Annotated in this window: 178 protein-coding genes, 3 tRNA genes, 1 other RNA gene and 1 riboswitch (1 of these 183 only partly in view); of the genes, 90 read left to right on the top strand and 92 right to left on the bottom strand. The window is 68.1% G+C overall.

Features of this window, described 5'->3' with window-relative positions; translation table 11 throughout:
- Positions 1-330 precede the first annotated feature (330 nt).
- Genes GGQ59_RS13550 through GGQ59_RS13540 form a run of 3 tightly spaced genes read left to right on the top strand, consistent with a single transcriptional unit; the run spans position 331 to position 2,812 of the window.
- Positions 331-744: a c-type cytochrome gene (locus GGQ59_RS13550; RefSeq protein ID WP_221401052.1), complete on the top strand. Its 414-nt coding sequence runs from the start codon at positions 331-333 to the stop codon at positions 742-744.
- The gene (locus GGQ59_RS13545; protein WP_183819514.1) at positions 741-2,348 is read left to right on the top strand and encodes an FAD-dependent oxidoreductase; all 1,608 of its coding nucleotides are present in this window, start codon (positions 741-743) and stop codon (positions 2,346-2,348) included. The genes GGQ59_RS13550 and GGQ59_RS13545 overlap by 4 nt, the downstream gene beginning before the upstream one ends.
- Positions 2,345-2,812: a hypothetical protein gene (locus GGQ59_RS13540; protein ID WP_183819512.1), complete on the top strand. Its 468-nt coding sequence runs from the start codon at positions 2,345-2,347 to the stop codon at positions 2,810-2,812. Before GGQ59_RS13545 ends, GGQ59_RS13540 begins: the two co-directional genes overlap by 4 nt.
- A gap of 24 nt (positions 2,813-2,836) precedes the next feature.
- On the opposite strand, the gene GGQ59_RS13535 is transcribed toward GGQ59_RS13540, so the two are convergent.
- Genes GGQ59_RS13535 through GGQ59_RS13520 form a run of 4 tightly spaced genes read right to left on the bottom strand, consistent with a single transcriptional unit; the run spans position 2,837 to position 11,818 of the window.
- Positions 2,837-5,200 carry a glucan 1,4-alpha-glucosidase gene (locus GGQ59_RS13535; protein ID WP_183819510.1) on the bottom strand — a complete coding sequence of 788 codons (2,364 nt, stop codon included), beginning with the start codon at positions 5,198-5,200 and terminating at the stop codon, positions 2,837-2,839.
- Positions 5,201-5,221: 21 nt separating this feature from the next.
- Positions 5,222-7,408 (bottom strand): glycoside hydrolase family 97 protein, encoded by a 2,187-nt coding sequence (locus tag GGQ59_RS13530; protein WP_183819508.1) that lies wholly within the window; start codon positions 7,406-7,408, stop codon positions 5,222-5,224.
- On the bottom strand, positions 7,308-8,828 hold the full coding sequence (locus GGQ59_RS13525) for a tryptophan 7-halogenase (RefSeq protein WP_183819506.1): 1,521 nt from the start codon (positions 8,826-8,828) through the stop codon (positions 7,308-7,310). Before GGQ59_RS13525 ends, GGQ59_RS13530 begins: the two co-directional genes overlap by 101 nt.
- Positions 8,829-8,878: 50 nt before the next feature.
- The gene (locus GGQ59_RS13520; RefSeq protein ID WP_183819504.1) at positions 8,879-11,818 is read right to left on the bottom strand and encodes a TonB-dependent receptor; all 2,940 of its coding nucleotides are present in this window, start codon (positions 11,816-11,818) and stop codon (positions 8,879-8,881) included.
- 237 nt (positions 11,819-12,055) lie between these two features.
- Between GGQ59_RS13520 and GGQ59_RS13515 the strand changes: the two genes are divergently transcribed.
- Positions 12,056-13,876, top strand: a complete 1,821-nt coding sequence (locus tag GGQ59_RS13515; RefSeq protein WP_183819502.1) for an alpha-amylase family glycosyl hydrolase — start codon at positions 12,056-12,058, stop codon at positions 13,874-13,876.
- Positions 13,877-13,903: 27 nt separating this feature from the next.
- A complete protein-coding gene (locus tag GGQ59_RS13510; protein ID WP_183819500.1) occupies positions 13,904-14,956 on the top strand; it encodes a LacI family DNA-binding transcriptional regulator in 1,053 nt (350 codons plus the stop codon).
- A 3-nt stretch (positions 14,957-14,959) separates the two neighbouring features.
- On the opposite strand, the gene GGQ59_RS13505 is transcribed toward GGQ59_RS13510, so the two are convergent.
- Positions 14,960-16,579 (bottom strand): sodium:solute symporter, encoded by a 1,620-nt coding sequence (locus tag GGQ59_RS13505; protein WP_183819498.1) that lies wholly within the window; start codon positions 16,577-16,579, stop codon positions 14,960-14,962.
- 302 nt (positions 16,580-16,881) lie between these two features.
- Between GGQ59_RS13505 and GGQ59_RS13500 the strand changes: the two genes are divergently transcribed.
- The 3 genes from GGQ59_RS13500 (at position 16,882) to GGQ59_RS13490 (ending at position 21,848) form a co-directional block, all read left to right on the top strand.
- Positions 16,882-19,440, top strand: coding sequence for a cellulase N-terminal Ig-like domain-containing protein (locus GGQ59_RS13500; RefSeq protein WP_183819496.1), 2,559 nt, complete (start codon positions 16,882-16,884; stop codon positions 19,438-19,440).
- A gap of 436 nt (positions 19,441-19,876) precedes the next feature.
- Positions 19,877-20,857, top strand: coding sequence for a glycosyltransferase family 2 protein (locus GGQ59_RS13495; protein WP_183819494.1), 981 nt, complete (start codon positions 19,877-19,879; stop codon positions 20,855-20,857).
- A 1-nt stretch (position 20,858) separates the two neighbouring features.
- Positions 20,859-21,848, top strand: coding sequence for an NAD-dependent epimerase/dehydratase family protein (locus GGQ59_RS13490; RefSeq protein ID WP_183819491.1), 990 nt, complete (start codon positions 20,859-20,861; stop codon positions 21,846-21,848).
- Between the two features lie 32 nt (positions 21,849-21,880).
- Here GGQ59_RS13490 and GGQ59_RS13485 read toward each other — a convergent pair whose 3' ends face one another.
- Both GGQ59_RS13485 and fdhD read right to left on the bottom strand, forming a co-directional pair.
- On the bottom strand, positions 21,881-23,929 hold the full coding sequence (locus GGQ59_RS13485) for a VCBS domain-containing protein (RefSeq protein ID WP_183819489.1): 2,049 nt from the start codon (positions 23,927-23,929) through the stop codon (positions 21,881-21,883).
- A gap of 167 nt (positions 23,930-24,096) precedes the next feature.
- Entirely contained in the window at positions 24,097-24,930 is an 834-nt protein-coding gene (gene fdhD / locus GGQ59_RS13480; RefSeq protein WP_183819487.1) for a formate dehydrogenase accessory sulfurtransferase FdhD, read from the bottom strand.
- 69 nt (positions 24,931-24,999) lie between these two features.
- Between fdhD and GGQ59_RS13475 the strand changes: the two genes are divergently transcribed.
- Genes GGQ59_RS13475 through moaC form a run of 5 tightly spaced genes read left to right on the top strand, consistent with a single transcriptional unit; the run spans position 25,000 to position 29,017 of the window.
- Positions 25,000-27,309 (top strand): FdhF/YdeP family oxidoreductase, encoded by a 2,310-nt coding sequence (locus GGQ59_RS13475; RefSeq protein WP_221401050.1) that lies wholly within the window; start codon positions 25,000-25,002, stop codon positions 27,307-27,309.
- A gap of 32 nt (positions 27,310-27,341) precedes the next feature.
- Positions 27,342-27,569, top strand: coding sequence for a MoaD/ThiS family protein (locus GGQ59_RS13470; protein ID WP_183819485.1), 228 nt, complete (start codon positions 27,342-27,344; stop codon positions 27,567-27,569).
- Positions 27,562-28,020 (top strand): molybdenum cofactor biosynthesis protein MoaE, encoded by a 459-nt coding sequence (locus tag GGQ59_RS13465; RefSeq protein ID WP_183819483.1) that lies wholly within the window; start codon positions 27,562-27,564, stop codon positions 28,018-28,020. The genes GGQ59_RS13470 and GGQ59_RS13465 overlap by 8 nt, the downstream gene beginning before the upstream one ends.
- On the top strand, positions 28,020-28,547 hold the full coding sequence (moaB, locus tag GGQ59_RS13460) for a molybdenum cofactor biosynthesis protein B (RefSeq protein WP_183819481.1): 528 nt from the start codon (positions 28,020-28,022) through the stop codon (positions 28,545-28,547). The genes GGQ59_RS13465 and moaB overlap by 1 nt, the downstream gene beginning before the upstream one ends.
- On the top strand, positions 28,544-29,017 hold the full coding sequence (gene moaC / locus GGQ59_RS13455) for a cyclic pyranopterin monophosphate synthase MoaC (protein WP_183819479.1): 474 nt from the start codon (positions 28,544-28,546) through the stop codon (positions 29,015-29,017). The genes moaB and moaC overlap by 4 nt, the downstream gene beginning before the upstream one ends.
- On the opposite strand, the gene GGQ59_RS13450 is transcribed toward moaC, so the two are convergent.
- A complete protein-coding gene (locus GGQ59_RS13450; protein ID WP_183819477.1) occupies positions 29,014-30,219 on the bottom strand; it encodes a molybdopterin-binding protein in 1,206 nt (401 codons plus the stop codon). The genes moaC and GGQ59_RS13450 overlap by 4 nt on opposite strands.
- 39 nt (positions 30,220-30,258) lie before the next feature.
- Between GGQ59_RS13450 and mobA the strand changes: the two genes are divergently transcribed.
- Positions 30,259-30,897, top strand: coding sequence for a molybdenum cofactor guanylyltransferase (gene mobA / locus GGQ59_RS13445; RefSeq protein WP_183819475.1), 639 nt, complete (start codon positions 30,259-30,261; stop codon positions 30,895-30,897).
- Here mobA and GGQ59_RS13440 read toward each other — a convergent pair.
- The 4 genes from GGQ59_RS13440 to GGQ59_RS13425 are packed head-to-tail and all read right to left on the bottom strand — an operon-like array spanning position 30,894 to position 33,287.
- A complete protein-coding gene (locus tag GGQ59_RS13440) occupies positions 30,894-31,328 on the bottom strand; it encodes a PaaI family thioesterase (RefSeq protein ID WP_183819472.1) in 435 nt (144 codons plus the stop codon). The two genes, mobA and GGQ59_RS13440, sit on opposite strands and share 4 nt — an antisense overlap.
- Positions 31,325-31,777: a PaaI family thioesterase gene (locus GGQ59_RS13435; protein WP_183819470.1), complete on the bottom strand. Its 453-nt coding sequence runs from the start codon at positions 31,775-31,777 to the stop codon at positions 31,325-31,327. The genes GGQ59_RS13440 and GGQ59_RS13435 overlap by 4 nt, the downstream gene beginning before the upstream one ends.
- Complete coding sequence (locus GGQ59_RS13430; protein WP_183819468.1) at positions 31,774-32,070, bottom strand: chorismate mutase; 297 nt, start codon at positions 32,068-32,070, stop codon at positions 31,774-31,776. Before GGQ59_RS13430 ends, GGQ59_RS13435 begins: the two co-directional genes overlap by 4 nt.
- Entirely contained in the window at positions 32,067-33,287 is a 1,221-nt protein-coding gene (locus GGQ59_RS13425) for a bifunctional alpha/beta hydrolase/OsmC family protein (protein WP_183819465.1), read from the bottom strand. Before GGQ59_RS13425 ends, GGQ59_RS13430 begins: the two co-directional genes overlap by 4 nt.
- 122 nt (positions 33,288-33,409) lie before the next feature.
- On the opposite strand from GGQ59_RS13425, the gene GGQ59_RS13420 reads away from it, so the two are divergent.
- The 3 genes from GGQ59_RS13420 to GGQ59_RS13410 all read left to right on the top strand — a co-directional run bounded on the left by GGQ59_RS13420 (position 33,410) and on the right by GGQ59_RS13410 (position 38,343).
- Complete coding sequence (locus GGQ59_RS13420) at positions 33,410-34,621, top strand: NADP-dependent isocitrate dehydrogenase (protein WP_183819463.1); 1,212 nt, start codon at positions 33,410-33,412, stop codon at positions 34,619-34,621.
- Between the two features lie 91 nt (positions 34,622-34,712).
- The gene (locus GGQ59_RS13415; protein ID WP_183819461.1) at positions 34,713-37,166 is read left to right on the top strand and encodes a CehA/McbA family metallohydrolase; all 2,454 of its coding nucleotides are present in this window, start codon (positions 34,713-34,715) and stop codon (positions 37,164-37,166) included.
- A 340-nt stretch (positions 37,167-37,506) separates the two neighbouring features.
- Entirely contained in the window at positions 37,507-38,343 is an 837-nt protein-coding gene (locus GGQ59_RS13410; RefSeq protein ID WP_183819459.1) for an alpha/beta fold hydrolase, read from the top strand.
- 39 nt (positions 38,344-38,382) lie between these two features.
- On the opposite strand, the gene rpoH is transcribed toward GGQ59_RS13410, so the two are convergent.
- The 3 genes from rpoH to GGQ59_RS13395 form a co-directional block, all read right to left on the bottom strand.
- Entirely contained in the window at positions 38,383-39,264 is an 882-nt protein-coding gene (gene rpoH, locus GGQ59_RS13405) for an RNA polymerase sigma factor RpoH (protein ID WP_183819556.1), read from the bottom strand.
- 178 nt (positions 39,265-39,442) lie between these two features.
- Positions 39,443-40,381 carry a hypothetical protein gene (locus tag GGQ59_RS13400; protein ID WP_183819457.1) on the bottom strand — a complete coding sequence of 313 codons (939 nt, stop codon included), beginning with the start codon at positions 40,379-40,381 and terminating at the stop codon, positions 39,443-39,445.
- A gap of 42 nt (positions 40,382-40,423) precedes the next feature.
- Positions 40,424-41,434, bottom strand: coding sequence for an RluA family pseudouridine synthase (locus tag GGQ59_RS13395; protein WP_183819455.1), 1,011 nt, complete (start codon positions 41,432-41,434; stop codon positions 40,424-40,426).
- Positions 41,435-41,478: 44 nt separating this feature from the next.
- Here GGQ59_RS13395 and GGQ59_RS13390 point away from each other — a divergent pair, with 44 nt between their 5' ends.
- Positions 41,479-41,817, top strand: coding sequence for a DUF6476 family protein (locus tag GGQ59_RS13390; protein ID WP_183819453.1), 339 nt, complete (start codon positions 41,479-41,481; stop codon positions 41,815-41,817).
- Positions 41,818-41,988: 171 nt separating this feature from the next.
- On the opposite strand, the gene rarD is transcribed toward GGQ59_RS13390, so the two are convergent.
- Positions 41,989-42,909 (bottom strand): EamA family transporter RarD, encoded by a 921-nt coding sequence (gene rarD, locus GGQ59_RS13385; protein ID WP_183819451.1) that lies wholly within the window; start codon positions 42,907-42,909, stop codon positions 41,989-41,991.
- Positions 42,910-43,063: 154 nt separating this feature from the next.
- Here rarD and GGQ59_RS13380 point away from each other — a divergent pair, with 154 nt between their 5' ends.
- Complete coding sequence (locus tag GGQ59_RS13380; RefSeq protein WP_183819448.1) at positions 43,064-43,591, top strand: cell wall hydrolase; 528 nt, start codon at positions 43,064-43,066, stop codon at positions 43,589-43,591.
- A 58-nt stretch (positions 43,592-43,649) separates the two neighbouring features.
- Here the strand turns inward: GGQ59_RS13380 and GGQ59_RS13375 are convergent, their stop codons facing one another.
- Both GGQ59_RS13375 and ssrS read right to left on the bottom strand, forming a co-directional pair.
- Positions 43,650-44,246: a 5-formyltetrahydrofolate cyclo-ligase gene (locus tag GGQ59_RS13375; protein ID WP_183819446.1), complete on the bottom strand. Its 597-nt coding sequence runs from the start codon at positions 44,244-44,246 to the stop codon at positions 43,650-43,652.
- A 9-nt stretch (positions 44,247-44,255) separates the two neighbouring features.
- Positions 44,256-44,412, bottom strand: a non-coding RNA gene (ssrS, locus tag GGQ59_RS13370) — 6S RNA.
- A 110-nt stretch (positions 44,413-44,522) separates the two neighbouring features.
- Between ssrS and GGQ59_RS13365 the strand changes: the two genes are divergently transcribed.
- Positions 44,523-45,734, top strand: a complete 1,212-nt coding sequence (locus tag GGQ59_RS13365) for an FAD-dependent oxidoreductase (RefSeq protein ID WP_183819444.1) — start codon at positions 44,523-44,525, stop codon at positions 45,732-45,734.
- On the opposite strand, the gene GGQ59_RS13360 is transcribed toward GGQ59_RS13365, so the two are convergent.
- From GGQ59_RS13360 to GGQ59_RS13345, 4 genes are read right to left on the bottom strand one after another with little or no spacing between them, the layout of a single operon-like run.
- Complete coding sequence (locus GGQ59_RS13360) at positions 45,731-46,063, bottom strand: protealysin inhibitor emfourin (RefSeq protein ID WP_183819442.1); 333 nt, start codon at positions 46,061-46,063, stop codon at positions 45,731-45,733. The two genes, GGQ59_RS13365 and GGQ59_RS13360, sit on opposite strands and share 4 nt — an antisense overlap.
- Positions 46,063-47,130: a M4 family metallopeptidase gene (locus GGQ59_RS13355; protein ID WP_183819440.1), complete on the bottom strand. Its 1,068-nt coding sequence runs from the start codon at positions 47,128-47,130 to the stop codon at positions 46,063-46,065. Before GGQ59_RS13355 ends, GGQ59_RS13360 begins: the two co-directional genes overlap by 1 nt.
- A 14-nt stretch (positions 47,131-47,144) precedes the next feature.
- Entirely contained in the window at positions 47,145-47,909 is a 765-nt protein-coding gene (locus GGQ59_RS13350) for a hypothetical protein (RefSeq protein ID WP_183819438.1), read from the bottom strand.
- 10 nt (positions 47,910-47,919) lie between these two features.
- A complete protein-coding gene (locus tag GGQ59_RS13345) occupies positions 47,920-48,933 on the bottom strand; it encodes a hypothetical protein (RefSeq protein ID WP_183819436.1) in 1,014 nt (337 codons plus the stop codon).
- A gap of 224 nt (positions 48,934-49,157) precedes the next feature.
- Here GGQ59_RS13345 and secE point away from each other — a divergent pair, with 224 nt between their 5' ends.
- Together secE and nusG are read left to right on the top strand one after the other, a co-directional pair.
- Complete coding sequence (secE, locus tag GGQ59_RS13340; protein ID WP_183819434.1) at positions 49,158-49,535, top strand: preprotein translocase subunit SecE; 378 nt, start codon at positions 49,158-49,160, stop codon at positions 49,533-49,535.
- A gap of 10 nt (positions 49,536-49,545) precedes the next feature.
- Positions 49,546-50,082 carry a transcription termination/antitermination protein NusG gene (gene nusG / locus GGQ59_RS13335; RefSeq protein ID WP_183819432.1) on the top strand — a complete coding sequence of 179 codons (537 nt, stop codon included), beginning with the start codon at positions 49,546-49,548 and terminating at the stop codon, positions 50,080-50,082.
- Positions 50,083-50,305: 223 nt separating this feature from the next.
- Here the strand turns inward: nusG and GGQ59_RS13330 are convergent, their stop codons facing one another.
- Together GGQ59_RS13330 and ctrA are read right to left on the bottom strand one after the other, a co-directional pair.
- The gene (locus GGQ59_RS13330) at positions 50,306-51,898 is read right to left on the bottom strand and encodes a DUF1996 domain-containing protein (protein WP_183819430.1); all 1,593 of its coding nucleotides are present in this window, start codon (positions 51,896-51,898) and stop codon (positions 50,306-50,308) included.
- Positions 51,899-52,098: 200 nt separating this feature from the next.
- Complete coding sequence (ctrA, locus tag GGQ59_RS13325) at positions 52,099-52,791, bottom strand: response regulator transcription factor CtrA (RefSeq protein WP_183819428.1); 693 nt, start codon at positions 52,789-52,791, stop codon at positions 52,099-52,101.
- A gap of 316 nt (positions 52,792-53,107) precedes the next feature.
- On the opposite strand from ctrA, the gene GGQ59_RS13320 reads away from it, so the two are divergent.
- From GGQ59_RS13320 to GGQ59_RS13310, 3 genes are read left to right on the top strand one after another with little or no spacing between them, the layout of a single operon-like run.
- Complete coding sequence (locus GGQ59_RS13320; RefSeq protein WP_183819426.1) at positions 53,108-53,593, top strand: YajQ family cyclic di-GMP-binding protein; 486 nt, start codon at positions 53,108-53,110, stop codon at positions 53,591-53,593.
- A 3-nt stretch (positions 53,594-53,596) separates the two neighbouring features.
- Positions 53,597-54,319, top strand: a complete 723-nt coding sequence (locus GGQ59_RS13315; RefSeq protein ID WP_183819424.1) for an HAD-IA family hydrolase — start codon at positions 53,597-53,599, stop codon at positions 54,317-54,319.
- Positions 54,316-54,585 carry an antibiotic biosynthesis monooxygenase gene (locus GGQ59_RS13310; protein WP_183819422.1) on the top strand — a complete coding sequence of 90 codons (270 nt, stop codon included), beginning with the start codon at positions 54,316-54,318 and terminating at the stop codon, positions 54,583-54,585. The genes GGQ59_RS13315 and GGQ59_RS13310 overlap by 4 nt, the downstream gene beginning before the upstream one ends.
- Positions 54,586-54,633: 48 nt before the next feature.
- Here GGQ59_RS13310 and GGQ59_RS13305 read toward each other — a convergent pair whose 3' ends face one another.
- Positions 54,634-55,164 carry an SspB family protein gene (locus GGQ59_RS13305; protein WP_183819420.1) on the bottom strand — a complete coding sequence of 177 codons (531 nt, stop codon included), beginning with the start codon at positions 55,162-55,164 and terminating at the stop codon, positions 54,634-54,636.
- Between the two features lie 452 nt (positions 55,165-55,616).
- On the opposite strand from GGQ59_RS13305, the gene GGQ59_RS13300 reads away from it, so the two are divergent.
- The gene (locus tag GGQ59_RS13300) at positions 55,617-57,551 is read left to right on the top strand and encodes a PAS domain-containing sensor histidine kinase (RefSeq protein ID WP_183819418.1); all 1,935 of its coding nucleotides are present in this window, start codon (positions 55,617-55,619) and stop codon (positions 57,549-57,551) included.
- Positions 57,552-57,564: 13 nt separating this feature from the next.
- On the opposite strand, the gene GGQ59_RS13295 is transcribed toward GGQ59_RS13300, so the two are convergent.
- Positions 57,565-58,152: a restriction endonuclease gene (locus tag GGQ59_RS13295; protein ID WP_183819416.1), complete on the bottom strand. Its 588-nt coding sequence runs from the start codon at positions 58,150-58,152 to the stop codon at positions 57,565-57,567.
- Positions 58,153-58,265: 113 nt separating this feature from the next.
- On the opposite strand from GGQ59_RS13295, the gene GGQ59_RS13290 reads away from it, so the two are divergent.
- The 10 genes from GGQ59_RS13290 to GGQ59_RS13245 all read left to right on the top strand — a co-directional run bounded on the left by GGQ59_RS13290 (position 58,266) and on the right by GGQ59_RS13245 (position 66,568).
- Positions 58,266-58,589, top strand: coding sequence for a YbjQ family protein (locus tag GGQ59_RS13290; RefSeq protein WP_183819414.1), 324 nt, complete (start codon positions 58,266-58,268; stop codon positions 58,587-58,589).
- Positions 58,590-58,953: 364 nt separating this feature from the next.
- Positions 58,954-59,895, top strand: coding sequence for an ACP S-malonyltransferase (gene fabD, locus GGQ59_RS13285; RefSeq protein WP_183819412.1), 942 nt, complete (start codon positions 58,954-58,956; stop codon positions 59,893-59,895).
- A 10-nt stretch (positions 59,896-59,905) separates the two neighbouring features.
- Positions 59,906-60,622: a dienelactone hydrolase family protein gene (locus GGQ59_RS13280; RefSeq protein WP_221401049.1), complete on the top strand. Its 717-nt coding sequence runs from the start codon at positions 59,906-59,908 to the stop codon at positions 60,620-60,622.
- A gap of 9 nt (positions 60,623-60,631) precedes the next feature.
- A complete protein-coding gene (gene fabG, locus GGQ59_RS13275; RefSeq protein ID WP_183819409.1) occupies positions 60,632-61,369 on the top strand; it encodes a 3-oxoacyl-[acyl-carrier-protein] reductase in 738 nt (245 codons plus the stop codon).
- Positions 61,370-61,474: 105 nt separating this feature from the next.
- Positions 61,475-61,711: an acyl carrier protein gene (locus GGQ59_RS13270; RefSeq protein ID WP_031553266.1), complete on the top strand. Its 237-nt coding sequence runs from the start codon at positions 61,475-61,477 to the stop codon at positions 61,709-61,711.
- 124 nt (positions 61,712-61,835) lie between these two features.
- Positions 61,836-63,122, top strand: coding sequence for a beta-ketoacyl-ACP synthase II (gene fabF, locus GGQ59_RS13265; RefSeq protein WP_183819407.1), 1,287 nt, complete (start codon positions 61,836-61,838; stop codon positions 63,120-63,122).
- Between the two features lie 188 nt (positions 63,123-63,310).
- Entirely contained in the window at positions 63,311-64,162 is an 852-nt protein-coding gene (gene mltG / locus GGQ59_RS13260) for an endolytic transglycosylase MltG (RefSeq protein ID WP_183819405.1), read from the top strand.
- Entirely contained in the window at positions 64,159-65,046 is an 888-nt protein-coding gene (locus GGQ59_RS13255; protein ID WP_183819403.1) for a YicC/YloC family endoribonuclease, read from the top strand. The genes mltG and GGQ59_RS13255 overlap by 4 nt, the downstream gene beginning before the upstream one ends.
- Positions 65,043-65,714 carry a guanylate kinase gene (gmk, locus tag GGQ59_RS13250; protein WP_183819401.1) on the top strand — a complete coding sequence of 224 codons (672 nt, stop codon included), beginning with the start codon at positions 65,043-65,045 and terminating at the stop codon, positions 65,712-65,714. The genes GGQ59_RS13255 and gmk overlap by 4 nt, the downstream gene beginning before the upstream one ends.
- Before the next feature lie 77 nt (positions 65,715-65,791).
- Entirely contained in the window at positions 65,792-66,568 is a 777-nt protein-coding gene (locus GGQ59_RS13245) for a Crp/Fnr family transcriptional regulator (RefSeq protein WP_183819399.1), read from the top strand.
- On the opposite strand, the gene GGQ59_RS13240 is transcribed toward GGQ59_RS13245, so the two are convergent.
- The 4 genes from GGQ59_RS13240 to GGQ59_RS13225 all read right to left on the bottom strand — a co-directional run bounded on the left by GGQ59_RS13240 (position 66,546) and on the right by GGQ59_RS13225 (position 70,288).
- Entirely contained in the window at positions 66,546-66,959 is a 414-nt protein-coding gene (locus tag GGQ59_RS13240; RefSeq protein WP_183819397.1) for a TadE/TadG family type IV pilus assembly protein, read from the bottom strand. The two genes, GGQ59_RS13245 and GGQ59_RS13240, sit on opposite strands and share 23 nt — an antisense overlap.
- Positions 66,956-67,435: a TadE/TadG family type IV pilus assembly protein gene (locus GGQ59_RS13235; protein ID WP_183819395.1), complete on the bottom strand. Its 480-nt coding sequence runs from the start codon at positions 67,433-67,435 to the stop codon at positions 66,956-66,958. The genes GGQ59_RS13240 and GGQ59_RS13235 overlap by 4 nt, the downstream gene beginning before the upstream one ends.
- A 4-nt stretch (positions 67,436-67,439) precedes the next feature.
- Positions 67,440-68,690, bottom strand: coding sequence for a TadE/TadG family type IV pilus assembly protein (locus tag GGQ59_RS13230; protein ID WP_183819393.1), 1,251 nt, complete (start codon positions 68,688-68,690; stop codon positions 67,440-67,442).
- Positions 68,691-68,818: 128 nt separating this feature from the next.
- Positions 68,819-70,288: a helicase HerA-like domain-containing protein gene (locus tag GGQ59_RS13225; protein WP_183819391.1), complete on the bottom strand. Its 1,470-nt coding sequence runs from the start codon at positions 70,286-70,288 to the stop codon at positions 68,819-68,821.
- A 133-nt stretch (positions 70,289-70,421) separates the two neighbouring features.
- Here GGQ59_RS13225 and GGQ59_RS15490 point away from each other — a divergent pair, with 133 nt between their 5' ends.
- The 3 genes from GGQ59_RS15490 to GGQ59_RS13210 all read left to right on the top strand — a co-directional run bounded on the left by GGQ59_RS15490 (position 70,422) and on the right by GGQ59_RS13210 (position 72,262).
- Complete coding sequence (locus GGQ59_RS15490) at positions 70,422-70,760, top strand: Hpt domain-containing protein (protein WP_183819389.1); 339 nt, start codon at positions 70,422-70,424, stop codon at positions 70,758-70,760.
- 104 nt (positions 70,761-70,864) lie between these two features.
- The gene (locus GGQ59_RS13215; protein ID WP_183819387.1) at positions 70,865-71,236 is read left to right on the top strand and encodes a hypothetical protein; all 372 of its coding nucleotides are present in this window, start codon (positions 70,865-70,867) and stop codon (positions 71,234-71,236) included.
- Between the two features lie 105 nt (positions 71,237-71,341).
- Positions 71,342-72,262: a choice-of-anchor A family protein gene (locus GGQ59_RS13210; RefSeq protein ID WP_183819385.1), complete on the top strand. Its 921-nt coding sequence runs from the start codon at positions 71,342-71,344 to the stop codon at positions 72,260-72,262.
- On the opposite strand, the gene fni is transcribed toward GGQ59_RS13210, so the two are convergent.
- Positions 72,250-73,269, bottom strand: a complete 1,020-nt coding sequence (gene fni, locus GGQ59_RS13205; protein ID WP_183819383.1) for a type 2 isopentenyl-diphosphate Delta-isomerase — start codon at positions 73,267-73,269, stop codon at positions 72,250-72,252. The genes GGQ59_RS13210 and fni overlap by 13 nt on opposite strands.
- Before the next feature lie 119 nt (positions 73,270-73,388).
- Here fni and GGQ59_RS13200 point away from each other — a divergent pair, with 119 nt between their 5' ends.
- Positions 73,389-74,306, top strand: a complete 918-nt coding sequence (locus tag GGQ59_RS13200) for a polyprenyl synthetase family protein (RefSeq protein ID WP_183819381.1) — start codon at positions 73,389-73,391, stop codon at positions 74,304-74,306.
- Positions 74,307-74,318: 12 nt separating this feature from the next.
- Here GGQ59_RS13200 and proB read toward each other — a convergent pair whose 3' ends face one another.
- Complete coding sequence (proB, locus tag GGQ59_RS13195) at positions 74,319-75,476, bottom strand: glutamate 5-kinase (RefSeq protein WP_183819379.1); 1,158 nt, start codon at positions 75,474-75,476, stop codon at positions 74,319-74,321.
- A 314-nt stretch (positions 75,477-75,790) separates the two neighbouring features.
- Here proB and GGQ59_RS13190 point away from each other — a divergent pair, with 314 nt between their 5' ends.
- From GGQ59_RS13190 to putP, 3 genes are all read left to right on the top strand, one after another.
- A complete protein-coding gene (locus tag GGQ59_RS13190; protein WP_221401047.1) occupies positions 75,791-76,558 on the top strand; it encodes a pyrroline-5-carboxylate reductase family protein in 768 nt (255 codons plus the stop codon).
- A 63-nt stretch (positions 76,559-76,621) separates the two neighbouring features.
- Entirely contained in the window at positions 76,622-77,902 is a 1,281-nt protein-coding gene (locus GGQ59_RS13185) for a glutamate-5-semialdehyde dehydrogenase (protein WP_183819374.1), read from the top strand.
- A 90-nt stretch (positions 77,903-77,992) separates the two neighbouring features.
- Entirely contained in the window at positions 77,993-79,492 is a 1,500-nt protein-coding gene (gene putP / locus GGQ59_RS13180) for a sodium/proline symporter PutP (RefSeq protein ID WP_183819371.1), read from the top strand.
- Between the two features lie 19 nt (positions 79,493-79,511).
- Here the strand turns inward: putP and GGQ59_RS13175 are convergent, their stop codons facing one another.
- Genes GGQ59_RS13175 through crtY form a run of 6 tightly spaced genes read right to left on the bottom strand, consistent with a single transcriptional unit; the run spans position 79,512 to position 85,253 of the window.
- The gene (locus tag GGQ59_RS13175) at positions 79,512-80,246 is read right to left on the bottom strand and encodes an SDR family oxidoreductase (protein ID WP_183819369.1); all 735 of its coding nucleotides are present in this window, start codon (positions 80,244-80,246) and stop codon (positions 79,512-79,514) included.
- Positions 80,247-80,305: 59 nt separating this feature from the next.
- Entirely contained in the window at positions 80,306-80,806 is a 501-nt protein-coding gene (locus tag GGQ59_RS13170; RefSeq protein ID WP_183819552.1) for a sterol desaturase family protein, read from the bottom strand.
- A 5-nt stretch (positions 80,807-80,811) separates the two neighbouring features.
- Entirely contained in the window at positions 80,812-81,540 is a 729-nt protein-coding gene (locus tag GGQ59_RS13165) for a fatty acid desaturase (RefSeq protein WP_183819367.1), read from the bottom strand.
- Positions 81,537-82,496: a phytoene/squalene synthase family protein gene (locus GGQ59_RS13160; protein ID WP_183819365.1), complete on the bottom strand. Its 960-nt coding sequence runs from the start codon at positions 82,494-82,496 to the stop codon at positions 81,537-81,539. Before GGQ59_RS13160 ends, GGQ59_RS13165 begins: the two co-directional genes overlap by 4 nt.
- A 22-nt stretch (positions 82,497-82,518) precedes the next feature.
- A complete protein-coding gene (locus tag GGQ59_RS13155) occupies positions 82,519-84,063 on the bottom strand; it encodes a phytoene desaturase (RefSeq protein WP_183819363.1) in 1,545 nt (514 codons plus the stop codon).
- Positions 84,060-85,253: a lycopene beta-cyclase CrtY gene (gene crtY, locus GGQ59_RS13150; protein WP_221401046.1), complete on the bottom strand. Its 1,194-nt coding sequence runs from the start codon at positions 85,251-85,253 to the stop codon at positions 84,060-84,062. The genes GGQ59_RS13155 and crtY overlap by 4 nt, the downstream gene beginning before the upstream one ends.
- A gap of 109 nt (positions 85,254-85,362) precedes the next feature.
- Here crtY and GGQ59_RS13145 point away from each other — a divergent pair, with 109 nt between their 5' ends.
- A complete protein-coding gene (locus GGQ59_RS13145) occupies positions 85,363-86,121 on the top strand; it encodes a DUF502 domain-containing protein (RefSeq protein WP_183819359.1) in 759 nt (252 codons plus the stop codon).
- On the opposite strand, the gene yihA is transcribed toward GGQ59_RS13145, so the two are convergent.
- The 5 genes from yihA to rpmH form a co-directional block, all read right to left on the bottom strand.
- Complete coding sequence (gene yihA / locus GGQ59_RS13140; RefSeq protein ID WP_183819356.1) at positions 86,118-86,735, bottom strand: ribosome biogenesis GTP-binding protein YihA/YsxC; 618 nt, start codon at positions 86,733-86,735, stop codon at positions 86,118-86,120. The genes GGQ59_RS13145 and yihA overlap by 4 nt on opposite strands.
- Positions 86,732-87,964 carry a cation:proton antiporter domain-containing protein gene (locus GGQ59_RS13135; protein ID WP_183819354.1) on the bottom strand — a complete coding sequence of 411 codons (1,233 nt, stop codon included), beginning with the start codon at positions 87,962-87,964 and terminating at the stop codon, positions 86,732-86,734. The genes yihA and GGQ59_RS13135 overlap by 4 nt, the downstream gene beginning before the upstream one ends.
- Positions 87,965-89,737 carry a membrane protein insertase YidC gene (gene yidC / locus GGQ59_RS13130; RefSeq protein ID WP_183819352.1) on the bottom strand — a complete coding sequence of 591 codons (1,773 nt, stop codon included), beginning with the start codon at positions 89,735-89,737 and terminating at the stop codon, positions 87,965-87,967.
- 68 nt (positions 89,738-89,805) lie between these two features.
- On the bottom strand, positions 89,806-90,150 hold the full coding sequence (gene rnpA, locus GGQ59_RS13125) for a ribonuclease P protein component (protein WP_183819350.1): 345 nt from the start codon (positions 90,148-90,150) through the stop codon (positions 89,806-89,808).
- An 8-nt stretch (positions 90,151-90,158) separates the two neighbouring features.
- Entirely contained in the window at positions 90,159-90,293 is a 135-nt protein-coding gene (gene rpmH / locus GGQ59_RS13120) for a 50S ribosomal protein L34 (RefSeq protein WP_183819549.1), read from the bottom strand.
- Between the two features lie 239 nt (positions 90,294-90,532).
- Here rpmH and GGQ59_RS13115 point away from each other — a divergent pair, with 239 nt between their 5' ends.
- On the top strand, positions 90,533-91,228 hold the full coding sequence (locus tag GGQ59_RS13115; RefSeq protein ID WP_183819348.1) for a sensor histidine kinase: 696 nt from the start codon (positions 90,533-90,535) through the stop codon (positions 91,226-91,228).
- Between the two features lie 6 nt (positions 91,229-91,234).
- Here GGQ59_RS13115 and GGQ59_RS13110 read toward each other — a convergent pair whose 3' ends face one another.
- The 4 genes from GGQ59_RS13110 to GGQ59_RS13095 are packed head-to-tail and all read right to left on the bottom strand — an operon-like array spanning position 91,235 to position 95,164.
- A complete protein-coding gene (locus tag GGQ59_RS13110) occupies positions 91,235-92,173 on the bottom strand; it encodes a lysophospholipid acyltransferase family protein (protein WP_183819346.1) in 939 nt (312 codons plus the stop codon).
- Entirely contained in the window at positions 92,170-93,162 is a 993-nt protein-coding gene (lpxK, locus tag GGQ59_RS13105; protein ID WP_221401044.1) for a tetraacyldisaccharide 4'-kinase, read from the bottom strand. The genes GGQ59_RS13110 and lpxK overlap by 4 nt, the downstream gene beginning before the upstream one ends.
- Positions 93,156-94,445 carry a 3-deoxy-D-manno-octulosonic acid transferase gene (locus tag GGQ59_RS13100; protein ID WP_221401043.1) on the bottom strand — a complete coding sequence of 430 codons (1,290 nt, stop codon included), beginning with the start codon at positions 94,443-94,445 and terminating at the stop codon, positions 93,156-93,158. The genes lpxK and GGQ59_RS13100 overlap by 7 nt, the downstream gene beginning before the upstream one ends.
- Positions 94,442-95,164: a lysophospholipid acyltransferase family protein gene (locus GGQ59_RS13095; protein ID WP_183819342.1), complete on the bottom strand. Its 723-nt coding sequence runs from the start codon at positions 95,162-95,164 to the stop codon at positions 94,442-94,444. The genes GGQ59_RS13100 and GGQ59_RS13095 overlap by 4 nt, the downstream gene beginning before the upstream one ends.
- A gap of 179 nt (positions 95,165-95,343) precedes the next feature.
- On the opposite strand from GGQ59_RS13095, the gene GGQ59_RS13090 reads away from it, so the two are divergent.
- The 4 genes from GGQ59_RS13090 to GGQ59_RS13075 all read left to right on the top strand — a co-directional run bounded on the left by GGQ59_RS13090 (position 95,344) and on the right by GGQ59_RS13075 (position 99,623).
- Positions 95,344-97,029, top strand: coding sequence for an ABC transporter ATP-binding protein (locus GGQ59_RS13090; protein WP_183819340.1), 1,686 nt, complete (start codon positions 95,344-95,346; stop codon positions 97,027-97,029).
- Positions 97,026-97,928 (top strand): EamA family transporter, encoded by a 903-nt coding sequence (locus tag GGQ59_RS13085; RefSeq protein ID WP_183819338.1) that lies wholly within the window; start codon positions 97,026-97,028, stop codon positions 97,926-97,928. Before GGQ59_RS13090 ends, GGQ59_RS13085 begins: the two co-directional genes overlap by 4 nt.
- On the top strand, positions 97,925-98,596 hold the full coding sequence (locus GGQ59_RS13080) for an N-acetylmuramoyl-L-alanine amidase (RefSeq protein ID WP_183819336.1): 672 nt from the start codon (positions 97,925-97,927) through the stop codon (positions 98,594-98,596). Before GGQ59_RS13085 ends, GGQ59_RS13080 begins: the two co-directional genes overlap by 4 nt.
- A 358-nt stretch (positions 98,597-98,954) precedes the next feature.
- Positions 98,955-99,623 (top strand): PilZ domain-containing protein, encoded by a 669-nt coding sequence (locus tag GGQ59_RS13075; RefSeq protein WP_183819334.1) that lies wholly within the window; start codon positions 98,955-98,957, stop codon positions 99,621-99,623.
- A gap of 80 nt (positions 99,624-99,703) precedes the next feature.
- Here GGQ59_RS13075 and rpoD read toward each other — a convergent pair whose 3' ends face one another.
- Positions 99,704-101,695: an RNA polymerase sigma factor RpoD gene (rpoD, locus tag GGQ59_RS13070; protein WP_183819332.1), complete on the bottom strand. Its 1,992-nt coding sequence runs from the start codon at positions 101,693-101,695 to the stop codon at positions 99,704-99,706.
- A gap of 30 nt (positions 101,696-101,725) precedes the next feature.
- Complete coding sequence (gene dnaG, locus GGQ59_RS13065) at positions 101,726-103,585, bottom strand: DNA primase (RefSeq protein WP_183819330.1); 1,860 nt, start codon at positions 103,583-103,585, stop codon at positions 101,726-101,728.
- A 129-nt stretch (positions 103,586-103,714) separates the two neighbouring features.
- Between dnaG and GGQ59_RS13060 the strand changes: the two genes are divergently transcribed.
- From GGQ59_RS13060 to GGQ59_RS13050, 3 genes are all read left to right on the top strand, one after another.
- The gene (locus GGQ59_RS13060; protein ID WP_281373860.1) at positions 103,715-104,293 is read left to right on the top strand and encodes a PilZ domain-containing protein; all 579 of its coding nucleotides are present in this window, start codon (positions 103,715-103,717) and stop codon (positions 104,291-104,293) included.
- A gap of 237 nt (positions 104,294-104,530) precedes the next feature.
- Positions 104,531-106,723 carry a TonB-dependent receptor gene (locus GGQ59_RS13055; protein ID WP_183819326.1) on the top strand — a complete coding sequence of 731 codons (2,193 nt, stop codon included), beginning with the start codon at positions 104,531-104,533 and terminating at the stop codon, positions 106,721-106,723.
- Positions 106,724-106,787: 64 nt separating this feature from the next.
- Entirely contained in the window at positions 106,788-107,468 is a 681-nt protein-coding gene (locus tag GGQ59_RS13050; RefSeq protein WP_183819324.1) for a Fe2+-dependent dioxygenase, read from the top strand.
- On the opposite strand, the gene GGQ59_RS13045 is transcribed toward GGQ59_RS13050, so the two are convergent.
- Positions 107,465-108,517 (bottom strand): bile acid:sodium symporter family protein, encoded by a 1,053-nt coding sequence (locus GGQ59_RS13045; protein WP_183819322.1) that lies wholly within the window; start codon positions 108,515-108,517, stop codon positions 107,465-107,467. The two genes, GGQ59_RS13050 and GGQ59_RS13045, sit on opposite strands and share 4 nt — an antisense overlap.
- Positions 108,518-108,705: 188 nt before the next feature.
- Between GGQ59_RS13045 and GGQ59_RS13040 the strand changes: the two genes are divergently transcribed.
- Positions 108,706-108,795: transfer RNA gene (locus GGQ59_RS13040), tRNA-Ser, on the top strand.
- Between the two features lie 448 nt (positions 108,796-109,243).
- Here GGQ59_RS13040 and GGQ59_RS13035 read toward each other — a convergent pair.
- Positions 109,244-110,590: a PepSY-associated TM helix domain-containing protein gene (locus GGQ59_RS13035; protein WP_183819320.1), complete on the bottom strand. Its 1,347-nt coding sequence runs from the start codon at positions 110,588-110,590 to the stop codon at positions 109,244-109,246.
- Positions 110,587-111,030, bottom strand: coding sequence for a hypothetical protein (locus GGQ59_RS13030; RefSeq protein WP_183819318.1), 444 nt, complete (start codon positions 111,028-111,030; stop codon positions 110,587-110,589). Before GGQ59_RS13030 ends, GGQ59_RS13035 begins: the two co-directional genes overlap by 4 nt.
- On the opposite strand from GGQ59_RS13030, the gene GGQ59_RS13025 reads away from it, so the two are divergent.
- From GGQ59_RS13025 to GGQ59_RS13000, 6 genes are all read left to right on the top strand, one after another.
- On the top strand, positions 111,022-111,489 hold the full coding sequence (locus GGQ59_RS13025; RefSeq protein WP_183819316.1) for a MarR family winged helix-turn-helix transcriptional regulator: 468 nt from the start codon (positions 111,022-111,024) through the stop codon (positions 111,487-111,489). The two genes, GGQ59_RS13030 and GGQ59_RS13025, sit on opposite strands and share 9 nt — an antisense overlap.
- Positions 111,486-112,922 carry an efflux transporter outer membrane subunit gene (locus tag GGQ59_RS13020; protein WP_183819314.1) on the top strand — a complete coding sequence of 479 codons (1,437 nt, stop codon included), beginning with the start codon at positions 111,486-111,488 and terminating at the stop codon, positions 112,920-112,922. Before GGQ59_RS13025 ends, GGQ59_RS13020 begins: the two co-directional genes overlap by 4 nt.
- Complete coding sequence (locus GGQ59_RS13015) at positions 112,919-114,235, top strand: HlyD/EmrA/EmrK family protein (protein WP_221401042.1); 1,317 nt, start codon at positions 112,919-112,921, stop codon at positions 114,233-114,235. Before GGQ59_RS13020 ends, GGQ59_RS13015 begins: the two co-directional genes overlap by 4 nt.
- Positions 114,232-115,770 (top strand): DHA2 family efflux MFS transporter permease subunit, encoded by a 1,539-nt coding sequence (locus tag GGQ59_RS13010; RefSeq protein ID WP_221401041.1) that lies wholly within the window; start codon positions 114,232-114,234, stop codon positions 115,768-115,770. The genes GGQ59_RS13015 and GGQ59_RS13010 overlap by 4 nt, the downstream gene beginning before the upstream one ends.
- A 407-nt stretch (positions 115,771-116,177) precedes the next feature.
- A complete protein-coding gene (locus GGQ59_RS13005; RefSeq protein WP_183819312.1) occupies positions 116,178-117,113 on the top strand; it encodes an XdhC family protein in 936 nt (311 codons plus the stop codon).
- 236 nt (positions 117,114-117,349) lie between these two features.
- Positions 117,350-117,916 (top strand): nucleotidyltransferase family protein, encoded by a 567-nt coding sequence (locus GGQ59_RS13000; protein ID WP_183819311.1) that lies wholly within the window; start codon positions 117,350-117,352, stop codon positions 117,914-117,916.
- A 200-nt stretch (positions 117,917-118,116) separates the two neighbouring features.
- On the opposite strand, the gene GGQ59_RS12995 is transcribed toward GGQ59_RS13000, so the two are convergent.
- The 4 genes from GGQ59_RS12995 to GGQ59_RS12980 form a co-directional block, all read right to left on the bottom strand.
- Positions 118,117-119,928 (bottom strand): aminopeptidase P family protein, encoded by a 1,812-nt coding sequence (locus GGQ59_RS12995; RefSeq protein ID WP_183819309.1) that lies wholly within the window; start codon positions 119,926-119,928, stop codon positions 118,117-118,119.
- A 44-nt stretch (positions 119,929-119,972) separates the two neighbouring features.
- Positions 119,973-122,252, bottom strand: a complete 2,280-nt coding sequence (locus GGQ59_RS12990) for an LPS-assembly protein LptD (RefSeq protein ID WP_183819307.1) — start codon at positions 122,250-122,252, stop codon at positions 119,973-119,975.
- A gap of 80 nt (positions 122,253-122,332) precedes the next feature.
- Complete coding sequence (gene lptG, locus GGQ59_RS12985; RefSeq protein WP_183819305.1) at positions 122,333-123,430, bottom strand: LPS export ABC transporter permease LptG; 1,098 nt, start codon at positions 123,428-123,430, stop codon at positions 122,333-122,335.
- Positions 123,427-124,575: an LptF/LptG family permease gene (locus tag GGQ59_RS12980; RefSeq protein WP_183819303.1), complete on the bottom strand. Its 1,149-nt coding sequence runs from the start codon at positions 124,573-124,575 to the stop codon at positions 123,427-123,429. The genes lptG and GGQ59_RS12980 overlap by 4 nt, the downstream gene beginning before the upstream one ends.
- A 155-nt stretch (positions 124,576-124,730) precedes the next feature.
- Between GGQ59_RS12980 and GGQ59_RS12975 the strand changes: the two genes are divergently transcribed.
- Genes GGQ59_RS12975 through GGQ59_RS12965 form a run of 3 tightly spaced genes read left to right on the top strand, consistent with a single transcriptional unit; the run spans position 124,731 to position 128,102 of the window.
- A complete protein-coding gene (locus tag GGQ59_RS12975; protein ID WP_183819301.1) occupies positions 124,731-126,212 on the top strand; it encodes a leucyl aminopeptidase in 1,482 nt (493 codons plus the stop codon).
- A 1-nt stretch (position 126,213) separates the two neighbouring features.
- Entirely contained in the window at positions 126,214-127,131 is a 918-nt protein-coding gene (locus tag GGQ59_RS12970) for an ROK family protein (RefSeq protein WP_183819298.1), read from the top strand.
- An 11-nt stretch (positions 127,132-127,142) separates the two neighbouring features.
- The gene (locus GGQ59_RS12965; protein WP_183819296.1) at positions 127,143-128,102 is read left to right on the top strand and encodes a glucokinase; all 960 of its coding nucleotides are present in this window, start codon (positions 127,143-127,145) and stop codon (positions 128,100-128,102) included.
- A 6-nt stretch (positions 128,103-128,108) separates the two neighbouring features.
- Here the strand turns inward: GGQ59_RS12965 and GGQ59_RS12960 are convergent, their stop codons facing one another.
- The 4 genes from GGQ59_RS12960 to GGQ59_RS12945 all read right to left on the bottom strand — a co-directional run bounded on the left by GGQ59_RS12960 (position 128,109) and on the right by GGQ59_RS12945 (position 134,211).
- Positions 128,109-128,786 (bottom strand): TadE/TadG family type IV pilus assembly protein, encoded by a 678-nt coding sequence (locus GGQ59_RS12960; protein ID WP_183819294.1) that lies wholly within the window; start codon positions 128,784-128,786, stop codon positions 128,109-128,111.
- 2 nt (positions 128,787-128,788) lie between these two features.
- Positions 128,789-129,382 carry a TadE/TadG family type IV pilus assembly protein gene (locus GGQ59_RS12955; RefSeq protein ID WP_183819292.1) on the bottom strand — a complete coding sequence of 198 codons (594 nt, stop codon included), beginning with the start codon at positions 129,380-129,382 and terminating at the stop codon, positions 128,789-128,791.
- Between the two features lie 10 nt (positions 129,383-129,392).
- Positions 129,393-131,723, bottom strand: coding sequence for a TadE/TadG family type IV pilus assembly protein (locus tag GGQ59_RS12950; RefSeq protein WP_183819290.1), 2,331 nt, complete (start codon positions 131,721-131,723; stop codon positions 129,393-129,395).
- Between the two features lie 163 nt (positions 131,724-131,886).
- The gene (locus GGQ59_RS12945; RefSeq protein WP_183819288.1) at positions 131,887-134,211 is read right to left on the bottom strand and encodes an ATP-dependent helicase; all 2,325 of its coding nucleotides are present in this window, start codon (positions 134,209-134,211) and stop codon (positions 131,887-131,889) included.
- Positions 134,212-134,339: 128 nt separating this feature from the next.
- On the opposite strand from GGQ59_RS12945, the gene GGQ59_RS12940 reads away from it, so the two are divergent.
- Positions 134,340-135,347, top strand: a complete 1,008-nt coding sequence (locus tag GGQ59_RS12940) for a zinc-dependent alcohol dehydrogenase family protein (protein WP_183819286.1) — start codon at positions 134,340-134,342, stop codon at positions 135,345-135,347.
- 3 nt (positions 135,348-135,350) lie between these two features.
- Here the strand turns inward: GGQ59_RS12940 and GGQ59_RS12935 are convergent, their stop codons facing one another.
- Positions 135,351-136,214 (bottom strand): oxidoreductase, encoded by an 864-nt coding sequence (locus GGQ59_RS12935; RefSeq protein ID WP_183819284.1) that lies wholly within the window; start codon positions 136,212-136,214, stop codon positions 135,351-135,353.
- Between the two features lie 68 nt (positions 136,215-136,282).
- Entirely contained in the window at positions 136,283-136,612 is a 330-nt protein-coding gene (locus GGQ59_RS15485; RefSeq protein WP_343074336.1) for a GNAT family N-acetyltransferase, read from the bottom strand.
- Positions 136,613-137,132: 520 nt separating this feature from the next.
- Between GGQ59_RS15485 and dnaE the strand changes: the two genes are divergently transcribed.
- A complete protein-coding gene (dnaE, locus tag GGQ59_RS12925; protein WP_183819282.1) occupies positions 137,133-140,570 on the top strand; it encodes a DNA polymerase III subunit alpha in 3,438 nt (1,145 codons plus the stop codon).
- Positions 140,571-140,575: 5 nt separating this feature from the next.
- Here the strand turns inward: dnaE and GGQ59_RS12920 are convergent, their stop codons facing one another.
- Positions 140,576-140,914, bottom strand: coding sequence for a hypothetical protein (locus GGQ59_RS12920; RefSeq protein WP_183819280.1), 339 nt, complete (start codon positions 140,912-140,914; stop codon positions 140,576-140,578).
- A gap of 46 nt (positions 140,915-140,960) precedes the next feature.
- On the opposite strand from GGQ59_RS12920, the gene GGQ59_RS12915 reads away from it, so the two are divergent.
- Positions 140,961-142,502, top strand: a complete 1,542-nt coding sequence (locus tag GGQ59_RS12915; RefSeq protein WP_183819278.1) for a cryptochrome/photolyase family protein — start codon at positions 140,961-140,963, stop codon at positions 142,500-142,502.
- Positions 142,503-142,649: 147 nt separating this feature from the next.
- Here the strand turns inward: GGQ59_RS12915 and GGQ59_RS12910 are convergent, their stop codons facing one another.
- The 4 genes from GGQ59_RS12910 to GGQ59_RS12895 form a co-directional block, all read right to left on the bottom strand.
- On the bottom strand, positions 142,650-143,750 hold the full coding sequence (locus GGQ59_RS12910) for an ATP-dependent DNA helicase (protein ID WP_183819276.1): 1,101 nt from the start codon (positions 143,748-143,750) through the stop codon (positions 142,650-142,652).
- Between the two features lie 38 nt (positions 143,751-143,788).
- Positions 143,789-144,583: an exodeoxyribonuclease III gene (locus GGQ59_RS12905; RefSeq protein ID WP_183819274.1), complete on the bottom strand. Its 795-nt coding sequence runs from the start codon at positions 144,581-144,583 to the stop codon at positions 143,789-143,791.
- On the bottom strand, positions 144,580-145,071 hold the full coding sequence (locus GGQ59_RS12900; RefSeq protein ID WP_183819272.1) for an MAPEG family protein: 492 nt from the start codon (positions 145,069-145,071) through the stop codon (positions 144,580-144,582). Before GGQ59_RS12900 ends, GGQ59_RS12905 begins: the two co-directional genes overlap by 4 nt.
- A 92-nt stretch (positions 145,072-145,163) precedes the next feature.
- Positions 145,164-145,652 carry a TIGR02300 family protein gene (locus tag GGQ59_RS12895; protein WP_183819271.1) on the bottom strand — a complete coding sequence of 163 codons (489 nt, stop codon included), beginning with the start codon at positions 145,650-145,652 and terminating at the stop codon, positions 145,164-145,166.
- Positions 145,653-145,777: 125 nt separating this feature from the next.
- Between GGQ59_RS12895 and aroA the strand changes: the two genes are divergently transcribed.
- Both aroA and GGQ59_RS12885 read left to right on the top strand, forming a co-directional pair.
- Positions 145,778-147,070, top strand: coding sequence for a 3-phosphoshikimate 1-carboxyvinyltransferase (gene aroA / locus GGQ59_RS12890; protein ID WP_183819269.1), 1,293 nt, complete (start codon positions 145,778-145,780; stop codon positions 147,068-147,070).
- Positions 147,071-147,115: 45 nt separating this feature from the next.
- The gene (locus GGQ59_RS12885) at positions 147,116-148,882 is read left to right on the top strand and encodes a monovalent cation:proton antiporter-2 (CPA2) family protein (protein ID WP_183819267.1); all 1,767 of its coding nucleotides are present in this window, start codon (positions 147,116-147,118) and stop codon (positions 148,880-148,882) included.
- Between the two features lie 19 nt (positions 148,883-148,901).
- Here GGQ59_RS12885 and GGQ59_RS12880 read toward each other — a convergent pair whose 3' ends face one another.
- A complete protein-coding gene (locus tag GGQ59_RS12880; protein ID WP_221401040.1) occupies positions 148,902-150,593 on the bottom strand; it encodes a GH39 family glycosyl hydrolase in 1,692 nt (563 codons plus the stop codon).
- A 137-nt stretch (positions 150,594-150,730) separates the two neighbouring features.
- Between GGQ59_RS12880 and GGQ59_RS12875 the strand changes: the two genes are divergently transcribed.
- The 8 genes from GGQ59_RS12875 to ybgC all read left to right on the top strand — a co-directional run bounded on the left by GGQ59_RS12875 (position 150,731) and on the right by ybgC (position 156,815).
- Entirely contained in the window at positions 150,731-151,546 is an 816-nt protein-coding gene (locus tag GGQ59_RS12875) for a sterol desaturase family protein (protein ID WP_183819265.1), read from the top strand.
- A 77-nt stretch (positions 151,547-151,623) separates the two neighbouring features.
- Positions 151,624-152,406 carry a Coq4 family protein gene (locus GGQ59_RS12870; protein WP_183819263.1) on the top strand — a complete coding sequence of 261 codons (783 nt, stop codon included), beginning with the start codon at positions 151,624-151,626 and terminating at the stop codon, positions 152,404-152,406.
- Entirely contained in the window at positions 152,403-153,050 is a 648-nt protein-coding gene (thiE, locus tag GGQ59_RS12865; RefSeq protein ID WP_183819261.1) for a thiamine phosphate synthase, read from the top strand. The genes GGQ59_RS12870 and thiE overlap by 4 nt, the downstream gene beginning before the upstream one ends.
- Before the next feature lie 33 nt (positions 153,051-153,083).
- Positions 153,084-154,262 (top strand): SEL1-like repeat protein, encoded by a 1,179-nt coding sequence (locus GGQ59_RS12860; RefSeq protein ID WP_183819259.1) that lies wholly within the window; start codon positions 153,084-153,086, stop codon positions 154,260-154,262.
- 39 nt (positions 154,263-154,301) lie between these two features.
- The gene (gene ruvC, locus GGQ59_RS12855; protein ID WP_183819256.1) at positions 154,302-154,799 is read left to right on the top strand and encodes a crossover junction endodeoxyribonuclease RuvC; all 498 of its coding nucleotides are present in this window, start codon (positions 154,302-154,304) and stop codon (positions 154,797-154,799) included.
- Positions 154,796-155,413, top strand: a complete 618-nt coding sequence (gene ruvA, locus GGQ59_RS12850) for a Holliday junction branch migration protein RuvA (RefSeq protein ID WP_183819254.1) — start codon at positions 154,796-154,798, stop codon at positions 155,411-155,413. The genes ruvC and ruvA overlap by 4 nt, the downstream gene beginning before the upstream one ends.
- The gene (ruvB, locus tag GGQ59_RS12845; protein WP_183819252.1) at positions 155,410-156,426 is read left to right on the top strand and encodes a Holliday junction branch migration DNA helicase RuvB; all 1,017 of its coding nucleotides are present in this window, start codon (positions 155,410-155,412) and stop codon (positions 156,424-156,426) included. The genes ruvA and ruvB overlap by 4 nt, the downstream gene beginning before the upstream one ends.
- Complete coding sequence (gene ybgC / locus GGQ59_RS12840; protein ID WP_343074335.1) at positions 156,423-156,815, top strand: tol-pal system-associated acyl-CoA thioesterase; 393 nt, start codon at positions 156,423-156,425, stop codon at positions 156,813-156,815. Before ruvB ends, ybgC begins: the two co-directional genes overlap by 4 nt.
- On the opposite strand, the gene GGQ59_RS12835 is transcribed toward ybgC, so the two are convergent.
- The 9 genes from GGQ59_RS12835 to GGQ59_RS12795 form a co-directional block, all read right to left on the bottom strand.
- On the bottom strand, positions 156,812-157,618 hold the full coding sequence (locus GGQ59_RS12835; RefSeq protein WP_183819250.1) for a DUF3011 domain-containing protein: 807 nt from the start codon (positions 157,616-157,618) through the stop codon (positions 156,812-156,814). The two genes, ybgC and GGQ59_RS12835, sit on opposite strands and share 4 nt — an antisense overlap.
- A gap of 112 nt (positions 157,619-157,730) precedes the next feature.
- Positions 157,731-158,297 carry a GTP cyclohydrolase I FolE gene (folE, locus tag GGQ59_RS12830; RefSeq protein WP_183819248.1) on the bottom strand — a complete coding sequence of 189 codons (567 nt, stop codon included), beginning with the start codon at positions 158,295-158,297 and terminating at the stop codon, positions 157,731-157,733.
- Between the two features lie 3 nt (positions 158,298-158,300).
- Complete coding sequence (gene ribH / locus GGQ59_RS12825) at positions 158,301-158,771, bottom strand: 6,7-dimethyl-8-ribityllumazine synthase (protein ID WP_183819245.1); 471 nt, start codon at positions 158,769-158,771, stop codon at positions 158,301-158,303.
- The gene (locus GGQ59_RS12820) at positions 158,768-159,103 is read right to left on the bottom strand and encodes a TfoX/Sxy family protein (protein WP_183819243.1); all 336 of its coding nucleotides are present in this window, start codon (positions 159,101-159,103) and stop codon (positions 158,768-158,770) included. The genes ribH and GGQ59_RS12820 overlap by 4 nt, the downstream gene beginning before the upstream one ends.
- A gap of 1 nt (position 159,104) precedes the next feature.
- Positions 159,105-159,746 (bottom strand): 3,4-dihydroxy-2-butanone-4-phosphate synthase, encoded by a 642-nt coding sequence (gene ribB / locus GGQ59_RS12815; RefSeq protein WP_183819241.1) that lies wholly within the window; start codon positions 159,744-159,746, stop codon positions 159,105-159,107.
- Positions 159,743-160,336, bottom strand: coding sequence for a riboflavin synthase (gene ribE / locus GGQ59_RS12810; protein WP_183819239.1), 594 nt, complete (start codon positions 160,334-160,336; stop codon positions 159,743-159,745). The genes ribB and ribE overlap by 4 nt, the downstream gene beginning before the upstream one ends.
- Entirely contained in the window at positions 160,318-161,433 is a 1,116-nt protein-coding gene (gene ribD / locus GGQ59_RS12805) for a bifunctional diaminohydroxyphosphoribosylaminopyrimidine deaminase/5-amino-6-(5-phosphoribosylamino)uracil reductase RibD (RefSeq protein WP_343074334.1), read from the bottom strand. The genes ribE and ribD overlap by 19 nt, the downstream gene beginning before the upstream one ends.
- A gap of 111 nt (positions 161,434-161,544) precedes the next feature.
- Positions 161,545-161,695, bottom strand: a riboswitch (FMN riboswitch).
- A gap of 83 nt (positions 161,696-161,778) precedes the next feature.
- Positions 161,779-162,729 (bottom strand): DUF817 family protein, encoded by a 951-nt coding sequence (locus tag GGQ59_RS12800; RefSeq protein ID WP_221401038.1) that lies wholly within the window; start codon positions 162,727-162,729, stop codon positions 161,779-161,781.
- Complete coding sequence (locus GGQ59_RS12795; protein ID WP_183819237.1) at positions 162,726-163,436, bottom strand: ZIP family metal transporter; 711 nt, start codon at positions 163,434-163,436, stop codon at positions 162,726-162,728. The genes GGQ59_RS12800 and GGQ59_RS12795 overlap by 4 nt, the downstream gene beginning before the upstream one ends.
- Before the next feature lie 80 nt (positions 163,437-163,516).
- Between GGQ59_RS12795 and prfA the strand changes: the two genes are divergently transcribed.
- The 5 genes from prfA (at position 163,517) to GGQ59_RS12770 (ending at position 169,365) form a co-directional block, all read left to right on the top strand.
- Positions 163,517-164,587, top strand: coding sequence for a peptide chain release factor 1 (gene prfA / locus GGQ59_RS12790; protein ID WP_183819235.1), 1,071 nt, complete (start codon positions 163,517-163,519; stop codon positions 164,585-164,587).
- Positions 164,584-165,420 carry a peptide chain release factor N(5)-glutamine methyltransferase gene (gene prmC, locus GGQ59_RS12785; protein ID WP_183819529.1) on the top strand — a complete coding sequence of 279 codons (837 nt, stop codon included), beginning with the start codon at positions 164,584-164,586 and terminating at the stop codon, positions 165,418-165,420. The genes prfA and prmC overlap by 4 nt, the downstream gene beginning before the upstream one ends.
- Before the next feature lie 73 nt (positions 165,421-165,493).
- Entirely contained in the window at positions 165,494-167,347 is a 1,854-nt protein-coding gene (locus tag GGQ59_RS15480) for a tetratricopeptide repeat protein (RefSeq protein WP_183819233.1), read from the top strand.
- Positions 167,337-168,236: a 4-(cytidine 5'-diphospho)-2-C-methyl-D-erythritol kinase gene (locus tag GGQ59_RS12775; RefSeq protein WP_183819231.1), complete on the top strand. Its 900-nt coding sequence runs from the start codon at positions 167,337-167,339 to the stop codon at positions 168,234-168,236. Before GGQ59_RS15480 ends, GGQ59_RS12775 begins: the two co-directional genes overlap by 11 nt.
- 28 nt (positions 168,237-168,264) lie before the next feature.
- Positions 168,265-169,365 carry a glycosyltransferase family 4 protein gene (locus tag GGQ59_RS12770; RefSeq protein ID WP_183819229.1) on the top strand — a complete coding sequence of 367 codons (1,101 nt, stop codon included), beginning with the start codon at positions 168,265-168,267 and terminating at the stop codon, positions 169,363-169,365.
- Here the strand turns inward: GGQ59_RS12770 and GGQ59_RS12765 are convergent.
- Positions 169,263-170,297 carry a polyprenyl synthetase family protein gene (locus GGQ59_RS12765; RefSeq protein ID WP_183819528.1) on the bottom strand — a complete coding sequence of 345 codons (1,035 nt, stop codon included), beginning with the start codon at positions 170,295-170,297 and terminating at the stop codon, positions 169,263-169,265. The two genes, GGQ59_RS12770 and GGQ59_RS12765, sit on opposite strands and share 103 nt — an antisense overlap.
- A gap of 129 nt (positions 170,298-170,426) precedes the next feature.
- Between GGQ59_RS12765 and GGQ59_RS12760 the strand changes: the two genes are divergently transcribed.
- The 5 genes from GGQ59_RS12760 (at position 170,427) to GGQ59_RS12740 (ending at position 173,179) form a co-directional block, all read left to right on the top strand.
- Positions 170,427-171,266: a S49 family peptidase gene (locus GGQ59_RS12760; RefSeq protein ID WP_183819227.1), complete on the top strand. Its 840-nt coding sequence runs from the start codon at positions 170,427-170,429 to the stop codon at positions 171,264-171,266.
- A gap of 55 nt (positions 171,267-171,321) precedes the next feature.
- The gene (locus GGQ59_RS12755; protein WP_183819225.1) at positions 171,322-171,543 is read left to right on the top strand and encodes a hypothetical protein; all 222 of its coding nucleotides are present in this window, start codon (positions 171,322-171,324) and stop codon (positions 171,541-171,543) included.
- Positions 171,544-171,586: 43 nt separating this feature from the next.
- Positions 171,587-172,159 (top strand): 3'-5' exonuclease family protein, encoded by a 573-nt coding sequence (locus GGQ59_RS12750; protein WP_183819223.1) that lies wholly within the window; start codon positions 171,587-171,589, stop codon positions 172,157-172,159.
- A gap of 75 nt (positions 172,160-172,234) precedes the next feature.
- On the top strand, positions 172,235-173,044 hold the full coding sequence (locus tag GGQ59_RS12745) for a SapC family protein (RefSeq protein WP_183819221.1): 810 nt from the start codon (positions 172,235-172,237) through the stop codon (positions 173,042-173,044).
- A 60-nt stretch (positions 173,045-173,104) separates the two neighbouring features.
- Positions 173,105-173,179: transfer RNA gene (locus tag GGQ59_RS12740), tRNA-Val, on the top strand.
- Between the two features lie 23 nt (positions 173,180-173,202).
- Here GGQ59_RS12740 and GGQ59_RS12735 read toward each other — a convergent pair.
- The 3 genes from GGQ59_RS12735 to GGQ59_RS12725 are packed head-to-tail and all read right to left on the bottom strand — an operon-like array spanning position 173,203 to position 174,467.
- Complete coding sequence (locus GGQ59_RS12735; RefSeq protein WP_183819219.1) at positions 173,203-173,937, bottom strand: SDR family NAD(P)-dependent oxidoreductase; 735 nt, start codon at positions 173,935-173,937, stop codon at positions 173,203-173,205.
- Positions 173,934-174,089, bottom strand: a complete 156-nt coding sequence (locus GGQ59_RS12730; RefSeq protein WP_183819217.1) for a DUF2256 domain-containing protein — start codon at positions 174,087-174,089, stop codon at positions 173,934-173,936. Before GGQ59_RS12730 ends, GGQ59_RS12735 begins: the two co-directional genes overlap by 4 nt.
- Before the next feature lie 33 nt (positions 174,090-174,122).
- Positions 174,123-174,467: a HesB/IscA family protein gene (locus GGQ59_RS12725; RefSeq protein ID WP_183819215.1), complete on the bottom strand. Its 345-nt coding sequence runs from the start codon at positions 174,465-174,467 to the stop codon at positions 174,123-174,125.
- A 71-nt stretch (positions 174,468-174,538) separates the two neighbouring features.
- Between GGQ59_RS12725 and recJ the strand changes: the two genes are divergently transcribed.
- From recJ to GGQ59_RS12710, 3 genes are all read left to right on the top strand, one after another.
- Positions 174,539-176,341 carry a single-stranded-DNA-specific exonuclease RecJ gene (gene recJ / locus GGQ59_RS12720; protein WP_183819213.1) on the top strand — a complete coding sequence of 601 codons (1,803 nt, stop codon included), beginning with the start codon at positions 174,539-174,541 and terminating at the stop codon, positions 176,339-176,341.
- Positions 176,342-176,625: 284 nt separating this feature from the next.
- Positions 176,626-176,700 (top strand) — tRNA-Glu (locus GGQ59_RS12715).
- A 138-nt stretch (positions 176,701-176,838) separates the two neighbouring features.
- Entirely contained in the window at positions 176,839-177,339 is a 501-nt protein-coding gene (locus GGQ59_RS12710) for a YciE/YciF ferroxidase family protein (protein ID WP_221401036.1), read from the top strand.
- 7 nt (positions 177,340-177,346) lie between these two features.
- On the opposite strand, the gene GGQ59_RS12705 is transcribed toward GGQ59_RS12710, so the two are convergent.
- The 9 genes from GGQ59_RS12705 to GGQ59_RS12665 all read right to left on the bottom strand — a co-directional run bounded on the left by GGQ59_RS12705 (position 177,347) and on the right by GGQ59_RS12665 (position 188,952).
- Positions 177,347-177,790, bottom strand: a complete 444-nt coding sequence (locus tag GGQ59_RS12705; RefSeq protein ID WP_183819211.1) for a phosphatase domain-containing protein — start codon at positions 177,788-177,790, stop codon at positions 177,347-177,349.
- Positions 177,787-179,586: an ABC-F family ATP-binding cassette domain-containing protein gene (locus tag GGQ59_RS12700; RefSeq protein ID WP_183819209.1), complete on the bottom strand. Its 1,800-nt coding sequence runs from the start codon at positions 179,584-179,586 to the stop codon at positions 177,787-177,789. The genes GGQ59_RS12705 and GGQ59_RS12700 overlap by 4 nt, the downstream gene beginning before the upstream one ends.
- 31 nt (positions 179,587-179,617) lie before the next feature.
- Entirely contained in the window at positions 179,618-181,093 is a 1,476-nt protein-coding gene (locus GGQ59_RS12695) for a TrkH family potassium uptake protein (RefSeq protein WP_183819207.1), read from the bottom strand.
- A 72-nt stretch (positions 181,094-181,165) separates the two neighbouring features.
- Positions 181,166-181,546, bottom strand: a complete 381-nt coding sequence (locus GGQ59_RS12690; RefSeq protein WP_183819205.1) for a hypothetical protein — start codon at positions 181,544-181,546, stop codon at positions 181,166-181,168.
- A gap of 136 nt (positions 181,547-181,682) precedes the next feature.
- Positions 181,683-182,561 (bottom strand): SDR family oxidoreductase, encoded by an 879-nt coding sequence (locus GGQ59_RS12685; RefSeq protein WP_183819203.1) that lies wholly within the window; start codon positions 182,559-182,561, stop codon positions 181,683-181,685.
- Between the two features lie 50 nt (positions 182,562-182,611).
- Positions 182,612-183,085, bottom strand: a complete 474-nt coding sequence (gene greA / locus GGQ59_RS12680; protein ID WP_183819201.1) for a transcription elongation factor GreA — start codon at positions 183,083-183,085, stop codon at positions 182,612-182,614.
- A gap of 90 nt (positions 183,086-183,175) precedes the next feature.
- Complete coding sequence (gene carB, locus GGQ59_RS12675; protein WP_183819199.1) at positions 183,176-186,463, bottom strand: carbamoyl-phosphate synthase large subunit; 3,288 nt, start codon at positions 186,461-186,463, stop codon at positions 183,176-183,178.
- Positions 186,384-187,436, bottom strand: coding sequence for a sulfotransferase family protein (locus GGQ59_RS12670; RefSeq protein ID WP_183819197.1), 1,053 nt, complete (start codon positions 187,434-187,436; stop codon positions 186,384-186,386). The genes carB and GGQ59_RS12670 overlap by 80 nt, the downstream gene beginning before the upstream one ends.
- A 160-nt stretch (positions 187,437-187,596) precedes the next feature.
- Positions 187,597-188,952, bottom strand: a complete 1,356-nt coding sequence (locus GGQ59_RS12665; RefSeq protein WP_183819195.1) for an oligosaccharide flippase family protein — start codon at positions 188,950-188,952, stop codon at positions 187,597-187,599.
- A 179-nt stretch (positions 188,953-189,131) separates the two neighbouring features.
- Here GGQ59_RS12665 and GGQ59_RS12660 point away from each other — a divergent pair, with 179 nt between their 5' ends.
- Both GGQ59_RS12660 and GGQ59_RS12655 read left to right on the top strand, forming a co-directional pair.
- Positions 189,132-190,268: a glycosyltransferase gene (locus GGQ59_RS12660; RefSeq protein WP_183819193.1), complete on the top strand. Its 1,137-nt coding sequence runs from the start codon at positions 189,132-189,134 to the stop codon at positions 190,266-190,268.
- Positions 190,265-191,860 (top strand): O-antigen ligase family protein, encoded by a 1,596-nt coding sequence (locus GGQ59_RS12655; protein WP_183819191.1) that lies wholly within the window; start codon positions 190,265-190,267, stop codon positions 191,858-191,860. Before GGQ59_RS12660 ends, GGQ59_RS12655 begins: the two co-directional genes overlap by 4 nt.
- Here the strand turns inward: GGQ59_RS12655 and GGQ59_RS12650 are convergent.
- Both GGQ59_RS12650 and GGQ59_RS12645 read right to left on the bottom strand, forming a co-directional pair.
- Positions 191,857-192,519, bottom strand: coding sequence for an MBL fold metallo-hydrolase (locus GGQ59_RS12650; RefSeq protein WP_183819189.1), 663 nt, complete (start codon positions 192,517-192,519; stop codon positions 191,857-191,859). The genes GGQ59_RS12655 and GGQ59_RS12650 overlap by 4 nt on opposite strands.
- A gap of 32 nt (positions 192,520-192,551) precedes the next feature.
- Positions 192,552-192,956, bottom strand: the 3' end of a protein-coding gene (locus GGQ59_RS12645) for a chloride channel protein (RefSeq protein ID WP_183819187.1). Its footprint extends 1,233 nt past the window's final position; only the last 405 of its 1,638 coding nucleotides appear in the window; its start codon lies off the right edge, out of view; the stop codon is at positions 192,552-192,554.

The raw sequence follows: 192,956 nt of genomic DNA, 5'->3' as shown, positions 1-192,956 counted from the left end.
GAACACAGGACGCTGGCGGCTTGGCCGGCCGTGTTCAGGCAACGATCTTCGCAGTCCGACATCTACCTCGGCAATTGGAAGGACCGCATCCCCGGCGTCGGACGCCTTCGGCAGCTGAAGGACGCAGTCAGCTAGGCGGAGCGCCACGGTACGAGCGGGGCATCGGCGCGGCTGCCCCGCCGAACCCGATCGTCTGGTCCAGCTTTCCTCGGCGAGGCGTGACACGCTAAGCCTTTCAGGCAAGAGAGAAGTTACCTTCGCTTGCTAAGGCGATGGTGTCGCCGCCGCTTGCCTAGTCCCGCTGCGGGGCACTCTTCGAGGAGCATCTTCGTGCCGTCTCTGCCGACCCCGCCGCGGGCCTTGCCGATCCTCCTTCTCGTGCTTGCAGCGTGTGGCCAGGGCCAGCCCGAGGAGACACCTTCCGTCTCCCAGGCGGCGCTCGACCTCGGACAGCAGGTCTTCCAATCGCAATGCGCTGTCTGCCACGCCCACGCCCCGGGGGCGGGGAACCGCGTCGGACCGAACCTGTACGGCGTCGTGGGAAGAGCGGCGGGAGAGGGCGACTTCGCCTACTCCTTCGCGATGCAGTCTTCCGGCCTCGTTTGGGACGAGCCGACCCTCCGCCGCTACCTCGAAGCGCCCTCGGACGTCGTCGCGGGAACCAGCATGGCCTATCCCGGCCTTCAAAGCGCACAGGACCGGGCGGCGGTGGTGTCCTACCTCGCGGCCGACGCCGCCCCGTGATCAGGGATCTGCGGACACGAGACACGGACGCGCCTCTCGAGGCGGACGTCGTCATCGTCGGGGCCGGGCCGGCCGGGCTGACGCTCGCGCATGAGCTGATCGGTACGGGCAGGCGCGTGCTCGTCCTCGAGAGTGGCGGGTTCGAGCTCGAGGAGGAGACGCAAGACCTCTATCGCGGCGCGCTGACGGGCCATCAGAAGACGGACATCGCCTGGTCGCGGCTGCGCTACTTCGGCGGGACGACCGGCCATTGGGGCGGCCATTGCCTGCCCCTCGACGAGGTCGACTTCGGCACGGTCCCGGGCCGGACGGCGGCCTGGCCCATGTCGCGCGCCGACCTCGACCCTTACTATGCCCGCGCGCACGAGTACTGCGACCTCGGGGCCTACGACTACGCGGTGGACGAAGACTGGACGAGGCGCTTCGGTCCGCAGCTGGATGTCGACCCTGCCGACTTCACGCACGTCATGATGCGGCAGTCGGGGCCGACGCGGTTCGGCGCGAAGTATCGCGGCGTGTTCGAAGATACGCGGGATGTGGACGTGCTTCTGCACGCGAACGTCACCGACATCGTCCCCGATGCCATGGGAACGCGGGTGAAGCGGCTGTCCGTCTCGACGCTGGACGGTCGGAAGGCGGAAGTGCGGGCACGGATCTTCGTGCTCGCGACCGGCGGCATCGAGAACGCCCGCCTCCTCCTCAACGCGCGGACGCTCAGCGATCAGGGCCTCGGCAACGCTTCCGACCTCGTCGGCCGCTACTTCATGGACCATCCGCAGGGCGGGATCGGCTTCCTCCACCTGAACGAGCCGTGGGACATGGGGCTCTTCCTGGGCGAGAAGCCCACCCCTGACGGCGTTCCGAGCTACTACAATCTGCGTCCATCGGACGAGGCCATCCGGCGCGACGGCCTCGTCAACGCCACCTTGTGGCTCACGCCGATCCGCCTTGCCACCGCGCCGCCAACGAAGCGCGAGCAGGCGCGAGACGCCCGCGACGGCCTCAAGAGCCTGTTCGGCAGTACGCTGAGGGGGAAGGCGAACCCAGACTTCAACCGTGACCTCTGCGACGCCCTGATCGGCGTCGACGAGTTGGCGGCGAGCCTCGTCCGCGAGCGGCTGGGCGTCTACGGCGTGGAGCCGGTGGACCGTAAGGTCCTCGTCCGCTTCGAGTCCGAGCAGTCGCCGACCCCGGACAGCCGCGTCTCCCTGATCGGGGACACCGACCCGCTGGGGCTCAACCGCGTGGCCCTCGACTGGCGTCCGGCCGCCTCGGACCTCGAGGCGCTTCAACGCATGGGCGCGATGTTCGGACAGGGCTTCGCGGCGGCGGGCCTCGGCCGGTTCGAGTTCGAGGACAAGGAGGGGCTGCCCTACCTGAACGTCGGCACCGCCTGGCACCACATGGGCACGACGCGAATGAGTGCGAGCCCGCGCCAGGGCGTCGTCGATGCCGACATGAAGCTGCACGGCTTCGGCAACCTTTACGTCGCAGGCGGCTCGGTCTTTCCGTCGGGCGGCCGGTCGAACCCGACGCTGACCATCGTGGCGCTTTCCGTGCGCCTGGCGGACCACCTCAAGAGCATACGGATCAGCAGCCTGTGACATACTCTCCTCGTCGTCTCCTCAGCCGCCTGTGGACAGGCAGGCCGCAAGCCCGGCCCGTTTCCGGCGCCGCGCTTCTGCCGCGGCGCGCCGCCATCACCATCGTCGGACTGGGTGTGCTCGGGACCGCCGGCATCGCCGCCGGGGGGCAGGCGTGCACCGCCAGTCGCGCGCGGGCGCGCGTCGCCCGAACCTTTCCCTTCGCGCCGGACGAGGCGCACCGGATCGGGCTCGCCGCGCTTTCCTCGGGGGCCGTGCCGACCGAGCTGGGTGCTCTGCGCCTCGCGGCGTTGGCCGGATTGGCCGCACGCGGCGGGGCGGGCGGAGAGGCGCGCGCGGTCGAACGAGCCATCCGCGCGGAGTTCACCGAGCGCCGTACCCTTCGGCTCGCCAACTGGGTCGTTTCCGAGACCGAGGCGCGCCTGCTGGCGCTCCACGTCCTCACCATGCGGGCGTCGGCCTAAGGACGGCGCCGCGCTCGGCGCCTGTCAGTCGTTGGCGTAGCGCTCCTCGACCGGCGCGTAGCGGTCCCAGACCTCGCCGTCCGACAAGGAGCGGAGAAGCTTCACGTACTCCGCATGCGTCCAGGCGAGCGGCGTCGCCGAGTTCGTCCCTTCGCCGGTCTCATAGCCATGCGGCGTGTCCGCGCCGACGCCGTCCCAGACCTGTTCGGGCAGCATCAGGCCTTGATTGGCGAACAGCTCCATCGCGCGGACGTAGGTCTGCGCGACGTCCTGTTTGGGCCTGCCGGCGGCGAGTTCGTAGTGGCCGCGCTCCCCGGTGAAGAACGGCCAGACGCGGCCGCGCTGTCCGGGCGTCATGTCGCCGTAGTTCGCGCCCGTATCGACGTCCTCTCCGTAGCCGTCGTTTCCGTAGCGGCGCCAGCCGGGGAAGGGACCGCTCTCGCCCTCGAAGGTGAAGTCGTACTTGACCCGGTAGTGGTCCTCGATCGTCTGGTCGTCGAGCTCGGGCAGGCTCTGCGTGATCGAAGGCGCGTCCGCCGGGCGGACGCCGTAGCGGACGAGCTCGAGGAAGCCGGCATCGAGCATGCGATCCTCCGCGACGCCCGCCTGGCCGTTGGCGCCGTTCGTCGCGCCGTTGTCGTTCGGGTCCTCGTTCTGCGTGATGCGGAGGAAGTAGCGCCCGTCGCCGTACGCCCCCTCCGTCGTGAACATCAGATCCTCGATGCGGGCTTCGTAGTCGTCGGCCGAAGCGAGGAAGCGCGCCGCGTCCTCCGGCCGACCGAGCGCCCGGGCGATGTCGGCGGCGCTGACGAGGCCCGCGACGACGGCTGCGGTCGTGGAGGGCGAGTAGCCGGGCTGCTCTTCCCATCGTTCCTGCTGCGTCCGCGGCGGCGTCACCTCGCCCTGGTTGTAGTCGAGCGAGGTCTCGCCGCCTTCGGTCAGGAAGACGGCGGCGGGGCGAAGCGTCCCGTCATAGGCGGCGGTCAGCTCTTCGTCCGAGAGGACGCCCGCCTGCCAGAGCTTCCAGCCGAGCATGATCGGCATGGCGGTCTGGTCGAGCTGGACCATGACCCACTCCCGCTCGCCGTCGACATGGGTCTTCTGAAGGAACCAGCCCGAGGCGCCCTCGTTGCCGGGCATGTCGTCCGTCACCTGAATGTCAGGCAGGTAGTCGAAGGCGGCGCGGGCCGTCTCCTCGTCGCCGAGGGCGAGGAAGGCCATCGCGACCTGATAGAAGTCGCGGGGCCAGACCGCCTTGTAGCCGGTCGAGCTTTCGGCCGCCGAGACGGTGTCGCCCCACGGGTTCGATAGAGAGGCGATCAAGGCGCCCGGATGCGTCTTGTCCTCCTGGGCCTTCAACACCATGGCGCTCGCATAGGCGAGGGCGCCGCCATCTCGGGCCTCCGCGGCTAGGCGCGGCAGGGCGCCGAGCGAGGCGAGGTAGTCTTCCCAGCCCGCCGCTTCGCCCTCGCCGTTATAGGCGGCGAGAACCGCGTCGTAACCGTCCGCCAGCGTGCCGCGCGCTTCGGCCGCCGCCGCGTCGCGCGAGGGGCCGAAGCCTATCGCCAGGTCGACCGTGACCTCGTCGCCCGGCTGGAGCCGCGCCAGCTGCCCAGTCATCGCCACGTTGCCGGTGGCCGCGCCCGTGCTCTCATAGGCAGCGGAAAGCGATCCTGTCTGCCGCAACTGGGTCAGCCCGTCCGAAGCGCCGACGAAGCCGGCGCTTGCCGCCTCGAAGGGCGTAGAGGGCACGACCGCGAGCGCGGCGTCGCCGTCCGACGCGTAGAGCGCGTCCTGGCCCGCCGCCGCGCTGTCGTCGTCGCCGGTGTTGGCGACGTGGGGGTTCACGAGGAGGTAGGGGGTGATCTCGGCGTCGCCCGTCGCACGCACGGTCACGCGCATGAACAAGGTCTGCCGGGCGGGGTCGGTGAAGACGTCCTTGAGGACCTCGTACTGGCCGTCCGTGTCCGTCGTCGTGAGGCGGTAGGCAAGGGAAAGCGGGCGCCCCGCCTCGTCCGTGTCGAGATAGGCGGTCTCGAAGGTCGCGTCCTCGCCCTCGACGTCGACGAAACCGTCGCCGACGAGGGCGAGCTTGACGTCCTTGATCTGCGCTTGGTGGATGAGGCCCGCCATCGTCTCGGTCACGAAGCCGTCGGCGAGCGAGAACCAGACCTTCGACACCGGTCCGGTCGGCGAGGCACCGCCCTCGTTCCCGTAGGCTTCGTAAGAGGTCCCGATGCCGGTCTTGCCGGAGTAGGCCCAGACGGAAGGCTCGCCCGGCGCGCCGGGTGCGGCGCTCGCGGACGTGTCGTCCTCGGCGGTTTGCGTCGCGCCGCACCCGCAGAAGAGGAGGGCGCTCGCCCCGGCCATCAGCATGGTTCTCATCATCTCGCGCCTTCTTCTCACGTTCTACTCAGCTGCCGGGACGAAGCGCAGGGCGGCCCCGCCGCCCCGCGCGAGCGGCAGGTCCACCTGGTCGGCCGAGGTGACCTCGCGCTGCTCGATCGCGACCGGGTAGGGGTCGGCCTCGAAGTCCGCGCCCTCGCCGTCGCGATAGATCTCGGCCGTGTACGTCCGTCCTTCGTCGAGGAAGGAGAGCGGCACGGAGAGCTCGCGCGCTTCCTCGTCCGTCACGGCGCCGAGGTACCAGTCGTCACCGCCCCGCCTGCGCCGCGCGATCGCGACGTAGTCGCCGACCTCGCCTTGAAGCGCGACTGACTCCTCCCAATCGGTCGGCACGTCCTCGATGAACCGGAACGGCGCGGGGTTCGCTTCGTAGTGCTCGGGCAGATCCGCCGCCATCTGAATGGGACTGTAGAGGACGACATAGAGGGCGAGTTGCTTCGCCAGGGTCGTTTGAACGTTGGGACGGGGGTCCGCGTCCGGCGCGGCCGGCGGGCTGCCCTCGCCCTCTTCGGGCCGGAGCTTGAAGATGCCCGGTGTGTAGTCCATCGGTCCCGAGAGCATTCGCGTGAACGGCAGGATGGCGGTGTGCGCCGGCGGGTTCGTCGGCTCGCCCCAGGCGTCGTACTCCGTCCCCCGCGCGCCCTCGCGGCTGATCCAGTTCGGGTAGGTGCGGCGCAGCCCCGTGTCCTTGACCGGCTCGTGCGCGTTGATCGCGATGTGCCGCTTCGCCGCTTCCTCCACGGCGCGGAGATGATGGGCCACCGCCGCCTGCCCGTCGTGGAACTCGTAGTGCGCGATGCCGTCCTCGCCGACCCGCTTCATCTCGCCCGCATCGGCGACGTAGCCGGTCTTCACCTGTCGTACGCCGAGGCGCTCGTAGAGGTCGTAGGCGGCCTCCATCTGGCGTTCGTAGTTGGTGATGTTGCCCGACGTCTCGTGGTGGCCGATCAGGCGAACGCCTTTTTCATTGCCGTACTGAGTGACCGCCTCGATGTCGAAGTCGGGATAGGCTTCCGTGAAGCTGAAAACGTCGCCGTTCTCGAACCACTCGCCGTCCCAACCTGTGTTCCAGCCCTCGACCAGGACGCCGGAGAAGCCATGCTCGGCCGCGAAGTCCATCACCGCCTTCGTGTTCTCGGTCGTCGCCCCGTGCAAAGGCCCGGAGCCCCAGGTTTGCGTGCCGAGGTGCATGCCCCACCAGATGCCCATATACTTGCCCGGTTCGACCCAGGAGACGTCGCCGAGCCTGTTCGGCTCGTTCAGGTTCAAGATCAGGTCCGAGTTGATGAGGCCGGGCGCGTCCTTCGCGACCTGGATCGTGCGCCAGGGCGTCTTGAAGGGCGCTTCGAGCTTGACCTTGGGGCCGTCCGCACGCGGTGCGAGGTTCGCCTCGAAACGGTTGCCGTGGGCGAGGGTCAGCGCCATGCCCGAGTAGTCGACGAGCGCGGCCTCGTGAATCGACAGGTGCGTACCGTCCCCCAATCGGAAGGTCACCGGCGTGTGGACCGTCGTGACCGCCGAGAGCGGCGTCTCTTCGTAGAGGTACTCGTAGCGGTTCCACATACGAGCCGGAATCCACCAGGCGGTCGTTCCGCGCTCGGGGACCACGAACTCGGTCGTCTCGTCCGTGATCGCGAGCTCGCCGCGAAGAGCGCGCTGTTTCGGGACCTCATACCGGAAGCCGAGGCCGTCGTCGAAGACCCGGACGCGAAGGTCGAAGCGCCGCTTCTCGTCGTCTTCATCCGCATAGGTGACGAGCAGCTCGTTGTGCCGGTCCGCGACGATGCGGCGCTCGCCCCAGGGCTGCTCCCACGTCTCGTCGGCTTCCTCGCGCGACTTCTCCTCGATCGTCATGCCGTCTTCGAACGCCGGTTGCTCGGCGAAGCGCAGGCCGAGATGCGAGGGTTCGATCACGGCTTCGCCCGCGAAGCTGACGGCGTAGGTGGGGCGCCCCGTACCGTCCGTGCCGAGGGTGACGACGATGTTGCCGTCGGGCGAGGCGACCGTCAAATCCTGCGCGCCCGCCGCGGAAGCGAGCAGGGATAGAGCCGCCAGGGCAGGAAAGAACGTTCGTAGCAAGACAACCTCCTTAAACGGTCTCAAGCGAAGCACCGGAGCCCAAGGCTCGCTGTAGCGCGATTTGGTGAGTGGGCAGGCTCTGGACGGTCCGCGCGACGAGCGTACGGGCATCGGTGAGGATCCTGCGAAGGCGTCCGGCGTCCAGCGCTTCGGCGGCCGGGGCCCAGCCCTGCGGCTCGACCCCCTGGCCCAGCATGACCTGGACCCAGCCGGGCTCGGCGAAGAGCTCGTCATCCTCGCGGAAGAAGCGGGCGCCCGCCCGGAAGAGAGCGAGGCGGCGGGCGAGGCTTTCCGGCACGGCCGCCCCGCGCCGCTCGTCCCAGAAGGGCTCTCCGCAGCGCCCATTGACGTGGTAGTGGAGGACGAGGAAGTCGCGGACGCGTTCCCACTCCGTCCGTGTCCGCCGGTTGAAGGCGTCGCGCAGGGCCGGTTCCATCGCCCGGCTCGGAAAGGCCGCGACCAGCCGCTCGACCGCGGACTGGACGAGGTGGATCGAGGTCGACTCCAGCGGCTCCATGAAACCCGCGGCGAGGCCGAGCCCCACGACGTTGCCCTGCCAGGCGCGCGCTCTCGTGCCGGTGCGGAACCGGATCAGCCGCGGCTCAGTCAGGGGTTCGCCTTCGAGCGTTTCGAGAAGGGTGTTCGCCGCCTCGTCGTCCGAAATGTGTCCGCTCGAATAGACGTGGCCGTTGCCGCAGCGCGTCTGCAGCGGGATGCGCCATTGCCAGCCCGCCTTGCGCGCCATCGCCTGCGTGTAAGGTCGTTTGGCGGCCGAAGCCGTGCTCTGGACGACGACCGCGCTGTCGCAAGGGAGGTGGTCGGACCAGTCTTCGAAGGGCACGCCTTCTACGCCGCCGAGCAATAGGGATGCGAAACCGGAGCAGTCGACGAAGAGGTCGCCCTCGATCCTGCGGCCGCCGGACAGGCGCAGGGCGGTGACGGCGCCGGTCTGCGGGTGGCGTTCGGCGTCTTCGAAGCGTCCCTCGACGTGCCGGGCGCCATCCTGCTCGGCGCGTCGCCGCAGCATGGCGGCGTAGCGAGACGCGTCCAGGTGGAAGGCGGCGACGATGCCGCCTAGCCGCGTGTCGCCGATCCGATCGAGCGGTGCGTAGCGTTCCGCGAAGGCGGCCTTCGCCGTCAGGGAGTAGTCCCAGATGCGCGCCTCTTCGCCGAGCGCGACGCCGCGCAGGTGGTAGTGATGGAAGGGCGCGAGGCCCAGGGGCAGGCCGAGCTCGCCGAAGGCGTGAATGTAGCGGTGGCCCGGCGTGCGCCACCCCTCGAAGGCGATGCCGAGCTTGTAGGTCGCGTTCGCCTCGCGAAGGACGCTCGCCTCGTCGAGACCGAGGAAGGCGTGCAGGTGCCTGATTTGGGGGATCGTCGCCTCGCCGACGCCGACCGTTCCGACCTCGCCCGAGGAGACGACGGTGACCGATACGTCGCGGCCCAGCGCCTTCGCCAGGACGGCGGCCGCCATCCAGCCGGCGGTCCCCCCGCCCAGGACGACGATGCGCTCGATGTTCGCTCCGCTCACGGCCTTCTCCTCGAACGCCCGCCCCGGGGCGGGGCGGGCGGACGGTACGGTCAGAACCGGTAGGACGCGCCGATCAGGAAGGTGCGCCCATAGCTCTGGTAGTCGATGACCTGCCGGTCGTCGGCGCCGATGCCGTCGAGCGTCACGAAGGGCTCGTCGGTCAGGTTGAGCGCCTGCAGCGAGACGCTGAAGCCATCCAGCGGCCCGCTCTCGAAGCGGTAACCGATCTGCGCGTCGATCAGGCTCTCCGACTTCGCCGTGCGGAACAGCCTGTTCGCCGAGATGCCGGACACCTCCGCCAGGAAGCTGTCGCGGTACCGGTAGCTGATCCGGCTCTCGAAGCCGCCCCGCTCGAAGTAGGCCGTCAGGTTGCCGACCCACTCGGACAGGCCCGGGACTTGAATGGCCGGGGCGCCTTCGAAGAGCGTGACCTCGCTGTCCGTGTAGGAGACCGAACCGAGAAGGCCGACGCCGTCGAGGGGTTCGGCGAAGTCGCCGAACGGCACGGCGAAGCTGAACTCGGCGCCGAGGATCTCGCCTTCGCCCTCATTGGTGGGGCCCGAGATGATGCCGTCCGTCGTGCCGAGCTGATCGACCAGATCGTCCGGGACCTCGTTCAGGAACTGGGTGAAGTCGGCGACGAACGAACTCGACCCGTTCACGTAGTCCTTGAGGTCCTTGTAGTAGCCGGCCAGCGCGACGTAGCCGCCGGGGCTGAAGTAGTGCTCGATCGACAGGTCGACGCCGTCCGAGATGTAGGGCTTGAGAAGCGGGTTGCCGCCGTTCGCGTTGAAGTAGACCTGGCCGTCTTCGAGCGTGTTGCCGAGATACTGCGGCTGAAGGCTCAAGGAGAGGCTGGCGTTGAGCTGGTCCATCCGCGCGCGCGCCAAGGTCCGCGCCGCGCCGAAGCGCAGCTGGGTGTCCTCGGTCAGCGCGAAGATGAGGTTCAGGCTCGGCAGCCAGTCCGTGTAGCTATCGCCGTCTTCGACGGGGATGAACTGCGCGTCGGTCGAGCCGGCGTCGGTGTCGTCCGAGCCGGGGCGGATGCGCACGCCGGACGAGGTCTGGTCGGTATTGACCATCTGCACGCCGATGTTTCCCGTCACGGGTATCGCACCGAGCGTCAGGTCGAGGTCGGCACGGAGCCAGGCGGTCAGGACCTTCTCCTCGACGGTCCAGTCCTGCGGGAAGTTGAGCGAGGACCCCGCGACCTGGACCTGGGTGTAGAAGTTGTCGACCAGGTATAGGGGGTCGTAGGTCACCTGAGCGGGGATGCCGAGGTAGTCCATGCCCGCCTGCTTATCGAGCAGGGCTTCTTGCGGGATCGGCGCCGAGGTCGCGCCGCCCGGCGGCGTCAGGAAGAACTGCTCGAAGACCCGACTCTTCTCGCGCTTGCCGTAGTTCGCGCCGGCGACGATCTCTTCCAGGAAGCCGTTCTCGATCCGCTTGGTCAGGGACGCTTCGATCTGGGTGAGCTCGTCCTCCGTGGTCGGCGCGTTGATGAAGCCGGCCTGAACGAGCGGGTTGCCCGTGTTCGGGTCGGTGTTGCCGCCGCCCCAACCCTGCGGGTCCGTCAGGACGAAGCGGGACGGGTCGCCGTAGTCGAGGTTCAGCGAATTGAAGTAGAAGAAGTCGTCGCCGGTCTGCTCGAAGGCGAGCGAGTTGCCCGGGTCAGTGCCGTTCGCGCCCTTGTTGTAGCTCGTCCCGGCGTAGCTCTCGAGGAGGAAGTCGTCGCGGTCCGCGCGCGAGTAGCTGAGGTCGGCCTCGATCGTCCAAGTGTCGCCGAAGTCGTAGCCGACGTTCCATCCGGCCGAGAACAGCTCGGCCTCGCGCCGATTGTAGTCGTTCCGGACGACGCCGTAGACGGGCGAGTAGACCCCTTGGGTGACGAAGCCGTCCTCGAGGGTCGTCGCCGTCGCCACGGGCCCGCCGCCCCACAGGAGCGGCAGCTCGATGCCACGCAGGTATTGGTCTTCTTCGAAGTCGGAGTAGTAGAGGTCGATGACGGACGACAGGCCGTCGGTCGGCTCGTATTGGAGAATGCCGATAAGGCCGATCCGCTCGAGGTTGTTGGTCTGCACGTAGGGCTTCGCGCCGCCGATGATCGCGCCGTAGGGCGAGAAGGCCTCGAACTCGTCGTCCGAATCGTCTTCCGGCGTGTCCTGACCCGCGATCTGTCGCTGACTGTCGATGGTCACCGTGCCTTCGGGCGTGATGAAGCTGTCGGGGTAGCCCCAGGCGTTGAAGCGCTCGTTCTGCGTCGGCGTACCCTGATAGGCGACGCCCAAGGCCCAGCCGAGCGTTCCGTCCGTATTCTGATCGGCATAGGTACCCGTCAGGCGCCAGCCGGTGTCGTCCGCATCGGGGTTGAGCGAGCTCGTGCCGTTGAACTCGTAGCGCACGTTCGCCGACAAGATGCGTTCCGACTGTTCGAGCGGACGCAGGGTCCGAAGGTCGACCGTACCCGCCAAGCCCTGGCCGACGAGGCCGGCATAGGGCGTCTTGTAGACGACGGCGGCCTGCAGGAGTTCGGCCGGGTACTGGTCGAACTCGACGCCGCGGTTGTCGCCGGTCGAGACCTGCTGGCGGCCGTTCAGAAGCGCGGTCGAGAAGTCCGGGCCGAGGCCGCGAATGGAGAGGTTCTGTGCCCGCCCCTCGACGCGCTGGGTCGCGAGGCCCGGCAGGCGGCCGAGCGACTCCGCGATCGAGACGTCGGGCAGCTTGCCGATGTCCTCCGCCGAGACCGCCTCGACGATCGAGTTCGCGTCCCGTTTGGTGGCGACCGAGTTCTCGATCGAGCGCGCGAAGCCCGACACAAAGATGACGTCCTGATCGGCCTCGTCCTCCAGGCGGGGGTCGTCGCCGATCGCGATCTGCGCGACCTCGTCCGTTTCGTCCTCCTGAGCGAAGACTGGCGCGAAGAGCAGGAGCGTGCTGCTGGCTGCGCCCAGCATCAAGGTCGCGCGGCGCGGGTGGCGCTTAAGGGTCATCTCGTTCCTCCCGAATGGCCCTCTGCGGGCTCGATCTCGCGTCGCGTGACGGCGACTTCCGGGAGCGACCATAATGCTGGACGACAATTTATGCAAACGCTGTCATTGGCTCTACTGCAGGAATTGCAAACCATTGCAAAATTGCCGCAGTTGGGACAGCGTGAGGGAAACCGGCACCCGATGCCGGACGGAAATGGAAGGGCCAGCGACCGCGCGCCGGTTGCCGGGAGGAGACCGATGAACAAGACCTACGCAGCGGCGCTCGCCGGTCTGGCCTGCTTCGCGGGGGCGGCGTCTGGGCAGGATGCGGCGGGGCAGGGGGCGGCGGCGCTGAATCGTCCCGTCACGGACGACGTCATCTACTTCCTGCTGCCCGACAGGTTCGACAACGCCGACCCTTCGAACGACGAGGGGGGCTTGTCCGGTGACCGCCTCACCACCGGGTACGACCCCACGGACAAGGGCTTCTACCATGGCGGCGACCTCGCGGGCGTCGAGCGGCGGCTCGACTACATACGAGGGCTCGGCGCCACGGCTCTTTGGGTCGGTCCCGTCTTCGTCAACAAGCCGGTCCAAGGCCCGCCGGGCCAGGAGAGCGCCGCCTATCACGGCTACTGGATCACGGACTTCACCCGCGTCGATCCGCACCTCGGCACCGAAGCCGAGTTCGCTTCCCTCGTCGGCGCGGCGCATGAGCGGGGAATGAAGGTGTTCCTCGACATCGTCGTCAACCACACGGCCGACGTGATTCAGTATAGGGAATGTGTGGAGGAGGCCGAATGCGGCTACCGCAGCCTCGCGGACTACCCCTACACGACGAAGGGGCGCCCGAACGGCGACGTCATCAACAGAGGCTTCGCCGGGGACGAGGTCCGTAGCGAGGACAACTTCGCGAAGCTGACGCGACCGGACTTCGCCTTCACCCCTTACGTCCCGAACATCGAGGCGGCTGTGAAGGCGCCTGATTGGCTGAACGATCCGATCTACTACCACAACCGCGGCAACTCCCGCTTCGAAGGGGAAAGCTCGCTCTATGGCGACTTCTCCGGCCTCGACGACCTGATGACTGAGCATCCGGACGTCGTGCGCGGCATGATCGGGATCTACGGCGACTGGATCGAGCGGTTCGGTCTCGACGGCTTCCGCGTGGACACCGCCCGTCACGTGGAACCGGGGTTCTGGCAGCGCTTCCTTCCGGCCATGAAGGCGAGGGCGGAAGCGGCGGGGCGTCCCGGCTTCTTCATCTTCGGAGAGGTCGCGGTTCGCGATCCGGCCGTCCTTGCGGCCCATACGCGCTTGGACGGCTTCGAGGCGGTGCTCGACTTCGCGCTTCAAGAGGCGACCGTCGACGTCATCGCGCGCGGCGCGCCGACGAAGCGCCTCTCCGAGGTGTTCGCCGCCGACGTCCTCTACGAGGGCGGGACGGACGCGACACGGCGCCTTCCGACCTTCATCGGCAATCACGACGACGGTCGCTTCTCGACCTTCGTCGCGCAGAGTAGACCCGACGCGGACGATCGGGAACGCTTCGAGCGGGTGCGCCTTGCCTACGCGCTCCTTCTGACCGCGCGCGGCGTGCCCGTCCTGTATGCGGGGTCCGAGCAGGGATTCGTCAGCGACGGGAACGATAAGGACGCCCGCGAAGACATGTTCGAGAGCCGCGTCGCGGTCTACAACGACAACGACCTCCTCGCGACCGACGCCACGACCGCATCGGACAACTTCGATCCCGACCACCCCCTTTACCGCTTCATCTCGTCGATGGCGAAGATCCGCGCCGCGGAACCGGCCTTGCGGCGCGGGCCGCAGATCGAGCGCCTCGCGGAGGGCGATGGCGGCCTCTACGCCTTCTCGCGGATCGACGAGGAGAACGGCGCGGAGGTCCTGATGGTCCTCAACGCGGGCGACGGCCCCCGGGGCGGGCAGATCTCGGTCGATTCGCGTTCGGCAAGTTGGACAGGACTACAAGGATCGTGCGGCGAGGCGGCGAGCGCCCCGGGAAGCTACCAGGTGAGCGTCCCGGCACGCGATTTCCTACTTTGCCGTTCGGACTGGTAAGGACCACGGAACGGAGGAGGCCGAGACATGCGACCGCCCGAGAGGCAAGAAGCTGAAGAAGAGCGGCAGCCCGCGACGATGTCGCAGATCGCGCGCCGCCTGAAGGTCTCGGAATCGACCGTCTCGAGGGCGCTCGCCGGCTCGCCGCTGGTGAAGGCGGAGACCCGCGAGAAGGTCGAGGCGCTCGCCCGCGAGCTCGGCTTCTCGGTGAACCTGAACGCGCAGCGTCTGAAGCGCCGGCGGTCGCAGACGATCGAGGTCGTCATTCCGGTCGAGGAGTACGGACGGCAGCACATGTCCGACCCCTTCTTCCTCGACATGATCGGGGCGCTGGCGGACGCCCTGACGGACGCGGGCTACGACATGCTCCTGTCCAAGCGGACGCCTTGGGCCGTCGATGCCGAGGGCCGTCCTCGGCCGAACCCTCTCCTGTCCGGCCGCGCCGACGGCGTCATCATCATCGGCCAGGGCCGCGATCAGAGCCAACTTCGCGCGTTCGCCGCCCAGCACCGTCAGGTCGTCGTCTGGGGGGACCCGGAGGTCGCGGGCGACTACCTGTTGGTTGGGGTCGACAACCGTGCGGGCGGAAGGACGGCGACGGAGCATCTGCTGTCGCGGAGCAGGCGGCGCCTGGCCTTCCTCGGCGATCCGAAGGAGCCCGAGATCTCGCAACGCTGCGAAGGGTACAAGGACGCGTTGCGGGCGGCGGGGATGCCCGTCGAGGCGGACCTGATCGTGCCTGCCCGGTTCGATGCCGTTTATGCCCTGGAGACGATCACGGCCTTCCTCGGCAAGGCGGACCCGATCGACGGCATCGTCGCCGCGACCGACGTCATCGCCATGACGGCCATCACGGCCCTTCAACAGGCCGGACTCTCCGTGCCCGGCGACGTGGCCGTCACGGGCTATGACGACATCCACTCCGCCCGCTCCGCCTCCCCGCCGCTGACCACGATCACCCAAAGGATCGCGGAGGGCGGTCAGGCGCTCGTCGCCACCCTGCTCGGCGCGATCGAGGGCGGACCCGCGCGGAGCCGCGTCATCGAGCCCGAACTCATCGTCCGCGTCAGCTCCGGCTGAAGCCTACCAGAAGGCGCCGACGAGCAGCGCGGACAGCGCGAGAAGCGCGAGGAACTGGAAGCGGTAGTTCTGCCACCAGGGCAGGACACGAAGCTCCGCCGTCTCCTCCCGGAAGAGGCGCGGCGTCCAGACGTAGGCATCGGTCTGGGACCGATCCGGTGCAGGCGTCGCGAGGGACACGGCGAGCATGACGAGCGCCGAGACGAGCGCGACCGCCGGGGCGACGTAGAGCCAGTGCCACCCCGCCCAGGCGATCATCGGCCCCGAACCGAGGCCCGGCGCGACGACCTGCCCCGCGAAGAGGCCGAGGCCCGTCAGGGTACCGATGACGAGGGCGGCGTTGGCGCCTTGCCGGTTCGCCCGGGGCCAGAAGGTGCCGACGAGGTAGAGCGCGACGACGGGGCCGACGGTGTAGCTCAGCACCTGCTGGATGTACTCGAAGATCGATTCGAACCGGCCGATCTGCGGCGCCCAGATCACCGCGAACAGCATGAAGAGGAAGGTGACGAGCCGACCGATCTGCATCAGCGCCGCATCGGAGAGCGTCGGGCGGGCGGTCCGCACGAAGTCCATCGTCACCATGGTCGAGGCCGAGTTCAGCGTGGAGTCGATGAGGCTCATCAACGCCGCGAAGAAGCCGGCCAGGACGAGGCCGAGCAGGCCGACCGGCAGGAGGTCGAACATCAACGTCGGATAGACGAGATCGGCCCGGGGCAAGGAAGGGTAGAGGAGGATCGCGAAGGTCCCGGGCAGCACCATGATGAACAAGACCGGCAGCTTGAGAAAGCCCGCGAGCAGCGCGCCCCACCGGGCGTGGTTGGCGTCCTTCGCCGACAAGAAGCGCTGGGCCATGAACTGGTTCGTTCCCCAGAAGTAGAATCCGAGGAGCGGCACGCCGGTTATGAGGGCCGGCCACGGCATGTCCGGATCGTCCGCCGGCCGAACGAGGGAAAGCTTCTTAGGGTCGACGGCGTCCATCACAGCCCCCCAGCCGCCTACCTCCGCGAAGGCGATGGTGGATATCACGCACGCGCCGATGAGGAGGAGGACGGCCTGGATGACGTCGGTGATCATGACCGCCGACAAGCCGCCGAGGATGGTGTAGCCGCCCGCGATGAGCGCGAGGACGGTGACGGTCTGCCAGACCTCCGCGTTCGGAAAGACGAGTTGCACGAGCAGGGCGCCCGCATAGAGCGTGGCCGCGGTGTCGACGACGACGTTGAGGAAGAGGGTCAGGCCCGCGAAGTAGAGCCGCGCGGCCCGCCCGAAGCGGCGCTCCAGGAACTCCGGCATGGTGTAGACCTGGCTACGCAGGACCTGCGGCAGCACGAAGAGGGCGAAGAACGCCAGCACCAGCGCCGCCATCCACTCATAGTTGAAGACCCAGATCCCGGACCCGTAGGCGCTGCCGGCGAGACCGACGATGGTGGTCGAGGAGATGTTGGACGCGAAGAGCGAGAAGCCGATGACGGGCCAGACCATGCGCCGCCCGGCGAGGAAGTAGTCCTCCGCATCATGGCTGCGCCGCGCGGACCACACGCCGAAGCCGATCATGGATAGGGCGTAGACGACCAGTAGTCCGATATCGATCGGATGCAGCACCGCCCGCTCGAGCGTGTCCATGGCCCGGGTTCCCTCTCGCGCTTCGTCCCGATGGGTCGCCGCTTCTGCCGAGCGGCTTAGACCAGTGCGGACGATGCCCGAGCTTGCAAACCATTGCAATGCTGGAAATTCGGGCGGTCCGGTCCTTAGGGCGAGGGTGTGGGCGACCGGTCCTGGGCACGATCGGCGGGCGCAAACGCCGACTACCGCAGGGTTTGCGGGGTCCAGAGGGCGGTCCGATCTTGACAGCGGGCGTTCACGCAGCACCCTGCGCCGAAACCTGCCGCCAGCGCGGGGACCGAACGGATGAGAGGGAACGCCCGATGAGAAGTAGAAGAGCGCTCGCGCTACTGGCCGCCGCGCTGCCGACGAGCGCGATCGCACAGGAAAGCGGCCTGACGCTCGGCGAGCAGGGCTACCTGACCGAGCCCGGCCTCGACGTGATCGTCTTCGACGACATCTATCCGGACGGCCACCAGACCGGCGTGACGATCATTCAGCACGGAAGCCGCGTCGCCGCGAACGGCGACGTCAGGCTCGAGGCGGAGCCCGGCCAGTGGTCTCCGATGCCGGTCGAGAGCGGCGAGCGGGTGGTCGACCGGGAACGAGGGACGATCTCGCAGGCCTTGTCCTATCCCGACCCTTCGAAGAACGGGCACGGCTTCAATCCGATCTTCTATCCCGATCTGGACCTCGACTACACCGTGTCCGTCCGGCCGGAGGGCGGCGACGCGTTCCGCATCACGGTCGACCTCGCCGAGCCGCTGCCGGAAGAGTGGGCCGGACGCGTCGGCTTCAACATGGAGCTGTTCCCGACGCCTCTCTTCGGGCACGCCTGGCTCATGGACGAGAAGAGCGGGCTCTTCACGCGCCAACCCAACGGCCCGATGATCGAGGCCGAGGGCGGCGAAGTCCCCGTACCGAGGAACGTCCAGTCCAACGGCCCGGCGCAGAACCCCAACGGGCAGGCGCTCGCCGCCCCGCTCGCGACCGGCAGCACGCTGACCGTGGCGCCTGAAGCGCCGATGCAGACGATCACCTTCGAGAACGTCGGGCAGGGCGAGCTTCAGCTGATCGATGGGCGTTCCGCCCACAACAATGGCTGGTTCGTCGTCAGGACGCCGATCCCCAGCGGCGTGACGGAAGGCGCGGTCGAGTGGGTCGTGACGCCGAGCGTCGTCAGCGATTGGGAGTACGCGCCGGTCGTGCAGGTCTCCCAGGTCGGCTACGCCCCCGCACAGACGAAGCGGGCGGTGATCGAGGTCGGAAGAGGGGCGGATCTCGGCGGCGAGGCGACGCTATACAAGCTGACGGCCGAGGGGCGTGAAGTCGTCATGAGAGAAGCGCCCGCGGGCTGGGGCGACTTCCTCCGCTACGACTACGGCATCTTCGACTTCACGAGCGTCGAAGAACCGGGCCTCTATCAGATCGCCTACGGAGAGACCGTTTCCCATCCGTTCCAGATCGCGTCCGATGTCTACTCGCGCCACGTGTGGCAGCCGGTGCTCGAGTACTTCCTTCCCGTTCAGATGTGTCACGTCCGGGTCAACGAGAAGTACCGCGTCTGGCACGGCCTCGACCACATGGACGACGCGCTGATGGCGCCCGTGTCGCTCAACCACATCGACGGCTACGTGCAAGGCGACGAGACCATGACCCGCTTCGCGCCGGGCGACGTCGTCGAGGGGCTCGATCGCGGCGGGTGGCACGATGCGGGCGACTACGACCTTCGCGTCGAGTCGCAGATCGGGACGACCTACCTGCTCGCGAAGATGATCGAGGAGTTCGGCCTCGACTACGACGCGACCACCGTCGACCAGGAGAACCGCCTGGTCGAGATCCACGATCCCGACGGCCGGAACGACGCCGTCCAGCAGGTCGAGCATGGCCTCCTGACCGTCCTCGGCGGCTATCGTTCGCTCGGCCGGCTCTACCGCGGCATCATCACGCCGTCCCTTCGCGCCTACGTCATGCTGGGCGATGCCGCGAACCACACCGACAACGAGCGCAAGAAGCCGGTCGACGGACTCGGGCTGGACACGAACGGCGACCCGATCCTTTGGGACGACCGCTGGGTCTTCACCGAAGACAATCCCGACCGCGAGCTCTACGTCGCGGGCGGCCTCGCGGGCGCTGGCCGCGTCATGCGTGCGCAGGGATCGGCCCTCGGTGAGGAGGCGATCGAAGCGGCGGCCGAACTGACCGAGGCTGCGTTCGGCCGGGCGACGAGCGTTCCGAACAAGGTGTTCGCCCTCGCGGAGCTCGCTCAGTCGACGGGCGATCCTGCCTACATCGACCGGCTCGCCGCGATGGAAGCCGAGATCCTCGCCGACATCGAGAACACCGGGTGGCTGCTCGCCTCGATCGAGGAGAAGCTTCCTTCCGAGTTCCGCACTCGCGTGGCCGACGCGGTCGCCGACTACCAGTCTCAGGTCGACGCCGACGCGAAGACCGACAGCCCCTACGGCGTGCCCTACGAGCCGGCGATCTGGGGCGCGGGGTGGGACATCCAGAAGCGCGGCGTCGCGCAGTGGTTCTTCCACAAGGGCTGGCCCGACGTCACCTCGCCCGACAGCTTCCTCGCCTCGCTGAACTTCGTGCTCGGCGTTCATCCGGGGGAGAACAATTCGAGCTTCGTATCGGGCGTCGGCGCCGACTCCCCGCTCGTCGCCTACGGCGTCAACCGCGCCGACTGGTCCTACATCCCGGGCGGCGTGATCTCGGGTACGAACCTGGTCCGCCCGGACCTTCCTGAACTCAAGGTCTGGCCGTTCTTCTGGCAGCAGGGCGAGTACGTAATGGGCGGCGGTGCGACGAACTACATGTTCCTCGCGCTGGCGGCCGATCGAATGTACGCGGACGAAAAGGCAGCGAGGCCTTAGGCTTCGCCGGGTTCCGGCCCCGCCGCGCCCACGGTGGCGGGCGGGGTACAGGCGCCCTCGTCCTGACCCCGAGCCGAGGCGCGTCGCCGGTGCGCCGGACGCCTGTGCGAGGCCGGCAAACCCAGCCCTCTCCGCTGGGAGACCGGTATGCCGGGCTGCCCCATGCGCAGAAAGTGCCTTCGGCGGCACGCCTGCGGACCTGCGCGTCTTACCGAAACGCGCCCGGCCGACTGGTTTGGTGAGCGACCAAGATGCCGATCGATTCAAGGCCCACGCATTCCTATGCGAACCCTGAAAGCCTAGAACAAGCAGAAGGGTAGATCATAACTGATCGGCGGGTCGATCAAGAGGCGAGGGGGAGGCGCCTTTCGAGGACGAATGCAGTATGGTCGAGTATCATGCTGTAGACAGGGGCGGCATTCTCGGCGGGGGAGGGATGAACGAGCCGATCATCACGGTTGTCCTCGAGGGGTACAACCAGTCGCGTGCGCTCGGCGACGCCGACGACACGCTCGCGGCGCTTGCGATGCAGGACTATCCGCTCGACCGCGTCGAGGTCGTGATGGTCGGCAGCGGCGAGCAGACCGCCGCTTGGGACGCCGAGTGCGCAGCGCGCTACCCCTTCCGGAGGGTGACGACCGTGCCGTGCAACGGCGCGCACTACTACGAACTGAAGAATGCGGGCGCTTCGGCGGCTGTCGGCGACATCGTCGCCTTCACGGATTCGGACGTCATTCCGCGGCGAAGCTGGCTGCGGGGCATCGCCGACAACATCGGGGCCGGGGCCGACGTCAGCCTGGGGCCCACGCTCTTCGGCCGGGCAGGCGCCTACGACCCCGACAGCCTGCTCATGCGGATGACCTCGGCAGTCACTTGGGGATGGGTCTACGGCAAGCCGCGGCCCGACGGCCTGCCGGCGGCACGTGGGTTCATGGACCATAACGTCGCCATGCGGGCAGAGGTCGCCCGCGACTTTCGTTACCGGACGGAGTTCGGGCGGATCGTCGCCTCGCCTCTTCTGTTCCGTTCTCTGAAGAACGCCGGAAAGGAGATCCGCATCTCGCCGGATCAGCAGGCCGTCCACGCCTTCTGGTGGCGATACTGGACCATCGGTCTGATGTTCAGATACGGCCACGAAGTCTACAGGTTGCGCCGCCTCGACGGGGACTACCCCGACAGGTGGCTCGTGAAGACCGGCATACTGGAGCCGGTCCTGACCCTGTTCTGGCACGTCTCGCTCGACGTGCCGAAGTGGTTCCGCCTCAACCGCACGCTGGGGCGCCCGGCCGCGATGTCGGTCCTCGCCTTGCCCGCCTTCCTCCTCGTCTCGTTCGCCGCGCGGTTCTCCGAGATGATGGGCATGTACGCCACGCTGCTCTCCTTCGAGCGGACCCGGCTCTGGGCGGAGAAGGTCTGACGTGGAAGAGCCGCGCATCCTCGTCACCGGCGGCACCGGCTTCGTCGGGCGCCACCTCGTCCGTGCGCTGCTGGACGATGGCCGCACGGTCCGCGTCCTCGCCCGCGATCCCGACGCGGCGGCCGACCTGAAAGCGGCAGGCGCCGAGGTCGTGCGGGGCGACCTCCTCGAGAAGGAGACCCTGCCGCCCGCCTTGGACGGGTGTACGCACGTCTATCACCTCGCCGCGCAGATGCTTCGCGAGGGCAAGAAGAAGGAAGACTACTTTCGGATCAACGTGACCGGAACCGCCAACTTGGCGTCGGCGGCGGTCATGGCGGGCAGCGTGGAACGCTTCGTGTACGGCAGCACAGCGGGCGTCTACGGGATTATCACCGATCCGCCGGTGGACGAAGAGAGCCCCCTAGCGCTCACCTCGGGCTATCGGGAGAGCAAGAGGCGCGGGGAGGAGGTTTGCCTCGCGGCCTTCGAGGAAGAGGGACTGCCCGTCGTCGTCGCGCGGCTCTCCCCGATGATCGGCCCGGGCTCGACGAGTTACGTCGGCCTTTGCCGGGCGCTTCTGGCGGGCGGGTTCCGGACGATCGGCGACGGGAAGAACCGCGACCACATCACCGTCGTCGACGACATCGTCCAAGGCCTGCACCGCTGCGCCGACACGCCCGGCATCGAAGGCGAGACCTACCTCATCGCAGGCGATACGGCGACGCCGACGGACGAGGTCCTGCGCCTCTTCGCCGAGGCGGCGGGCGCCCCGCCGGTCGCAGGTCGGCTGCCGGCTTGGCCGTTCCGCCTCTACAACGCCGGGGCGGAGTGGGCCTACGCCTGGACGGGCGCCGCGGTACCGCGCGCCTATCATTATGCCTTCTTCCTGACCGACAAGGTCCTCTCGACCGAGAAGGCGAAGCGCGAGCTCGGCTTCGCGCCGGAGCGCAGCCTTGCGAGCGGCATCGACGAGGCGGTGCGCTGGTACCGCGCCGAGGGCCTGCTCTAAAGGGGCGGGCGGCGCCCGCCCCCCGAAGCCGATCAGCCAGCGATCTCGACGTTGTCGAGGTAGAGATGGCTCGCGCCGGAGCCGCCATTGTCGCCGATGATGCCGAAGCCGATGTCGATCGTCCCCGCTTCGTCGGCAGTCCAGCTTCCTTCCTGCCAGCCCGTGTCGCCCTCGGACGTATCGGTCCGTCCGAGCTCGATCACCTCGCCATCGGCGACGAGGAAGGCCACCGACTCGGCGAAGGGGGACGCGTCGTCGAGGAACCAGTCGAAGGTGACCGTGTCGCCCGCTTCGACGGTGACGGTCTGCTGCAGCCCCTTCGCGACGTTGTCCGGGCCTTGGCCCGCACTCAGGAGATCGAAGAAGACCGCCTGATCCACGCCGAAGAACGCACCGAGCTGCGCGGCGTCAGTCGTCTGCGACGACAGTTGGACCATCGCGCCGCCGTCGGTCGGAAGGATCGCCTGGCCTTCGGTGAAGCCGGGTTCCTCCGTCTCCGCTTCCGAGAGGATCCGCCCGAAACCGAGCATGTCCCATCCGTCCGCGAAGAACGTGCCGTCCTCAAAGCTGCCATTGTCGAGGGTGTAGAGTCCCGTGAGGTCGACACTGATCGTCTCGCTGGCCGAGCCGTCGAAACTGGTCACCGTCAGCGTTTCCGTAGCGGTGATCCCTTCGCCCAGCGTCGCCCCCGCATCGAGCGTGTAGGTCCAACGTCCCTCGTCGAAGGCGAAGCGGCCGTAGGTGCCCTGCAGCTCGCTCGCGTCGAGCGAGGCGAAGCCCGCTTCGCCGGCATCCGCATCGGCGACGCTGAGGACGCCGGACACCGACCCTTGGGCCGTGGTGAGGGCGCCCGCCGCGTCGCCGGAGATGACGGCCCCGTCGTTCGCGCCGGACAGGGTGATGGTGATTGTCTCGGACGCCGAGCCGTCGAGGCTCGTGACGGTGAGCGTCTCGGCCACGCTCTCACCGGCGCCGAGCGCCTGCGCCGCCGCACCGGCTTCGTAGGACCAGGCGCCGGTCGCTGCGTCGAAGGCGAAGCGGCCATAGGCGCCTTCGAGGCCGACCGGCGCCTGGAAGACCGCCTGGCCTGCATCCGCGTCGCTGACGAGCAGCTGGCCGCTCGCGGTCGAGCTCTGGTCCTCGACCACCGCGCCCGCGGCATCGCCGGAGATCGCGGCGGCATCGTCGAGCCCCGTGACGGTGACGGTGATCGTCTCGGTCACCGACTGCCCGGTCTCGTCGGTTACGGTGTAGGCGAAGGTGTCCGTCGCGGTCTCGCCCTCGACGAGGTAGCCGAAGACCGATGCGTCGTAGGCGAACGAGCCGCCCCCGAGGTCGGTCACCGCTCCTCGTAGACCCGTAAGGTCGAACTCGTAGGACAAGTGACCTTCTCCGCCCGAAGCCGACACCGTCGCCCCCGCCGTATCGTCCTCGCCGAGCGTCACCGACAGGGCGCCCGCGGTGAGGGTGGGGGCCGTATCGGTCAGGATCACCTCGACCGCCTCGATCCCCCAGACGGTCAGACCGAGGCTCGAGAAGGCGAAGCCGTTCGCGCTTCCCGAAGCGATGTGCGCATCGAGGCCGGTCAGGTCGTCCGCCGCACCGGCGAACTCGGCTCGGCTGAGCGTCAGGACCAGGGTGTCCGAACCCTGCCCTCCGATGTAGGCGTCGCGGGCGCCGACGTTCTCTGCGGCGGTGTAGAGCAGGCGGTCGTCGCTTGCGTCGCCGTAGACGAGGTCGTTGCCCGCCCCGCCGTCGAGGATGTCGTCGCCCCCGCCCCAAAGCAGCGCGTCGCCCTGCAGGAGGTCGTCGCCCGCACCGCCCAGGACGGTGTCCGCGCCGCTTCCCCCGACGAGGACGTCCGAGCCTTCCTCGCCCTCGATACGGTCGTTGCCGCTGCCGCCGAAGACCATGTCGGCCCCCGTCCCGCCGAGCAGGGTGTCGTGGCCCGCGCCGCCATCGAGGAGGTCGGCCCCGCCGCCGCCCGAGATGCGGTCGTCACCGCGACCGCCGAAGAGAAGGTCGCTTTTCTCCGAGCCCTGATAGGTGTCCGCGCCGCGCCTGCCGAAGATGAGCCTCATCGTGCCTTCCTTTCCGCGCCCCGGCACGGTTCCATGTCGACGGGCGAAGCGCCCCCTTCGCCGTCCGATCGGGGCTGCCGGCCCGAGCGTTCGACGACGTCACACGTCGACGTAAACATGAGCGGAATTGAGAGTCCACGGCTTTCCGAGCCAGGATTAGCGCCGGTTTAAGAGTACCGATCGCTTTCGACCGAACTGTCCGTGACGGTGAGGAAGGAGTCGTCCCTGGCGAGGACGAGGAGTGGCAAACCCGCCTCGGCGGCCCGCTCGATCGCGAGGGTGGTGGGCAGCGAGACGGTGACGAGAGCGGACAGTCCTGCGACCGCGGCCTTCTCGACGAGCTCGTAGCTGCAGCGGGAGGTGAGGAGGACGAAACCGTCCTGAAGGCTGAGCCCTTGCCGCAACCGCGCCCCGATAAGCTTGTCGAGGGCGTTGTGCCGTCCGACGTCCTCACGCACCGTCTCGATCCGCCCGTCCGGCGTGCAGAAGGCGGCGGCGTGAACGGCGGCGGTGCGGCGCCCGAGGCTTTGCCGATCCCGCAGCGTACCGAGCGCCGCGAAGACGGCCTGCTCGCTTGGGCGGCGAGGCGAGGGGACGCGGGGTAGCGGCTTGGCCAACGCTTCGAGGGACGAGACGCCGCAGAGCCCGCAGCTGGAATCTCCGGTGCGCCGCCGCACCCGGTCGAGGGCAGGGCGGGCAGCGCCGGGAATCAGTCCCAGCCGAAGCACGAGGCCCGCTTCGGCCTCGCAGACGTCGACCGATGCGAGGTCGTCCGGCCCCGCGATCAGCCGCTCTGCCAGAGCGAAGCCGACCCCGAAGTCCTCGAGGTCGCGCGGCGTGACCATCATCACGGCGTAGCCGAGCCCGGCGACCTCGACCGCAACCGGCGCCTCGACCGCGACGGCGCGCGTGGTCTCCCGCGAAGAGCCGTCCGCGCCGTGCTCGCCGAAGCGAAGCTCGCGGTCGCCCGCTCGTGGGCCTTGATCGTCATCTCTGCTCAAAACCGGTGACCCCCGCCGCGAAAACTCTAGCTTCCCCTCAAGCTAGCGCCACGCAAGGGAGCCGCCAGCATGACGGACGAGACCGACACCCCGACCCACGACCCGATGGGCCCCGACGAGGGGACGGTCCGTTATGACGGCCCGCATGGGGGCTGGGGTTCGATGGAGGGCATGTACAAGGTCCTCCGCGAGACCGGCGGCGGGCCGGAGGCGACGAAGACCCTCCTGCGCCAAAACAAGCCCGGCGGCTTCATGTGCGTCTCCTGCGCCTGGACGAAGCCCGCGAACCCGCACCCGGTCGAGTTCTGCGAGAACGGCGCGAAGGCGACCTTCTGGGAGCAGACCCCGAAGCAGTGCGGCCCGGACTTCTTCGCGAAGCATACGATCAGCGAGCTGAAGGAGTGGCCGGACTACGAGCTCGAGCGTGTCGGCCGCCTGACCCATCCGATGCGGCTCGACCGCGAGGCCGACCGCTACGTGCCGTGCTCTTGGGACGAGGCGTACCAAGCCATCGGCACCGAGCTGAAGGCGCTCGATCCGAAGAGCACCGTCTTCTACGCGAGCGGGCGGGCGAGCCTCGAGACCTCCTACCTCTACGCGCTCTTCGCGCGGCTCTACGGGCACAACAACCTGCCCGACAGCTCGAACATGTGCCACGAGACGACGTCCGTCGCGCTCAAGAAGGTCATCGGCTCGTCCGTAGGGACCTGCGTGCTCGAGGACTTCGAGCATTGCGATGCGATCTTCTTCTTCGGTCAGAACTCCGGGACCAACTCGCCGCGGTTCCTGCATCCGCTGAAGGCCGCGGTGGATCGGGGCTGCAAGATCGTCACCTTCAACCCCGTGCGCGAGAAGGGCCTGATCGAGTTCGTCGATCCGCAGAACCCGATCCAGATGGCGACGCGCAAGCCGACGCAGATCTCCTCGCTCTACCTGCAGGTTCGCCCCGGCGGCGACATCGCCGCGCTGATGGGCCTCTGCAAGCACTTGCTTGACGCGGAGGACGAGCGCGGCGACGTCCTCGACCGCGACTTCATCGAACAGCACACGAACGGATTCGAAGAGTTCGAGGCGGCTGCGCGGGGCACGTCGTGGGAAGACATCGAGCGCGAGGCGGGCCTGACGCGCGAGATGCTGAAGTCCGCCGCCGACGTCTACCTGGGTGCGAAGAACGTCATCGGCATCTACGGCATGGGCCTGACCCAGCATACGCATGGCTGGCTCAACATCGCCATGTTCGCGAGCTTCCTGATGCTGCGCGGGAACATGGGCCGGAAGGGCGCCGGCATCTCACCCGTGCGCGGTCACTCCAACGTGCAAGGACAAAGGACCGTCGGCATCTCCGAGAAGCCGGAGCTCGTGCCCTTGGACAAGCTGGAGGCGATGTTCGGCTTCGAGGCGCCGCGCGAAGAGGGCATGAATACCGTTCATGCCTGCGAGGGCATCCTGGACGGGAAGGTGCGGGCGTTCATCGGGCTCGGCGGCAACTTCGTCCGCGCGATCCCCGACATCCGCCGGATGGAGCCCGCGTGGGAGCGGATGCGCCTGACGGTACAGATCGCGACCAAGCTCAACCGCTCGCACCTCATCAACGGCGAGGTCGCCTACCTCCTGCCCTGCCTCGGCCGGACGGAGGAGGACCTGCAGTCGGGCGGCCCACAGGTCGTCACCATGGAGGACAGCCTGAGCTGCGTGCACGGCTCGGTCGGCAAGAAGAGGCCGGCGAGCGATAGCTTGCGCTCCGAGATCGCCATCGTCGCCGGCATCGCCAAGGCGACGCTGCCGGAGAACCCCAACGTGCATTGGGACGCGTGGACGGGCGATTACGGCCTCGTCCGGGACCTGATCGCGAAGACCTACCCCGACGAGTTCCACGACATGTCCGCGCGCATGTTCACGCCGGGCGGGTTCTACCGCGGCAACGCGGTGCGCGACCGGGTGTGGAAGACCGACAGCGGCAAGGCCGAGTTCATCGTCCCGAACACGCTCTACTCGGGCAAGGTGCCGGACGCGCCGGGACGCTACCGCCTCATCACCATGCGGTCGAACGATCAGTTCAACACGACGATCTACGGCTTCTCGGACCGGCTGCGCGGGATCGAGGGTAAGCGGGACGTGCTCTTCATGAACCGGGACGACATAAGGCGCGCAGGCCTCGTCGTCGGCCAGCGCGTCGACCTCGTCGGCGACGCCGAGGACGGCGAGACCCGCGAGGTCTGCGGACTCGAGGTCCTGCCCTTCGACCTGCCGGACGGCTGCCTCGGCGCCTACTACCCCGAGGCCAACCCCCTGGTACCGCTGCATTTACATGATGAGCTGTCGCAGACGCCGGCCTACAAGACCGTGCCGGTGCGCATCCGTGCCGGCAACGCCGCTTGAACCGGCCGGGTGTTCCGGCGATAGGAGCCGCCATGCATGTGATCTTCCTTGGCAAGTTCGGCGACCGCTTCGGCCCTGAGGCGGAGATCGAAACCGACGGCCTCTCGACCGTCGCCGACGTCATGAAGCGGTTCGACGAGGACGGCGCGCTGACCGCTTCCAGCACGATCTGCGTCCTCGACGAGGAGGTCGTGAAGCCGAGCGCCGTCATCTTCGGCGCCCGCGAACTCGCCTTCCTCCCGCCCGTGTCGGGTGGCTGAACTCACCGTCGAGATAGGCGAGGCGCCCTTCGCGCCTGAACCGCTGATCCAGGCCTTCCGCGAGGGGCAAGCCGATGCCTGCGGCGCTATCGCCAGCTTCACGGGCGTGATGCGGAGCGAAGGCGGGGCGGCCGAGAGGCTGTACCTGCAGCACTATCCGGGCTTCACGGAACGCGAGGTCAGGCGGATCGCCGGGACGGCGGCGGACCGGTTCTCACTTCAGGCGGTCCTCGTGCGTCACCGCGTCGGCGAGATCGCGCCGGGTGAGCCCATCGTCCTGGTCGCGACCGCCGCGAGGCACCGGCGCGAGGCCTTCGAAGCCTGCGACAGCATCATGGACTTCTTGAAGTCGGCCGCGCCCTTCTGGAAGAAGGAGGCGGGGCCGAAGGGCGAACGTTGGATCGAGCCGACGGAACGCGACCTTGCCGACAGGAAGAGGTGGGAAGACTGATGCCGGGCATCGACGAGAGCAAGACGTTTCGGCCGGTCCGCATCGCGGTCCTGACCGTATCCGACACCCGTACGCCGGAGACGGACAGTTCGGGCGACATCCTCGCTCGGCGGATCGAAGAGGCGGGTCATTCCCTCGCCGACCGGGCCCTCCTACGTGACGACGCCGAGTCGATCCGCGACCTTATCAAGTCTTGGAGCGCGGACCCCGGCATCGACGTGGTGATCAGCACGGGCGGCACGGGGCTGACGGGCCGGGACGTGACGGTCGAGGCCGTCAGGCCGCTCTTCGACAAGGAGATCGACGGCTTCTCGGTCGTCTTCCACATGGTCTCCTACGGCACGGTCGGCCTCTCGACGTTGCAGTCGCGCGCCTGTGCCGGGCTCGTCAACGGTACGGTCGTCTTCTGCCTGCCGGGGTCGAACGGGGCGGTGAAGGACGGTTGGGACAAGGTCATCAGCCATCAGCTCGACGCGAGATACGGTCCTTGCAACCTCCTGGAGGTCATGCCGAGGTTCAAGGAGTGACGACGCTCACGCACTTCTCCGAGGACGGACGGCCGGTCATGGTCGACGTGACGGATAAGGCCGTCACGCGCCGGCAAGCCGTCGCCGAGGGCGCCGTGGTCATGGCACCTGAGACGCTCGACCGGTTGAAGGCGGGCACCGCCAAGGGCGACGTCGCGAGCGTGGCGATCCTCGCGGGCATCATCGGCGGCAAGAAGACTTCGGACCTGATCCCTCTTTGCCACCCCCTGCCGCTGACCAAGCTCGACCTGCGGATCGAGCCCGACGAGGCGTTGCCGGGCGTACGGATCACCGCGACGGCGGTGACCGACGGAAAGACCGGCGTCGAGATGGAGGCGCTGACGGCCGTCACGGTCGCGGGGCTCACCGTCTACGACATGCTCAAGGCGGCGGACCGCGGCATGACCATCGGCGGCGTGCGCCTCGTCTCCAAGAGCGGCGGACGTTCCGGCGACTGGCGCCGAGACTAGAGGGGGCCGAACAGGATCACCTCGGCACGCTCGCCGGTCTCCGCAGCGGGGGCGCCCGCCATGCGGCGGAGAAGCGCGTTCGAGGCGGCGAAGGGCGAGAGGAGCGACGTGTCCTGAGCGCTCTGCGGCGTGACGGCCAGAATGCCGTCCTGCGCACGGACCACCGCCCGCATGTAGTGCTCCCGCCCGCTGCCCTGACCGACCGGTGCCGTCAGCGTCGCCTCGACGATCGGGTTCGCGGCCAGGGCGTCCCGGCCCGTCAGGGCATATAGCAGCGGCTTCAGGAACAGGACCGCGCAGGCGAGGGCGGAGGCCGGGTTGCCCGGCAGGCCGAGGACATACCCTTTACCGCTCTTGCCGAACCAGACGGGTTTTCCGGGGCGCACGGCCACCTTCTCGAAGGCGAGGTCGAACCGCGTCCGGCCCGCGGCCTTGGCGAAGTCGTAGTCGCCGACCGACGCCCCGCCGATCGGCACCACGACGTCGGCGCCCTCGGCCTCGGCGCGGTCGAACATCGCCTCGACGCTCGCGGGCGTGTCCCCCGCCGTGCCGAGGTTCAGAGGTGCCGCCCCCCAATCGCGCAGCAGACCACTCAACGCGAAGGGGGTCGAGGTCACGACCTGCCCCGGTGCGAGGTCGCTTCCGGGCGGGACGAGCTCGTCGCCGTTCGAGAAGTAAGCGATCTTCGGCCTACGGAAGACCGTCACCGAAGGAAGGTTCGCCGCCGCGAGGAGCGCGAGGTCCACGGCGCTCAGCGCGCGGCCGCGGGGCAGGAGCACGTCGCCCGCCGCGAAGTCGCCGCCGGCGGGGCGGACGTTACGCGCCTCGGGCTGCCCGGCGGTGAGGCGCACCTCGCCGCCCGCGCGTTCGGTCTCTTCTTGCATGACGACGTGATCGGCGCCGTCAGGCAGGACGCTTCCGGTGAAGATCCGGACCGCCTCTCCGGGGCCGACCGACCCTGCGAAGGGCGCCCCGGCGGGCGCTCCGCCGATGACCGTGAAGCGGGTGCCGGGCGGGCAGGGGTCGGGCCTGCGGACCGCGTAGCCGTCCATGGCCGAGACCGCGGCGGGCGGGTGGGTGAGGCCGGCGCGGGCGGGTAGGGCGAGCACGCGCCCTTGCGCTTCGGCGAGCGCTGCGGTCTCCTCGCCGAGCGGTCTTGCTGCCGACGCGATGCGCGCCAGCGCCTCTTGGACCAGAATCACGCGAACCCTCCAGCGTCGACGTCGAAGGATCCGCCTCGCATGACCTCTTACGACGGCTCAAGCCTGCAGGCGCAGACGGTCGGCGTCATCTTCCGCGGCGGGCAGGGCCGTAGGCTCGGCGGCGTCGACAAGGGCATGCTTCGGGTCGGCGGCGCCACGCTCTTGGAGCGAACCGCCTCACGGCTCGCGCCGCAATGCGCGACGCTGGCGATCAGCGGCGGACCCGCCGAGAGGGGCGGCCTCGAGGTCGTGCCGGACGACGCCCCCGGCGAAGGGCCGCTTCGAGCGCTGCTGGGCGTCATGCGGTGGGCGGCCAGCCAGACCGGCGCGCGCTTTCTCCTGACCTCGCCGGTGGACACCCCGTTCCTGCCCCTGGACCTCGGCCGCAGGCTTCACGGCGTGCTGTGCGACCGGCCTGCCGGTTCCGCGGTGGCGGCGTCGGAAGGCCGCCTGCACCACCTGAACGCGCTCTTCGCGCTCTCGGTCTTGCCGCTTCTGGAGGACTTGGTCGAAGCGAAGGGAGAGCGGCGCGTCGGGGCCCTTCACGCGGCGCTCGGTTCCGTCCCCGTCCCCTTCGGCGACGGGGACAGCGATCCCTTCATGAACGTCAACACACCCGAAGACCTCGCCCGGGCCGAAGCGCGGGCGCGCGCCGCCGGGCCGGTCGTGACGAGCTAGTCCAACACGCGCAGCGCGACCGCTGCGCGCGCTACCGGCTCGTCCTCGGTCGTCTGCCAGCCTACCGCTTCCAGGAAGGCGACGCGGCGTCCGAGGCGGAGGATCCGCACCCTGGCGGTCATGTCCTCGTCCACCGTGCCGCGCAGGTACTCCGTCTGGCAACTGATCGTACGAAGCTTCGCTGCGGGTTCGGTCCGCGAGGCGATCTCCAGCGTCGCCGCCATCTCGAGGAGCGCCGCGACCACGCCGCCATGGAGCGCGCGGATGGCCGGGTTGCCGATATGCGCCTCGTCGAAGCGCAGACGATAGAGAAGGCCCGTATCGTCCGCGGTCACGGAAAGCTTCAGCCACCGCGCCATCGCGCTCGTGCCGAGGCGTTCGCCTGCGCGCCGGGCGGCCGCCTCGTCCGGCGGGAGGAGGGCAGGCCTCATAGCCGCGAGACCTGGGCGCTGCGGGTGCCCACCATGAACGTCGCAGCGCCCGTCGCAACCAGCGTGCCGTCCTTCAGCCGCACGTCGCCGCGCGTCACCGCCACGTCGTCCGTGATCGCCTCGCAGCGCGCTTCGCAGACGACGCGCGTGCCGGGCGTCACCGCGCGGGCCTGATCGACCTTCAGGTTGATCGTCGCGATCGGCTGCATCACGTCGAGGTCGAGATAGGTGGCCATCGCCAGGATCGAGTCGAGCGTGATCGAGAAGAACCCGCCATGCATGACGTCGCCGTCGGCGAAGGCAGGCGCCGTCGTGAGCTCGAACGCGATCTCGCCCCGCGCGACGCGGGTCGCCTGAAACTCGAGCTTCGAGAAGAACGGATGGACGTGCTCGAGCTGCTGCTTCATGCCCTCGACGAGGCCAGCGATGCCGGGGGCCAGTTCGGTCATCGCGAGGACAGCTTCTCCTGCTCGTGCTGGATGCCCCATCCGATGATCTGCCGCCACAAGGCTTCCGCAAGCGCAGGCGGCATGTCCGTTCCGTCGCAGCGCTCGCGCACCCGGTCGATGACCTGCTGGATGCGCCAGGGCACGGTCGCGTCCTCGGGGCGCTTCTTCAGCTGCCAGGCGCGGTCGACATAGCCCCAGCGCTCGACCAGCAGGTCGACGAGCGCGTCGTCGATCCGGTCGATCTCGACCCGGACCTCGTCCATGGAGGGGCAGTCCTGCGGCGCGACGCTCATGAGGACAGCTCCGTGTCGATGTGCGCACCGCCTTCGAGCGTCTTGTGGACCGGGCAACGGCCCGCGATCTCCAAGAGCCGCTGGCGTTGGTCGGTCGTGAGGTCGCCCTCGAGGCTCAACACCCTCGTGAACCGGTCGGGCTTCGCCGTCCCCTCTGCCATCATCCGTTCAAGCTCCTCTTCATGCACCTTCTCGTGCCGCACCGTGACGACGGCGCGGTCGAGCGGCAAGCCCTTGCGCTCGGCGTACATGCGCAAGGTCATCGCCGTGCAGGCGCCGAGCGCGGTCGCGAGCAGGTCGTAGGGGCTCGGCCCCGTGTCGTCCCCGCCGACCGTCTCCGGCTCGTCCGCGATCAGGTGGTGCCTGCCCGTCGTCGCCAGCACCTGGAAGCGGCCGGCGCCCGTCTCGCGCACGACCACGTCGGGCCTCGCCTCGTCGTCCGCGGCGGGCGCAGGCTCCAAGTAGCGCGACGCCCAGGCCGCGATCACCTCCGCCGCGTAGTCGGCGTCGTGCCGGTCCGTCAGCAGGTGATCGGCGGTGTCGAGGCTGACGAAGCTCTTGGGATGCCGCGCCGCCTGGAAGAGGGCGGCGGCGTTGTCCACCGGCACGGTCTCGTCGCCAGGGGCGTGGAGGACGAGGAGCGGGCGTCGCAGATCGCGCGCGCTTTTCGTCACGCCGATTTCGGCGAGGTCATCGAGGAACTGCCGCCTGATGGTGAAGGGCCGCTGGCCGAGCAGGACCTCCGCCTCGCCCGCGTCCAGAATCTGCGTCAGCTTCTCGCCGAAATGCCCGGTCACGTGCTCCGCGTCGGCGGGCGCGTTGATGGTCGCGACCGCGCGGACGGAAGGCATCTGCGCAGCCGCGACGATCACCGCCGCCCCGCCGAGGCTATGGCCGATCAGAAGGCTCGGCGCTTCGTGCGTCTCCGCGAGGTACTCGGCCGCCCGCTTCAAATCGCCGACGTTCATGGTGAAGTTGGTGGAGGCGAACTCGCCGCCCGACCCGCCGAGCCCCGTGAAGTCGAAGCGCAAGGTCGCGATCCCGCGCTTCGCGAGTGCCTGGGAAACGGCTCGGCTCGCGCTCAGATCCTTCGAGCAGGTGAAGCAGTGGGCGAAGAGCGCGTAGGCCCGGACCGGCCCTGCGGGCAGGTCGAGCCGTGCGGCGAGCTGCGCGCCGGACGCGCCTTCGAAGGACAGGCGGATGGGCTGAGCGGACATGGGCACCTCCGCGCGCGAGGGTAGGGGAGGTGAGGCGGACAGGCCACCTTCCTTCCCTGCCGCGCCTCGCGCTGCTAGGGGCCGGGCCACACGAACACCAAGCTAAGCGAAGAGGCCGCAACATGGCGAAGATCAAGGTCAAGAACCCCATCGTCGAGCTCGATGGCGACGAGATGACCCGGATCATCTGGCAGATGATCAAGGACAAGCTCATCCACCCCTACCTCGACGTGGACCTTCGCTACTACGACCTCGGCATCGAGGAGCGCGACCGGACCGAGGACCAGATCACGGTCGATGCGGCGAACGCGATCAAAGAGCACGGCGTCGGCGTCAAATGCGCGACGATCACGCCGGACGAGGCGCGGGTCGAGGAGTTCGGCCTCAAGAAGATGTGGCGCAGCCCCAACGGCACGATCCGCAACATCCTGGGCGGCGTCGTCTTCCGCGAGCCGATCATCATCAAGAACGTGCCCCGGCTCGTTCCCGGCTGGACGCAGCCGATCATCATCGGCCGTCACGCCTTCGGCGATCAGTACCGCGCCACGGACTTCCTCTTCCCCGGCAAGGGCAAGCTGTCGGTGAAGTGGGAAGGCGAGACCGGCGAGGTGAAGGAGTTCGACGTCTTCGAAGCGCCGTCCTCCGGCGTCATGATGGGGATGTACAACCTCGACGAGTCGATCCGCGACTTCGCGCGCGCCTGCTTCAACTACGCGCTGCAGCGGAACTACCCGCTCTACCTCTCGACCAAGAACACGATCCTCAAGGCCTATGACGGGCGCTTCAAGGATCTCTTCGCCGAGGTCTACGAGACCGAGTTCAAGGACGCCTTTGACGGCGCGAAGCTGACCTACGAGCACCGGCTGATCGACGACATGGTCGCGGCCTGCATGAAGTGGTCGGGCGGCTACGTCTGGGCGTGCAAGAACTACGACGGGGACGTGCAGTCCGACACCGTGGCGCAAGGCTTCGGCAGCCTTGGGCTGATGACCTCCGTCCTCCTTACGCCCGATGGGAAGACCGCCGAGGCCGAGGCCGCGCACGGCACGGTCACCCGCCACTACCGCGCCCACCAGAAGGGCGAGGAGACCTCGACCAACTCGATCGCGTCGATCTACGCCTGGACCCGCGGCCTCGCCCACCGGGCCAAGCTCGACGACACGCCCGAGCTCGCGACCTTCGCCAAGACGCTCGAGGACACGGTCGTGAAGACCGTCGAGGGCGGCGACATGACCAAGGACCTCGCGCTCCTTATCGGCGCCGAGCAGGGTTGGCAGACGACGACCGGCTTCCTCGACAAGGTCGACGAGAACTTCCAGAAGGCGATGGGCTAAGGCTCAAGCGTCCGGACCCGGCGCGAAACGCCGGGTCCGGACGACCGGCCGCCGCGGGCGGCCATTCTTCGATTTCGAACCCGGAGCCTGCATGAAGTTCGTCCTCGCTGCGTCGACCGCCCTCGCTCTTCTCTCCGCGAACGCCGCGCACGCCCAGTGGACGAACCACTACCCCAAGGTCGAAGGCTTCCGCCATCAGGTCTACTTGGAGCAGGAAGACCTCCCGATCCTCGCCTCCGGGCCGATCGATCCCGCCCCGGCGCCGGACGGCGAGCGGCTCGCCTTCGCCCACCAGGGCTGGATCTGGGTGCTCGACCTCGAGAGCGGCACCGCGACGCGGGTGACGGACGGTCCCGGCATGGACGCCCGCCCGCGCTGGTCGCCGGACGGCACCAAGATCGCCTTCGTGCGTGACAGCGGCAGCGACACGGCCGTCATCGTGCGGACCCTGGACGGCGGCGAAGAGACGATCATCGACACGCCCGCGATCGAACTCGATCCTGAGTTCTCCGAGGACGGCGCCTACCTCTATTACACCTCCGCGCAGCCAGGCCCGCTGAACCTCTGGCGGCGGCACCTCGAGACTGGCACGCAAGAACCCGTCACGCGAGACGGCCGCGTGCAGCGGGGCGCACGGACGATCGCGGGCGGCGGCCTCGTCTACGTCGATCACGAAGGGTCGAGCCGGACGATCCGCTATCGCAACGCGCTCGACGCGGTCGATACGGTGCTGAACGAGCAAGGCTGGACGCCGCAGATGGCGCCGGACACGCACCCCGATGCGCGGGCCGTCGTCTACGGCGTCGCCGACGGCAACGCGAACCGGCTCGCCGTCATGGACATCGACAGGCCGACCCTTTCGCGCTGGCTGACCTCAGCTGACGAACGGGCGCTGATGCCCGCCTGGTCCGCGGACGGCGAGCGCATCTACTACGTCGTCGCGAACGAGGACGAGCAGTTCGCGCTTCACGTCGTCCCGTCGGCAGGGGGTGACCCGGCGCCAGTCGAGATCACCGAGTGGGACTACGGCACCGCGACGGGGACGCTGACGATAGAGACGAAGAGCGGAGACGGCGAGGCGGTCCCGGCCCGCCTCGTCGTGCGCGGCGAGGACGGCCACCCGATCGCGAGCCCGGAGGGGCAGACCTTCGCCGACGTCCAGTACGGCGGTGCCTACTTCTATACGGACGGCGAGACGACCTTGACCCTGCCGCAGGGCCGCTACGTCGTGACCGCCATGCATGGCCCGTTCTCGGTACCCACCGAAGAAACGATCCGTGTGCGCGGCAACCGCGAAGCGGAAGAGACCCTGACGATCGAGGAGATCTGGGACGCAGAGGCCGCAGGCTACGCCTCCGCCGACCACCACATTCACCTCAACGCCAGCGGCGCGGCGGACCTCGACCTCACCGACCTCCTACCGCTGATGGCAGGCGAAGACCTCGACCAGGCCGCGCCCATGGCCTGGAACCAGTACAACCGCTTCGTGGATAAGGGCCGGATCGGCCAGACCGAGACGGGCGAGGTGGGTCAGACCGCCGTTCTGTCACAAGAAGTCCGTTCCGACTTTCACGGCCACGTCGGGCTCATCGGCGCGCCTACCGACTACAACCCTTGGTTCTTCGGTCCCTACACGCCGACCTACGGTACGGCCGACAGGACGAATGCCGACGCGGTCCGCTTCGGGCTCGAACACGGCGCATTGCCGACCTACGTCCACCCGGTCGCAGGCGACGCGGACCCCTTCGACGACCTGGCAGCGAACGGCATGCCCTACGAGTTGGTGCTCGACGGCGTTCTTTCCGAAGGCGTCGGCATCGAACTCGTCTGCATGTGGACGAGCCCGCTCGGCACCGCCGAGGCTTGGTACCGCTTCCTCAACATCGGCAAGCCGATGCCGGCGACGGCAGGCACCGACATGATGTCGAACTTCTACCGGACGCCCGCCATCGGCACGACGCGCGCCTATGTGCGCGCGGAGGCGGGCGCCAGCTTCGACGAGGTGCTGGACGCCGTCCGGCGCGGCGAGAGCTTCCTGACGACAGGCCCGGCGCTCCTCTTCTCCGTCGAAGGCACGGAGCCCGGCGGGACGACCGAGGCCGGGCAGCGCAGCTGGACCCTCGACCTGACCAGCGTGCAGCCGGTCGAGACGGTCGAGATCGTCGTCAACGGCGAGGTCGCCCAAACGCTCGAAGGTCTGACCGAACGCGGCAGCCGCGGCTACGAGGGTACGGTCGATCTGCCCAAGGGAGGCTGGGTCGCAGCGCGCGCGTACGGCGGCGAGCCTGCTCTTCCCTCGATGGCGGTCACCCGCTTCGCGCACAGCTCGCCCATCTGGATCGGCGAGGTCGGAAGCCGCGATCCCGCCGCCGCCGAGGCCGCCGCTCAGGACCTCCTCAAGGCGCTCGACTACTCGAAGGCCAAGTTCGACGACGCCTATGGCGAGACCGAGACGCCGAAGCTCGATGCCCGCTTCGAGGAGGCGAGGGCGGTCCTGGAAGAGATCGCGCCGCCAAACCAAGCGGCTGAGACCGCAGCGCCCTAGGCCGCGTCGGTTCCGCCAGGGCGGAACTGCTCCTCGAACTTGTACCGTACACCGATCCGGTGAGACCATTCGCGCATCCGCTGCGCCTGGCGGGCCGGGAGACCCGGGGCATAGGCGGCAAGCGCGTGCTGTTCTCTGCTCACAACGACTTCGGCGCATAGGCGAAGGTCAGGTCCGTGATCGACTGGCTCGGTTTGTTCGGGTTCGGGTTCGGCGCGCGCCCCGCGAAGCCAGCGGGCGTTCGCTCTACCGCCTCGGCCCTCCAAGCCCGGACGAGCGAGGCCCTGTTCCGTGACCGGAGGACAGTCCCTCAACCCTTTGAGCGTGAAGGATACGGACCATGCCCTTCGTGACCACATCGGACGGCGTCGACATCTTCTATAAGGACTGGGGCCCGAAGGACGCTCCGCCCGTCATGTTCCATCATGGCTGGCCGCTCTCGGCGGACGACTGGGACAGCCAGCTCCTGTTCTTCCTGCAGCACGGCTACCGCGTCGTGGCGCACGACCGGCGGGGCCATGGCCGCTCCGCTCAGGTTTGGGCGGGGCACGACATGGACCACTACGCCGCCGACGCGTTCGCCGTGGTAGAGGAACTCGGCCTGACGGGCGTCGTCCACATCGGCCACTCGACCGGTGGCGGGGAGGTCGCGCGCTACGTCGCGAAGTTCGGAGAGCCCTCGGGCCGGACCGCCAAGGCCGTGCTGGTCTCAGCCGTGCCGCCCCTGATGCTTCGGACCGCGTCGAACCCCGAGGGCTTGCCGATCGAGGTGTTCGATGGCTTCCGCGAGGCGCTCCAGGCGAACAGGGCCCAGTTCTACCACGACGTCGCGGCAGGGCCCTTCTACGGCTACAACCGTGAGGGGGCGACGCCGTCGCGAGGCGTCATCGACAACTGGTGGCGCCAGGGCATGATGGGCAGCGCCAAGGCCCACTATGACGGTATCAAAGCCTTCTCGGAGACCGACCAGACGGAGGACCTGCGTTCGATCGGCGTGCCCACCCTCGTGCTGCACGGCGAAGACGACCAGATCGTCCCGATCCACGACGCGGCGTACAAGTCCATCGAACTGCTCGAGAACGGCACGCTGAAGACTTACCAAGGTCTGTCGCACGGCATGCTGACCTTGAACCCGGACGTATTGAACGCCGACCTGTTGGACTTCGTCCGGGCTTAGGGGGACGGCAGGCAAGACGCAGTCGTCTTGCCTCCAGCGTCAGTGCAGCGTGTCCGCCCGCATGTCCTTGTCGAGCTTCTTCATCGCCTTCTGAAGCTTCTCGAAGGCACGGACCTCGATCTGGCGGATGCGCTCGCGGCTGACGCCGTACTCGGTCGAGAGGTCCTCAAGCGTGCGCGGCTCTTCGGTCAGACGCCGCTCCGTCAGGATGTGCCGTTCGCGGTCGTTGAGGCCCGCCATGGCCTGCTGCAGGAGCTCCATCCGGGTGTCGAACTCGTCGTCCTGGACCAGCATGGCCTCGGCGTTGACGGCCTGCTCGTCGACGAGCCAGTCCTGCCATTCGGCAGAGCCGCCGTCCTCGCCCGCGCGCATCGGCGCGTTGAGGGAGTTGTCCCCGCCCGACATGCGCCGGTTCATGGAGATCACTTCCTCTTCCTTCACCCCGAGCTTGGTCGCGATGTGCTCGATGTGCTCGGGCCGAAGCTCGCCTTCCTCGATCGCGTCGATCTGGCCCTTCATCTTGCGCAGGTTGAAGAACAGCTTCTTCTGCGCCGCCGTGGTGCCGATCTTCACGAGGCTCCACGAGCGCAGGATGTACTCCTGGATCGCGGCTCTGATCCACCACATGGCGTAGGTCGAGAGGCGGAACCCCTTGTCGGGATCGAACTTCTTGACCGCCTGCATCAGGCCGACATTGCCCTCGGAGATGACTTCGCCCGTGGGCAGGCCGTAGCCGCGATAGCCCATGGCGATCTTCGCCACGAGCCGCAGGTGGCTCTGGATCAGCTGCTGCGCCGCGTCCGGGTCGTCATGCTCCAAGTAGCGCTTGGCGAGCATGTACTCCTGCTCCTTCTCGAGCATCGGAAACTTCCGGATCTCGGAGAGGTAGCGCGACAGCCCGCCCTCGGGCGTCAGGGCCATGCCCGTGCTCGGCGCGTTCGTCCGCGGCGCCTTCGCGGGCGCGTTGCCGCGCGTTGTGGTCAGTGCGTTCGCCATCTTGGTGTCTTTCGTCCCGGCTCGCGTTCAAGAGTGCAACACGCGAGCGCCCCATCGTCTCGCTGCGACATATGGTGACGAGTGCGGGAGGTTGAAAGGGCGTTCAACGCGGTGCCTCCTCCGCCTCGGCGTTCAGCGCGTCGATCGCCGCCTGGATGCGTTGCTGAACCGGCTCGTAGGCGAGGTTCGGACCGTTCCCGGCGCCCGCCGCGTTGGAGAAGGTCGAGGCGAGGACGAGCTCGCCATCGACCACGTAGAAGGACGGGTTGCCCGAATCGCCCTTGCGCGGCCTGTAGGACCAGTCCTCTGGCAGTGACAGCGGCTCGCTGCCGAGCTTGTAGGTCTGGTAGGTGTAGCCGCGGTCGATGGAGGTCTGCACGTTGAGGGTGGAGATGCTCGCCCGGCGCCGCCTGTTCGTGACGATGACCGGCACTTGGCGTCCGTAGAGGCCGGCAAGCGTGGGGAAGGCGACGTCGAGCAGCGGGTAGACCGCGATCTTCGCCGGGACCGGCTCGTCGAGCAGGCCGACGGTCAGGTCGATGTCCGCCTCGCCCCGATCATCGGCCCGAGGCGCTTTGCCGACCCTGCGCAGCGCCTTCACCGTCCGGTCCACGCGTGAGCTGTCCTTGGCGAAGAAGCTCAGTGTCGCACCGGGCTGACGGGTGAAATGGCCAGCGAACAAGACGTGCCGGTCCGTGATCAAGGTCGCGGTCTGGGGCTTGTCGAAGGCGACGCCCGAGAAGTCGAGTTCGTTGAAGAACGAGACGGAATAGTCCGCCGCGCCGTCCTTGTAGTAAGAGAACAGCTCCTGGTCGTCCGGCAGAACGGAGCCGGGGACCACTCCGCGCATCTCGCCGATGAGGTAGGCCGCCGCCGCGCGGCCGTTATCGGCGTCGATGTGATCCGCGAGGGCGACGAAGCGCAGGCCGTCGCGCGGGGCGGTGTCCGCGTTCGCCTCGGCGTCGGCCAAGGCCCGCGGCGCCCCGGCGCAGGCCAGGGTCAGCAAAAGGACGAAGCCCGCTACCACCGTCTGAGCCCGCATCCTCAACCCCCTTCTCATTCGGGTCACCTGCCGCCCCCGGCGTTAAAGTGCGCTCAACGCCTCGGTCAGGGCCCGGAAGTCGCCGGGCGGCGCGGTTTCGAAGCGGAGGTCCTCGCCGGTCACGGGGTGCTCGAAGCCGAGCACGGCCGCGTGCAGGGCCTGGCGCTTGAAGCCCGCGACGGTCTTGAGCGCGCGTTCTGCCGGTTCGTCTTCGGGCCTCAGTCCGGCGAGGCCCGATCGGCCGTAGGTCTGGTCGCCGACCAGCGGATGGCCGACATGCGCCATGTGCACGCGGATCTGGTGGGTCCGACCCGTCTCGAGCCTGCATTCGACCAAGCTTGCCACCGTCTCGCCGGGCAGCTTCGCGCGCCCTGCGCCGTAGCCTTCGAGGCGGCGGAAGTGCGTGATCGCCTCGCGAGCCCCCTCGTCGTCCCAGCGCGCGACCGCCTGCTTGCGCTTGTCGCCCGCCGCCCGCCTGAGCGGCAGTTCGATCGTGCCGACCGAGGGGCGGGGGCTGCCGTGGCAGACCGCGAGGTAGGCGCGTTCGACGTCGTGGGCCTGCCACAGCTGCGTCAGCCCCTGATGCGCCTCGTCGGTCTTGGCGACGACCATGACGCCGGACGTGTCCTTGTCGAGCCGGTGCACGATGCCCGGTCGCGCGACGCCGCCGATGCCCGACAGGGAGCCTGCGCAATGGTGGAGAAGGGCGTTGACCAGCGTCCCGGTCCAGTTGCCCGCGGCGGGGTGCACGACCAGCCCCGCAGGCTTGTCGAGGACGATGAGGTGCGCGTCCTCGAACAGGACGTCGAGCGCGATGTCCTCTGGCTGGGGCTCCGGGTCCTCGACCGGCGGCGGCGTCACCACGATGGCCTCGCCGCCCTTCAGCTTGGCCGAGGGGTCGGTATGGACGGCGCCGTTCACCGACATCGCCCCGCCCTCGATCATCGCTTTGACCCGGGTTCGCGTCAGCGGGGCGAGCTGCGCCGTGAGCCAGCGGTCCACGCGCTCGCCCCGTGCGGTCTCGTCGGCTTCGAAGGTCCTCGTCTCGCTCATGGCATGGGGGTGCGCGCGGGCGCAGCGCGTGTCAAATGGGCGGCATGACCTCGTCCGACGCGCCAGCACCGCCCCCGCCGAACCTCGCCGTCCTGAAGGGCGTCGCAGCGGGTCTGGGGCTCTTGCTCATCGGCGGGCTCGCCCTGCTCGTCACCTTGCTCGTCACCCGGTCTGGCGGCGGACAGGCGGCGGACCTGCCGCCCCTCGCGCTGAGGGCAGGAGAAAGCATCACGGCGCAGGACCTCGGCGCCGAAACGGCCATGTTCGTGATCGAGGGCGGGTCCGAGACCGGGCGGGGACGGATCGTTTTCATCGACATACGCGACGGTACGCAACGCAGCGTTCCGATTATCGATGCGAACGATCAGGTCACGGATCGGTGAATCTGTTAGCTTAACCAACAGTTAACGCGTAGCGGCCAGCCAGGCCCCTTTCCTTCGTGCCTGGCCGCCCCATCTCGCCTTCACGGTCGGAGCGATCCGGCCCGGCGGGGCGCCGTTCCCCTCGTTCCCCCTCGAGGCGCCCCGCCCAGTTTCCTCTCTCTCTTACGGCCCTCAGTCGACCTCGCCGACAGGCGCGGGCCGCATAGGCCTCGCATGGGTCCGCCAGGCGTCCCAGGCGAAGATCGCCGCCGCGCTCCAGATGAAGCCGAAGCAGAGCTTGTGGGCGAAGGTGAAGGGCTCACCGTCCGCCAGGCCGATCAGGAACTGGATCGTCGGTCCGATGAACTGGAGGAAGCCGAGCGTGGCGAGGGTCAGCCTGCGTGCCCCGATCGCGAAGCAGAGCAGCGGAATCACCGTCGCGGGCCCCGCGAAGGCGAGGAGCAGGACGAGGCCCGGCCCCGCCGTCTCGATCGCCGCGTCCCCCCGCGTCACCATAAAGAACAAAGCGACCGCCGCGATGGGGGCCAAGAGGACCGTCTCGATGAAGAGGCCCGGCATGGCGCCGATCGAGGCTCGCTTGCGCACGTAGCCGTAGATGGTGAAGCTGATCGCGAGGGTCAGGCTCACAACGGGGAAGGTCCCGCCATAAACGGTCAGGATCAGGACCCCCACCGTCGCCAGCGCCACCGCCGTGATCTGACCCGGCCGCAGCCTTTCGCCGAGCAGCACGACGCCGACCAGCACGTAGATCAGCGGGTTGATGTAGTAGCCGAGCGAGGCCTGGAAGATGTGCTGGTGCTGGACCGCGATGATGTAGACCAGCCAGTTCGCCGCGATGAATACCGAAGAGACGGCGAGCGCGGTCAGGATCCGGATGTCGCTCAGGCCTCGCCGCACCTCACTCCACTGGCCGCGCATCAAGATGATGGCGAGGCCGAGGGGCACGGAGAACAGGATGCGGTGGACCAGAAGCTCGGCCGACGGCACCCCGCGCAGCACGATGAAGTAGAGGGGAAAGAAGCCCCACATGAGGTAGGCGGCCGTCGCGGCGAGGACGCCGGTGCGCACTTCGTTCTCGGATTCGGTCGGCATGCTACCTCGCGGCTTGGAGACGCCGCATGCCCCGCGCTGCGATGCGCTGCAACCGGCAAGCGCGGCACGATTGATCGGTCGCGCCTCGCCATGCGAGACCCTCCCGCAGCGGCGGGGGCCGGCGACAGATCGGGAACGGAGCGCAAGAACCGCCATGACAACTCGCACCATCGCGGCGGGAGCGGCGCTCGTCGCGCTTGCCGCCTGTCAGACGACGCCGGAGCGGCCCTCGCCGAGACCCGCGCCGCAGCCGGTCGCCGAGGCGCGAGCACAGCCCGAGCCGGCGCCGGCGAGCGCGATGGCGACGCCGCTCTCTTGTCTTGCGACCGCGATCTATCACGAGGCGCGCGGGGAGGGCGACGAAGCGATGCGCGCCGTCGGCGCCGTCGTGATGAACCGCGTGAAGGCGCCGGGGTTTCCGAGCGACGTCTGCGCCGTGATCAAGCAAGGCAGCGAGACCGGCAGCTGCCAGTTCAGCTGGTGGTGCGACGGCCGCCCCGACGAGCCCACCGAGCCCGAGGCCTTCGAGAAGGCCGAGGCGGTCGCAAAGGCGGTCCTCGCGGGTGCGCCCGATCCCACGAACGGCGCGACCTACTTTCACAACATCGGCGCCACGCCGAGCTGGGCGAACGCCTTCCGCCGGACGGCGACGATCGGTCAGCACGCCTTCTACGCGGAGTGAAGGAAAACCGCTCGGCGACCTCGTAAGGTCATAAAGCCGGGGGGCGGAGGCGTGTGACCTACCGCCGCCGGTCGAACCGCACCGCCCCGCGCTCCGAGACGAACCAGTCGAGGAACTGGTCGTGCGGCGCCACGGGGAACCTGTCCGTCAGCTGATCGCCGTAGCCGTAACCCACCGCGACGACCGCGCCGTCTTCGCGGAGGGCCGCGAGCGTCCGGTCGTAGTAGCCGCCGCCCATGCCGAGCCGGGCGCCGTCGGCGCGGCGCGCGGCGAGGAGGGGGGTGACGACGATGTCCGGCCGACGCTCAGGCGCGTCCGGCCCCGGTTCCCTGACGCCGTAGGCGCCTTCGATCAGCGGCTTGTCGACCTCGAAGAGGCGGAAGGTGAGCGGCTGACCCTTGGCCGCGACGACCGGCAGCGCGACGGCGACGCCGCGCTCCGCGAGGGCCTGAGCCAACGGGGCCGTGTCGAGCTCGTCACCGAGCGGCGAGTAGAGCGCGACCGTGCTCCCCGCCTGCGGATCGAGCGCGGTCAGGAAGTGGTTGGCGGCGAACTTCGCAGCGCCCGGCTGGGCCAGGGCGGCACGGGCGCGCGTCTTCTTCGCACGCTTGCGAAAGACGGCCTTCCAATCGAGCAGGGGGACAGGTGCCAGCATGAGAAGACTATAGGCGCCGCGCCGGCCGTTGGACACTGTTTCGCCCTGGACCACAACGGCCAGGTGGGCGCCGCGTGAAACGGACCACGGTCCAGAACAGAGGCAGCTCCCGAACGAGAACTTAAGGCCCCGGGGAAATCCGTCCTGACGAGCCGGGCAGCTCGCGCAAGGTAGGAAGGCGCGGGACGCGCGGCAAGCGGTCCGGCGACGAAATCGGATGGGTGGCCGCGACGTTTGCGCACCGTTATGCCGGTCTCAGCAGGAAGGAGGCGCGCCGTGAATCGGATCGTGATCGTGGGCGCGGGTCAGGCAGGAGCGCAGGCGGCGATCTCGCTGCGCGCGTCGGGCTATGACGGCGAGGTCGTCCTGATCGGCGAGGAAGCCCACCCCCCTTACCAGCGGCCCCCGCTGTCCAAGGCGCACCTCAAGGGGCGAGACGCGCCCGACCGCCTCTATCTGCGGACGGAAGCCTTCTACGAGCAGAAGGGCATCACGCTGCGCCTCGGCGAGCGTGTCACCGCGATCGACCCGGACGCACGCAGCGTCTCGGTGGGTGACGAGAGGCTGGCATATGACGAGCTTCTCCTCGCCACCGGCGCGCCGCCGCGCCACCTCGCCGTTGCGGGCGGCGAGTGCGGGAACGTCCACTACCTCCGCACGCATGCCGACGCGGAACGCCTGCGTACGCTGCTCGCGGGCGACGGCGCGGTCGTCGTCGTCGGAGCGGGCTATATCGGCCTCGAGGTCGCTTCGGTCCTACGCGGCGCGGGGCGGGAGGTGGTCGTCGTCGAGATGGCGCCCCGCGTCCTCGCCCGCGTCGCTTCCGAGCCGGTCTCGGCCTTCTATCAGTCGTTGCACGAAGAGGCGGGCGTCGCCTTCCGCTTCGGCGAGCAGCTCTCGGCCTTCGTCTGCAACGCGGACGGCGTCACGGCCGCCCGCTTGTCTTCGGGCGAGATCGTCGAGTGCGCCGCTGCCCTCGTCGGCATCGGCGCCGTGCCCGCCACGGGCCTCGCGGACCTCGCCGGGATCGAGACGTCGAACGGCATTCTGGTGGACGAGCAGGGGCGGACCAGCGCGCCGCACGTCTGGGCGGCGGGGGACTGCACCAACTTTCCCTCCGCCCGCTACGCAAAGCGCCTGCGCCTCGAGTCCGTCCCCAACGCCATCGAACAGGCGAAGGTGGTCGCGACGAACATGGCGGGCGGGAACGCCGCCTACGACCCGCTGCCCTGGTTCTGGTCGGACCAGTACGATACCAAGCTTCAGACGGTCGGGCTGTCCGAGGGTTCGGACCACTATGTCCTACGCGGTGAGCCGAGCAGCGGCAGCTTCTCCGTCTGGTACTTCGGGGGCGATGTCCTGCTCGCGGTCGACGCGATCAACGATCCGGTCGCCTTCGTCTCGGGACAGAAGCTCTTGCAGAACGGCAAGCCGGTCGATCCGGCCGTGGTCGCCGATCCGGATACGAACCTTCGCAGCCTGCTCTAGGCGGAGCGGGTCAGCCGCTGCACGCAGGCGATGAGCTCGGCGAGGGCGGGATCGGCAACGGGCTCGGCGATGCAGCGTTCCCGCCGCCGTCCGCCGATCGTCAGGCAGAGCCGATAGGTCCGCGCGTCGGGACGGGCGGGGGCCGGGGTCGTTTCGGCGCCGTCGAAGAACGCGGCCCGCCGCGCGAGCTCCTCGACGGCGCGCGCCTCGGCCACGGGCAGCGCCTCGAGCCGCAAGGTCCGCGTTCGCGACAGGCCCGGAAACACGGCGACGCCCCCCTCGACCGTGAGGCTCGCCTCGCCCGAGACCGGGGTGCCGTCCGTGCCCATCACACCACCCCGACCGCGGCCCAGGCATCGCCGACCGCCGTCGCCTCCTCGCTGTCGCGGCCGTAAAGCCGCTCCGCCACGCGAGCCGTCACCCGCGCGAAGCCCGCGAAGTCCGTGTTCGCCGTGACGAGCGGATCGAGAAGCGCATGGTACCAGACGCGCCCCGCGCCGTCCCAGGCGTTCCCGCCGATCGACAGCGCGGCGAGGTGGAAGGCCTTGTTCGGTATGCCGGAGTTGACGTGGACCCCGCCATTGTCCTCCAACGTGAAGACGAAGTCGTCCATATGCGCCGGTTGCGGGTCGCGACCGAGCACCGGATCGTCGAACGCCGTTCCCGGCTCCGCCATAGAGCGCAGGGCGCTACCGTTCACCGCGTCGGTGAAGAGGCCCGCCCCGATCAGCCAGTCGGCTCGTTCCGCACTCTGACCGAGGGCACGCTGCTTCACGAGGGCGCCGAACACGTCCGCCAGGCTTTCGTTGAGGGCGCCCGACTGATTGTAGTAGGCGAGCCCCGCCTCGGCCTCGATCACCCCGTGGGTCAGCTCGTGCCCCATGATGTCTACAGCAATCGTGAAGCGCCTGAAGTACTCTCCGTCCCCGTCGCCGAAGACCATCTGGCGTCCGTCCCAGAACGCGTTGGCGTAGTCCTGACCGTAGTGCACGGTGGCGTCGAGCGGAAGGCCTTCGCCGTCAATCGAGTTGCGTTCATAGGCGTGCCAGTAGAGGTCGAAGGTCGCGCCGAGCCCCTCATAGGCTTCGTCAACGGCAGCGTCGCCGGTGGGCGCCTCGCCCTCCCGCCGAGCGACGCCGGGACCAGGCGCCTGCATCGTGCCGCCGGCGTCCCTGATCGTCCGCAGCGGCGTCGGGGGCGGCGTCGTGTCCGCCGCGGCACGCAGGCGCGCCACTTGTCCGCGTATCGGCCCCGCCGTGCTCGCCCTGACGATGCGCAAGGTGGGGTCCGCGAGCAGTTGATGCAGAGCGCGCCGCTGCGCGGCGGGCGTTCCGTGCTGCGCGATCCGTGTCAGGATGTAAGGCGGCAGGATGCAGTGTAGGGGCGTTCGGCACATGGGCAGCTCCTCGGTCAGGTCGGCGGACGACGTCGCAGGACGAAGGGGACGAGCGCCACCCACATCACGGTAATGAAGGCGAACACCTCCGTGGTCTGCTCTTCGCCGCCCGGCAGCTGACCGAACCCGCCGAGCGAGGCGGCGTAGAGGAGAAACGACACGATCGCGACGCCGATCGCCGGAAAGTCCGCCCGCCCCTGCATCTCCTCCTGCGTACCGAAATATCGAAGCGCGACCACGAAGGCGCAGATGATCGCGAGTAGGACGAGCCTGACCGCAGCGCTTCCCTCCGCGATGCTGACGGCGAGGGGGTAGAGCGTCACCGCCTCGACCGGAAAGAGCTTCACGAGGCTGGTGTAGTAAGGCTCCGCGCCCCGCCGCTGCGTCGGTGGGCCTCCCGCCACGCTCCGCCCGAGCGGGATGGTCGTCCCGAGCCTCAGAGCGCCTCGCAGATCGTTGGGCGGGGCACCGGGTGCGGTGAGAGCGGCGATCACCCGCTCGACCGCCCGGCCATACTGGCTCAGCGAACTCTCGTCCGGCGTCAGGCCGTCACCGAGCTGCGTGCCTTGCAGCGCCCGGTCCTGAATACGGGCATAGGCCGGCTTCTCGCGAAGGTCGCCGGCGTGCTCCGCCATGAACCGCTCCCGCGCATCGCCGAGCACCGTACGCAGGCCGAAGAGGCGTTCCCGGAACGCCGTGAACCGCCCGTCCTGCAAGGCCGCCTGAAGCTGGGAGGCGAGGGCGTCCACGCTTCGGACCGCTTCGGTCGCACTCGTCATTCGGGACTCCTTATAGAGGGTTTGCGAGGTTCGCGACGAGGCCGAGGGCGGTCAGCACCCGGTCGAGGTTCCGCCGCGCCGCGGCCTGCCTTACCGCCTCCGAGGGTTCGTCCAAGAGGGCCCGAAGCTCCGCTTGCGCTTCTTCGACGAGACCGATCGCGTCGGCGACGGCGGCCGCGCGAAGAGGACCTTCCGCAGCGGCAGCGCGGGCGGCGAAGATCCGAGCGGCGAGCGCTTCTCGGGCCTGGGGCGTCATGTCCTCGCGGTAGCGGTCGTAGGTCCGGAACAGCGCGTTTCCGTAGAGGTCGTCCGCCGTAGAGGCGCTGCCTCGCGCCCAGTCACGGACCTGCGCCTCGAGGAGGGTCAGCGCCTCGTCGACGACGGCGCCGCGTTCCTCGACGAGGGCCCGGACCCGATCGGCGTCGCGGCCCTCACGAGCCAGGTCTTCGACGAAGGCGAACAGCGCCAGGAGCGCTTGACCTTGGTTGCCGCTCACGGCGTCGGCAGGGCTCGGCAGGTCAGATCCGCCGACGAAGTTGGCGAATCGCCGTGTCTCTTCGAGTTTCGCCGCTGCGTCCGCGAGGAGGGCGCTCACGTCGGTCTTCGGGGCGTCGAGGATCGCGGCGAGCGCACCGGCGTAGTCCGCGATGGCCGTCAGGAGTTCGATCCGGGGCGCGAGCACTGCGCGAGGGCTGGCGCCGAGCGTGATCGGGAAGGCTTCGTACCCGGGGGCCGGACCATCCTCACCGACACACAAGGGGGCGGCGCCGGACGGCGGCAGGGGCGCGGCAGGGATCTGAATGACCAGGGGCGAGATCGGCAGGCAGCTCGGATCGCTCGCGACCAGGGCCGCAGCGGCTTCGGTTCTGCGCGCCTCGATGGCGTCGAAGTAGGCATGCGCGGCCGCGAGCGCATAGTTGCTTCGCTCTGCGACCTCATGACCGGCCTCGAGCCGAGCCGCATTCAGTGCACATGCGCCGAGCGCGGCGCCCATCAAAACGGTATGAAGGACGAGGCGACCCAACCGACGAAGACCCCTAACGTGGCTACGCTCAACGCTACGCCTCTTCACGGGGCGGGTCGAACGCGACCTTCAGGCCCCCGGCCGTCGGATCGGGGGCCGACCCAACCCTTGAACTTGACATGCGCGCATCCCACGCTATCCCCAACCCTCCCCGGAAATGAGGGCTTCCCAACCGCGCCGAGCGCACGAGGGCGGCTGTCCGGGCCGCTAAGTAAGGCGAGGCTATGCCGAAGTCGAAGAACCGCCGGAAGACCGAACAGCGCGCCGCTGCCGGCCGGACCGCGCGTGCCAACGTCGCCGCAGCGACGGGCGCGCAGAACCCAGCCCTCGGCGCCGTGGCACCCGTGCCCGCGACCGAGCAGCCGACGCGAAGGACCGGACGGTCCGAGAGCGGCGCGCGGCCCCGCAAGAAGGTCGGGCCGGTCGAGTTCTTCTCTCAGGTCCGTGCGGAGGCCCGCAAGATCACCTGGACCTCGCGCAACGAGACCCTGATTTCGACCCTCATGGTTCTGGTCATGGTCGTGATCATGTCGCTCTTCTTCTTCGCCGTCGATCAGATCCTGCGGACGGTCGTGCCGCTCATCCTCAACATCAGCTTCTAGGAGGCTGCCCGTGTCCGCCAAGTGGTACATCGTCCAAGCTTACTCCAACTTCGAGAAGAAGGTCGCTGACGGTATTCGTCAGTCTGCCGACGAGAAGGGGCTCGGCGATCAGGTCGAGGAGATCCTCGTTCCCTCCGACACGGTGAAGGAGACGCGGCGCGGCCGCACTCAGGAGGTCGAGCGCCGGTTCTTCCCGGGCTACGTCCTCGTGAAGATGGTCATGAACGATCAGACCTTCCACATCGTCAACAACGTGCCGAAGGTCACCGGCTTCCTAGGGTCGGGGAAGAAGCCTCTTCCCGTCAGCCAAAAGGAAGTCGACCGCATCCTCGGCCAGGTCGAAGAGGGCGAGGCGATGCCCGCGCGTCCTTCGGTTCTCTACGATGTCGGCGAGACGGTGAAGGTTATCGATGGGCCGTTTGCGAGCTTCTCCGGCGTGGTCGAAGACGTAGACGAAGCAGCGGCGCGCCTGAAGGTGTCGGTATCGATCTTCGGTCGTGCGACGCCGGTGGAGCTCGACTACAGCCAGGTCGACAAGGTCAGCTGACCCGCTCGCCCGGGCGCGGCTCTAAGCGCGGCGAAGTCCGCGTTAACCCTCAATTCCGTGATCGGATTTTTGTTGTAGAGCAAGAAGGGCGGGCGTAAGCGCCCCTCATCGGTGTGTGTCACCGCACGTCCTTGCGACGTGGGGGGCGCCGCGCCTCTCCCCCAATACGCGGCGCCCCCAATCTGGCGGACCGGATGTCAATCCGGTCTCGCCTTGTACTGCCTTATAGACCGAGAGTGTCGGTGGTCTCGTCGAGCAGTTCCATGCCGCCGATCGTATCCATCATGGTTTTCAGTCCTGACCCGAACGGCGTGCGGTCGGTATTCTTGTTCAGCACACTGCTGTAGTCGTAGACCTTGACGCCGTTTTCGTCGTAGAACCGGTCTTGAAGCTGGCCCCGCCCGATGAGGCGACCACCCTTCTCTTCCTTGAATTCGCAAGGCCGGGACTGAAGGTTGCAGGCGACCACCCGGTTCATGGACTCTTCGTCCCACGCCGCGATGTAGTCCGCGTGCAACGTGCTCCCCTTCTTCGCGTTCATCATCTTGTCGGACGCGAGGTACCAGTCACTCGTGAACGGCGTGTCGTACACGACGTGCATGATCAGTTCGGGAATGCGGTAAGGGTGGCTCTTGGGGCAGGAGTTGGACGTGCCGGTGTTCCCCGCCTGGTAGGCGACGTTACTATTCTTCACCTTCGCCGCATCGCCAGGCATGTCCTGATAGCGAAGGACCGGCTTGCCGGACCCGTCCACGGCTACGCAGGTCGGGAAGCTCAGGACGAACTTCAGCATGCCTCTGCCGTTGGCCATGCTCTGGATGTAGTAGTCTTCGGCGTTCTTCGTCTGCTTCAGGGCCAACATCTCCAGGCCCTCGGGGATCTTCTTGACCATGCCGTCGGGCAGAACGTCCGGCGTCTTCCCCGGCAAGAAGGTCTTGTAGTACATGAAGACGTTCTCGGGGATCATCACCTCGTTCTTGGCGTTGTAGGCCGCCGGCATCCAATAGGACGATTTGAGGTTCGTTCCGCCCTCGCACGAGCTGCGCGGCGCGGCTTTCAACGATGCGTAGGTGCTGTGAGCGTTCGTGCTCGTGTTGCCGATGAACATGTGCAGGTGCGACTTGCCCGGCTGTCCCGGCAGGACGATCGGATCGTCATAGGCGAAGTGAGAGACAGGGCACCAGACCCGAACGCCGTGATTGCCGCGGCTACCCTTCGAACCCAAGATCATCCGCGAGGATCGGTCGGTCCCTTGCGTGACGGAATGGCGGTTCGTGGCGGACTTCTGCGACGGTTCGGACTGAGGTTCGGACTGCGGTTCGGGGGCGGGTTTCGGCGCGGCGACCACGACGTCGTCGTCGATGCGGACCTGGAACTTGTCGAACGTTCCGAGGTATGACGAGTATCTCCACTCGTCCTTCCAGACCCTGATGTTGTAACGGCAATCTTGAGTTGCCGGGATCGCGAGCTCGAAGGGAGCGTCGTCGTCGTCGAACCGCCAATGGCTGCCGTCTTCCGGCCAGCATTCTTTCGACTCGCCGTAGACCACGTCGACCTGGATCGAGCCGATCGTCTGGCCCTCGTTCGGCACGATCTTCATCCGGACTTTGTCCGTACTAGGAAGCGCGACCTCGTTCCCGTCGGCGACGCGCGTGATCAGACCGCCCGTATTCGAATCGTGGAACTCGATCGATGCGAAGTCCGAGGCGGCCGTCGCCGGCGCAACCGACAACATGGCGAAGCTGGAAAGAAGGCTGGCGCCGCACAAGAGCGGTCCGCGCGGCTTCTGCCGCCAGTAGGGGGATAGAAGTGTCATGAGGCGATGTCCTTGGAGAGAGAACCCTACGAAGGGTCCATCCACACTGGTTGCATCGCGTCGCGATTTTGTGATCCGAATAGGGAAAGTTTGGGGCAGCAACAAAATTTCGTTGATGCATTGATTTCAAACAGAAATCGCTTGGTAACGAAAAAGCCCCGCCGGGGCGGGGCTTTGATAACTCAGATTTGCGGCGTTGCTTAGGCAGCCACTTCTTCCGCCGGGTCGCGTAGCACGTAGCCGCGTCCCCATACCGTCTCGATGTAGTGCTCGCCATTCGTCGCCGCCGCCAGCTTCTTGCGCAGCTTGCATATGAAGACGTCGATGATCTTGAGCTCGGGCTCGTCCATCCCGCCATAGAGGTGGTTCAGGAACATCTCCTTGGTCAGGGTCGTGCCCTTCCGAAGGGAGAGGAGTTCGAGCATCTGGTACTCTTTGCCCGTCAGGTGGACGCGCTGCCCGCTGACGTCGACGGTCTTGGCGTCGAGGTTCACCGACAGCATGCCGGTGTTGATGACCGACTGGCTGTGACCCTTGGAGCGGCGGACGATGGCGTGGATGCGGGCGACGAGCTCGTCCTTGTGGAACGGCTTGGTCATGTAGTCGTCGGCGCCGAAGCCGAGGCCGCGCACCTTGTTCTCGGTGTCGCCGAGGCCGGTCAGGATCAGGATCGGCGTGTTGACCTTCGCGACGCGCAGTTGCTTGAGCACGTCGAAGCCCGTCATGTCGGGCAGGTTCAGGTCGAGAAGGATGATGTCGTAGTCATAGAGCTTGCCGAGATCGACGCCCTCTTCGCCGAGATCGGTGGTGTAGCAGTTAAAGCCGTCGGACTTCAGCATCAGTTCGATGCTTTGCGCCGTCGCGCCGTCATCCTCGATCAGTAGAACCCGCACTCTCTATGCCCTCCGCTGGTCGATACGCGAGGACCCTGGCCGGTGCGGCCTCCCCCGGATCGGTCATCTTCGTGTGCGCACCGTAACGATGATTTACTTTCGTAAAGATTAACGCCGGTAGCGATTTGAGACGGCAACCTCACGCTTCCGTGAATAAGGTTAACGCCTTCGGGGGGCCGGAGGCAAGAGGTTATGCGGCGAAAACTGCCTCGCCGCTGCACTTACTGCTCCGTGTTCGCCAGACGTTCCTCGTTTCGCCTTGGCCGGGGCGGTAAGGCTCGCTAACGCGACGCTGCGTCAGCGAGGCGAACCGTTCATGCCATCCTTCGATATCGTTTCCGAAGTCGACCGCTCGGAGGTCGACAACGCCGTTCAAAACGTCATGCGTGAGATCGGAACTCGTTATGACTTCAAGGGCTCCCGGTCCGAGGTGACCGTCGACGAGGGCGCCATCAAGATCGAGGCGGACGACGACCTGAAGCTCAAACAGGTCCGCGAGATCCTGCAGGGCCACCTCCAGAAGCGCAGCATCGAGCCCGGTCAGCTCGACTACCAGAAGGTCGAGCCCGCCGCCGGGCAGAGCGTGCGCCAGCGCGTCCTCGTCAAAGAGGGCCTCGACAAGGAACTGGCCAAGAAGATCGTGAAGGACATCAAGGCGACCAAGACCAAGTGCCAGGTCGCGATCCAGGGAGACGAGCTCCGCGTCACCGGCAAGAAGCGGGACGACCTTCAGGAAGTCATCGCCCATGTAAAGGCGATGGGGCTGGAACAGCCCGTCCAGTTCAAGAACTTCCGGGACTAAGCCGTGGCGAGGGGCGATCTTGCGGACCCGGAGACCCTTGCCCGTCTTCGCACGGCGCGGGCGGTCATCTTCGACTGCGACGGGGTGCTCGTCGATTCGGAGCGCCTCTTCGTCGACACCGAGCTCGAACATCTCGCCGCCGCCGGCCTCGCGATCGAGCGCGAGGACTACCTCGCGCGCTTCGTCGGCCTTGCGGACGTCGACCTCTTCCCGGCGATGGACGAGGCGGTTCGGGCGGCGACGGGGCAGGCGCTCGGCAGGGCTGCCTTCGATACGATGACGGCGCGAAAGGTCGCCCGGCTCGAACGCGAACTCGAAGCCGTCGAGGACGCGGTGGAGACGGCGAAGGCGCTCGGACTGCCGATCGCGGTCGCGTCGAACAGCGGCCGCACCACGCTCCGTAAGAAGCTCGAATGGACGGGGCTCGCGCCGCTCTTCGGCGAGTACGTCTTCTCCGTCGACGACGTGGAGAACGCGAAGCCCGCGCCCGACCTCTACCTTCATGCCGCCCGCGCGCTCGGTGTCCCGCCCCATGACTGCGTGGTGATCGAGGACAGCGCGCAAGGCGTGCGCGCCGCCGTTGCCGCAGGGGCGATGGCCGTAGGCTTCACCGGCGGCGGCCATGCCGACAGGGGGCTGTGCGACCGGTTGACGGCGGCCGGGGCGCTCGCCTGCGCGAGTCGCCACAAGGACCTGCCGAACCTTCTGCGCGGGGACGCCTCGTGACGGTCCGCCTCGAAGGAACGCTGACCGTCGCCCCCAACGACATCGAGGCGGCGCGTGCCGCGCTGCCTGAACACATCCGTCTGAGCCGCGCCGAGCCCGGCTGCCTCGCCTTCGAGGTGGAGGAACGCGAGGAGGGCGTCTTCTTCGTACGCGAAGCGTTCGAGGATGAGGTCGCCTTCGCCGCCCATCAGGCGCGCGTGCCCGGAACGCCTTGGGCGAAGGCGACCGAGCGCGGAGAGCGCAACTACAGGCGCTGGTCCGACTGACGGCGGAGCGCGGCCCGCGCGCGGCGAGCCGAACCTCGGTCTTGAAGCCTACTTCTTACGGAAGCGGTCGAGGCTGACGACGTCGGCGCCGCCACCGCCGCCGCCGCCACGGGGCGGCGTCTCGTCCGGCCCCTCATCGTCGCCGGGCTCGTCCGCGGCGTCCCGCTCGACCGCGCGAAGGGTCGGAGCCTTGCCCGGCTTCTCCTCGACGAGGGCAGGGGGGTGGAACTGGAGCGCGAAGCTGGCCGAAGGGTCGGCGAACTGCGTGACGGCGGCGAAGGGAACGATCAGCCGATCGGGCCGCCCGCCGAAGTGCAGCGTCACGGCGAAGCCCTCGGCGTCGACGTCCAGACCCTCGAACTGGTGCTGCAGAACGATGGTCATACGCTCGGGGTACTGCGCCATGAGGGCCTTGGAGATCGAGACGCCGGGCGCCTTCGTCGCGAACTCGATGTAGAAGTGATGCTCGCCGGGCGGCATGCCCAGTTCTTGGGTGACCGACAGAACCTGCCGCACGACGCCGCGCAGCGCGTCCTGAGTCATGTAGGCGTAGTCGAGTTCGACGTCGTTCGAGTCCATCTTCAGGCCCTAGCTTGCCCCGTGCGAAGCGTCCAGCGACGCGAAGGCCGGCAGCGTGGGAAACCGCGCAAGGCCGAAGCGGCCGCTCGTGCCGGTCATGGGAAAGTCCGGAGGGAAGTCCGGAGGGCCCAGGCGCGGCTCGCTCCATTCAGAAAGCAAAGCGCGATGCTGTAGCTGCGGGCTGAGAGCGTCCTCGTCCCTCGACCGCGTGCGGCGGCGGCGGCGGCGGAGATCGGCGACTTGGCTCGTGATACGTGGCTGCGGGGGCTACGCCGCGCGGCCTTGCGTGATCTGGCGGCGTATGATGGTCGATCGATCGTTGCGTCGTCGTCGCCCTCGACCGGCCGACCGGTGCTTGTCGTGTTTCCGTGAGCAAGATCATCGCCTAGAACAGACAGAGCCTCTTCGGACCGCCAGGCTGGTCGGCGCGGGGCGTCGTGGTAGGGGACGGGATGGCAGAAAGAATCGGTCCCGCCGACGAGACGGAAATGACCGCGTTGTTCCGCACCTTCGACTGGAGTGGGACTGCCCTCGGACCCGTCGCCGAATGGCCCCAGAGCCTTCTTACGGCGGTAGACATGATGCTCGCTTCCGGGCACGCCATGTGCCTCGCTTGGGGGCCAGAGAAGACCTTCCTCTACAACGATGCGTACGTCCCGATCATGGGTGCGCGTCACCCCTGGGCGTTCGGTGCCACCTTCAAGGAGGCGTGGCCGGAGGTTTGGCCGGAAATCGAGCCGCTCGTCGATGCCACCTTCCGAGGCGAGACGTCGAGCTTCCGCGACATGCCCCTCCTGATGACCCGCAACGGTTATCCGGAAGAGACGTGGTGGAGCTTCTCGTACTCGCCGGTTCGGGACGACCAGGGCGACATCGCTGGGCTACTCAACGTAACGCTCGAGACCACCGGCCGGGTGCTCGCCCAGCGACAGCGCGATGCGGCGAGCGACGAGCTACGGCGGAGCGAGGCGAAGTGGCGCACCATCTTCGAGACTTTAGAGCAGGGCTTCATTCTGGGCGAGTTCATCCGCGACGAGACCGGCAAGGCCGTCGATTGGCGATACGAAGAGGTCAACGATTCTTGGTACGACCTGGTCGGCGTCAAACGAGGCGCCGCCATCGGTCGGACGATACGCGAAGTCTTCCCTGGAATCGAAGACGTATGGATAGGCGGTTTCGCCGAAGTGACCGAGCAGGAAGCGCCCGTCCGCTTCACCCGCCCGGTCGGCTCGCTGGGCCGTTGGTATGACGGGGTCGTTCAGTCCGCCGGGGGGGACCGCTTCACCGCCATCTTCACGGAAGTCACCGAACGGGTCTGGCAAGAGAAGCGCAAGGCGGCCCTCCTCGCGTTGATCGACAGGTTGACGAACGAGACGACCACTGAAGGGATCATAGCGGCGGTGAGTACGGCGTTGAGCGAAGCGCTCGATGCCGACCAGATCCGCCATGACGCCGAGGGCGCGACGGTCGAACCGGTCGCCGTCGACCTCCGCCCTGCCACGTTAGACGCGCAATCGGTCCCCGCTCCGCTTCGCCGGTTCGTCGAGGACCTTCGCGGCGGGCGGACCGTGGTGGTTTGCGACTGCTTCGACGACGAGCGGACGCAGCCGGAAGCCGCAGCGTTCGAGGTTTCCGTCGGCCGCGCCTTCGTCGGCGTCCCCTTCCTGGAGCGCGGAACGCTCGCGGGCGTCCTTCGCGTCGGCAGCCCTCGCCCCCGGCGGTGGAACGAGGACGAGATCCTCTTCGTGCGGGATGTCGGTCACCGCGGCTGGCTCGCGATGGAACGTTTGCGGGTCGAGGAACAGCAGGCGGTCTTGAACCAGGAACTCTCGCACCGCGTAAAGAACACGCTCGGCATGGTGCAGGCGATCGCGATGCAGACCTTCGGCGGCAAAGCCGAGAGCGGCGCTGTCGACGACTTCGGCAGCAGGCTCCGGGCGCTCTCGTCCGCGCACGACATACTCCTGACGCAAAACTGGTCGGCCGGCGGCGTACGCGAAGTCGTCGAGGCGGTGATCGCATCCTTCGAAGGCGCCGATGTGCGCATGTCCGGACCCGAACTCGCGATCGGACCGCGCGCCACGATGTCGTTGTCGCTGCTCGTCCACGAACTCGCGACCAACGCGGTCAAGTACGGCTCCTTGGGCATGACGAGCGGATACGTGATCATCTCCTGGCAGGTGCGGGAGGAGGGTGGCGCCGAGGTGTTGGACTTCGTCTGGAAGGAACGCGGCGGACCCCCTGCGGTCGAACCGGTTCGGCGCGGCTTCGGCTCGCGCATCATCGCGATGGGGCTTTCCGGCTCGGGCAGCGTCGAGCGGCGCTTTGGCGAGGAGGGGCTGACCGTCGAGATGAGCGCCCCGCTCGCCGCCGTTCAAAGCGCCTGAGCGGCGCGGCGGCCTAAAGCCGGACGCCTTTGAGCCTCACCCTTCTCCCCGCCACCAGCCGCTCCAGCGCCTCGCCGTGCAGCACGACGACGCGCCGCGCGCGCCGGTCCGCCTCCAGGCTCATAGGGCCCATATTGCCGGTGTGGACGAACAAGCCCCGCGCCCGTTCCCGCTTACAGAGCCGGGCGAAGTCCTCGATGTGCTCTGGGCGGATGGCGCGGCGGTAGCGTTTCGACTGGATGAGGTAGCGGCGTCCCCTAATCCACGCCTGGCCGTCCGCGCCGCCGTCGCCGGTGTAGCGGTTCGAGCGACGGATGCGGTGCCCCCGGTGGGCGAGGGCGGTGAGGACGACCTCCTCGAACTCGTGCGGCGTGACGGCGCGCAAGTGGTCCATCGTCATCGCGACGTCCTTGCGGAAACGCCTGGCGATCGCGCGGGAGCGCTCGACGTTGAGGGCGTGGCGCTGTTCCAGCGTCAGCTGTTCCTCTTCGGTGCGCGCCGTGCGCCGAAGCAAGATCAGCGCGCAGGCGATCAGGATCGCGGCGAGCGTGGCCGCGACCCGCACCTCCTGCATGCTTGTGAACAACCCGGTGGAGAACATGGGGAGAATGATTGCCGATTCGGCCGAAGGAAGCGTTGCCGACTGCTGATTCGCTTTGCGGGGGTGGCGGCGGCTTCCCAGCTCCGAGCAGCACGTCAGCTTAGGAGCCTGCCATGATCGTCACCACTACCGAGAGCGTTCCCGGCCGCGAGGCGCTCGAACCTTTGGGCCTCGTCGCCGGCGAGGCGATCCTGGGCGTCAACGTCTTTCGCGACATGTTCGCGGGGATAAGAGATATTATCGGCGGCAGGTCAGGGGGTTACCAGAAGGCTCTGCGCGAGGCGCGGGAGCACGCGACCGCCGACATGATGGACGAGGCGCAGCGCCTGGGCGCCGACGCGGTGGTCGGTGTCGACGTCGATTACGAGGCGATCACCACCGAGAAGGGCGCGATGCTGATGGTGTCGTGCAACGGCACGGCGGTGCGGCTGCGATAGGCTCACGGCGCCGTGTCGCTTCGGTCACACACGGCGCGGTTGTCCACATCTGCCCAGGCCTTGCCGCTTTCCGGCCCCGACCTTGCACCACCCCGTAGTGCTCCTCGAAGGCGGGGGGTCACGTGCCTGCGGGTGGCTCGACGGTGATCCTGTTCATCAGGAACCTTGCAACAGCCGGCGTGCCCGAAGCATGGGACTTGGCCTTCGGGGGGCACCTCCCGCCGCGCGTGATCGCACGCTGCGCGGGACCGGCGGGGGCGCGGGAGCCGCCTCCGCCGGACGGGGCGGGCCGCGCTGGCCACCACCCTTGCCCCGCCGCGAGGCTGAGCGCTAACCGGCGCGAACAGTCACGCGCGGAGCCTCCATGACCCCTTCGGGCCACCCCGTCAGCCTCGTCTGCCCCGGCCAGGGCAGCCAGACCCCCGGCATGGGCAAGGCGTTGGCCGACGCCTATCCCGCGGCGCGTGCCGTCTTCGACGAGGTCGACGAGGCGTTGGGACAGAACCTCTCGAAGCTCATGTTCGAGGGGCCCGCAGACGAGTTGACCCTGACCGCCAACGCGCAGCCCGCGCTGATGGCGCATGCGGTCGCGGCCTACCGCGCGCTCGAGAGCGAGGGCTTCTCGGTCGGTCTGCTGCAAAGCGCGGCGGGGCACAGCCTCGGCGAGTACGCGGCGTACTGCATCGTCGGGACCTTTACCTTGAGCGAGACGGCCCGCCTTCTGCGTGTGCGGGGCGAGGCGATGCAGGCGGCGGTGCCAGCGGGCGAGGGCGGCATGGCCGCGATCTTGGGGTTGACGCTGGAACAGGTCGAGGAGGCCGTGTCCGGCACGGAGGCCGAGGTCGCGAACGACAACGCGCCGGGCCAGGTGGTGATCTCGGGACGGACGGACGCCGTCGCTGCAGCCTGCGAGAAGGCGAAGGCGATGGGCGCGAAGCGCGCGCTGCCGCTGCCGGTCTCGGCGCCCTTCCACTCCAGCCTGATGCAACCCGCGGCCGAGGCGATGGCCGAAGCGCTGTCGGCGGTCGACATCCGCGACCCGCGGGTGCCGGTCTTCGCCAACGTGACCGCCGCCCCCGTGCCCGACGACGAGATCAGCGCGACCCTGATCCGCCAGGTGACGGGCCGCGTTCGCTGGACCGAGACGATCCAGGCGATGATCGCGGACGGCACCGGGCTGTTCGTCGAAGTCGGCACGGGCAAGGTGCTCTCCGGCCTCATCAAGCGGATCGAGAAGGGTGCGAAGACGGTCAGCTTCGGCGAACCGTCCGACATCGAAGCGTTCCGCGACGCACTCTCACACTGAGGAAGCCATCATGGTCACGACACGGACAGTCGAGTATGAAGTGGACGGCGAGACCTATCAGGGTCTGCTCGCCGTGCCGGACGGACAGGGGCCGTTTCCCTGCGTCATGATCTGCCACGCCTGGGCGGGCAGGGCCGAGAACGAAGACAAGTCCGCCGAGAAGATCGCGGGCATGGGCTACCTCGCCTTCGCCGCCGACGTGTACGGCAAGGGCAGGCGGGGCTCCTCCACCGAGGAGAACCAGAAGCTGATGGAGCCGCTGGTCTCGGACCGGACGGGCCTGCTCGCGAAGCGGCTCTCCGCCAGCCTGGAGACGATGAAGGCGCAAGACGAGGCGGACGCCTCGCGCGCCGCGGTGACGGGCTTCTGCTTCGGCGGGCTCTGCGCGCTCGACTGCGCCCGGGGCAACCTCGGCGTTGCGGGCGCCGCCGCGTTCCACGCCATCCTCGGCCAGCAGGACAAGCCGCAGGCGGGCGACATCGAGGCGAAGGTCATCGCCTTCCAGGGCTATGACGATCCGATGGCGAAGCCCGAGGACCAGAAGGCCTTCGCCGACGAGATGACGGCGCGCAAAGCCGACTGGCAGCTACACCTTTATGGGGGCGTGATGCATGCCTTCACCAACGAGAAGGCCAACGACCCGGACTTCGGCACGGTCTACGACGCGCAGGCGTCGAAGAGGGCATGGGACGGCTTCGCGCGGTTCCTCGCCGAGCTGTTCGGGTAAGGAGAAGAGATGTTCGATCTGAGCGGGCGCAAGGCCCTGGTCACGGGTGCGACGGGCGGCATAGGCGGCGCGGTCGCAAGGGCGCTTCACGCGCAGGGCGCGACGGTGGCGCTGTCCGGCACGCGGGCCGAGAAGCTCGAAGGACTGGCCTCGGAGCTCGGGGAGCGGGTCTTCGTGGTCCCGGCGAACCTGTCCGACATGGACGCGGCCGAAGGTCTGCCGGGCCAGGCGGCCGAAGCGATGGGCGGGCTCGACGTGCTGGTCGCGAATGCGGGCGTCACGCGCGACAACCTGATGATGCGGATGAAGCCCGAGGACTTCGACGCCGTCATCGACGTGAACCTGCGCGCGACCTGGCGCATGTCCAAGGCCTGCCTTCGCGGCATGATGAAGGCGCGCCACGGCCGGATCATCGCCGTCAGCTCTGTGGTCGGCACGACCGGCAATCCCGGCCAGACGAACTACGCCGCGTCCAAGGCGGGTCTGACCGGCATGATCAAGTCGCTGGCGGCCGAAGTCGCGAGCCGGGGGATCACCGCTAACCTGATCGCGCCGGGCTTCATCGCCACGCCGATGACGGACGTGCTGACCGACGACCAGAAGGCGAAGATCGACGATACGATCCCCGCGGGGCGGATGGGCACGCCCGGCGAGATCGCTGCCGCTGCGGTGTTCCTCGCCTCGGACGAGGCAGCCTACGTGACCGGATCGACGATCCACGTGAACGGCGGCATGGCGATGGTCTGAGTGGGCTTCCGGCCCGCCCGCCTCGCTTGCACGCCCCCCCCTTATCCCTTAAGCGCCGCTGACAACCCCGTCGCAGGACGGCGCACAACACGACCAGGAGCCACCATGTCCGATATCGCAGAGCGCGTTCAGAAGATCACCGTCGAGCACCTCGACGTGGACGCCTCCAAGGTCGAACCGAAGGCCAGCTTCATCGACGACCTGGGCGCGGACAGCCTCGACATCGTCGAGCTCGTCATGGCCTTCGAAGAAGAGTTCGACATCGAGATCCCCGACGACGCGGCCGAGACGATCCAAACCGTCGGCGACGCGATCAAGTTCATCGAAGAACGCAAGAAGTAAGCTTCGCCCGAAGGCGAGGCCCTTCCAGACTTCCGCACCGGTCTCGGTGCCAGCCCGCCGTTCCCTGGACGGCGGGTTTTTGTTATCCCGCATCCCTCACGTCTAGCCGCCCCACGGAGAGCCCATGCTCAAGCGCGTCGTCGTCACCGGCCTCGGCCTCGTCACTCCCCTGGGCGCGGGCACGCGCGAAGCGCCCGTCGAGGGCCCCTGGCGGCGCCTTCTGAGCGGCGAGAGCGGTATCGGACCGGTCACCCACTTCGACGCCTCCGACCTTGCCTGCCGAATCGGGGGGCAGGTGCCGTTGAAGAGCGAAGAGGGCGCGAACGAGGACGCCTTCGACGCCGACGCTTGGGTCGATCCCAAGGAGCAGCGGCGGATGGAGCCCTTCATCGTCTTCGGCATGGCCGCGGCCGACATGGCGCTCGCCGATTCGGGCCTGCCGCTCGGTACGCAAGAAGAGCAAGAGCGCACGGGCGTCCTGATCGGCTCCGGCATCGGCGGGCTCGACGGGATCGCGCAGACGGCGCTGACGCTGCGGGACAAGGGCCCGCGCAGGGTCTCGCCCTTCTTCATTCCCTCCTGCCTGATCAACCTCGTCTCCGGCCAGGTGTCGATCAAGCACGGCCTGAAGGGGCCGAATCATGCCGTCGTCACCGCCTGCGCCAGCGGCGTTCACGCCATCGGCGACGCCGCGCGCCTGATCGCCTACGGTGATGCGGACGCGATGGTGGCAGGCGGCGCCGAGGCGTCGATCTGCCGAATCGGCTATGCGGGCTTCGTCGCCTGCAAGGCGCTCTCGACCGGCTACAACGACACGCCGGAGGCGGCGTCGCGGCCCTACGACAAGGGCCGGGACGGCTTCGTCATGGGCGAGGGATCGGGGATCGTCGTCCTCGAGGAGTACGAGCGTGCCAAGGCTCGCGGTGCCAAGATCTATGGCGAGATCGTCGGCTACGGCCTGTCGGGCGACGCGCACCACATCACGGCTCCCGCCGCGGACGGTGACGGCGGCTACCGCGCCATGAAGGCGGCGCTCAGCCGAGCAGGCCTCTCGACCGCGGAGATCGGCTACGTCAACGCCCACGGCACCTCGACGCCGCTCGGTGACGAGGCGGAGCTTCGCGCCGTGGAGCGCCTCTTCGGCAGCGACGCGGACGGCCTCGTCATGTCGTCGACCAAGTCGTCCGTCGGGCACCTGCTCGGCGCCGCGGGCGCGATCGAGGCGATCTACTCTCTCCTCGCGATGCGGGACGGGGTCTGTCCAGCGACCTTGAACCTCGACGATCCGTCCGTCGAGACGCCCATCAACCTCGCCCCCAAGGCGCCGGTGGAGAGGAAGCTCGACGCCGTCCTCTCCAACTCCTTCGGCTTCGGCGGGACGAACGCGTCCATCGTGATGCGGAGGGTCTGAAGCTGAGCGCGGTAGCGCGGGGGCCCTCGGCGCGCCAGCGCGGGGGCATCCTCAAGACGCTCCTCCTGACGCTTCTCGTCCTCGGGCTCCTCGGCGCGGCGGCGGCCGGTTTCCTGGCCTACCGCGCGAAGGCCCTGGTCCAGCGGCCTTGCCCGAACGCGCCCGAGGTCTTCTGGGTCGAGCGGGGGATGACCGTCTCCGGCCTCGCCGTGCGCCTCGCCGTCGATGCCTGCGGCCTGCCCGAGGCTTACGGCGCCGAACTCTTCCGCTTCCTCGCCCGCTACCGAGCGCTGGCGCCCTCCCTACGGGCCGGCGAGTTCGAGATTCCGCAAGGCGCGAGCCTCGACCAGATTGTTCGGACCCTGCGAGACGCGAAGCCGCTCTTGCGCTTCGTCACCGTGCCCGAGGGCAGGACGACGGCGCAGGTCCTGCGGATCGTCGAGGCGGCGCCGGTGCTGGAAGGCGAGGTCACGCTCGCGCCCGCCGAGGGCGCGCTCCTGCCCGAGACCTACGCCTATGAGCGCGGCGAGCCTCGCGACGCGGTGGTGCGGCGGATGATGGAAGCCCACGACGCGGCGCTTGCCGAACTCTGGCCGGGCCGGGCCGAAGGCTTGCCCATCGACACGCCCGAGGAGGCCGTCGTGCTGGCCTCGATCGTCGAGAAGGAGACTGCCCTCGCGGCCGAGCGGCCCCGCGTCGCCGCCGTGTTCGTCAACAGGCTCAACAAGGGCATGCGGCTGCAGTCCGATCCGACGATCATCTACGGCCTGACGGGCGGCGAGCCCTTGGGTCGCGGCATCCGCCTGTCCGAACTGCGCGGCGAGACGCCTTACAACACCTACGTGATCCGCGGCCTGCCGCCGACGCCGATCGCGAACCCGGGCCATGCGAGCCTTGCAGCCGTCCTCAACCCGGCGGAAACGGACGACCTCTACTTCGTCGCGGACGGCACGGGCGGGCACGTCTTCTCGTCCACCTTGGCGGAGCACAACCGGAACGTCGCCAAGTGGCGGCGGATCGAGCGGGAGCGGCGGCAATGAGCGTACGGTCGATGACGGGTTTCGCCGAGGGGGAGGGCGCGTCGGGCGCCTTCGCCTGGCGCTGGACGCTGCGCGCCGTGAACGGGAAGGGCTTCGACCTGAAGCTGCGACTGCCGCCGGGCTTCGAAGCGGCGGAGCCCGCGCTTCGCAAAGCGCAGGTCTCGTTGAGCCGCGGGAACGTCTCCGCGACGATGAAGCTCGAGCGAAGCGAGGCCGCATCGAGCCTTCGCGTCGATCAGGACGCGCTGGACGCGGTCGTCGCCGCGGCGATGGTCGCGCGGGCCACCGCGAAGGAGGCGGGGCTCAAGCTCGCGAAGACGCGGCCCGAGAACCTTCTCGGCATGGGCGGGAGCTTGCGGACCGGGCCCGAGGCCGAGGCGCCGACCGAAGACGACCTTGCCGCCGTCCGCGCGAGCTTCGCCGAGGCGGCAGCCGCGCTCGCGCATGACAGGGCGCGCGAGGGGGCCGTGCTGGCCGAGGCGCTTCAGAATCATCTCACCGAGATCGACCGGCTGACCGGCGAGGCAGCGCGGCTGTCCGAGGCCGCGATCCCCGCGCTGCGCGAGCGGCTGGAGCAGCAGGTCCGGGCGCTGCTCGAAGGCGAGCTGCCGAAGGACCGGATCGCGCAGGAGGCGGCGCTCCTCGCCGTGAAGGCCGACGTGCGCGAGGAGACGGACCGCCTGCACGCGCACACCGAGGCGGCGCGTGCCCTCCTCTCGGAAGGCGGTCCGATCGGCCGCAAGCTCGAGTTCCTGGCGCAGGAGTTCGCGCGGGAGGCGACCACGCTGACGACCAAGGCGTCGACCACCGAACTCAAGCGCGTCGGCCTCGACCTCCGCCACGTGATCGACCAGCTTCGCGAACAGGTGCTCAACGTCGAATGACAGATACCCCGCACACGCCCGCCGCCCCCAATGCCGGGATCGCCCGGCGCGGCATCCTCTTCGTCATCTCCAGCCCGTCGGGGGCCGGAAAGACGACCCTGACCCGGCGCCTCTTGAAGGCGGACGACGAGGTCGAAGTCTCGGTGTCCTACACGACCAGGCCGCCGCGTCCGGGCGAGACGGACGGCAAGGACTACTCCTTCGTCGGCATCTCGACCTTCGAGCGCATGCGGGACGAGGGCGCGTTTCTCGAGAGCGCGAAGGTCTTCGGCCACTATTACGGCACGCCGCGCGCCCCGGTCATCGACGCGATCGAGGCGGGGCGGGACGTGATCTTCGACATCGACTGGCAAGGCGCGCAGCAGCTCGCCGAGCGGGCACGGGGCGACCTCGTCACGGTGTTCATCCTCCCGCCCTCCCGCGCCGCGCTCGAGGACCGGCTGCGGCGCCGTGCGCAGGACTCCGAGGAAGTGGTCCGGAAGCGGATGGCGCAGGCGGACGCGGAGATGTCGCACTACGCCGAGTACGGCTACGTCATCGTCAACGACGATTTGAGCCGTGCCGAGCGTCAGCTGCACCACATTCTGGGTGCCGAGCGTCTGAAGCGCACCCGGCAGACGGGGCTCCGCGCCTTCGTGCAGAAGGTGATCGGAGAGCAGGACGGGTGACGCCGGGTGCAAAGCGCGTGTGCCCCGCCGCCTTGTTTGCTCTATCTAAAACCCGCGAGCCTGGAAGGAGATAGGGAATGCCCTACGACGCCGAGCCCCTGCGGCGGCGCTTGAACGTCTTCGAGACGATCTCAGACGAAGCCAAGCGCGCGCTCATGGACGTGCTCGGCCCGACGAGCAACGTACGCAAAGGCGACCAGTTGCGGCAGGTCGGCGGACCGGCGGTGGAGTTCTGGATCGTCGAGCAGGGCTGGTTCTTCGACTGCTCGACGCTCGGCGACGGTGGGCGACAGGTCTACACCGTCTATCAGCCCGGCGACGTCATGGGCCTTCAGGACCTCGGCTGGGAGGTCGCGGTCTGCGACACGGTCGCCGCGACGGACGGGGTCATCGTGCGGATCGGCAAGGACGACTTCAGCACGGTGGTCGCGCAGCATCCCGCGCTCGCCGCCTACTTCCTCACCTACGGCATCTACGACCATACCCGGATGATCGACAGGCTGCGGGTCGTCGGACGGATGGAGGCGGTGAAGCGTGTCGGGCACTTCTTGCTGCAATGCTTCTCCGACCAGGCGGACCCGGACGGCCTGCCTCGGGCGGGGCGCTTCCACCTGCCGCTCGATCAATCGGTCATCGGAGACGCGGTCGGCCTGACGAACATCTCGGTAAGCCGGATGATGAGCGAGCTCGAGAAGCAAGGCCTAATCGATCGGTCGGGGCGGAGCGTACACGTACCGGACGTCCCGGCCCTCGCGAGCTTCTCAGAGTTCACCGAGCGCCGCCGCGCCGTGCCGCTGTCCTGGATGCTGGCGGGCATGCCCGAGGCGGACCCTAACCGTCGACCTGATAGTTGATCACGGGCGCCCGACCCTCGCCGTGCAGCGTTACGGTGAGGCTCGACAGAGGCGGGACGACGTAACGGTAGGGCATCTGGGCGGACAGGACCCAGTAGGTCGTGGTGCCGATCTCTTCCTGCGTGATCTCGGTCGTCACCGCCTCGCCGAAGGAGGAGACGGCGGCGTCGAGACGCGCATGGATCTCCGCTTCGGTCGTCGTCGGCTCGATGAAGACCGTCCGGGCCGCGTCGCGCACCGCGGTCTCGAAGCTGTTCCGGACGAAGTGCGCGTAGCCGATGTCGAAGAGGCAGAACATCAGTAGGAAGATCGGCGGCAGGACGAAGGCGAACTCGATGCTCGTCACGCCGTCCTCGGCGGTCCGGACCCGTCGCCATAGCGAGCGCCTCATCGGGTCTGAACCGTGATGGTCGCGCCGACGGGCCTGTCGTCCAGAAAGATGCCTTCGTAGCGCCGCAGCGCGGTGATCGTCATGAACGCGCTCGGCGGCAGGCTCGTGGCCGAGCAAAGCGTCGTGCAGCTCGACGCCGCCGAACCGCAGCGGCAGGTCTGGACCACCGTGAGGCAGGTCTTGTCCGGTTCGCACATCCCGTCGTTCCGCATCGAGCCGCTTTGCGTCTCTTCGAGCGTCGCGAGCGTCGCCGCCTCCACCGCGTCCTCGTCGTGGACGTTCATCATGATGAGCTGCGTTCCGGTCCTTAAGGCATGGTCGAGTTGCATCCGCGAGGTGCTGGCGAAGCCGAGGTCGAAGATCGACATCAGCGCCATCACGAGCAGCGGGACGATGAACGCCGCCTCGCTCGCGGCGACGCCGTCCTGGCGGCGGGCAAACGACGAAAACCTGGCGGCGAAGGAACGCTTCCGCATCGGATCACTCCACGATCAGAACGACCTGCGAGGTCTCGGGCGCTTCGAGTCCGAGGCCGGTGCAGTCCGAGCCGAAGTAGCTGTTGCCGGTAAACTTGACGGTGTTCGCGATCAGCAGCGTGCACGCCCCGGGCGAGGCGACGTTCGTGCCCTCGAACTCGACGCGGCTGGCGGGAAAGTAGAGCGCGCCCGTGAACGAGGTGGCGCTGTTGCCGTTGAGAACGTGCTCGGCGCCCGACGCGTCGCGGTCGCCGAACATCACGATGCCGAACATCTCGTCCGCAGGGTCGGTCGGCGCGGTGATCTTGACGTCGGCGCCGCCGTTCATGTCGATCTCCGCCCCGTTCAGGAAGACGAGGGTGACGCCCTCGCCGCGCAGACGGGTGCCGGCGTTCACCCGCACGTCGGCGCCGTTGAAGATGTAGGTGCCGGGCTCGAGCGTCAGGTCGCCGTGGATCGTCACGTCGCCGCAGACGGTGCCCGGCGAAAGCGTGCCGCTGCCCTTGAAGCCGCTCTCGAGCGCGCTGTCGCACCCGTTCGGCTGCGGCATGATCCGCTTGCGGAAGGGATCTGGCGTCAGGCGCGCGCCTTCGTAAGCCCGGGCGCAGTCCGTAAGGGTCAGGGAGTTGTGCTCGCCCGTAATGCCGCCGACGGCGGAGGCGCAGTCGGCGACCACGTTGGTCGCGCCGCTGAAGTCCATCGCGTTCGAGGAGATGGAGTTGGCCGCGAGGTCGCAGCCTGCGACGACGACATCGGACGAACCCTGGAAGGTCATCGCCGAGGAGGCCGAGGGGTCGAGCGCGAGGACACATGCAGGCCGTTGACCTGCGGTCCGGGCGACGGAGCGCGCTCTTAGCGTGATCGTTTCCTCGTGGAAGAAGACCTGCGTGAACATCCGGGGCAGGTGGGTGACGATCTCCACCTCGACCGCGCTGTCGTCCCCGGCGAAGGCGCCGGCGGCGGGGGGCGTTGAGATGTAAGGCGTATCGCTCGCGGCCGGGTCGAAGCCGCTCTCGACAGCGGCGCTCTCGGCAGCCGCCCTGATCTCGTCCTCATCTCGGCCCTGCGCCATCTGCGCCGCGGCGGAGTAGGCGGCGGCGTCCGCCGCGTTCTGCAAGGTGCGCTCATTGTACTGCCAGTAAGCGACCTCCGTACCGAGGGCGCAGAAGCCGAGCAGTGCCGGAAGGCTGAGCCCGAAGAGCACGGTCACCGAACCCCGCTCTGACTCCTCGAAGGGGCGTAGCTTCTTGAACATAAGCACTCCACAGCGGCCCCAGCCTCGCTGCGGGAGTTTTCAACCGGTGATGGCTTCGCAAGAGTAAATACCCTCGGGAGAATACTCGGCGTCGCGAGAATACCTTATTCCCGCCACGATCGGCCCCGTCAGCGCCGGCGCACCGTGCCGAAGATGCCTCGCACGAGTTCACGCATAAGCGTGCTCGTCGCGGTCCGAGCCGCCTGAGCGATGACCTTCTCCGTGGTGGTCTGCCGGCTGCGGCTGCGGCTGCGGCTGCGGCTGCGCGGTTTGGCCTTGGTCCGCCCCTTGCGCGCTTCCTCCTTCTCCACGCGTTCGGCCGCCTTCTCGGCTCGCGCCTTCAGCATCTCGAAGGCGGATTCGCGGTCCACCGCCTCGTCGTAGCGGTCGCCGAGGCCGTCCTCGCGGAGAACCCGCCCCCGTTCGGCCGCGGTGAGCGGACCCAGGCGAGAGCTTGGCGGGCGGATCAAGGTTCGTTGGACGATGCCCGGAACGCCCTTCTTCTGAAGCGTCGAGACAAGGGCCTCGCCGGTGCCGAGCTCGGTGATGACGTCCTCCGCCTCGAAGCCGGGGTTCGGGCGGAAGGTCTCCGCCGCGGTCTCGACGACCTTCCGCTCGCGCGGGGTGTAGGCGCGCAGGGCGTGCTGAACGCGGTTGCCGAGCTGGCTCGATACGGAGTCCGGCACGTCCATCGGGTTCTGGGTCGCGAAGTAGATGCCGACGCCCTTCGACCGGATGAGGCGTACGACCTGCTCGATCTTCGACAGGAGCGCCCTCGGCGCGTCGTCGAAGAGCAGGTGCGCCTCGTCGAAGAAGAAGACGAGGACGGGCTTTTCGGGATCGCCGATCTCGGGCAGCTCCTCGAACAGCTCGGAGAGCAGCCAGAGGAGGAAGACGGCGTAGAGGCGCGGCGTCTGCATCAAACGGTCGGCGGCGAGGACGTTGATGACGCCGCGGCCTTCCTCGGTCCGCAAGAGGTCGTCGAGGTCGAGCTTCGGCTCGCCGAAGAAGCGGTCCGCACCCTGATCCTCGAGTTGCAGGAGGCGCCGCTGGATCGCGGCGACGGACGCAGGAGAAACGTTGCCGTAAAGCTGGCTCAACTCGGCGCGGCGCTCGGCCACGCTGACGAGAAGGGCACGCAGGTCCTTCAGGTCGAGAAGCGGCAGCCCTTCCTCGTCGGCGACGCGAAAGGCGAGGGAGAGAACGCCCTCCTGCGTGTCGTTGAGCTCCAGCATCCGCGAGAGGAGGAGGGGGCCCATCTCGGTCACGGTGGCTCGGACGGGGTGCCCCTTCTCGCCGTGGAGGTCCCAGAAGGCGACGGGGAAATCCTCCGCCTCGTAAGGGACGAGGCCGATCGTCTCCGCCCGGGCATGCAGGAAGTCCTTGTCAGCGCCCGGTGCCGCGATGCCCGACAGGTCGCCCTTCACGTCGGCGACGAAGACCGGAACCCCTTCGCGGCAGAACCCTTCGGCGAGGATCTGCAGCGTCACGGTCTTTCCGGTCCCCGTCGCCCCCGCGATCAGGCCGTGGCGGTTCGCCATGCGGAGGTCGAGGGTGACCGGCTCGTCGTCCGCAGCCCCTAGGAACAAGGTCGTCATCGCAGCTTCCTCCACGCCCGAAAGCCGTAAGGTTTCGTGCTTCGCCCGACAAGACGAGAGGGAAGAGCAAGGCCGTGTTAAGCCAGGCCTGTTACAGCGGCACTTGGGCAAGAGGTCCGAAGGAGCAAGTTCCGTGGCGCAGCAACTGATCGATCTCGACCACCTCAATCGCTACGTGGCCGGTGACCGTTCGCTTCGCGACGAGATACTCGCAATCTTCGAAGAGCAGGCCGAGATGTGGACCCGCATGCTGGATCCGCAGGCCGAGGACACCGCCTGGCGCGACGCGGCGCACGCGCTGAAGGGCGCGAGCCGTGGCGTGGGCGCCTGGGAAGTCGGGCATATCTGCCAGGCGGCGGAGCACCTGATCGGCGAGCAGCGCGACGACGCGGAGCGCATCCGGATGCTCAAGAGCTTGCAGGGCAAAGTCCGCGAGACTATCGCCGAGGTGCGCAGGCTTCGCGATCTCTGAAGGCCGGACACGGCGAACGTGATCGCTTGAGCGGTTAACGCCCCCTTCACTTTTGGCATCCTTCGTGCAGACTTCTCCGGGAGCGCAGCCCCCGGAGTGCCTGGTTGACTGCAAGACGCACGATCTCCGTCCTCGCAGCCGCTGCGAGCCTCGTCGCCGGCTTGAACGCTGCGGCGCAGGACGCGCACCAGGACGGTGCCGTGCACCTTCCCCAAGCGCTGAGCGCGGAGGTCGATGCCGCCGGGAGCTTCGCCTGGCTCGATCGCGGCGCGCCGACCCTCGTCCAAGGTTCCGAAGTCGGGCCCGAACAGTCTCGCGGTACCGAAACCCGCTTCTTAGGCGATGCCGCCTTCGGGCCTTCGTCCCGCAAGCTAGGCGCGGTCAGCAGGGTGGTGACGGTCGCGGGGCAGGACCTCGACCTGAACGGCGGGATCGGCAAGCGCGGAGCCTACGCCGAGATGGCCATCGACTTCTGACGTCGACGCGGACGCGAAGATCGCGCCGGTTCGCTTAAACTTTCGTTCACCTTTGGCATCGCTCCTGCAGAGGACGCTCCACGTTCTCTCGGAGCCAGTTCGATCATGACCAAGCGTATCCTCGCCGCCGCCCTCGCGGCGAGCCTGCTCTCGACCACCGCGCACGCCGCACCCGTCGCGGCCGACCTCCTCGCCCAGTACAACCTGATCGTCCTCGGTGACGCCACGGTCTCGTCCGAGACCGAAGGGACCGTCTTCGTCGGCGGCGATTTGACGTCGGACGGTGTCTACGGGGTCAATCCGGACCGGCTGCCCAATGGTGCCGAGTTCGGCGCGAGCCTCGTCGTCGGCGGTGACCTCTTGGGTGCCCAGTATGGCGGCGTCCGGGTGTTCGAAGGCGACATCGTGATCGGCGGGAACGCGAACGGGCGACTCTACAACAATGACGGGGGTACGATCACGAACGCCCCGGTGAACGTCAGCGGCGTGGCCACGGCCATGCACGGCCTTTCCACCGACCTCGCCCGGCTCGTCGATACCGGCGGCTCCATCACGGGCGGCCAGAACGCGGTGCTCACCTCCGCGGCCGGCGCCGACGGGATCGCGGTCTTCGACCTCGATGCGAGCTTCTTCTCGGGCGTCTCCAACCTCAGCTTCGCCACGGGCGGGACCACGACGGTCGTCAACGTGTCGGGCACCGACATCGACCTTGGCGGCGGGTTCAACTTCAACGGTCCGTTCGCCGACGTGATCTTCAACTTCTACGAGGCGGAGACGATCGACATCGGCGCGGCCTTCTCGGCTTCCCTCCTCGCGCCCGACGCCGCCGCGCGGTTCACGGGCGGGCGGATCGAGGGATCGGTCGTGGTCGGGTCGCTCTTCCAAACGGTCGAAGTGGACGGCCCGCTCTTCATGGGCGATCTCGGCGGTGCGCCCGTGCCGCTTCCCGCCCCGGCGCTTCTGATGGCGACCGGCCTTGCGGGTCTCGTCGGCGCCCGCCGGGCGCGGAAGGCTCAGGAAGCCTGAAGCGGCGCTTCTCGCAGCTGGGCGAGGTCGGCGCTGCCGGTGCAGAAGCAGGCGACGCGCAGTTGCGTCGCCAGAGCCTCGAAGCGGGCGGCGACGGCCTCGGCGCTGGTCGTCGCGGCGTTGAGCACCGCGCCCGCGAACCCGGCGAGGTCCGCGCCCAGGCGGATCGCCTTGGCCGCGTCAACCCCGTCTCTGAGGCCGCCCGAAGCGATGATCACCGCTTCGGGTGCGACGGCGCGCGCTTCCCGAACGGCGCGGGCCGTCGGCACGCCCCACCCGGCGAACGCCTCGGCCACGGCCGTGCCGTCCGTGTCCCGCGCGCCCTCGACGCGCGCCCAGTTCGTGCCGCCCGCGCCCGCCACGTCGATCACGACGACGCCCGCCTCGGTCAGTCGCCGGACGACGGCGGCTGAGAGGCCGAACCCGACCTCCTTCACCGCGACCGGCACTCCTGCGCGCGCGATCGCCTCGATCGCGGCGAGGACGCCGCGCCAATCGGTGTCGCCGCCTCGTTGCACGGCCTCCTGCAGGGGGTTCAGGTGCACGAAGAGACCGTCGGCCTCGATCATGTCGAGGGCCTGGCGGGCCGCATCGACCGCGTCCCGGCCAAGCAGTTGCGCTGCGCCGATGTTGCCGACGAGGGGGATCGAAGGGCAGCGGCGGCGCAGGTCCGCGCCGAGCCCCGCAGAGCCTCGCTCCTCGAGCGCGATCCGCTGACTGCCCACGGCGAGGGCCAGCCCCAAAGCTTCCGCCGCTTCGCCCAACGCCTCGTTGATGCCCGCCGCGCGCGCCGGTCCGCCCGTCATGGACGAGATCAAGAAGGGAAGGCGCATCGGTCGGCCGAACAGCGTCGCGGAGAGGTCGACGTCACCAAGGGCGAGCTCGGGCAGGGCGCAGTGCTCGAACCGGATTGCCTCGAGGCCCGTGGTCAGCCCCTTGAAGCCGACGTCGCCGGACAGGACGGCGTCGATGTGGTCGGCCTTCCGCCGGGCGATGTCTGCGCTCATCGGGCCTCTATGTGTCATTCCCCGGCTCTACCGGACGCAGCGCCCGGACCCAACGCCCGCTTTGCCTTGCGGAGGGGATCGCTTCATATTGCTCTGACTGGCGGAGACAGAAACCCCGAATGAGCTTCACCATCGCCGAGAAGAACATACGAGAAGCGGGTGGAGACGGGTTTGCGCAAGACCTTGCGAGCCTGAAGATGGTGATCGAGGTGCGCCTCGATCAGCTCCTGCCGCGCGGCGGCGAGCCGAGCCTCGCGGCACGCTACAGCCTGCTCGCCCCCGCCAAGCGCTTACGGGCGGTGCTGACTGTCCTCGCCGCCCGCCAATGCGGCGGCGCGGAGGAAGCGGCGCTGGACGTCGCGTGCGCGGTCGAGATGGTCCACACGGCGAGCCTCGTCTTCGACGACCTGCCCGCCATGGACGATGCCGACCTCCGCCGCGGCGTGCCGACCCCGCACAAGGTCTATGGCGACGACGTCGCGATCCTTGCGGGGATCGGTCTTCTCAACGGCGCCTTCGGTGTCGTCGCGCAGGCGCAGTCGCTGAGCCCGACGCAGCGGGTCGAGGTCGTCGAGGTGCTCTCCCGGGCCGTGGGTTGGACGGGCCTGGTGCAGGGGCAAGCGCTCGACCTCGCCCATGGCGAAGGCTCCATCGACGACATTCACTACGGCAAGACGGGGGCCCTGTTCGTCGCGGCCGCGCTCGCGGGCGCGGCGTGCGCCGGAGCGCCGGTCTCCGCGCGCGCGCCGCTCGTGACCTATGGCCGCGAACTCGGCCTGGCCTACCAGGCGCTCGACGACGTGCTCGACCACGTGGCGAGCGATGGCCTGGCGGGCAAGTCGACCCGGAAGGATGCCGACAAGCGCACGGCGGTGATGCTCGGTTCCGTCCCGTCGGGCGGCTTGCGGGCGGCGAAGAGCCGGGCGGAGCGTCACCTGGAGGCAGCCGCCGAGGCTGCCTCGGCCGTATGTGACGGTAGTCCCCTCGTCGCCCTGACCGAGCATATCCGCGCCCACTTCGAGAAAGTGGGCGCGTAACGGCCCCGGTCTTTACGAGGCGATCGACGTGACGTCGTCGTCCGGCGCCTCTCGCGGGAGGTGACGATCCTCGATCGGGACGAGGTTGCGCGCCGCGATGACGTCGGCGTTCGAGTGGTAGCCGAGCACGGACTCGACCGCTTCGCCGGCGCGACGGGCCAGGAGCACCGTCTCGTTGGACGCGTAGTTGGTCAGCCCGCGCGCGCACTCCTCACCCTTCTCGTCGTAGATGTGCAGGACGTCGCCCTTGGCGTACTCTCCTTGCACGGCGACGATGTCGTCGGCGCGGATGCCGCGCTGTCCCGTGCCGAGCTGAGCCGCAGCCTCGTTCGAGACGACGAGGCTGCCCGCCATGGTGAGGCGGTCGGCGAGCCAGACCCGCCAGGACGACGAGGCGTCGCCTTGCGCGATGCACCGGGTATGGCGGCGTTCGTTCTTCAGGACCGAGCTCACCGGACTGTCGAGGATGCCGCTGGCGATGTAGGCGGTGACGCCCGCGTTCTGCGCCATGTTCGCCGCCTGCATCTTCGTCAGCATGCCGCCCGAGCCGAGCGTGCTCTTGCCGGTCGTCGCCTCCAGGTAGATCGAGACGTCCTCGACCTCCTCGACGAACTGCGCACCCGGTTCGTCCGGATCGCGGTCGTATAGGCCCTCGACGCCCGTCAGCATGACGAAGTGCTGCGCCTGGATCATCTGGGCGACCTTGGCGGCGAGGCGGTCATTGTCGCCGACGCGGATCTCCTCGGTCGTGATCGTGTCGTTCTCGTTGATGATCGGCAGCATGCCCTTCGCGAGCAGGCGGTCGAGCGTGTTCTTTGTGTTCAGGAACCGCCGGCGGTTCTCCATGTCCTCGGAGGTCAGGAGGATCTGCGCGATGTCGATGCCGAACTCGAGCGCGACCTGCTTGTATGCGTTCATGATCAGCGGTTGGCCGCAGGCGGCGGCGGCCTGCTTGTCCGCGAGGCCTGCGTCCTTCGGCGTGAGGCCGAGCGTGCCGAGCCCGATGGCCGCCGCGCCGGAGGAGGTGAGCACGACCTCGTAACCTTCGGCCCGAAGCGCCGCGATGTCGGCCATCATGCCGTGGAGAAAGGCGTATCGGACCGCGAGGCTCTCCTCGCCGACGAGGAGGCCGGAGCCGATCTTGACTACGATGCGTTTTTGATCGTTCACGGATTGTCCTTGTTATCTCTGCGTTCCTGCGTGGTGTAAGTAGCCAACATTGCAATGCAACAAACAGTCTTGGATCAGCGTAGCAACATCACGGACACGTGATAATAAGACGAACAATTCGAAATAGGGGTCAGACGTTCGTTGCTTATGACGCCGCCACCATAGCAAGATTGAGCGATATCAGGAAATTGTAGAGATATTCGCTTGGTCATGTTGCGATGCGATGGGCCCTACGTTATCTCTTTGCTGATATGAATTTGATGACGAATACTGACAAACGAGAACCGATGCAGACCCCTCCCTTGCGCGTACTCATGGCCGGATGCGGAAAGATGGGCGGCGCGATGCTGTCGAGCTGGGTCGAGGAGGGTGCCGGGACCTTCGTCGCCGTCGACCCGGGCGAGCCCCGGGTTCCGCAAGGCGTCCGCCACGAAAAGAGCCGGGACGCCCTGGGGACGGAACGCTTCGACGCGCTCGTCGTCGCCGTGAAGCCGCAGATGCTCGACGACGTCTTGCCGCCCTACGAAGCGCAGCTCGAAGATGGCGGCTTCGCGCTGTCGATCGCGGCAGGCGTCGCGGCGAAGCGGGTCTCCGAGAAGCTGGGCGGCGCGCCGGTCATTCGCGTCATGCCGAACCTGCCCGCCGCCATCGGCCGCGGGGTCAGCGCGCTCTATGCGGGCGAAGGCGTGACGGACGCGCACAAGGCGGCGGCGACGCGGCTCGTCGAGGCCACCGGCACCGCCGTCTGGCTCGAGGACGAGGACCAGATCGACCGGTTCACGGCCGTCGCGGGCTCCGGCCCTGGCTACGTCTTCGAGATCCTGCGGTCCTACGTCGAAGCGGCGAAGGGCTTGGGGTTCGACGAGGCGACGGCGCGCGAGATGGTGTTCGGCACCGTCCTCGGGACGACCGAGATGGCGCAGCGTGAAGGGCGGCCGCTCGATGAGCTGCGCAACGACGTCACGAGCCCGAACGGCACGACGCAGGCCGGGCTCGATCAGCTGCGCAAGGACGGCCTACTGGAAGGCCTCATGGAAGAGACGCTGCGCGCGGCCTATGACCGCGCGGTCGAGCTGCGCTGAGGCGCGACGACCCAGCGAATGACGGCGGCCTCGCGCCGCACCGAAGACATTTGAGGAGAGATCATGTTGGACCAAGCCCCTGAAACGGAAGTCTCGGACGCCGAGGCCCACATCGAAGAACTCGGCCGTAGAGCGCGCGCGGCGTCGCGCGTCCTCGCCGCGGCGAGTACGGAACAGAAGAATGAGGCCCTGAAAAGCGCGGCCCGTGCGCTGCGCGCGGCCTCCGAAAAGATCGTCGCCGCGAACGAGGAAGACGTCGCGGGCGTCCTCGCCGCCGGCAAGTCGGGCGCCTTCGTCGACCGGCTGAAGCTGGACGAGGCCCGCGTCGAGGGCGTGGCGGCCGCGCTCGACCAGATCGCGGACCTGCCGGATCCTGTCGGGCGCGTCCTCGCCAAGTTCGAGCGGCCCAACGGCCTTCTGATCGAACGCGTCGCGACGCCGCTGGGCGTGATCGGCATGATCTACGAGAGCCGCCCGAACGTCGGCGCGGACGCCGGCGCGCTCTGCGTGAAGTCCGGCAACGCCGTGATCCTTCGCGGCGGGTCGGAGAGCCGCCGGTCGACCGAGGTGATCGTGAACGCCCTGCGCGCCGGCCTCGCCGAGGCGGGCCTGCCGGAGGACTGTATCCAGGCGGTCGGGACGACCGACCGGGCGGCGGTCGCGGCGCTCTTGCGGGCGACGGAGTTCATCGACCTCGTCATTCCGCGCGGCGGACGCGGGCTCGTCAGCCTGGTCCGCGACCAGGCGCGGGTGCCGACGCTGCTGCACCTCGACGGCAACTGCCACACATACATTCACGCAGATGCGGACCTGCAAGAGGCCGCAGAGATCGTCACCAATGCGAAGCTGCGCCGGACCGGCATATGCGGCGCGACCGAGAGCCTGGTCGTGGACCGGGCGGTCGTCTCGAAGTTCGTGCCCTTGCTGCTCGACACGATCGGACAGTGCGAGGTCCGCGGCGACGAGGAGGCGAGGGCCGCCGACGACCGGATCGTGCCGGCGACCGAAGAGGATTGGAACACCGAGTACCTCGACAGCATCCTCTCGGTGAAGACGGTCGAAGGGCCGGACGAGGCGATCGCCTGGGTGCAGAAGCATTCCTCCGGTCACACGGACGCGGTCCTGACCGAGGATGCGGGCGTCGCCGAGCGGTTCCTCAACGCGATCGACTCGGCGGTCGTCATGCACAACGCCTCGACGCAGTTCTCCGATGGCGGCGAGTTCGGCATGGGCGCCGAGATCGGCATCGCGACTGGCAAGGTCCACGCTCGCGGCCCGGTCGGTCTCGAGCAGCTGACGACCTTCAAGTACCGAGTGCACGGGGACGGGCAGACCCGGCCGTAAGGTCGACGAAAGGGCGAGCTGCGACGCTCGCACCGAGGTAGAACCGAGCGCCGTCCGGCCGGGCGGCGCTCTCCCACGTAAGGGGGCAGAATGCAGACCGAACAACTGATTTCTCTCGCCGGCTACTTTCTCCTGATGCTCGGCATCGGGCTCTATGCCTACCTGAAGTCTACGGACGACGTGTCGGGCTACATGCTCGGCGGCCGCCAGCTCAGCCCCGCCGTCGGCGCTCTGTCGGCGGGCGCGTCCGACATGTCGGGTTGGATGCTGATGGGGCTGCCCGGGGCGGTGTACCTCACCGGCCTGTCGAGCGCCTGGATCGCCGTCGGCCTGACGGTCGGCGCCTACCTCAACTACAAGCTCGTGGCGCCGCGCTTGCGGATCTACACCGAGCGGGCGGACGACGCGATCACCATTCCGGACTTCCTCGAGAAGCGCTTCAACGACCGGACGCGAACGATCCGCGTCCTCTCCTCGGTCGTCATCGTCATCTTCTTCACGCTGTACACCTCCGCCGGCATCGTCGCGGGCGGCAAGCTGTTCGAGGCGTCGTTCAACTTCCCCTACGTGCCGGGCCTGTTCCTGACGGCGGGCGTGGTCGTCGCCTACACGCTGTTCGGCGGTTTCCTAGCGGTCAGCCTGACGGACTTCGTCCAGGGCTGCATCATGTTCATCGCGCTGATCCTCGTGCCGGTGATCACCATCACGCAGCTCGGCGGGTTCGAGGGGACGGCGCGAAGCGTCGAGGCCGTCTCGCCGGCGCTTCTGAGCTGGACCGAAGGGGTCACCGTGATCGGGCTCATCTCGGCGCTCTCCTGGGGGCTCGGCTACTTCGGCCAACCGCACATCATCGTGCGGTTCATGGCGATCCGCGACCTGCCCGGCATCAAGACGGCGCGGCGGATCGGCATGTCGTGGATGGTCGTCACGGTCATCGGCGCGGTCGCCACCGGCATCGCGGGGGCGGGCTACGTCGCCTCGACGAGCACGGAGCTCGACGACGCCGAGACGATCTTCATCCTTCTCAGCCAGATCCTGTTCCACCCCTACATCGCAGGGTTCCTGCTGGCCGCGATCCTGGCTGCCATCATGAGCACGATCAGCTCGCAGTTGCTGGTCGTATCCTCCTCGCTGACCGAGGACTTCTACCGGGTGTTCGTCCGCCGCGGGGCGAGCGAGAAGGAGCTGGTGCTGGTCGGCCGGATCTGCGTCCTCCTGGTCTCGCTGGTCGCGATCGGGCTCGCGCTCGATCGGTCGAACTCGATCCTGTCGCTGGTCTCGAACGCCTGGGCGGGCTTCGGGGCGGCCTTCGGTCCGATCATCCTCCTGACGCTGTTCTGGCGCGGCCTGACGCTGAAGGGTGCGGTCTCGGCGATGGTGGCGGGCACGGTGACGGTCCTGTTCTGGCTCTACGCACCGGTCGGGCCTGAAGGCGCCGCACTGTCGTCCGTGATCTACGAGATCGTGCCTGGCTTCATCGTGGCGTTCGCGACCGCGGTCGGCGTCAGCCTTTTCACGCGCCAGGCGCCGGAGCCTGTCCTCGTCCGCCACGACGAGGTCATGGCGGAGCTGAAGGCCGCAGGGGCCTGAGCGCAGGCAGTGTCGGGGCTCAGCGCCCCGACATGCCGCCATCCACGATGAGCTCGGCGCCGTTCACGTAAGAAGCGTCGTCCGAGAGCAGGAAGGCGACGGCGGTGGCGATCTCCTTCGCCTCGCCGAAGCGGCCGAGAGGGACCTGCTTCGTGATCTCCTCTTGGAACTTCTTCTCCTCGTCCTTGCTCATCCCGGCGCGCGAGCCGAAGTCCGTCGAGATCGGCCCCGGCGCGACGGCGTTCACACGGACCTTGCGCTTCGCCATCTCCTTGGTCAGCGTCCGGACGTAGGAATGCAGGGCGCCCTTGGTCGCGCCGTAGAGGCTGTTCCCTTCCATCCCGGCGTACTGGGCGATGGAGGTGTTCACGACGATCGTGCCGCCGTCCTTGAGCTGTCCCGACAGGGCCGACATCTGCAGCATGGGGCCGCGGACGTTGACGTGGAACTGCTCCTCGAACTTGTCCGTACTGACCTCGTCGTGCGGGACCATCACCGCGTAGCCGGCGTTGAGGAAGATGCCGTCGAGTTGGCCGGCTTCTTCGGCCAGCGTCTTGGCGGCGTCAGGGTCGGAGGAGTCGTTCTTCAGCGCCTTGACCCCGGGGATCGCGTCGCGGACCGATTGCAACTTATCCTCGTTGGTCCCCGTGACGACGACCTCCGCCCCTTCGCTCGCCAAGAGTTCGGCCGTGGCGCGGCCGATGCCGCCCGAGCCGCCTGTGACGAGGAACCTCTTGCCTTCGAAGCGTGCCATGAGAGCCTCCGTTCTGTGTCTTCGCGAAGAGGACACGGGAGGAGCCGGCTGCGTTCGCGTTAACGCGCCGCCATGTCGGCCTTGCGCTCGGCTCGCAGCGCGCGGAGCTTCGCTTGAAGCTTCTTCGGGTCGGGCGCGAGGACGAAGCCGTAGGAGACGGCCCCGTGCTTGGACGTCGTCGCGTGGTGGAGCTTGTGCGCCTGGACGAGGCGCTTGAAGTAGCCGCGCTTGGGCACCCAGGCGATCGGCAGCCTTCCGTGCACGAGCCCGTCGTGAACGAAGGCGTACATGATTCCGTAAAGGGTGATGCCGAGCGCGATCCACCAGAGGGGCGGCCAGAAGTAGTAGCCGACGACGAAGAGCACGGTCGAGAAGACGCCGAAGACGACCGCGTAGAGGTCGTTGTGCTCGAGCGCGCCGTCATGCGGCTCGTGGTGGTCACGATGCCAGCTCCAGCCCCAGCCATGCATGATGTATTTGTGCGCGGACCAGGCGACCGCCTCCATCCCGGCGGCGGTGCCGAGGACCAGCGTGATCTTCAGCCAGAGGGGAAGGATCATGTCGCTCATCGGGCCTCCGTACGGCGGCGGGGCAAGCGCCACCAGGGCTCGTGCGGGTAGAGGTGGTGCTCGTGATGGTAGCCGCCGAAGTTGTAGCAGGTGAGGAGGGCGGCGAGGGCCGGCATCCGGTCCGAGCGCGCGTTGTGTTTGTCGGCGAAGGCCCCTTCGGCGTGCCGGTGCGGGCGGAAGGTGCCGAAGTAGAAGAGCTGCACCGCCGAGCCGAGGGCGGGCACGCCGTAGAACAGGACGATGTTGAGGGGGCTCGCTCCGAGGACAAGCCAGTAGAAGAAGACGACCGCGTTCACGAACAGGAACGGCCGCCAGGAGAAGTGGTGTCGGAAGAACTGGACGAACCAGGGCCAGAAGGCGTCGGGGTGGTCCGCCGAGAAGTCGGGATCGTCCGCCGTGCCGGGAGCTGCGTGGTGGCCTGCATGGCTTCGCGCCAGGCGGTCGTAATGGAAGCCCGCATAGAGGGTCATCACCACCCAGCCGAAGGCGCGGTTCACGACCGGGCGGCCCGGCGCGAGGCTGCCGTGGATGGCGTCGTGGCTGATGATGAAGAGGCCGACCGAGAGCCAGAGGAGGGCGAGGATCAGGAGAGGGGCGAGGAGTGCTTCGCGGCTGGAGAGGTCGAGGAAGAAGACGCCGTAGACGTGAGCCGCCAGCCAGGCACCGGTGATCGCCGTCGCCAGCGCGACGCCGATCAGGCCGGTCCTAGCGGGCGCATCCGTCATGCCGTCCCTTCGGTCCGGTACTTCCACAGGTCGCCGCGTGGCGGCAGGGCGCGGAAGACCATGACCTTGGCAGAGGCCCCCTGCATGCAGCCGAGCCCAGCGAGGGCGAGCTTGCGCTTCTTCGAGGTCCGGGCGCGAACGTCCCAGGCCGCAGGTCCGCGCTGGCGCACCACGCGGCCGATGTCCCGGTAGACGCCGCGCGCGGCGGCGACCGCGAAGCCTGCGCGGATCGGCAGGCGGCGCACGCCGGGTCCCGCGCTCTCGTAGTAGCGCTCGGCGACGGCGAGGAGGCGCCGCGCGACGTCCGAGACGCCGTCCCGGTTGGCCGGGTCCAGGACGCCTTCGGGCCCGTCGATCCCGTGCTCGGCGAGCCAGTCCGATGGGAGGTAGACCCGCCCGATCGCGGCGTCGTCGACGACGTCACGGGCGATGTTCGTCAGCTGGAAGGCGATACCGAGGTCGGCGGCGCGGTCGAGCGTCTCCTGATCGTCCGGGTCCACGCCCATGACGATCGCCATCATCACGCCGACGACGCCGGCGACGTGGTAGCAGTATTCGAGCGTGTCCGAGATCGTACGGTAGTCGCGTGCCTCGACGTCCATCTCGAAGCCCCGCAGGAGGTCGAGGGGGTGGTGAGCCGGCATGTCGGTTGCCAGCGCGACCTCACGAAAGGCAGCCATGGGCGCCGAGGAGACCTCGCCGCCGCGCAAGGCGGCCAGCGTCTCGCTCCGCAGCGCGTCGAGATCCGACCGGCGCGGCGTGTGGGCGGCGCCGGCCTTCGAGTCCTCGCCGAAGCCGAGGTTCTGCCCGTCGATCACGTCGTCGCAGTGGCGGCACCACGCGTACAGCATGTGCGCGTGACGTCGCATGGTGGGGCGGAAGAGGAGGCTCGCCAGCGCGAAGCTGCGGGAGCCCTTCGCGATGGCCTCGCTCGCTGCGGCCTCGACTTCTTTCATGCTCGCAGTCTCGTTCACGGCCTCACTCCGCTGCCACTGCCTGCGCGGCCTCGTGCTCACCAGCCGTCGGCGTGAGGCCGAAGTCCTCGATCATGAGCCCCGCCGTCGCCCGAGCCGAGCCGACGACGCCCGGCACGCCCGCGCCCGGATGCGTGCCCGCGCCGACGAAGTAGAGGTTCTCGATCTCGTCGTCGCGGTTGTGCAGGCGGAAGAAGGCGGACTGCGTCAGGACCGGCTCGAGGCTGAAGGCCGAGCCGTGATGGCTGTTCAGCTCGTCCTTGAAGCCCTGCGGCGTCAGCATGTGGTCGGTGACGATGTGCTTTCGCAGGTCCGGGAGGTAGCGCTCTTCGAGGTACTGATAGATCCGCTCCTTGTACTTCGGGCCCTCGACGGACCAGTCGATGTCGGCCTTGCCGAGGTGCGGGACGGGCGAGAGCACGTAGAACGCCTCGCCGCCCTCCGGCGCGAGGCTCGGATCGGTGGCGGTCGGCCGGTGCAGGTAGAGCGAGAAGTCTTCGGGCAGCTCAGGCCCCGCGAAGATCTCCGAGATCAGCTCGCGGTAGCGCTGGCCGAACAGGATCGTGTGGTGAGCGATGTCCTCGTACTTCTTGTCCGTGCCGAAGTAGATGACGAAGAGGCTCATCGAGTAGCGCTTCTTCTTGAGCGCGCTCGTCGCCTTCTGCCCGCGCGGGGACCGGTGCAGGAGCTTCTCGTAGGTGTGGACGACGTCCGCGTTCGAAGCGACGGCGTCGAAGTCGCCGGTCCAGCCGCTCTTCGTGCGGACGGTCTTGAGGCGTCCGGCCACCTCGTCGATCTCTTCGACGGGATCGCCGAGGATGACCTCGCCGCCGAGGTCCTCGAAGAAGCGCCCCATCCCGCGTACGAGGGCGCCCGTGCCGCCGCGGGGGAACCAGACGCCCCACTCGCGCTCGAGCGCGTGGATGAGCGCGTAGATGGCCGACGTCTTGAAGGGGTCCCCGCCCACCAGCAGCGGGTGGAAGCTGAAGGCCTGTCGCAGGTGCTCGTCCTCGATGAACTTCGACACCTGGCTGTAGACGGACTTGTCGGCCCGGAGCGTCGCGAGCTGCGGCGCGACGCGGATCATCGACCAGAAGTTCAAGAAGGGAACGTGGCCGAGCTTGAGGTAGCCCTCGTCGAAGAGGCGCCGCGTGTAGGCGTGGAAGCGGTCGTAACCTTCGACGTCCTTCGGGTTGATCTTGGCGATCTGTTCCTTGAGCGCGTCCCCGTCCTGGACGTAGTCGAAGGTCGTCCCGTCCTCCCAGCGCAGGTTGTAGAAGGGGCTGACGGGCATCAGCTCGACGTAGTCCGACAGCTTGGCGCCCCCCGCCTCGAACACGGCCTCGAGGCAGGTCGGGTCCGTGATGACGGTCGGTCCGCCATCGAAGGTGTAGCCGTCCTGCTCGTAGACGTAGGCCCGGCCGCCGAGCTTGTCCCGGCCCTCGATCAGCGTGACCTGAAAGCCTGCGGCCTGCAGCCGGCAGGCGAGGGCGAGCCCGCCGAAGCCCGCGCCGACGACGCATGCCTTGGGCTTCGTCCCTTTCGTCATGCCCGCTCCGTGCATCCGTTCGTTCCTTCCCTGCCCAGCCGTTCCGGTCTCAGCGCCCGCATCGCCGCCGGGATCGGCACGGGCGGCCTGCCTGCCAGGACTCGGGCCATGTCGCCTAGCGTCGTCTTTCCCGCATAAAATCGCTCGATGAGGGCCTGCGGCAAGCCGTAGAAGCGTTCTAGGACGACGTAACGCAGGTGCGGCTCGGCCGCGCGGAAGAGCATACGGTTGAGGAGGCGGTAGAAGCGCTGCTCGCGCCAGGTGGTCTTCGCGTGGTTTTCGACGAGCGCGAAGAGCGCTTCCGGTCCGGGCACGCCTTCGCGGCAAGCCTCGGCGACGAGGTCCGCGAGGCGGGCGGCGTCGGGCAGGCTGTAGCCGGTGACGGGGTGGAAGAGGCCGGCGCGAAGCCCGAGCGGAGCGGGGCCATCGCGCGCGTCGTCCCAAAAGCCGTCCACGTCGCCTTCGAGGACGATCGGCAGGATGCCCGTCTCCTCGCGCAGGACCTCGGCGACCTGCCAGCCTTGGCGGGCGGCGTAGGCGGCGATCTCGTCCCGTAGCGTACCCTCCGGCAGGTCCGCGCCGTCGGCGTAGTAGGTGTCCTCGATGAGGAGCGTGTCTTGCGTGAAGGGCAGGACGTAGACGAAGCGGTAGCCGTCGGTCTGCGCGACCGTCGCGTCCATGATCGTCGGCACGGTGACGCCGTGGGGCGCCGCGGTGCGGACCTCCTGGCCCAGGAACTTCTGAAAGCCGAGGGTGAGCCGCGGCGTCGGCTGCGCGCCGCGCCCGTCGAGAACGGTCCCGGCGAGGCGGCGCTGATCGGTCAGTGTGAGCCCGTCCGGGTCCGCCGCCGCGACCGGCGTGCCGGTCAGCAGGTCGACGTTCGCGACGTCGGACAGCACATCGTGCAGGCGCTCGGAGGTGACGCTGCGGTAGCCCGTGCCGAGGGTCCGTTCGCGCTTCGGGAAGCGCACCTTCTGCCCCGGCCAGCGGTGGACGATAAAGGGGTCGATCCAGGCGTGCTGGTCCGCCGTCACGTCGGTCTCGTGGAACGACCAGGTGTGGTTGCCGCCGAGCGTATCGGCCGCTTCGACGAGACCGATCCTGAGGTTCGGGTTCGACACCGCCACCCGATAAGCAGTGAGCGCCGAGGAGAGGCCGCCGCCGGCGAAGAGGAGGTCGTAGGTGGACACGGGGGCAGGCCTAGCCCGATCCGCGGGCGCTACCAATCGGGTTCCCATTAAGGCTTTCGCTCTCTAGAAATGCGAGGCTTGGCGATGCGCGCCCCCAAGGAGCCCGGTCGTGGCCAACAGTCCTGAGAACAACGAGCCGAAGAAGGTGCTGGCGCCGCAAGGCCCGTTCTCGGCGCTGCGCAACAACTTCCTGACCGGCGTCGTGATCTCGGCGCCCATCTTGATCACCATCGCGCTCATCTACTGGCTGGTGACCGGGCCGCTCGCGCGGCTCGACGACTTCATGCAGTCGGCCTTCCCGCAGTCCTGGCTGCCGCCGGAGTGGGAAGGCTTCTACATTCCCGGGCTCGGCGTCCTGGTGGCGATCGTGCTGCTCGTCATCGTCGGGGTAATCGCGAAGAACGTCATCGGGCGGTTCTTCATCGACCTCGGCGAGAAGCTGCTCGACGCGGTGCCGGTGGTGCGCAGCCTCTACGGCTTCTTCAAGAACGTCTTCGAGATGGCGCTGCAACAGTCCGAGCAGTCCTTCCAGGAGGTCGCGCTGATCGAGTACCCGCGCGAGGGCATCTGGACGCTCTGCTTCGTGGTCACGCGCACCAAGGGCGAGGCGCGCCACGCGCTGTCCTCCGTCGCCGACGACATGACCAACGTCTTCGTGCCGACGACCCCGAACCCGACCTCCGGTTTCCTGCTCTTCGTCCAGCGCTCGAAGCTGCGCGTGCTTGAGATGTCGGTCGAGGACGGCGCGAAGATGATCTTCTCGGCCGGCCTCGTCGCGCCGGAGTACACGCCGCTCGCGGAGCGGGTGACGGCGATCTCGGGCGGAACGAAACAGCCTCGTACGCCGGTGAAGCGCGGTCAGGCCTAGCGTTCGGTCAGCGCCGCGAGCGTGGTGCGCAGCTCTTCCATGCCCTCGCCGGTCTGCGAGGAGGTCAACAGCACGTCGGGGTGCGCGGCGGGACGTTTGACGATGGCACCCGCGACCGCCTTCCGCACGCCCTCGGCTGCGGTCGGCTTCACCTTGTCGATCTTGGTCAGAACGATCTGATAGGGAACGGCCGCTTCGTCGAGCGTGTCCATCGTGCCCGCATCCACCGGCTTCAAGCCGTGCCGGCTGTCGACGAGGACGCAGACGCGGCGAAGGCCGACGCGGCCCTTGAGGTAGTCGAGCGTGAGGCCGGTCCAACCCTCGACGTCCGTCCGGCTCGCCTTGGCATAGCCGTAGCCTGGCAGGTCGACGAGGCGAAGCTCTCCGCCGAGGTCGAAGAAGTTGAGCTCCCGCGTGCGCCCCGGCGTATTGGAGGTCCGCGCGAGCGCCTTCCTGTTCGTCAGCGCGTTGAGAAGGCTCGACTTGCCGACGTTCGAACGCCCGGCGAAAGCGACCTCGGGCAGGCCGGGATCGGGCAGCGCAGCGATGCTGGTCACACCGAGTAGGAAGTCGCAGGGTCCCGCGAAGAGCTTTCGCGCCTCTTCTTCTGTCACTTCGCGTCTCCGAACCGGCGGGTGAGCGGCGTCGCGCAGACGCCGTAGGTGATGACGGAGGTGGTAACGAGCGCCGTGACGATCGGCCAGACCACTTCGAGCTCCGTGCGGTGCAATGCGAGCGTCGCGTAGAAGATCGCCGCGACGCCGATCGGGCCGAACCAGCCCGCGAAGCTCGCCGTCCGCCTCGATCCGTAGAGCGGCAGGCGGGCGCCGAACGAGGCGAAGGCGGGAAAGCGCCGAAACAGCGTGACGAGCACACAGGTCAAGACGAGCGGCCAGCCAAGTTCGCCCCACTGCGAGAAGGGCAGGGCGACACCGAGCAGGATGAAGACGGGCAGGGTGAGAACGCGGTCCACCGTGGTCTGGAAGTGCTGCGAGTGCTCGTCGCGTTCGCCGCGGAAGAAGCCGTTGAGGAGGATGCCGGCCGTAAAGACGCCCAGGATGCCGTCGGCCCCCATCAGGCGGACGCCGGCCAGCGTCGCGATCGTTAGGGCGAGGGTGACGGCGGTGACCGTCTTGGCGTCGGTGGCGCCGCGCTCGGCCATCCAGACGAAGGTCCGTCCCGTCACCCAACCAAGGACGCCGCCGAGACCTGCAGCCGCGACCACCTGCCAGAGAATCACCTCGAAGAGGTAGTGCGCCCAGAGCGGTCCGTCCCCCGGCGGCGACAGGAGGAGTGTCGGTAGGAGGACGAAGGGTAGGGCGAGCCCATCATTGATGCCGCTCTCCGCGGTGATCGCATGGCGCGTTCGTTCGCGGACCCGCGCCTTCGCGACCTTCCCTTCGACGATGCTGGCGGCGAGGACGGGGTCGGTCGGCGTGACGATCGCGCCGACCAGGAGGCAACCGAGAAGGCCAAGGCCGAGGGGGGCGACGAGGAGTGCCGAGGCCGCCCACATCGCCGCCATGCCGAGGGTCAGGACGATCGCGAGCGACCGCCAGTGCGCCGTCAGCCATCCAGCCGGCAGACGGAGCGCCGCGCCCATTACGGAGAGGCTGACCGTCAAACGCGCGGTCTGCTCGAAGAGGCTCCGATGCGCCTCCGAGGTCATGACGTCGAACTCGAAGAGGCCGAGGACTGCCGGGCCGACGAGGACGCCGACCGTGAGGCACACCAGCGCCTCCGACACCCAGAAGCGTGCCTTCACCCAGTCGCTTACGAGCGAGAGTGCGAGGATGGTCCCCGCCGACAGCGCCAGGAAGGCGTTGAAGGCCTGATCCGACACCTACTCGGCGGGCGTGTTCGAGTTGGCAGCCTTACCGCGCCCGAACGCGTTCTTCACATTGCCCAGGATGTCCGGCTTCGCCCCGGCCCGGCTCATGATGACGTATTGCTGAATGACGCCGAGCGTCGTGTTCCAGAACCAGTAGAGGACGAGCCCCGCGGCGAAGGGCGCGAAGATGAAGACGAAGATGAAGGGCATGAGGCCGAAGATCTTCGCCTGCATCGGGTCGGGCGGCGGCGGGTTCAGCTTGGTCTGCACCCACATCGCGACGCCCATCAGAAGCGGCAGGATGCCGATGCCCAAGAACGCGCCGACGACCGGCACCACCGACGGATCGTAGGGAAGCAGGCCGAACAGGTTGAAGACGGTGGTCGGGTCCTGCTCCGAAAGGTCCTTGATGTACAAGAAGGGCTGGTGGCGCAGCTCGATGGTCGTGAAGAGGACTTTGTAGAGCGAGAAGAAGATCGGCATCTGCGCGAGGATCGGCAGGCAGCCTGCCGCCGGATTGACCTTGTTCTTCTTGTACAAGGCCATCATCTCCTGCTGCATCTTCGTCGGGTCGTCCTTGTACCGCTCGCGCAGCGCGGAGACCTCGGGCGTCAGCTTCCGCATGTTCGCCATCGACTTGTAGGAGGCGTTGGCGAGCGGGAAGAGGATCGCCTTGATGACGAGGGTGAGCGCCAAGATGGCGACGCCCCAATTGCCGAACAGGCCTGCGAAGAACTGGAGCCCGGCGAAGATCGGCCGGGTGAGGAAGAACAGGAAGCCCCAGTCGATCGCCTTGTCGAACTCGGTGATGCCGTAGGCGTCCTCATAGGCGTTGAGGAGACGGACGCGCTTCGGTCCCGTGTAGACGTAGTTTTGAACCTCCGTCGCCTCGCCCGGCTGCAGCACGGTCGGCGCGAGGCGCGTCGCCGCCGCGATCTGCGGGAAGGGCGCGGTCGTGAGCGACCGGACTTGCGCGGTGAAGGGCTGATCCTGAGGCGGGGCGGTCGCGACGAGCCAGTACTTCGAGGCGAGGCCGGTCCAGCCGCCGGTTCCCGAAACCTCGAAGCCGCCCTTCTTCACGACCGACTTGTACTTCTGCTCCTGCAGGGTACCCCCGGCGACGGCGATCGGTCCTTCGAAGGCGATGCCCCGCGAGGTGTCGGGCAAGTCGCGGTGAAGGACGGTCGTGTAGGGTTCGACCGTGATCGGCGCGCCGCTCTCGTTGCTGATGCTGTAGGTGGCGGTGAAGAGGTAGTCGTCTGCGACCGCATAGGTCAGACGATGCTCGACGCCGCCTTCCCGCCGCGTGAGCGTCAACGGCGTGCCCGGGGTCAGCGTCGCGCCCTCGGGCGCCTCCCAGAGCGCCTTGTCGCCCGGCGCGCCCGCCACGGCCATGCCGGGAAGAACGTACTGCGCGCCCTCCGTCTGACGCGGACTGAGCAGCGTCACGCGCGGCGCCTCGCCGACGGCCTCGATGCCGTAGCGGCGAAGGGTCAGGTCGTCGAAAACGCCGCCGCGCAGGTTGATCGAACCAGTCACGGCGGGCGTTTCGATCGGAACCCGGCCCGGGGCCAGCTTCAGCGCCTCGATCCGATCGAGCGTGGCGTCGGTCGCCGGCGCGTTCAGCGCTTCGGTAAGGGAGGGGCCGGCCTGCTGCGCCGCTTCGATCCCCTGCTGGCGCTGCTGCGCCTCGGCGGCCTCCCGCTGCGGGCCGAGGACCAACTGATCCCAGCCGATCAGGATGAGCGCCGTCAGGACGAGCGCCAGGATGAGGTTGCGGTCCATGATTCTGAGTTCCGTGATGCTCGTACGGCGCGATCAACGCGCCACGCCCCGGTTCGACCGCGGGGCCGTCAGCTCGCGGGCGGGTCTAAGAGGGCGGTACGCATGTCGTCAAGAAGCGACGGCCAAGGTCGCGACGCCGCACCCGGCCGTGCGATCAGGACGTAGTCCGTGCCGACGGCATCGCTGGTGGCGAGGACCTCCCGTGCGGCGGCACGGAAGCGCCTCTTGATCCGGTTGCGCGTGACGGCGCCCCCGATCTTCTTCGTTACGGTGATGCCGAGCCGAAGCTCGCTGCGTCCGTTCGGCATCGACTGGAGGAGGAAACTCTCCGTCCCCCGCCGCTTGCCGCGTCTCAGGCGCACATAGTCCGAGCGTTGTCGCAGAACGACGATTTTGGCGCCCGAAGGAGTCAAAGGGCTCGTCAGGCGGAGAGCTTGTTCCGGCCCTTGCTGCGGCGCGCCGCGAGGACCTTGCGACCGCCAACGGTCGCCTTGCGCGCACGGAAGCCGTGGCGGCGTTTGCGCTTGAAGTTACTCGGTTGGAAAGTGCGTTTCATGACGGTCGCTCCGGCCGGGGGCGGATAGAATAGGATCGAGCCGCGGCGGATAAACGCACGGGTCGCTTCGGTCAAGGCACACCCGTCGCGTAGAGTTGACGCGCCTCCCTGTCGTCAGGATTCGGCAGCCCCCCATCAGATAGTTATGTTCGATATCGAGATGAGCTTCGGCTCTCCTTTACCGCATGATGCCATCAACGGTGGCGAGGCCGCGAAGCGGTCCCAAGGCAGGGGGATGAATGGCGGATGGCGTGACAGGAGGCGGCACCGAAGCGGTGTCTAGGCCGGCACGGACAGAATCGGAGCGGCTGGACCTCTCGCTCAAGGCGATGAAGGTGGTCCGACACGACCTCAGGAACCTGCTGGCCAGCGTCACCATCATCGCCGACCGCATCGCGGCGCTCGAAGATACTCGGCTCGCGGCGGCGGGGCCCCACCTGGTCACGTCGATGGAGCAGACGGTGGCGCTGTCACGGGCCGCGCAGGAGTTGTGCGAAGTCGCCCCTGGGTCGCCCGAGACGCTCGCCCTCGGCGGTGTCGCGTCCGATGCCGTCGACTCGGTCGAAGGAGCGAAAGTATCGTTCGAAGGGTTGGAGGGCGTCAGCGTCAAAGGCGATCGCGAGCAGTTGCGCCGCCTCTTCGCTCACCTCATCGACAACGCCATGCGCGCGACGGGACCCGACGGCAGCGTCACGCTGTCGGCGGTGCCCGGCCCGCAGGCGGTGACGCTGACCCTCAGCGATACGGGGCAGGGCGTGCCTGACTACGCCTTTGCGGACCTCCTAGTGCCGTTCGCGGGCGCGAAGCGCCGCGGGGGGACGGGCCTCGGCCTGCCCATCGCCGCTTCGCTGGCCGCCGCGAACGGAGGCGAACTTCACGTCGAGCGGAGCGGGGCCGACGGGACGGTCGTGATCGTGACGCTGCCCTCGCCTTGAGAAGCCTCAGGGCCTCGCCTTCGGCCAGCGCCGGTGAAACCAGAGCCACTGGCCGGGCGTCGTTCGGATGAAGCCCGACAGCGAATCGTTGATTCGCGTCGTCAGCGCGAGGGTGTCGGCGGCGGTGTCGCCCGTGCGCTCGAAGTCTATGGGATCGTGCACGGTGAGAACGAATCGGCTGCCGGGCTCTCGGACGATCTCTAGAGGAATGACGGGCAGCGCATGACGCAGCGCGAGCCGGGCGGGGGCCGGGGCGGTCGGCGCGGCTCGTCCCAGGAGCGGCGCTTCGATGCCGTCGTTGAGCTTCTGATCGGTGAGAAGGCAAAGGGACAAGCCTTCCTTCGCCGCTGCGAGCAACTCCCGGCCGCCGCGCTTGCCCTTGGGGATCAGCCGACGCGACATCACCTCCGCGCGTAGGCCGATGATCTCCTCGTCGACGAGCGGATTGTTCGCCGCGCGGTAGATCGTGGCGCAACGCAGCCCGCTGCGATGCAGCGCGATGGCCATCGCCTCCCAGTTCGCGAAGTGCCCCGAGACGAAGACGGCCTGACCGCCGCTCGAGACGAGGTTCGCGAGCCGTTCGGCGCCGACGACGCGCGTGCGGTCGCCGATCGCGGCCAGGTGCGCGTACTCGGCGGCCGTCCGCCCGAGGTTCTCCCACTCGTCGCGCAGGATGCGTTCCCTCTCGCCTCGCGACAGCGTCGGCATGACGAGCTCGAGATTCTCCAGGCCACGTCTGTGGACGGGGCGGAGCAAGGGACCGAACCGGCGTGCGAACCGTCCGAACCGGTCGGAGGCCTTCTCAAGGCCGGTCCGCCGCGACCAGGAGAGGAGCCCGCGCGCCGCCAGCGCCTCGACGCGGTGAAGAAGCGTGACCGGCCGATTCGCGCGCGGCGAGGGCAGGGGGATTGCGTCGTCCCAACGGGCTTGCGTGGCCTGCGTCATGGCGGTGTCCCTAGAGCACCAAAGAGCAGAGCGTCGAGCGCGTCCTCGTCCTCCACATGCATGACGCTCGGCAGGGGGCGAACCGACGTCCTGAAGGAAACGGGCAAGCGGACGAAGTCCTTGGCGGTCGTCACGAGCGTCGCCCCCCGCTCCGTCGCGGCCCTGGTGAGCGCCTCGAGTTCCCGCGCCGCGTAGGGGTGGTGATCGGGAAACGCCTTCGTGCCGACGAGCTGCCCGCCCGAAGCCTCTACGGCGCGGAAGAACCGCTCGGGCCGGCCGATGCCGGCGAAGGCGAACAGGGGCAGGTCCCGAGGCAGCGCTGCTGCGTCCAGCCGCTGCCACGCCCGAAGAAGAGGACGGTTCGCGGCGAAGGCACGCAACGTGTCGGGCAGGGCGGCGTCCGGCCCGGCGGTCACTGCGACCACCGCGTCCGCGCGCTCCAGCGCCGCTTCGGGCCGCTCGCGCAGGGGGCCGGCGGGGAAGACGCGGCCGTTGCCGAACCGGTTTTCGGCATCGACCAGAAGAAAGGACAAGGTCTTCGCCAGGCCCGGGTTCTGGAAGCCGTCATCCAGCAACAAGACGCTAGCGCCGGCCTCTATCGCCTCGCGTCCGGTCGCCACGCGATTCGCCCCGACCCAGACCGGCAGCGCGTCGCGGAGCAGGGTCGCTTCGTCTCCCACGCTCGCGGCCGTATCCGCGCGCCCGACGCGGTGCGGACCCTTGATGCGGCCGCCATAGCCCCGGATCAGAACGTGCGGGACGAAGCCGCGGCGCTTCAGCCGCTCGCCCAGGGCGAGAACGAAGGGCGTCTTGCCGACCCCGCCCATGGTCGCGTTGCCGGCGCAAATGACGGGAACGGAGAGGGGAATGGGCGTCGTCTTCGCGATCCGCCGCGCCCCCGCGAGGGCGTAAAGAGCGCCGAGCGGCGCGAGGGCCAGGGCTGCGGGGTGGTTCCGTCCCGCCGCCCAGAACCCGGGCGGGGTCAGCAAGGCACGCGATCCAGGACCGGGGCGAGGGCGCCGGTGATGTCGTCGAGAACGGCCGACGCCGCACCGTCCGACCATTCCTGCGCCGCCTGCGCCATTTGGTTCTGGGTCATCGGATCGTTCATCAGGCGAGCGAGCGACGCCGAGAGGTCGCGTGCGTTGCGGACCAAAGCCGAGCCGCCTGCGCCCCGCATGGCGGCGTAGGTCTCTTCGAAGTTGAAGATCTTCGGTCCTGTCAGGATGGCGCAACCAAGGCGCGCGGGTTCGAGCGGGTTGTGTCCGCCGACGGCGATGAGGCTGCCGCCGATGAAGGCGACGTTGCAGATACGATAGAAGAGGCCGAGCTCGCCGAGGGTATCGGCGATGTAGATCGCGTCTTCGGGACCAGGCAGATCGGACCGGCTCCGCCGGGACGCGCTGAGGCCAGCGCCCCTGACCAACGCATCGACCGAACCGCCGCGCTCCGGGTGGCGGGGCGCGATGATCGTGAGAAGGTCCGGCATCGTCGCCGATAGCCGCTTATGCGCATCGATCACCTCCTCCTCTTCGCCCGGATGCGTCGATGCGGCGAGCCAGCAAGGCCTTCCCCCCACCGCCTCGGTCAGCTTGTGCAGCTTGGAAGCATCGGCAGGAAGCGGCGGGGCGGCCTGTTTGAGGTTGCCGAAGCTCCGCACCTCCCGCCCGGACAGCTCCGCGAATCGGCTCGCATTGGCGCGGTCCTGTCCGAGGATGACATCGAAGGCCGACAGCAGGGCGCGGGCGACCGCCGGCCGCTTTCGCCAAGCATGGAATGCCCCCGGCGACATGCGGCCGTTGACGAGGGCGAGCGGGACCTGCCGGGCCTGCGCCGCGCCGATCAGGCCCGGCCAGAGCTCGGACTCGACGAAGAGGCCGGCGTCCGGCCGCCAGGCGTCGAGGAAGGCGCCGACGAAGGCCGGGTGGTCGATAGGCGCGTACTGATGGAAGGCGCCAGGCGGTAGCCGCTCCGCCATGAGCCGAGCCGAGGTGACCGTGCCGGTTGTCACGAGGATGCCGGCCTCGGGGCGCAGCACGCGAAGCCGCTCGATCAGGGGCAGCACGGACAGCGACTCACCGACGCTCGCCCCGTGGATCCAAAGCAGCGGTCCGTCCGGGCGAGGCCGTCCCGGCACGCCGCGCCGCTCCCCGATCCGGTCCGGATCTTCCTTTCCGGCCTTCAGGCGGCGATCGAGGATGGCGTCCGCGACGGGACGCATGAGGGAGGTGGCGGCGCGATAGGCGCGCAGGGAGAAAGGTTCAGGGGTCATGCGGGCGCGAGGACGGGCCGAATCGGGGCGTGTCCCATCATCTGATCTGCGAGGTCGGTGATTCGGTTGAGTTCCGCTTCGATGGCTCGGCGCGTGGCTTCGAGGTGAACGGGGCCCCGCCCCTCGACCATGACGGGCGTGCCGAAGGCGAAGACGCCGCGGCCGAAAGGGAAGGGCACGAGGAAGCGATCCCAACTCGAAAGGAAGCGCCCGGACGCAACCGAGTAGCTCATCGGCAAGACAGGCAGACCTGTCAGCCGCGCGAGTTGCGCGACACCGAGCCGCGCCTGCCGGGCGGGACCGCGCGGGCCGTCGGGCGTGACGCCTATGTTCCGCCCCGCCTTCGCGCTCTCGACCAGCCCCTTGAGCGCGGCGGCGCCGCCCTTCGCCTTGTCCGGCTTGCGCGGATCGGCACCGGAGCCGCGAGCCGCGTCGATTCCGAAGCGGGCGGCCAGACGGGTGCCCGCCTCGCCGTCGCCATGAGCGGAGATCATCATGGTGAAGTCGCGACCCTGCTCGAGCTTGATGATCGGCATCATCAGGAGCCGGGCGTGCCAGAAGGCGCAGATGAAGGGGCGTCCGCTCGAGATCATGGCCGCATGATGCTCCTCGCCGATCCGCGTCCAGCGGGTCGTGCGGTGCACGAATCGAACGTAGGCTGCGCCGAGGGGCGGCGCGAACCTCAGAAGGGCGTCGTTCAGTCTGTCTTTGCTGGCCAAGGCGCGCTCGTCTATGCGGGCCCGGCCTGTAGCGCGGCGGGGCGCGGCTGGCAAAGCGCGGGGGCAAGTTGTCCGATCGGTCCAAAGTCGCACGAGAACACGGACCGTCCGCAGCCTTCCGGCTGTGGGCCGGCTTCCTTTCGCGTCACCGAGCCAAACTTGTCCTCGGCGTTCTATGCATGATCGGGCTCGCCGTCGCGGAAGCGGGCCTTCTCGGCGTCACGCAGTGGGTCTTCGCCGGTCTCGACGCGGAACGCGAGGCGGGAACGTTCGGCGCGGCGGGTCCGCGTACCGTCATGGTCTGGGGACCCGTCTTCCTCCTGGTGCTCGGTGTCCTGCAAGCGGTCCTGTTCTACGCCCAGGCTGTGCTGACCCAGGGCGCCGCGGTCGGGACGCTGCGCGACCTGCAGCACGCCATGTTCGCCAGGATCGGCACGCTCGACCTCGCTCAGGTGACGGGCGAGGGGGCAGGGCCCTTGGTCAGCCGCTTCACAAACGACATGACCGTCCTGCGCGAAGGGCTGACGCGGGCCCCGAACGGCCTGCGCGATGCGATCAGGTTGGCGGTCGTCACCGCCTACCTCGCCTGGTTGGACCCTGTCCTCTTCGTGGCGGTGCTCCTGGTCTACCCCACGGTAGGCCTGCCGGTGGCGTGGCTCGGCGGCAGGGTGCGGCGGGTCGCACGACGGGTTCAGGCCCAGATCGGCGACATGACCGGTCTTCTGACCGAGAGTTTGCGCGGCCAGCGCATGGTCAAGACCTACGGCCTCGAACGCCGCGAATCGGCGCGCCTCGGCCAAGCCTTCGACGAGCGCGCCTCGCTGCTGATGCGGCTCGTGCGGCTTCGCGCGGCGAACGAGCCTATCATCACCGTCGTGGGCGCCGTGGCCTTCGCCGTCATCGTCGGCGTCGCGGCGTTCCGGATCGGGCAGGGGGATCTGACCGGCGCCGAGCTTGTGACGTTCCTCATCGGCATGGCCCTCCTGTCTCAGCCCGCCCGCGGTCTCGGCACGCTGAACGCGGTTCTCCAGGAGGGAATGGGCGCGCTCGAGCGGGTACTCGGGGTGCTGGACCTCGAGGGGACGATCCGGGACCGGGCGGGAGCGCAGCCGCTGCGGCTCGACGGGCCGCCTACATTGTCGTTCAGGGACGTCACCTTCGCCTACCAAGGCGAACCGGCGCTTCGGGGCTTCTCGCTGGACGTGCCTGCCGGGGCGACGGTCGCGCTCGTCGGTCCATCGGGCGCGGGAAAGTCGACCGTGTTCGCCCTCGTCCCACGCCTCTTCGAGCCGCAAGGCGGAGAGATCCTGATCGCCGGCCAGGAAGTCCGGTCGGTCCGTCTCGCCAGCTTGCGCGCCGCCGTGGCTCTGGTCGGACAGGATGCCGTCCTCTTCGACGAGAGCGTCGCGGAGAACATCGGCTACGGGCGCCTCGAGGCGACCGACGCACAAGTGCGCGAAGCGGCGCGCGCGGCCGCTGCGGAGGGGTTCGTCACAAACCTTCCTCGAGGCTACGACACGAAGGTCGGCGACGCGGGGGCGTCGCTATCGGGCGGACAGCGCGCGCGGATCGCTCTCGCCCGCGCCTTCCTCAAAGACGCACCGCTCCTTCTCCTCGACGAGCCGACCGCCGCGCTCGACGCGGAGTCGGAGCGTCTGATCGAAGAGGCGCTCGCGCGCCTTTCGAAAGGACGGACGACGCTCGTCATCGCACACCGCCTCTCTACGGTCAGGGACGCGGACCTCATCGCGGTGGTGGACGAGGGCCGGGTCGTCGAGCAGGGGACGCATGACGAACTCCTCGCTCAGGGCGGTCTCTATGCCCGCCTCGCTCGCCTTCAGCTCCGTGAGGAGGCCCCCGCGTGAAGCCCGCTTACATCGCTCTGCTCATTGGAATCACGCTGGCCTGGGGCCTGCACTTCACGGTCGTGAAGGCCTCGATCGACGGCATGCCGCCCTTTGCCTACGCCGCGGCGCGAATGGGGCTCGTCGCGCTACTGCTCACGCCGTTCAGGCGTTGGCATCCGGGCAGGATGGGGGGCGTGGTGCTTGCCGGGGCGTGCTTCGGCGGGCTCAACTACGCCTTCATGTTCCACGGCCTCACCCTGACTACGGCAAGCGTGTCGGCGGTCGTCATCGAGTCCTACGTGCCGATCGCGACGCTGTTTTCCATCGTCTTCCTGAAGGAGCGCGTCGGCTGGCGCCGCTTGCTGGGCATGTCCGTCGCGCTGGGCGGCGTCATGGTGATCGCGACCGGACGCTCGGACGCGACGGGCAGCGACAACCTCGCGCTCGGCGCCGCGCTCATCGTCCTCGCCGCGACGTCGGAGGCGGCGGGCGCGATCTTCGTGAAGCGGCTCGAAGGGATCGAGGCGCTCGACCTTCTCGCTTGGTTCGGGGTGGTTGGCTTCGTCCTGACGGGTACGTTGTCGTTCTTCTTCGAGGAGGGGCAGCTCGCGCCCGTGACCGGACAGATCGACTGGCTCCTGCTCGGTGCGCTCGCCTACTCGGTGCTGGTCGCCTCGATCTTCGGTCACGCCAGCTACTACTTCTTGATCCAGCGCGTTCCCGTCAGCCAGCTCGCGCCTTCGGGCCTGCTCTGCTCGTTCTTCGCGGTCGGCTTCGGCGTGCTCCTCCTGGACGAGCCGCTGAGCGGCCGCTTCCTCGTCGGCGGCGCCATGACCCTCGCCGGGGTCGGCTTCGTCCTCCTGCGCGAGTCGGCGAAGTCCGCCCCCCCGCCCGAAGCGCTCGCGGAGGCCCCATGATCGACGCGCCTTCGCCCAACCACGATGAGCGCGGCGTGCCCGTCTCCATGGTGGTCCTGCACTATACGGGCATGAAGACGGGCGCCGAGGCGCTCGCCCGGCTTCGCGATCCCGCAGCGAAGGTCTCCGCTCACTACATGGTCGAGGAGGACGGTAGGCTCTACCGCCTCGTGCCGGAGGAGCGGCGGGCGTGGCACGCGGGCGTCGCCGAGTGGCACGGCCGCCGCGACGTCAACGCGATGTCGGTCGGGATCGAGATCGTCAACCCGGGACACGAGTTCGGCTATCGCGACTTCCCCGAAGTCCAGATGCAGACGGTCCTAGAGCTTCTGCGCCAGATTCGCCGCCGATACGACGTCGCGCCGGAGAACGTCGTCGGCCACTCCGACGTCGCGCCGGACCGCAAGGACGATCCCGGCGAACGATTCCCTTGGGATCGGCTCGCGAGGGAGGCGCTAGCGCTCGCCCCCTGGGACGGGCGCGCGCCGGACGACGTGCCGGAGGCGCCCGAAGCGCTGCGACGGCTCGCTCGGCTCGGCTACGGCGTCGAGGCGTTCGGCTCTGGGCCTTGCGTCACCGCCTTTCAGCGCCGCTTCGCACCGACGCTGCTGGGCGAGGGGCTCGGGAGACGAACGCGCGCCGCGATCGGGGCGGTGACGAACCGCTAGGCCGCGAGGGCACCCATATGCAGGAGCCCCCATGCCAAGATCGCGAGGAAGAGCACGAAGCCGATCCCATACATGCTGCGCCGTTTCATCGTGCCTCCTTTTCGCCGCTTTTTCGTCCGGTTTAGGCCGACGCCTCGGACAGCCCGATCGTAGCGAACGTTACCCCGCGTAAACGACTGCCGGTCCGCGCGCGAGATGCGTTCGCTCGCCTCAATGATTTTCAACCGGGATTCTCCGCGTTATAGTAAACATCAAGTAAACGCGCATGGGGCAATAGTAATCACGCTAAGGTGTGATGCAATTGGGGCGGCTTTGTGTCACCACTCTTCTCGAGAAGGAAACAAACAAGGGCAGAGACATGACCAGCATTGAAACCGCCGCCGTCCCCTCGATCCTTGGCGTTCCGCGCACCACGGACATGTCCGAAGGCGCGATGCCGATCACGATGCTGACCATGGACGGCGAAGAGCTCGACGGCACGCTCATCCAGCTGAACGACGACCTCCGCACGGTGATCATCCGGTCTTCTCACATGCCGGCCCTCGACGATGCGGTCGTCTTCTATCTGCAAAGCGGTATGCGCTTCGTCGGGGTCTGCGTGTCGGCCGGACGAGGCGAGGCGACGCTTCGCCTCCGCGTCTCGCTTCGCGACAAGGCCGCCCGGCTCGAGGACATCGCGCCGAACGTCCGCCAACTGCGCCGCGAAACGCGTCACGAAGCGTGCGAGGAGGGCTGCGACCTCGTGACGGCAGATGGCGACCGTCACCCCTGCCGCATCCTCGACATGTCGCTCTCCGGCCTCTTCGTCGAGACGGACATCAAGCTTTCGGTCGGCGACAACGTCTCGATCGGCCGCCTAACGGCTCGGGTCGCCCGGCGCGCCACGGCCGGTTACGGTCTCGAAGTGCTCCGCTCGCCGGGCAGCGTCCGCGACGAGGTTCGCAAGGCGGCGAGCGCGTCCCAAGAACGCGCAGCACGCTTCGCGGCCTTCCGCGCGCCGGGAGCCGACATCCGGATCAGTGCATAAGAGTTGCGGTGGGGGGCGCGGCGCTTCGGAGAGAGCGACGCGTAAAGAAGAAGGGCGGCCTCGGGCCGCCCTTCTGATTCCTAGTTGTCGAGGAAGCTGCGCAGCCGCCGCGAGCGGCTCGGGTGCTTGAGCTTGCGAAGCGCCTTCGCCTCGATCTGACGGATCCGCTCTCGCGTCACCGAGAACTGCTGACCGACCTCCTCGAGGGTATGGTCTGTGTTCATGCCGATGCCGAACCGCATGCGCAGGACGCGTTCCTCACGCGGCGTTAGCGAGGCGAGCACCCTGGTCGTCGTCTCGCGCAGGTTCGACTGAATCGCCGCGTCGATCGGCAGGACGGCGTTCTTGTCCTCGATGAAGTCGCCGAGGTGGCTGTCTTCCTCGTCGCCGATCGGCGTCTCCAGGCTGATCGGTTCCTTGGCGATCTTCATCACCTTGCGGACCTTCTCCAGCGGCATGGACAGCTTGGCGGCCAACTCCTCGGGCGTAGGCTCGCGGCCAATCTCGTTGAGGATCTGACGCGAAGTACGGACGATCTTGTTGATCGTCTCGATCATGTGGACCGGGATGCGGATGGTGCGCGCCTGGTCCGCGATCGAACGGGTGATCGCCTGACGGATCCACCAGGTGGCGTAGGTCGAGAACTTGTACCCGCGGCGGTACTCGAACTTGTCGACCGCCTTCATGAGGCCGATGTTGCCCTCCTGGATGAGGTCCAGGAACTGCAAACCGCGGTTCGTGTACTTCTTCGCGATCGAGATCACGAGGCGTAGGTTCGCCTCGACCATCTCCTTCTTCGCGATCCGTGCCTCACGTTCGCCCTTCTGCACGGTCTGTACGATCCGGCGGAAGTCCTTGACCGTAAGGCCCGTCTCCTGGCTGAGCGTGCCGATCTCGTCGCGAAGCGCGACGATCTGCGGCTGGCCCTTCTCGGTGAAGGTCTTCCAGCCGCGGCCCTCGTAAGCCGAAACGCGCTCGAGCCAGTCGGGGTCGAGCTCGTGGCCGAGGTAGGACTGCAGGAACTCCTGACGATTGACCCCGTAGCTGTCGGCGAGCCGCACGAGCTTGCCTTCCAGCGCCATCAGCGAACGGTTGATCGCGTAGAGCTGCTCGACCAGCGCCTCGATCCGGTGATTGTGCAGGCGGACCGAGCGGACGCGCTCGACGATGTCCTTCTGCAGCTTCTTGAGGCGCTTGACCTGGTTCTCCGACAGGTCCTCACCGCCGAGCTGCAGCTCGATCTGCTGGTCCTGAAGGCGGCGCAGCTTCTTGAAGTCGTCGGCGATCTCCTGGAACGTCTGCATGACGCCTTCGCGGAGCTCGGCCTCCTTCGCGGAGAGCGACAGGTCGCCCTCGTCGAACTCGTCCTCGTCCTCGCCGGTCTCGGCCGCGCGCGCTTCTTGCTCGCGCTGAACCTGCTCGGCGACTTCGGGCCGGGTCATGTCGGGGCGGCTCTCCGGCCCCCCGCCATAGGTCGCGTCGAGGTCGATGATGTCGCGCAGGAGGACGCGGCCCTCCTCGAGCTCTTCGCGCCAGACGGTGATGGCCTCGAAGGTCAGCGAGCTCTCGCAGAGCGCGCGGATCATCGACTCGCGGCCCGCCTCGATGCGCTTGGCGATCGCGATCTCGCCCTCGCGGGAGAGGAGCTCGACCGCGCCCATCTCGCGCAGGTACATGCGGACGGGGTCGTCCGTGCGGTCCGAATCCGCCTTGGTGTTGGTGGTGACGGTGGCCGCCGTCTCCTTCTTGGCGACGGCCTTGCCTTGCGGCGCCTCGTCGTCGTCGCCGTCGTCCTCGTCATCCGAAGACGACGACTTCGCCTGCGCGTCGTCCTCGTCGGGCTCCTCGTTCTCGGTCACGTTGATGCCCATGTCCGAGAGTTGGGCCATGATGTCTTCGATCTGCTCGGAAGTGTACTCTTCTTCCGGCAGGACGGCGTTCAGCTCGTCATAGGTAACGTAGCCCTTCTTCTTCGCCGTCTCGATCATCTTCTTGACCGAGGCGAGGTTGAGATCGAGGACGGGGCGGTCGCCGTCCTCTTCGGGCTCTACGGCCTTGTTTGTCTTGCTCATGAAGCGGTCCCGTAGCTCGCGCGGAGGGTGTCACCCGTCCGTTTCGTCGTCGTCAGGCTTGTTCTCGGCGAGGAGCCTGGCTCTATGGTTAAAAGCGTCAAACCAGGTCCTCTCGCGTCCCGTGTCCAAATGGGCCTCGGCAGCGGCCTCGGCGACCTCGCCCTCGAGGTCGCCCTGATACCGGTCGATGGATAGCGCGTTCAGCCATCCTTCCTCCGCCGCGTCGTAAGGCGCCGCCTGAGACGTAAACCGCGCGAGCCGAACGAGCGGATGCTTCGACCAGCGCTGATACACCTCGGCGGTTCCAGGACTCGCAAGCATGTGCGAACGCAGGGCCTCACTGTCAAGCGATCCCGATTCCGTGATTCGTCCCACGGCGTGCATCAGTAAGCCTCTCAGCCCTTCGTCCTGCACGTCGAGATCGAGCACCGCCGCCTCGTGGTTCGTGAAGAGGGCAGGGTGGTGAATGAGGGTGACGATGAGCTGCGCCTCGCGCACCGCGTCCTGCGGAATACCTGCGCCGAGGCGCGCCTTGAGGGCCGGCGAGACGGTGGGCGCGTCACGGCGACGGCGGAACTCCGCCGGTGATAGCCAGGCCTTGCGCCCGGGGGCGGCAGGTGCCGCCGGCGCAGCGCCAGCGCCGAGCTTGCCGCGCAGGAACTCCGCATAGGCCTCGTTGACGTCCTCGTCCTTGATCTGCCGCACGAGGTCCCAGGCGGCGCGCTTGAACGCGGCGGCCTCCTCAGGCGTGCCGCGGGCATGGCTCTCGACGTGGCGCGTCCAGAGGACCTCTGCGAGAGGCTGCGCCTTCTCGACGACGCCGTCGAACGCGGCCTTGCCGTCGCGGCGGATGAGGTCGTCGGGGTCCATGCCCTCGGGCAGGAAGGCGAAGCGTAAGGACTTGCCCGGCGTGAGCAGGGGAAGCGCCCGCTCCGCCGCCCGCCAGGCCGCCGCTTGTCCGGCCCTGTCACCGTCGAAGCACAGGACAGGCTCGTCCGAAGCGCGCCAGAGAAGGGTGAGCTGGCCTTCGGTCAGGGCGGTGCCGAGCGGCGCGGTCGCGGCGTAGCCGACGCCTGCGGCCGCGATCACGTCCATGTAGCCTTCGGTGACGAGTAGCGGCGCGCCGCCGCCGGCGCGTCGGCGGGCGCGGGCGAAGTCGTAGAGGACCGCCGACTTGTGAAAGAGCGGCGTTTCCGGCGAGTTCAGATACTTGGCCTTCGCGTCCTTCGAGAGCGCCCTGCCGCCGAAGGCGATCACGCGGTCCTTGCTGCCGAGGATGGGGAACATCAACCGGTCGCGGAACCGGTCGTAGGTCGAGCCGTCCTCCAGCTGGATGACGAGCCCCGCCTCGATCAGGAGAGGTTTGGGGAAGTCCTTGTTCAGGAGGTGGTCGAGAAGGGCGGTGCGGCTCTGCGGTGCGTAGCCGAGGCCAAACGCCTCGCGCTCGCGCTGCGCGACCATGCGGCGGTCGAGATAGGCGCGCGCGTCCGCGCCCTCGGCCCGGCCGAGCATGACCCGGAAGAAGCGCGCAGCCTCCGCGCAGGCCTCGGCCAGTCCCTTGGCCCGTTCGGCCCGGCGCTTCTCCTCCGGTGTGTCCTTCGGCACCTGCAGGCCGGCTTCCTCGGCCAGGCGCTCGACGGCTTCGGGGAAGCTGAGCTTCAGATGCTCCATGTAGAAGCCGATGACGTCGCCGTTCTTGCTCGACGAAAAGTCGAACCAGCGCGCCTTCTCGTCGTTGACGAAGAAGCTCGGCGTCTTCTCGGAGGTGAAGGGGGAAAGGCCGCGCCACTCGCGCCCCTCCTTCTTGAGCTTCACGTATCGGCCCACGACGTCGGACGCCCGTAAGCGCGACCGCAACTCGTCGAGAAAGTCCGGAGTGAAGCTCGCCATCACGCGAAGTTAGGCGGTCGGGTGGCGCAGCGCGAGGGGCGATCGGTCTGAACAACTCGCCGCCCGGTAGAGACAACCTGAAGTCGCATCTTTACGCCGCGCTAAGACTAAGACCCGTAGCTTACCCCCATGATACCGCAGCGATCTCACAATAAACGCCAGACCGATCGCGTCGCGTTGCACGTCCCGGTCAAACTCCTGATCGACGACGTTCAGTACGAAGGCGAAGTCATCGACGTCTCGCTCAGCGGCGTGTCGGTGAACTGCAACGTCAGGCCGGCGATCGGGGCGAAGGTGATCGCTTACGTCGAAGGCATCACCCGGTTCGAGGGAACCGCTGCGCGCCTGTTCAAGGGCGGCTTCGCCTTCTCCTACGACCTTCCTCAAATGAAGCGTGAGCGCGTCGCCAGGAAACTCGCCGAGCTTTCCGGGCAACCTCTGCCGTTCGAGGCCGCCGCGCCGCAGCCGAAGCCCAAGACGGTCGAAAGCGACGAGCGACTGGTCCGCTTCGCGGATGGGCGCGAAGGCATCTGCCGGATCCTCGATGCCTCCGTCGTCGGTCTCACGCTCCTCAGCCAACACCGCCCGCCGGTCGCATCCGAAGTGATCGTCAACGACAACCCGGCCAAGGTCGTGCGCCATACCCGGGACGGCTTCGTGGTCGAGTTCACGCGCTACTGGCAAGCGGTCGCGAGCCGCTCCTGGTAGAGCCGCGACGGCGCGGTGTCGGGTAGGTAAGCCGCTCCGCCGGATCGAAGGCACCGCGCGTCGCTCGACGCCTCGCGACCTTCCTCAGTCCCGCTTCCCGCTCATTGTTCGGTGGCATCCGTAGCGCTAGCCGCGTGGTCGATGCGCGTTTGATAATTATTCTCAGTTTGGGGGTTGTCGCCGCCACGAGATTGCTTCATCGCGATTGCGAGTAATTCGCATGAACGAGGTGGAGCAATGCCGATCGACAACCGATGCCAAGCCGGCCGAGTCTTCTCGGGCACGGCGCTCGCGCTCTTCGCGGCGGGGGCTGGAGGTGTCGCGCAGGCCGGCGGCGAGAGCAGCGTCGCGGAGGCCCAAGACATCATCGTCGTCGAGGGCGAAGGATTCGAGAAGCTGGCGCCCGATTCGCCGAAGTACACCGCCGACCTCATCGACACGCCCCGGTCCGTCACCGTCATCGGTGAGGATTTCCTGCAGAACGTCGCCGCCTCCTCGCTCACCGACGCGTTGCGGACGGTGCCGGGCATTACCATGGCGATGGGCGAGGGCGGCCAGCCTTTCGCGGACCGTCCCTTCATCAGGGGCAGCGAGTCGACCTCCGGTTTGCTGATCGACGGCCTGCGCGATTCGAGCGCCCAGTCCCGCGACGTCTACAACCTGCAACAGATCGAGGTCTCGCGCGGCCCGAACGGCGCCTTCGCAGGTCGCGGCGCGCCCGGGGGCAGCATCAACCTCGTCACGAAACGTGCGGGGGCAGACGACTTCGTCGAGGCGTCCGCCAAGTACGGGAACGCCGAACAGAAGCGAGCCACGGTCGACGTGAACAAGGCGCTGAACGACGTCGTGGCGATCCGCCTGAACGCGATGTGGCAGGATGCGGAGATCCCCGGACGGGACGGCGTCTACGACGACCGGTGGGGAATCGCACCGACGATCACGGTGGGCCTCGATGGCCCGACCCGCCTCGACGTGTCCTACGAGCACTACGAGGGCGACGGCATCATCGATTACGGGCATCCGTTGTCGCTGGATACCGGAATGCCCGTCGAAGGTATCGATCGCGACAACTTCTACGGCCTCTTCGCGCGGGACTTCCACGAGACCGAACTCGACTCGGGCATCGTCGAGATCTCGCACGAGTTCGGCGACAACCTTCGTCTTCGGAACATCACGCGCCTGGCCCGCTCGTCCAACGCCTACATCGCATCCAACCCGGACGACAGTCAGGGGAACGTCGCGAACGGGCTGGTCGCCCGGATCGTGAAGAGCACCGATTCCGTGACCGACACGCTCGTCAACCAAACCGACCTCACCGCCCAGTTCGCGACCGGCGGCCTCGGTCACAGCGTTGCGGCGGGCGTCGAGTTCTCGACGGAAGATACCGACCGCGCGACCTACGACGTGGAACAGGTGGCAGCCGACGGAGAGCCGATCGGGCGGGGCGAATGCGACCTCGTCGGCGCGGGCGCGCCGAGCGGCTACAGTTGTACCGACTTGTTCAATCCGAACCCGAACGATCCCTGGACCGGAGCGATCACGTTGAACGATCCGACGCGCACCGAGGCGGATACGTTCGGCGCCTACGTCTTCGACACCGTCACCGTCACCGATCAGCTCCTCTTGAACGTCGGCTTGCGTTACGACGACTTCAGTACGCAGACCTCGACCGGCCTGTCGAACGACGACGACTTCCTGACCTATCAGGCCGGGGTCGTCTTCAAGCCCCGCGAGAACGGCAGCGTCTACGCATCGTTCGGCACCTCCGCGAACCCATCGGGGGTGACGGTCGGCGACGGCTCGGAGAACCTCTCCGAGCAGGACCAGAACCTCGAGCCGGAGAAGGGCCGGAACTACGAACTCGGCACCAAGTGGGCGTTCTACGACGAGCGTCTGTCGGTCGAAGCCGCGGTGTTCCGGACCGAGATCGTCGACGACCACGTCGCGATCGAACCAGGGCGCGGGGCGCCGCAGGACGCCGTCGGCAAGACGCGGGTGCAGGGCGTCGAACTGAGCGTGATCGGGCAGATCACGCCGATCTGGAGCGTCTTCGCCGGGTACAACTACCTCGACTCCGAAGTGGTCGATGGCGGGCCCGTCGGCGAGGACACGGAGGGCAACCGCCTGCCGAATACGCCCGAGCATTCTGCCAGCCTTTGGACGGTGCTCGCGCCGACGACGAATCTGAGCTTCGGGGGCGGTGCCCAGTACCAGTCCGAGCGCTTCGGCAACACGGACAACACGCGCAGCGTGGACGGATACTGGCGGCTCGACGCCTATGGCAGCTACCGGTTCACGGACAACGTGGTGCTGCAGCTGAACGTTCAGAACCTGACCGACGAGCGCTACTACGACCGCGTCTACGCGGCCCACATGGCGACGATCGCGCCGAGCCGTTCGATCTCCGGAACGCTTCGGGTAGCGTTCTGACGTCAGGACAACGCCTGTCCGCGCCGCGACGCGGGCAGGCACGATGCGACAAGGAGGCCTCTTTATGCTCGTTCAGGTCCCGGACGTTCTAAGCGCGAAGGAGGTCGCTGCCCTCAGGGGCCTGATCGACGCCGGCGAGTGGGTGGATGGAAACGTCACGTCCGGTGCCCAAGCCGCGTCCGCGAAGCGGAACGAGCAGCTGCGTGACGGAACCTCCGCCGGGCGCGAGGCGGGCGCCTTCGTCCTCGACGCGCTGCAGCGCTCGCCGACGTTCCTTTCGGCGGCGCTCCCGCACAAGGTCTACCCCCCGCTCTTCAACCGTTACGCCGGGGGGCAGCGCTTTGGAAACCACGTCGACAACGCGATCCGTCCTCTGCCCGGCAGCGATCAGCGGATCAGGACGGACGTATCCGCGACGCTATTCCTCTCGGACGCGGACTCCTATGAGGGCGGGGAGCTGCTGATCGATGACACCTACGGCACGCACGCGGTGAAGCTGCCCGCAGGGCACATGGTCGTCTACCCGTCGAGCAGCCTTCACCGCGTCGCCCCCGTGACGCGCGGCGTGCGGGTGGCGTCGTTCTTTTGGGTGCAGAGCATGGTCCGTGACGACGGCGCACGGACTTTGCTCTACGAGCTCGACCGTTCGATCCAGTCCCTCTACCAGCGCCATCCGGAAGAGGAGGCCGTCGTCGAGCTGACGGGCGTCTACCACAACCTCATTCGCCGCTGGGCCGACATCTAAAGGGCCGGCTTGCCCGCGTTGCCGCGCGATGCGGCGCGGGCGTAGCGCTGTGCGAGCGACGCGCAGGCGATGAGCTGGAGCTGATGGTAGATCATCAGCGGCAGGATGACGACGCCGCCGAGGCCCGTTCCTGCGAAGACGACCTGGGCGATCGGCGCGCCGTTCGCGAGGCTCTTTGTCGAGCCGCAGAAGACGACGGCCACCTCGTCCTCTCGCGAGAGCTTCAGCGCCCTTGTCGTCGCTATGACCGATGCGAGCGCCGCTGCCAGGAGCAAGGCGACGAGGAGGACCGTCGCGGCGAGTTCGCCGATGCCGATCGTCGACCACAACCCTGCGGCCGTGGACGACGCGAAGGCGGTGTAGACGATCAGCAGGATGACACCGCGATCGACGAGGGCGATCCGCTTCTTGTGGCGGGTGATGAACCCCCCGATCAGGGGCCGGGCGACCTGACCCGCGACGAAGGGCAAAAGGAGGACGCGAGCGATGTCCGCGACCGCGCTGCCGAGCGAGGGGCCTCCCCCGCCGGAGACCTGAACGAGGCGCAGCAAGAGGGGGGTCAGCACGAGGCCGATGAGACCGGAGAGCGAGGCGTTGAAGACGGCGATCGGCACGTTGCCGCGCGCGACGCCCGTCAGCGCCACGGCGGAGGAGATCGTGGAGGGCAGGGCGGCGAGGAAGAAGAAGCCCAGTCTCAACGTATCGCTGAGAAGGCCGCGCGTCGCGAGGTAGAGAAGAAACCCGATAGCGGGGAACAGAAGGAAGGTCGTCCCCTGGATCAGCGCGTGGATGCGCCACCGCTTCGCGTTTTCGACGATGACGGCTGTGGGGAAAGCCGCACCGTGAAGGAAGAAGATAAGACCGATGCCGATCTGCGTCAGGCGGTGCAGATCGAGAGGGCCGCTCGTCTTAGCGCCCGGGCTCGGAAGCAAGAGCGCGAGGACGACCGCTGCGAGTAGCAGGAGGACGAAGGGGTCGGGCTTGAACCGCCTCGCCAGCGCTGCGGGGGAGCGATTCACCGAGGGATTAGGGGAGCTCGTCGTGGTCATGCCGAAATCCTGTCGCTCCGGGCCGCGAGCGTTACCGACCGCGCTGCCCTTAACAAGGACGACCGCGCGACGGGATCTTTCTCGAACAGACGAACAGATCTCCCTAAACGCCCAATCCGGCCTTGCACCTGCCTCACCACCCCGCTACCTCACGCCCCGGCCAGCGGGGCAGCCCGCGAAGACCTCGCGGAGAGGTGCCGGAGTGGTCGAACGGGGCGGTCTCGAAAACCGTTGTGCGGGCAACCGTACCGTGGGTTCGAATCCCACCCTCTCCGCCATTCATACTTCCTACGTCATCGTTTTGGTTGAGCGAGTTCTGCGTCTCGGCCCAAGCCTTACGGGTCTTACGCTCCCCTTCGGTGCTGCGTCTCGTGTCGGGCACGACCGGATAGCGGGCGCGGTACGCTTCTACGCTGGCGCAGCTACGGCCTCAGTCGCCCAGACGACGCGAACGCGCCTCGGCGCCCCTCGCTGAGCCAGCGGGCCGGACTGCCGGTCTTAGCGTGACCAAGCCGGCAGGAGATCGCGTGCCGGCTGCGGTTCGAAGTCGAGGCGGCGTTTGGAACGCCTGAACCGATGGACCGCATAGGACGAGGAGGGCACGGGATCGTCTCGGTCCAGCCCGAGGAAGACCGAGCGTGCTGCCGGGTTGTCGGAGGCACGTCCTTCTTCTTTCACTACGGGAAAAGCCGACCGCACGGTCTGCGACCTTAGCGCTCGATCGAGCTAGCCGTTGCGACGTGGCCGGACGATAGTGCCGTAGAGTCCCAGCACGGCAACGACGACCGCCGTTGCGGGCACGAGAAGCGCGGCGCCGAACAGCGCCCAATCGGTCTGCCGTCTTGCCGCGGCGGATGCTTTCGGCATGCCGGGCAGGCCGCGCGCCGGTCTGCGCTTCCACCAAAGGACGAGCGCGGATCCCGACAGTGCCAACACGCCCGCGCAGAGGGTCAGGTTCATGACGACGTTGAGCGCACCCGCATTGCCTTGGTGGACCGCGATGCTGGCCGCCATGACCTTGCCGCCGAGCGAGTAGTCCGCGAAGGCCACGTCCCCGATCACGGTTCCGGTGACGGGATCGATGTGCATCGTCCGGTCCCGCATCGGGTTGGCGATGTCGCCCGCCATGGTCGTCGCGCTGACGGTGTAGGTGCCCCCTTCGCCGCGCGGCAGGAGAACGCGGTAACCGTCGAAATCAGCCGCTTCGGCGAAGCGGACGACGTCGCCCAGACCGATCGCGGGCGCCTCTCCGCCCGCGAGGGACGAGCGCGGCAAGGGCGTTCGCTCGAGCGCCCAGGGCACGATGCGGGCCCCGGGGGCGTCGAGCGCGGCGTGGCGAGCGGTGCTGGCGGGGGCGGCGAACCGCTCCGCCGGGAAAGCCCCCCAGGCCTGGGTCAGCTTTTCGCCCCAGACCGGCGTCCAGGCGAGCCCCGAGACGAGGAAGAAGAGGAGGATGAGGGACACCGCCCAGCCCGTCAGACCGTGCACACGTCGCCATGCGGCGCGGCCTACCGGCGGAGCGGTGTCCCGCCCCCGCGCCGGCCAGTAAAGGTAGAGGCCGGTCAGGATCATCAGGATGCTGAAGCCCGCGACGACCTCGATGACGACGTCTCCGAACGCGCCGAGGAACAGCGTACCGTGTAGGGTTTCGGCGAGGTCCGCCAGCGACCGGCCAAGCTCGGTCTCGGCGAGTACCTCGCCTGTGTACGGATCGACGAAAAGGGCCAGCGTGCGCCCTGCGCCGTGTCCACCGGCGTGACTGCCATGCGCCTGGCTGAGATGCACCTGTACGCTGCGGTTCGCCGCGTGCGGCGACAGGTAGGCGGCGGCGCTCGCATGTGGGTGCCGAGCCTGCGCCGCAGCGACGATCTCGGCGGGGGCGAGCCTCTCCGTGCCGACCGGAACGACGAGGCGGTCGCGATTGAAAAACCCGGCGGCCGGGCCTTTCAGCACCATGACCGCACCCGTCAGCGACGCCATGACGAGGAAGGGGATGACGACGAGCCCGGCGAGGAGGTGCCAGCGCCAGACGGCGGCGTAGTGCCGCCGCGCCTTCTGCGCCGTTGCGCTCATCGGCCGAGCCCCGGGCGGGTGCCGCCGAAGACCGATCGGTCCGCGCCTGGGGTGAAGACGTCGAGGCGGACGCTCGGGTCAGTGGCGTCTGCAAGACTAGTGTCGTTCAAAGAGTGCTCCTCCCCCGTCGCCTTTCGCGCCTTCCGGAATACGTTCCGTGACGGCATGCCCTCGTACGGCGCTGTGATGCCGTACACTTCGTAGCGGCGCACGTCGAAGGTGTTTGCGTCGTCGAGCGTGTTGCCGCCTGCCCCCATCGTCACGTTCGGCGCCAAACGGAAGCGGTCGTTCGCCCTGACCCCCTCCAGCGGCTGCTGCCCGGCAACGGCATTTCCACACGGTACTGTGCTCTCCCGTTCGGGGAAGGGGCTTGCCTCCAACGCGCTATCCACTATCTGCTCAGGCACATATTGCCAAAGCAGGTAAAAACCTTGGATCACGACGTCTTCCTTGGACATGAAGAGCCCCGGCGGACGATCGGCTACCTGATCCGCCGCATCGAGCGGCTGGCTGAATCGCGGATCTCGGCGTCTTTGGCCGAAGGCGACATTACGATGACGCAGTGGATCGTGTTGGCGCTGATCAACGCGGGCACCGCCTCGACGCCCAGCCGGCTGGCTAGGAACCTCGGCCACGACACCGGCGCGATGAGCCGCCTGATCGAATGCCTCGTCAATCGCGGCCTCGCCGAGCGACGTCCTTCCGAGTCCGATAGGCGCGTCACCGAGCTGACGTTGACGGCCGAAGGGCAGGCAACCCTTCACGGTCAGGGAGAGCACGTCCGCAACGTTTGGAAAGAGGCGCTGAGCGCCCTCGAACCCGAGGAAGTGGCGCAACTCGCATCCTTGTTGCTGCGTGTCCTGACGCGGTTCGAACAACTCGAAGGGGACGACGAATGACCAAACCCCGCTCCACGCTTCTCGCCGTTACGGCGCTCGTCGGCCTTGCCGGTTGCGTCACGCCGGGCATCGAGCCCGAAGGCCGCACCGTCGATACGGCGTCGCTAGGCCTAAGCGACGTGACGGCGCCGGACGTTGCTCAGGATTGGTGGCGCGCCTTCGCCGATCCGCAGCTCGACCGCATCGTCGAGGATGCGCTCGAAGGAAACCCATCCTTGGACGATGCGTTGGCTCGCCTGCGCCTCGCTTCGGCGCAGCTTCGTACTCGTGGAGCGGATCGGCAGCCGCAGATCGAGCTCGAAGCCGGCGAGCAGCGAGCGCGCCTGAGCGGTGTCTACACGATCCCGCCGCCCTATGGCGGATCGACGCGATGGGTCGGCTCCGCACAGGCGAACCTCGGCTGGAACCTCGATCTTTGGGGGCGGAGCGCCGACGCCGTGCATCAGGCGGCGGCGCAGGCGGATGCGGCGGGGCTCGACGTCGCTGCGGCCCGGTTGGCGCTCAGTGGTGCCGTCGCACAGACCTACGTCGAACTCGCCCGGACCGAGCAGCAGGTTCAAGTCGCGGCGGACACGGTCGCGCAGCGCGAACGAGCGTTGCGCTTGGCCCGGGTGCGCCTGCGGAACGATCTGGCGACGCAGTTGGACGTTACGGCGGCCGAGACGGTCCTCGCCCAAGCGGAGAGGGTGCGCGCCGAAACCGAAGGGCAACGCGCGCTCCTCGTCCACTCGCTGGCACGGCTCGCGGGCAGGGGGGCCGACTACTACCCGACGATCGGCCGGACCGCGCTCGACTACGCCGCGACGCCTCCGATACCAGGAACCTTGCCGGCCGATCTCTTAGCCAGGCGACCGGACGTGCTGGGGGCGCGAACGCGCGTGGAGGCGGCGCTCGCAGGCCGGCAGGTGGCCCGCAAGGCGTTCTACCCCAACATCGACCTCACGGGCCTCGCAGGCGTCCAGGCGGTAGGCCTCGGCAACCTCGTTTCCGACGACGCGCTGACCTACGGCGCCGGCGCGGCCCTGCACTTACCTCTCTTCGACGGGGGCCGGTTGCGGGGTGACTACGAAGCGGCCACCGCCGAGACCGATCGTGCGATCGCCGCCTACAACGAAGCCGTCCTGGACGCGGTCCGCGATGCTGCCGACGCGCTCAGCCGGATAGACAGCTCGCGGCGCGCGCTCGAGGCGCAAGAGGCGGTAACCGCCGGTCTCCGCGAGACCCAGCGTCTCGACCAGGTCCGCGTGCGGTCGGGTCTCAGCTCCCGGCTCGAACTGATCGGCTCCGACGTCCGCCTTCTCCAAGCCGAACTGGAGGACGCGAACCTCAGGGCCGACACCGCCATCTCGACGATCCAGCTCGTCGTCGCCCTCGGCGGGGGCTTCGAACCGCCCGCCCAAATCGACATTGCCACTTCGAGGTCCGACCGATGACCGAAGCCTACGAAAAAGAACGAACGACGGACGAACGTGCCGAGCGCGAGGCGCGGGCCGCGCCCATGCTCGATACGCCGGAGCCGGAAAGAGGCGCCGCGGCAGAGCCGACGAGCGGACCGTCCGAAACGCCCAAGGGGCGCCCCAAGGCGAGGCGCCGCGGTTTCCTCCTGCTCGGGCTCGTGGTCTTGGTGGCCGCCGCAGCTTACGGCGTTCATTCGCTCTTCTTCGCCCCGCCCACTGAAGAGACGGATGACGCCTACGTGGCAGGGGACATCGTCGCCATAACGGCTCGTGATGCTGGGACGGTGACCGCGATCTACGCGGACGACACCGAGCGGGTCGAGGCGGGGCAGCCCCTCGTGGATCTCGACCCGGTCGCTGCGGACGCCGCGCTCGACGCGGCGGCGGCCGAGCTCGCCAGGGCGGTGCGAACGGTTCGTGCGGACACGGCCGACGTGACCGCAGCCGAGGCGGCAGTGGCGCAGGCGCGAAGCGACCTCGCCGCCGCACGAGACGACCTCGCGCGGCGTGGCGAGGCGGCGAACGAGGGCGCGGTATCCGGCGAGGAGCTGGCCCACGCAAGGGACGCCGTGCGGGCGATGAGCACCGCGCTCGACGTCGCCAATAGCCGCCTCGCGCAGGCCCGAAGCCATATCCAGGGCACGGATGTCCGCTCCAACCCCGCGGTGCTCTCGGCAGCGGCTCGTTATCGCCAGGCGGCGATCACGCGCAGCCATATGCACGTCGTCGCGCCGGTCGACGGCATCGTCGCGCAACGAACTGCGCAGCTCGGCCAACAGGTCGGCGCCGGTGCCCCCCTCATGTCGGTCGTGCCGCTCGGGCGCGTCTGGGTGGACGCGAACTTCCGCGAGACGCAGCTTGCCGACCTGCGGATCGGCCAACCGGTGCGCATCACGACCGACACCTATGGCGACGACGTCGCCTTTTCGGGTCGGGTGGCGGGCCTCGGTGCGGGCAGCGGCAGCGCCTTCGCCCTCCTGCCGCCGCAGAACGCAAGCGGGAACTGGATCAAGATCGTCCAGCGAGTGCCGGTGCGGGTCGAGCTCGACCAGGGCCAGCTGGCGGAGCATCCCTTGCGTATCGGCCTCTCCGTTCGCGCGACCGTGGACACCAACGACACGTCGGGCGCGCTGACGCCCCGGCCTGCCCGCGCTCCCTACGTGAGCGACCAGACCCGGACCGTCCTCGCCGAGGCGGACGCCGAGATCGATCGCATCATCGGGGCGAATACGGAAGCACAAGGAGCGTCCGGGGTTCAAACGCAGGCCGCCCTCGGAGCGATGAGGTGAGCGGACCCGGCCAGCAGCCGCTAACCGGGCCCGCGCTCGGCCTCGCGGCGTTCGCGCTCGCGCTCGGCACCTTCATGCAGGTGCTCGATACGACGATCGCGAACGTCTCTTTGCCGACCATCGCGGGGAACCTCGGCGTCGCGCCGAGCAAGGGGACCTGGATCGTCACCTCCTTCGCCGTGGCGAACGGCATTGCGGTGCCGTTGACGGGTTGGCTCATGGGGCGCTTCGGCATCGTGCGGACCTTCACCGCCTCCGTCGCGCTCTTCACCCTGGCCTCCCTCTTGTGCGGGCTCGCCTGGAACCTGCAGTCGCTGATCCTCTTCCGCATCTTCCAAGGCGCGGTCTCGGGGCCGATGATTCCGGGCAGCCAGGCGTTGCTCCTCATGATCTTCCCGCCTCAGAAGCGGTCCACTGCCCTCGGCGTTTGGTCGATGACGACGCTGATCGGCCCGATCGCGGGACCGATCCTCGGCGGCTACATCTCCGACAACTATCACTGGAGCTGGATCTTCCTCCTCAACGTGCCGGTCGGCGTGTTCTGCGCCTTCGTCAGCTGGCGCTTCCTCGCAAGCCGAGAGACGCCGACGCGCAAGCTGCCGATCGACGGGGTCGGGGTCGCGCTCCTCATCGTCTGGGTCGGCGCGCTGCAAGTGGTGCTCGACCTCGGCAAGGACGCCGACTGGTTCCACTCCGCGACCATCATCGCGATGGCACTCGTCGCGCTCGTCGTCTTCGCCGCTTGGATCATCTGGGAGCTGACGGACGGCCATCCCGCCGTCGACCTGCGGCTCTTCGCACGGCGGAACTTCGCGTTGGGGACGATCGCCTTCTGCCTCGGCTACGCCGTCTTCTTCGCCAACGTCCTCCTCATGCCGCTCTGGATGCAGACCCAGCTCGGCTACACGGCGACCTGGGCCGGTCTCGTCGCGGCCCCGAGCGGTCTCGTCGCGGTCGTGCTCACGCCGATCGTGGCGCGGGTGAGCGGCAAGATCGACGCCCGCGCGCTGGCGAGCTTCGCCTTCGTCGCCTTCGCGGTCTCGTTCTTCATGCGGGCGGGACTGACGACCGAAGCGAGCTTCTGGGACTTCACCTTCCCGATGCTGGCACAGGGCGTCGCGATGAGCTCGTTCTTCCTCGCCATGCTGACGATCCAGCTGGACGGTCTGCCGAGCGAGCAGGTTCCGTCCGCAACGGGCATCTCGAACTTCGCGCGGATCACGTCGGGCAGCTTCGCTGCGTCCCTCATCACCACGATGTGGGATCGGCGCGAGGCTCTCCATCAGAGCCGGCTCGCCGACAGGGTGACGCCGGACGCCGCCGGCTATGCCAGCGTGACCGAAACGCTGCGCAGCCTCGGCGCCGACGCCGCACATGGTTCCGCCGTCATTGCGCGGCAGATGGTCGAACAGGCCTACCTGCTCGCGGCGACGGATCTGTTCTGGCTATCCGGCTGGATCGCGCTCGCGATGATCACCTTGGTGTGGTTCACCAAGCGTCCCGGCGGGACCGCGAAGGGAATAGCGGCCGAGTAGCCAGCATGGCGACTTCGCCCCTTTGCGCCCCCTTGGCGTATCGCCCCGAACGGTTCGCCGCGGGCACGGTCCGAAAGGTCCGTGTCTGCATCCTTTCCGCGGTGCCCAGCCGCAAGTGGCGGTTCCTGTGACCAAGGCTCATGCGTGCGGTCCTGATGCTGGTGCCCTAGCCGGCAGGACCTCGCCCGCGTCAGCGAAGGGCGGCGTCGGTTGATCCGCCATCCGACGTCGATCTCGTCCGGTACGATGTCAGGCGCCATGACCTGCTAGCTCGCCAGCCGACTCGGCGTGCAACCTGATCGCTGGCTGCTGAGACGAGGGTGACACTTGCCTACGGAACCATGAGGGGCGAGGCAGGGGTTACCCACTGGAAGGATGCGCATGTCGGGCTGCCCGTCACTGCTCGCATGAGCATAGATCTCGATTACGCCGGCGACGTCCTGGCTTTCGCGGCGGCGTCGTTGCGAGCCGGCATGAGGTGCGTGCTCGGCGTCGTGACGAGCACGACCGGCGGCGGCGTCCGGGCGCCCGGAGCCCTCATCGCTGTCTTGGAAAACGGAGAGATGGCGGGCTACGTCTCGAACGGTTGCGTCGACGCGGACGTCGCGGCGCAAGCCGTCGCGACGCTCGATACGAACGAGCCGAGGCACCTACGGTATGGGGACGGCTCGCCCTTCGGCGACGTGGTCCTGCCCTGCGGCGGATCGGTCGAAGTGTGGATCACCCCCCTCGCTGCATCGCAGGCCATCACCGAGGCATCGCGCGCCCTTGCCCGACGCCAAGCGGTGACCCTTCTCTTCGCCGAGACCGGCGAGGTCCGGACGGCGGGGGCGGACGGCGATGCGAGCGGAGAGGGGTTCGCCGCCTTCACCTTCGTCCCTCGTCTCCAACTCAGGATCGTCGGTCGCGGCGCCGAGACGCTCGCGCTCGCTAGAGCCGCGTTGGCAGCGCGCTACGACGTCGTTATATGGTCACCGGACGAGGCGACCTGCGCGGCTGCGCACCGCCTCGGCGCCGTGCGTACGGTGCGACTTCAGACGCCTTCCAGCCTTCCGGAAGCGGAGGACGATGCATGGACCGCGGTCGTCCTCTTGTTCCACGAGCACGATTGGGAGCCCGCCATCCTGGCGCAAGCGCTCGGCGGCCCCGCCCCATATGTCGGCGCGCTCGGCAGTCGCAGAGCGCAAGCGGCGCGAGCGGAAGCGCTCGCGGAGATGGGTTTGACCCGGGAAGAGATCGCACGGATTCACGGTCCGATCGGCCTCGTTCCCTCCCTGAGGGACGCATCAGCCATCGCGATATCGATCCTGGCCGAAGTCCTCAGCGAGACGCGGAAGCGGTAGCGCGTCGCGACGGGTATGGTTCGCAGGCGAGCCGCCTTTCGTCGAACGCGCCCTCAGTCCGCGCCGCGCTCCTCGCCGCGACGGCCAAGAGCCCAGAAGCGCCCTCGTCGCTCTCCGCCTCGCGCTTTTCGGCCCGCCGCCCGACGGCACGTTCGCCCTATGTCGCCTTGCCGCCTAGTCAGCCTCGATTCTACGCGCCAAGCTGACAGCATGAAGCCCGTTCCCGCGCGACGCCCTTGAGACTCGCCTGCGTTCTCCTCGCGGCCGGGTTGTCTCGCCGCTTTGGCGAGGCAGACAAGCTGACGGCGCGGTTGAACGGCACCACCCTCGTCGAGGCCGCCGCCTCCGCCATTAGGCAGCTCGGACCGGACGAGCTGTTCGCGGTGACGCGGGAGGGCGGCGTACGCCCTGACGGGTTCACCTGCCTCGTGAACCCACGACCGGAGACCGGACTCGGCGCTTCACTTGCCCTCGGCGCGGCCGCAGCGGGCCGAGCCGGCGCGGATCGTTTGCTCGTCGTCCTCGGCGACGTCCCGGGGGTTGATGCGGCCTACCTGCGCGCCGTGGTCGAGCGCGCGACGTCGCTTCGCCCCTCGGCGAGCGTCGTTGGTGACGTTCGGTGCCCGCCGGCCTGCTTTCCCGCCTGTTGGTTTCCCCGCCTTGAAGCGTGCCGCGGCCATTTCGGCGCCGGTTCCCTTCTGCGAGACTTGCCCCCCGAGGCTCTCGTCGCGGCGGGAGGGGACATGCTGCGCGACGTCGATACCGTAAAGGACCTCGAAGCGATCCGACAGCGGACGGTTTGAGGACGTTCGAGGGGCCGCGACAGAGGGCTCGGTGATGGCTTCGGACAGTACGCCGATCGTATGCAAGTCTTCAGGGCCTGCGCCGAAGCCTGCGTCCGGATCGGAGCCAGGAGCGAGTGCGGCACGACACGATGCGGTGTCACCGCCGCTCGGGCGCCGGCGCGCCGCGACGTCGCGACCGGACCAGTCGCCGACGCCGGTCAGAGGGGGGCGGTGCGCGCCCTGAGCCAGCTTGCGACGTCCTCGGGCAGGCGGGGACCGATCTTCTCGAACACCTCCGCATGGTAGGCATCGACCCAGGCGCGTTCCTCGGCCGTCAGCATCTCCGGCACGATCAACTCGCGTTCGTAGGGCGCGAAGGTGATGGTCTCGAAGCCCATCATCTCGCGGTCGCCACCTTCGATCGGGGCTGGCGGCGTAACGATGATCAGGTTCTCGATGCGAATGCCGTACTCGCCCGCCTTGTAGTAGCCGGGCTCATTCGAGCAGATCATGCCCGGCAGAAGCGCCTGCGCGATCGGGTGCTTCGAGATCTTCTGCGGACCCTCGTGAACGCCGAGGTAGACGCCGACGCCGTGGCCCGTCCCGTGATCGAAGTCGAGCCCTGCATCCCAGAGGGGTTTCCGCGCGAAGGCGTCGAGGGCGTGACCCGACGTGCCGCGCGGGAAGCGGGCGACGCTGAGCGCGATGTGGCCCTTGAGGACGAGGGTGTAGCGGCGGCGCATTTCCTCCGTCGGCCTGCCGACAGAGACGACGCGGGTGATGTCCGTCGTTCCGTCCTGGTACTGACCGCCAGAGTCGATGAGGAAGAGGCTGCCGGGGTCCAAGCGGCGGTCGGTCTCGGTCGTGACCCGGTAGTGGGGGCTCGCACCGTGAGGGCCCGCGGCGGAGATGGTGTCGAAACTGATGTCTCGAAGCTCGCCCGTGTCGGCACGGAAGGCCTCGAGGCGCTTGGCCGCTTCGATCTCGGTGACGTTGCCCGAGGGGGCGGCGTGAGCGAGCCAGTGAAGGAAGCGCGTGATCGCCGCGCCGTCGCGCAGGTGCGCCTCGCGGGCGCCTTGCAGCTCGCCTTCGTTCTTGACCGCGCGGGGCAGGGCGACGGGGTCCGGGGCGAGGACGGGCGTCGCGCCCGCTTCTTCCAAGACCGTCAGGTAGCGGACGGGCGATAGGCCGGGGTCGACCATGACGCGCTTGCCGGAGAGCGCGCGGAGGGCCTCTTCGACGCTCGCCTCGTCTTGGGTGGCGACCTCGTTTCCGAGGTGGGCGCGCAGCTCGTCGCCGACCTTGCCGGGCGCCGCGAACAGGGTCCCCGTGCCGTCCGCGTGCAGGATCGCACGGCCGAGCGGCAGAGGGCTCGCATGAACGTCACCGCCTCGGATGTTAAAGAGCCAGGCGAGGGAGGTCGGCGCCGTGACCAGAGCCGCGTCCGCGCCGGCTTCCGCCACGGCCGCTCCGACGCGCTCGCGCTTTGAGGCGGCGCTCTCGCCGGCCATCGCTTCTGGCTGCGGAACGATGGCGGCGGCGGGGGGCGCGGGGCGGTCCTCCCACGCTTCGTCGATCGGGTTCGCGAGCGTCGGGCGCAGGGCGAAGCCTGCCTTCTTCGCCGCCTTCTCGAGCATCCCGAGGCTGCTCTTCGCATGAAGCATCGGATCGTAGCCGATGACGTCGTTCGGGCCCGCGTTCTTCGCGAGCCAGTTCGCGACCGCGTTCTCGTCGTAGTCCTCGTAGACGAAGTGGTTCTTATCGACCTGCTCCCGGACCTGAAGCGTGTAGCGGCCGTCCGTGAAGATCGCCGCGCGGTCCTGCATGACGACCGCCGCGCCCGCGCTGCCGGAGAAGCCGGAGACCCACATCAAGCGCTCGGCGTCGTCGGGAAGGTACTCGTTGAGGTAGGCGTCGTCGTGCGGGACCACGAAGCCGGTCAGACCCTGCGCCTTCATGCGGTCGCGCAAGAGCGGCAGGTGGCGGCCGGCGAAGCCGACGTCGGAACGGGGGTCGAAGGTCTGGAACATGGGCGGCACTCCTTGGCCGCCCCCTTAGCGAGCCGCGCCCGTGCCTAGAACCCCGTGAAGTCGATGTTGAAGGTCAGCGACCGGTTCTGGTCGAGGCCCGCCACCGTCGTGTTGTCGAAGCGGTAGTTGATGGTGAAGATCGTGCACTGGTCCTGATAGCGCAGGAGAAGCGTCTGTGCCGTCGTCGCACCGTTCTCCAGGTCCTCGCGCCAATTGCCCCCGATCGTCCAGCGATCGGTGAGGCGATAGGCGAGGGCGGTCGTCAGATACTCGTCGCGGCGTCCGCTACCGGCCGTCGCGCTGACGTTCTCGAGGTTTTGGGTCTCGACGCGAAGGTAGGAGAGGTTACCGGAGAGGCGGCCGACATTCGCGCGGAGGTTCGACTCGGCCCGGTTGAGGGTGAAGTTGTCCTTGTCGAAGCGGAAGCGGTTGTCGAAGCTGAAGCGAGAGCCGACGCGCAAGTCGAGGTTGCCGACGTAGTCGGACTGCGTATCGCCGAGGCCGGTGTCGCGGTCGAAGGCCGTGGTCTCGGACACGCGGAACTGCTGGCCGAGCAGACCTGAGAGGGTCACGCCGTTGCCGTAGACGGCGGTACCGGAGATGCCGACGTTGAGGCGCTGTCCGTCCTCCCACTGATCGAACCCGGACGACTTCGACCAGTCGAAGAGCGTCACCGTGTCGAACTGGAAGAACTGACTGTCCTCGTTGAAGACGTCGCGGCTGTAGTCCTTGTCAGGGCTGAGGGCGAGCTGGACGCGCGGCTCGATGATGTAGGTCGCACTGTCGGTCAGCTTGACGAGCGGCATCGACCACTCCGCGCCCACCGTTGGCAGGACACGGGTCGTCGTGAAGCCGTCATCGGTGCCTTCGCGAGGCAGCGTGCCGATGCAGGGGCGGCCGCGATTGTCGAGCAGCGGCGCGTTCTCCGCGTCGCTCCTGGGACGGCAGCTTTCGATGCCCAGGTTCGCGTCCTCGAAGCGGTAGACGTCCCCACGCAGCTGCGCGAAGCCGCGAAGGCGGTGGCCCGAACGCGTCGTATAGGCCTTCTCGTAGGTCGCAGACAGAACGCCGCGCGCCGTGTCGAGGCCGGTTTGACGGTTCAGGTAGAGAAAGTTTCCGAGCACCGACAACTCGCCACCGATCCGCGGCACGCCGAAGCTGCGCTGGTGGGTGATGCGCGGCAGGGCATCCGCGGAGTAGCTGTCGTCGTCCCGCCGACGCAGGGATTGAAAGGTGATCGCCGATACGTCGGTGAAGCTGTCGGGCCTGCGCCGGGTCAGCGCCAGTTCGGAAGTCAGCCGGTCCGGCTGCAGGATGTCGACCGCGTCGCGTAGCTCGCCTTCGGGCTCGATGTCGTACTCGCGCAGGTAGAGGTCGTCCGACACGAAGTTGACGTCGAGTTCGGCCTGCCAGTCGTCATCGAGTTCCTTGAACGCGTTGCCGAAGAAGTGCCAGCGCGTGTCCGGAATGTCCGCGAGCTGCGTCGTGTCGCCGCCCGACGGATTGATGATCCCGGGCTGGATCACGACGCCGCCGTCATGGGTGCGCAGGCGGTACTCGCCCTTCGCCAGCACGCCGAGGTCGGTCATGAGGCGGGGGCTGAAGGTCACGTCCTGATAGTCGGAGATCGACCAGTAGTAGGGAACCTCCGCCTCGAAGCCGCGGCGGGACGACGTGCCGATGCTTGGCGTCAGGAAGCCCGACTGACGCTCGACCGACGGGTCGGCGATCTGGAAGTAGGGCGTATAGAAGATCGGGACGCCCAAGACCTCGACGAAGGCGTTCCGGAAGCGGATGACCTTCTCTTCCTCGTCCTGCGTGACCCGCAGGGCTTTGATCTGCCAGGTGGGCGTGCGGTCGTTGCCCTCTTCGGTGCAAACCTCGCAGGCGGTGTAGACGGCGTTGTTGAGGTCGTTCCGACCGGGCTGGCGGCTGACGGACGAGCCAGCGAGGCGGCTGTCTCCGGCGAGAAGCGCGGAAAAGTTCGTCGCGACGCCCGTGCCGAGGTCCTCGGTCAGGTCCACTTCGTCGGCGAAGTAGACCTCGCCCGTCTCCTCGTAGATCGCGACGTTGCCCGACGCGGTGACGATCTCGGTCCGAGGGTCGTAGATGACTTGGTCGGCGGTGAGGTACCGGCCGCCATAGTTCGCGCGCACGTTGCCGGTCGCGACGATGGGTCCGTCCGCCGTCTCGCGCACGACGGCGTCGGCGCGGAAGAGGACGGTCTCGCCGCCCTCGGCCGTGACCGAGATGTCCTGGGGACGGGCCGCCGTGGTGCCGAGACCGAGAAAGGCGGCCGCCAGCGCGATCCTGGACACCGCCATGCCGACACTGCTCCTGCGACGCAAAACCTGGCCCCTCGGTTAACGGTTCAAAGGTAAACGAAAGCTGACCCCGGGGCCGCCTAGCCGTCCTCGCGGAAGAGGAGAAGGCTTGTCGCCGCGAGTATCGCGAGGATGGCCGGCGCCCAGGCGGCGAGGGCGACCGGGACGATCGAAGCCTCCGCCGTGGCGGCCGAGAGTTCGGATACGATGAAGAGGACGAAGCCCGCGGCCACGCCGACGCCCATCAGCCGTGCGATGCCGCCCTGACGGGCATTGCCGCTGACCGAGAACGCGCAGGCGATCAGGACCATCGCCGCGAGCTTGAGCGGAAGCGACCAGAGGTCGTGATAGCGCAGGCGGTAGGAGATCGTGGAAAGCCCTGCGCTTTCGAGCACGCGGGTCATGTCAGGCAGCTCCCAAACGGAGAGTGCATCGGGCTTGGCCTTGTCCTCTCGCAGGGCGCGAAGGTCGAGGCCGACGGGAAGGACATAAAGGGCACGCTCGTCCGCCCGGCGAAGCCCGGTCGCGGTGCGGCGCGCCTGGGCCAGGACGAAGGCGTCCTCGGTCACGGCGGCGGTCTTCGCGTCCCACCGTTCGAGGAAGGTGCCTTCGCGCGTGCGCTTCCAGATCGTCACGTCGTGCAGCATCGAATCGGCCGGATCGAAGCGCGCCGCGTGAATGACCATCGTGATGCCCTCTTCGCGTTGGCGGAGCCATATCCCCTCGCGGAAGGCGGCGAGCATCTTGCCGTCCCGCCCGCGAACCTCGTTCTTCAGCGCCTGGGCGCTGCTCTCCATCCGCGCGGCGAGAGGGTCGAGGGCGGTCACGGTCGCGAAGCCCAGGATCACCGCGAGGGCGGCGCCCGGGACGACGAGCCGCCAGACCGAGACCCCCGCCGCCCGCATGACCGCGATCTCGGACGACTTCGCCATCTGGCCGAAGGCGAAGAGCGTGCCGAAGAGGAAGACGAAGGGGCTGAGCGTGAGCAGCACCTGAGGGGCGCGCAGGAGGGTGAGGCGGAGGGCGGTCAGGAAGCCGGCGCCCTCGATCTTGCCGACCTCGCGAAGCGCCTCGATCAGGTCGACGGTGACGATGAGCGCGCCGATCACGAGGAAGAGGCCGGCGATCCCGACGAGGGTGCGGCGCATGAGGTAGCGGACGTAAAGGCGCAGCCTCATGCCGCCGCACCGCTCATGCCGGGGAAGAGACCCGTGTTGGGAACATGCCGCCGCCGGACGGCCCAGAACCGACCGGTCAGAACGCCGGCGCCCCAAACCGCACCGGCCACCGGCACGAGGTACTGAATGACGTTGAGCGCCGGAGTGTCGACGGCAGCCGTCTGCGCCGCGAAGCCGAGCGTGCGAAGGATGATGGCGAAGGCGATCGCCAGCATCAGGCGACGGGCGTGCCCCCGCCTGTTGACGGGCGCGGTCAGGAGCACGGCGGACGCGAGAAGGCCGAAGGCGAGGGCGTAGAGCGGCGTCGCGAGGCGCGCGTGCCCCTCCGCGATGAGTTCGCCCGCTTGCTCGCGGTCGTAAGCGTTCGTCGGGTCGGGGTGCAGAAGCTCGCCGAGGTAGCGCTCGGTCCCCTCGATCGTCCGCTCCCCCGGCGAGCTTTCGAGGCTCGCAAGGTCCACAGCCGTCTCCATGAAGCGGACCACCTCGACGCGGCCGTCATCGGGATCGACCCGCTGGGCCGTCCCGCGGGCGAGGAGCAGGCGGGGCCCGAACTCGGTCACTTTGAAGAGGCCGCTCTCCGCCGTGTAGGTGCGGGCGGCGCCCGGGGTGCGGGCGTCGTGGATCAGGAGGCCCACATACTGGTCGCCGGGCCGAACCTCGTCGGCGTAGATCGTCACCCCGTCCATGACCTCGGTGAAGACGCCGGAGCGGATGAAGGCGCGGGCGAGGTCCGAGCGCACCTCCTGCACCGTGTCCTTCATCGCACGGTAGCTTCGCGGCTGGAGGTCGAGGTTGACCCAGAGGACGAGGACGCTCGCGAGGACGGAGAGCAGGATCAGCGGCCGGGCGATGCGAAGGCGGCTGCCGCCCGCCGCGCCGATCACCGGCAACTCGTTGTCCGTCGCGAGCATGTTCAGCGCGTAGAGGATGGCCGCCAGCAAGGCGAAGGGCGTCACCACGCCCACGAGGCTCGGCAGGAGGAGGATCGTCACGCGCAGGAAGGCGACGAGGGAGCCGCCGTCCTCGACCATGAGGTCGACCCGCTGCAGCACCTGGGTCAGCCAGACCACCGCCGTCGTGCAGATGAGCGTCCATACGAGCGGCAGCCCGGCGGCGCGGAAGAGGTAGAGGTCGAGCCGGGTCAAGACGATGAGCCTCGCTGACGGGGCGGGGTGCGGTGCGGCCGCCGCGGCTTCACGAGCGGGTGACAGGCGGTTAGCACGCGCGCTTAACTGCGCCTAGAAGCCGCCCGTTGCCAATCGTCAAGGGCGCAGCGGCGCTCTGAGCTACGGGAATTTCTATGGACGTCGTATTCGCACCGGACCTGCCCACCACCGGCCTTCTGGCCGTCCCCGTCGCCGAGGACGGCCTCGGCTCGGACGCCTTCAAGACGATAGACGCGCGCAGCTCGGGCGCCTTGTCGCGCGCGGCGCGGGCTTCGGACTTCAATGGCAAGAAAGGCCAGACGCTGAGCGTGGCAGGCCCCGAGGGCCTTGATGAGGCGGTCGTCCTGCTCGTCGGCGTAGGCAAGGCGGACAGCTTCGGTCCGGCCGATGCCAACGCTTTCGGCGGCAAGGCGGCAGCGGCTGCGCAGGCGCGCCATGCGAGCTGCGCGCTGGTGCTCAGCGACGTCGCGCTCGGTGCGCTGACCCCGGCGCAACTCGCGGCGCAGGCCGCGCTCGGCGCCGAGATGCGCGCGTACTCGTTCACCAAGTACAAGAAGTCCGCGGAGCCCGACGACCTGCCCAAGCTTCGCAAGATCGTCGCCGTCACGGACGCGGCGGACGCGGAAGCCGCCTACGCGGACGATGCCGCCGTGGCGGCGGGCGTGCGGACCGCGCGCGACCTCGTCTCGGAGCCGCCCAACATGCTCTACCCGGCGAGCTTCGCCGAGCGCTGCCGCGAACTCGAATCCGTCGGCATCGAGGTCGAGATCCTCGACGAGGCGCAGATGATGAAGCTCGGCATGGGCAGCCTTCTGGGCGTCGGGCAGGGCTCGACGCGCGAGAGCTTCCTCGCCGTGATGCGCTGGAACGGCGGGGCGAAGGACGAGCGACCCATCGCCTTCGTCGGCAAGGGCGTGACGTTCGACACCGGCGGCATCAGCCTCAAGCCGGGCGCCGGCATGGAAGCCATGAAGATGGACATGGGCGGGGCGGCGGCCGTGACGGGCGCCCTCCACGCCCTCGCCGCGCGCAAGGCGCCTGCGAACGTGGTCGGCCTGATCGGCCTCGTCGAGAACATGCCCGACGGCAACGCGCAGCGGCCGTCGGACATCGTTACCTCCATGTCGGGACAGACGATCGAAGTGTTGAACACGGACGCGGAAGGACGCCTCGTCCTCGCCGACGTGCTTCACTACGCGCAGGACCGCTACAAGCCGTCCGCGATCGTCGACCTCGCGACGCTGACGGGCGCGATCATCATCAGCCTCGCCGACCAGTATGGCGGCATGTTCACCGAGGACGACGACTTGGCCGCTGCGCTCATGGCGGCGGGTGAAGCCTCCGGCGAGCGGCTGTGGCGGATGCCGCTGGGCGATGCGCACCGCGACATGATCAAGTCCGACGTCGCCGACATGAAGAACATCGGCGGGCGCGACGGCGGCAGCTCCTCGGCGGCGGCGTTCCTGTCGAAGTTCGTCCAGAAGGGCACGCCGTGGGCCCACCTCGACATCGCGGGCATGGCGTGGAGTGCGAAGGACAAGGACCTCTGCCCGAAGGGCGCGACCGGGTTCGGCGTGCGCCTCCTCGACGCGTTCGTCCGGGCGCGGGCAGAGTAGGATGAACCGCTCTCTCGGCCCTGACGACCGCGTCGCTGCGGTCGAGGGCGGAGGGACGAAGTTCGTCTGCGCCGTGCTGGACGGCGACCTTCGGGTCGCCGAACGCGCGGTGATCCCGACGAGGGAACCCGAAGCCACGCTCGGCGCCGTTCGGGCTTGGCTTCTGGACCGCGGACCGTTCCGAGCGCTGGGCGTCGGCTGCTTCGGTCCGGCCGAGACGCGAGCCGGTCGCCCAGACTACGGACGCCTGCTCGCGACGCCAAAGCCGGGCTGGGCGGGGGCGGACGTGCTCGGCGCCTTGTCCGGCCTCGCGCCCAGGACTGGCTTCGCGAGCGACGTCGACGCGGCGGCCCTGGCCGAGGGCAGGCGGGGCGCCGGGCGCGGCCTCGACCCGGACAGTGGAACGCTGGCCTACGTGACGGTCGGCACGGGCATAGGAGTGGGCGTCGCGCGCGGATCGTCGATCGTCACCGGTGAGGGCCACTTCGAGATGGGACATGTCGGCGTGCCGCGCGGCAGCCATGACCGCGCGGGCGGCGCCTGTCCGTTCCACGGCGACTGCCTCGAGGGGTTGGCCGCGGGGCCGAGCATCGCGAAGCGCTGGGGGGCGCCGCTTTCCGCACTGCCGCGCGACCACGAGGCCCATCGCCTGGTGGCAGGCTACTTGGCCGAGCTCTGCCGCATCCTGTTCCTGGCGCACAGGCCAGGCCGAATCGTGCTCGGCGGCGGCGTCATGAAGACGGACGGGCTGCTAGGCACGGTGGCGGCGGAGACCGAAGCGCGCCTCGCCGGCTACCTTCCCCCGCCGGAGGGTTGCGAAGGCGTAGCCGATGCGCTTGTTCCGCCCGAATTGGGTGACGATGCCGGTGTCGTCGGCGCGGCGCTGGTCGGGCTCGGCGCGCTGGGCGAAGCGGGGTGAGGGAAGAGCGAATGTCGATATTGGTCGCGGACATCGGCGGGACGAACGCCCGCTTCGCCATCGCGGAGGCGGGCGGATCGGTCACCGATGCGCGAACGCTGGCGGTCGCGGACTACCCCCGCTTCGAGGACGCCGTCGCGAACTACCTCGCGGGAGTCGCGGGGGCGCCGGACATGGCCTGCTTCGCCGTGGCCGGCCCGGCGGCCGGGGGGGAGGTCTCGTTCACCAACAGCCCGTGGGTGGTTCACGCCGACCGCACGGCGGGGCAGTTCGGCTTCCAGCGCTGCCTCCTGGTCAACGACTTCCAGGCGATCAGCCGGTTCGCGGCGCTCGCGCGTCCCGAGGACGTTCTCGTCGTCAAGAAGGGGGACGCCATCGCAGGCGCGCCCATCCTAACGATCGGTCCGGGAACGGGGCTTGGGCAAGGCATGCTGATCCTCACCGGGCACGGACCGCTCACCGTCCCGACCGAAGGCGGTCACGTCGTCCTCGCAACCCGTACCGAGGAGGAGGCCGAGATCGCGCACCGCATCGCGCGGCGGATCGGGCGGGTGACGACGGCGGAGGACGTTCTGTCCGGGTCCGGCCTCGTCATGCTCCACGAGACGCTCGGAGAGATGGCGGGCCTGGTGACCCCGCCCATGACCGCCGCGGACGTCACGGCGGCGGCAGCCGAGGGCGACAGCCAAGCCGTGCGGACCGTGCGGGCGTTCTGCTTGTTCTTGGGCACGGTCGCTTCCGACGCGTGCCTCGGGACGGGCGCGCGGGGCGGGGTCATGCTCGCCGGGGGCATCCTGCCGCGCATTCCCGACCTCCTTCTGGGATCGGGCTTCGCGGAGCGTTTCGAAGGCGACAGCAAGATGCGCAGCTACACGAAGGCGGCGCCCGTCAGCCTTCTGACGACGAAGGGCGCAGCTCTACGCGGAGCTGCGGCCTTGCTCTTGGATTCGCTGCGGACCGAGCGCGCCTAGAGGAACTCAGCTGGTCGGCCTCTTCGCGTTCGCGTCCCAGGCACGGCCGCTGCTGCATCCTTGGTCTGTACAGAGGTCCAGCTTCGCCGTGCGACGCGGCAGCCTCAGTTCCTGCACGTTGATCTGGAACGGCTCGAAGATGATGTTCGAAAGGCTCGATTGGAAACTGTAGGTCATCTCGGTGACCACGAGGTGATAGTTCTCCTGCACGACCAGTTCGTCGTCGAGCATCGATTGGTTCGCTTTCAGCCGGTCGAAGATCTCTCCCTCGTTCTGACAGCTGTGATTCTGTTGTTCGTCCTGGTCGTCGGTCTCGGGTGATACCGCCAAACCGTTGAACTCGCACCGCGCCCAGACGACGACCATCTCCTCCTTGTCGGGATCGTAGGTGATGGCTGTCATTCGCGCGTAGATGTCTCGCATGCCGTAAGGATGCAGGACGTTCTCGCCGACGTCGAAGATAGCCTGGACATCGTCCTCGTGGATCCAGTCGTCCATGATGTTGGTCGTCAGGTCACCCATCATGCTGGCAGCCATGTCCACGCGGCGTCGCGCCATGATGGCGTCGGTCACCTCGATCAGGCCGAACATGGTGAACAACATGACCGGCGCGATGAAGGCGAACTCGATCGCCATGACGCCTTCTTCGGCATGGAAGCGTCGGAGTTTGGACAGGAACCCCATGATCAGTTCTCCTCGTCGACGAGGTTCGGGTTCAGTTCCTTCGCGCTGAGGAAGGGTTCGTTGCGCATGATCTGCACGGCGATGATGGAGCGCGTGCCATCGTCGTTCTGTGCCAGGTTCAGCCCGACCGTCGGATTGACCGTTTGCAGGTTGTAACAGACCCGCACACGGATGATATCGTTCTTGTCGCCAGGTTCGTAGAGCTGCTCGTCGAACTTGAACCCTTCATCGTCGCGGCAGTTCATCTCGTCGTTCGGGATGTCCGCGAAGCTGTCGAAGCGGCGCACCTCGACCGCAAGGTTGTCACAGTTCGACGTGATGATGAGCCCGCTACAGATCGAATCGAAGAAGCATTCCATGCCGGTCTGGCACTCGCCCGGCTCAGCGTTGTACTGGAGGCCGGGTTTGAACGCCCGTCCGACCTTGACGCGGCGAGCGTTGATGCTGGTCGATTGCTCGACCATCGCGGTCGTGAAGAACACGTACCCGACTTCGAACGTCGAGAAGACGAGGGCGAAGAAGACAGGAATGATGAAGACCGACTCGATGGCGGTCACACCGTCCGTCTTCCTCGCGAAGTTCTTCAGTACGCGCATGTCGTCCTCCTTACCCCGAGATGTGGAGTTCGACGATCTTCGAGGTGATCGACTCGAACGCATCGGCGAGGTCATCCTCGGACTCGGCGAAGTAATACGCGTCCTCGTCGACTGCGCAGGCTTGCAGCATCTTGTCCGCTCGGCTGCCCGAGTTGATGTCGAAGCCGACCGTGAAGACCTTGATCCCGGATTCCCGCATTCGGTGGCAGATGCGGATCGTCTTCGCGTCCATCTCGTCGTCGAAGGCCGCCCTGGAAGACGATCTGCTGCCCGCCGTGAAGTTCAGGTCGAGCCGGTTCTCGTTCGCGAAGCCGTAGGTCGTGTACAGGCTGAGCATGTGCGAATTCGCATCGGGCGAATCGTTGTTCCCGTCGGTCATCAGCACGACGAACTTACGCCAGAGCTGCCCTTCGGGCGTGTTCGGATCGACCGCCTCGATGTAAGGCGCGCTCGGCGTCAGCGTCCGCCATCCCCAGATCAACCCGACCGCCGTGTTCGTGCTGCCGCTAGCGTTGAGCTTTTGGACGTGGTTCCAGATGGCCTTCTTCTTCGTCGTCAGCGGCAAGACGGGGCCACCGCAGCCTGCGTTCGGCCCGGTCGACGGAAGGCCGTGCGACGAGGGGCTGTTCTGCCCCGTGCGGAAGCTGTCGCTCGCATGTTCGTAACGTCCCACGAACTTGCTGCCGTTCCAGACCCCGACATAGCCTTCGCGGAACTTGTACTCGTCGCTGCGGCAGCCCGAATTGGTATAACCCATCCGATCTAGTGCGCGTTGAAGTTCGGGCGAGTTGCCCATGTTGTAGCCCTGGTCGGAGCAGCCGAGTTGACCACGGGCGTGCAGAACGAGGTTGCGGTAGCGCTCCGCGTCTTCGCGATCGCTCGTCCAGGGCGAGGTGAACTGGTAATCGTACACGTACTGATTAACGTAGTGGCTTTCGGTCCAAGGCCCGACCGTATCGAATAGATCACCGGGGAAATCGACGCGGTAGTTGCCGTATGGATCCCTAAGCCGGTATCCCTGAGGGTCGACGGGCGTGAACGCCCGCATGAAGTGATCTTTGTTGGACTCGTAGTTGAAGTCGTAGCTGCACGCATAGTAGCAATCGACGTCGTCCGGCGCGAAGGTCGGTACGAAGTAGGTTTCCTTGGCGTTCTTCGGGTCCCAAAGCCAAGGCTTTCGCGCCGCGAAGTTGTTCCACGGCTTGCGCGCGTTCCAGTTCATTCCGCTGACGAACGAAGGCTGTTGGAAGATCTGGTTGTAGGCCTGATCCGTCAGCTCGGTGCCGGGCGAGACCGGAACCTCGTCGAGAGGGAAGGGGCGCGCCTCGACGCAGCCTTTCCACGTCGCGCCGTTCGAGGCGACGCTCTTCAACAAGTCGAAGTGATTGACCTTCGTGTCTTTTACTTCGACGTGCGAGGACTGGATCGTCTGGCGGTTCGGCCCTGGAGTTTGACCGAAGACCGAGCCGTTCTCGCGGGCGAAGAAGAAGTTGCTGCCGTGCCAGTAGGACTCTGGTGTCTTGCCGCCGTAACCGTCCATCCAGTTGGTCGCCCGGTCCCGGACGATGCCGTCTTCGTCCTTGCCGACGTAATCGGCATCGACGTTCACCATGGTGTTGAACGGTACGACGCTGATCTTCAGGAACTCGTTCGTGGCGTCGTCGTCGGGCCCGTAGAACTGGTCGTGGTCGAGCATGCGCTTGACCGCGTCCTTGAGCGTTTGGATCTTTCGCTCGCCGTCGACCCTGTTCGACATCGACCCGGTGACGTCGAGCACGAGGGCGATCTCGACCCGGCCGGCACCGGGCAACGAGATTTCGCTCGTCAGGTTCAGCGGAATGGCCCCGACGCCGAAATAGGTCGAAAGGATCCCGCCCATGTCCGAGAACGCATCGGCACGGGCAGTGATCTTCGCGCAGTCCATCTCGAAGGTCAGATGGTTGTCGACGTCGAACTTCGCGTTGAGATTGCCGTTCGAGTAGAGCTGCGAGTAGCCCGGATAGTTCTTACGGAAGAACTCACGGCCGTAGCGGATCAGCGCCTCTTTCTGCTCCCGCGCCTCGTCGGTCTTAGGGGACGCCATGGAGCAGGGCTCGATGTCCTCCAGCTTGTACTGACGGGCTATGCCGAGGGCGGCGGCGTCCATGGCGTCGATCATGCCAGAGCGCTGCTCGGCGAGCTGGCTGAACTTGATCGCTCCGAAGGTGAAGCCGAGCATCGGCACGAGGAGGATGGCGTACCACGTCGTGACCGCGCCGCGCTCGCCCTTCGCAAACGCCGCGATCTTTCCGAAGACCGAGCTTTCGAGCTTCGTTTTCAGGCTCACCTTCGTGTTCGTCATTGCCCGACTCCCCTCGCCAAACGCGAGACGCGCGTCTCCGGCCGATAATCCGGCATGATGGAGGGGTGAGGGATAACGCCACGTGCCGAGACGCGGTTAACGCCCGGGACGCAACGTCAGGCAGGACGGGGGCTTCGCCTTAACGCGCCGAGTGGCATGGTCCTCAAGCGGCGCTCAGGAAGCTTCCGATCACCTTCTTGAGGCCTGCGTGATCGAACTCGACCTCGAGCTTGTTGCCGTCGACGCGGCGAACGGTACCAGTGCCGAACTTCTGGTGGAAGACGCGTTGGTCCCTCTCGAAGTCCGACTGGCCGGGGGCGGAGGATGCGATGAGGGTCGCCGATCCTTCGATCGGTGCCTTCCCGCTGCGGCCCGCGCGCTGCGCCCGGCGCCAGCCCGGCGTGTCGTAGCCGCCGCCGCTCTCGGTCCGCTCGACCACGAGGTCGTGGAACTGGCTGTGCGAGGGCAGGCTTTTGGCCGCGACGCCGTAGAGGCCGGGCTCGGAGGCGACGTCGACGTGTTCCTCTGGCAGCTCGTCGACGAAGCGGGAGGGGAGGGCGGACTGCCAGCGGCCGTAGACCTGGCGGTTCGCCGCGAAGCTGATGCGGCAGCTCTCCCGCGCGCGCGTGATGCCGACGTAAGCGAGGCGGCGCTCCTCTTCGAGGCCGTCCTTGCCCTTCTCGTCGAGGCTTCGTCCCGACGGGAACAGCTCCTCCTCCCAACCGGGCAGGAAGACGACCGGGAACTCGAGCCCCTTCGCGGCGTGGAGCGTCATCAGCCAGACCTGACCGCTCTCCTCGTCGGAGGTGCGCTCGGAGACGAGGGCGACGTGGTCGAGGTAGCCTTCGAGCGTGTCGAACTCGGAGGCGGCGTTGACGAGCTCTTTCAGGTTCTCGAGCTTGCCGGGGGCCTGCGCGTTCTTCGACGCCTTCCAGAAGTCCGTATAGCCCGACTCTTCGAGGACGAGTTCGGCGAGGTCGCCGGGGCGCTTGTCCTTGGCCGCGTCGGCCCATCGGTCGAGGCTGTCCAGGAACTCGCGCATGGCGGACTTCGCCTTGCCCTTGAGCTCGGACGTCTCGAGCAGGAAGCGGGCAGCGCCCGTCAGGCTCGTGCCGTTCATCCGCGATGCGACGTTCAGCATCTGGATCGCCTTGTCGCCGAAGCCGCGGCGCGGCTTGTTGACGATGCGCGCGAAGCTGAGGTCGTCGTCGGGGTTCCGCACGAGGCGGAGGTAGGCGAGGGCGTCGCGGGTCTCCTCGCGCTCGTAGAAGCGGGGGCCGCCGACGACTTGGTACGGTATGCCGGCCGTGTTGAAGCGCTCCTCGAAGCTGCGCATCTGGAAGGACGCGCGGACGAGGACGGCCATGTCGGAGAGCGAGCGTCCCTTGATCTGCTCGGACTCGATGTCGTCGCAGATGACGCGCGCTTCCTCGTCGCCGTCCCATACACCGCGCAGGATTACCTTCGAGCCTTCGGGAACGTCCGTGAACAGCGTCTTGCCGAGCCGGTCCTCGTTGTTGGCGATGACGGCGGAGGCGGCAGCGAGGATCGATGGCGTCGAGCGGTAGTTCTGCTCCAGACGGATGACCTTGGCGCCGGGGAAGTCCTTCTCGAACCGAAGGATGTTCTCGACCTCCGCGCCGCGCCAGCCATAGATCGACTGATCGTCGTCGCCGACCACGCAGACGTTGCCGCCCGTCTTGCCCTCGTCGTCCCGCGCGAGGAGGCGCAGCCAGAGGTACTGGGCGACGTTGGTATCCTGATACTCGTCGACCATCAGGTAGCGGAATCGGCGGTGGTACTCGGCGAGGATGTCGGGCTTCGTGCGGAAGATCGTCAGGTTGTGCACGAGGAGGTCGCCGAAGTCGGCGGCATTCAGGGCGACGAGGCGGGCCTGGTAGGCGCGGTAGAGCGCGATGGCCTTGCCCTCGCCGAACTCGTGCGCCTCGCGACCCGGCACCTCGTCGGGCGTCAGGCCGCGGTTCTTCCAGTCGTCGATCAGCCCCGCGAGCCCGCGCCCCGTCCAGCGCTTCTCGTCGAGGCCCGCCGCCTCGATCACCTGCTTGCAGAGACGGACCTGATCGTCGGTATCGATGATCGTGAAGCTCGACTTCAGGTCCACGACCTCGGCGTGGCGACGCAGGATCTGCGCACCGATCGAGTGGAAGGTGCCGAGCCAGCGCATTCCCTCGACCGAATCACCGACCAGCGCGCCGATCCGCTCGCGCATCTCGCGCGCGGCCTTGTTGGTGAAGGTGACGCAGAGGACCTCCCAGGGGCGGGCGAGGCCGGTCGACAGGATGTGCGCGAGGCGCGTCGTGAGCGCTCGCGTCTTCCCCGTGCCTGCGCCGGCAAGCATCAGGACGGGCCCTTCCGTCGTCAGCACGGCCTCTCGCTGGGGCGGGTTCAGCCCCTCAAGATAGTGGGGCTCGCCCCCGACGAGGGCGGGGGACGGACGGGCGGCGGCGCGTTCGGAGAGGGACGGCATGGGGACGGGATAACCTAAAGGGAACGTCGTGGGAACATCGTCGCGGATCGGGCTGCGGCAACAGCACGGTGAACCTTCACCCCGCCGGTGCGTGTTCGGCGGACCTAAGCAACCATTTCGAGGTTCCCATGCGCTGTGTCCGAGTCCGCGAAGGCGAAGGCCTAGAGAAGCTTTCCGTCGAGACCTGCGATGATCCCGGCCAACCGGGCGCGGGCGAGATCCGCGTCCGCATTCACGCGAACTCGCTCAACTTCCACGACTTCGCCGTCTGCTCGGGGCGGATGCAGGCCGATGATGGCCGCATCCCCATGTCGGACGGGGCGGGGATCGTCGAGGCCGTCGGTGAGGGCGTCTCGGAGTTCGCCAAGGGCGACGCCGTGCTCTCGGTCTTCTTCCCCGATTGGCAAAAGGACCGCGCGACCGCGACGGGATTCGGCCGTACACCTGGCGACGGGATCGACGGCTTCGCCCGCGAGGTCGTCGTCGCGCCCGCCACGCACTTCACCCGCCAGCCGAAGGGCTGGAGCCACGAGGAGTCCGCGACCCTGCCGACGGCGGCGCTGACGGCATGGCGCGCGCTCGTAGTCGAAGGCGGTTTGAAGCCTGGCGACACGGTCCTGACCATGGGCACGGGCGGGGTGTCGATCTTCGCGCTCCAGATGGCGAAGGCGATGGGCGCGACGGTCGTCGCGACGTCCTCTTCGAAGGAGAAGCTGGACCGCCTGCGCGAGATGGGTGCCTCCGAGCTCATCAACTACAAGGAGGACGAGGACTGGGGCCACACGGTCACGAAGCTGACCGGCGGGCGCGGCGCGGACGTCGTGGTCGAGATCGGCGGGGCGGGGACGCTGCCGAACTCCATTAACGCGGTCGCGATCGGCGGGCGCATCGTGATGATCGGCGTCCTGACCGGCGCGTCCGGCGAGGTGCCGACCGCGGCGCTCAGCGGCAAGCAGGCGACCGTTCACGGTGTCACCGTCGGCAGCCGCCAGCATCAGATCGAAATGATCGAGGGCCTGGAGGCGACCGGCATCAAGCCGATCGTGGACCGGACCTTCGACCTCGCCGACCTGAAGGCCGCCTTCGAGTACGAGAAGTCCGGCCAGCACTTCGGCAAGATCTGCACCTCGTTCTGACGGTCAGCCCCGCTGGGCGGCGATGCCGTCCAGCCGCTCGAGGGCGTCCGGCGGCAGGGTCAGTTCCGCCGCCCGGACGTTCTCGCGCAGGTGATCGACGGACGACGTGCCCGGGATGAGGAGCACGTTGGGCGCGCGTTGCAGCAGCCAGGCGATCGCGACGGAGCGGGGGGGCGCCTCTAGATCCCTCGCCACCGCGTCCAGCGTCTCCGACTGCAGCGGCGAGAAGCCGCCGAGCGGGAAGAAGGGCACGTAGGCGATGCCGGCTTCCGCCAGTTCGTCGATCAGCGCGTCATCGCCACGGTTCGCGATGTTGTACTCGTTCTGCACGCAGACGATGGGCGCGATCTGCCTTGCCGCCCGGACCTGGGCGGGGCTCACATTGCTGATCCCGATGTGACGGATGAGGCCCTGTTCCTTGAGCCGGACGAGGGTCCTCAGCGGCCCTTCGAGGTCGCCGTCCTTCTCCATTAAGCGCAAGTTCACGATGTCCATCGCCCGCAATCCGAGGCGGCCGAGGTTGTCCTCTACCGCTTTGGTCAGGCCCGCCTGCGACATGTCGGGAAGCCAAGCGCCCTCTTCGTCGCGATAGGCGCCGACCTTCGTGACGATGACCAGGCCGCGCGGATAGGGGTGCAGCGCCTCGTGGAGGATCTCGTTCGTGACGTGCGGGCCGTAGTAGTCGCTGGTATCGATGTGATCGATGCCGAGGCTGACGGCTTCGCGCAGGACGTCGAGCGCAGCGTCGCGGTCCTTGGGCGGGCCGAAGACGTGAGGGCCCGCAAGCTGCATCGCGCCGTAGCCGAGGCGATGCACCGTGAGGTCGGTGCCGGGGAAGGTGAAGGTGCCGCCGAGGCGCTGTGGCATGGTCGTCTCCGTTCGGTCTGCCAACGAGGTAGAGCGAAACACGCCGACCGTCCCGTCGTCCCGGTCGCCTACTTCTTCAGAACGTCCCGCCACGCCTCATGGCGTTCGATCTGCGCCTTCGCGTAGGGGCAGAGGGGGATGATGCTGCGTCCCTCCGCGCGCGCATCCTCGACGCCGCGCCGGACGAGCGCCTGGCCGACGCCTCGTCCTCGTAGGGCCTCGTCGACCCGCGTATGATCGATGATGATCGTCTTCTCGCCGGCCCGGGAGTAGGTCATCTCCCCGCCCGAACCGTCCAGCGTCGCGTCGTAGCGGCCCTTCGATTCGGTCTCTTCGCGATCTATGCGAAGGCCGCTCGGCGCATCCGGCTCGCCCTCGCTGTTTCTGTTGTCGCTCACGGATTTCTGCCTTTCGCTGACGGCGATACCGACACCGAACAGCGGGTTCTGACCCGAGGTTCGCAGAAGGCTTCGACCCGGCTCAGAACGCAACGCCGTGCTGTCCCGCCTTCGTGACCTTGCACCACTTGTGGAAAAGTCCGACTCGGAACTGGGACGAAACAGGAACGCGCATAAACCCCCTAGTTTCCTAGCTTTCGGCCCCTCTCCGCCGCCCCGGACAGGAAGGCGCCTAACCGGATTGGAGAGAACATCAGGCAAACATTCCTTGCGGCTAGAACAAACCACGAATACGAACATTCGCGGAACAAGTGAGGGATGACGACCATGGCGAACACGATCAAGGACGGCCTGGGCATGATGGTGCAGATCGGCCTCGTGGCGGCGGCGACGGTGCTGGGCGGACCGTTCGGCTGAGGGCGAACCGGGCGGCCCTACGGGCCGTCCCTGTGGATATCTTGAGGCGGCGTTAACCATGTTCACCCAAGCCGGGCGGGCCGAATCGCTCTCCCCTTGGGTCATGCCCGCCAGCTTCATCCACCTCCACTGCCACTCGGCCTTCTCCTTGGCCGAGGGGGCCATGCCCATCGGGGCGCTGCGCGACGTTTGCGTCCAGGCGAAGATGCCTGCGCTGGCGGTCACGGACACCAACAACCTGTTCGGCGCGCTCGAAGCGTCGGAGGTGCTGTCGGGGGCGGGCGTCCAGCCGATCACCGGCATGGAGGTCGCGGTCTGCCCCGAGGATCTGGGGCTCGACGCGGGCGGGCATGACGGCCTGCCGCGCGTGGTGCTCCTCGCGCAGGACGAGGCGGGGTACCGCCGACTTATGGCGCTCGGCTCTCAGGGCTATCTGAACCCGGCGGTCGAGGGGCAGACCTGCATTCACCTCGCCGACCTCTTGGACGAGACGGCGGGACTCCTGTGCCTGACCGGCGGGCCCAACGGACCGCTCGACCGGCTCTACTGCGTGGGTCGCGACGCCGAGGCCGAGGCGTTGGCGAGCCGCCTAGAAGAGGCGTTCCCGCGCCGGCTCTACGTCGAGGTGCAGCGGCACCCCTCCGCAGAGACGACGGACAGGGCAGGGCGGTATCCGTGCGAGCAGCGCCTCCTGCACCTTGCCTACGGCCGCGACCTTCCGATCGTCGCGACGAACAACGTCTACTACGCGAAGCCCTCCGACCACGAAGCGCACGACGCGCTCCTCTGCATCGCGAACGGCGCCTACATCAGCCAGGACGACCGGCGCCGGGTCAGCGCGGACCACTACTTCAAGTCCGAAGCCGAGATGTTGGCGCTCTTCGCGGACCTGCCCGAGGCGTGCGAGGCGACGCTCGAGGTCGCGCAGCGTTGCGCCATGCGGCCGCGCACGCATCCGCCGATCCTGCCCAGCTTCGCCGGCGACCTCGAGGGGGAGACGAAGGAGCTCGAACGTCAGGCCAAGGAAGGTCTCAAGAAGCGCCTCGCCGCGATCGAACTCGCAGGGCCCGAAGAGGACTACTGGAAGCGCCTCGAGCTGGAGCTGTCCATCATCGCGAAGATGGGCTTCCCCGGCTACTTCCTCATCGTCGCGGACTTCATCCAATGGGCGAAGTCGCAGAGCATTCCCGTAGGACCCGGCAGGGGCTCGGGCGCGGGCAGCCTCGTCGCCTACGCGCTGACGATCACGGACCTCGACCCCTTGCGCTTCGGGCTCCTCTTCGAGCGGTTCTTGAACCCCGAGCGGATCTCGATGCCGGACTTCGACGTCGACTTCTGCCAGGACCGGCGCGACGAGGTCATCGCCTACGTCCAGCGCAAGTACGGCCACGACCGCGTCGCGCAGATCATCACCTTCGGTAAGCTGCAGGCACGCGCCGTCCTGCGCGACGTAGGGCGCGTCCTTCAGATGCCGTTCGGCCAGGTCGACCGTCTGTGCAAGATGGTGCCGAACAACCCCGCGAACCCGGTGACGCTCGCCCAAGCCATCGCGGGCGAACCGCGCCTGCGGCAGGAGCGGGATGGAGACGAGCAGGTCGCGCACCTCCTCTCCACCGCGCTGAAGCTCGAAGGGCTCTACCGCCACGCCTCGACCCACGCGGCGGGCGTCGTGATCGGCGACCGTCCGCTCAAAGAGCTAGTGCCGCTCTACCTCGATCCGCGTTCGGACATGCCGGCGACCCAGTTCAACATGAAGTGGGTCGAGCCTGCGGGCCTCGTGAAGTTCGACTTCCTCGGCCTCAAGACGCTCACGGTCATCCGCCGGGCGGCCGACCTTATCGGCGGTGACTTCGACCCGGCGGCGATCCCGATGGGGTGCGAGGCGACCTACGACATGCTCGGCAAGGGCGACGCGGTCGGGGTGTTCCAGCTCGAAAGTTCGGGCATGCGCGCGGCGCTCAAGGGCCTGAACGCCGACTGCCTCGAAGACATCATCGCCCTCGTCTCGCTCTACCGGCCGGGTCCGATGGACAACATCCCGACCTATATCGAGCGCAAGGCGGGGCGCGAGGCGCCGGACTATCTGTACCCGACGCTCGAGCCGATCCTGAAAGAGACGCACGGCGTCATCATCTACCAGGAACAGGTGATGCAGATCGCCCAGGTCCTGTCCGGCTACTCCCTCGGTGAGGCCGACCTTCTTCGCCGCGCCATGGGTAAGAAGAAGAAGGAGGAGATGGACCTGCAACGGGTCCGCTTCGTCAATGGCGCGAAGGACAACGGCGTCGACCCCGACAAGGCGCGCTCGATCTTCGAGCTGGTGGCGAAGTTCGCAGGCTACGGCTTCAACAAGTCGCACGCCGCCGCCTACGCCTGGATCAGCTATCAGACCGCCTGGCTCAAGGCGAACCACACGGCCGAGTTCCTGGCCGCGTCCATGTCGCTCGACATGGGGCTCACGGACAAGCTCGGCGGTTTTCTGTCTGAGGCCAAGCGGTGCGGCGTGACGGTGCATCCGCCTTGCGTCAATGCCTCGGGCATGGACTTCACCGTGAAGGAAGGCGCGATCCACTACGCCCTCGGCGCGCTGAAGAACGTCGGGACCGAGGCGATGCGGCACGTCGAGGAGGAGCGGCGCCGGGGCGGGCCTTTCCGCGACCTCCACGACTTCGCCGAGCGCATCGACGGCCGCCGAATCGGCAAGCGCGGCTTCGAGCAGTTGGCGCGCGCAGGCGCGTTCGACGCGCTCTGCCCGGACCGCGCCGTCGCCTTCGCCGCGGCGGAGTTCCTGTGCCGCTACTCCGCAAGCCACGCCGAGGAGAAGGCGTCCGCGCAGGGCGGCCTATTCGGCGACGCCGGCCCCGCGCTGGCGCGGCCGCCGCTGCCGAGGGCTGAGCCTTGGGTGCCGCTCGAGAAGCTCGATCATGAGCTCGGCTCGATCGGGTTCTACTTCTCCGGCCACCCGCTCGACGACTACGACGAGGTCCTGGGCAGCAAAGGCGTCCGTCCGCAGGCGGAAGTGATGCAGGCGGCGCAGGGCACCAAGATCTCCTGCCAGATGGCGGGCATCGTCCGCGAGGTCACGCCGCGCCGGTCGAAGTCGGGCAAGCCGTTCGCCTGGATCACCTGCTCGGACCGCTCCGGCGACTTCGAGCTGACGGTGTTCTCAGAGGTGCTGGACGCCCAGCGCGACCTTCTCGTCCCGGGCGCGCTCCTCTGCTTCTCCGTGACGGCGGAGGACCGCGACGGCACGGTCCGCCTGACGGGGGAGGGGGCGCGGCGCCTCGACGGCGAGACGGCGTCGAGCACGGCGGCGCTCCGCATCACGCTCGACTCGCCCCTCGCGCTTCCGGCGCTGAAACGCCGCCTCGCGGTCGTCAGTCAGCAGGGCGGGCGCGGCGCCGCGCGGCTTCTCCTGTCGCTGCGCGACGCGGGCTGCGAGGTGGAGCTAGCGCTGCCCGACACCGTGCCTGCGACGGTGGCGGTGAAGGGCGCGATCAAGACGATCGACGGCGTCTGCGGGGTCGAGCTGGTTCACTGACCAGCTCAGCCGCGCATCCCCTCTGCGAAGAGCAGCGTCATCAGGATGCCGATCGCGGCGAGCAGGAACACCCGCTTCCGCGTCCGCCTCAGGAACAGCGCGCCGATGACCCAGGTCGATACGAACGCCGCCCCCGCGATGCTCGCGATCTCGACGGCGAGGTCCCGGGTCATCCAAGCCATGACCTCTGTGCCGTAGCGGCCTTGGTAGATGAAGAGCGCGACCCCGACGAAGAGCAGGTAGCGGAAGGCAAGGCCGATCACCGTCTTCAGAACGACGGCCAGCACGAAGAGGCCGAGCACCACCGCGCCAAGAATGAGGAGTGTGTCCGGCCCGCCCGTCATGCCTCGTTGCTAGCCCGCTCTAGGTAACGAAGGAAAGGGAGGTTTCATGCCCGCGCTCCGCCTCGTCCTCGGTGACCAGCTGACCCGCGACATCCCCGCCTTGCGCGGCGCCGACCCCGCGCGGGACGTCGTCCTGATGGCGGAGGTCTGGGACGAGGCGACCTATGTTCGCCACCACAAGCAGAAGATCGTCTTCTTGTTCTGTGCCATGCGCAGCTTCGCGGAGAGCCTTCGGGCCGAGGGCTTCACCGTCCGCTACGTGACGCTGGACGACCCCGCGAACACCGGCAGCCTGTTCGGCGAGGTCCGCCGGGCGTTCGAAGACGAGAGCGTCGACGAGCTGGTCACGACCGCTTGCGGCGAGGTGCGGCTCGCCGACGACATGGAGGGGTGGCAGCGCCGGCTGAACCGGCCGGTGACGATCCGCGACGACGACCGCTTCGTCTGTTCCCTGCCGGAGTTCCGCGCCTGGGCCGAAGGGCGCAAGGCGCTGCGGATGGAGTTCTTCTATCGCGAGATGCGAAAGAAGACGGGCCTCCTGATGCGCGACGGGAAGCCCGAGGGCGGGCAGTGGAACTTCGATCAGGACAATAGAAAGCGCCTTCCCGACGGCTATGAGCCGCCCGAGCGGCCGCTAAAGCGGGACGACCCGCTGACGCGCGAGGTAATGGCGCTGGTCGAGGACCGGTTCGGCGGCCACTTCGGGACGCTCGATCACTACGCCTTCGGCCACATGCGCGACGACGCGCTGTTGCAGCTCGGCCGCTTCGTCGAGGAGAGCCTGCCGCGCTTCGGGCACTATCAGGACGCGATGGCGACGGGGCAGGACTTCCTGAACCACTCGCTTCTGTCCGTGTACATGAACGCAGGCCTCTTGACGCCCATGGAGGTGTGCGAGGCGGCCGAAGAGGCGTACCGCGAGGGCCACGCGCCGCTCAACTGCGCGGAGGGCTTCATCCGCCAGATCATCGGCTGGCGCGAGTACGTGCGCGGCATCTACTGGCTGAAGATGCCGGAGTACAAGAAGCGCAATGCCCTCGGCGCCGAGGCCCCGCTGCCGGACTTCTACTGGACAGCCGAGACGGACATGCACTGCGTGGCGGAGGCCGTGCGGAACACGCGCGACAACGCTTACGCGCACCACATCCAGCGCCTGATGATCACGGGCCAGCTCGCCATGCTGCTGGGCGTGCACCCCGACCACATCAACGAATGGTACCTCGTCGTCTACGCAGACGCCTATGAGTGGGTGCAGCTGCCCAACACGCACGGCATGGCGATCTTCGCCGATGGCGGGGTGATGGGGTCGAAGCCCTACGCGGCGTCAGGCGCCTACATCAACCGGATGTCCGACTACTGCGGGCACTGTGCCTACGACGTCGGCAAGAAAACCGGGAAGGGGGCGTGCCCGTTCAACTATCTCGACTGGGACTTCCTGATGCGGAACGAGGGGCAACTGCGGCAGAACGCGCGGATGAAGATGCCTTATCGGAACCTGGACCGGAAGGACGAGGGGGAGCGGAAGGTCATACGCGCGGATGCGGAGCGGTTTCGCGAGACACTAACTTACGATTGGGGAGCGGACTGAGCCGTGGGTATCACCTCTCCCTCGGAAGAGATCGGCATCTTCAATGCCGGGTGAGGGGACGGCGGTTCGGCTAATCGCGAGCGCTGTTGGCCCTCACCCCAAATCGTTGATTTGGACCTCTCCCATAGGGAGAGGTGGGGTACGGTGCTACCTCACCACCGTCAGGCGCTCCGCCGCACGCGTCACGCCCGTATAGAGCCACGCCATCTTGTGCTCGCGGAACGCGAAGCTCTCGTCGAAGAGCACGACCTCGTCCCACTGCGAGCCCTGCGCCTTGTGCACCGTAAGCGCGTAGCCGTAGTCGAACTCGTCCGAGCGGCGGCGTTTGGGCCAAGGAAGGTTCTCCGCCTCGCCGGTGAAGAACTCCGGCAGTACCGAGACCTTGACCGAGCGGCCCTCGTCCTCGGGCAGGAGGGTCAGGCTCAGCATGCCCTTCTTCTTTCCGTGCCGCTGTTTCACCGTCCACATGGAGCCGTTGAGGAGGCCCTTCTGCTTGTTGTTCCGCAGGCAGACGAGGCGTTCGCCGACCCACGGGCTGTCGCCGTCGAAGTTCAGCCGCTCGCGCATCCGGTCGTTGTAGCGCTTGCGGTTGCGGTTCGTCCCTACGAGCACCTGGTCGGCGTCCATCACCGCCTGCGGGTCGAGGTCCGCCTTGCGGATGACCTTCGCCTCGCCCCAGTCGCCGTAGTCCGGCACCTCGCCCTCGCGGATCTGCATGGAGAGGCGGACGATGGGGTTGTCCGCGGCCTGCCGGTGGACCTCGGTCAGCATCACGTCGGGCTCGGCCTCGGTGAAGTAGCCGCCGCCCTTCACGGGGGGCAACTGGGCGGGGTCGCCGAGCACGAGGACCGGCGCGCCGAAGGAAAGGAGGTCGCGCCCCAGCTCCTCGTCAACCATGGAGCACTCGTCGATGATGATGAGCGCCGCCTCGCCCGCCGGTGCGTCGCGGCGGATCGTGAACATGGGCTGTTCGTCCCCCTCCTCGTCCTCCTCGGTCTTGGCGGGGCGGTAGATGAGGGAGTGGATCGTCTGCGCGCCCTGACAGCCGCGCTGCCGCATGACGTGGGCGGCCTTGCCGGTGAAGGCGGCGTAGCGCACCTCGCCGTCGACGCCTTCGGCCAGGTGCTGCGCCAGCGTCGTCTTACCGGTGCCTGCGAAGCCGAACAGGCGGAAGACCTGGCTGTCGCGGTTGGAGAGCCAGCGCGAGGCGGCCTTCAGCGCCTCGTCCTGTTGGGGGGACCATTTCATGAACACGGGTGTAGCAGGAGGAGCGGACCTGACCAGTCCTAGGCGATCTCCACCCAGACCGGCACGTGATCTGACGGCTTGGCCTCGGGACTGCCCGTGTTCGGGTCGCGCACGCCCGCGTCGACGCCGCCCGCTTCGAGCCTGTCCGCCGCCTGCGGACTGAGAAGCCAGTGGTCGATCCTGAGGCCGTTGTTCTTGTCCCAGGCGCCGCGCTGATAGTCCCAGAAGGTGTAGTAGGGCTCGCCCATCAACTGCGGCAGCGCATCGGTCAGGCCGAGGTTGAGAATACGGCGGTAGGCCTGGCGCGACTCGATCCGGAAGAGGGCGTCGCCCAACCACCGAGAGGGGTCGTAGACGCCGCTCTCGTTCGGAATGACGTTGTAGTCGCCGCCGAGGGCGAAGGCCTCTTCGGTCGCCAGCAGGCGCTTCGCATGCGCCTCGAGCGCTTCCATCCAGGCGAGCTTGTAGTCGTATTTCGGCCCGGGCGCAGGGTTGCCGTTCGGCAGGTAGAGGCCGCCGACACGCAAGGGCGCGGCATCCTCCGGCACGATCAGCGCCTCGATGTAGCGCGAGTGCTCGTCCTCGTACTCCGGCAGGCCGCGACGCACGTCCTCGACCGGGTGGCGCGAGAGGAGGGCGACGCCGTTATAGGTCTTCTGGCCGTGGACGTGCACGTCGTAGCCTAGGTCTTCGAAGGCTTCGGCCGGGAACTTCTCGTCTACGCACTTGATCTCCTGCAGGACGCAGACGTCGGGCCGCGCCTCGGAGAACCAGTCGAGGACGCGCGGCAGGCGCGCGCCGACGGAGTTCACGTTCCAACTCGCGATCTTCATGGGACGAGGCCGATCTCTTCGGAGAAGTCTTGCTGCGCTTCGCGCGCGAGTTCGTTCGCCTTCATGTCGAAGATCAGGCTGCCGCGCGCCTCGAAGGCGATGGTGAGCCAGAAGATCGCGAGGACGAAGGGGCCGACCGCGAAGGCGTAGAAGCGGTGACGCAGGTTGTTGTTCGTGTTGTGAATGACGGCGTGACCGATCCGCGAGGCGACGAAGAGCCAGGCGAGGAGCCCGGTCCACCAGTTGGTCAGGCCGAACAGGATCGCGAAGACCGCGCCGACGTAGAAGAGGACCGGCAACTCGAACTGGTTCGAGTAGCTCGAAGCCAACCGCTTCGCGTCCTCGGCATAGACGCCCGTGTCGGTCCGCGCGCGCTCCGCGAGGGCCGGGTCCGACTTGAGGTCTCGCATCCTCTTCGTCGGCAGGACGAAGAGGAGGGTGAGGGACAGGCCGACCTGAATGAGGACGGGCAGAAAGATCGAGTACATGGGCGCCTCCGGAGCGATCCCCTAACGGGGTTCGCCCGAAGGCCCAAGCGCGGCGCGCGGCGGGAACCGCCGCATGCGGGGAAGCGAAGCGCTCAGCGCTCCTCCTCTTCGTCGCTGCCGGTCACGACGCCGCTGAAGTCCTCGTCGTCGTCGTCGCTGAGGACGGTGACGTCGTCGTCTTCTTCGATGTCGATGTCGTCGTCGCCGATGTCGTCATCGCCGAGGTTCTCATTGTCCTCGTCGTCTTCTTCCTCGTCGTCCTCGTCGAGGCTCTTCTTCCGCTTGGACTGGGCGGGTTCTTCGTCCTCATCGACCTCGTCGAGGCTCGTCTCCCGCTCGTCCGCCGGGATGTCGTCCTCGTCCTCGTCGTCTTCATCCTCGTCCTCGTCGGCCTCGGTGTCCTTCGACGCCTTGGCCCGGGCCGTTTCTTCCTGCGGCCGCATCCGGCGCGGCTTCAACAGGGCTTCGGGCGTGAACTCCTCGCCGCACTTGGGACAGTGGGCAGGGTCCTTGTTGAGGTCGTAGAAGCGCGCCCCGCAGTTGGGGCAGTCGCGTTTGGTGCCAAGCTCTTCGTTTGCCACGGGGGTCCTTGAATGTTCTTGCTGGTGCAGGGTTCAGGCGGGTCTGCCGCGCGCGGGCGGCGGTTGCAAGAGGGCGGGACGCCTGCCACAGAACGTAAGGCCGGGCAGGCGAGGGGACGCAAAAGATGACGCTGACCGCACACCCGTCGGGACCGCTGCGGGGGATCGCGCGCGTTCCCGGCGACAAGTCGATCTCGCACAGGGCTTTGATGCTCGGCGCGGTGGCCGAGGGCGAGACCATCGTCGAGGGGCTGCTCGAGGCCGACGACGTCTTGCGCACCGCCGCGGCGCTCCGAGCCTTCGGGGCCGAGATCGAGCGCGACGAACGCACCTGGCGCGTTCGCGGAGGCGATTGGGCGGCGCCGAGCCGGGCGCTCTACATGGGCAATGCCGGGACTGGCGCGCGCCTCCTGATGGGGCTCGCCGCCGGACGGCAGCTGCCCTGCACCTTCACGGGCGACGCCTCGCTTCGCGGACGTCCGATGGCGCGGATCACCGATCCGCTGGTCCGCATGGGCGCGCAGGCCGTGACGCGGGGCGGGCAGCTGCCGGTCTCCCTCGCGGGCGGAAGGCTTTCCGGCATCACCTACCGACTGCCGAAGCCCTCGGCGCAGGTGAAGTCCGCCGTCCTCCTCGCAGGTCTCGGCGCCGAGGGCGTCACCACGGTCGAAGAGCCCGTGCCGACCCGCGACCACACCGAGCGGATGCTGCGCGCCTTCGGCGTTCACATCGGTATCGAGCCGATGGAGGCAGGACTGCGCGTCAGCGTCGAGGGTGGTCAGCGCCTGCGGGCCTGTCCCGTGACCGTGCCGGCCGACCCTTCCTCCGCGGCCTTCCCCATCGTCGCGGCGCTGATCGGCGAGGGGGCGGAGGTGACGATCCCGGGGGTCATGACCAACCCGCGCCGGACCGGCCTTCTCGACGTCCTCGTCTCGATGGGTGCCCGGTTCGAACGCCGAAACGAGCGTGACGTCGGCGGCGAGACCGTCTGCGACCTCGCGGTCCGATCGAGCCCGCTGCGGGCGGTGCACGTCATGCCCGAGCAGGTGCCGGACATGGTGGACGAGATCCCGATCCTCGCCGTTGCCGCTGCCTTCGCGGAGGGAATCACGCGTATCGAGGGCCTAGAAGAGCTCCGCGTGAAGGAGTCCGATCGGCTCGCGGCGACGCTCGCCCTTCTGCAGGCGAACGGCGTACCCTGCGAGGCGGGAGAGGACTGGCTGAAGATCGAGGGCGGCACCGTGCCCGGCGGCGGTACGGTCGCGACGCTGCATGACCACCGGATCGCGATGGCCGCGCTCGTGCTCGGCTCGGCTGCGCACAGCCCCGTCGCGATCGACGATCCCGCCCCGATCGACACGTCCTTTCCGAGCTTCCGGTCTCTGATGGAGGGGCTCGGCGTTCGCTTCGAGGGCTGAGTACCCGCCGCGACAGGGCCGCGTCGGTCTTTTAAGACAATCGTCATGGCCGGTCCCGCGAACACAGACTTCCTCGTCCAAGCGGCGACCTATCTCGGCGCGACGGCCGTCGCCGTGCCGCTGTTCAAGCGGCTGAAGCTCGGCACCGTCATCGGTTTCCTTGCGGCGGGGCTCGTCCTCGGCCCGGACGGGCTCGGTCTCCTCCGGCACGAGGAGGACGTGTTCGGCGTCGCGGAGTTCGGGGTCGTCCTCTTCCTCTTCGTCATCGGACTGGAGCTCAGCCTGCCGCGTCTGTGGGAGATGCGCAGGACGATCTTCGGGCTCGGCGTCTTGCAGATGGGGGTTACGGGCGCGCTCGTCGCGGCGGCGTTGACGCTCGTGTTCGGCCTCGACCTTGCCCCTGGGTTGATCGCAGGCTTCGCCTTCGCCTGTTCCTCGACCGCGTTCGTGCTCAGCCTTCTCGAAGAGCGGCGTGAACTGGCCACCCCCTACGGCAGGCGCGCCTTCTCCGTCCTTCTCTTCCAGGACCTCGCTGTCATCCCCCTGCTCGCGGCGATTCCGATCTTCGCCGGTGCGCAGGGCGGGGAGGTCGCGTTCTCGCCGAGCGCGATCCTGTTGGCTGCAGTCACCGTCGTCGGCGTGATCCTCATCGGCCGGTTCGTGCTCGACCCGTTCTTTCGCCTGATCGCCAGTGCGGGCAGTCGGGAGGCCTTCGCCGCTGCCGCGCTGTTCGCGGTGGCGGGCGTGGCGTTGCTCGTGTCGGCGGCCGGCCTGTCCATGGCGCTCGGCGCCTTCCTGGCGGGCGTGCTGCTCGCGGAGTCGAGCTACCGCCACCGCATCGAGGCCGACATCGAACCTTTCCGGGAGCTGCTGCTCGGGCTCTTCTTCATCGGCGTCGGCATGCAGCTGGATCTCGAAATCCTGGCGCGGGAGTGGTTGGTCATCTTGGTGGCGACGATCGGCCTCGTCGCGCTCAAGGGCGGTGTCCTCTGGCTCGTCTGCCGGTTGACGGCGCTCGAACCGTTCGACCGGCTTCGCGTCGCCGCGATCCTCAGTCAGGGCGGCGAGTTCGCCTTCGTCGTCTTCAGCCTCGGAGCGGGAAGGGGCCTCTTCAGCTCCGAGTTCGCGACTCTGGCTGCGGCCGTCGTCACGTTGTCCATGGTGGCGACGCCGCTCCTCCTCCTCGTGATCGCCCGCACTCATCGCGAAGCGCCGGTCGATACGGACGGCTTCCCGAGCCTGCCCGAGGAGAGCCGCCGGGTCGTCCTCGTCGGCTTCGGCCGGTTCGGACAGATCATCGCGCAGGTCCTGATCGGCAGCCGCGTCAGCCTGACGGCGGTGGACACCGACCCGAGGCGGATCGAAGCGGCACGGGCCTACGGACACGAAGTCTACTACGGGGACGGCACGGACCTCTCGCTGCTTCGCCAGGCGGGCGCGTTGCGAGCGGACGCGATCATCTTCGCGGTGAAGGACACCAAGCGGGTGAGCCGCGCCGTCGAGGCGCTGAAGGAGGAGGCGCCCGATCTTCGCATCGTCCTTCGCGCCTACGACCGGATGGCCGCGCTCGAGCTCCTGCGGACCGGGGCGGACGCGGTCATTCGCGACACGCTTGAATCGGCGCTAAAGACGGCGCGGATCACACTCGACCTTACCGGGCACACGGAACGCCTCATCGACGACGTGATCGACGAGTTCCGCGAACGCGACCGGGCCCGCCTCTTCGCGCAGAAGGACGGCGACATCTTCGCCAAGAAGGACGAGATGCTGGCGCCCTTCGCGGCGGTGGGGGAAGAACGGCGGAACCGATAAGGCGCGGGGGCGGTACCGGTCAGTCCGCCTCCAGCACCAGAAGCGATACGCCGCGCCTCGGCAGGGTGAAGTCGACCACCGCCTTACCGTTCTCGACCGCGACCTGCTCAGGTTCACCGAGCGCGCTCAGGCCGGAAGCTTCTTCGAGGGCGCCCGTCTGCGCTGCCGTCGGCTCGGCCGGAGAGCCCATTCGCTGCCACGCGGCGAAAGCGTTGCTGTGCTCCTCGTCGATCCGGTAGTGCTTGAGCGTCGCGCCCTCGGCTTTTGCCGGTAGCCCTTCGAAGGTGAGGGTCACCGCAGCGTCTGGACCGTCCACCATGTCGTCGTGATAGTGCCAGACCATGGCGGTCACGGTGTTCCCGTCGCGCGCGGCGTAGGCGGCGACGTCGGGCTCTTCGCGCACCCCGTCCGCCATGATCGCGTCGAGCGGAACCGCGCCGCTCGACTGGGTCTGAACTTCGTCCCCGGACATCATCGAGAACATGCGGAAGACGTTCAGGACCGGCTTGTCGATCCCGTGGGTGGCAAGGCTGCGGAAGCCAGCGAAGATCGGCTGGTCTTCGAAGGTGAAGGCCCAGGTGAGGGCGCCTTCGAGGTCCACATCGTGCCGCCGCGCCAGTTCGTGCTTCCGCGCGAAGACGGCGGCGGTGTAGGACGAGTACATGGTGCCGTTGCGGTACTGGACGTCTTCGCCCTGACAGGCCGCGCAGCCTTCGGGGTCGGACTCGCCGATCACGATCGGCTTGTCCGAGATCTCGGGGAACTCCTCGATCAGGCTGAACGCCGTGTCGATCGTCTTGAGCTGGTGCCCGATGCCCATACGCAGGACGCCGTCCACGGTCTCGGGCGAGCCCTTGGCGTGAAAGGCAAGGACGTCGAGCTTCGTGCCGGTCTCGCCCGTCGCGTAGTTCTCGCCGCGCAAGGCGTGCTCGTAGAAGCCCCGCGCCACGTCGCCGCCGTCACCGGCCGTGTGCGGGCCCGCGACCCTTGCGGTCGGGAGCGCCCGCAGGAGGCCCGCCACGGCGTAGTCGTTGAGCTTCAGGAACTCTTCGTCCGTGCCCTGCCAGTAGACGATGTTCGGCTCGTTCCAGGTCTGCCAGTACCAGCTCTCGACCTCTTCGCGGCCGTACCGCTCCACGCAGTGCTTCGCCCACTGATAGACGAGTTCTTCCCACTTCTCGTAGTCGGTCGGCGGGTAGGCCCAGCCGGTCTCGAAGGTGCCGTCCTCCTCGCCCCAGCTGTGCCTGTAGGGCTCGGGCTTCGAGGACAGCGCCTCGGGCATGAAGCCGATCTCGACGTAGGGTTTCACGCCGCGCTCGAGGTAGGTGTCGAAGATGCGGTCCGCGATCGTCCAGTCGTAGACGGGATTGCCGTCCTCATCCTCCGTATAGGCGTTCGTCGAGCCCCACTTCAGGCTGCCCGTCCCGTCGCCCGTCGTCAGGAGGTTGTGCGCGCGGAAGTAGACCTCGCCGGGGCGCAGCTCTCCGAGCTCGCCGATCAGCTCCTCGCCGTTCTCGCGGTAGACGTAGTTCGGCTCGTCCGCCCCGAAGAAGCGCCAGATCGGATCGACGGGCGCGATCGAGGTGCTCGCGTCGACCTCGATCTCGACCGGGAAGGGCGGGTCCTGCACAGCGTTGGCGGCACTCCAGGTCGCGAACGTCGTGGTCAGCCCAAACATCAGCAAAGCCGGTGATCCTAGCCCGATCTTCACGCGCCATCCTCCTGTTTTGAAAGACCATGACAGCCTAGACGCCGATCACAACCTTTGGGGTGCGTAGGGCGGCGGCCTGCAAACCTTTGCGGAAGAAGGTAGGCACCTGTCGGCTAGCCGGGTCGTCAGGACCGTGAATGAGCGCTAGACTCCGCCGACGACCACCCGGACAGCTCGTGACAGCCTTCCTCCTCACCTATCTCGGCATTCTCGCCATCATCTGGGTCCGCTACGGCCTGGTGGCGGGGCTGTTCCACGGCCTCCTCTGGCAGATGCCGGAGCATCGCGTGCGGGCCTTCCGCCTCGCCAAGCAGCGCCCCACCGGCAAGGCGATCTGGCGCGAGGCGCGGACCTCGTTCCTCGTCAGCTTCATCTACGCGCTGCCCGCGGCGGTACTGATCGAGGGGTGGAAGCGGGGCGGCACGGCGATCTATGGCGGCGTGCCCCAGGGCGTCCTCGAGTGGGCCTGGGTGCCGGTCAGCCTGGCGCTCTACCTCGTGCTGCACGACGCCTACTTCTACTGGACGCACCGGATGATGCACCATCCGAAGCTCTACGCGCCGACGCACCGGACCCATCACGTCTCGAAGCAGCCGACCCCCTGGGCGAGCTTCGCCTTCAGCCCATGGGAGGCGCTGATCTCGGCTTGGTTCGTGCCCGCGCTCGCCTTCGTCATCCCGATCCACATGGGGGCGTTCCTGGTCCTCCTGACGGTGATGACGGTGCAGGCGGTCTGCAACCACTCAGGCTGGGAGGTCTATCCGCGGGCCTTCCTCGACGGGCCTATCGGGCGGCACTTGATCACGGCGCGGCATCACAACCTTCACCACACGCGGTTCGCACGGAACTACGGCCTCTACTTCCGCTGGTGGGACCGTTGGTTCGGCACCGACGACATGAGCGGCGACCCGATGGCGGCACCTGCGCCGAAACCCGAGCTATCGACGGCCTGAATAACGGCTCTAGGCTCGGCGCGGCTGGACCGGTGCAGGCGGCGGGTTCATCGTCCTAGCGCCGACAAGGAGAGACGATGAGCGACGCCGTGCGCCCCGTCATGCCCCCGACCCCCCCGCGCAACCTGCCGCGCGCCTTCAAGGGCATGTTCGACCTCATTCGCGACAAGGAGGAGACACGCCACGTCTTCACCATCGTTCGCGCGATGAACGGCGACTCGATGCGTCCGGCCTTCGATCGCTTCCACGCGAGCGCGGCGGGCAGGCGCTGGCGCGAGGACCGTGAGCATCTGCTTCGCGCGATGTCGGACAGGGACACCTTGCGTCGGCTGCCGCCGGGCACGCTCGGCCGCATCTACGTCGACTTCATGGACCGCGAAGGGCTCAGCACCAACGGCGTTCAGGACGCGGCGCGGGGGTCCGGTTACGACTACGACGCGATGGAGCGGGACCATCCCGACCTCTACGTCTTCTCTTGGTTCAACAACCTCGCGCACGACCTGCACCACATCGTCACGGGCTACGGCCGGGACGGCTTGGGCGAGGCGGCGCTGCTCGCCTTCACCCATGAGCATACGGGGTCGGCGGGCGCGAACTTCATCGCACACATGGGGGGGCTCAAGGCGCGCGTCGACGCCCCCCGCGTGCCGGTCGGACGCATCCTGCGCGAAGCCCACAAGATTGGGCGGCGGGCGGCCGACTTCATGGCGATCGATTGGACGGCGCTTCTGTCCCTGCCGCTCGAGGACGTTCGCGCGCAGCTTCGGCTGACGCCGCCCGAGACCTACCTTGCGGTTCCAAAACACGTGCTAGACGGAATCGGAAACCCTAAGCCGACGACGAAGCCCCAGACCGCGTGACAGCCGCCCTCTACCTCATCACTCCGCCCAAGATCGACGCCGCGTTCGAAGACGCCCTAACCGAGGCGCTCGACGCTGGGCTCGGCACCGCGGCGGAGGTCGCCTGCCTCCAGCTGCGTCTGAAGGACGTCGCCGACGACGAGGTATTGCGGGCAGGAGAGGCGCTTCTGCCGATCTGCCGCGCCCGGGGCGTCGCCTTCCTCGTCAACGACCGCGCGGACCTGGCGAAGCGCCTCGGCGCCGACGGCGTCCATCTCGGCCAGACCGACGGCAGCGTGCGGGAGGCGAGGGGGCTCTTGGGGCCGGATGCCGATATCGGCGTCACCTGCCACGACAGCTACGACCTCGCGATGAAGGCCGGCGAAGAGGGCGCCGACTACGTCGCCTTCGGGGCCTTCTTCCCGACGGCGACGAAGGAGACCGTGCATCGGCCCGACCCCGACATCCTGACGAGCTGGTCGATGATGACCGTGCTGCCCTGCGTCGCGATAGGCGGAATCACGCCGGAGAATTGCCGCTCGCTCGCACGTGCTGGCGCCGACTACCTCGCTGTCTCGGGCGCCGTGTGGAACCACGCGGCGGGACCCGGAGCGGCGGTCGCGGCCTTCGCCGCCGCCTTGCGGGAGCCCTCCGACGCCGCCTAAGGTTGCGCGAGTCGCCGCCGGGAACCCTTCGCCGTGCAGACCGCACTATTGAGCATCCTCGCGCTGCTGGCGGCGGCCTCCGCCCAGCCCGCCGCGCCGCAGGCCGACGATCCCGTCGAGCGCGCCATCGAACTTCTCGGCGACGGTGCGTATGAAGAGGCCCGCGCGCTCCTCGCCCCGATCGCGGACGGGCAGGACTCGGACGCCGCCTACGTGCTCGCCTACATGGAGGAGCACGGCTTGGGCGCACCAGCCGATCGGGACGAAGCTCGCCGCCTCTACGTCAGCGCCGCCATGGCGGGACAGCCGGACGCTCAGTACGAGCTGGGCGAACTCGCCTACACCGGCGAGGGCGTTCAGCAGGACCTCGACCGCGCCTATGCCTGGTTCAACCTGGCTGCGACCCAGGGGCACGCCCGCGCCACCTACATGCTCGGCCTCATGCACGCCGAGGGACAGTACGTGCCGCAGGACATGGGACGCGCCGCGGCGCTCTACGAACAGGCGGCGGAGACCGGCGTGCCGGAGGCGCAGTTCCAGCTCGGCGTCCTCTACCTCGAAGGGAAGGGGCGGCCCCAGGACGACGAACAAGCCGCGCACTGGTTCGGCCTCGCCGCCGAGCAGGGGCATACCGAGGCTGCGTACAACCTCGCCGTCCTCTACGAGACCGAACGGCTGGCCGGGGAGCCGAAGCTCGAGGAAGCGGCGCGCCTGATGCGGAACGCCGCCGAGGCGGGCCTGACGCAGGCTTCGGTCGCCCTCGGCTACATGGCGCTCAACGGGCGGGGCATGCCCGCATCGGACGAGCAGGCGCGAGCCTGGTTCGAACGGGCGGCGAAGGCGGGCAGCCCGGAGGGCATGTACCTCTACGCCGCGAGCCTCGCCGAAGGCCTCGGTGGCCTGACCAACCTTCAAGGCGCGCTCGACTGGGCCGAGGCTTCGGTCACCGCTTCGCAAGGAGAGCCGCCCGCCGTGATCGAAGAGCGGACGGGGCTTCGCGACGAGATCCGCGTCGCGCTCGAAGATCGGCCGGAAGAGCGGACGATAGAGATTGCGCCGCTCCCCGACCGGGTTGCGACCGCCGCACCGGAGGCGTTGAACGACTTCATCGAGGAAGAGGATCAGGCACCCTCCCTGCCCGACGAAGCCGAGACCGACGAAGAAGAACCCGAGATCGTGGTGCGCGACCGGCCGCGGGGTCTTCGCCGTTAAGGCTGTAAACGCTCGGACGGCTCTGCCATAAGCGCATCCATGGGCACGCTTCGCATCCTCGGCATCGATCCTGGCCTCCGTCACATGGGGTGGGGCGTCATCGACGCGGAGGGTTCGCGCCTTCGCTACGTCGCCTCCGGCACGGTCGATCCTCCGCAAAAGGGGGCGATGGCACAGCGTCTCCTGGCGCTTGCAGGCGGGCTTGAGGACGTCATCGGACGGTACGGGCCGTCATCCGCAGGCGTCGAAGAGACCTTCGTGAACGAAGGCGCGCGATCGGCGCTGCAGCTCGGCCAGGCGCGCGGCGTCTGCCTGATGGTGCTTGCTTCGTCCGGCCTCGTCATCGGCGAGTACGCGGCGACCGTGGTGAAGAAGTCCGTCGTCGGGACCGGGCGCGCGGACAAGCGGCAGGTGCAAGCGATGATCCGCCACCTGCTGCCGCAAGCCGCGCCCGACAGCGCGGACGCCGCCGACGCGCTGGCCGTCGCGATCTGCCATGCCAGCCACGCGCAGACCGGCGCGAGGGTTCAAGCGTGATCGGCCACTTGTCGGGACGCGTGCTGACGGTCGGCGAGGACACGGCCATCGTTGAGGCCGGGGGCGTCGGCTACGAAGTGCAGGGCACGCCGCGCCTCCTCATGCGGCTGACGCCGGGCGAGCCCGCTTCGCTGTCGATCGAGACGCTGGTCGCCGAGACCTACATTCGCCTCGTCGCCTTCGAGAGCGAGACGGAACGCAAGTGCTTCCGCCTCCTGCAGTCCGTGCAGGGCGTCGGCGCGAAGGCGGCGCTGTCCATCCTCCAAGTGCTGACGCCGGCAGCACTCCTCGATGCGATCGCCGTGCAGGACAAGAGCGCGGTGGCGCGGGCGCAAGGCGTCGGGCCGAAGCTGGCGCAACGCGTCGTCACCGAGCTCAAGGGCAAGACGGCGGGCCTCGGCGCGGGCGTGCCGCACGGCGCGCTCGCCGACCGCCTTGAAGGCGAAGAGGAGCGTGCCGCCCCGGCGGGGATCAAGGCCGATGCCGTCACCGCTCTCCTCGGCCTCGGCTTCGACGAGGGCAGTGCGCGGCAAGCCGTGATCGACGCTGGCGACGCGGCCGATAGTGGCCTCGAGGCCCTCATCACTGCCGCGCTGAAGAGGCTGAGCCGATGAGCGATACGAGGGTGACCCACGGCGCGCCGCAGGCGGAGGATCCGGACGCCGCGCTGCGTCCCCGGACGCTCTCGGACTTCACCGGCCAGGCGAAGGCCAAGGACAATCTCTCCGTCTTCGTGCAGGCCGCGAAGCAGCGCGGCGAGGCGATGGACCACGTCCTCTTCCATGGCCCCCCCGGCCTCGGCAAGACGACGCTCGCGCAGATCGTCGCGAACGAGCTCGGCGTCGGCTTTCGCCAGACTTCGGGTCCCGTCATCTCCAAGGCAGGCGACCTCGCGGCGCTGCTGACGAACCTAGAGCGACACGACGTCCTCTTCATCGACGAGATTCACCGCCTGACCCCGGCGGTCGAGGAGATCCTCTACCCCGCGATGGAGGACTACGCCCTCGACATCCTGATCGGTGAGGGGCCGTCGGCGCGCTCGGTGAAGATCGACCTGCCGCGCTTCACCCTGATCGGGGCGACGACGCGCTCGGGCCTTCTGACCAAGCCGCTCCTCGACCGCTTCGGCATCCCGCTCCGGCTAGACTTCTACACCGAAGAAGACCTCATGCGGATCGTCACGCGCGGGGCCGGGAAGTTGGGCGCCCCGATCAGCGAGGACGGCGCGCGGGAGATCGCCCGGCGCTCGCGCGGGACCCCCCGCGTCGCGGGTCGCCTCCTGCGCCGCGTGCGCGACGTGGCGGCGGTCGAAGGCGACGGCACGATCACGGCGGAGGTCGCGGACCGCGCGCTGCGCCGCCTCGACGTGGACGAGCTCGGCCTCGAGACCCTCGACCGGCGCTACCTCACCCGCATCGCCGAGGACTTCGGCGGCGGCCCCGTCGGCGTCGAGACCATCGCGGCCAGCCTCGCCGAGGCGCGCGACGCGGTCGAGGACGTGATCGAGCCGTTCCTCCTGCAACAGGGTCTGATACAGCGCACGCCGAGGGGGCGCATGCTGACGGACAAGGCGTACCGCCACATCGGGCTCGCCGTGCCGAGCCGGGCGGGGGACCTCTTCAAGTGACCCACCGCATGGACGCCCGCGTCTACTACGAAGACACCGACTTCTCCGGCGTCGTCTACCACGCGAACTACCTTCGCTACTTCGAGCGGGGGCGGACCGAGGCGATGCGGGCGGCGGGGGGCAGCCACGCGGCGATGCTCGAGGCGGCGGAGCCGCTGGCCTTCACCGTGCGCGACATCGAGGTCCGGTACCTGCGCCCGGCGCGGGTCGACGACCTGCTGACGATCGAGACGACTTTGGCCGAGATGCGCGGCGCGCGGATGATCTTCGACCAGGCGGTGCTTCGCGACGGCGAGGTCCTGGCGACGGGGCGGGTCACCGTCGCCTGCATGACCTTAGGCGGGAAGCCGCGCCGCATCCCGCAAGAGATGCGGCGCCTGGTCCGCTAGCGGCGCGCGATCTGCACGCTGCCCCGGCCCCCGCGGCAGGCATAGCGGTCGATCGAGGCCCGCCCGCCCGTGCCGTAGCCGTAGCGGCGATTGTCCCACCGGTCCTGGACGCTGGCGGTCAGCACGAGGTCGAAGAAGCCGTTCCGGCCTGCATCGAAGGACAGGACGTTCTGCAGCCGCACGTCGCGCGGGGCGTAGCGGTGTTGCAGCTGCGCCAGGCACTGGCTCACGGCGGCGCGCTGGTTGCCGTAGCCGTAGCCGCCGGTGGCCGCGTAGGGGCGATGGTCGTCATAGTCGCGCCCATGCCCCCGCCCGCGCTGGGAGCCGAGGTTGACCGCGAACTCCGCCCGGCAGCCAATGTCGACCCAGACGCCGTCCGCCCGCGTACCCCAGTCGCGTCCCCTGCGGCACCCGCTGTCGGAGCGGACGTCGACCAGGCGAACGTCGCGGACGTAGGCACCGACGCGGCAGAGCTCGTAGCGGTGGTCCTTCGACGAGCAGCGTATCGTCGCCCACTCGTCCCGGCCGTCGTTCCACCCGCGGCCGTAGCCGCCGCGGTCCCAATCGTCGTGATCGTTCCGCCCGTAGCGGTCGTCGCGCCCGCGACGGTCGTATCCGTCCCGATCGTCGTCGCGACCACTGCGGTCATCGTCCCAGCGCTGCTGGATCGCCGGGGGCGCGACCTTGCCGCTCTCCTGCAGGTCCCTCGGCGCGCTTTGCGCCGGCTTGCCGACGACCTGCGCCGAGACCGGCGCGAAGAGCAGCGGCAGGGCGGTCGCAAGTCCTAGAAACAACGTTCTCATCACCGTCCTCCCTTTATGAGGATAGGGTGACGTAGAATTACGGCGACGTCCAGGCGAACGAAGTGATGTTTCCGTTATCGAAGAGATACACTTCGATACGTTCGGGCATAGTTCAAGAGATAAGCCTGAAGAATCGCTCCTCCAACCGAGCGTTCGTCTTGAACTCTCCGAGGAACGTTCGAGTCACGCAAGAGACCTGGTCCTTATGCGTGCCGCGCGTCGATATGCACTGGTGCTGTGCATCGATGACGACGGCGACGCCGCGCGGCTTCAACACGCGGTCCAGCGTCCGTGCGATCTGCTCGTTGAGGATCTCCTGGCTCTGAAGGCGCTTGGCGTAGACGTCGACCAGGCGGGCCAGCTTGGACAGGCCGACGACGCGATGATCGGGCAGGTAGGCGACATGCGCCACGCCGAGGATCGGCGCGACGTGGTGCTCGCAGTGGCTCTCGATCCGGATGTCTTTCAGGAGCACGAGGTCGTCGTAACCCTCGACCTCCTCGAAGGTCGTGGACAGCACCTCGTCGGGGTCCTGGCCGTAGCCCGCGAACCAATCGTCATAGGCCTTCACGAAGCGCTTCGGCGTGTCGATCAGCCCCTCCCGGTCGGGATCGTCGCCGACATAGGCGAGGAGGGTGCGCACGGCCGCTTCGGCCTGTTCTCTCGTCGGGCGGTCCATGCCTCAGCCCTCCTTGATCGCGGCTAGGGTGCGGGCCGTCTCGACGGCCACGGCGGCGGCCTCCGCGCCCTTGTTGCCGAGCTTGATGCCCGCCCGGTCCATCGCTTGCTCGACCGTGTCGGTCGTCAGGACGCCGAAGATGACGGGCACGCCCGTGTCGAGCCCGACCTTGGCGATGCCCTTGGCCGCCTCGCCCGCGACGTAGTCGAAGTGCGGCGTCGAGCCCCGGATGACGCAGCCGAGCGCGACGACGGCGTCGAACCGGCCCGTCTCCGCCGCCGTCTTCGCCGCGATGGGCAGCTCGAAGGCTCCGGCGACGGTGACGTGCGTCACGTCGTCTTCGGCCACGCCGAGCTTGCGCAGCGTGCCGAGCGCGCCTTTCGTCAGGCGTTCCACGATGAACTCGTTCCAACCCGTGTCGACGACGCAGACCCTGAGGCCCCGTCCGTCCGCGGACGCTTCGATCCGTTTCATGTCTTCGCTTTCTTCTTGCGCGGCTTGGGCAGGGGAAGGTCGCCGAGGGTTCGCCTCGCGGCCTCCGCCATCCAGTCGGCGTCGTCCCAACGCTCCTCGGGTACGAGGAGGTGGGGCTTGGCATTGGGATAAGGTGGTTCTTCGGTCAGGTCCGGCGCGAAGGCGCGTCCGGCTTCGGTCGGTTTGAGGTACAGACGGTCGTCGCAGATCAGCGCGAACATCTTGCCGTCGCAGTAGACGCCGTACTCGCCGAACATCTTCCGCACGGCGACGTCGCCCGCGCCCGAAAGCTGGTCGGTCAGGTACTCGGCCGTGCTGACTTGCGTCGCCATCTCACTCCGCCGCGATCGCGGCGCCCTCGTTGGCTAGTCTGTACCGGCGGATCTGCTCGACGGTGATGACGGGTAGCCCGCCATGCTCGGCGGCGAAGGCGAAGAGGTCGTCCCTTCGCGCCATCGTGCCGTCCTCGTTCATCACCTCGCAGATGACCGCCCCGGGCCGGAGGCCTGCGAGGCGGCAGAGGTCGACCGAGGCCTCGGTCTGGCCGCCGCGCTCCAGCACGCCTTCCTCACGTGCGCGGAGGGGGAACATGTGCCCCGGCGCGACGATGTCCTCGGGACCTGCGTCCTCGTCGATCAGCACAGCGACGGTCCGCGCGCGGTCGGCCGCACTGATCCCGGTCGTGACGCCCTTTCGCGCCTCTACCGACAGAGTGAACGCGGTGCCGAAGCCTGAACCGTTGAGCGCTTGCGGCACCATCAAAGGCAAGCCGAAGCGGTCGAGGATGGACGGCGCGAGCGCGCAGCAAACGAGCCCCCGCGCGAAGCGGGCGCAGAAGTTGATGGCGGCTGCGTCCGCGAACTCGGCCGCGATCACGACGTCGCCCTCGTTCTCGCGGCCCTCGTCGTCGGCGACGATGACGAAGCGTCCCTGACGCATCGCTTCGAGGGCTTCGGGTACGGTCGAAAAGCTCATCGGCGAGCCTCCAGGATCTTCTCTGCGTACTTGGCCATGATGTCGGCCTCGATGTTCACGCGGTCGCCCGGCGCCTTCGTCGGCAGGACGATGAGCGGTTGGGTGTGCGCGACGAGTGTCAGGGTGAACCAGTCGGCGCCGGTCTCGACCACGGTGAGGGAGGTGCCGTCCACGGCGACGTACCCCTTCTCGACGACGTACTTCATCAACGCGGGATCGGTCTCGATCCGCACCCAGAGCGCATCCGCCTCGCGCTCGAACGAGGCGATGCGCCCCGTGCCGTCGACATGTCCCTGGACGTAGTGTCCGCCCATCCGGGTCGTCGGCAGCACGGACCGTTCGAGGTTCACGCGCATGCCTTCGGTCAGGTCGCCGAGGTCCGTCCGGCGGAGGGTCTCAGGCGCCAGACCGACGCGGAACCAGTCCGCGCCGAACTCGGTGACGGAAAGGCAGACCCCGTTGACCGCGATCGAGTCTCCGAGCTTCACATCGTCGAGGACCACGCCCGCGCCGATTTCCAACGTGAAGCTGTCCTCGCCGCGCGTCACGCCGCGGACCGTGCCCATCTCCTCTACGAGGCCTGTGAACATGCGACCTCCTGTGCCTTGGGGACGAGACCGCGGATGAGGACGTCGGGGCCGAGCGCTTCGGTCTCGACGGCATCCAGGCGCAGGACGTCGTCCATCGAACTCGGTCCGTGCCCGTCGATCGCCGGCCGGCCGCCGGTCAGGATGACGGGCGCGATGAAGGCCCAGACCTCGTCCACGAGGCCTCGGTCGAAGAAGGTGCCGAGAACGCCGGCACCGCCTTCGACCATGACGGACAAGCAGTCGCGCGCGCGCAACGCTTTGAGCAGCGCCGGAAGGGAAGGCCGCCCGGCTTCGAGGGGTAGGGGAAGGATCTCCGCGCCCGCCGCTTCGAGCGCCGCGCGGCGGGAGGGGTCCGGTTCCGGACCGCAGGCGATCAGCGCGGCTCCCGGCGTCTTCAGCAGGCGCGCCGTAGGCGGGGTTCGCAGCGGTGTATCCAGCACGACCTTCAGACACGGGGCGGGATCGACTCCCTCCGGCCGTGGATCGAGACCCGGATCGTCCGCGAGGACCGTGCCGACGCCGACGATCACAGCGTCGGAGCGCTGCCTGAGCGTATGAGCGCGGGCACGGGCTGCCGGACCGGTGATCCACTTCGACTCGCCGGTCCGCGTCGCGATCCGTCCATCCAGCGTGCCGGCGAACTTCGCCGTCACGTAGGGGAGGGGAGAAGAGAGGGAGTGCAGCCAGGGGCGGACGAGCGCGCGTGCCTGCGCCTCGCACGGCCCCTGCCGGGCAGGGATGCCCGCCGCGCGAAGCCGCATCGCGCCGCCCGCGGCGAGCGGGTTCGGATCGGCGACGGCGTAGACGACCTCGGCGACCCCCGCCTCGATCAACGCGAGGGAGCAAGGACCCGTCCGGCCGGTGTGGTCGCAGGGCTCGAGCGTGACGTAGGCGGTCGCCCCGCGCGCGGCTTCGCCGGCGGCACGCAGCGCCATGACCTCCGCATGAGGCAGGCCGGGCCCTTCGTGCCAGCCCTCGCCGACGATGCGGCCGCCCTTCGCCAGCACGCAGCCGACCAGCGGGTTGGGGCTGGTCCGCCCCGCCGCCCGTTCGGCCAGCGCGATCGCGCGGCACATCAGTTCTGTCTCGTCCAACACGGACTCCAAGCTCGCGAGCCTTCGGAACGAGACGAACGGCGGCGGCGAGCGGACGCATGGATGCGCCGAACGCACGCGAGGGCAGGCGCAACGCGCCCGTCCTGTCACACCGTAAGCCTTCTACCATCCGGACTTTGACCGTCGGCACCGGATTCGCACCGGTTCCTGCGTCCGGGCCGTAAGGCCCTTCGGCTCGCGGGCTGACGGGGCCTTCGCCCCGATCACCGCCGGTGGGGACTTCCACCCCGCCCCGAAAGCTCTTCGGTTTCGTTCCCGAGACTTAAGGGGCACCGCGGGGCGGGGCAAGCGTTGCCGTGCACCCGCGAACGGCGGCAGCCCTGCGTCTCAGCTCGCGGGCGCCCCCTGCTTCGTGCGGCCGCCGCCGTGCAGCATCGCGACGAGGCCGTAGGACAAGAGCATGAGGAGGTACCAGGAACCCCACTTCGTAAGGGAGACGGGCCGCCACAGGCCGATCTGGTCTGGATAGGTCCAAGTCGCGCTCAACGTGCCGATGTTCTCGGCGAGGTAGATGAAGCCCGAAGTGAGGACGAAGCCGAGGAGCAGCGGCATCGGCACCTCGAACCGCAGCACCCTGAACCGCAGCATGGTCGGCCCGAACAGGAGGATGGAGGCCGCGAAGAGGAGCCAGCGCAGGTCGGGTCCGTGGTGGTGCCAGAAGAAGTTCCCGTAGACCGCCGCTGCCAGCGTCATGACGGCCCAGAGCGGCGGGTGGCGGTCGAACCGGAACTCGAAGGTCCGCCAGGCGCGGGCGAGGTAGGAGCCGACGGCGGCGTACATGAAGCCCGAGAAGAGGGGCACGCCGCCGATGAACAGAACGCCCTCGCCGGGGTAGGTCCACGACCCCTGTGCGGTCTTGAAAACCTCCATCGCCGTGCCCGTAAGATGGAAGACGAGGATGACGATCGCCTCCCGGGGCCGCTCGAGCCGCGTTGCGAGGAAGGCCAGCTGGATCGCCACCGCGTAGAAGACGAGGAAGTCGTAGCGCGCGAGCGGCAGCGCGTCCGGCCACCAAAGCGACGTGACGACGATGCCGAGAAGCAGGAGCGCCGCGAACAAGCATGCCCAGGCCGCCTTGACGCCGAAGGCAACGAACTCCGTCAGTCCGTGAACGAGATGCGTGCTCGTTCGTGACGATAGGCCTCGGGCGGTGAGCCAACGCTCGGCCATCGGCTCCGTCCGTGCCGCGGCCCAGCGCAGGGCGAGGTCGACCCGGCTCTCTTCGGGCAGGGGCGCCGCTCCGTCCCGGGTCGGCACCGATGAGGCCGCGGACGTCACCCGCCGCCCCCGCCGAGGTGCGAGAGCGCCGCCGCGACCACGAGGCCGAAGGCCGTGGCGATCCCGGCGAGGTACGAGTCCTCACGATAGGCTTTGGGGAACACCTCGGTCGCGAGGGAGGCGACGACCGCTCCCGCGGCGAAGCACCGGATGAGACCGAGCGCGGCGTCGCTGGCGCCCGCGAGGAGCAGGTTGCCCGCCACCGCCGCCCCCGCCAGCAAGGCGGCCGTTCCGGCCCAGAGCGCGAAGGCCTGCCCTTTCGAGCGCCCGTTATCCGTCATCGACTTCGCGCCGCCGGCCGCCTCGGGAAGGTTCGACAGGAAGATCGAACCCGCGAGGGCCGCGACGGCCATCGGACCCGCGCCGATCAGGGCGACGCCCAGGGCCAGGTTCTCGGGCACGCCGTCGAGCGTGATCGCCGCGAGGAGGCCGCCGCCGCTGTCCGACCCCCAGACTTCGTCGACCAGCGTGTCCGCGATCGTGAAGACCACGGCCCCCGCCGACACCAGTCCGAGCGCGGGCAACAAGCCGGACGTCTCGATCGAGGGCCGGATCAGTTCCTCCATCGCCGAGACGATCAGCGCGCCGCCGGCCAGGGCGATGAGGAACCCCTCCAAGCCTTTCGGGAGCTTCCCGAACAGGCCCCACGCCGCGCCGAGGAGGAGCGCGGCCGACACGATGACGACGACGAGCAGCATGGTCAGCATAAGCGTGGTCTCGACAAGCGTGCCCGCAGGAGAGAGACAGCCGCTTCACCTTGCAAGGTCAGCGACAGGAGTCTCCGCAGTTGATCCCTCAGGAAAAGCTCGACGCAGTCATCGAACGCTTCGAGTCGGTCGAGGCGCAGATGCAGACCGCGGGCGGCGCCGAGGACATCGTGCGCCTCTCCAAGGAACACGCCGAGCTGCGCCCCGTGGCCGAGAGCGCGCGCGAGCTGACCGCCGCGCGCCGGGAGCTCGAAGAGGCGGAGGAGCTCGCCCACGGCGGCGATCCGGACATGGCGGCGATGGCCAAGGAGGAGGCCGAAGCGTTGCGCGAGCGGATGCCCGGCCTCGAGAAGGCCCTCGAACTCATGCTGCTGCCCAAGGACAAGGCCGACTCGGCGCCGGTCATCCTCGAAGTTCGTGCGGGCACCGGTGGAGACGAAGCCTCGCTCTTCGCCGGCGACCTCTTCTCGATGTACCAGCGCTACGCCGCCTCGCGCGGCTGGCGGGTCGAGGTGCTGTCCGCATCCGAGAGCGATGTCGGCGGTTACAAGGAGATCCAGGCGAACGTCTCCGGCGACGGCGTCTTCGGACGGCTCAAGTTCGAAAGCGGCGTCCACCGCGTGCAGCGCGTGCCGGAGACGGAGACGCAAGGGCGCATCCACACCTCCGCCGCGACCGTCGCCGTGCTGCCCGAACCCGAGGACGTCGACGTCGAGATCAACGAGGCCGACCTGCGCATCGACGTCTTCCGGGCGTCGGGGCCGGGCGGGCAGTCGGTCAACACGACCGATAGCGCCGTGCGCATCACGCACATCCCGACCGGTGTCGTCGTCAGCCAGCAGGACGAGAAGTCCCAGCACAAGAACCGCGCCAAGGCGATGAAGGTCCTCCGCGCCCGCCTTTACGAAGCGGAGCGCGCGAGGCTCGATGCCGAGCGTTCCGCCGAACGGCAGAGCCAGGTGGGCTCGGGCGATAGGTCCGAGCGCATCCGGACCTACAACTTCCCCCAGGGCCGGGTGACCGACCACCGCATCGGCCTCACGGTCCACAAGCTCGACAAGGTCCTCGCGGGTGAGGCGCTGGACGAGGTCATCGACGCGCTCCTCGTCGCGGACCAGACCGAACGTCTGGCGGCGATGGAGGAGGTCTGACCCGGACCCTCGCAGACGCGCTTCGCGAGGGGGCGAGGCGGCTCGGCGGGCCCAGCGGACGCCTCGACGCCCGCTTGCTTCTAGAAGAGGTGACGGGCCTCGACCGTGCGGCGATGATCGCCTGCGAGCGCGACGTCTTGGACGACGGCGCGGACAGGCGGTTCGAGGCGCTCCTTGCCCGCCGGGCGACCGGCGAGCCCGTGTCGCAGATCCTGGGGCGGCGCGAGTTCTACGGGCGAACGTTCCGCGTCACGAGCGACGTCCTGACGCCGAGACCGGAGACCGAGATGCTCGTCGAGGCCGCGCTCGAGGCACTGCCCCCCGGGGGGCGCGTGCTCGACGCGGGAACGGGCTCGGGCTGCCTCCTCCTCAGCGTCCTCGCGGAGCGGCCGGATGCCACGGGAAGGGGCTTCGACGTCAGCGAGGCGGCGCTCGCGGTTGCGGCGGTCAACGCGGCGGGGGTCGGCGTGACCGCCCGCGCGGCGCTCAGCCAGGATCGGTTCGAGACCTTCTCCGAAACCGGCTTCGACGTCCTCGTCTGCAATCCGCCTTACATCGCAGAGGCGGCCGACCTGCCGGCTGACGTGCGGCACTTCGAGCCCGCCGGCGCGCTCTTCGCCGGGACGGATGGCTTGGACGCCTACCGTGTGCTCGCATCGAAGGCGCCCGGCTGGCTGAGCCCCGGCGGCGCAGCCTTCTTCGAGATCGGCGCGGGGCAGGGCGAAGCGGTGGCGGCGTTGATGCGGCGCGGGTTCGGCGCCCCCTGCGACGTTTCGGTCCTCCCCGACCTCGCAGGTCTGGACCGGATGATCGCCGTTCGGACAGGGCGGTAACGCTATCCGAAGCGTTGCTTGCACGCTCTCCGCCCCGGTGGTTCACTGCGGGCCACGCCACTCCCGAGGCTTCGTGTCCGACTTCGTCCTTCGATCCGGCCTTATCGGCGCCGGTCTCTTCGCCCTGACCGCCTGCGCGACCCTGTCCGCTGGCGCACCCGCGGCGACGGCGGACAGCGAGACCGTCGTCGGTGACTACCTGAAGGGGCGCTTCGCGGCGCGGCAACGCGCCCTCGGCGACGCGGCGACGGCGTTTTCCGACGCGGCCGAGGCGAGCGGTCAGGAGCGCCTGACGAGTCAGGCCTTCCAGTACGCCCTGGCGACGGGACGAAAGGACGACGCGCTGCGCTACGCCGACGAGGTGTTGAGGCAGGGCGTGCCAGAAGAGCTCGGCGCCTACGACTTCACCGAGGCCGATCTGCCGCGCCTGACCCTCGCGGCGGGCGCGCTCGAGGACGGTGACGAAGACGAGGCGATGCGCCTCCTCGAGGAACCCTTCGCGACCGGCGTCGGTCGGGCCCTCGGCTTCCTCCTCGAAGGGTGGACACTCTACGCCCGCAACGGGCTCGAGGCTGCGACCACCCACCTTCAGTCGCGTCCCGAGGACACCTTCATCGGCTTCGTGCCGCTGCACCTGGCGCTGATGTTCGACATGTCGGGCGATCCCGAGAACGCGGAGACCGCCTTCGCCGCGGCGATCCAGACCCCGGCCGCCGACACCGCGCTGATCGGTTTCGCCGGCCTTCTGGAGCGTGAGGGCAAGACGGACGAAGCCGCGCGTCTCTACCACCGCATGTCCGAGGACCGCGGCTACCTGCGCCGCGTCGGCCGCATGGGGCTCGCCCGTCTCGGCGAGCCGATCAAGGGCGAGTCGAGCGACTTCATCCGGCTCGCCAAGCAGGCGCCGAAGCGGCTCGCGACCGAGCCGAACGAGGGCGCGGCGATCGTCTTCCTCAACTTCGCCTGGGGCGCTTACGAGCAGGCGATCGCGGAGCAGGAGGCGGCAGCCCGTGCGGGCTTCGGCGACATGGCGCTCTACCTCAACGTGCCGCTTTCCTTCGCTCAGCTCTCCTTGCTCCTCGACGACGAACGCAACGCCGCGCACTACATCGTCGGCGCCATCACGGCGGCCTACGATCAGCCGGCACTGTCCGCCGCGGCGCTCGACCAGGTCGAGGAGACCTCCTGGCTCTACAACTACGCCGTCATCGACCGCGCCGACGCGCTCCTGGATCTGGGGCGCGAGGACGAAGCGATCAGCCTCCTGACGGACTACGCGAAGCAGGACGCGCTGGCCCCGGACGTCTACCTGCGGCTCGCCGATCTCTACGCGTCGGACGACCGCTGGGATCAGTCCGCGCGCGCCGCCACTGAGGCGATCCGTATCGTCGAAACGTTGAGTTCGGACGATACCCGCGCGCAGAACCTGTGGCGCTACCGCTTCGCGCGCGGCGTCGGCTACGTCGACGCCGGTGACTGGCCGAAGGGCGAGGAAGACCTTCAAGCGGCGCTGACCCTCGCGCCCGACGAGCCGCTCGTCCTCAACTACCTGGGCTACTCCTACGTCGAGCGCGGCGAACGCCTCGAAGAGGCTCTCAGCATGATCGAGCGCGCGCTCGAGCTCGAGCCGAACTCCGGTGCGATCACGGATAGCCTCGGCTGGGCGCACTACCAGCTCGGCAACTACGAGCAGGCCGTCGAGTACCTGGAGCGGGCGGTGGAGCTCGAACCCGGTGACGACGTCATCACCGATCACCTCGGCGACGCCTATTGGCAACTCGGCCGGCACAAGGAAGCGTCGTTCGAATGGCGCCGCGTGCTGGAGATCGAGGAGTTGACGCCTGAGCTGCGCAACACCGTGCGGGGCAAGCTGACCGGCGACGCGCCGGCCCCGGGGGCGCTCGCCCACCTCGACCGTGACGTTTGAGGGTCGGCGGCTCGCTCCGATCAAGCTCAACCTGACGCTTCACGTAGGGGCCGTTCGAAGCGACGGTTATCACCCCGTGAGCTCCCTTTGCGTCTTTCCGGCCATCGGCGACGAGGTCGCGTTGGGGCCGGCGTCGGACGACTTCGCCCTGGAGGTCACCGGGCCGTTTGCGGACGACCTGAAAGACGTTCCCTCAGAAGAGAACTTGGTCCTGCGCGCCGCGCGTCTCCTCGCGGGGGAAGTTTCGGTGCCGCCGTGCCGCTTTCGCCTCGCCAAGCGCGTGCCTGCTGCCTCCGGCCTCGGCGGCGGCACGGCCGACGCCGCCGCGGCTCTATGCCTCCTCAACGAGGCATCGGAGGCACCCCTGCCGAGAAGCGAGCTGATCGCCCTGTCGCGCGAACTCGGGGCGGACGGTCCCGTCTGCACCGCCGCGGCGCTGCGGGGCGGGGGCATCCTCCTCGCAGAGGGCGATGGCGATCGCGTCAGTCCGCTGGGGTCCGCCCCGCCCCTTTTCACCGTCGTCTCGAACCCCTTGGTGCCGGTTCCCACCGGAGCGGTATTCAAGCGGTTCGACGCGGCCATGCCGGCCGCTGGCTTGCGTCAGCGCCTGCCGGGCATGGGTGCGGCCGCTCTCGTCGCCGCGGCGGCGAGGGGACGGAACGACCTGCGCCTGCCTGCCCGCACGATCGCCCCGATCATCGGCCGGGTCGAGCGGGACCTGAGCAGAGCGCCAGGATCGCTCTTCGCCCGCATGTCGGGCAGCGGCGCGAGCGTCTTCGCGCTCTTCGCATCGCCGCTCGACGCGGCCCGTTGCGCGCGGGCGGAGCGGGCGCGAGGCCGGTGGGCCGAGGCAGCGCCGCTCTTGCGCGGTATCGCTGGAGGCGCTTGACCATAAAGAAGCGATTCTAGGGGGGCCGATGGACCGCTTCTCCATCCTCATCGCCGCGCTGGCGGTCCTGCCTGGGGCGCTGGCCTACGCGTTTTGCGGTCTGGTGGCGCGCTGGCACGTGCTCAGCGACCCGGTCAGCGAACGTTCGAACCACGTCGCGCCGACCTCCAGGGCCGGGGGCGCGGTGGTGATGGCGGTGCTGTCGCTTTCCGGCGCGGCGGTGGTCTTCCTCCTTCCGGGACAGCGGGCGACCCTCGTCCTCCTAGGCTTCTCGGGCGCCGCGGCTCTTCTCGGCTTGCTAGACGATGCCCATGCGCTGCCGCCGGTACCCAAGCTCGTCGTTCTCCTGTCCGTGTCGATCGGCGCCGCCCTGGCCGTAGGCGGCGTGCCCGGCTTGCCGCTCGGCATCGCCTGGCTACCGCTTCCCGCCTTCCTCGGCCTGCCGATCGCCGTTCTATGGATCTTCGGCTTCGCCAACGTCTTCAACTTCCTCGACGGGCTCAACGGCATGGCAGCGGGAACGGGAATCGTTCTCCTCGTCGGCCTGGGTCTGGTGAGCGACGAACAAGGGCTTCTCTTTCTTGCCGGAGCGTCCGCTTTGCTCGGCTTCGCGTGGCGGAATATCGGCCAGGGCGCACCGTTCCTCGGCGACGCGGGCAGCCTCGGTCTTGGAACGCTGATCGCTGCCGGCGCGCTTCAATCCGCAGGGCCTCGAGACCCCCTACCGCTGTTCCTGATCGCCGCCGCGGCGTTGCCCTTCGTCGCGGACGCGGCGGTGACGATGGCGCAGCGTTTCCGGGCGGGCGCTGCACTGATGACCGCTCACAGCGAGCATGCCTACCAGCGTCTCCGCCGAGCCGGACACTCCCACGACGTCGTCAGCCTCACCTACACCGCGCTCGCGGCGATCGTCCTGGCGCTCGGCCTCGCCCTTCGAGGCTTGGACGCTTGGCTGCCGATCCCGCTCGCGCTGCTGTCTCTCGTCCTCTGGACGGTCGCGGTGCGGCGCCTTTTCAGATCTGCGGCCTATGCCGACCGGACGAAGGAGGAGAGCGCCAACCCTTCGAGCGTATCGCGGAGCGGAGAGGGCGGCAGAACCGACAAGGCATCCGCAGCCGCCTCGGCGTAGCGTTGCGCCTCAGCGAGTGACTGTCCGACCAAGTCGTCCCGCGCGATCAACCGCCGCGCCTGGGCGAAGTCGTCGGGCGTCCGCTCGCCACCGGCGATCACGCGATGCCAGAACCGTTTCTCCTCGGCGTTTCGCGCCTGCGCGAGCGCGAGGATGAGCGGCAAGGTCATCTTGCCCTCGCGGAAGTCGTCGCCGACCGACTTGCCGATCTCGTCTTCGGTGCCTTCGTAGTCGAGGGCATCGTCGACGATCTGATAGGCGATGCCGAAGTTCATCCCGTACTCGGCGAGCGCGCGCTCCTGCGCCGGATCCGCAGCGGCGATCACGGCGCCCGACTGCGTCGCGGCGGAGAAGAGCGCGGCGGTCTTCGCGCGCACGACCTCGACATACATCTCTTCGCTGGTCGCCGGGTTCGCCTGCGTCTCCAGCTGAAGAACCTCGCCTTCGGAGATGGTGCAGCTCGCCCGGCTGAGAATGTCGAGCACGCGCAGCGAGCCCGTCTTGACCATCAGCTCGAAGGCGCGCGCGAACAGGAAGTCGCCGACGAGGACCGACTCCTTGTTGCCGAACACGACGTTGGCGGTCCGAAGACCCCGGCGCAGGGCCGAATCGTCCACCACATCGTCATGCAGCAGCGTCGCGGCGTGGATGAGCTCGACGGCCGCGGCGAGCTGAAGGTGGCCCTCGCCCTCGTAACCGCAAAGGGAGGCGGCGCTGAGCGTCATCAGCGGGCGCAGGCGCTTGCCGCCGGCGCCGATCAAATGGCGCGCGACCTCGGGAATCAGCGGAACGCTCGACGACAGATGGTCGACGATCACGTCGCCGACCGCGTCGAGCGCTTCGGCCTGCTGCGCCTTGAGAGTCCGGGCGAGCGCACCGAAGGATTGATCCACCGGCTCACTCCGCCGTCCTGCCGCCACCGCAAGCGTCATCTCGCCTCCGCTCCGTCGCATCGTGCTTTTCATATAGCGATGTGGCCTGCCCTTTGCGGTGCGTCAAAGGGCTCATGGCACAGAGCGCGCCTGTATTGAACCTCGCACGGGCGGGCGGTACGGGCGTCCATGCCTCTTCTCTCCGCGCTGCGGCGCCGTCTTCCCTTCCTGCCGCAGCCGAAGCCGCTCGTTGCGCTCGTCCACCTCGCCGGCGTCATCGCATCGGACGCGCGGCCGGGCCGGGGCCTCAGCATCGGGCAAGTCGAGAAGCCGCTCCGCAAGGCGTTCGCGGCGAAGCCGAAGGCCGTCGTCCTGACGATCAACAGCCCGGGCGGGGCGCCGGCGCAGTCGCGCATGATTCATGATCGCGCGCGGGCGCTGTCCGTGAAGCACGATGTCCCCGTTCTGACCTACATCGAGGACGTCGGAGCGTCGGGCGGCTACATGATCGCGCTCGCGGGCGAGGACATCCTGGCCGATCCCTTCGCCATCGTCGGTTCGATCGGCGTCATCGCGGCGGGCTTCGGCTTTCACGACGCGATCGCGCGCCTCGGCATCGAACGGCGCGTTCACACGGCGGGCGAGAACAAGTCCCAGCTCGATCCCTTCCGGCCCGAACAGGCCGACGACGTCGCCCGGCTCAAGGACTTGCTCACCAAGTCGCACAAGCTCTTCGCCGCGCTCGTGCGCGACCGCCGCGCTGGCAGGCTGACGGATGAAGAGGACGTCTTCGACGGCCGGTTCTGGCTGGCGGGGGACGCGCTGGCGTTGGGCCTGATCGACGAGGTCGGGGACCTGCCCACCATGCTCAAGGCCCGCTACGGCGACGATGTGCGCATGAAGCGCTACTCGACCGAAGGGAAGGGAATCGTCTCACGCCTTCTGTCCGGCAGGTCTTCGAGCGATCCGCTGACGGCACTGCTCGACGCAGCGGAACGAAGAGCGGACTGGGCGCGTTTCGGCCTCTGAGATGGAACGCGGTCCGCTGTTCAAAGGTCACGGCTTCGGGTACGGTGGGCCGGCCATGTCCGCCGCCGCTACGCTCCTCGCCACCGCCGCCGTCGCCGTCGGGACCGTCACCGCGATGAAGGCGGTGCGCCGCCGCATCGTCGAAGGGGAACGCCGCTTGGCCGCCATGCGCGAACGTCAGGCGAAGCGGCGCGAGACCGAGGTTCTCGACCTCGAAGCCGACGAAGCGACGGGCGTCTACGCCATGCGGGAGCGCCAAAGCGGCGCGATAGGCTGATCTGCCACTTGGCCGGATGGAGCATCCCGCTTAGACCCGCGACATGGACGGAGCCGAATCCCCCCTCGACCCCCCCGCGCCTTCTATGGTGCCGGCAAAGGGGGAGGGCCCTGGCGTCGCCTTCATCGACGTGGAGGCGACCGGCCTTGGGCCCTACTCCTGGCCGATCGAGGTTGGCTGGGCCTTTCATGGTCACGAGCCGCGTTCGGTTCTGATCCGCCCGGCCGAGGCTTGGTCGATGCAGGCCTGGGAGAAGCCTGCGGAGTCGCTTCACCGCATCGATCCCAGCCTACTTCTGACCGAGGGGCGGGCGGCTCGCGAGGTCGCGTTGGGTCTCAACGCGGCGCTCGGTCAGTCCGACGTCTACTCGGACGCGCCCGACTACGACAGCTTTTGGCTCTTCCGCCTGTACGACGCGGCGGGGATCCGTCCGAACTACCGCCTGCGCGATCTCGGCGAGCTCCTCGGGCCGCTCTGGCAGCAGGCGCCGCGCGACCTCGTTCGGCGTGCGGCCGCCGTCGCGCCGCGCACGCACCGCGCGGCGGACGACGTCCGTCACCTCCAGACGATGTACGAGATCGCCCTGCGGGAGCGCGGCGAAGGGGCGACCGGCTGACGGCGGCAGGGTTTGACCCGTCCGGGGGCGGTGCTAGACGCCCCGCACCTTTAAACGCACTACGGACACGCCGAAATGAGCCAAACGCCCCCGGCCGCCGCGCCGACCCTCCAAGGTCAGATGTTCCTGTTCCGCAAGCCGGAGCTCCTGACCCGCGAGAAGCATGCCGGCCTCGGCATCTCCCGGCCCGAGCGGCCTTTCGGCTTCGCCGAGGCGGTGCGCGCGGTCCCGCTGACCGTCTCCGAGGTCGCGACCGCGATGAAGCACTACCCCATCATCTTCGCGGACGTGAAGAACCCGCTGCCCCTCGCCGTGGTCGGGCTGATCGACGACGACAACCTGTTCGTCGAGAACACGGGTGATTGGGACGAACGCGCCTACGTGCCGGGCTACCTGCGCCGCTACCCCTTCGCCCTCGCGGCGGACAGGGGTTCCGATCTGAGCAACCCGCGCATGGCGATCATCGTCGACGAGGCCTATGAAGGCATTCAGCAGGGCGGCACGCTGCCCTTCTTCGGCGACGCCGGCCCGTCGGCCGAGATGCAGCAGGCGATCGACTACTGCCAGCAATACGAGCGCGACCGTGCGATCACGCAGCAGTTCGCGACGCACCTCGCCAATTACGACCTTCTCGCCGACCAGGTCGCGCAGTTCACGCCCGAGGGCGGTGAGGCCAAGCCCTTCGCCCGCTACATCGGCGTCGAGGAGAAGCGCCTTCAGGACCTCGCGGACGACAAGTACCTCGAGCTGCGCAAGAGCAACATCCTGCCGATCCTCTACGCGCAGCTGATGAGCATGGGGAACTGGCGCACGCTGATGGACCGCCGCGCCCGCCGCTACAACCTGACGGGCGACGAAATCCTGCAACCGCGCAAAACCGCGTAGTTTCGGCTTGAACCTTCCGGGGGGCGCCGCTATTGCGTCCCCCTGCCGGGCAACCGGCACGGGCGTATAGCTCAGCGGTAGAGCACTTCCTTGACATGGAAGGGGTCCCAAGTTCGATCCTTGGTACGCCCACCACCTTCATTGCCAGTCTCTGCCGATCAGGCTGGCACCGATTCGCCCGCATAGTCGAACACCCCGCCGCTCGCTTCCGGGCCGAGCGCAGCGAGTACGTCGAGCATCGCGCCTGCGGCGTAGTCCGGTGTGAAGAGCTTTCCTTCCGGCACGCCGCGCTGGAAGGGCTGCGAGAGCGGCGTGTCGACCGTTCCGGGGTGCAGGCCGACGACGACGGCGTTCTCGTTCTTCCGGGCCACCTCGATGCTCAGCCCCCTGATCAGCATGTTGAGCGCCGCCTTCGAGGCGCGATAGCTGTGCCAGCCCCCAAGACGGTTGTCGGCGATCGATCCGACGCGGGCCGAGAGGAGGGCGAGGCGGGACGGGCGCTTCTCGGTCAGGAGCGGCCAAGTGTGCTTCGCGACGAGGGCGGGGGCGAGGGCATTGATCCGCATCACCTCTTCGAAGGCCCCAGGCGTCAGCTGCCCGAAGGCCTTTTCGGGCGCGTAGCCGTCGCCGTGCAGCGTGCCGACGGCGCAGATGACGAGGTCGAGCGGTCCGCCCGCGCGCAGTCCTCCCGCTGCTCCGGCGAGGTCGTCCTCGTTCAAAGGGTCGCAGACCAGGCCCGTGACCTTGCCGACACTCGGGATCGGACGGCGGGAGAAGGCATGAACCTCGGCGACGCTGTCGTCCTGCACCAAGGCCCGCACGAAGGCCTCGCCGATCCCGCCCGACGCGCCGAAGACGGCGGCGCGCGCGCCTTCCGCGAACCGCCCGCTCACGACACACCCGCCTTGCGGCAGCGGTCCGAGCAGTAGCGCACCGCGTCCCAGTCCCGCGCCCACTTCTTGCGCCACGCGAAGGGGCGCCCGCACGCAGCGCAGGTCTTCTCGGGCAGGTCGCGCTTGGCGACCGTTCGTCCGTCTCGCTTCATGGAAGGGAAGCTAGAGCGCGGCGGCCCCAAGTCTCAAAGGCTGAACGACGTGCCGCAGCCGCAGCCCGACGTCGCGATCGGGTTGTCGATCTTGAACGCCGCCGCGATCAGCTCCTCGGCGTAGTCGATGGTCGCGCCGGGCATGTATTGCTGCGACGTCTCGTCGATCAGCACCCGCCCGCCTTCCTTCTCGAGGAGGAGGTCGCCGTCCTCCCGCTCGGTCGTGATCGAGTAGTCGTACTGGAACCCCGAACAGCCGCCGCCCAGGACCGCGATGCGCAGCATCGAACCTTCGGCCTCGCCGGACAGGATCTCCGCGATCCGCCGCGCGGCGCTGTCGGTGAGGGTGATCGTGGGGGTGTCGGAACCGTCGGCCATGGGCGTGATGTAAGCGCTTCGTCGCGCCTTCGCCAGCTTTCGCCGACTCGCGCATCGTGCGAGTGTGGGGAATGCTCGACGCGCTCAGCGAGACCACCGCCCCGGACCCCTTCGGCGTGCCGCGATCGGTCACCGGCCGGGCGTGGGTCCGCCGCGAGTTCTCGGCCCGCGACGCCGAGGCGATCGCGCAGCGTTTCGGCGTGCACCCGGTTCTCGCCGAGGTGATGAGCGGGCGAGGCGTGGGTCTCGATTCCGCCGAAGCGTTCCTCCGCCCGTCCCTGAAGGCGAACCTGCCGGACCCGAACGTCCTCAAGGATATGGATGCGGCCGTGACACGGCTCGCGGACGCCGTCGCTTCCGGCGAGACCATCGGCGTCTTCGGCGACTACGACGTCGACGGGACGACCTCCTGCGCGCTCTTCTCGCGCTACATGCGCGAACTCGGCGTGCCGCACGTCGTCCACCTGCCGGACAGGCTGACCGAAGGGTACGGACCGAACCTGCCTGCCTTCCGGGACCTCGGCGCCAAGGGCGCGCGGCTGATCGTGACCCTCGATTGCGGTGCGCACGCCGACAGCGTCTTAGGCGAGGCGAGGGACGAGGGCTTCGACGTCGTCGTCATCGACCACCACGTCCCTTGCGTGCCGCTGCCGCCCGCATTGGCGCAGGTGAACCCCAACCGGCCCGACGACAGCTCGGGCCTCGGCGGGCTCTCCGCCGCGGGCGTCGTCTTCATGGTGCTGGTGGGCCTCAACAGGGAGCTCCGGCGGCGGGGCCGATTCATCGCCGCACCCGAGCCGAAGCTGCTTCAGTGGCTCGACCTCGTCGCGCTCAGCCTCGTCTGCGACGTGATGCCTCTGACCGGCCTCACCCGGACGCTCGTGGCGCAGGGCCTGCGGGTCATGGGGCCGCTCGACGACGCGGCGGGCGGCAATATCGGGGCGCGGGCGCTGGCGCGGATCGCGGGCGCCAAGGGGCCGCCCGTAGCCTCGCATTTCGGCTTCCAGATCGGGCCGCGCATCAACGCGGCGGGCCGGATCGGCCACGCGCGGACGGCCTACGAGCTTCTGACGACCGACGACCCGGCCAAGGCCGAGGCGCTCGCGCGGCAGCTCCAGTCCCTCAACGGCGCGCGGCAGGGTGTCGAGCGAGAGGTGCTGGACGAGGCGCGGCGGCAGGCGGCGAAGAAGCCCGAGCACGCGCCCATCGTCGTCGCGGGCGAGGGCTGGCACCCCGGCGTCATCGGCATCGTTGCGGGCCGGCTCAAGGAGCGCTTCCACCGCCCGGCGGTCGTGATCGCGACGGAGGGCGGGGAGGGCAAGGGCTCGGCCCGCTCGGTTCCCGGCGTCGACCTCGGGGCGGCGGTCTCGGCCGCGGCGGAGGCAGGCGTGATCGAGGGCGGGGGCGGCCACCCGATGGCGGCCGGCCTGTCGCTCAGGGCCGAACAGGTCGAACCCTTCGAGGCTTGGCTGGCGGCTCACGTCGCGGACGACCTGCGCCGCGCGACGGCCGAACGCAGCCTGGTGCTCGACGGCACGCTTTCGGTCGGTAGCGTCACGCGCACCTTCTGCGAGGCGCTGTCGCCAGCGGGCCCCTACGGTCAGGGCAACCCGGAGCCGCGATTCGCGCTCAAGGACATCCGGCTCAAGGATGTCAGGGTCGTCGGCGAGCGCCACCTCGCCTTCACCATGAGCGACCGCATGGGCCGCACCGCTCGCGCCATCGCCTTCGGCACGCTCGGCGAGCCGCTGGGTACGCTGATTCAAGGCGCTCAGGACGGCACGCCCGTCCACTTGGCAGGCCGCATCAAACCCGACGACTGGCGCGGCGGCGACGCCGCGCAGCTGCACGTCGAGGACGGGGCGTTCGCCTAGAACTCAGGAAAAGAACGTCGCGACGTCCCACCAGCTTGCGCCGACTGCCTGACCCCACTTCGAGTACCCGAACGGAAAGGCGAACGGCGCCACCATCAACCCCGCCCACCATGGCAAGGGTGTGAAGAGAAGCCCTGCGCATGCGAGCAGGCAAGAAAGTACGGTGAAGCTGAACGCATACGCCGTACGCTCCAACTCACTTACTCGGGCTTGCCGCCCATTCTCCTCTTGAACCCCTCGCATGGCCCCTCTATACGCCCCTTCACCGACATCGTCGGCCAGGCGCTCCCTTCGTCTATCGGTTAGGACGCCAGGTTTTCAACCTGGAAAGAGGGGTTCGATTCCCCTAGGGAGTACCACTTCCCCGCGCCTCAAAGACCGGTCCTCGCCGCAAGGTTGACAGCCTTTCACCGTCGGCGTTCGGAACTTGGCGTCGGTGCTTCCCGTTTCCAAAGCACGGACCTTCGAGGTCCACCGCAAGGAAACGGAACACCGTCATGGCCAGCATGAACAGCCTCAAAGACCTCTACGTCGATCAGCTTCAGGACAACTACTCGGCCAACAAGCAGATGGCCGCGGTCGTGTCCGAGTTTCACGGCGCGGCGAAGAACCCCAAGCTCAAGTCCATGCTGAGCACGAGCAAGGACAAGATCGCCGAGCACAACGAGACGCTGAAGTCGATCATCCAGGCTCACGACGCCGACCCCAATGGCGAGCACTGCAAGGGCATGGAGGGCCTCGTGAAGGAGGGCCGTGCCCACGGCCTCGAAGCCCAGTTCGGCGACCCGTCCGTCCAGGACGCGGCGATCATCACGCAGATGCAGCGCATGTCGCATTACGGCCTTGCCGCCTACGGCACCTGTAAGGCGATGGCGCGGCAACTCGGCCTGTCGGACGACGCCAAGCGTCTCGATGAGGGGCTCGACGACATCTACGAAGCCGACGACTACCTCTCCATGCTCGCCGAGACCGACGTGAACGAGGACGCCGCCCACTAACGCGGCGTCAGAAGTCGCCGGGCGCCACCTGAAAGCAGGGAACGCCCCGGCGGCGCCACATGGCGACGACCTTGTCGCGGTCGTCGAAGACGAGGTCCGGCTTGCGGTCCGCCGCGTCGAGCCAGCTTTCCTTGAGGACGTCGTCGGGCGTGTTGTCCCGCGCCCGGCGCATGATCAGCCGGTCGGGTTGGAGGCCATGGCGTTCCAGCCAAGCCTCCGTGTCCGCACGCACCGCGTCCGACCGTCCCGACCAGACCTGAACCTCGTGTCCTGCCGCCTTCATGGCGTGAAAGGCCGCGATGACGGCCGCGACCGGCGGGTCGTCCTTCGCCGCCGCGAAGAAGGCGTCCCACCGCCTGTTGCCGCCCGTGACGTGATGCCGCCGATGCTCGACGTCGGCGAGCGTACCGTCGAGGTCGAAGACGACGAGGAGGGACGGGCCTACTGTCACGACGCAAGCGCCTCGCGCTTCTCTTCGAGCTCGAGCCATTGGTCCTCCGCGCCCGAAAGCTCGCCTTGCGCCGCGTCCAGACGCTTGCTCGCCGCGGCGAAGCGGTCGGGCTTCGCGGTGAAGAGGGCGGGGTCGGCGAGCTCCGCCTGCAGCGCCTCGATCTCCGCTTCCAGGGAAGCGATCGTGTCCGGCAGGGTGTCCAGCGCGTGCTGCTCCTTGAAGGACAGCTTCGCCGTGCGGGTCTGGACCCGCGGCGCGGCAGGCGCGGTTTTCTGGGCCGCCTCGTCCTCGGCGGGCTGCCCGGCTCGCTGCCGCTTCATGTCGGAGTAGCCGCCGGGGTACTCGCGCCAGCGTCCTTCGCCTTCCTCCGGCACGGGAACGAGCGTGCTGGTCACGATCCGGTCGAGGAAGTCGCGGTCGTGGCTGACCAAGATCACCGTCCCCTGATAGGCGTCGAGCGCCTCTTCGAGGACGTCGAGCGTCTCGAGGTCGAGGTCGTTGGTCGGCTCGTCGAGGATCAGGACGTTGGAGGGCCTTGCCAGGGCGATGGCGAGCGCGAGGCGCCCCCGCTCCCCGCCCGACAGCGCCGAGACGGGCTGGCGCGCCTGCTCGGGCCGGAAGAGGAAGTCCTTGAGGTAGCTCATCGCGTGGCGCTGCTCCCCGCCGACCGAGACCATGTCGCCGCGCCCGCCGGTGACGGCGTCGACGAGGCGGACCCCCTCGGTCAGCCCCTCGCGCTGCTGGTCCAGCGTCGTCAACTCCAGCCGCGTGCCGTGCACGACCTCGCCGGACTGCGGTTCGATCTGCCCCGTCATCAGCTTCACGAGGGTCGTCTTGCCCGCGCCGTTCGGCCCCGCGATGCCGATGCGGTCGCCCCGGTCGATGCGGATCGACAGATCCTCCACGATCGGCCGCTCGGCGTAGGAGAACGTCAGCCCCTTCGTCTCGATCACGCGCTTGCCGGACCCCTCGGCCTCCGCCGCCGCCATCGTCACCGCGCCTTGCGGCCGCCGCAGCGTCGCGCGCTTCTGGCGCAGGCCCTGAAGCTCGCCGAGGCGGCGGACGTTGCGCTTGCGCCGCGCGGTGACGCCGTAGGTCAGCCAGTGCTCCTCCCGCACGATCTGCCGGTCGAGCTTGTGCGCGTCGCGCTCCTCCTGCTCGTAGGTCTCGTCGCGCCAGTCCTCGAAGGCGCCGAACCCCTTGTCCAAGCTGCGGGTCTCGCCGCGGTCGAGCCAGACCGTGCGCGTCGTGACCCGCGTCAGGAACATGCGGTCGTGGCTGATGAGGACGAGCGCTGCGCGGGCGCTGCGAAGATGATCCTCGAGCCACTCGATCACGCCGAGGTCCAGATGGTTCGTCGGCTCGTCGAGGAGAAGGATGTCCGGCCGAGGCGCCAGCGCCCGGGCGAGGGCGACACGGCGGCCCTCGCCGCCCGACAGGCCGACCGGCGCGCGCGCAGGGTCGAGGCCGAGGTCTTCCATGACGTGCCCGATGAAGGCGTGGTCGTCCGTGTCGTTCAGGCCCGAGCGCACCGCCTCGTCGATCGTGCGGTAGCCCTCGAAGCTCGGCTCCTGCTCCAGGTAGCGCATCGAAACGCCGCCGCGCAGCGTCCGCTCGCCTCCGTCGGGCTCGACGAGGCCTGCCGCGATCTTGAGGAGGGTCGACTTGCCCGAGCCGTTCCGGCCGACGAGCGCGACCCGGTCCCCTTCGCGAACGTCGAGCGCGGCGCCGGCGAGGAGCGGATCGCCGCCGAAGGTGAGGCGGATGTCTTTGAGGGTGAGGAGGGGCGGAGCCATGCCCGCGAAGTAGAGGGCAAACCGTTCGGCTTCAACGCCGCCAGAAGCTCGGCACGAAGAGGACGAGCACCGTCAGGAGTTCGAGCCGCCCCATCAGCATGGCGATGCTGAGCAGCCACTTCGCGCCCGCGGGCAGGGGGCCGTAGTTCCCGGCGGGTCCGACGATGTCGCCGAGTCCAGGGCCGACGTTCGCCACCGCCGACCCCGCCGCCGAAAGGGCCGTCACCGCGTCGAGCTGGAACAGCGACAGGAGCACGGCCACGGTCGCGAAGGTCGCGAAGTAGATGAAGAAGAAGCTCAGGACCGAGACGACCACGTCTTCGTTCAGCGGCCGTCCGTTGTAGCGCGCGATGGTCACCCGGTGCGGGTGGGCGAGGCGCCGAGCGTAGATCGCGAGCGCCGCGAGGGCGACCTGAAGGCGGAAGATCTTGAGCCCGCAGGAGGTCGACCCGGCGCAGCCCCCGACGAACATGATGCAGAAGAAGAAGCCGATCGCGAACGGGCCCCACAGCCCGTAATCGGTGCTGGCGTAGCCGGTCCCCGTCATGATCGATACGACGTTGAAGACCGACAAGCGGAACCCGTCGAAGATCGAGTAATCGAAGATCGTCATGATCCGCGCGGCGATCACGCCGGTGAAGACGATCGCGACCGCCAGGAAGAACCGCACCTGGGAGTCGCCGATCGGCGCCGATACCCGGCCCCTGAACATCAGCACGTAGGCGCCGAACGGAAGCGAGCCGAGGATCATGAACAGCGTCGCGACCAGGTCGACCGGTCCCCGCACGTGGCCTGCAGACAGGAAGTAGCCGAACGAGGCGTCGTGCGTGGAGTATCCCCCCGTCGCGATGGTGGTCATGGCGTGGTTGACCGCGTCGAACGCGCTCATCCCCATGCCCCAATAGGCGGTGAAGCAGAGCCCGGTCAGGCCGAGGTAGAGGGCGAAGATCGCGCTCGCGAGCTGACTGGCTCCAGGCAGGATCTTGTCGGACTTGTCGGAGGACTCCATGCGGAAGAGCTGCATGCCGCCGACGGACAGGAACGGGAGGACGGCGATCGCCATGATGATGACGCCGATGCCGCCGATCCACTGCAGGATCGAACGCCACAGCAGGAAACCGCGCGGCGCGTCGTCCAAACCGAGGACGACGGTCGCGCCGGTCGTCGTCAAACCCGACATCGCCTCGAAGAAGGAATCCGTGAGGCCGAGCCTGAGCGGGCCGAACGCGAAGGGCAGGGATGCCGCCGTGACGAGGGCGACCCATGAAAGCGTGGTGATGAGGAAGCCCTGACGCGTCGTCAGGGCCTCGATCCGGCCCCAGCAAGCAGACGCCATGGCGACGCCCGTCGCGACCGAGATCATCGCCGACAGCCCGAACGCCTTGCGGTCGGCCGACGCGCCTTGCGCCTCCGAACCGAGGTCAGCCAGCATCGGCACCGTCATCACCACGCCGAGCGCGGTGAGGAAGATCCCCACGACGAGGAAAACGGGACGAAGCTCTGCCATTCGTTAGAATGGCTAGCCCGTTCTCACGAAGGACTAAAGGAGGCGGTTTCCCGCCCCCTTCCTACGGTGTGCTTACTCGGCTTCGGGCTGCGGCGGCTGCGGCGTCGTCGTGAGGTCCGACTCGGCTTCGTCGTCGAGCGAACGCTCGTCGTCGGTCATCGTGCCGTAGTAGGTGCCGTCGGGATCGTACTCGTCCATCGACCCTTCGGTCAGCGGCTCGCCAGGGTCGTTGTTCGCGTCGCCCTGGGCCTCCATGCCGTCCTCGTACTCGTCGTCATAGTAGGCGCCGTCATATTGGTCGGCGTCGTAGGTGTCCTCGGCACCGGTCTGACCGTCCATCACCTGACGTTCGTCCTGTGAGGTCGGAGAGGCGGAATCGGCCTCCTGCGCGAGCGCGGTCCCGCCGAGCCCGAGGGCCAGCGCGGAGATGGTAGCGAGGTAGATCTTGGTCATGACGTTCCTCCGGTAGGGCGGTGAGATCACCGCTGAAACAGGAGATGGCGCGCCGCTGCCGATCGGGTATTCACGGAAGCGTCAGGCTCGAAATGACCTTGGTTTGGCCATGCTGCGCTACCACCTGGTAAGGCGCTCAGGCCTGCCGTGATCTTTCGATCAGCCCTTCGGTGTTGTTCCAGAGGCGGGTCTGTACCGCGTCCGGATCGGTCGGCAGGTGCGGCTGCTTGGGCTTCGACTTGACGAAGTAGGTGCCGTTGAGCCGCCCGGCCTCGTCCGAAAGCGCGGCGTGCAAGGAGGGCTGTGCGCCCTTCTCGGGCGGAATCTGAAGCGGCTTCGTCAGTCCGAAGACGAGTTGCCAGGGACCGGGAAAATGCTCCTTCCGCCCGAAGCTCGACGCGACGAAGCCAGGGTGCACGGCGTGGGCGCGCAGGCCCTTCGCCCCGTAGCGGCGGGCGAGTTCCCGGGCGTGCAGAAGGTTGGCAAGCTTGCTCTCGGCGTAGGCGTCCCGGGATCTGGGGCGAGGCGAGGGGAAGAGGTCGTCCGGATCGAAGCGCCTGGCGAAGGCGTGGGCGAGCGAAGAGACGTTCACGACGCGCGCCTCGCCGTGGCGCTCCGCCGTGTCGAGAAGGCGGGGCAGCAGACGCTCCGTCAGGTGGAAGGGACCGACATAGTTCGTCCCGACGACGAGTTCGAAGTCGTCCTTCGTCTTGCCCTTCGCCGTCGTGCCGAGGCCTGCATTGTTGATCAGGCCGTCCAGGCGCGGAATGTCGGCCAGGACCTCCTCAGCGAAGCGATCAATGTCATCGAGGCTCGCCAAGTCGAGGAGGTACAGGGAAACCTTGCCGTTACCGGTGCTCGCCCGCACATCGGCGAGGGCAGCGTCGCCCTTGGCTCTGTCGCGGGCGGTCATGACGACGCTGGCGCCGGCGGCGGCGAGGCCGCGCGCCGTTTCCAGCCCGACGCCGGTATTGGCGCCGGTCACGATGAAGGTCTTCTCGCTAGGATCGGTCATGGACGGGAGGTAGCCGCGACCACCCCGTCCTCAAGCCGCCATTGCAGTCGTCAGCTGTAGACGACCTTGGCGATCTCGTAGACATGGGCGCCGCCAGGGGCCGCGACCTCGACCGAGTCGCCTTCTTCCTTGCCGATCAGCGCGCGAGCGATCGGCGAGGAGACGGAGATGCGGCCTGCCTTCGCGTCGGCCTCGAGGTCGCCGACGATCTGGTAGGTCTTCTCTTCCTCGGTGTCCTCGTCGATCAGCGTCACGGTGGCGCCGAACTTCACGTCGGGGCCGGACAGGGTCGTCACGTCGATGACCTGCGCACGGGAATGCTTGTCCTCAAGGTCGAGGACCTGGCCTTCGATCCAGGCCTGGCGTTCTTTGGCTGCGTGATACTCGGCGTTCTCGGACAGATCGCCATGCGCGCGCGCCTCCGAGATCGCCTGGATCACGGCCGGGCGCTCGACGGATTTGAGGTGTTTGATGTCCGCTTCGAGCTTATCGAAGCCGGCGCGCGTCATCGGGAACTTGTCCATGGTCTTCTCTCTCCGAACGGGCGGCGGAACAGACGAAAAAGGCGCCGCCGAGCCAGATAGCCCGGTACGGCGCCCCGTCAGGTCCGAACCCTAATTGTAGGACTGGAGAGGGGCCGCTTCAAGGGCGCCCTGGCGAAGAACCCTGATCGCGCGCACCGCCGCCTTCGCGCCGGAGAGGGTCGTGATACAGGGAATGCGCCGCTGCAGCGCCGTCGTTCGGATCGATCGGCTGTCCGCGATCGAGACGGCGCTCTCCGTGGTGTTGAAGATCATGTGCACGTCGCCGTTGATGAGCGCGTCGACGATGTGCGGCTGGCCCTCGAGAACCTTGTTCACCCGCTTCACCTCGAGGCCTGCCTTGCGAAGCCAGTCGGCGGTGCCGCCGGTCGCCATCAGAGAGAAGCCCATCTCCACGAGCGCGCGCGCGGGCGCAGTGATGCCTTCCTTGTCCGGGTCCTTCACCGAGACGAAGACGCAGCCCGATAGCGGAATCTTGGTTCCCGCCGCAAGCAAGCTCTTGGCCCTCGCGCGGTCGAAGTCCTGGTCGATGCCCATGACCTCGCCGGTCGAGCGCATCTCGGGGCCCAGGACCGTGTCGACGCCGGGGAACCGCGAGAACGGGAAGACGACTTCCTTGACCGCCGTGTGCTTCGGCGGCTCGGAGGGCAGGTCGAACTCGGACAGCTTCGCCCCCGCCATCACCCGGGCCGCGATCCGCGCGACCGGCACGCCGAGCGTCTTCGCGACGAAGGGCACGGTGCGCGACGCGCGGGGGTTCACTTCGAGGAGGTAGATCGTCCCGTCCTTGATCGCGTACTGAACGTTCATCAGGCCGCGCACGCCGAGCGCCTTGGCCAGCGCCACGGTCTCGGCCTTGAGCTCTTCGATCGTCTCGTCGCTCAGCGTGTAGGGCGGCAAGGAGCAGGCGCTGTCGCCGGAGTGCACGCCCGCTTCCTCGATGTGCTCCATCACCCCTGCGACCCAGACGTCCTCGCCGTCGCAGATCGCGTCGACGTCGCACTCGACGGCGGCGGCGAGGTACTGGTCGAGGAGGAGGGGCGAGGCGGGCGTCACCTCGATCTGCGCGGTTTGGAGGTAGCGCTCGAGCGAGGGCCCATCACGGACGATCTCCATCGCGCGGCCGCCGAGGACGAAGGAGGGGCGCGTGACGAGCGGGTAGCCGACGCTCTCGGCAGCTTGCGCGGCTGTCTCCTTGGACGGCGCCGTCGCGTTGTTCGGCTGGTGAAGGCCGAGGCGGGCGACCAGCTTCTGGAACTGCTCGCGGTCCTCGGCCAGCTCGATCGCCTCGACCGGCGTGCCGAGGATCGGAACGCCCTCGTCCGCGAGGATGCGCGCGAGGTTGAGCGGCGTCTGGCCGCCATACTGGACGATGACCCCGAGGAGGGTACCCGCCTCCTGCTCCTTCGCCACGATCTCGAGCACGTCCTCGGCCGTCAGCGGCTCGAAGTAGAGCCGGTCCGAGGTGTCGTAGTCGGTCGAGACGGTCTCGGGGTTGCAGTTGACCATGACGCTCTCGATGCCCGCATCGGCGAGCGCGAAGGCGGCGTGGCAGCAGCAGTAGTCGAACTCGATCCCCTGGCCGATCCGGTTGGGCCCGCCACCGAGGATGATCACCTTCTGCCGGTCCGAGGGCTCCGCCTCGTCGAACCCGCCGGGCTCGTAGGCGGAATACATGTAGGGGGTCACCGCGCGGAACTCAGCCGCGCAGGTATCGATGCGCTTGAAGACGGGCCGCACGCCCAGGGACCGCCGGTGCGCGCGGACCTCTTCCTCGGTCCCGTCCACGAGCTGAGCGAGCCGCTTGTCCGAGAAGCCCATCGCCTTGAGGCGGCGCAAGCCTTCAGCCGTGCACGGAAGCCCGCGCGCCGCCACGTCCTCCTCCGCATCCACGATGCCGCGGATCTGCTCGAGGAACCACGGGTCGTAGGCGGTGATCGTGCGCACTTGCTCGACGGGGATGCCTGCACGCATCGCTTCGGCCGTCACGCGCAGGCGCTCGGGCGTAGGCGCCGCGAGGGCGCGCCTGTAGGCGTTGACGTCGTCGTCCCCGCCGATCCCCTCGATCGCGATGGGGTCGAGGCCGCAGAGCCCGGTCTCGAGGCTCCGAAGGGCCTTCTGAAGCGACTCCTGGAACGTCCGTCCGATCGCCATCGCTTCGCCGACGGACTTCATCGCGGTCGTCAGGACCGGCTGCGTCCCGGGAAACTTCTCGAAGGCGAAGCGGGGGATCTTGGTGACGACGTAGTCGATCGACGGCTCGAAGCTCGCCGGCATCGCGCCGCCCGTGATGTCGTTGCCGAGCTCGTCGAGCGTGTAGCCGACGGCGAGCTTCGCCGCGACGCGCGCGATCGGGAAGCCCGTGGCCTTGGAGGCGAGGGCGGAGGAGCGCGAGACACGCGGGTTCATCTCGATGACGACGAGGCGGCCGTCCTCGGGGTTCACCGCGAACTGGACGTTCGAGCCGCCGGTCTCGACCCCGATCTCGCGCAGGACCGCGATCGAGGCGTTGCGCATGACCTGGTACTCTCGGTCGGTCAGCGTCATGGCGGGCGCGACCGTGATCGAATCGCCCGTGTGCACGCCCATCGGGTCCACGTTCTCGATCGCGCAGATGATGATGCAGTTGTCCGCACGGTCGCGGACCACCTCCATCTCGTACTCCTTCCAGCCGAGCAGCGACTCATCGATCAGGACCTGTCCGACCGGAGAGGCCTCGATCCCGGCGCGCACGATCCGCTCGAACTCCTCGCGGTTGTAGGCGACGCCGCCGCCCGTGCCGCCGAGGGTGAAGGCGGGGCGGATGATCGCGGGCAGGCCGATCGTGTCGATCGCGGCCATGGCGCGCGCCACGCCTTGGTGCCGGTCGTAGCCGGTGATGCGTCCATTCTCGTCGCGAATGGCGGGCGAGGAGGCGATGGTCGCGCGCGGGTTCTCGAGACCGATCGTATCCATGGCGGCGCGGAACTTCTCGCGGTCCTCGGCCTTGTCGATCGCGTCCGCGCGCGCCCCGATCATCTCGACGCCGTGCTCTTCCAGGACGCCCCGGCGCTCCAACTCCAACGCGCAGTTGAGCGCGGTCTGGCCGCCCATGGTCGGCAGAAGGGCGTCCGGCTTCTCCTTGGCGATGATTCGCTCGACGAACTCCGGCGTGATGGGCTCGACGTATGTCGCGTCGGCCATCCCCGGATCGGTCATGATCGTCGCCGGGTTCGAGTTCACCAGGACGACGCGGTAGCCTTCTTCCTTAAGTGCTTTGCAGGCCTGCACGCCCGAATAGTCAAACTCGCACGCCTGTCCGATAACGATCGGCCCCGCGCCGATGATCAGGATCGTGTTCAGGTCTGTGCGCTTTGGCATGGTCGGCGTCCGTTCGAGCAAACGGCGCCGGGTCTAAAGAGGCCTGCGCGACAGGGCAACGTGCTCCGGACGCTTCTTGAAGAATTGCGTCGAGATCGAGGTTCCAACGCCGCTCGAAGTCGATCCCGTGCACGTCGCGCAGCCGTTGGAGGTCCGGTGCGAGTTCTCGGAGGACGGCCGCTTCCTCCCCCTTCGTCATTACGAAACGCCCGGGCATCGCCTCTTTGCCGAGGGTCCGATAAGCGCGGTCTCGAAGCGACGAAGGGACCAGCCGGCGCCAGAGCATGCGCAGTACCGGCAGTCGCCGTAACGAGTCCCACCGTCGGCTCGTACGGGCCCTGGCGCCCTCGTTCCTATGCACAGGCTTCTCGAACGCGAGCGCGTCGATGCCGAGAAAGTCCGTCACGTCGTTCAGGACGCCCTGCGGGTCCGAGATCAGGTCTTCGAAGAAGAGGACCTTGATCGAGGCGTCACCGAAGGCCTCTTTATAGGCGTCGATGTGACGGGCGTATCGAGAGAACTCGATCGCACTTTCGGGGACGCCGTGCTCCAGCGAGTAGTCCGCTCGGTTCGGCGGAATGCCGAGGACTTCACGCTTGGTCTTCTGGACGTGGCGACAGTGGCTCTCGATGCGGCGTAGCGGGTGGCGGATCAGGTAGATGAACTTGTACGCGTAGGGCAATTGGGCCATCCGCCCCGGCACGTAGTCGAGATAGGGAAACTTCGCGTAGTCGGTCGTCGCTTCGAGGGCGATGGCGTGGCGGCTCGGGTCGAAGTCGAACAAGCCCTCGTAGTAAGCGCGGCCCTTCCCCCATTTGTAGAGTGAAGCGAAGAAGATGGGTTCCTTCTCGCGACAGGCCGCGACCTGCGGGTGCGCCGAGAGGTATGAGAACAGCGTCGAAGTACCCCCCTTCATCGAACCGATGATGATGGCGACATGATCGAGTGGCGCAGCGGTTTCGTGGCTCAGCATGGCATTCCCTGGATGGCCTGAAGCCCTCGCAACGAGTTGGAGCGAATTGGGCATCTGAACGAAGCGCGATGCAAGGCGCGCACCGTCCGGATAGCGATCACGTCTCAGGGGGAGCTTCCGCTCTCACGCCAGGTCCGCGCCTGCCGACTCACTGCGCGTGTTACCCAGCGATAAGGTCCCAACCCAACGCCATCCCCTCGCCGATCGCGAGGCCAGCGAGAGCCGCCACGAGGGTCGGAACCTCCCGGCGGAACTGGAACACGTGGTGCCGCTTCAACAGGACGGTGTAGTAGAGAATTGGAAGAAGCTCGACTGCGGTCACCGCCACCAACAGGCCCCAGACGCCGAAGTAGTGGAAGCTTACCCAACCCGCGACCGGCAAGTAGGCCGCCCTCATCACGTCCGCCGTGAACTTCGTGCGCGGATGGCCTAGTGCCACCATCATGTTCTCGGCAGGTCTGCTGAAGGCGGCCAGGATCGGCCTGACGCAGAGGATCGAGAAGAACGCGCCTGCCGTCAGGTAGCGCGGGTCGAAACAGATCTCGAAGAAGGTCGGTCCGAAGGTGACCGCGCCGCCGCAGACGAAGCCGACCAGCGGGCGGATGACCCGGATCGGGTGATGGTAGGTTCGCGGCGTTGCAGGCCCCTGCCGGATCTGGTGCGCGACTTCCGGATAGAAGACACGGCGCGAGAACTGGACGACCAGCTTCTCCGGCATCATCGCGAGGCTCCAGGCCATGCTGTAGAGGCCCACCACCTCCATCGGCATGGAGCCGACGATGAAGAACTTGTCGAATTGGACGATCACGATGGTCAGCGCGCTTGATGCCGCGATGAAGCGCGAGAACCGCCAAAGCTCCATCGCGACGTCGCGATCGATTCTAAGGCGGCGCCACGATCCCTTGTAGCAGACGTAGCTCGCCACCGTCCCGATCGCGCTGCCGCCGATAGTGCCGAGGATCAGCCCCCAATAGCTTCGCAGCCACCATGCGAGGAGCAACGTCAGCACCGTCGTCAAGACGAACACGCCGAACTCGACGAGCGAGTTGTAATAGTCTTTCCGCTCGCGGCGTTGAGTGTTCGCCGCGGGCGATCGTAGGCCCGCGATGAGGAATGTCAGCGCGGAGACTTGCAGGACGGTCGTATATTCGCCCTGTCCGAGCAGAGGCGCCACGAAGGGGGCGATGACGACCCCGATCAAGGCGAGCGCCAAGCCGCGGAGCGCGCTGATCGTCCAGACCGTGTCGAGAACGTGCGGGGCGTTGCCCTTCTCGCTGCGGATGATGAACGCGCCGATGCCGGTCTCGCTCAACAACGCCATGACGAACTGGATGGACGTGATGAAGAGAACGACGCCGAAGGCTTCCGGCGCGAGAAGGCGGCTTAGAACGAGGTTGGAGGCGAAGCGGACGAGGGACGAACCGCCGGCGTTCGCCACAAGAGCGATCGACGAGTTTCGCGTCCAGCCGGTGACGACCGTGCGGAGCCGTCTCGGCTGCGTATTGGTTGCGCTCATACCGACGCGTCCTTGCTCGTCGCAGGTGGGAAGGAGTCGTTGCCCGGAGAGAGCCGTCGATCGGTTCCGTCTAGGGCTTTGGGACGATCGTTGCTAGGCGCTCCACTATGCCAAGACCACTCCATATCGCCTACTACTCTCCCTTTTGGCCACCGGGGGTAGGGCGGCCGAACGGCATCGTGACCGCGCTGCAGCATACGGTGCCCGCCATGCAAGCGCGCGGCCACGAGGTCACCATCGTCACGCGCGATCTACGCGGTGCGTATGACCGAAGCGTTCGCGTCGAGACCGTGAAAGCGGCGCGACGCGGCGGGTTGGCCGGTCTGCTGCGGCGGGCCGGCAGCTTGCTCGGTGCCCCTGCCGAAAGGGAGGACGGCATCGCACGGGCGTTCAGCGCGCTGCACGACGCGAAGCCAGTCGACATCGTCGAGAGTGAGGAGAGCTTCGGCATCCCCGCTTCGATCGGACGGGCCCTGCCCGGCGTGCCCGTGGTGGCCCGACTGCATGGCCCCTGGCGCGAGGCGGTCGAAGCTCTGGGAACGCAGCCGAGCGAGGCGGACCGATCGCGAGTCGCCGACGAGTTGGCCGCGATCCGGGGTGCGCAGGGGCTGACCGCGCCGTCCATGGGCACGATGCGGCCCTACCTCGGCGAGACCGCGCTGTCGCAAGTGATCTTCAACCCGCTTCCAGCCCCTGCGCGTGCCGACACGTCGTCGGTGGAGGCAGGGACGATCGTATTCGTCGGCCGCATCGATCAGCGGAAGGGCGCGGACGTCGCCATCGATGCCGTAGCGGCGCTGATCGCGGAGGGGCTGGATGTTCGCCTCCACCTCTGCGGCTTCGAGACGGGAATCGTCACGGGAGCGGAAACCCTCGGCTTCGAGGAGTACTTGTCGCGGGCGGTTCCCGAAAAGTATCGGGATCGCTTCGTCTATCACGGCGTGCAGAGTCCCGAGCAGATCGCCGAGCTCAGGCGGCGTGCGGCGGTGATCCTGAACCCCTCCCGCTACGAGACGTTCGGCTACACAGCGGCCGAAGCGATGGTAGCCGGCAAGGCCGTCGTCGCGACTGATGTCGACGGCCTGAACGAGCTTATCGAAGACGGGACGAACGGTCTGCTGGTTCCGCCTGGGGACGCGAAGGCCACGGCGGCCGCCTTGCGGGACCTTCTGGCTAAGCCCGACGAGGCCGAGCGCTTGGGAAAGGCGGCGGCGGCGTGGGCCGCGGTACGGTTGGCCCCGGACGTGCTAGCTGCTGAGACCGAGGCCTTCTACGCGAAGGTCATGAGCGAGTTCGAAAAGACCAAGGCCGCATGATCCAGAACATCTACGTCATGAAGGCGGGCCTGTTTGTGCTGGTCGCGATAGCGCTCGGTGCAGCGGCGCGACCGCGGCTGGCGGACGAGACGATCTACAAGACGGCGCTCATTTACTACGTTGGCGCGACCGCCCTGTTGTTCGGCCTCGCGAACCCGATGGTCATCCTGCTCGCGATCCTCGTCTTCGCCCTCATTCTACGGCCGAGGGACAGCGTGGCGGCGGCGGCGCTCTACCCTGCCTTCCTCTTCGTCATACCCGCGGGCTTCAGCTGGCTCGTGCCCTTTCCGGGTATCAACTACTTGTTCGATCTGAACAACGCCCGCGCATTGGCCTTCGCCGTTCTCATACCGACTGCCATCGCCATCATCGCCAGAAGGGAAAAGGGGGCCGGTCTCAGCGCCACGGACAAGTGGGTGATCGCCTACGCGACGTTGACCTTCTTCTTGGGCTTCCGTGCGATCGACACGTTCACGAACACTGCCCGTCTTCGAATATACGATTTGCTCGGCCTGCCGCTCGTCTACTTCGTGCTGTCGCGCGCCCCGCGGACGCCTCGCGACGCGGAGCTCATGCTACGCGGCCTTTTCTATGCTTCGATGTTCCTGCTTTCGATCGGGACGATCGGCGCCGTCCAGCGCTGGAACCACTACTTCAACATCCGTCTATCGAGCAGCTTCAACGCCTCGGCCTTCCGTGGCGGCACGTTCCGGATCTCCGGACCGATGTCACCTGTGGACTTCGGCTTCTGGATCGCGTTCGCCGGGGCCTGCCTGTTGTTGCTGAGAGATCAATTCGTTCGGTACCGAGCCCTCGCCTGGGCGTGGCTGCCGGCGGTGATCCTGGTGATGTTCTCGACCGGGTCGAGAGGCGTGCTGCTGGCGGGCATGGTGATGGTCGCCGCCTACCTGATGTTCCTGCTCAAGACGACGTCGGCGAAGGTCCTGTACGTCTCGAGCGGCGTGGCGGGTGCCTTCCTGCTCTACCAAACTCTATCGGCCACTGGCTTCTCGTCGATCGACGAGTACGGCACCTTCGCCTACCGGGAAGAACTGCTCAAAGCCGCCGTTCGGCACGTGAAGGCCTATCCGATATTCGGGAACACCGACTACGCGACGAGCCCGTTCTTCGCCGACCTCGTTCAGGGGCAGGGCATCATCGACTTCGTGAACGGCTTCATCCAGATCGTTCTGCCCTACGGCCTCGTCGGCCTGATCCTCTTCGTCGGCATGATCGTCTCGGCATGGCTGGGGGTCGTCAAAGCGGTCTCCCGCATCGACCGTTCGACCCCCGACGGCGCGGCGCGATGGAACCGGGGCGTCGCGCTCGGCGTCGCGCTGCCGGGCTTCTGTACCGTCATGGCGACGACGAGCTTCGTCGCGTACATGTATCCGACGCTGCTGATCCTAGTGGCCTGCTCCGCTGCCTACGCAAGGCTCGCCGACCAGATCGTCGCCGAAGACGAGGCGGCCGAGCCGGCGCCGCCAGCGCCCGTTGAGCCTGCGCCGCAAGCGAGCCCGCCGGCCCCCGATCCCGAACGCGGCTTCTGGCCGGACGGCTACGTTCCCGGTCGGACCGGCTGGCCGAGCTAGCGCGCCGCGCTCCCGCCGACGAAGGGGTTGGTGCGCCGCTCCTCGCCGAGCGTGCTCATCGGGCCGTGGCCGGGCACGAAGCGAACGTCGTCTCCGAGCGGCCACAGCTTGTCGCGGACAGAGGCGAGAAGGGCGGCGTGATCGCCTCTTGGGAAGTCGGTGCGGCCGATCGAACCCTTGAAAAGAACGTCGCCGACGAAGGCGAGGCGCATGGCTTCGTTGAAGAAGACCACATGCCCAGGCGTATGGCCGGGCGTGTGCAGAACCGAGAACGCCACGCCGCCGATCTCGACCGTATCTCCCTCGTCCAGCCAACGGTCCGGCGTGCAGTTCCGGTTGTCGCCCGGGAAACCGTACTGAGCGGAAACGGTCTCCAGGCTGTCGAGCCAGAACGCGTCGTCGGAATGCGCCCCTTCGATGATCGCGCCGGTCTTCTCCTTGAGGAGCATCGCGCCGGCGGCATGGTCGAGGTGGCCATGCGTCAGCCAGATCTTCTCGATACGCGCGTCCATCTCCTTCGCGGTCGCGAGGATCCGGTCGATCTCTCCGCCCGGATCGATTACCGCGGCGCTGCCGTCGGCGGCGCGCAGGATCGCGCAGTTTTGCTGGAAAGGCGTGACGGGCAGGATGCGGATGGCGAGGGGTGCGGTCTCGGACATGCGCCCGGCATAGGACGGCCGCGCCGGCCTGCCTAGCGGTGGTGCTCGATGTGGCTCTCGATCAGCGCCTTGTTGTAGGTCCGCAGCGCCCGGATCTGCGTCAGCGTTCCGACGATGCGGTCGTCGTCCACGTCGGCGACGACGGGCATCCCGTCGAGATCGAGGTCCTGCATCCGCGCCAGCGCCTCGCCTAGGCCCTGCGACGCGAGGAGGCGCGGCGCGCCCTCCTCGAGGGGGGCGGCGCTCTCCGGCATCGACCGCATCACGTCACGCACCCGGATCGTCTGAAGGATCACGCCCTGCGGCCCGTCCGACAGGTCGTAGCCGCGCTGGTTCAGCTGATAGTGGAACCAGGACGAGCCGAAGAAGACCTGCACGATCAGGCTCGCCACGCCGACCGCCAGCATGAGCGCCGCCGTCATGCCGTAATCGCCCGT

Origin of the sequence: Parvularcula dongshanensis (assembly GCF_014199615.1) — a bacterium.
Taxonomy (GTDB): domain Bacteria; phylum Pseudomonadota; class Alphaproteobacteria; order Caulobacterales; family Parvularculaceae; genus Parvularcula; species Parvularcula dongshanensis.
The sequence above is the reverse complement of the archived record's forward strand: the minus strand, read 5'-3'. Positions and strand labels throughout refer to the sequence as shown.

What these genes read in the sequence shown, in the direction of transcription:
- GGQ59_RS13430 (WP_183819468.1), bottom strand. Translation starts at nt 32,070, where the DNA reads ATGAGCGTCGCGCCGCAGGACTGCCCCTCCATGGACGAGGTCCGGGTC.
- GGQ59_RS13165 (WP_183819367.1), bottom strand. Translation starts at nt 81,540, where the DNA reads ATGACGGATGCGCCCGCTAGGACCGGCCTGATCGGCGTCGCGCTGGCG.
- ruvC (WP_183819256.1), top strand. Translation starts at nt 154,302, where the DNA reads ATGGGCACGCTTCGCATCCTCGGCATCGATCCTGGCCTCCGTCACATG.
- GGQ59_RS12970 (WP_183819298.1), top strand. Translation starts at nt 126,214, where the DNA reads ATGAACCGCTCTCTCGGCCCTGACGACCGCGTCGCTGCGGTCGAGGGC.
- GGQ59_RS13175 (WP_183819369.1), bottom strand. Translation starts at nt 80,246, where the DNA reads ATGGCACGCTTCGAAGGCAAGAGGTTCCTCGTCACAGGCGGCTCGGGC.
- GGQ59_RS13255 (WP_183819403.1), top strand. Translation starts at nt 64,159, where the DNA reads ATGAGCGTACGGTCGATGACGGGTTTCGCCGAGGGGGAGGGCGCGTCG.
- GGQ59_RS12940 (WP_183819286.1), top strand. Translation starts at nt 134,340, where the DNA reads ATGCGCTGTGTCCGAGTCCGCGAAGGCGAAGGCCTAGAGAAGCTTTCC.
- GGQ59_RS13075 (WP_183819334.1), top strand. Translation starts at nt 98,955, where the DNA reads ATGACCAGCATTGAAACCGCCGCCGTCCCCTCGATCCTTGGCGTTCCG.
- GGQ59_RS12835 (WP_183819250.1), bottom strand. Translation starts at nt 157,618, where the DNA reads ATGAGAACGTTGTTTCTAGGACTTGCGACCGCCCTGCCGCTGCTCTTC.
- GGQ59_RS13360 (WP_183819442.1), bottom strand. Translation starts at nt 46,063, where the DNA reads ATGGGCACGGACGGCACCCCGGTCTCGGGCGAGGCGAGCCTCACGGTC.
- GGQ59_RS12875 (WP_183819265.1), top strand. Translation starts at nt 150,731, where the DNA reads ATGAGCGCTAGACTCCGCCGACGACCACCCGGACAGCTCGTGACAGCC.
- GGQ59_RS12745 (WP_183819221.1), top strand. Translation starts at nt 172,235, where the DNA reads ATGAGCCAAACGCCCCCGGCCGCCGCGCCGACCCTCCAAGGTCAGATG.
- GGQ59_RS13485 (WP_183819489.1), bottom strand. Translation starts at nt 23,929, where the DNA reads ATGAGGCTCATCTTCGGCAGGCGCGGCGCGGACACCTATCAGGGCTCG.
- greA (WP_183819201.1), bottom strand. Translation starts at nt 183,085, where the DNA reads ATGGACAAGTTCCCGATGACGCGCGCCGGCTTCGATAAGCTCGAAGCG.
- GGQ59_RS13520 (WP_183819504.1), bottom strand. Translation starts at nt 11,818, where the DNA reads ATGACCCTTAAGCGCCACCCGCGCCGCGCGACCTTGATGCTGGGCGCA.
- GGQ59_RS12990 (WP_183819307.1), bottom strand. Translation starts at nt 122,252, where the DNA reads ATGGCGGTGTCCAGGATCGCGCTGGCGGCCGCCTTTCTCGGTCTCGGC.
- lptG (WP_183819305.1), bottom strand. Translation starts at nt 123,430, where the DNA reads ATGAGGCTGCGCCTTTACGTCCGCTACCTCATGCGCCGCACCCTCGTC.
- GGQ59_RS13440 (WP_183819472.1), bottom strand. Translation starts at nt 31,328, where the DNA reads ATGAGGCCTGCCCTCCTCCCGCCGGACGAGGCGGCCGCCCGGCGCGCA.
- GGQ59_RS13320 (WP_183819426.1), top strand. Translation starts at nt 53,108, where the DNA reads ATGCCATCCTTCGATATCGTTTCCGAAGTCGACCGCTCGGAGGTCGAC.
- GGQ59_RS12770 (WP_183819229.1), top strand. Translation starts at nt 168,265, where the DNA reads ATGGACCGCTTCTCCATCCTCATCGCCGCGCTGGCGGTCCTGCCTGGG.
- mobA (WP_183819475.1), top strand. Translation starts at nt 30,259, where the DNA reads ATGACCTCTTACGACGGCTCAAGCCTGCAGGCGCAGACGGTCGGCGTC.
- GGQ59_RS12945 (WP_183819288.1), bottom strand. Translation starts at nt 134,211, where the DNA reads ATGCCGTCCCTCTCCGAACGCGCCGCCGCCCGTCCGTCCCCCGCCCTC.
- fni (WP_183819383.1), bottom strand. Translation starts at nt 73,269, where the DNA reads ATGAGCGCAGACATCGCCCGGCGGAAGGCCGACCACATCGACGCCGTC.
- GGQ59_RS12670 (WP_183819197.1), bottom strand. Translation starts at nt 187,436, where the DNA reads ATGCTGAGCCACGAAACCGCTGCGCCACTCGATCATGTCGCCATCATC.
- GGQ59_RS12760 (WP_183819227.1), top strand. Translation starts at nt 170,427, where the DNA reads ATGCCTCTTCTCTCCGCGCTGCGGCGCCGTCTTCCCTTCCTGCCGCAG.
- GGQ59_RS12920 (WP_183819280.1), bottom strand. Translation starts at nt 140,914, where the DNA reads ATGACGGGCGGGCCGGACACACTCCTCATTCTTGGCGCGGTGGTGCTC.
- rpmH (WP_183819549.1), bottom strand. Translation starts at nt 90,293, where the DNA reads ATGAAACGCACTTTCCAACCGAGTAACTTCAAGCGCAAACGCCGCCAC.
- rarD (WP_183819451.1), bottom strand. Translation starts at nt 42,909, where the DNA reads ATGCCGACCGAATCCGAGAACGAAGTGCGCACCGGCGTCCTCGCCGCG.
- carB (WP_183819199.1), bottom strand. Translation starts at nt 186,463, where the DNA reads ATGCCAAAGCGCACAGACCTGAACACGATCCTGATCATCGGCGCGGGG.
- GGQ59_RS13060 (WP_281373860.1), top strand. Translation starts at nt 103,715, where the DNA reads ATGATACCGCAGCGATCTCACAATAAACGCCAGACCGATCGCGTCGCG.
- GGQ59_RS12710 (WP_221401036.1), top strand. Translation starts at nt 176,839, where the DNA reads ATGGCCAGCATGAACAGCCTCAAAGACCTCTACGTCGATCAGCTTCAG.
- GGQ59_RS13185 (WP_183819374.1), top strand. Translation starts at nt 76,622, where the DNA reads ATGTTGGACCAAGCCCCTGAAACGGAAGTCTCGGACGCCGAGGCCCAC.
- putP (WP_183819371.1), top strand. Translation starts at nt 77,993, where the DNA reads ATGCAGACCGAACAACTGATTTCTCTCGCCGGCTACTTTCTCCTGATG.
- GGQ59_RS13055 (WP_183819326.1), top strand. Translation starts at nt 104,531, where the DNA reads ATGCCGATCGACAACCGATGCCAAGCCGGCCGAGTCTTCTCGGGCACG.
- ruvB (WP_183819252.1), top strand. Translation starts at nt 155,410, where the DNA reads ATGAGCGATACGAGGGTGACCCACGGCGCGCCGCAGGCGGAGGATCCG.
- GGQ59_RS12665 (WP_183819195.1), bottom strand. Translation starts at nt 188,952, where the DNA reads ATGAGCGCAACCAATACGCAGCCGAGACGGCTCCGCACGGTCGTCACC.
- GGQ59_RS13100 (WP_221401043.1), bottom strand. Translation starts at nt 94,445, where the DNA reads ATGACCCCTGAACCTTTCTCCCTGCGCGCCTATCGCGCCGCCACCTCC.
- GGQ59_RS13515 (WP_183819502.1), top strand. Translation starts at nt 12,056, where the DNA reads ATGAACAAGACCTACGCAGCGGCGCTCGCCGGTCTGGCCTGCTTCGCG.
- GGQ59_RS13375 (WP_183819446.1), bottom strand. Translation starts at nt 44,246, where the DNA reads ATGCTGGCACCTGTCCCCCTGCTCGATTGGAAGGCCGTCTTTCGCAAG.
- GGQ59_RS13115 (WP_183819348.1), top strand. Translation starts at nt 90,533, where the DNA reads ATGGCGGATGGCGTGACAGGAGGCGGCACCGAAGCGGTGTCTAGGCCG.
- GGQ59_RS13505 (WP_183819498.1), bottom strand. Translation starts at nt 16,579, where the DNA reads ATGGACACGCTCGAGCGGGCGGTGCTGCATCCGATCGATATCGGACTA.
- GGQ59_RS13015 (WP_221401042.1), top strand. Translation starts at nt 112,919, where the DNA reads ATGACCGAAGCCTACGAAAAAGAACGAACGACGGACGAACGTGCCGAG.
- GGQ59_RS13530 (WP_183819508.1), bottom strand. Translation starts at nt 7,408, where the DNA reads ATGCCCGTACGCTCGTCGCGCGGACCGTCCAGAGCCTGCCCACTCACC.
- GGQ59_RS13470 (WP_183819485.1), top strand. Translation starts at nt 27,342, where the DNA reads ATGCATGTGATCTTCCTTGGCAAGTTCGGCGACCGCTTCGGCCCTGAG.
- GGQ59_RS12725 (WP_183819215.1), bottom strand. Translation starts at nt 174,467, where the DNA reads ATGGCCGACGGTTCCGACACCCCCACGATCACCCTCACCGACAGCGCC.
- fabD (WP_183819412.1), top strand. Translation starts at nt 58,954, where the DNA reads ATGACCCCTTCGGGCCACCCCGTCAGCCTCGTCTGCCCCGGCCAGGGC.
- GGQ59_RS13235 (WP_183819395.1), bottom strand. Translation starts at nt 67,435, where the DNA reads ATGCGGAAGCGTTCCTTCGCCGCCAGGTTTTCGTCGTTTGCCCGCCGC.
- folE (WP_183819248.1), bottom strand. Translation starts at nt 158,297, where the DNA reads ATGGACCGCCCGACGAGAGAACAGGCCGAAGCGGCCGTGCGCACCCTC.
- GGQ59_RS12995 (WP_183819309.1), bottom strand. Translation starts at nt 119,928, where the DNA reads ATGTTCCAGACCTTCGACCCCCGTTCCGACGTCGGCTTCGCCGGCCGC.
- GGQ59_RS13425 (WP_183819465.1), bottom strand. Translation starts at nt 33,287, where the DNA reads ATGTCCGCTCAGCCCATCCGCCTGTCCTTCGAAGGCGCGTCCGGCGCG.
- GGQ59_RS13535 (WP_183819510.1), bottom strand. Translation starts at nt 5,200, where the DNA reads ATGATGAGAACCATGCTGATGGCCGGGGCGAGCGCCCTCCTCTTCTGC.
- GGQ59_RS13200 (WP_183819381.1), top strand. Translation starts at nt 73,389, where the DNA reads ATGAGCTTCACCATCGCCGAGAAGAACATACGAGAAGCGGGTGGAGAC.
- recJ (WP_183819213.1), top strand. Translation starts at nt 174,539, where the DNA reads ATGCTCGACGCGCTCAGCGAGACCACCGCCCCGGACCCCTTCGGCGTG.
- GGQ59_RS13005 (WP_183819312.1), top strand. Translation starts at nt 116,178, where the DNA reads ATGAGCATAGATCTCGATTACGCCGGCGACGTCCTGGCTTTCGCGGCG.
- ribH (WP_183819245.1), bottom strand. Translation starts at nt 158,771, where the DNA reads ATGAAACGGATCGAAGCGTCCGCGGACGGACGGGGCCTCAGGGTCTGC.
- GGQ59_RS13415 (WP_183819461.1), top strand. Translation starts at nt 34,713, where the DNA reads ATGAAGTTCGTCCTCGCTGCGTCGACCGCCCTCGCTCTTCTCTCCGCG.
- GGQ59_RS13270 (WP_031553266.1), top strand. Translation starts at nt 61,475, where the DNA reads ATGTCCGATATCGCAGAGCGCGTTCAGAAGATCACCGTCGAGCACCTC.
- gmk (WP_183819401.1), top strand. Translation starts at nt 65,043, where the DNA reads ATGACAGATACCCCGCACACGCCCGCCGCCCCCAATGCCGGGATCGCC.
- GGQ59_RS12965 (WP_183819296.1), top strand. Translation starts at nt 127,143, where the DNA reads ATGTCGATATTGGTCGCGGACATCGGCGGGACGAACGCCCGCTTCGCC.
- secE (WP_183819434.1), top strand. Translation starts at nt 49,158, where the DNA reads ATGCCGAAGTCGAAGAACCGCCGGAAGACCGAACAGCGCGCCGCTGCC.
- GGQ59_RS13435 (WP_183819470.1), bottom strand. Translation starts at nt 31,777, where the DNA reads ATGACCGAACTGGCCCCCGGCATCGCTGGCCTCGTCGAGGGCATGAAG.
- GGQ59_RS13110 (WP_183819346.1), bottom strand. Translation starts at nt 92,173, where the DNA reads ATGACGCAGGCCACGCAAGCCCGTTGGGACGACGCAATCCCCCTGCCC.
- ribB (WP_183819241.1), bottom strand. Translation starts at nt 159,746, where the DNA reads ATGAGCTTTTCGACCGTACCCGAAGCCCTCGAAGCGATGCGTCAGGGA.
- GGQ59_RS12755 (WP_183819225.1), top strand. Translation starts at nt 171,322, where the DNA reads ATGTCCGCCGCCGCTACGCTCCTCGCCACCGCCGCCGTCGCCGTCGGG.
- GGQ59_RS13475 (WP_221401050.1), top strand. Translation starts at nt 25,000, where the DNA reads ATGACGGACGAGACCGACACCCCGACCCACGACCCGATGGGCCCCGAC.
- GGQ59_RS13155 (WP_183819363.1), bottom strand. Translation starts at nt 84,063, where the DNA reads ATGACGAAAGGGACGAAGCCCAAGGCATGCGTCGTCGGCGCGGGCTTC.
- GGQ59_RS12935 (WP_183819284.1), bottom strand. Translation starts at nt 136,214, where the DNA reads ATGCCACAGCGCCTCGGCGGCACCTTCACCTTCCCCGGCACCGACCTC.
- GGQ59_RS13290 (WP_183819414.1), top strand. Translation starts at nt 58,266, where the DNA reads ATGATCGTCACCACTACCGAGAGCGTTCCCGGCCGCGAGGCGCTCGAA.
- GGQ59_RS12700 (WP_183819209.1), bottom strand. Translation starts at nt 179,586, where the DNA reads ATGGCTCCGCCCCTCCTCACCCTCAAAGACATCCGCCTCACCTTCGGC.
- ribE (WP_183819239.1), bottom strand. Translation starts at nt 160,336, where the DNA reads ATGTTCACAGGCCTCGTAGAGGAGATGGGCACGGTCCGCGGCGTGACG.
- GGQ59_RS13045 (WP_183819322.1), bottom strand. Translation starts at nt 108,517, where the DNA reads ATGACCACGACGAGCTCCCCTAATCCCTCGGTGAATCGCTCCCCCGCA.
- GGQ59_RS13350 (WP_183819438.1), bottom strand. Translation starts at nt 47,909, where the DNA reads ATGACGAGTGCGACCGAAGCGGTCCGAAGCGTGGACGCCCTCGCCTCC.
- GGQ59_RS13355 (WP_183819440.1), bottom strand. Translation starts at nt 47,130, where the DNA reads ATGTGCCGAACGCCCCTACACTGCATCCTGCCGCCTTACATCCTGACA.
- dnaE (WP_183819282.1), top strand. Translation starts at nt 137,133, where the DNA reads ATGCCCGCCAGCTTCATCCACCTCCACTGCCACTCGGCCTTCTCCTTG.
- GGQ59_RS12955 (WP_183819292.1), bottom strand. Translation starts at nt 129,382, where the DNA reads ATGCGCGTACTGAAGAACTTCGCGAGGAAGACGGACGGTGTGACCGCC.
- GGQ59_RS13225 (WP_183819391.1), bottom strand. Translation starts at nt 70,288, where the DNA reads ATGACGACCTTGTTCCTAGGGGCTGCGGACGACGAGCCGGTCACCCTC.
- GGQ59_RS12885 (WP_183819267.1), top strand. Translation starts at nt 147,116, where the DNA reads ATGGCCGGTCCCGCGAACACAGACTTCCTCGTCCAAGCGGCGACCTAT.
- GGQ59_RS13330 (WP_183819430.1), bottom strand. Translation starts at nt 51,898, where the DNA reads ATGACACTTCTATCCCCCTACTGGCGGCAGAAGCCGCGCGGACCGCTC.
- GGQ59_RS12690 (WP_183819205.1), bottom strand. Translation starts at nt 181,546, where the DNA reads ATGACCAAGATCTACCTCGCTACCATCTCCGCGCTGGCCCTCGGGCTC.
- GGQ59_RS13495 (WP_183819494.1), top strand. Translation starts at nt 19,877, where the DNA reads ATGAACGAGCCGATCATCACGGTTGTCCTCGAGGGGTACAACCAGTCG.
- GGQ59_RS13210 (WP_183819385.1), top strand. Translation starts at nt 71,342, where the DNA reads ATGACCAAGCGTATCCTCGCCGCCGCCCTCGCGGCGAGCCTGCTCTCG.
- GGQ59_RS12975 (WP_183819301.1), top strand. Translation starts at nt 124,731, where the DNA reads ATGGACGTCGTATTCGCACCGGACCTGCCCACCACCGGCCTTCTGGCC.
- GGQ59_RS13390 (WP_183819453.1), top strand. Translation starts at nt 41,479, where the DNA reads ATGACCTCGTCCGACGCGCCAGCACCGCCCCCGCCGAACCTCGCCGTC.
- GGQ59_RS13090 (WP_183819340.1), top strand. Translation starts at nt 95,344, where the DNA reads ATGATCGGGCTCGCCGTCGCGGAAGCGGGCCTTCTCGGCGTCACGCAG.
- moaB (WP_183819481.1), top strand. Translation starts at nt 28,020, where the DNA reads ATGCCGGGCATCGACGAGAGCAAGACGTTTCGGCCGGTCCGCATCGCG.
- GGQ59_RS12650 (WP_183819189.1), bottom strand. Translation starts at nt 192,519, where the DNA reads ATGTCCGAGACCGCACCCCTCGCCATCCGCATCCTGCCCGTCACGCCT.
- GGQ59_RS13295 (WP_183819416.1), bottom strand. Translation starts at nt 58,152, where the DNA reads ATGTTCTCCACCGGGTTGTTCACAAGCATGCAGGAGGTGCGGGTCGCG.
- fabG (WP_183819409.1), top strand. Translation starts at nt 60,632, where the DNA reads ATGTTCGATCTGAGCGGGCGCAAGGCCCTGGTCACGGGTGCGACGGGC.
- yidC (WP_183819352.1), bottom strand. Translation starts at nt 89,737, where the DNA reads ATGGACCGCAACCTCATCCTGGCGCTCGTCCTGACGGCGCTCATCCTG.
- GGQ59_RS12685 (WP_183819203.1), bottom strand. Translation starts at nt 182,561, where the DNA reads ATGACCGATCCTAGCGAGAAGACCTTCATCGTGACCGGCGCCAATACC.
- GGQ59_RS13230 (WP_183819393.1), bottom strand. Translation starts at nt 68,690, where the DNA reads ATGTTCAAGAAGCTACGCCCCTTCGAGGAGTCAGAGCGGGGTTCGGTG.
- GGQ59_RS12695 (WP_183819207.1), bottom strand. Translation starts at nt 181,093, where the DNA reads ATGGCAGAGCTTCGTCCCGTTTTCCTCGTCGTGGGGATCTTCCTCACC.
- GGQ59_RS13410 (WP_183819459.1), top strand. Translation starts at nt 37,507, where the DNA reads ATGCCCTTCGTGACCACATCGGACGGCGTCGACATCTTCTATAAGGAC.
- mltG (WP_183819405.1), top strand. Translation starts at nt 63,311, where the DNA reads ATGACCGTCTCCGGCCTCGCCGTGCGCCTCGCCGTCGATGCCTGCGGC.
- GGQ59_RS13420 (WP_183819463.1), top strand. Translation starts at nt 33,410, where the DNA reads ATGGCGAAGATCAAGGTCAAGAACCCCATCGTCGAGCTCGATGGCGAC.
- GGQ59_RS12960 (WP_183819294.1), bottom strand. Translation starts at nt 128,786, where the DNA reads ATGGGGTTCCTGTCCAAACTCCGACGCTTCCATGCCGAAGAAGGCGTC.
- rpoH (WP_183819556.1), bottom strand. Translation starts at nt 39,264, where the DNA reads ATGGCCCTGACGCCCGAGGGCGGGCTGTCGCGCTACCTCTCCGAGATC.
- GGQ59_RS13160 (WP_183819365.1), bottom strand. Translation starts at nt 82,496, where the DNA reads ATGAAAGAAGTCGAGGCCGCAGCGAGCGAGGCCATCGCGAAGGGCTCC.
- GGQ59_RS12765 (WP_183819528.1), bottom strand. Translation starts at nt 170,297, where the DNA reads ATGACGCTTGCGGTGGCGGCAGGACGGCGGAGTGAGCCGGTGGATCAA.
- GGQ59_RS12730 (WP_183819217.1), bottom strand. Translation starts at nt 174,089, where the DNA reads ATGAAGCGAGACGGACGAACGGTCGCCAAGCGCGACCTGCCCGAGAAG.
- GGQ59_RS13510 (WP_183819500.1), top strand. Translation starts at nt 13,904, where the DNA reads ATGCGACCGCCCGAGAGGCAAGAAGCTGAAGAAGAGCGGCAGCCCGCG.
- GGQ59_RS13400 (WP_183819457.1), bottom strand. Translation starts at nt 40,381, where the DNA reads ATGCGGGCTCAGACGGTGGTAGCGGGCTTCGTCCTTTTGCTGACCCTG.
- GGQ59_RS13300 (WP_183819418.1), top strand. Translation starts at nt 55,617, where the DNA reads ATGGCAGAAAGAATCGGTCCCGCCGACGAGACGGAAATGACCGCGTTG.
- GGQ59_RS13305 (WP_183819420.1), bottom strand. Translation starts at nt 55,164, where the DNA reads ATGGACTCGAACGACGTCGAACTCGACTACGCCTACATGACTCAGGAC.
- GGQ59_RS12820 (WP_183819243.1), bottom strand. Translation starts at nt 159,103, where the DNA reads ATGGCGACGCAAGTCAGCACGGCCGAGTACCTGACCGACCAGCTTTCG.
- dnaG (WP_183819330.1), bottom strand. Translation starts at nt 103,585, where the DNA reads ATGGCGAGCTTCACTCCGGACTTTCTCGACGAGTTGCGGTCGCGCTTA.
- aroA (WP_183819269.1), top strand. Translation starts at nt 145,778, where the DNA reads ATGACGCTGACCGCACACCCGTCGGGACCGCTGCGGGGGATCGCGCGC.
- GGQ59_RS13080 (WP_183819336.1), top strand. Translation starts at nt 97,925, where the DNA reads ATGATCGACGCGCCTTCGCCCAACCACGATGAGCGCGGCGTGCCCGTC.
- GGQ59_RS13380 (WP_183819448.1), top strand. Translation starts at nt 43,064, where the DNA reads ATGACAACTCGCACCATCGCGGCGGGAGCGGCGCTCGTCGCGCTTGCC.
- GGQ59_RS12915 (WP_183819278.1), top strand. Translation starts at nt 140,961, where the DNA reads ATGCCCGCGCTCCGCCTCGTCCTCGGTGACCAGCTGACCCGCGACATC.
- GGQ59_RS13280 (WP_221401049.1), top strand. Translation starts at nt 59,906, where the DNA reads ATGGTCACGACACGGACAGTCGAGTATGAAGTGGACGGCGAGACCTAT.
- GGQ59_RS13170 (WP_183819552.1), bottom strand. Translation starts at nt 80,806, where the DNA reads ATGATCCTTCCCCTCTGGCTGAAGATCACGCTGGTCCTCGGCACCGCC.
- GGQ59_RS13050 (WP_183819324.1), top strand. Translation starts at nt 106,788, where the DNA reads ATGCTCGTTCAGGTCCCGGACGTTCTAAGCGCGAAGGAGGTCGCTGCC.
- GGQ59_RS13190 (WP_221401047.1), top strand. Translation starts at nt 75,791, where the DNA reads ATGGCCGGATGCGGAAAGATGGGCGGCGCGATGCTGTCGAGCTGGGTC.
- GGQ59_RS12905 (WP_183819274.1), bottom strand. Translation starts at nt 144,583, where the DNA reads ATGAAGATCGCGAGTTGGAACGTGAACTCCGTCGGCGCGCGCCTGCCG.
- fabF (WP_183819407.1), top strand. Translation starts at nt 61,836, where the DNA reads ATGCTCAAGCGCGTCGTCGTCACCGGCCTCGGCCTCGTCACTCCCCTG.
- GGQ59_RS12795 (WP_183819237.1), bottom strand. Translation starts at nt 163,436, where the DNA reads ATGCTGACCATGCTGCTCGTCGTCGTCATCGTGTCGGCCGCGCTCCTC.
- GGQ59_RS12655 (WP_183819191.1), top strand. Translation starts at nt 190,265, where the DNA reads ATGATCCAGAACATCTACGTCATGAAGGCGGGCCTGTTTGTGCTGGTC.
- GGQ59_RS13395 (WP_183819455.1), bottom strand. Translation starts at nt 41,434, where the DNA reads ATGAGCGAGACGAGGACCTTCGAAGCCGACGAGACCGCACGGGGCGAG.
- GGQ59_RS12910 (WP_183819276.1), bottom strand. Translation starts at nt 143,750, where the DNA reads ATGAAATGGTCCCCCCAACAGGACGAGGCGCTGAAGGCCGCCTCGCGC.
- GGQ59_RS13500 (WP_183819496.1), top strand. Translation starts at nt 16,882, where the DNA reads ATGAGAAGTAGAAGAGCGCTCGCGCTACTGGCCGCCGCGCTGCCGACG.
- GGQ59_RS12750 (WP_183819223.1), top strand. Translation starts at nt 171,587, where the DNA reads ATGGACGGAGCCGAATCCCCCCTCGACCCCCCCGCGCCTTCTATGGTG.
- GGQ59_RS12900 (WP_183819272.1), bottom strand. Translation starts at nt 145,071, where the DNA reads ATGTACTCGATCTTTCTGCCCGTCCTCATTCAGGTCGGCCTGTCCCTC.
- GGQ59_RS12870 (WP_183819263.1), top strand. Translation starts at nt 151,624, where the DNA reads ATGAGCGACGCCGTGCGCCCCGTCATGCCCCCGACCCCCCCGCGCAAC.
- GGQ59_RS13240 (WP_183819397.1), bottom strand. Translation starts at nt 66,959, where the DNA reads ATGAGGCGCTCGCTATGGCGACGGGTCCGGACCGCCGAGGACGGCGTG.
- GGQ59_RS12950 (WP_183819290.1), bottom strand. Translation starts at nt 131,723, where the DNA reads ATGACGAACACGAAGGTGAGCCTGAAAACGAAGCTCGAAAGCTCGGTC.
- rpoD (WP_183819332.1), bottom strand. Translation starts at nt 101,695, where the DNA reads ATGAGCAAGACAAACAAGGCCGTAGAGCCCGAAGAGGACGGCGACCGC.
- GGQ59_RS13020 (WP_183819314.1), top strand. Translation starts at nt 111,486, where the DNA reads ATGACCAAACCCCGCTCCACGCTTCTCGCCGTTACGGCGCTCGTCGGC.
- GGQ59_RS13245 (WP_183819399.1), top strand. Translation starts at nt 65,792, where the DNA reads ATGCCCTACGACGCCGAGCCCCTGCGGCGGCGCTTGAACGTCTTCGAG.
- GGQ59_RS13035 (WP_183819320.1), bottom strand. Translation starts at nt 110,590, where the DNA reads ATGAGCGCAACGGCGCAGAAGGCGCGGCGGCACTACGCCGCCGTCTGG.